General features: G+C 41.1%; 215 protein-coding genes and 3 CRISPR repeat arrays (2 of these 218 cut by a window edge). Of the genes, 153 read left to right on the top strand and 62 right to left on the bottom strand.

Annotation, left to right across the window (positions count from 1 at the left end):
• The 3 genes from MED121_RS05695 to dctP form a co-directional block, all read right to left on the bottom strand.
• On the bottom strand, nucleotides 1-1,062 hold the 5' portion of the coding sequence (locus MED121_RS05695; RefSeq protein ID WP_009832677.1) for a TRAP transporter large permease. 234 nt of this gene lie to the left of the window's left edge; 1,062 of the gene's 1,296 nt are visible here — the first part of the coding sequence; it begins with the start codon at nucleotides 1,060-1,062; the stop codon falls past the left edge of the window.
• Complete coding sequence (locus MED121_RS05690) at nucleotides 1,059-1,619, bottom strand: TRAP transporter small permease subunit (RefSeq protein WP_009832676.1); 561 nt, start codon at nucleotides 1,617-1,619, stop codon at nucleotides 1,059-1,061. The genes MED121_RS05695 and MED121_RS05690 overlap by 4 nt, the downstream gene beginning before the upstream one ends.
• 79 nt (nucleotides 1,620-1,698) lie before the next feature.
• A complete protein-coding gene (gene dctP, locus MED121_RS05685; RefSeq protein WP_009832675.1) occupies nucleotides 1,699-2,724 on the bottom strand; it encodes a TRAP transporter substrate-binding protein DctP in 1,026 nt (341 codons plus the stop codon).
• Nucleotides 2,725-3,834: 1,110 nt separating this feature from the next.
• Between dctP and MED121_RS05680 the strand changes: the two genes are divergently transcribed.
• The 24 genes from MED121_RS05680 (at nucleotide 3,835) to MED121_RS05555 (ending at nucleotide 36,960) form a co-directional block, all read left to right on the top strand.
• Nucleotides 3,835-4,620, top strand: a complete 786-nt coding sequence (locus MED121_RS05680; protein ID WP_036179446.1) for an enoyl-CoA hydratase/isomerase family protein — start codon at nucleotides 3,835-3,837, stop codon at nucleotides 4,618-4,620.
• 2 nt (nucleotides 4,621-4,622) lie between these two features.
• A complete protein-coding gene (locus MED121_RS05675; RefSeq protein ID WP_036178800.1) occupies nucleotides 4,623-6,797 on the top strand; it encodes an acetate--CoA ligase in 2,175 nt (724 codons plus the stop codon).
• Between the two features lies 1 nt (nucleotide 6,798).
• Nucleotides 6,799-7,626: an enoyl-CoA hydratase-related protein gene (locus MED121_RS05670; protein ID WP_009832672.1), complete on the top strand. Its 828-nt coding sequence runs from the start codon at nucleotides 6,799-6,801 to the stop codon at nucleotides 7,624-7,626.
• 215 nt (nucleotides 7,627-7,841) lie between these two features.
• On the top strand, nucleotides 7,842-8,690 hold the full coding sequence (locus tag MED121_RS05665) for a 3-hydroxybutyryl-CoA dehydrogenase (protein WP_009832671.1): 849 nt from the start codon (nucleotides 7,842-7,844) through the stop codon (nucleotides 8,688-8,690).
• A gap of 11 nt (nucleotides 8,691-8,701) precedes the next feature.
• Nucleotides 8,702-9,481 carry an enoyl-CoA hydratase-related protein gene (locus tag MED121_RS05660; protein WP_009832670.1) on the top strand — a complete coding sequence of 260 codons (780 nt, stop codon included), beginning with the start codon at nucleotides 8,702-8,704 and terminating at the stop codon, nucleotides 9,479-9,481.
• 42 nt (nucleotides 9,482-9,523) lie between these two features.
• Nucleotides 9,524-11,371 carry a methyl-accepting chemotaxis protein gene (locus tag MED121_RS05655; protein ID WP_036178797.1) on the top strand — a complete coding sequence of 616 codons (1,848 nt, stop codon included), beginning with the start codon at nucleotides 9,524-9,526 and terminating at the stop codon, nucleotides 11,369-11,371.
• A gap of 345 nt (nucleotides 11,372-11,716) precedes the next feature.
• Nucleotides 11,717-12,610 carry a LysR family transcriptional regulator gene (locus MED121_RS05650; protein ID WP_009832668.1) on the top strand — a complete coding sequence of 298 codons (894 nt, stop codon included), beginning with the start codon at nucleotides 11,717-11,719 and terminating at the stop codon, nucleotides 12,608-12,610.
• 76 nt (nucleotides 12,611-12,686) lie between these two features.
• On the top strand, nucleotides 12,687-13,604 hold the full coding sequence (locus MED121_RS05645) for a LysR family transcriptional regulator (RefSeq protein ID WP_009832667.1): 918 nt from the start codon (nucleotides 12,687-12,689) through the stop codon (nucleotides 13,602-13,604).
• A gap of 699 nt (nucleotides 13,605-14,303) precedes the next feature.
• On the top strand, nucleotides 14,304-16,382 hold the full coding sequence (locus tag MED121_RS24725) for a hemolysin-type calcium-binding region, RTX (protein ID WP_009832665.1): 2,079 nt from the start codon (nucleotides 14,304-14,306) through the stop codon (nucleotides 16,380-16,382).
• 92 nt (nucleotides 16,383-16,474) lie between these two features.
• Nucleotides 16,475-16,846 (top strand): DUF3467 domain-containing protein, encoded by a 372-nt coding sequence (locus MED121_RS05630; RefSeq protein ID WP_009832664.1) that lies wholly within the window; start codon nucleotides 16,475-16,477, stop codon nucleotides 16,844-16,846.
• 518 nt (nucleotides 16,847-17,364) lie between these two features.
• On the top strand, nucleotides 17,365-20,868 hold the full coding sequence (locus MED121_RS05625; protein WP_009832663.1) for a calcium-binding protein: 3,504 nt from the start codon (nucleotides 17,365-17,367) through the stop codon (nucleotides 20,866-20,868).
• Nucleotides 20,869-21,517: 649 nt separating this feature from the next.
• A complete protein-coding gene (locus MED121_RS05620) occupies nucleotides 21,518-21,916 on the top strand; it encodes a hypothetical protein (RefSeq protein ID WP_009832662.1) in 399 nt (132 codons plus the stop codon).
• 260 nt (nucleotides 21,917-22,176) lie between these two features.
• Nucleotides 22,177-23,070 (top strand): LysR family transcriptional regulator, encoded by an 894-nt coding sequence (locus MED121_RS05615; RefSeq protein ID WP_009832661.1) that lies wholly within the window; start codon nucleotides 22,177-22,179, stop codon nucleotides 23,068-23,070.
• A 75-nt stretch (nucleotides 23,071-23,145) separates the two neighbouring features.
• Nucleotides 23,146-24,051 carry a LysR family transcriptional regulator gene (locus MED121_RS05610; RefSeq protein WP_009832660.1) on the top strand — a complete coding sequence of 302 codons (906 nt, stop codon included), beginning with the start codon at nucleotides 23,146-23,148 and terminating at the stop codon, nucleotides 24,049-24,051.
• A 382-nt stretch (nucleotides 24,052-24,433) separates the two neighbouring features.
• On the top strand, nucleotides 24,434-27,922 hold the full coding sequence (locus MED121_RS05605; RefSeq protein ID WP_131470975.1) for a hypothetical protein: 3,489 nt from the start codon (nucleotides 24,434-24,436) through the stop codon (nucleotides 27,920-27,922).
• A gap of 181 nt (nucleotides 27,923-28,103) precedes the next feature.
• Nucleotides 28,104-28,475 carry a DUF3467 domain-containing protein gene (locus tag MED121_RS05600; protein WP_009832658.1) on the top strand — a complete coding sequence of 124 codons (372 nt, stop codon included), beginning with the start codon at nucleotides 28,104-28,106 and terminating at the stop codon, nucleotides 28,473-28,475.
• 699 nt (nucleotides 28,476-29,174) lie between these two features.
• Nucleotides 29,175-29,489 carry a hypothetical protein gene (locus MED121_RS05595; RefSeq protein WP_009832657.1) on the top strand — a complete coding sequence of 105 codons (315 nt, stop codon included), beginning with the start codon at nucleotides 29,175-29,177 and terminating at the stop codon, nucleotides 29,487-29,489.
• Nucleotides 29,490-29,539: 50 nt separating this feature from the next.
• Nucleotides 29,540-30,654, top strand: a protein-coding gene (locus MED121_RS05585; protein WP_085987748.1) for an IS3 family transposase whose coding sequence is annotated in 2 segments (ribosomal slippage) — nucleotides 29,540-29,792 and nucleotides 29,792-30,654 — 1,116 coding nt in all. Because the reading frame shifts where the segments join, the coding sequence is not laid out codon by codon here.
• Nucleotides 30,655-30,656: 2 nt separating this feature from the next.
• The gene (locus MED121_RS05580) at nucleotides 30,657-32,144 is read left to right on the top strand and encodes a type I secretion system permease/ATPase (RefSeq protein ID WP_009832656.1); all 1,488 of its coding nucleotides are present in this window, start codon (nucleotides 30,657-30,659) and stop codon (nucleotides 32,142-32,144) included.
• Nucleotides 32,137-33,462 (top strand): HlyD family type I secretion periplasmic adaptor subunit, encoded by a 1,326-nt coding sequence (locus MED121_RS05575; RefSeq protein ID WP_009832655.1) that lies wholly within the window; start codon nucleotides 32,137-32,139, stop codon nucleotides 33,460-33,462. Before MED121_RS05580 ends, MED121_RS05575 begins: the two co-directional genes overlap by 8 nt.
• The gene (locus MED121_RS05570; protein ID WP_009832654.1) at nucleotides 33,452-34,783 is read left to right on the top strand and encodes a TolC family outer membrane protein; all 1,332 of its coding nucleotides are present in this window, start codon (nucleotides 33,452-33,454) and stop codon (nucleotides 34,781-34,783) included. Before MED121_RS05575 ends, MED121_RS05570 begins: the two co-directional genes overlap by 11 nt.
• A 121-nt stretch (nucleotides 34,784-34,904) precedes the next feature.
• A complete protein-coding gene (locus MED121_RS05565; RefSeq protein WP_009832653.1) occupies nucleotides 34,905-35,189 on the top strand; it encodes a metalloregulator ArsR/SmtB family transcription factor in 285 nt (94 codons plus the stop codon).
• Nucleotides 35,190-35,378: 189 nt separating this feature from the next.
• Entirely contained in the window at nucleotides 35,379-36,344 is a 966-nt protein-coding gene (locus tag MED121_RS05560; RefSeq protein WP_009832652.1) for a permease, read from the top strand.
• Between the two features lie 166 nt (nucleotides 36,345-36,510).
• Nucleotides 36,511-36,960, top strand: coding sequence for a hypothetical protein (locus MED121_RS05555; RefSeq protein ID WP_036178793.1), 450 nt, complete (start codon nucleotides 36,511-36,513; stop codon nucleotides 36,958-36,960).
• 211 nt (nucleotides 36,961-37,171) lie between these two features.
• Here the strand turns inward: MED121_RS05555 and MED121_RS05550 are convergent, their stop codons facing one another.
• The 4 genes from MED121_RS05550 to MED121_RS05535 form a co-directional block, all read right to left on the bottom strand.
• A complete protein-coding gene (locus MED121_RS05550) occupies nucleotides 37,172-38,029 on the bottom strand; it encodes a universal stress protein (protein WP_009832650.1) in 858 nt (285 codons plus the stop codon).
• Nucleotides 38,030-38,052: 23 nt separating this feature from the next.
• Nucleotides 38,053-40,122, bottom strand: coding sequence for a tripartite tricarboxylate transporter permease (locus tag MED121_RS05545; protein WP_009832649.1), 2,070 nt, complete (start codon nucleotides 40,120-40,122; stop codon nucleotides 38,053-38,055).
• A gap of 150 nt (nucleotides 40,123-40,272) precedes the next feature.
• Nucleotides 40,273-41,379: a tripartite tricarboxylate transporter substrate-binding protein gene (locus tag MED121_RS05540; protein ID WP_009832648.1), complete on the bottom strand. Its 1,107-nt coding sequence runs from the start codon at nucleotides 41,377-41,379 to the stop codon at nucleotides 40,273-40,275.
• Nucleotides 41,380-41,544: 165 nt separating this feature from the next.
• The gene (locus MED121_RS05535) at nucleotides 41,545-42,693 is read right to left on the bottom strand and encodes a 4-oxalomesaconate tautomerase (protein ID WP_036178791.1); all 1,149 of its coding nucleotides are present in this window, start codon (nucleotides 42,691-42,693) and stop codon (nucleotides 41,545-41,547) included.
• 422 nt (nucleotides 42,694-43,115) lie between these two features.
• Between MED121_RS05535 and gcvA the strand changes: the two genes are divergently transcribed.
• On the top strand, nucleotides 43,116-44,006 hold the full coding sequence (gcvA, locus tag MED121_RS05530) for a transcriptional regulator GcvA (RefSeq protein ID WP_009832646.1): 891 nt from the start codon (nucleotides 43,116-43,118) through the stop codon (nucleotides 44,004-44,006).
• Nucleotides 44,007-44,052: 46 nt separating this feature from the next.
• On the opposite strand, the gene tcuB is transcribed toward gcvA, so the two are convergent.
• From tcuB to MED121_RS05515, 3 genes are all read right to left on the bottom strand, one after another.
• Nucleotides 44,053-45,174 carry a tricarballylate utilization 4Fe-4S protein TcuB gene (gene tcuB, locus MED121_RS05525; protein ID WP_009832645.1) on the bottom strand — a complete coding sequence of 374 codons (1,122 nt, stop codon included), beginning with the start codon at nucleotides 45,172-45,174 and terminating at the stop codon, nucleotides 44,053-44,055.
• On the bottom strand, nucleotides 45,161-46,555 hold the full coding sequence (gene tcuA / locus MED121_RS05520; RefSeq protein WP_009832644.1) for an FAD-dependent tricarballylate dehydrogenase TcuA: 1,395 nt from the start codon (nucleotides 46,553-46,555) through the stop codon (nucleotides 45,161-45,163). Before tcuA ends, tcuB begins: the two co-directional genes overlap by 14 nt.
• A 132-nt stretch (nucleotides 46,556-46,687) precedes the next feature.
• Nucleotides 46,688-47,437, bottom strand: a complete 750-nt coding sequence (locus tag MED121_RS05515) for a TSUP family transporter (protein WP_009832643.1) — start codon at nucleotides 47,435-47,437, stop codon at nucleotides 46,688-46,690.
• Nucleotides 47,438-47,756: 319 nt separating this feature from the next.
• Between MED121_RS05515 and MED121_RS05510 the strand changes: the two genes are divergently transcribed.
• The 3 genes from MED121_RS05510 to MED121_RS05500 are packed head-to-tail and all read left to right on the top strand — an operon-like array spanning nucleotide 47,757 to nucleotide 51,039.
• Complete coding sequence (locus MED121_RS05510; RefSeq protein ID WP_009832642.1) at nucleotides 47,757-48,428, top strand: response regulator transcription factor; 672 nt, start codon at nucleotides 47,757-47,759, stop codon at nucleotides 48,426-48,428.
• Entirely contained in the window at nucleotides 48,421-49,860 is a 1,440-nt protein-coding gene (locus tag MED121_RS05505) for a sensor histidine kinase (protein WP_009832641.1), read from the top strand. The genes MED121_RS05510 and MED121_RS05505 overlap by 8 nt, the downstream gene beginning before the upstream one ends.
• Before the next feature lie 3 nt (nucleotides 49,861-49,863).
• Entirely contained in the window at nucleotides 49,864-51,039 is a 1,176-nt protein-coding gene (locus tag MED121_RS05500; protein ID WP_009832640.1) for an ABC transporter substrate-binding protein, read from the top strand.
• A 40-nt stretch (nucleotides 51,040-51,079) separates the two neighbouring features.
• On the opposite strand, the gene phnE (MED121_RS05495) is transcribed toward MED121_RS05500, so the two are convergent.
• From phnE (MED121_RS05495) to MED121_RS05460, 8 genes are all read right to left on the bottom strand, one after another.
• Entirely contained in the window at nucleotides 51,080-51,877 is a 798-nt protein-coding gene (phnE, locus tag MED121_RS05495; protein WP_036178789.1) for a phosphonate ABC transporter, permease protein PhnE, read from the bottom strand.
• Between the two features lie 19 nt (nucleotides 51,878-51,896).
• Nucleotides 51,897-52,691: a phosphonate ABC transporter, permease protein PhnE gene (phnE, locus tag MED121_RS05490; RefSeq protein WP_009832638.1), complete on the bottom strand. Its 795-nt coding sequence runs from the start codon at nucleotides 52,689-52,691 to the stop codon at nucleotides 51,897-51,899.
• Nucleotides 52,679-53,464 carry a phosphonate ABC transporter ATP-binding protein gene (gene phnC, locus MED121_RS05485; protein ID WP_009832637.1) on the bottom strand — a complete coding sequence of 262 codons (786 nt, stop codon included), beginning with the start codon at nucleotides 53,462-53,464 and terminating at the stop codon, nucleotides 52,679-52,681. Before phnC ends, phnE (MED121_RS05490) begins: the two co-directional genes overlap by 13 nt.
• 120 nt (nucleotides 53,465-53,584) lie before the next feature.
• Nucleotides 53,585-54,628, bottom strand: coding sequence for a phosphate/phosphite/phosphonate ABC transporter substrate-binding protein (gene phnD / locus MED121_RS05480; RefSeq protein ID WP_036178787.1), 1,044 nt, complete (start codon nucleotides 54,626-54,628; stop codon nucleotides 53,585-53,587).
• 257 nt (nucleotides 54,629-54,885) lie between these two features.
• Nucleotides 54,886-56,235, bottom strand: a complete 1,350-nt coding sequence (locus MED121_RS05475) for a sigma-54 dependent transcriptional regulator (protein WP_009832635.1) — start codon at nucleotides 56,233-56,235, stop codon at nucleotides 54,886-54,888.
• Nucleotides 56,232-58,127 (bottom strand): ATP-binding protein, encoded by a 1,896-nt coding sequence (locus tag MED121_RS05470; protein ID WP_009832634.1) that lies wholly within the window; start codon nucleotides 58,125-58,127, stop codon nucleotides 56,232-56,234. The genes MED121_RS05475 and MED121_RS05470 overlap by 4 nt, the downstream gene beginning before the upstream one ends.
• A 297-nt stretch (nucleotides 58,128-58,424) precedes the next feature.
• A complete protein-coding gene (locus tag MED121_RS05465; protein ID WP_009832633.1) occupies nucleotides 58,425-59,105 on the bottom strand; it encodes a GntR family transcriptional regulator in 681 nt (226 codons plus the stop codon).
• 190 nt (nucleotides 59,106-59,295) lie between these two features.
• Entirely contained in the window at nucleotides 59,296-60,297 is a 1,002-nt protein-coding gene (locus MED121_RS05460; RefSeq protein WP_009832632.1) for a 4-hydroxyproline epimerase, read from the bottom strand.
• A gap of 116 nt (nucleotides 60,298-60,413) precedes the next feature.
• Between MED121_RS05460 and MED121_RS05455 the strand changes: the two genes are divergently transcribed.
• From MED121_RS05455 to MED121_RS05405, 11 genes are all read left to right on the top strand, one after another.
• Nucleotides 60,414-61,664 (top strand): FAD-dependent oxidoreductase, encoded by a 1,251-nt coding sequence (locus MED121_RS05455; protein ID WP_036178783.1) that lies wholly within the window; start codon nucleotides 60,414-60,416, stop codon nucleotides 61,662-61,664.
• A gap of 125 nt (nucleotides 61,665-61,789) precedes the next feature.
• Nucleotides 61,790-62,668, top strand: coding sequence for a 4-hydroxy-tetrahydrodipicolinate synthase (gene dapA, locus MED121_RS05450; RefSeq protein ID WP_009832630.1), 879 nt, complete (start codon nucleotides 61,790-61,792; stop codon nucleotides 62,666-62,668).
• A 10-nt stretch (nucleotides 62,669-62,678) separates the two neighbouring features.
• Nucleotides 62,679-64,181 carry an aldehyde dehydrogenase gene (locus tag MED121_RS05445; protein WP_116371559.1) on the top strand — a complete coding sequence of 501 codons (1,503 nt, stop codon included), beginning with the start codon at nucleotides 62,679-62,681 and terminating at the stop codon, nucleotides 64,179-64,181.
• Between the two features lie 158 nt (nucleotides 64,182-64,339).
• A complete protein-coding gene (locus MED121_RS05440) occupies nucleotides 64,340-65,395 on the top strand; it encodes a substrate-binding domain-containing protein (protein WP_009832628.1) in 1,056 nt (351 codons plus the stop codon).
• An 84-nt stretch (nucleotides 65,396-65,479) separates the two neighbouring features.
• Nucleotides 65,480-65,710, top strand: coding sequence for a hypothetical protein (locus tag MED121_RS05435; RefSeq protein ID WP_009832627.1), 231 nt, complete (start codon nucleotides 65,480-65,482; stop codon nucleotides 65,708-65,710).
• Nucleotides 65,710-66,237: a hypothetical protein gene (locus MED121_RS05430; RefSeq protein ID WP_009832626.1), complete on the top strand. Its 528-nt coding sequence runs from the start codon at nucleotides 65,710-65,712 to the stop codon at nucleotides 66,235-66,237. Before MED121_RS05435 ends, MED121_RS05430 begins: the two co-directional genes overlap by 1 nt.
• Nucleotides 66,238-66,257: 20 nt before the next feature.
• Entirely contained in the window at nucleotides 66,258-66,698 is a 441-nt protein-coding gene (locus MED121_RS05425; protein ID WP_009832625.1) for a DUF1801 domain-containing protein, read from the top strand.
• Between the two features lie 167 nt (nucleotides 66,699-66,865).
• A complete protein-coding gene (locus MED121_RS05420) occupies nucleotides 66,866-67,279 on the top strand; it encodes a hypothetical protein (protein WP_036178780.1) in 414 nt (137 codons plus the stop codon).
• Nucleotides 67,280-67,334: 55 nt separating this feature from the next.
• On the top strand, nucleotides 67,335-67,841 hold the full coding sequence (locus tag MED121_RS05415; protein WP_009832623.1) for a GNAT family N-acetyltransferase: 507 nt from the start codon (nucleotides 67,335-67,337) through the stop codon (nucleotides 67,839-67,841).
• 18 nt (nucleotides 67,842-67,859) lie between these two features.
• Entirely contained in the window at nucleotides 67,860-68,138 is a 279-nt protein-coding gene (locus tag MED121_RS05410) for a DUF2584 family protein (protein ID WP_009832622.1), read from the top strand.
• 416 nt (nucleotides 68,139-68,554) lie between these two features.
• Nucleotides 68,555-70,753: a jacalin-like lectin gene (locus tag MED121_RS05405; protein ID WP_165474610.1), complete on the top strand. Its 2,199-nt coding sequence runs from the start codon at nucleotides 68,555-68,557 to the stop codon at nucleotides 70,751-70,753.
• 110 nt (nucleotides 70,754-70,863) lie between these two features.
• On the opposite strand, the gene MED121_RS05400 is transcribed toward MED121_RS05405, so the two are convergent.
• Nucleotides 70,864-71,457 (bottom strand): hypothetical protein, encoded by a 594-nt coding sequence (locus MED121_RS05400; RefSeq protein ID WP_009832620.1) that lies wholly within the window; start codon nucleotides 71,455-71,457, stop codon nucleotides 70,864-70,866.
• Between the two features lie 678 nt (nucleotides 71,458-72,135).
• On the opposite strand from MED121_RS05400, the gene MED121_RS05395 reads away from it, so the two are divergent.
• The 5 genes from MED121_RS05395 (at nucleotide 72,136) to MED121_RS05375 (ending at nucleotide 75,321) form a co-directional block, all read left to right on the top strand.
• A complete protein-coding gene (locus MED121_RS05395) occupies nucleotides 72,136-72,903 on the top strand; it encodes a transporter substrate-binding domain-containing protein (RefSeq protein WP_036178777.1) in 768 nt (255 codons plus the stop codon).
• 175 nt (nucleotides 72,904-73,078) lie between these two features.
• Nucleotides 73,079-73,615, top strand: coding sequence for an MOSC domain-containing protein (locus tag MED121_RS05390; RefSeq protein ID WP_009832618.1), 537 nt, complete (start codon nucleotides 73,079-73,081; stop codon nucleotides 73,613-73,615).
• A 70-nt stretch (nucleotides 73,616-73,685) separates the two neighbouring features.
• Nucleotides 73,686-74,096, top strand: coding sequence for a GFA family protein (locus tag MED121_RS05385; protein ID WP_009832617.1), 411 nt, complete (start codon nucleotides 73,686-73,688; stop codon nucleotides 74,094-74,096).
• A gap of 16 nt (nucleotides 74,097-74,112) precedes the next feature.
• Entirely contained in the window at nucleotides 74,113-74,454 is a 342-nt protein-coding gene (locus MED121_RS05380; protein ID WP_009832616.1) for an aldehyde-activating protein, read from the top strand.
• A gap of 126 nt (nucleotides 74,455-74,580) precedes the next feature.
• Nucleotides 74,581-75,321, top strand: coding sequence for an SDR family oxidoreductase (locus MED121_RS05375; RefSeq protein ID WP_242603178.1), 741 nt, complete (start codon nucleotides 74,581-74,583; stop codon nucleotides 75,319-75,321).
• A gap of 28 nt (nucleotides 75,322-75,349) precedes the next feature.
• On the opposite strand, the gene MED121_RS05370 is transcribed toward MED121_RS05375, so the two are convergent.
• Complete coding sequence (locus MED121_RS05370) at nucleotides 75,350-75,745, bottom strand: 2-amino-4-hydroxy-6-hydroxymethyldihydropteridine diphosphokinase (RefSeq protein ID WP_009832614.1); 396 nt, start codon at nucleotides 75,743-75,745, stop codon at nucleotides 75,350-75,352.
• 257 nt (nucleotides 75,746-76,002) lie between these two features.
• On the opposite strand from MED121_RS05370, the gene MED121_RS05365 reads away from it, so the two are divergent.
• Nucleotides 76,003-77,421 (top strand): phosphomannomutase, encoded by a 1,419-nt coding sequence (locus MED121_RS05365; RefSeq protein WP_009832613.1) that lies wholly within the window; start codon nucleotides 76,003-76,005, stop codon nucleotides 77,419-77,421.
• 76 nt (nucleotides 77,422-77,497) lie between these two features.
• On the opposite strand, the gene MED121_RS05360 is transcribed toward MED121_RS05365, so the two are convergent.
• From MED121_RS05360 to MED121_RS05350, 3 genes are all read right to left on the bottom strand, one after another.
• The gene (locus tag MED121_RS05360) at nucleotides 77,498-77,857 is read right to left on the bottom strand and encodes a RidA family protein (RefSeq protein ID WP_036178774.1); all 360 of its coding nucleotides are present in this window, start codon (nucleotides 77,855-77,857) and stop codon (nucleotides 77,498-77,500) included.
• A gap of 83 nt (nucleotides 77,858-77,940) precedes the next feature.
• The gene (locus tag MED121_RS05355) at nucleotides 77,941-78,168 is read right to left on the bottom strand and encodes a DUF2798 domain-containing protein (protein WP_009832611.1); all 228 of its coding nucleotides are present in this window, start codon (nucleotides 78,166-78,168) and stop codon (nucleotides 77,941-77,943) included.
• A complete protein-coding gene (locus tag MED121_RS05350) occupies nucleotides 78,165-78,476 on the bottom strand; it encodes an antibiotic biosynthesis monooxygenase (protein WP_009832610.1) in 312 nt (103 codons plus the stop codon). Before MED121_RS05350 ends, MED121_RS05355 begins: the two co-directional genes overlap by 4 nt.
• A 103-nt stretch (nucleotides 78,477-78,579) precedes the next feature.
• On the opposite strand from MED121_RS05350, the gene MED121_RS05345 reads away from it, so the two are divergent.
• The 6 genes from MED121_RS05345 (at nucleotide 78,580) to MED121_RS05320 (ending at nucleotide 83,616) form a co-directional block, all read left to right on the top strand.
• Nucleotides 78,580-79,464, top strand: a complete 885-nt coding sequence (locus tag MED121_RS05345; protein ID WP_009832609.1) for a LysR family transcriptional regulator — start codon at nucleotides 78,580-78,582, stop codon at nucleotides 79,462-79,464.
• A 132-nt stretch (nucleotides 79,465-79,596) separates the two neighbouring features.
• Nucleotides 79,597-80,259 carry a LysE family translocator gene (locus tag MED121_RS05340; protein WP_009832608.1) on the top strand — a complete coding sequence of 221 codons (663 nt, stop codon included), beginning with the start codon at nucleotides 79,597-79,599 and terminating at the stop codon, nucleotides 80,257-80,259.
• An 88-nt stretch (nucleotides 80,260-80,347) separates the two neighbouring features.
• Nucleotides 80,348-81,160 (top strand): GNAT family N-acetyltransferase, encoded by an 813-nt coding sequence (locus MED121_RS05335; RefSeq protein ID WP_009832607.1) that lies wholly within the window; start codon nucleotides 80,348-80,350, stop codon nucleotides 81,158-81,160.
• Nucleotides 81,161-81,231: 71 nt separating this feature from the next.
• On the top strand, nucleotides 81,232-82,140 hold the full coding sequence (locus MED121_RS05330) for a helix-turn-helix domain-containing protein (protein WP_009832606.1): 909 nt from the start codon (nucleotides 81,232-81,234) through the stop codon (nucleotides 82,138-82,140).
• 164 nt (nucleotides 82,141-82,304) lie between these two features.
• Nucleotides 82,305-83,006, top strand: coding sequence for a LysE family translocator (locus MED121_RS05325; protein WP_009832605.1), 702 nt, complete (start codon nucleotides 82,305-82,307; stop codon nucleotides 83,004-83,006).
• Between the two features lie 106 nt (nucleotides 83,007-83,112).
• A complete protein-coding gene (locus tag MED121_RS05320) occupies nucleotides 83,113-83,616 on the top strand; it encodes a mechanosensitive ion channel domain-containing protein (RefSeq protein ID WP_009832604.1) in 504 nt (167 codons plus the stop codon).
• Between the two features lie 242 nt (nucleotides 83,617-83,858).
• On the opposite strand, the gene MED121_RS05315 is transcribed toward MED121_RS05320, so the two are convergent.
• Nucleotides 83,859-84,461 carry a short chain dehydrogenase gene (locus MED121_RS05315; RefSeq protein WP_009832602.1) on the bottom strand — a complete coding sequence of 201 codons (603 nt, stop codon included), beginning with the start codon at nucleotides 84,459-84,461 and terminating at the stop codon, nucleotides 83,859-83,861.
• A gap of 90 nt (nucleotides 84,462-84,551) precedes the next feature.
• Here MED121_RS05315 and MED121_RS05310 point away from each other — a divergent pair, with 90 nt between their 5' ends.
• A complete protein-coding gene (locus tag MED121_RS05310; protein WP_036178770.1) occupies nucleotides 84,552-85,451 on the top strand; it encodes a LysR family transcriptional regulator in 900 nt (299 codons plus the stop codon).
• Between the two features lie 123 nt (nucleotides 85,452-85,574).
• Here MED121_RS05310 and MED121_RS05305 read toward each other — a convergent pair whose 3' ends face one another.
• Nucleotides 85,575-86,762, bottom strand: coding sequence for an MFS transporter (locus MED121_RS05305; RefSeq protein ID WP_009832600.1), 1,188 nt, complete (start codon nucleotides 86,760-86,762; stop codon nucleotides 85,575-85,577).
• Nucleotides 86,763-86,933: 171 nt separating this feature from the next.
• Between MED121_RS05305 and MED121_RS05300 the strand changes: the two genes are divergently transcribed.
• On the top strand, nucleotides 86,934-87,710 hold the full coding sequence (locus tag MED121_RS05300) for a helix-turn-helix transcriptional regulator (RefSeq protein WP_009832599.1): 777 nt from the start codon (nucleotides 86,934-86,936) through the stop codon (nucleotides 87,708-87,710).
• On the opposite strand, the gene MED121_RS05295 is transcribed toward MED121_RS05300, so the two are convergent.
• Both MED121_RS05295 and MED121_RS05290 read right to left on the bottom strand, forming a co-directional pair.
• Nucleotides 87,707-88,117 (bottom strand): DUF6463 family protein, encoded by a 411-nt coding sequence (locus MED121_RS05295; RefSeq protein ID WP_009832598.1) that lies wholly within the window; start codon nucleotides 88,115-88,117, stop codon nucleotides 87,707-87,709. The genes MED121_RS05300 and MED121_RS05295 overlap by 4 nt on opposite strands.
• A gap of 305 nt (nucleotides 88,118-88,422) precedes the next feature.
• Nucleotides 88,423-89,157: an SDR family oxidoreductase gene (locus MED121_RS05290; protein WP_009832597.1), complete on the bottom strand. Its 735-nt coding sequence runs from the start codon at nucleotides 89,155-89,157 to the stop codon at nucleotides 88,423-88,425.
• Nucleotides 89,158-89,365: 208 nt separating this feature from the next.
• On the opposite strand from MED121_RS05290, the gene MED121_RS05285 reads away from it, so the two are divergent.
• On the top strand, nucleotides 89,366-90,253 hold the full coding sequence (locus tag MED121_RS05285; protein WP_009832596.1) for a LysR family transcriptional regulator: 888 nt from the start codon (nucleotides 89,366-89,368) through the stop codon (nucleotides 90,251-90,253).
• Here MED121_RS05285 and MED121_RS05280 read toward each other — a convergent pair.
• From MED121_RS05280 to MED121_RS05265, 4 genes are all read right to left on the bottom strand, one after another.
• On the bottom strand, nucleotides 90,240-90,644 hold the full coding sequence (locus MED121_RS05280) for a DUF6463 family protein (protein ID WP_009832595.1): 405 nt from the start codon (nucleotides 90,642-90,644) through the stop codon (nucleotides 90,240-90,242). The two genes, MED121_RS05285 and MED121_RS05280, sit on opposite strands and share 14 nt — an antisense overlap.
• A 31-nt stretch (nucleotides 90,645-90,675) precedes the next feature.
• Nucleotides 90,676-91,281 (bottom strand): TetR/AcrR family transcriptional regulator, encoded by a 606-nt coding sequence (locus MED121_RS05275; RefSeq protein WP_009832594.1) that lies wholly within the window; start codon nucleotides 91,279-91,281, stop codon nucleotides 90,676-90,678.
• On the bottom strand, nucleotides 91,278-91,790 hold the full coding sequence (locus MED121_RS05270; protein WP_116371558.1) for a DUF2867 domain-containing protein: 513 nt from the start codon (nucleotides 91,788-91,790) through the stop codon (nucleotides 91,278-91,280). The genes MED121_RS05275 and MED121_RS05270 overlap by 4 nt, the downstream gene beginning before the upstream one ends.
• A 144-nt stretch (nucleotides 91,791-91,934) precedes the next feature.
• Nucleotides 91,935-92,294 (bottom strand): helix-turn-helix domain-containing protein, encoded by a 360-nt coding sequence (locus MED121_RS05265; protein WP_036178767.1) that lies wholly within the window; start codon nucleotides 92,292-92,294, stop codon nucleotides 91,935-91,937.
• A gap of 165 nt (nucleotides 92,295-92,459) precedes the next feature.
• Here MED121_RS05265 and MED121_RS05260 point away from each other — a divergent pair, with 165 nt between their 5' ends.
• From MED121_RS05260 to MED121_RS05220, 10 genes are all read left to right on the top strand, one after another.
• Entirely contained in the window at nucleotides 92,460-93,023 is a 564-nt protein-coding gene (locus tag MED121_RS05260) for an NAD(P)H-dependent oxidoreductase (protein ID WP_009832591.1), read from the top strand.
• 18 nt (nucleotides 93,024-93,041) lie between these two features.
• Nucleotides 93,042-93,479 carry a GNAT family N-acetyltransferase gene (locus MED121_RS05255; protein ID WP_009832590.1) on the top strand — a complete coding sequence of 146 codons (438 nt, stop codon included), beginning with the start codon at nucleotides 93,042-93,044 and terminating at the stop codon, nucleotides 93,477-93,479.
• An 11-nt stretch (nucleotides 93,480-93,490) separates the two neighbouring features.
• Entirely contained in the window at nucleotides 93,491-93,952 is a 462-nt protein-coding gene (locus tag MED121_RS05250; RefSeq protein WP_009832589.1) for a GNAT family N-acetyltransferase, read from the top strand.
• A gap of 31 nt (nucleotides 93,953-93,983) precedes the next feature.
• Nucleotides 93,984-94,373 carry a GFA family protein gene (locus tag MED121_RS05245; protein WP_009832588.1) on the top strand — a complete coding sequence of 130 codons (390 nt, stop codon included), beginning with the start codon at nucleotides 93,984-93,986 and terminating at the stop codon, nucleotides 94,371-94,373.
• 316 nt (nucleotides 94,374-94,689) lie between these two features.
• Complete coding sequence (locus MED121_RS24380; RefSeq protein WP_009832587.1) at nucleotides 94,690-94,833, top strand: hypothetical protein; 144 nt, start codon at nucleotides 94,690-94,692, stop codon at nucleotides 94,831-94,833.
• 105 nt (nucleotides 94,834-94,938) lie between these two features.
• Nucleotides 94,939-95,424, top strand: coding sequence for a glycine-rich domain-containing protein-like (locus tag MED121_RS05240; RefSeq protein WP_036179419.1), 486 nt, complete (start codon nucleotides 94,939-94,941; stop codon nucleotides 95,422-95,424).
• A 285-nt stretch (nucleotides 95,425-95,709) separates the two neighbouring features.
• Complete coding sequence (locus MED121_RS05235; RefSeq protein WP_009832585.1) at nucleotides 95,710-96,426, top strand: 2OG-Fe(II) oxygenase; 717 nt, start codon at nucleotides 95,710-95,712, stop codon at nucleotides 96,424-96,426.
• Between the two features lie 130 nt (nucleotides 96,427-96,556).
• A complete protein-coding gene (locus MED121_RS05230) occupies nucleotides 96,557-96,751 on the top strand; it encodes a hypothetical protein (protein WP_009832584.1) in 195 nt (64 codons plus the stop codon).
• A gap of 234 nt (nucleotides 96,752-96,985) precedes the next feature.
• Nucleotides 96,986-97,534, top strand: coding sequence for a 2OG-Fe(II) oxygenase (locus tag MED121_RS05225; RefSeq protein WP_083789364.1), 549 nt, complete (start codon nucleotides 96,986-96,988; stop codon nucleotides 97,532-97,534).
• Nucleotides 97,535-97,585: 51 nt separating this feature from the next.
• A complete protein-coding gene (locus MED121_RS05220; RefSeq protein WP_009832582.1) occupies nucleotides 97,586-98,200 on the top strand; it encodes an alpha-ketoglutarate-dependent dioxygenase AlkB in 615 nt (204 codons plus the stop codon).
• A 105-nt stretch (nucleotides 98,201-98,305) separates the two neighbouring features.
• On the opposite strand, the gene MED121_RS05215 is transcribed toward MED121_RS05220, so the two are convergent.
• On the bottom strand, nucleotides 98,306-99,217 hold the full coding sequence (locus tag MED121_RS05215; RefSeq protein ID WP_009832580.1) for a hypothetical protein: 912 nt from the start codon (nucleotides 99,215-99,217) through the stop codon (nucleotides 98,306-98,308).
• A 42-nt stretch (nucleotides 99,218-99,259) separates the two neighbouring features.
• A complete protein-coding gene (locus MED121_RS05210; RefSeq protein ID WP_009832579.1) occupies nucleotides 99,260-100,210 on the bottom strand; it encodes a hypothetical protein in 951 nt (316 codons plus the stop codon).
• Nucleotides 100,211-100,537: 327 nt separating this feature from the next.
• On the opposite strand from MED121_RS05210, the gene MED121_RS24030 reads away from it, so the two are divergent.
• From MED121_RS24030 to MED121_RS05195, 3 genes are all read left to right on the top strand, one after another.
• A complete protein-coding gene (locus tag MED121_RS24030; protein ID WP_009832578.1) occupies nucleotides 100,538-100,993 on the top strand; it encodes a DUF4157 domain-containing protein in 456 nt (151 codons plus the stop codon).
• Nucleotides 100,994-101,060: 67 nt separating this feature from the next.
• The gene (locus tag MED121_RS05200) at nucleotides 101,061-102,692 is read left to right on the top strand and encodes an ATP-binding protein (RefSeq protein ID WP_009832577.1); all 1,632 of its coding nucleotides are present in this window, start codon (nucleotides 101,061-101,063) and stop codon (nucleotides 102,690-102,692) included.
• Nucleotides 102,693-103,131: 439 nt separating this feature from the next.
• Nucleotides 103,132-103,845 (top strand): transporter substrate-binding domain-containing protein, encoded by a 714-nt coding sequence (locus MED121_RS05195; protein ID WP_207382775.1) that lies wholly within the window; start codon nucleotides 103,132-103,134, stop codon nucleotides 103,843-103,845.
• A gap of 53 nt (nucleotides 103,846-103,898) precedes the next feature.
• Here the strand turns inward: MED121_RS05195 and MED121_RS05190 are convergent, their stop codons facing one another.
• On the bottom strand, nucleotides 103,899-104,315 hold the full coding sequence (locus MED121_RS05190) for a VOC family protein (RefSeq protein ID WP_207382788.1): 417 nt from the start codon (nucleotides 104,313-104,315) through the stop codon (nucleotides 103,899-103,901).
• A gap of 274 nt (nucleotides 104,316-104,589) precedes the next feature.
• On the opposite strand from MED121_RS05190, the gene MED121_RS05185 reads away from it, so the two are divergent.
• The 5 genes from MED121_RS05185 (at nucleotide 104,590) to MED121_RS05165 (ending at nucleotide 107,266) form a co-directional block, all read left to right on the top strand.
• Nucleotides 104,590-105,261 (top strand): haloacid dehalogenase type II, encoded by a 672-nt coding sequence (locus tag MED121_RS05185; RefSeq protein WP_009832573.1) that lies wholly within the window; start codon nucleotides 104,590-104,592, stop codon nucleotides 105,259-105,261.
• Nucleotides 105,262-105,316: 55 nt separating this feature from the next.
• The gene (locus tag MED121_RS05180) at nucleotides 105,317-105,796 is read left to right on the top strand and encodes an MEKHLA domain-containing protein (RefSeq protein ID WP_207382774.1); all 480 of its coding nucleotides are present in this window, start codon (nucleotides 105,317-105,319) and stop codon (nucleotides 105,794-105,796) included.
• Between the two features lie 30 nt (nucleotides 105,797-105,826).
• Nucleotides 105,827-106,141: a hypothetical protein gene (locus MED121_RS05175; RefSeq protein WP_009832571.1), complete on the top strand. Its 315-nt coding sequence runs from the start codon at nucleotides 105,827-105,829 to the stop codon at nucleotides 106,139-106,141.
• Nucleotides 106,142-106,156: 15 nt separating this feature from the next.
• Nucleotides 106,157-106,639, top strand: a complete 483-nt coding sequence (locus tag MED121_RS05170) for a hypothetical protein (RefSeq protein WP_009832570.1) — start codon at nucleotides 106,157-106,159, stop codon at nucleotides 106,637-106,639.
• A gap of 264 nt (nucleotides 106,640-106,903) precedes the next feature.
• Nucleotides 106,904-107,266 (top strand): VOC family protein, encoded by a 363-nt coding sequence (locus MED121_RS05165; protein WP_009832569.1) that lies wholly within the window; start codon nucleotides 106,904-106,906, stop codon nucleotides 107,264-107,266.
• Nucleotides 107,267-107,320: 54 nt separating this feature from the next.
• On the opposite strand, the gene MED121_RS05160 is transcribed toward MED121_RS05165, so the two are convergent.
• Entirely contained in the window at nucleotides 107,321-108,139 is an 819-nt protein-coding gene (locus MED121_RS05160) for a helix-turn-helix transcriptional regulator (RefSeq protein ID WP_009832568.1), read from the bottom strand.
• A gap of 224 nt (nucleotides 108,140-108,363) precedes the next feature.
• Between MED121_RS05160 and MED121_RS05155 the strand changes: the two genes are divergently transcribed.
• The 6 genes from MED121_RS05155 (at nucleotide 108,364) to MED121_RS05130 (ending at nucleotide 114,379) form a co-directional block, all read left to right on the top strand.
• Nucleotides 108,364-109,764: an aspartate ammonia-lyase gene (locus tag MED121_RS05155; RefSeq protein ID WP_036178759.1), complete on the top strand. Its 1,401-nt coding sequence runs from the start codon at nucleotides 108,364-108,366 to the stop codon at nucleotides 109,762-109,764.
• A 158-nt stretch (nucleotides 109,765-109,922) separates the two neighbouring features.
• Nucleotides 109,923-110,372: a GNAT family N-acetyltransferase gene (locus MED121_RS05150; protein WP_036178756.1), complete on the top strand. Its 450-nt coding sequence runs from the start codon at nucleotides 109,923-109,925 to the stop codon at nucleotides 110,370-110,372.
• A 399-nt stretch (nucleotides 110,373-110,771) separates the two neighbouring features.
• On the top strand, nucleotides 110,772-111,338 hold the full coding sequence (locus MED121_RS05145) for a GNAT family N-acetyltransferase (protein ID WP_009832565.1): 567 nt from the start codon (nucleotides 110,772-110,774) through the stop codon (nucleotides 111,336-111,338).
• Between the two features lie 124 nt (nucleotides 111,339-111,462).
• On the top strand, nucleotides 111,463-112,662 hold the full coding sequence (gene chrA, locus MED121_RS05140; RefSeq protein ID WP_009832564.1) for a chromate efflux transporter: 1,200 nt from the start codon (nucleotides 111,463-111,465) through the stop codon (nucleotides 112,660-112,662).
• A gap of 135 nt (nucleotides 112,663-112,797) precedes the next feature.
• Nucleotides 112,798-113,868, top strand: coding sequence for a methylated-DNA--[protein]-cysteine S-methyltransferase (locus tag MED121_RS05135; protein ID WP_009832563.1), 1,071 nt, complete (start codon nucleotides 112,798-112,800; stop codon nucleotides 113,866-113,868).
• A gap of 46 nt (nucleotides 113,869-113,914) precedes the next feature.
• Nucleotides 113,915-114,379, top strand: a complete 465-nt coding sequence (locus MED121_RS05130) for a hypothetical protein (protein WP_242603177.1) — start codon at nucleotides 113,915-113,917, stop codon at nucleotides 114,377-114,379.
• A 123-nt stretch (nucleotides 114,380-114,502) separates the two neighbouring features.
• Here the strand turns inward: MED121_RS05130 and MED121_RS05125 are convergent, their stop codons facing one another.
• Nucleotides 114,503-115,204 carry a transporter substrate-binding domain-containing protein gene (locus MED121_RS05125; protein ID WP_050764531.1) on the bottom strand — a complete coding sequence of 234 codons (702 nt, stop codon included), beginning with the start codon at nucleotides 115,202-115,204 and terminating at the stop codon, nucleotides 114,503-114,505.
• 268 nt (nucleotides 115,205-115,472) lie between these two features.
• On the opposite strand from MED121_RS05125, the gene MED121_RS05120 reads away from it, so the two are divergent.
• From MED121_RS05120 to MED121_RS05105, 4 genes are all read left to right on the top strand, one after another.
• Nucleotides 115,473-115,823, top strand: a complete 351-nt coding sequence (locus MED121_RS05120; RefSeq protein ID WP_242603176.1) for a VOC family protein — start codon at nucleotides 115,473-115,475, stop codon at nucleotides 115,821-115,823.
• A gap of 83 nt (nucleotides 115,824-115,906) precedes the next feature.
• On the top strand, nucleotides 115,907-116,377 hold the full coding sequence (locus tag MED121_RS05115) for an ASCH domain-containing protein (protein ID WP_009832559.1): 471 nt from the start codon (nucleotides 115,907-115,909) through the stop codon (nucleotides 116,375-116,377).
• Nucleotides 116,378-116,548: 171 nt separating this feature from the next.
• Nucleotides 116,549-117,211, top strand: a complete 663-nt coding sequence (locus tag MED121_RS05110; RefSeq protein WP_009832558.1) for a 7-cyano-7-deazaguanine/7-aminomethyl-7-deazaguanine transporter — start codon at nucleotides 116,549-116,551, stop codon at nucleotides 117,209-117,211.
• Nucleotides 117,212-117,594: 383 nt separating this feature from the next.
• On the top strand, nucleotides 117,595-118,338 hold the full coding sequence (locus tag MED121_RS05105) for a transporter substrate-binding domain-containing protein (RefSeq protein ID WP_009832557.1): 744 nt from the start codon (nucleotides 117,595-117,597) through the stop codon (nucleotides 118,336-118,338).
• A gap of 80 nt (nucleotides 118,339-118,418) precedes the next feature.
• On the opposite strand, the gene MED121_RS05100 is transcribed toward MED121_RS05105, so the two are convergent.
• Nucleotides 118,419-120,164, bottom strand: coding sequence for an MATE family efflux transporter (locus tag MED121_RS05100; RefSeq protein WP_009832556.1), 1,746 nt, complete (start codon nucleotides 120,162-120,164; stop codon nucleotides 118,419-118,421).
• A 172-nt stretch (nucleotides 120,165-120,336) separates the two neighbouring features.
• On the opposite strand from MED121_RS05100, the gene MED121_RS05095 reads away from it, so the two are divergent.
• The 7 genes from MED121_RS05095 to cas6f all read left to right on the top strand — a co-directional run bounded on the left by MED121_RS05095 (nucleotide 120,337) and on the right by cas6f (nucleotide 130,291).
• The gene (locus tag MED121_RS05095; RefSeq protein WP_050764530.1) at nucleotides 120,337-121,701 is read left to right on the top strand and encodes an SH3 domain-containing C40 family peptidase; all 1,365 of its coding nucleotides are present in this window, start codon (nucleotides 120,337-120,339) and stop codon (nucleotides 121,699-121,701) included.
• A gap of 322 nt (nucleotides 121,702-122,023) precedes the next feature.
• The gene (locus MED121_RS05090) at nucleotides 122,024-122,758 is read left to right on the top strand and encodes a TSUP family transporter (protein ID WP_131470974.1); all 735 of its coding nucleotides are present in this window, start codon (nucleotides 122,024-122,026) and stop codon (nucleotides 122,756-122,758) included.
• A 573-nt stretch (nucleotides 122,759-123,331) separates the two neighbouring features.
• Nucleotides 123,332-126,418: a type I-F CRISPR-associated helicase Cas3f gene (gene cas3f, locus MED121_RS05085; protein ID WP_009832552.1), complete on the top strand. Its 3,087-nt coding sequence runs from the start codon at nucleotides 123,332-123,334 to the stop codon at nucleotides 126,416-126,418.
• On the top strand, nucleotides 126,418-127,704 hold the full coding sequence (gene csy1 / locus MED121_RS05080) for a type I-F CRISPR-associated protein Csy1 (RefSeq protein ID WP_009832551.1): 1,287 nt from the start codon (nucleotides 126,418-126,420) through the stop codon (nucleotides 127,702-127,704). Before cas3f ends, csy1 begins: the two co-directional genes overlap by 1 nt.
• Entirely contained in the window at nucleotides 127,701-128,600 is a 900-nt protein-coding gene (gene csy2 / locus MED121_RS05075) for a type I-F CRISPR-associated protein Csy2 (protein WP_009832550.1), read from the top strand. The genes csy1 and csy2 overlap by 4 nt, the downstream gene beginning before the upstream one ends.
• Before the next feature lie 11 nt (nucleotides 128,601-128,611).
• Nucleotides 128,612-129,643: a type I-F CRISPR-associated protein Csy3 gene (gene csy3 / locus MED121_RS05070; RefSeq protein ID WP_009832549.1), complete on the top strand. Its 1,032-nt coding sequence runs from the start codon at nucleotides 128,612-128,614 to the stop codon at nucleotides 129,641-129,643.
• 9 nt (nucleotides 129,644-129,652) lie between these two features.
• Complete coding sequence (cas6f, locus tag MED121_RS05065) at nucleotides 129,653-130,291, top strand: type I-F CRISPR-associated endoribonuclease Cas6/Csy4 (RefSeq protein ID WP_009832548.1); 639 nt, start codon at nucleotides 129,653-129,655, stop codon at nucleotides 130,289-130,291.
• Between the two features lie 362 nt (nucleotides 130,292-130,653).
• A CRISPR array of direct repeats spans nucleotides 130,654-131,941; the repeat unit is 28 nt; unit sequence GTTCCCTGCCGAATAGGCAGCTTAGAAA.
• A gap of 108 nt (nucleotides 131,942-132,049) precedes the next feature.
• A CRISPR array of direct repeats spans nucleotides 132,050-132,857; the repeat unit is 28 nt; unit sequence GTTCACTGCCGAATAGGCAGCTTAGAAA.
• Between the two features lie 113 nt (nucleotides 132,858-132,970).
• A CRISPR array of direct repeats spans nucleotides 132,971-134,132; the repeat unit is 23 nt; unit sequence CTGCCGAATAGGCAGCTTAGAAA.
• 191 nt (nucleotides 134,133-134,323) lie between these two features.
• On the opposite strand, the gene MED121_RS05060 is transcribed toward cas6f, so the two are convergent.
• The 4 genes from MED121_RS05060 to MED121_RS05045 all read right to left on the bottom strand — a co-directional run bounded on the left by MED121_RS05060 (nucleotide 134,324) and on the right by MED121_RS05045 (nucleotide 138,016).
• On the bottom strand, nucleotides 134,324-134,692 hold the full coding sequence (locus tag MED121_RS05060; RefSeq protein ID WP_009832542.1) for a hypothetical protein: 369 nt from the start codon (nucleotides 134,690-134,692) through the stop codon (nucleotides 134,324-134,326).
• 206 nt (nucleotides 134,693-134,898) lie between these two features.
• Nucleotides 134,899-135,285 carry a hypothetical protein gene (locus tag MED121_RS05055; protein WP_009832540.1) on the bottom strand — a complete coding sequence of 129 codons (387 nt, stop codon included), beginning with the start codon at nucleotides 135,283-135,285 and terminating at the stop codon, nucleotides 134,899-134,901.
• Entirely contained in the window at nucleotides 135,282-137,594 is a 2,313-nt protein-coding gene (locus MED121_RS23600; RefSeq protein WP_009832539.1) for a hypothetical protein, read from the bottom strand. The genes MED121_RS05055 and MED121_RS23600 overlap by 4 nt, the downstream gene beginning before the upstream one ends.
• A 149-nt stretch (nucleotides 137,595-137,743) precedes the next feature.
• The gene (locus MED121_RS05045) at nucleotides 137,744-138,016 is read right to left on the bottom strand and encodes a hypothetical protein (RefSeq protein ID WP_009832538.1); all 273 of its coding nucleotides are present in this window, start codon (nucleotides 138,014-138,016) and stop codon (nucleotides 137,744-137,746) included.
• A gap of 121 nt (nucleotides 138,017-138,137) precedes the next feature.
• Here MED121_RS05045 and MED121_RS05040 point away from each other — a divergent pair, with 121 nt between their 5' ends.
• From MED121_RS05040 to MED121_RS05010, 7 genes are all read left to right on the top strand, one after another.
• Entirely contained in the window at nucleotides 138,138-138,695 is a 558-nt protein-coding gene (locus tag MED121_RS05040) for a DUF6817 domain-containing protein (protein WP_009832537.1), read from the top strand.
• A gap of 76 nt (nucleotides 138,696-138,771) precedes the next feature.
• On the top strand, nucleotides 138,772-139,308 hold the full coding sequence (locus tag MED121_RS05035; protein WP_036179384.1) for a GNAT family N-acetyltransferase: 537 nt from the start codon (nucleotides 138,772-138,774) through the stop codon (nucleotides 139,306-139,308).
• Between the two features lie 257 nt (nucleotides 139,309-139,565).
• Entirely contained in the window at nucleotides 139,566-139,829 is a 264-nt protein-coding gene (locus MED121_RS05030; protein WP_242603191.1) for a Rho-binding antiterminator, read from the top strand.
• 280 nt (nucleotides 139,830-140,109) lie between these two features.
• On the top strand, nucleotides 140,110-140,562 hold the full coding sequence (locus tag MED121_RS05025) for a GNAT family N-acetyltransferase (RefSeq protein WP_009832534.1): 453 nt from the start codon (nucleotides 140,110-140,112) through the stop codon (nucleotides 140,560-140,562).
• A 112-nt stretch (nucleotides 140,563-140,674) separates the two neighbouring features.
• Nucleotides 140,675-141,526 carry an AraC family transcriptional regulator gene (locus MED121_RS05020; protein WP_009832533.1) on the top strand — a complete coding sequence of 284 codons (852 nt, stop codon included), beginning with the start codon at nucleotides 140,675-140,677 and terminating at the stop codon, nucleotides 141,524-141,526.
• Between the two features lie 138 nt (nucleotides 141,527-141,664).
• Nucleotides 141,665-142,270, top strand: coding sequence for a LysE family translocator (locus MED121_RS05015; protein WP_009832532.1), 606 nt, complete (start codon nucleotides 141,665-141,667; stop codon nucleotides 142,268-142,270).
• Nucleotides 142,271-142,309: 39 nt separating this feature from the next.
• Entirely contained in the window at nucleotides 142,310-142,606 is a 297-nt protein-coding gene (locus tag MED121_RS05010) for a Dabb family protein (RefSeq protein WP_036178748.1), read from the top strand.
• A gap of 83 nt (nucleotides 142,607-142,689) precedes the next feature.
• On the opposite strand, the gene MED121_RS23595 is transcribed toward MED121_RS05010, so the two are convergent.
• From MED121_RS23595 to MED121_RS04995, 3 genes are all read right to left on the bottom strand, one after another.
• On the bottom strand, nucleotides 142,690-143,949 hold the full coding sequence (locus tag MED121_RS23595; RefSeq protein WP_009832530.1) for a diguanylate cyclase: 1,260 nt from the start codon (nucleotides 143,947-143,949) through the stop codon (nucleotides 142,690-142,692).
• Nucleotides 143,950-144,419: 470 nt separating this feature from the next.
• Nucleotides 144,420-144,749: a Rieske (2Fe-2S) protein gene (locus MED121_RS05000; protein ID WP_009832528.1), complete on the bottom strand. Its 330-nt coding sequence runs from the start codon at nucleotides 144,747-144,749 to the stop codon at nucleotides 144,420-144,422.
• A gap of 3 nt (nucleotides 144,750-144,752) precedes the next feature.
• A complete protein-coding gene (locus tag MED121_RS04995) occupies nucleotides 144,753-145,025 on the bottom strand; it encodes a hypothetical protein (protein WP_009832527.1) in 273 nt (90 codons plus the stop codon).
• A gap of 193 nt (nucleotides 145,026-145,218) precedes the next feature.
• On the opposite strand from MED121_RS04995, the gene MED121_RS04990 reads away from it, so the two are divergent.
• The gene (locus tag MED121_RS04990; protein WP_009832525.1) at nucleotides 145,219-147,585 is read left to right on the top strand and encodes a transglycosylase domain-containing protein; all 2,367 of its coding nucleotides are present in this window, start codon (nucleotides 145,219-145,221) and stop codon (nucleotides 147,583-147,585) included.
• A 90-nt stretch (nucleotides 147,586-147,675) separates the two neighbouring features.
• On the opposite strand, the gene MED121_RS04985 is transcribed toward MED121_RS04990, so the two are convergent.
• Nucleotides 147,676-148,164, bottom strand: coding sequence for a YHS domain-containing (seleno)protein (locus tag MED121_RS04985; protein WP_050764529.1), 489 nt, complete (start codon nucleotides 148,162-148,164; stop codon nucleotides 147,676-147,678).
• Between the two features lie 132 nt (nucleotides 148,165-148,296).
• Between MED121_RS04985 and MED121_RS04980 the strand changes: the two genes are divergently transcribed.
• Nucleotides 148,297-149,136: a transporter substrate-binding domain-containing protein gene (locus MED121_RS04980; RefSeq protein WP_116371557.1), complete on the top strand. Its 840-nt coding sequence runs from the start codon at nucleotides 148,297-148,299 to the stop codon at nucleotides 149,134-149,136.
• 92 nt (nucleotides 149,137-149,228) lie between these two features.
• Here the strand turns inward: MED121_RS04980 and glgA are convergent, their stop codons facing one another.
• Complete coding sequence (glgA, locus tag MED121_RS04975; protein WP_009832522.1) at nucleotides 149,229-150,665, bottom strand: glycogen synthase GlgA; 1,437 nt, start codon at nucleotides 150,663-150,665, stop codon at nucleotides 149,229-149,231.
• A 491-nt stretch (nucleotides 150,666-151,156) separates the two neighbouring features.
• On the opposite strand from glgA, the gene glgC reads away from it, so the two are divergent.
• Nucleotides 151,157-152,416: a glucose-1-phosphate adenylyltransferase gene (gene glgC / locus MED121_RS04970; protein WP_009832521.1), complete on the top strand. Its 1,260-nt coding sequence runs from the start codon at nucleotides 151,157-151,159 to the stop codon at nucleotides 152,414-152,416.
• A gap of 111 nt (nucleotides 152,417-152,527) precedes the next feature.
• On the opposite strand, the gene MED121_RS04965 is transcribed toward glgC, so the two are convergent.
• Nucleotides 152,528-153,334, bottom strand: coding sequence for a TraB/GumN family protein (locus tag MED121_RS04965; protein WP_207382771.1), 807 nt, complete (start codon nucleotides 153,332-153,334; stop codon nucleotides 152,528-152,530).
• 352 nt (nucleotides 153,335-153,686) lie between these two features.
• On the opposite strand from MED121_RS04965, the gene MED121_RS04960 reads away from it, so the two are divergent.
• From MED121_RS04960 to MED121_RS04925, 8 genes are all read left to right on the top strand, one after another.
• Nucleotides 153,687-154,334, top strand: a complete 648-nt coding sequence (locus MED121_RS04960) for a riboflavin synthase (protein WP_009832519.1) — start codon at nucleotides 153,687-153,689, stop codon at nucleotides 154,332-154,334.
• A gap of 380 nt (nucleotides 154,335-154,714) precedes the next feature.
• Complete coding sequence (locus MED121_RS04955; protein WP_009832518.1) at nucleotides 154,715-155,929, top strand: hypothetical protein; 1,215 nt, start codon at nucleotides 154,715-154,717, stop codon at nucleotides 155,927-155,929.
• A 238-nt stretch (nucleotides 155,930-156,167) separates the two neighbouring features.
• A complete protein-coding gene (locus tag MED121_RS04950; protein WP_009832517.1) occupies nucleotides 156,168-159,233 on the top strand; it encodes a hypothetical protein in 3,066 nt (1,021 codons plus the stop codon).
• A gap of 37 nt (nucleotides 159,234-159,270) precedes the next feature.
• On the top strand, nucleotides 159,271-162,870 hold the full coding sequence (locus MED121_RS04945) for a hypothetical protein (RefSeq protein WP_009832516.1): 3,600 nt from the start codon (nucleotides 159,271-159,273) through the stop codon (nucleotides 162,868-162,870).
• A gap of 274 nt (nucleotides 162,871-163,144) precedes the next feature.
• Complete coding sequence (locus tag MED121_RS04940; protein ID WP_009832515.1) at nucleotides 163,145-163,813, top strand: membrane spanning protein; 669 nt, start codon at nucleotides 163,145-163,147, stop codon at nucleotides 163,811-163,813.
• A gap of 385 nt (nucleotides 163,814-164,198) precedes the next feature.
• The gene (locus tag MED121_RS04935; protein ID WP_009832514.1) at nucleotides 164,199-164,882 is read left to right on the top strand and encodes a hypothetical protein; all 684 of its coding nucleotides are present in this window, start codon (nucleotides 164,199-164,201) and stop codon (nucleotides 164,880-164,882) included.
• A gap of 73 nt (nucleotides 164,883-164,955) precedes the next feature.
• Nucleotides 164,956-165,789 (top strand): abortive infection family protein, encoded by an 834-nt coding sequence (locus MED121_RS04930; protein WP_009832513.1) that lies wholly within the window; start codon nucleotides 164,956-164,958, stop codon nucleotides 165,787-165,789.
• 23 nt (nucleotides 165,790-165,812) lie between these two features.
• The gene (locus MED121_RS04925; protein ID WP_009832512.1) at nucleotides 165,813-166,943 is read left to right on the top strand and encodes a hypothetical protein; all 1,131 of its coding nucleotides are present in this window, start codon (nucleotides 165,813-165,815) and stop codon (nucleotides 166,941-166,943) included.
• A gap of 744 nt (nucleotides 166,944-167,687) precedes the next feature.
• Here the strand turns inward: MED121_RS04925 and MED121_RS04920 are convergent.
• Nucleotides 167,688-168,464: an outer membrane beta-barrel protein gene (locus MED121_RS04920; protein WP_009832509.1), complete on the bottom strand. Its 777-nt coding sequence runs from the start codon at nucleotides 168,462-168,464 to the stop codon at nucleotides 167,688-167,690.
• 557 nt (nucleotides 168,465-169,021) lie between these two features.
• On the opposite strand from MED121_RS04920, the gene MED121_RS04915 reads away from it, so the two are divergent.
• Both MED121_RS04915 and MED121_RS04910 read left to right on the top strand, forming a co-directional pair.
• Nucleotides 169,022-169,390 carry a hypothetical protein gene (locus MED121_RS04915; RefSeq protein ID WP_009832511.1) on the top strand — a complete coding sequence of 123 codons (369 nt, stop codon included), beginning with the start codon at nucleotides 169,022-169,024 and terminating at the stop codon, nucleotides 169,388-169,390.
• A 439-nt stretch (nucleotides 169,391-169,829) separates the two neighbouring features.
• On the top strand, nucleotides 169,830-170,228 hold the full coding sequence (locus MED121_RS04910) for a hypothetical protein (RefSeq protein WP_036178745.1): 399 nt from the start codon (nucleotides 169,830-169,832) through the stop codon (nucleotides 170,226-170,228).
• 210 nt (nucleotides 170,229-170,438) lie between these two features.
• On the opposite strand, the gene MED121_RS04905 is transcribed toward MED121_RS04910, so the two are convergent.
• On the bottom strand, nucleotides 170,439-171,215 hold the full coding sequence (locus tag MED121_RS04905; RefSeq protein WP_009832509.1) for an outer membrane beta-barrel protein: 777 nt from the start codon (nucleotides 171,213-171,215) through the stop codon (nucleotides 170,439-170,441).
• 308 nt (nucleotides 171,216-171,523) lie between these two features.
• On the opposite strand from MED121_RS04905, the gene MED121_RS24375 reads away from it, so the two are divergent.
• The 8 genes from MED121_RS24375 to acpS all read left to right on the top strand — a co-directional run bounded on the left by MED121_RS24375 (nucleotide 171,524) and on the right by acpS (nucleotide 179,488).
• The gene (locus MED121_RS24375) at nucleotides 171,524-171,700 is read left to right on the top strand and encodes a hypothetical protein (protein WP_165474608.1); all 177 of its coding nucleotides are present in this window, start codon (nucleotides 171,524-171,526) and stop codon (nucleotides 171,698-171,700) included.
• A 430-nt stretch (nucleotides 171,701-172,130) separates the two neighbouring features.
• A complete protein-coding gene (locus MED121_RS04895; protein ID WP_131470973.1) occupies nucleotides 172,131-173,408 on the top strand; it encodes a hypothetical protein in 1,278 nt (425 codons plus the stop codon).
• Between the two features lie 366 nt (nucleotides 173,409-173,774).
• On the top strand, nucleotides 173,775-175,580 hold the full coding sequence (gene lepA / locus MED121_RS04890; RefSeq protein WP_009832506.1) for a translation elongation factor 4: 1,806 nt from the start codon (nucleotides 173,775-173,777) through the stop codon (nucleotides 175,578-175,580).
• A 101-nt stretch (nucleotides 175,581-175,681) separates the two neighbouring features.
• Nucleotides 175,682-176,506, top strand: coding sequence for a signal peptidase I (gene lepB / locus MED121_RS04885; RefSeq protein ID WP_009832505.1), 825 nt, complete (start codon nucleotides 175,682-175,684; stop codon nucleotides 176,504-176,506).
• Nucleotides 176,507-176,521: 15 nt separating this feature from the next.
• A complete protein-coding gene (gene rnc / locus MED121_RS04880; RefSeq protein WP_036178744.1) occupies nucleotides 176,522-177,208 on the top strand; it encodes a ribonuclease III in 687 nt (228 codons plus the stop codon).
• The gene (gene era / locus MED121_RS04875) at nucleotides 177,198-178,244 is read left to right on the top strand and encodes a GTPase Era (protein WP_009832503.1); all 1,047 of its coding nucleotides are present in this window, start codon (nucleotides 177,198-177,200) and stop codon (nucleotides 178,242-178,244) included. Before rnc ends, era begins: the two co-directional genes overlap by 11 nt.
• 12 nt (nucleotides 178,245-178,256) lie before the next feature.
• Nucleotides 178,257-179,021 (top strand): recombination protein O N-terminal domain-containing protein, encoded by a 765-nt coding sequence (locus tag MED121_RS04870; RefSeq protein ID WP_009832502.1) that lies wholly within the window; start codon nucleotides 178,257-178,259, stop codon nucleotides 179,019-179,021.
• A gap of 8 nt (nucleotides 179,022-179,029) precedes the next feature.
• Nucleotides 179,030-179,488: a holo-ACP synthase gene (gene acpS / locus MED121_RS04865; RefSeq protein WP_242603175.1), complete on the top strand. Its 459-nt coding sequence runs from the start codon at nucleotides 179,030-179,032 to the stop codon at nucleotides 179,486-179,488.
• On the opposite strand, the gene MED121_RS04860 is transcribed toward acpS, so the two are convergent.
• Both MED121_RS04860 and MED121_RS24720 read right to left on the bottom strand, forming a co-directional pair.
• Nucleotides 179,466-182,111 carry a response regulator gene (locus MED121_RS04860; protein WP_242603174.1) on the bottom strand — a complete coding sequence of 882 codons (2,646 nt, stop codon included), beginning with the start codon at nucleotides 182,109-182,111 and terminating at the stop codon, nucleotides 179,466-179,468. The genes acpS and MED121_RS04860 overlap by 23 nt on opposite strands.
• 76 nt (nucleotides 182,112-182,187) lie before the next feature.
• A complete protein-coding gene (locus MED121_RS24720; RefSeq protein ID WP_278043823.1) occupies nucleotides 182,188-182,310 on the bottom strand; it encodes a hypothetical protein in 123 nt (40 codons plus the stop codon).
• A gap of 297 nt (nucleotides 182,311-182,607) precedes the next feature.
• On the opposite strand from MED121_RS24720, the gene cysM reads away from it, so the two are divergent.
• From cysM to MED121_RS04805, 10 genes are all read left to right on the top strand, one after another.
• Nucleotides 182,608-183,507 (top strand): cysteine synthase CysM, encoded by a 900-nt coding sequence (gene cysM, locus MED121_RS04850; protein ID WP_009832499.1) that lies wholly within the window; start codon nucleotides 182,608-182,610, stop codon nucleotides 183,505-183,507.
• A 232-nt stretch (nucleotides 183,508-183,739) separates the two neighbouring features.
• Nucleotides 183,740-185,065 carry a 23S rRNA (uracil(1939)-C(5))-methyltransferase RlmD gene (gene rlmD, locus MED121_RS04845; protein WP_009832498.1) on the top strand — a complete coding sequence of 442 codons (1,326 nt, stop codon included), beginning with the start codon at nucleotides 183,740-183,742 and terminating at the stop codon, nucleotides 185,063-185,065.
• A gap of 14 nt (nucleotides 185,066-185,079) precedes the next feature.
• Nucleotides 185,080-187,323, top strand: a complete 2,244-nt coding sequence (gene relA, locus MED121_RS04840; protein WP_009832497.1) for a GTP diphosphokinase — start codon at nucleotides 185,080-185,082, stop codon at nucleotides 187,321-187,323.
• On the top strand, nucleotides 187,320-188,135 hold the full coding sequence (gene mazG / locus MED121_RS04835) for a nucleoside triphosphate pyrophosphohydrolase (RefSeq protein ID WP_083789361.1): 816 nt from the start codon (nucleotides 187,320-187,322) through the stop codon (nucleotides 188,133-188,135). The genes relA and mazG overlap by 4 nt, the downstream gene beginning before the upstream one ends.
• Before the next feature lie 114 nt (nucleotides 188,136-188,249).
• Nucleotides 188,250-190,880 (top strand): phosphoenolpyruvate carboxylase, encoded by a 2,631-nt coding sequence (ppc, locus tag MED121_RS04830; RefSeq protein ID WP_036178738.1) that lies wholly within the window; start codon nucleotides 188,250-188,252, stop codon nucleotides 190,878-190,880.
• Between the two features lie 307 nt (nucleotides 190,881-191,187).
• Nucleotides 191,188-191,844 carry an adenylate kinase gene (gene adk / locus MED121_RS04825; protein ID WP_009832494.1) on the top strand — a complete coding sequence of 219 codons (657 nt, stop codon included), beginning with the start codon at nucleotides 191,188-191,190 and terminating at the stop codon, nucleotides 191,842-191,844.
• Between the two features lie 6 nt (nucleotides 191,845-191,850).
• Entirely contained in the window at nucleotides 191,851-192,558 is a 708-nt protein-coding gene (gene tsaB, locus MED121_RS04820; RefSeq protein WP_009832493.1) for a tRNA (adenosine(37)-N6)-threonylcarbamoyltransferase complex dimerization subunit type 1 TsaB, read from the top strand.
• A gap of 4 nt (nucleotides 192,559-192,562) precedes the next feature.
• A complete protein-coding gene (locus MED121_RS04815; RefSeq protein WP_009832492.1) occupies nucleotides 192,563-193,366 on the top strand; it encodes an undecaprenyl-diphosphate phosphatase in 804 nt (267 codons plus the stop codon).
• A gap of 32 nt (nucleotides 193,367-193,398) precedes the next feature.
• Nucleotides 193,399-193,683, top strand: a complete 285-nt coding sequence (locus MED121_RS04810; RefSeq protein WP_009832491.1) for a hypothetical protein — start codon at nucleotides 193,399-193,401, stop codon at nucleotides 193,681-193,683.
• Nucleotides 193,684-193,707: 24 nt separating this feature from the next.
• Complete coding sequence (locus MED121_RS04805; RefSeq protein WP_009832490.1) at nucleotides 193,708-194,493, top strand: class I SAM-dependent methyltransferase; 786 nt, start codon at nucleotides 193,708-193,710, stop codon at nucleotides 194,491-194,493.
• Nucleotides 194,494-194,499: 6 nt separating this feature from the next.
• Here MED121_RS04805 and MED121_RS04800 read toward each other — a convergent pair whose 3' ends face one another.
• Nucleotides 194,500-194,715 carry a SlyX family protein gene (locus MED121_RS04800; protein WP_009832489.1) on the bottom strand — a complete coding sequence of 72 codons (216 nt, stop codon included), beginning with the start codon at nucleotides 194,713-194,715 and terminating at the stop codon, nucleotides 194,500-194,502.
• A 263-nt stretch (nucleotides 194,716-194,978) separates the two neighbouring features.
• Between MED121_RS04800 and MED121_RS24715 the strand changes: the two genes are divergently transcribed.
• Nucleotides 194,979-195,455, top strand: a complete 477-nt coding sequence (locus MED121_RS24715; RefSeq protein WP_009832488.1) for a cold shock domain-containing protein — start codon at nucleotides 194,979-194,981, stop codon at nucleotides 195,453-195,455.
• A gap of 21 nt (nucleotides 195,456-195,476) precedes the next feature.
• Nucleotides 195,477-195,971, top strand: a complete 495-nt coding sequence (gene tpx, locus MED121_RS04790; RefSeq protein ID WP_009832487.1) for a thiol peroxidase — start codon at nucleotides 195,477-195,479, stop codon at nucleotides 195,969-195,971.
• 62 nt (nucleotides 195,972-196,033) lie between these two features.
• On the opposite strand, the gene MED121_RS04785 is transcribed toward tpx, so the two are convergent.
• The 5 genes from MED121_RS04785 to dapE all read right to left on the bottom strand — a co-directional run bounded on the left by MED121_RS04785 (nucleotide 196,034) and on the right by dapE (nucleotide 199,078).
• On the bottom strand, nucleotides 196,034-196,666 hold the full coding sequence (locus tag MED121_RS04785) for an HD domain-containing protein (protein ID WP_009832486.1): 633 nt from the start codon (nucleotides 196,664-196,666) through the stop codon (nucleotides 196,034-196,036).
• A gap of 121 nt (nucleotides 196,667-196,787) precedes the next feature.
• A complete protein-coding gene (gene panD / locus MED121_RS04780; RefSeq protein ID WP_009832485.1) occupies nucleotides 196,788-197,168 on the bottom strand; it encodes an aspartate 1-decarboxylase in 381 nt (126 codons plus the stop codon).
• Nucleotides 197,169-197,248: 80 nt separating this feature from the next.
• Nucleotides 197,249-197,623 (bottom strand): hypothetical protein, encoded by a 375-nt coding sequence (locus MED121_RS04775; protein ID WP_009832484.1) that lies wholly within the window; start codon nucleotides 197,621-197,623, stop codon nucleotides 197,249-197,251.
• 8 nt (nucleotides 197,624-197,631) lie between these two features.
• Nucleotides 197,632-197,925 (bottom strand): hypothetical protein, encoded by a 294-nt coding sequence (locus MED121_RS04770; RefSeq protein ID WP_009832483.1) that lies wholly within the window; start codon nucleotides 197,923-197,925, stop codon nucleotides 197,632-197,634.
• Nucleotides 197,926-197,941: 16 nt separating this feature from the next.
• Nucleotides 197,942-199,078 carry a succinyl-diaminopimelate desuccinylase gene (gene dapE / locus MED121_RS04765; RefSeq protein WP_009832482.1) on the bottom strand — a complete coding sequence of 379 codons (1,137 nt, stop codon included), beginning with the start codon at nucleotides 199,076-199,078 and terminating at the stop codon, nucleotides 197,942-197,944.
• 87 nt (nucleotides 199,079-199,165) lie between these two features.
• On the opposite strand from dapE, the gene MED121_RS04760 reads away from it, so the two are divergent.
• Complete coding sequence (locus tag MED121_RS04760; protein ID WP_009832481.1) at nucleotides 199,166-199,390, top strand: succinyl-diaminopimelate desuccinylase; 225 nt, start codon at nucleotides 199,166-199,168, stop codon at nucleotides 199,388-199,390.
• A 20-nt stretch (nucleotides 199,391-199,410) separates the two neighbouring features.
• Here MED121_RS04760 and MED121_RS04755 read toward each other — a convergent pair whose 3' ends face one another.
• From MED121_RS04755 to map, 5 genes are all read right to left on the bottom strand, one after another.
• The gene (locus MED121_RS04755; protein ID WP_036179371.1) at nucleotides 199,411-199,755 is read right to left on the bottom strand and encodes an ArsC family reductase; all 345 of its coding nucleotides are present in this window, start codon (nucleotides 199,753-199,755) and stop codon (nucleotides 199,411-199,413) included.
• Nucleotides 199,756-199,810: 55 nt separating this feature from the next.
• Entirely contained in the window at nucleotides 199,811-200,848 is a 1,038-nt protein-coding gene (gene dapD / locus MED121_RS04750; RefSeq protein WP_009832479.1) for a 2,3,4,5-tetrahydropyridine-2,6-dicarboxylate N-succinyltransferase, read from the bottom strand.
• Between the two features lie 153 nt (nucleotides 200,849-201,001).
• Nucleotides 201,002-202,201 carry a succinyldiaminopimelate transaminase gene (gene dapC, locus MED121_RS04745; protein ID WP_009832478.1) on the bottom strand — a complete coding sequence of 400 codons (1,200 nt, stop codon included), beginning with the start codon at nucleotides 202,199-202,201 and terminating at the stop codon, nucleotides 201,002-201,004.
• 10 nt (nucleotides 202,202-202,211) lie between these two features.
• The gene (gene glnD, locus MED121_RS04740; RefSeq protein ID WP_009832477.1) at nucleotides 202,212-204,893 is read right to left on the bottom strand and encodes a [protein-PII] uridylyltransferase; all 2,682 of its coding nucleotides are present in this window, start codon (nucleotides 204,891-204,893) and stop codon (nucleotides 202,212-202,214) included.
• A 47-nt stretch (nucleotides 204,894-204,940) separates the two neighbouring features.
• Nucleotides 204,941-205,795: a type I methionyl aminopeptidase gene (gene map, locus MED121_RS04735; RefSeq protein WP_009832476.1), complete on the bottom strand. Its 855-nt coding sequence runs from the start codon at nucleotides 205,793-205,795 to the stop codon at nucleotides 204,941-204,943.
• A gap of 312 nt (nucleotides 205,796-206,107) precedes the next feature.
• Here map and rpsB point away from each other — a divergent pair, with 312 nt between their 5' ends.
• The 23 genes from rpsB to ispF form a co-directional block, all read left to right on the top strand.
• Complete coding sequence (rpsB, locus tag MED121_RS04730) at nucleotides 206,108-206,845, top strand: 30S ribosomal protein S2 (protein ID WP_009832475.1); 738 nt, start codon at nucleotides 206,108-206,110, stop codon at nucleotides 206,843-206,845.
• Between the two features lie 82 nt (nucleotides 206,846-206,927).
• Nucleotides 206,928-207,788 carry a translation elongation factor Ts gene (gene tsf / locus MED121_RS04725; protein ID WP_009832474.1) on the top strand — a complete coding sequence of 287 codons (861 nt, stop codon included), beginning with the start codon at nucleotides 206,928-206,930 and terminating at the stop codon, nucleotides 207,786-207,788.
• Between the two features lie 135 nt (nucleotides 207,789-207,923).
• Entirely contained in the window at nucleotides 207,924-208,646 is a 723-nt protein-coding gene (gene pyrH / locus MED121_RS04720) for a UMP kinase (RefSeq protein WP_009832473.1), read from the top strand.
• Nucleotides 208,647-208,653: 7 nt separating this feature from the next.
• On the top strand, nucleotides 208,654-209,211 hold the full coding sequence (frr, locus tag MED121_RS04715; protein ID WP_009832472.1) for a ribosome recycling factor: 558 nt from the start codon (nucleotides 208,654-208,656) through the stop codon (nucleotides 209,209-209,211).
• Nucleotides 209,212-209,270: 59 nt separating this feature from the next.
• Nucleotides 209,271-210,017, top strand: coding sequence for an isoprenyl transferase (locus MED121_RS04710; RefSeq protein WP_009832471.1), 747 nt, complete (start codon nucleotides 209,271-209,273; stop codon nucleotides 210,015-210,017).
• 2 nt (nucleotides 210,018-210,019) lie between these two features.
• Nucleotides 210,020-210,823: a phosphatidate cytidylyltransferase gene (locus MED121_RS04705; protein ID WP_009832469.1), complete on the top strand. Its 804-nt coding sequence runs from the start codon at nucleotides 210,020-210,022 to the stop codon at nucleotides 210,821-210,823.
• A complete protein-coding gene (gene ispC / locus MED121_RS04700) occupies nucleotides 210,823-211,998 on the top strand; it encodes a 1-deoxy-D-xylulose-5-phosphate reductoisomerase (protein ID WP_009832468.1) in 1,176 nt (391 codons plus the stop codon). The genes MED121_RS04705 and ispC overlap by 1 nt, the downstream gene beginning before the upstream one ends.
• Nucleotides 211,995-213,341, top strand: a complete 1,347-nt coding sequence (rseP, locus tag MED121_RS04695) for an RIP metalloprotease RseP (RefSeq protein WP_009832467.1) — start codon at nucleotides 211,995-211,997, stop codon at nucleotides 213,339-213,341. The genes ispC and rseP overlap by 4 nt, the downstream gene beginning before the upstream one ends.
• 11 nt (nucleotides 213,342-213,352) lie before the next feature.
• Nucleotides 213,353-215,671: an outer membrane protein assembly factor BamA gene (bamA, locus tag MED121_RS04690; RefSeq protein ID WP_116371556.1), complete on the top strand. Its 2,319-nt coding sequence runs from the start codon at nucleotides 213,353-213,355 to the stop codon at nucleotides 215,669-215,671.
• 13 nt (nucleotides 215,672-215,684) lie between these two features.
• The gene (locus MED121_RS04685; RefSeq protein WP_036178729.1) at nucleotides 215,685-216,179 is read left to right on the top strand and encodes an OmpH family outer membrane protein; all 495 of its coding nucleotides are present in this window, start codon (nucleotides 215,685-215,687) and stop codon (nucleotides 216,177-216,179) included.
• Complete coding sequence (lpxD, locus tag MED121_RS04680) at nucleotides 216,179-217,192, top strand: UDP-3-O-(3-hydroxymyristoyl)glucosamine N-acyltransferase (RefSeq protein WP_009832464.1); 1,014 nt, start codon at nucleotides 216,179-216,181, stop codon at nucleotides 217,190-217,192. Before MED121_RS04685 ends, lpxD begins: the two co-directional genes overlap by 1 nt.
• 25 nt (nucleotides 217,193-217,217) lie before the next feature.
• Entirely contained in the window at nucleotides 217,218-217,655 is a 438-nt protein-coding gene (fabZ, locus tag MED121_RS04675) for a 3-hydroxyacyl-ACP dehydratase FabZ (protein WP_083789360.1), read from the top strand.
• Nucleotides 217,655-218,431 carry an acyl-ACP--UDP-N-acetylglucosamine O-acyltransferase gene (lpxA, locus tag MED121_RS04670; protein WP_009832462.1) on the top strand — a complete coding sequence of 259 codons (777 nt, stop codon included), beginning with the start codon at nucleotides 217,655-217,657 and terminating at the stop codon, nucleotides 218,429-218,431. The genes fabZ and lpxA overlap by 1 nt, the downstream gene beginning before the upstream one ends.
• An 88-nt stretch (nucleotides 218,432-218,519) precedes the next feature.
• Nucleotides 218,520-219,695, top strand: coding sequence for a lipid-A-disaccharide synthase (lpxB, locus tag MED121_RS04665; RefSeq protein WP_009832461.1), 1,176 nt, complete (start codon nucleotides 218,520-218,522; stop codon nucleotides 219,693-219,695).
• A gap of 44 nt (nucleotides 219,696-219,739) precedes the next feature.
• Nucleotides 219,740-220,348: a ribonuclease HII gene (rnhB, locus tag MED121_RS04660; RefSeq protein ID WP_036179363.1), complete on the top strand. Its 609-nt coding sequence runs from the start codon at nucleotides 219,740-219,742 to the stop codon at nucleotides 220,346-220,348.
• 10 nt (nucleotides 220,349-220,358) lie between these two features.
• Nucleotides 220,359-223,835, top strand: a complete 3,477-nt coding sequence (dnaE, locus tag MED121_RS04655) for a DNA polymerase III subunit alpha (protein WP_036178724.1) — start codon at nucleotides 220,359-220,361, stop codon at nucleotides 223,833-223,835.
• A gap of 156 nt (nucleotides 223,836-223,991) precedes the next feature.
• Nucleotides 223,992-224,939 carry an acetyl-CoA carboxylase carboxyl transferase subunit alpha gene (accA, locus tag MED121_RS04650; protein ID WP_009832458.1) on the top strand — a complete coding sequence of 316 codons (948 nt, stop codon included), beginning with the start codon at nucleotides 223,992-223,994 and terminating at the stop codon, nucleotides 224,937-224,939.
• A gap of 95 nt (nucleotides 224,940-225,034) precedes the next feature.
• Complete coding sequence (gene tilS, locus MED121_RS04645) at nucleotides 225,035-226,339, top strand: tRNA lysidine(34) synthetase TilS (RefSeq protein WP_009832457.1); 1,305 nt, start codon at nucleotides 225,035-225,037, stop codon at nucleotides 226,337-226,339.
• Nucleotides 226,340-226,512: 173 nt separating this feature from the next.
• Nucleotides 226,513-228,147, top strand: a complete 1,635-nt coding sequence (locus tag MED121_RS04640) for a CTP synthase (RefSeq protein WP_009832456.1) — start codon at nucleotides 226,513-226,515, stop codon at nucleotides 228,145-228,147.
• Nucleotides 228,148-228,200: 53 nt separating this feature from the next.
• Nucleotides 228,201-229,496 (top strand): phosphopyruvate hydratase, encoded by a 1,296-nt coding sequence (gene eno, locus MED121_RS04635; protein ID WP_009832455.1) that lies wholly within the window; start codon nucleotides 228,201-228,203, stop codon nucleotides 229,494-229,496.
• Between the two features lie 113 nt (nucleotides 229,497-229,609).
• On the top strand, nucleotides 229,610-229,885 hold the full coding sequence (locus MED121_RS04630; RefSeq protein WP_036179356.1) for a septum formation initiator family protein: 276 nt from the start codon (nucleotides 229,610-229,612) through the stop codon (nucleotides 229,883-229,885).
• Nucleotides 229,882-230,592, top strand: a complete 711-nt coding sequence (gene ispD, locus MED121_RS04625; protein ID WP_009832453.1) for a 2-C-methyl-D-erythritol 4-phosphate cytidylyltransferase — start codon at nucleotides 229,882-229,884, stop codon at nucleotides 230,590-230,592. The genes MED121_RS04630 and ispD overlap by 4 nt, the downstream gene beginning before the upstream one ends.
• A gap of 28 nt (nucleotides 230,593-230,620) precedes the next feature.
• Nucleotides 230,621-230,686, top strand: partial view of a 2-C-methyl-D-erythritol 2,4-cyclodiphosphate synthase gene (gene ispF, locus MED121_RS04620; RefSeq protein WP_009832452.1) — the beginning only. The gene runs 423 nt beyond the window's last position; the window shows 66 of its 489 coding nt (coding positions 1-66); the start codon lies at nucleotides 230,621-230,623; its stop codon lies off the right edge, out of view.

Below are 230,686 nucleotides of genomic sequence, written 5' to 3'. Positions count from 1 at the left end.
GACACCTGTCACTATGGGAAGTAGAATCGGTGTTGATAATAATAAGCCACTGATGTCGTCCATTAACATACCGATCAAGATCATCACCACATTGACCATTAATAGAATCACAATCGGATTATCAGAGATGGAATACACCATTTCTTGAGCAATACTTGGAATGTCTTCAAACACTAAAAAGCGGCTTACTATCAGTACCATGAAGATCATTACCATGACGACCCCGACGGTAACCCCCGCATTACGCATTGTGTCTAGAAAGCTTCTCCAAGTTAGGCCCTTGTAAACATATATGGCAATAGGAATAGCATAAATAACGGCAATACCCGCGGCTTCTACTGGGGTCATGATGCCACCGTAAATACCGCCAAGAATAATTAAAGGCATCAGAAAAGCAGGAAAGGCTTTAATGGTTCGCGTTTTAAAAATCACCCCAAAATGGTTTACCTTTTCGCCTAAATCCAGATCTAAATCTTTGGTTCTTCTTAGGCAAATGTAGTTCACAATTATCAAGAGTGTGATCAGAATAAGGCCAGGTATGACGGTAGATAAAAAGGCTTTTAATACCGATTGTTGCGCCGCCCAAGCATACAAAATATGTGAGGCGCTAGGTGGAATCAGCAAACCTAGGGGACTGGCACTCACAATAAGCGCGGCGGATAAACCACTCGGGTATCTTGCTTTACGTAAATGGGGCATCATGATGCCGCCAATACACGTCAGTGTGGCGTTAGCACTGCCCGAAATCGAGCCGAAAACACCACTGGCTATGACGGCAGCAGCTGAAAGCCCGCCTCTTAAGTGGCCGACAAAGAGTTCAGCGAGGCTTACTAAAGGCGCAGCGATCTTGCCTTTCTCCATAATGGCGCCAGCAATAATAAACATGGGAATCGCCAGTAGAACCAGGGAGTTCATTTTCCAGTGACCTGTAGGAAGGTAACCTGTGACTTCGTGACCACCCATGATAGATAAAAATATTAATATTCCGCCAAAGGCTAAGGGGACGCTCACACCAATTAGCAAAAGCGTACAAAGAATAAAAAGGGTACCTGCAATAATCATTTTATAGGGTCCTGTAATGCTGTCTGTTGTTTAGTGGTTTCAGGACCAGTTATTAACAGCAGATAAAAATGAAGTGTTGTGTAAATCGTCATCATGAAAAAGCCAAAGAAAATCCCGATACGTGGCACAAGAAAAGGGATTTTAAGGGCGATAGTTGATTGCCAACCTGGGTAAGTTCCGATTTCCTCTAAACACATGAGGACACCCCAATAAGTGACAGTAACGACAATAATGAGCTCTACTGATGATACGAGAATTGAGCGCCACCAAATTAACTTAGGGTCGTGAAGAAAGGACCCAAGAATGTCTGCATTGATATGAACCTTGTCGTGGCTAGCGACCGCAGCAGACATAAAAAACATCCAGAAAGCGATTGTCATCAACCACTCTTCATAAGCAAATAAGTCCGCCCCAAAGCCATATCTGAAGATCACCACAAAGAAAAATGTGAGTGCCATTATAATACCGGATGCGATAATGATGCCGTTCATTAGCTTCATCAATAAATCCAGTGGAATTCGAACTCCAGGGAGTAGTTTGCTTGTGTAATTAACCATGAAATGAGCCTTACTTTAGTGAACTGCGAGCTTGAAATTTGAGTATGGGCGAGAGTTACCCATACTCAAAAGGTACTGATTAGTTATAATCAGCCTTGATACGATCAAGATTAGCTTTACCCACAGTTGGCTCGATTTGAGGCCAAATTTCTTCGATAACTTGTGCTTTTAGAGCCAGTTTCTGAGCATCGGTTGGTACCAATACTTCATAACCTTTATCAACAAGTTTTTCACGATAAATGGCATCATTCTTCTTGTTCATCTCAAACAACTCTGTTGCTGCATCAGAAAATGCTTTCGAAACAACACTTTGTTGTTCTGAGTTCATCTTGTTCCAAGTTTTCTGAGAGATATAGTAAGAAGAGATATCAATAACAGCGTCATTTGCAATGAAGTATTTACCTACATCACTGACAGCAAAGATGGTATAGGTTGCCTGACTAGTACAGCAAATTGCACCATCAACTATGCCTGATTGCAGGGCTGGGAAAATATCACCCCACGCCATGGTGGTTGAGCGATAACCCATCATTTCAACTAGGTTTTTGATTACGTTAGAGGACCAAACACGAATGTTCATGCCTTTCTCGCCGACACCTTCCCAGTTATCAGGTTTTTTGCTTGCCACAATACCGGTGAAACCTTCTGGAATATTTTCCATTAGGTGAATGCCTAACTTATCTAAACTCTCACGCATGATTTGGTTATAAGCCGAGTTCTTGTTACGAACAACGCTGTCCATTTCATCCCAAGAACTAGCAAGGTAAGGAAGGGAGTTAATTTCTAACACTGGGTCTTTGTGAGAATAGATGAAGCCTGCCACCATATCGATATTGCCACGAATGCTGTCTTCAAACAGTTCTTCACCAGAGCCTAGTTGATTGGCAGGGAAAACAGAGACTTTTAAGCCCACATCAGCAGCTTCAATATCTTTTTCAATCTGCTTCATCATCTTGGTGCCCGGATGATCCAAAGGTAGTGTACCGGCAAACTTTAAACGTAGGTCAGCAGCATTGGCGCTCATGGCTGCAGTTAAGGTTAAGATACTTGCACCAGTGCATAGGGTTCTTTGCACCTTTTTGTTCAGTAAATTGAGGTTAAACATCTTTAGATTCTCCAGGAATTGTTTTTATTAAATTTGGCGTAATCTGGCCTTACTCCTAACTGCTAGGCAAAGATTGAAAGAAATTCAATCAAGGTGCTAATAATTCAGGTGTAAGACATAAAGGAACAAAAAAACAGGAAAGTGAGTGATTTAGCTTAAATTTGGTTTCGCATTTCAATCTTGTTACTCGCAATAGGGTTTTAATAAACCCTTGTGACTCATAATTCTGCACTCATATGAGTGAGCTATTAAGGCGTCATAAATAAGTAACTAACATCTGAAAAAGATAAAATTTGATTACCTTCATCCTATGATATGTGAAGCCGATTCTCTGTTTTTATTGATACTTTAATTAAGAGCTAGAGCAAGGTTGATTGCCTTGGCTAACTCTCATCTCACTATAGGCTTGGAGTGAGTGGTCGTTCAATTTCGCCCTCTTTGGTTATGTGAAGCTAGTTTAAGCTCTAGTTGCGTCGGGTGACTTATTGCTAAAAATGACGACTAGGCGATTCTCCTCTCTAAAAACTTAATATTAGTTAAATCTAATGTTCTTTTTTTAATAATTCGGGAAAGTCTCTGGAATGAATGAACTTGAGTAGAAAAAAATTTTATAGAGGGCGTAAATTGTTTAAGTTTTTTGATGCTCAAGTGGCGTCACAAAGCGTCAGTTTTGACCAACCTGCGAAATTGTCTGAGTGCTAATCAGCATCCTATAGTTTACATAGCACGCCAATAACAATAAGACTGCGGGTAAACTGCTATGACAAAACTTGGTGAAATATTAAGTGACATACCGACAAGCATGAGGCTGAAGCCTTCGTGTGTGGGTCATGAGATTGGCTCATTCAATTTATTTCATCCAATTTATCTCGGATTTTTTTGTCAAAAAGTGGTCCTACAAAAAGGTTATTTGGTGAAAGGGGCGACATTTCTTTTATCCGACTTTCAACTCAAAATTCCTATCTTGATGCGCCCCGGTCATTGGAGTCGGCGCGGTAATACTGACTAGTACTGCTCATTTTTCTAATCCCAAATTAACAAGCGACTTTTGCCTTACTTTTTCCTAATAAGGAGAGAAGGGTTGCTTTGATCCAAAAATGAGAGATGACCATGAACTTTGAAACCTTAATTTATAACAAACACAAAAATTACGCCGAGATTCGCTTTAATCGCCCCCATCGTTTAAATGCCGTGGTGGAGCAATTCTACTTAGAACTTATTGAAGCATTACACCTCGCTGAAACCGATGCCGATGTACGTGCGGTATTACTGACTGGAGAAGGTCGCGCCTTTTGTGTAGGGGCGGATATGAAGGAACATGGTGCTGGAGAACGTACCTTAGTTGAACGTCGCCAATACCTTCAGTTGGGCAATGATGTTTGCGAAACCATTTTTGAACTAAATAAGCCTGTGGTTGCTGCGGTAAATGGTTATGCCTTAGGCGCGGGGGCGGAAATGGCCAGTGCTTGTGATTTTGTCATCATGGCAGAGACGGCCAAGATCGGATTCCCTGAAATCAGCATAGGGACCTGTGTGGGTGGTGGTGTGACGCAATTCTTACCGCGTTTAGTGGGCTTGGCAAAAGCCCGCGAACTGATTTTCTTAGGCAATAAGATTGACGGTAAAGAAGCGGCGGCAATTGGCATGGTGACCCGTGCTGTGCCAGATGACACATTAGCAAGTGCCGCGGCAGAGTTTATTGCTGAGTTGTCGACAAAAGCGCCTATCTCCATGAAATTGGCGAAGAAGATGCTGAATAACTCTTCTTTTAACAATCTTGATGCCCAGCTTGAACATGAATTAGACGCGGTCTTTATGTGTACCACGACTCAAGATTGGCAAGAAGGGGTGGATGCTTTTGCACAAAAACGTGCCCCTCAGTTTAAGGGGTGTTAAGCATGAGCTCTTTATCAAATTCACAGGCTAACTCTCAATTAGGTTCACCGTTAGAGAAGGTACTCGCACCGGATTCGATCGCTATTATTGGTGCGTCTAACGATCCAACCAAGCGGGGCTATAAAGCCATGATGGGCTTAATGGATGGAGGGTATGAGGGTGATATCTATCCGATTAACCCAAAAGCCGACACCATTTTAGGCAAAAAAGCGTATGCCTCAGTGGCGATGATGCCACCTCATGTGGACATGGCGCTAATTTGTACCCCAGCGAAAACCATTCCTTCCTTGATCGAGCAATGCGGCGCTATGAAGGTAAAAGGCGCCATCATTCTTGCTAGTGGATTTGGTGAAGTGGATGAAGCCGGTGCCAAGCTAGAGCAAGACGTGTTAGACGCGGCAAAACAAGCGGGCGTTCGCATTATTGGCCCTAATACCTCTGGCCTGTTTAATCTGCATAAAAAGGTCAATCTACTGGCGTTAGATAATGTAAAGCCTGGGGATGTGGGGATTATTTCTCAATCGGGCAACATGCTTTTATCCCTTGCTTTAGAAGCCCAGTCGAATGGCCACATTGGTTTTAGTACCTATGTGGGCCCGGGTAACCAAACCGATGTGGGGTTTGCTGATTATCTCGCCTACCTTGGTGATGATCAAAATACCGGCGTTGCCACCTTTTATGTGGAAGGTTTTAAAGATGGTCGTGCTTTTTTAGATGAAGCAAGAAAGACCAGCCAGAAAAAACCTGTGGTGGTTTATAAATCTGGTAGTACCGAAGCCGGTCAAAAAGCGGCGAGCTCCCATACGGGTGCCCTTGCGGGCAGTTATCAGATGACGGTGGACTTATTAGAACAAGCAGGTGTCAGTGTTGTCGCTAATTCGGATGAGATCTTACCGGTTGCTGAAGGCTTAGGTCTGCTGCAACATGCGTCGGGTAAACGGGTTGCCGTGCTTGCTGATGGTGGCGGACAAGCGACCATTGCGTCAGATCGTATCTCAGAAGCGGGCCTTGAATTGGCGGAACTTGAACCAGCGACCCGTCTTTCTTTAAGCCAAATCCTCTTCCCACAAGCGTCGTTAGTGAACCCGATTGATGTGGCGGGCAGCACCGATGCTAACCCTGGTCTGTTATCAAAGTGCATGGCGATTCTTGCGGCGGACAAAAATGTAGACATGGTCTTTTTGGTGGGCATGTTTGGTGGCTATGGGATTCGCTTTGCTAAAGAGCTGATTGAAGAAGAGCTGCAATGTGCTGATGAGATGATCGCTCTCTCTAAAGAGACCGCTAAGCCTCTGATTATCGATAGCTTGTATGCTCATATCAAACCTGAACCGTTAGAAAGACTGCGTCAAGCCGGTCTACCGGTTTATGCCTCGATCGAGCATGCAGTCAAGATTATGGCAGCCTTGGGTGAACGCGGTGAATACCTAAAATATAACCAGCATCAAGCGCGTAAAGCGTCTTTAACCGTGAATCAAGCCAGTGTCGATGCGCTTGCCAATGCGAAAGCGCAAGGGCGTGACCTGTTTGAGTTTGAGGCAAAAAACCTACTCTCTTCTTATCGCTTGGATGTGGCCAAAGAAATTATCGTGCGAGATGCCGCTGAGCTAGACGATGCTTATGCCGAGTTTGGCGATATTCCGCTGGTGATGAAGGTCGTCTCCAAAGACATCTTGCATAAATCCGATGCCGGTGGCGTGAAGCTTAATTTAACAGGTAAAGACGCACTTTATGCCGCCAGAGAATCCATCTTGGCCTCGTGTTTTGCTTATAAAGCGGATGCGGATATCGAAGGGGTCTTGATTACGCCCATGGCGCGTAAAGGTACCGAAGTCATTATTGGCATGAGCCAAGACCCTATTTTTGGCCCTGTGTTGATGTTTGGCCTGGGTGGCATCTTTGTTGAAATCCTAAAAGACGTGTCTTTTAGAGCGATTCCCCTTAGCCGCTATGACGCGATCACCATGATAGATCAAATCAAAGCCAGCAAGTTGTTTGAGGGGGTACGTGGTGAATTGCCCGTGGATAAAGATGCCTTAGTTGATCTGTTATTGACCGTTTCAGCGATTATTGAAAATCACCCAGATATTAGCGAATTAGATCTTAACCCTGTGATTGCCTATGACAAAGGCTATGCCATTGTCGATGCCAGAATCATAGTTGATCAGGAGAAATAACATGACAGATAAAAACAAAACCAGCAGTCCCGTGTTGCCACATTTAGAAGATGCCAAATTAACCCTTGAAAATGGGGTGGCGGTACTGACTTTTGACCGTCATGACCTGAGAAATGCATTAACAGGTTCAAATCTCATCGAAGACATAGTGACAACCGCCAACTGGGTGAATCACGAAAAAGCCGTGTCAGTGCTGGTGATCACAGGAGCAGGTTCTGCCTTTAGTGCAGGCGGCAATATTTTGGATATGGCTGAGCGTGCTGGGGATTTTGCAGGCGATGTGGCCGAGTGTGAAGAGCGCTATCGTCGCGGTATTCAGCGTATTCCGTTGGCATTACAAGAAGTAGAAGTGCCGATTATCGCAGCGGTGAATGGCCCTGCGATAGGGGCCGGGTTTGATCTGGCTAATATGGCAGATATGCGTATCGCCTCAGAAAAAGCCAAGTTTGGTGAGACCTTCTTAAACCTGGGCATTATTCCAGGGGATGGTGGCGCTTGGTTTATGCAACGTTTGATTGGCTATCAAAAGGCCTTTGAGTTGACGTTAACGGGCCGCGTGATTGATGCGAACGAAGCGAAAGCGCTTGGTATCGTATTAGATGTGGTGACGCCAGATGAGTTAATGCCAGCCGCTTTAGCCTTGGCTGAGCGTATTGCTAGCCAGCCCCCCAAAGCCACACGTTTAACAAAACGTCTCATGAAGATGGCACAACGTACGGAATTAAAAGACTTTTTAGATGTGTGCGCCAGTTATCAGGGTATGTGCCATAACGAACCTGAACACCTTGAAGCCGTGAACCGTATGCTCGTCGTCATGAATAAAAAGTAATCAAAAAGCAATGCAGAAATAGACATAAAAGCAAGAGACAGATTTCGGTCTTGGTAACCTTTTTTTCCTTCTCGTTCCCTTAGCTTAATACGAGAAGGCCTTGGTTACAGGGAGCATGGCGTAATGCCATGCACCTTTTTTAATTCTCAACTTTGTTGGCGAAACATAGCAAGAAAATAAGCTAAGTAGGCCAATAAATAAGTAAGGAATAGATAATGAATATTCAGCAAATCGGGGTAGTGGGTGCAGGTCAAATGGGCTCAGGTATTGCCCAAGTCTGTGCACTGGCGGGCTACCAAGTGGTGATGTTTGATTTAAATGGTGAAGCCCTTGAAAAGGCATTATCTGGTATAGCGGCCAGCTTGCAAAGGTTGATTAAAAAAGAAAAGCTCACCACAGAACAGATGCAAAGCTGTTTAGCCAATATCTCTGCTTCAACAGAGCTAAATTCAATCGCAGAAGCGAATTTAGTGATAGAAGCAGCCAGTGAACAAGAAAACGTTAAACAAAGCATCTTTCGTCAGCTTGATGAAATATGTGATCCCGCCGCTATTTTGGCGACAAACACCTCTTCTATTTCTATTACCCGTCTTGCTGCGGTAACGAAACGCCCTTCACAGGTGGTAGGCATGCACTTTATGAACCCTGTGCCTGTGATGGCCTTGGTTGAAGTGATACGCGGCTTACAAACCAAAGATGAAGTATTCGATCGGGTTACGCTAGTTTCTAAAGTAATAGGTAAAACCCCAGTGGATGTGAAAGATTCCCCAGGTTTTGTGGCTAACCGTATTCTACTCCCTATGATCAATGAGGGCATTTTTTGTCTACATGAAGGCTTGGCAAAAGCAGAAGATATCGATGAGGTGATGAAATTAGGCATGAGCCACCCTATGGGGCCTTTGGCGCTAGCAGACCTGATTGGTTTAGATACCTGCTTAAGTATCATGCAGGTGTTGTACTCAAGCTTTAACGATCCTAAATATCGCCCTTGTCCATTGTTGGTTCAAATGGTGGATGCGGGTTATTTAGGGCGTAAAACAGGCCGTGGCTTTTACACATATTAGGAGCTGTGGTGATGGGGTTTAAACATATTTTACTTGATCCTGTTGATGCAGGGATTATGTGCTTAACGATTAATCGTCCTAAGGTGCTAAACGCGCTAAATAAGGCGACCTTAGAAGAGATAAATCAGGCCATAGATCAGCTGGAAGTAGATAACAATACGCGTTTGTTATTGATCACTGGCGCGGGCGAAAAAGCCTTTGTTGCAGGAGCTGATATCGAAGAGATGAGTCAGCTCAGTGCCCTTGAAGCTAAGGCCTTTTCGGCCTTTGGTTTATCCGTATTAAGGCGTTTAGAGAATGCGTCTTTTCCTGTGATTGGCTTAGTGAATGGTTTTGCGCTGGGAGGAGGCTGTGAATTGGCCATGAGCTGCGACCTGATTTTAGCGTCAGACAATGCCAAATTTGGACAACCTGAAATTAACCTAGGCATTACCCCAGGATTTGGTGGTAGCCAGCGATTAACACGCCTAGTTGGTCGACCCATGGCGTTAGAACTCTTGTATACGGGGCGTATTTTTGGGGTTGAAGAAGCCCTAGGTTTTGGCTTGATAAACTATGTTTATCCGCAAGCCCAGCTCATGGAAAAAGGCCTTGAAATGTCACGGGAAATCGTGAGTAAAAGCCGATCATCCATCCAACTAATTAAACAACTTGTACAAAGGGGACAGGACCTCCCGCTTGATAATGCCTGCATCATGGAAAGTGATCAATTTGGTTTGAGTTTTTCAAGCCCAGATCAAGCAGAAGGCATGGCGGCATTTTTAGAAAAAAGAGCCCCACACTTTAATTAATAAATAGCTATTTATTCAATGTGATAAATGCAGGAGAAGCCCATGATGTCATTTCACTTAAGTTTAAAACACAAGCTCTATATCGTTATTACCTTAGCGTTATTGGGCTTCTCCTTGCTGATATTACTTTCATCGAATGTGCTTAATACATTAGAGGTGGCCTCCAAACGGGTAGATGATATTCGTAATGATGCAAATCTTCTTAAAGACCTGCAAATTGAAGTATTGCAAATTAATCAAAATACCAATGAAGAAAGGCTCAGAGCTTTACCTGAAACCTATAAGGATCAACTAGATCAAATTGTCCAAAAGACTGAGATTAAACAAGCTGAAATAGTCAGTGATATTCAGTTATCTTTGAGGGCTTTTACAGAGAGTCGTTTACTTTGGATCGCAGAAGATAAAAAAGTGGGGGCCAGTGCTGAAGAAGGCTTAAGGGCACAAATGCAAGCGAGTTTTAGCGCCTTAGAAGGGGATTTATTTGCTAACTTTCGTAAGCCTTTTGCCGAGCTAGCGCAGAGTTATATAGCCTTTATGGATCAAAGAAATGAGGCTGAAAATCAAAAGGTTAAGCTTGCCTTAGCCAACTTCAAATCATTGACTTATGAGATGGAATTTGAAGAACTCTATGGCGATAAGATCAGCGAGATAGAAAGCCTATTAGCCGAGCTTTCAACTGGCATTTTTAGCATGAATGAGCAGGCTAAAAAGGCCCAAAAAGCCTATCAAGCCTTGGCCAAAGGGGTGCTTTTATCTAATGCCTATTTTGCCGAACAGCTTACTTTAGCCAAACAAAATGCCACCTTAGTCAGTGACCAAGCTCAAACCCAAATAGTCAGTATTGCCCTTGCCGTTGCTTTGTTGGTGGTTGGCTTATTGATTGCTATTAGTCGTAGTCTAGTGGGGAGTTTAGGGCGCATGTCTGGGGTTATGTATCAATTGGCAGAAGGTGATTTGACCCAAAAGCTCGCCGTCAATCAAGGTCGCAACGATGAGCTAGATAAAGTGGGCGTAGCGGTCAATGATATGACTACTTCATTAAACAATGTACTTAATCGCGTTAATCAGAGTAGTCAAACTCTAGATAAAGGTGCCCATGATTTATCCCATAAATTAAACCTTATGCTGGATAAAAGTACGGCTACAAATGAGCAAGCAGGCTCAGTTGCAGTGGCAACTGAACAAATTAGTACAACCATTCAAAATATGGTTAGCGCAACCGATGAAGCCTTGCAGAAAACCAACTTAGCCCAATCATCTGCTGAACAAGGGGGCGAAGTGATTACCAATGCCATTGGTAGCTTAGGGCAATTAGCAGAAGTCTTTGATCACCTTAATCAGCAAGTGGAAGAGCTTGAAGGTACCTCTCGTAAAGTCGATGGTGTGACTGAAATGATTAACGGTTTGGCTGAGCAAACTAATTTATTAGCCCTAAATGCTGCCATTGAAGCTGCTCGAGCAGGAGAACAAGGCCGAGGCTTTTCTGTCGTAGCAGATGAAGTGCGAAGTCTTGCCGAGAAAACGGTGCATGCGACCCAGAATATTAATGACATCATAGGTGCTATGCACACGAGTATTCAATCTCTATTAAAAGTGATGGAAGCAGGCAGTGGTCATGTTGAAAATGGAAAGCAGCTAGGGGATGAAGCCGCAACAGCCGTAGGGCAAATTAAACATTTGGTGGTTGATGTGAATCAGAGTAATCAAGCGCTTGCCACTAGTATTGAAGAGGCTTCCAAAGCAACTCAAGTTATCGCTCAAAGTATGGATCAAGTCGCAAATAATGTGTCGGAAAATAAAGCACAAAGCCAAGAAGTGCTGGATTATGTAGAACAGGTAAGTGATAGGGCGAAAGATCTATTAGTTATGGTGGGTAAATTTAAGATTTAAGATTTTAAAATATAAAAAAACAGAGATTGTTTGTAATAAAAAATTACAGTTTTAATTATTTTATGAATTAAAAATCATATTTAAATAATGTTTTTAATATATTTCTTAAAAAAGAAATGTATAGGTTATCTATGTCTATTTATATTAGTCACTTCTTAAGTGGCTATTTTTTTAATGTTAAGTTTTGTGTATGAGTTGTATTTATATAATTAGCTCTTGTGATAATGTTTTGAGTAAGCATTGTTTTTAAAAAGTCTCCTTTTAAGAAAGTCTTTTTTTTAGATAGGAATTTTAGGTCTAGTAATTTATATAGCTTTTTGAAAAAAACTATAAGGATGTTGGAAAATGAAAAATGTATTTGTTTTCAATTCAATTGTTAAGACTTTACCCGCATTTTTAGTCGCAGCTAGAACGGCTAATTTTTCTAAAGCATCTTCTATTCTTGGTATTCCTAAAAAAACACTTAATCGTTATATTTCTAAACTAGAAACCTATCTAGAGGTAACGCTTTTTATTCGACAGCGTAACCAGTTATATTTAACCCTTGAAGGTGAAAAGTTATTTAGTGCCACATCCAGTAGCCTTGGACATATTATTACGACCCTTCATGAACTTTCCCAATCTCAACAGTCTGAATGCTTAAAAATAGGCTGCCCCCAAGAGTTGTTTAGTTGGTTGACTTATCGATTAAAGTCTTTGCAGCAACTCTTGCCTAATATAGAGATTGAATTGATAACTCACGAAAGTAATCGACGCTATGATAAATCAGATATGGATATTGCTTTTGCTTTTGGTATGGGTAAATGGCAGGGGGTTGAATCTTATTTGCTGTTTGAAGAAGAGGTTTTCCCCGTTTGTTCGCCCGAATTTGCAAAAAAGCATGACTTGTTAGGTGACACTATTACACCAGAGCAATTAATTAATGTTCCCCTAGTAGATGGCAATTGGAGTGTGGGTAGAAATTGGCAAGGCTGGTTCGCTAATTTTAATTTAGCTTGTACAAATGGTTATGAAAAAAGAATACAGACATCCAGTTACTTAATGAGTTTAGAAATGGCCAAACAAGGACATGGTATTGCACTAGCATGGTCAGAAGTGTTTCAGCCTGAGTTGTATGATGGATTATTGGTAGAAATTCCTAAACTTAGATTAAAAAGCAATGTTGGATATCACATGATACTGCAGCCGGAAAATCCGTTTTCTGAAATTGCAAAAAAGTGGTGGCGATTAATTATATAACCTTGATTTTAAAAAGATTATTTCACCTCTTACTAAAATTAATAAAACATAAAATCAATCAAAAAATGGTTCTAACATGTTAAGTGAATCCATTATCTCCCCTATTATTTCGACATTACCTGTTTTTTTAGAAGCTGCTCGTAGTGGTAGTTTTACCAAAGCCTCTAAACGGCTTAACATCTCACAGCCTTCTGTTAGTCGAAATATTTTGATGTTGGAAAAATACCTGGGGGTTTCTCTGTTTGAACGTAATCAAAATCGGCTTATTCTGACAAAAGAAGGGCATAAACTGTACCTTGCCACGGCCAATGGGTTTGAGCATATGGAATCCATTTTGATGGCGATACAGCCTAAAATAACAGGCTCAAAAGTATCTATGGGATGCCCTACTCAGTTAATACCTTGGCTATCCACTAAAGTCTCACTATTAAGTCACTTTTTTGGAGAGGCTGATATTGTTTTAGAAGCAGCTGAAACCTGCAAATTCGGTAAACTTGAAGGGGTCAATATAGCGATACAATTTGGCCGTGGTGATTGGCCAGGTTATGAGTCTGAGTTATTAATTAAAGAAGAGATTTTTCCTGTTTGTGCTCCCTCATTAGAAAGAAAGTTCAACTGGTATAACAAATTACTGACACCTAAAGATTTAGTGAATCAACCTTTGTTGCCGAGCAATCGAAATGAAAAAGGTTACTTAAGTTGGAATGACTGGTTTGCTCATTTTAATGTCAGCTTTTGTCAATGTAATCAATATGATGATTATCTCTATACCTACCCATTGAATATTGAATCAGCCATTTTAGGTAAAGGGATTATTTTAGCCTGGAAGGGGAGCGTAGAGTCTCAAATTCATTGTGGTCAACTCATGGAACTACCCGGTATGCGTTTAAAAGGTTTAAATGGCTATTATCTTGTTTATCCTGCTGATGCTTGGTTTGCTAGTGATGCCCGCAAATGGGCTGAGCTGGTGAGAGCCGAAAAGGATACCGACTAATCCATTTTCTAGCATCCCTTAAAAGCAGTGTTAGTTTTCCCCTTACTTCAAATACCAACATTACTTCAAAATAACACCTTGTTTGCCACTTTTCTGATAAAACTGTGATGAGGTGACTTAGTCGAAGATTTATATAAGTGAACGCTTATTAAGATTTATATAAAGTTTGGTACTGGCTTTTATCTATGCTACATAAAGCTATTTGTGTTTTTAGTTTCTTTTACTTATTTGAAAATGTGCAGTCAAGAGATGAATTATGAATGGCTATTGTTAGTTATTATAAAAATAATAATATTTTTTTAAAATTAACTGATTTTATGTTTGATGGTTTATTTTTTAGTGCTTTATTACTTAAGGTTAAAAGGTTTTTAAGAATTTTTACTCACTTAAAGTTATTTAAGTTAAGTTTTTCATTGTTAAAAAGCAGAATATGGATGGTTTTTATCTAAATGATGTAGATTGCTTCGCTGAGAGATTACTATCCTTTCTAAAAGGTATGTTCATCTATATGAAATGTTAATTTCAAAATTATTTTATAGGTATGAGTTGATTCTAATGAAGCTTTTATTAATGTTTTTTACATTATATTTAACTGTTGAATTTGACAAAAAATCATAGAGAGGTAAGAAAATTACATATACAGGACTTTATTTAACAGACTATGTACTTAATTTAGATAAATGGGATGGTAATATTGAAATGGTATCTAATGGAGCGAGCCGAGAATATATCCATAGTACCAATAGAAACGATGATTTAAGTGCTTGGTTTGATAAGGGTACATCAATATACGGTGATTTTTTTTATGGCTATCTGACTTACTCTAATTCGAAAGATAACCCCAATATAGTCGATAATTTTGGTGATGGGGACGATTATCTTAACCTTGATATCGTCTTGTCTGATGGAATTAAAGAATTAGATGTCACTTTAGATATGAGCTTTGGCGATGATGGCGTCATCATTAAAAGTATTGAGAGCGGTGATGGAGCAGGTCGACTTAATACCTATCTAATGATGGGAGATGGTAATGATTATGTATATCTCGATATTAATAGTAGCAACAGCAATAATGCAAGCGAATCTGTCACGTATCTTCAATGGGGCAATGATTATTATGAGTCTGTAGGAGAAACTAAGGACGATGTAAGTGGAGGAACGGGTCACGATATTATTATTACTGGTGATAAAAATGATATTCTTTTTGGTGATGGTGGAAACGATGTTTTGGATGGTGGAAACGGGTCAGATATCCTTGATGGTGGCAATGGTAATGATACTTTAATAGGTGGTTCCATAAACTCCACTGGAGTAGATTATTTAACAGGCGGTGGTGGCCAAGATATTTTTGTTGTAAGTGAATGGGCTACTAATGAGATTGCTTCTACTACTTGGGATGGTTGGAGCACATGGCGTACTGTTTATGCCGCTTCTGATGTTGTTTCAACACTGGGTTCTATTGCTGGATTATCAAATATGCCAGTCGCATCTCTCTTTTTCAATACGGCTTTAAGTACCAGTGCAAATGCACTTGCTACTTGGCTTACAGAAGCAAGTGATAGCACTGAAACTTTGGATTCCAAAGATTCCACTTATAGTCAGATTGAAGATTTCAATATGCAGGATGACACGATTATACTGCCTTATTTAGATGGTGTTACTTTTACTGCAGATGACCCAGATTCTAGTGAAGACGGAGATACCATTATAGAGTTTATTTATGATTCATCTACTGGCACTTTTCTAAAATTAATATTTGATGGTGAGATTTCTAGCTCTGGTGCTACTGGCTTTTATGCAGAGTTTTTAGATGCCATTGGACAGGATTATAACTTTACAGATCAAGATACCTTGGGTGCTAGTTTTAAAGAGGTAATGTTAGACTCCATCGCGCTTATCGAATCAGGTAGTAATGGCGCTATTACTATTACTCAAAACAGTGAATCCATTACCTATACCGAAAGCGAATTAGACGAATACTATGATACGGATTGGTCCTCTATTTTAGATTCGGATTCAAGCATCATGCTGTTAGGAGCGGATGTTGGTTACATGTCTACATTTACTGCTTCAACCTCGTCCTATATTTCTGGTGGGCATGGTCATGACTCTTTTTGGGGGGTACAAAATGCGGGGGAATATGCCTATCTTGCCACCTTTGAAGGAGATGATTTTTATAATCACAAATCCAATGAACATGGTTTCTTCTTTAATGGGGGAGATGGTATTGATACCGTTTCTTTTGAAGGTTTAGCTTACGAGGACAGCAATAATTACAGTCATTTAGTGGATGGTAATGGCAATCCATATGCAAATGGTGTGACGATTGATCTAAGCGTAGATACGTCAGTAAACTTTACATTTGGTTTAAACGAAGATGATGAAGACGGTGATTTGACAGACGCTAATGATGTAGAGAAGCCAAATGCAACTTTGATTAGTGTAGAAAATGTCATAGGATCAGATTTTGACGATTATCTAACTGGTAACAACGATGATAATCTTTTGATGGGTGGTGAAGGTAATGATCATCTAGAAGGGGGTGAAGGTGATGACACTATCTATGGTGGAGAGGACAACGATACCGCCTATTATGCCGATGTTCTAGATAGTTATGATATTAACGTTTGGGAAGAAGGTGGCTCTACTTGGATGACAATTGAAGATGTGGGTAGTGATGGTATTAATGAAGGCTTTGATACTCTAAGTGATATCGAATATGTGTCATTTAATGGCATCGAGTACAGTGTATTAGAGCTTGCTACAATGGCTGCTTAATTTGTTAAACCAGCAGGTCATGTCTTGGTTTAATACATGGCCTGTCTTTTCTATATATTCTTTTCATTTATTTTTATAAAGAGCATTTTATTATGACAGACATGACAAATTTAACTTCAGAATCAGCCCCTCAAGATAAACAGCAAAAGATTCAAGTGCGTGTAAACCGTGAAAACATGACAACGACTTATACTAATGCCATTCAGCCTATTCCCAGTGCTGATGAGGTCATGTTGGATTTTGGTCTTAATCATGAAATGCCAAAAATGGGCAAGCAAGAGGAAGGCAGCCCAAGGGAGTTCGCCCTTGATATTAACCAACGTATTATTATGAATTATGCCACGGCTAAAAAACTTGCCCTGATGCTGGCACAGGTAGTGAAAGGCTATGAAAAAGACTTTGGTGATATTCAACTTAATCCAGAGCAACGTCGTGTTAATCAAGCGGAAGAAAACCAGCATTAAAGCCTTTCCATTCAGACCTGAGCTTTACTCATTCAGACTCTGAATTGTGCTAATTCAGGTTGGGTCTGATTTAGCCAGTTTAAATAAGATTTGAAAAGCCCTCCCTTAAACGCTTTAAGCCATACTTAAAGCGTTTAAACAACCTCTCTAATCCCGCCCGAGATCTTTTCTCGACTCAGTTTAAAGGTCTCTAACCATTTTGACCTGCCTTTATTGCACGCAGATATTGCACGCTAAATCAAGCCGGTTGCGACTCATTTCTAGTTCACAAGAATCTTAATTAGTAGGTGGCCATTTACTAAATATCCTTCAAGAAGCCAATAGTGAATAGGTATTGTAAATTTGTGCATGAATCGAGCGATTTTGTGATGATTTATACGTTTTTATGTTTGATAAGTGCTTTTTTAGTGATTTATTGAGTGAGTAGTGAGCAAGGGTTTGCTACTTGGAAGTGATCAAACAGCTTCTTATGAAATCATAGAAAATACATTTTTCATCATGAATGAGAGGGCAAGGATATGGCTAAGGATTATAACTTTAATGACAATTCCAATTGGGATTTTTGGAATACCACCACTTATGCTGGTGTCAGTGGTCGACCCGGCTTTGAGATTGACAATGATAGGGTTCGTACAAGTGGCCTCACTGGGGTGTATGAGAATGTCAATATTGATACGACCGCTTTAAGTAATGGTGCTTATCTTAGTATAAATTTTGATGCGGAGTATCTGGGGGATGATGTACAAACCTTAGATGTGGTTATGGGGGATTACAGTGACATCGTTTATATGAATGTTGATAACTCAAGCTCGAATCTAGATACAAACTTTTGGCTGGGTGGGGGTGATGATTTATTAGTATCAGATTTTTACAATGATAATGACTCAGATACAAATGATACGGTATATGGGCAAGAGGGAAATGACGAGATTTACCTAGGCAATGGTAATGATAATGGGTCTGGTGGACAAGGTGACGACTCTCTCTTCGGTGGTGATGGTAGTGATGATCTTTACGGTGGCAGTGGTCATGATTATTTAGAGGGTGGAAATGGTACGGATTATTTGAGCGGTGGTTCTGATAATGATTACCTAAATGGTGGCGACGGTGCTGATATCCTTGAAGGGGGTGGCGGTGATGATGTGCTGACAGGAGGGAAGATTAATTCAAGTGGTGTGGATTATGTGACGGGGGGAAGTGGTCAGGATATTTTTCTGATCAATGAGTGGGCGAGCAGTACTACGTCTGCGGATGCCTTTGGCTCAGATTGGACAACTTGGCGCGCGGTTTATGCTACCAGCGATGTTATTTCGACTGCGGGAACATTAGTCGGTATTTCTAATCCTGTGGCGTCATTATTTTTCAATTCGGCATTATCCATTGGTGCTAATGCGCTATCAACCTGGCTGACAACAGCCGCTGATAATTCCATAAGCTTGGATGCCAGTGATGAATCCTTTCAAGTGATCACTGACTTTACTATGACGGATGATTTAATTGTTTTGCCGACCCTAGCTGGCCATAACTTTAGCCTCCAACCTGCATCAGTGCAAGACACTGCAACGGGTGAACAAAGCTATGTGCTGGAGTTTTATTATGATGGAACAACGGGGAAATTTTTAGAAATTCATATCGACGGCAGTGAGAATCATGAATCTGCAACGGGGTACTATGCCGAGTTTCTTGATGCAGTAGGTTTAACGGCTAGCTCCACTACAAAAGATGCTTTATTTAAAGGTTTTAAATATGTGATGGAGCAATCAATCGCACTCATATCCAAAGATGCCAATGGTGATATTACCATTACCCAGGGTCTAGATACGATTACTTATTCTGAAAGCGAATTAGACGAATACTACGATGCAGATTGGTCATCATTACTGGATGTCGATTCCAGTATTATGCTGTTAGGGTCTGATGTGGGTTATACCGCTGAAGTCGGTTCCTCTGCAGATCATAAGTATGTTTCGGGGGGGAATACGAGCGATATATTTTATGGGATACAAGAAGCAGAAACTAACCTTTTCGTGGCTACTTTTGGTGGCAATGACCTTTATAACCACAAAGACGATGATGTTGGGGTTTATTTTAACGGAGGTGAGGGTAATGACACTATCTCTTTCTATGAGTATGAAGCTGAAGAGGAGGGTGTCACGGTAGATCTTAATGACGAGGTACAGAGTAGTTTTGGTGATGGCGGCCTTGATGCCGACGAATCAGATGATGTTACCTTGATTAGTGTTGAAAATGTTGTGGGTACGCAATATGACGATGTGATCACAGGGAATAACGAAAATAATCTTCTTATGGGGTTGGAAGGCAATAACATATTAGATGGCGACAATGGTTTTGATATTGCAAGATACTCAGGCAGTATTTGGGACTACACGATAAACACCAATATGAGTTCGGTGGTGAATAGTTCTGCAAATATTAATGACAGTTTGTCGAATATTGAGTTCCTGTCCTTTGAAGATGATGACGGTCTTTATTTCTATTCAAGTGAAACGGGTGAGCTATCCATTTACGCGAGTGATAATGGTGACAGTATCCAAGGAACGCCAAGTGGTTCCGATGCGGTGGATTGGATTTTTGGGGGCGACGGTGATGATACCCTCAAAGGAAAAGATGGCGATGACCATCTAACGGGGGGCGGTGGCGATGATAGACTTTATGGTCAGTCTGGGTCTAGCTCAGGGAGTCACACGGATACCGCTTATTATTTAGGCAGTGTTGCTGAGTATATGATTGAGTATATAAGTAGTACCAAAGATGAAACTAGTGTTGAGCATTATTACAATACGAATTTCGATGAAGGCACAGATACTTTATATGATATTGATCTCATTAGTTTCGGTGATGGGGCTGTGATTGATCTTGAAAATCAAAGTATTTACACCGGCAATAGCAATGATAATGACATTTATGGCAGTGATAGTTCTGATGATTGGCTCTTTGGTGGAGATGGTGATGACACGATTCGAGGACGACAAGGGGATGATCACCTAGTGGGCGGTAAAGGTGATGATTACCTTTACGGCAGAAGTGTCAGTAATACAGAGAATACAGGCACGGACACGGCTTACTATGCGGGTAGTGTGGCAGAGTTTATGATGACAAATTATGTGGACTCTAATGGCGATACGCAGGACGACATGTTTATTATTGAGGATTTGGCGACAAGCGGCTATAACGAAGGCCAAGACATACTCAGCCAAATTGAATATGCACAGTTTGGTGATGGTGTTCTCATTGATCTAGTCAATACTAATATAGTATTTGATGGCGATGGCACTAAAACGACTGATGATTGGATATTTGATCAAGACTTTGGTATTGATATATTTTCTGGTGAAAGCTCGTCAGACAATGATTCTAATATTGATGCTATGGCAGGAGATGATCATATAGTCGGTGGCGAAGGGGATGATATCATCGAAGGTGGTAGCGGCGCTGATACGGCTTATTATGGTGCAAGTGTTGCCGAATATTTGGTTGACTATATCAGTGATACGGATATCGAAACCACAGTGGAAGATATAGGCTCTACTGAAATCGATGATGGCACTGATACCTTAACGAACGTTGAAACCCTGCACTTTGGTGATGGGGTTACTATTGATATTGAGAGTGTGGATATCTATACCGGTACCAACAGTGATGAAACTATCAATGGTTCAGACGCAACCGATGACTGGATCTTTGGTGGTGACGGTGATGATGTATTAAAAGGGATGCAAGGGGATGATCACTTAGTGGGTGGTGAAGGAGACGATATTATCTATGGCCGAAATTTCTCTAATTCGGGTACTGACACAGATACCGCTTACTATGCTGATGTTATTGATAACTATGAGATTAATGTTTGGGAAACAAGTGGTGGTAAAACTTCGATGAGTATCGAAGATGTGGGTTCAGATGGCTATGATGAAGGTTATGATGAACTTAGAGACGTTGAATATGTGTCATTTAATGGTACTGAGTACAGTGTATTAGAGCTTGCCGCCATGGCAGCGGCTTAAGCTGATTCAAGCTAGCAGATCATGTGATGGTTTTATGCATGATCTGCCTTTTTCTATATTCTTTTCATTTATTTTTATAAAGAACATTTTATTATGACAGACCTCTATTATTTTTTGGGGGATTACCGAGCAATGTCGTGTTAATAGAAAAGAGGAGGATTAGTATCTAGGGAGTACTTATTTATTCTCAAAATGTGCTAAAAAATTTTCTAACCTCTCGCCCTAGTGCATCATAAATAATGGACTAGGGAAACTATGAAAAAATCCTCCCGTCTCAGTGTTTGAATAAAAGCACTTCACTTGCCTTGTTTAGCTCTTTTTCCTATAAATCTAAACAGTAAAGTAGACCAAAAAGATGTTTCGCAGCTTCCCTAAAGCATCAGTTTTATTCAATACACTCTTTTTACTGCCTTCAATATTAAATAATTACTATATAGGTAGGGTCTAAATTAGATTTAATTTAATTTCGATGCGCTATGGTGTGCCGCTTGATACTATCTTTCATATAGTATTATTTTTATTAATGTTATTTATTTGTTTTTATAATAATAAAACTATTTTTCAAATCTAGGGTGTAGTTTGTTTTTATCAGCTAAATCTACTGTGTATTCGTGAAATTCAATGAGTGTATTGATTAGGTTAATTCCCAATGAAAGAAACATGGATTGTTAATACAGTCGTTCGCCTTTTAATTGCGTTTTTAACTAGGATGAAAAAGGTGAGATCTAGCAAGGCTTCTATCTCGAATGTTTCTCCAAAAAAAATAGTTGATGGCTCTTCTTTCCCTGTTGATGGTTCTTTTTCTCTAGTTGATGACTCTTTTTCTCTAGTTGATGACTCTTCTTTCCCAGTTGATGACTCTTTTTCTCCATTAGATGTTGTTTTAAGGGTTCAGCTTTTAACTCAAAAAAGTCATGCCTTTTATTTATCAATAAATGATAAAAATTTTATCAGTCCATTTCTTATTTATGTTAACAGGAGCATACAAAGCTGTTGGTTAACACGCTTTCTATATTTTAACTCTAGGATACCTTCGAATAATTTCTAAGTGTTTTAATATTGGTGTTTTTATTGGATGGCTGAAACTATTTGGCGCACTTTGTATCGCTTTGGCGCATTTTTTATCATCTTTATTTATTCGATTTCTCTTATGTATTCAAAAGGAGTTTAATTTTATGTAACGTAATGTAGTGTAATGTAGTTATTTTTATTTGAATGTTTTAGTTTGAATTAGATGTACTCTTGGTGCGTGAAAATTTAAGACAAAAAGTTATTTAAGTTAAAAACCTCATAAGAAGGAGCTTGTAGATGGAGGATATACTGACCTTCAATTCAATTGTTAAAACCTTGCCTGCATTTTCAGCTGCCGCAAAAGCTGAAAGCTTCGTCAAAGCTTCTAAAATTTTGGGTATTCCTCAAAAATCTGTTAGCCGATATATATTACATTTAGAGCAGTATTTGGGCATAAACCTGTTTATGCGAGAGCGGGGGAAACTGCAGTTAACATTGGAAGGCAGCGAATTATATCATGCGACCTCCAGTAGTTTGGCTCACATCATGACTGTCCTTAATGAAATAAGTTTATCTAAAGATAAAACAAGATTTGTTATTGGTTGCCCGCAATTACTCCTTAGTTGGTTATCTCGTCGATTGACGTGTCTAAAACAACTTGCTCCACACTTTGAAATTGAGCTAGTTGAGTTTGAATATAGAAATAAAAACTATCAGTTTGAGATGGATATTATTTTTGCTTTTGGTTTAGGGAAGTGGCAGGGTTTTGAGTCTTATTTACTTTTTGAAGAAGAAGTTTTTCCAGTTTGCTCGCCAGCTTTCGCAGCAAAATTTGCGTTATCAAATAATACGATTAGCGTGGAGGAGCTTACCAAACTGCCTCTTATTCACGGTAACTGGGCTTTAGGCTTAACCTGGCAGAGCTGGTTTGCCAGTTTAGGGGTTGAATATAGCCCTAATGGCGTTAATAAAGAAGATTTATACAGTTATTTAATTAGCCAAGAGCTAGCGATTAGAGGCGATGGCATTGCGTTGGCTTGGGCGGGCGTTTTTCAATCAAATTTAAACTTAGGGGTGTTAGAAGAAATACCGAATTTACGTACAAAAAGCAATATTGGCTATTATATGCTCTTGAATCCAGAGAGCCCAAAAAACGATATAGCCAGAAAATGGTGGCGCATGATCAGTTAAGTTTTTCAGAAAAGAAGTTATTAGGTTATTTTATTTGTGAAATTAGGTTTATGCCTAATTTTTGAGGTACTTTAAATGATCAACGAATCTGCCATTCATCCTATTATTAATACCTTACCTGTGTTTTTGGAAGTCGCAAGAACGGCTAGTTTTACAAAAGCATCGATCAATCTGGGTATTTCACAACCCTCCGTTAGCCGTAGTATTTTAATGTTGGAAAAATATTTAGGTGCGACCTTATTTAACCGTTCCAAGATAAAGTTAAACCTAACGCTAGAAGGCCATAAGCTGTATTTAGCTACAGCTAATGGGTTTAAATACATTGAATCTAAATTAGATGATATCAAGCCAAAGATTGTTGGATCTAAAATTAGAATTGGATGCCCAATGATTTTAATGCCATGGTTGGCCTATAAAGTGCCTTTGTTAAGGGGATTACTAGAGGTGACTAAAGTAGAGCTGGTCCCTATGAGTGAGCAAGATATTAGTAATAGTTGGGTTGATATTTCTATACGCTTTGGCTCTGGTCAATGGGATGGCTTTCATTCTGTGCTTTTGATGAAAGAAGAAGTTTTTCCTGCTTGCGCGCCGGCATTGGAGAAAAAGTTTAATTGGCTAAGTAAGCGACTTACCGCCAGTGATTTAGTTAAATCTCCCTTGTTACCTGTTAGCAGAAAAGAATCTAATTACATGGGCTGGAATGATTGGTTTTTAAATTTTGGCATAAACTTTTGTTTAAATTGTCAATATGATGACTTTGCTTATAGTTACCTACTTAATATTGAATCTGCGATTTTAGAAAATGGTATTGTATTGGCTCGAAAAGGCACTATCGAATCACACCTTGATAGTGGCAAACTCATCGAATTACCTGGATTAAGAGTAGAAGGTAATAATGCTTATTATCTTGTGTTTCGTGCTGACTCTTGGTTTTCAGATGTATTGAAAGAATGGACTATTGTGATGAATAAAGCGGATTAAATAAAGGAAATTAAGTAATCAAAGGTGCAAGGATGCTTTGATTTTTTTAAAAAATTAGAGTGATTAATAGGCTCAAGATAAAAAATAATATCTTCTTAAAAATCTAAAACCCCTTCCTATATCCATCAAACTATATTCTGGCGTTATCATTTTTTAATGACTTAAAAATTCTAATACTTTTCAAGGTATCAAGATTAATAAAACACCCCTTCGAATGTCCTGTGGTTAATGATAAAACCCAACTTATATTTTAATGCCTATCTTTCTTCTAAATTGAGTTTTTTGCTATTCAAATGCGCTTTTTAAAGTGATTTAGTGAAATCTCATGAAGTCTAAGAGTGAAAATTTAGATTTCACCGTATAGAAAATGAGGATGTTTATTATGGCTTATACAGATAATAGTTACTGGAATTCAATAAGTTACTCAAACACTACGAACTATGATGATTCCGAGTGGGGCGTTCAGACTAAAACATTAACAGCAAGCTCAAATAATGATAAATACACTGGCTTCGACGACTTAGAGTTTGTAAAAACAGATTATGTTTTATGGGAGGACTATTACGAAAACCCTAATTTGAATATTTATATGGGAGAAGGGGATGATTGGCTAAGTTTTGATATAAATAAAACAAACTCAAGTGACTTCCAAGATTGGCATAATATGGATCTTTATGTTGAATTGGGGACAGGTCATGATTATTTCTATCTTGATAGTGATGGAGATCACTCATCGGATGATGTCGATATATACCTAACGCTTGATGCCGGAGAAGGGGACGACTACGTATACTTCGATTCAAATGATAATGGCTCTTCGACAGTTATAGGTGGGGCTGGTAGCGATTACATTAAAACCAAAGGTACGAATGATGTTATTTATGGGGATTATGATGATTCCACAGCAGAAGTCAGTGGTTATGATTACGACGATATTATAAGCAGTGGAGGTGGCTCAGATACCATTGAAGGTGGCTATGGTGATGATTACATCGATGGTGGTGATGGTGCTGATACCATTAATGGTGGTGACGGTGACGATATCATAGTAGGCGGCAGTATTAATTCCAGTGGTGTGGATGAACTAACAGGGGGAGAGGGTAACGATATTTTTGTTGTGAGTGAATGGGCAACAGATGGAACATCAGAAAACCCTTTTGGAGCAGACTGGGGAATATGGCGCGGTGTTTATACGGGTGCAGATGTGATCTCCACCATTGGAACAATTGCTGGTGTAACGAGTCCTGTTGCTTCATTTTTTATGGGGGCCATACTTTCTAATGGTGCCAATGCCCTTGCCACTTGGCTTACAGCGGCTGATGACAGCAGTGTTGAATTAGATGCCAGCGACTCGACCTACAGCGACATCACAGACTTTAATATGCAGGATGATTTGTTGGTGTTACCGACGATAGAAGGTATTTCTTTTAGCGCGGATACAACTGGGTCTGGGACGGACACCATACTCGAATTTGATTACGATGGGGGAACGGGAACATTCTTGAAGCTGGCTTTTGAAGGTCAGGAGACTAATAGTTCCGCGACGGGTTTTTATGCTGAGTTTCTTGATGCTATTGGTGAGGATTACAACTTTACTGATCAAGATACATTGGCGGCAAGTTTTGCAGAAGTGATGCTAGATTCCATCGTTATCTTGGAAGAGGATGACAGTGGCAATATTACCATAACTCAAAATGGTCATACTGAAACCTATACAGACAGCGAATTAGATGAATACTACAGCACAAATTGGTCATCACTGCTTGCTGATGATACAAGCATAATGCTTTTGGGGGCTGATTTTGGCTATACCTCTGAGTTTACTGCCTCAACCTCTCAATACATATCAGGCGGCTATTCAACGGATGCCTTTTTTGGTGCTCAAAACTCAGGCGCTAGAGCTTATGTGGCAAGTTTTGATGGGAGTGATCTTTATAACCATAAAGATAATGATTTTGGCTTCTACTTTAATGGGGGAGAGGGTAACGACACGATTTCATTTGATGGTTATGAAGGCAGTTCAGGTGTCACCATTGACCTTAGTACAGAAGCTCAGGCGGCTTATGGAAGTGTCGCGTCTGGAAATGATTCTGATGAAGATGAAAACATTACCTTAGTCAGTGTCGAAAATATCATAGGTACTGCTTACGACGATCACCTTACAGGTAATGAGGATGCAAACTTATTCGCTGTTGGTGGCATTGATGATGGTATAGATGGCGGAGGTGATGACACAATAATCGGTGGATATGGTTACGATACCGTGTATTTGGATACCAAAATTCAGTATTACACCCTTACTTCTATGGACTTAATTACTGAAGATGCCAGTGGTGATGAAACTGACATGACGAGTATTGAGTTTTTGCAGTTCGATGGCAGGGGCAGTGAGCGTTATGCGTATTCAAGTGATACCAATACCATGTCTGTTTACAGTGTTGACTCTGAAATTGTAGATGCGTCTTACTTCTCCGATTGGGTATTTAGTAATGAAACGGGTGAAAAATTAAGAGGCCGTGGAGAGGATGACCACTTTATTGGTGCTGGTGGTGACGATACCATCTATGGTGATGGTGAAACTTGGGATAGTGGTAATACCGATACGGCCTACTATTTAGGGGGGGTGGCTAGCTATTTTATTGACTATGTTAGCGATACAGATCTAGAAACTACAGTGGAAGATCTTAATACTACCACTCACGATGAAGGCACAGACACCCTATATAATGTTGAAATTTTGAGTTTTGCCGATGGTGTGACGATAGATTTATCTAGTGAAACAATTATCACGGGTGATGATAGCGGTACCCAAATTGGAGGGCTTAATACGGATGCGTGGATTTTTGCTGGTGCTGGTGACGACACTCTTTATGGTTGGTTAGGTGATGATCATATTATCGGCGGTGAAGGCGATGATTATATTAATGGTTGTGGTGACGATGACACTGCTTATTATGCAGGAGGTGTGGCGGGTTATCTAGTTGAAAGCATTAGCGATACTCAACTTGAGATTGAGGACATTGATACAGCTAATTACGATGAAGGCACAGATACGATAATAGAAGTAGAAACACTGAGTTTTGGTGACGGTGCATCCATTGACTTATCTTCAGATTATATCGTCACAGGGACGAGTCAAGATGATACTTTATTCGGAAGTAATCAGGATGAAGATTCTTGGTTGTTTGGTGGTGATGGTGATGACACCCTTTCTGGCTTATATGGTGATGATCACTTTATTGGCGGTGAGGGTGACGATATAGTGTACGGAATGCATTTATATATTCCTGATGATTCAGGGGTTATTAACACGGCCTATTATGCAGGAAGTATTGCCGAATACTTAGTTGATTCTGTCAGTGACACATATTATGAAACGACAATAGAAGACTTAACCACCAGTGATTATGACGAAGGTACTGATACCACTTATTACGTTGAAAAACTGAGCTTCGGTGATGGTGCCACAATCGATTTGACGAGTGAAACAATTAAAACCGGTTCCGATTCCGCCGATATACTTCATGGTGAGGATGATGCGGCTTGGCTATTTGCAGGAGAAGGTAATGACACCCTATATGGTTGGAAAGGGGATGATCATCTTATCGGTGGTGAAGGCGATGATGCCATCTATGGTGGCTCTAATAATTACAATAATAGTAGTGATCTTGATACGGCGTATTATGCTGATGTGATAGATAACTATGATATTACTGTTTGGCAAGATGACTCAGGTAATGACTGGGCGACCATAGAAGATGTTGGTAATGATGGTTATGACGAAGGTCTAGATACCCTCAAGGATATTGATAGCTTCGTATTTGCCGGTACTGAGTACAGCATACTCGATCTAGCAGGTATGGCTGCTTAACATTCACCTAATTAGACGGTTGGGTGAGTGCAAGTTAGGCTATGGCCATGAATTCATTGTTTTAAATTCATTGTTTTAAATTTATTACATTGAATTCATGTTCTAAGTTTATTGGCGAGTTCTCTTCCAACTCTTTTTTTCTAAATTAATTGAATCAGAATCCTTTAAAGAGAGTTTTATTATGACAGACATGACAAATCTAACGGCTGAATCAGCATCTCAAGATAAACAGCAAAAAATCCAAGTGCGTGTAAACCGTGAAAACATGACAACGACTTATACTAATGCCATTCAGCCTATCCCCAGTGCCGATGAGGTCATGCTGGATTTTGGTCTTAACCATGAAGTGCCAAAAATGGGCAAGCAAGAGGAAGGCAGCCCCAGGGAGTTCGCCCTTGATATTAACCAACGTATTATTATGAATTATGCCACAGCTAAAAAACTTGCCCTGATGCTCACACAAGTGGTGAAAGGCTATGAAAAAGACTTTGGTGATATTCAACTTAATCCAGAACAACGTCGTGTTAACTCAGCAGAAGATACTAATCTTTAACGGTCTGTTTAAACCTTTCCTTTTTTAGCTTTTTTCTTCTTTAGTTTGCCCAGCTCATATTAAAAAATGCGCTGGGCTTTTTATTATGCAACGTTTCCAAGTGAGCGCGTCGAATTAATAGATGCTAAATAAGAAAGGTCTAATTTGAGGTAATGATATGAGTGCCTAACTCTTTTATTTTGAATGACTTGAAAGATATTTTTCTACAATAAATTTTTTAATTTGCCTGTATGTATTTAAAAAAAGACCTATTAAATGTCCTATTTTGAATAGCGAAGTTAAACCCTCACCTTAATTAATCAGAATTTTCATAAACCTCAGGTTTTCCATTTTAAATAGGTGTTGAAAGTGATTTATTGCACATTCAGCCTAATAAAGTTGCTTGATAAAAAGGGTCTAATTATTAAAGGTAAAAGTCGCAAGTCTGATAGGACATAAGTGGATTGTGAGCCTGATTAAACTGGCTAAATTAAGCTTGATTGCTATCAGGTTTTAATCAGTTAAAAGGTTAGCTAAGGACTCATGATACAGCCTTAACCCCCCTAATAATTTACCGCCTAAATACACAAGACATGGATATTGGCTGATCTCGCTTTATGTCGAAGATAAACGGCTTATTGCTAGGTATTCGTCATCAAAAAGTGGCGTTTTGTGATGTGGACACAATGAATCAGATGATAGGTAAATAGGATTAGCTTTATGAGTGACAAAGCGACGGATAAGCCCAGATCAATTGTGTACGATGCACTCGCCGCCTCACGGGGTGCGTTTGTGATGACAATCTTTTTTAGCTTGGTGATTAACCTTTTAATGCTGGTGTCACCCATCTACATGTTACAAGTTTACGACCGCGTTCTTACCAGCCGAAGTGAAGAGACCTTAATGGCATTGAGTGTCATGGCGGTGGGCTTATTACTTATATTGGGTGTGCTTGATATGCTCCGTTCGCGAATTCTATCGCGTATTGGTGCACAGGTTGATCAGCGTTTGGGGGGTAATCCCCCCGAAAAATAATAGAGGTCAGTCGTAGAGTTTTCTAATAAGCTAATTACTAGGAGATCACGATGAAAAATAAAACCTATTCAGACAGTCAAATCATGGGCATCTTAAACCAAGCCGAGGCAGGAGTGCCCGTGGCGGAGCTGTGTCGCGAGCATGGCATTGGTAATTCGACCTTTTATAAGTGGCGAGCCAAGTACGGTGGTATGGATGCCTCTTTAATCACTCGAATGAAAGAACTCGAAGAAGAAAACCGTCGTCTTAAAAAGATGTATGCCGAAGAAAAACTCAAGGCAGAGATCATACAGGAAGCCATGGCAAAAAAGTGGTGAAGGCCGCTGACCGCAAGCCGATGGCCAAACAGGCTGTGGTGACTTATCACCTCAGTATTGCATCTGCCTGTCGGACGTTTAAGATCAGCGAGACCTGCTACCGTTATCAGCCTAAACTTAATGATGAGAATCAGTTGATTGTTGAGCAATTAATCGGGCTGACTCAAAATCAGCGTAACTGGGGCTTTGGGCTATGTTTTCTCTACTTCAGAAATGTCTGTGGTTATCCATGGAACCATAAGCGTGTTTACCGTATTTATCGTGAGCTACAGCTCAACATGCGCATCAAACCTCATAAACGCTTAGTCCGTGAAAAGCCTGAACCCTTAGCGGTGCCAGAACAAATCAATGAATGTTGGTCAATGGATTTTATGCATGATCAACTCTCAGATGGTCGACGTTGCCGTTTGTTTAACGTGATTGATGACTTTAATCGAGAAGGGTTAACTATTGATGCGGACCTATCCTTACCAGCAGAACGTGTTATACGCGCACTCAATCAGATTATTGAGTGGCGAGGTAAACCTAAAGCGATACGGTGTGATAATGGCCCTGAGTATATCAGTGAGAAGCTGGCAAGTTGGGCACAAGAAAACAGCATTGAGCTCAGTTTTATCCAACCTGGCAAACCACAGCAAAACGCTTATATAGAGCGATTTAACCGTACAGTGAGATATGATTGGCTGAGTCATTACTTGTACGAAGATATTAAAGCGCTTCAAGATAAAGCAACGCACTGGTTATGGACTTACAATAACGAGCGACCTAACATGGGCATTGGTGGCATTACACCGATACAAAAAAGGCGTTTAACGCAAACTTTAAAGTCTACACCTGAACTCCATTAAAAATGGGGGGATTACCGGGGCAACCGGTATTTACTGCATTGCAAACGGTAAGGTTACGGGGGGGAGATACTTCGCCAACGCGTTCTCTGACCGAGCTTGATTCATTACGCCAGTTTTTAAGCGGCCCAGGGCCATCATCCTTGTTCGATTCCCCTTGGGTGCCTTTATATTTAATGCTGCTTTATTGGATGGATCCTACTTTAGGTATGATCTCAATTTTTGGCGCTGTCGTGTTGTTTGCTATCGCCCTGCTTAATGATTGGTTAACACGTCGTTCGTTACAAGAGGCGAGTAACCAAAGTAGTCAGGCCCGCCGCTTTGCAACCAAGACCTTACATAATGCAGAAGTATTGGAAGCCATGGGGATGTTTGCGCGCATGCGTGAGCGCTGGCATACAAAGCATCTGCAAGGGTTAATGTCGCATTTAAATGCAAGCGATCGAGGTGGCTTATTAATTGCGCTTTCAAAAACGATTCGCATGTGTTTGCAAACAGCCATTTTGGGTATGGGAGCGCTACTCGCCATAGAGCAAATTATAAGCCCTGGTGTCATGATTGCAGCTTCCATCATTATGGGTCGAGCTTTAGCGCCGGTTGAGCAGGCGATACATCAATGGCGAGGATTTGTCGCGGCAAGAAGCGCCTATCATAAGTTGTCAGAATTGATGGAAAAAGCACCTAAAGACAAAGACCCTCTTACTTTGCCTGCCGCAAAAGGCCAAATCGCTTTTGAGAATGTGATTGGGGGCCCGCCTGGCAGTAAAAAAGATGTATTAAGGCGTGTTTCTTTTGCTCTGCAACCGGGCGAATCCTTGGGGATTATCGGGCCAACAGCATCGGGTAAGTCAACCTTAGCGCGTATGTTGGTTGGTGTTTGGCTACCTCGTATGGGAACGGTACGTTTAGATGGGGCTGTTATTAGTGATTGGCCAAGTGATGATCGTGGCCAATATATTGGCTATTTACCGCAAGATGTTGAGCTTTTTGCCGGCACAATTGCTCAAAATATCGCTCGATTTACAGAATCACCCGACTCTGAAAGTGTTATTAAGGCGGCACAGCAAGCGGGTGTACATGAATTGATATTGCGCTTAAGTGAGGGTTATGAAACTCAGATTGGTGACGAGGGGGCGGTACTGTCTGGCGGCCAGCGTCAGCGTATCGGTTTAGCACGTGCATTGTACGGGGACCCTTCTTTAGTGGTGTTGGATGAGCCAAACGCTAACCTGGATACAGAAGGTGAGTCGGCCTTAGGCCAAGCTATTTTAAGCCTAAAAGAGCGTGGCTGTACGCTAATGGTCATCGCTCACCGTCCAAGTGCTCTTGCCCATGTGGATAAGTTAATGGTGCTGCAGACGGGCTTGGTACAGGCTTTTGGGCCTAAACAAGCGGTGCTTGCAAAAATTGCTGAAGCCGGTGGCAATCTTAATAACTTGCATGATTTCTCTTCGAAAAAGCCTCCCAAGGCTAAGGAGATTGCAAATGGCTAATCTAGCATTGGAGACATCAAAACCATCTCTTACAAATATGAGTGTCAAACCCTCAATCATCGCTGGAATTTTGATTATTTTAGTCATGTTAGGCGGATTTGGCGCTTGGGCTACTATGGCTAATTTATCTGGGGCAATTCTGGCCTCGGGGGTGGTTACCCTAGATTCAAAACGTAAAACAGTACAACACCTTGAAGGTGGGATAGTGGCTGAAATTCTGGTTAGTGAGGGGGAAAAAGTGGATAGAGGTCAGCTGCTCGTCAAGCTTGATGACACAAGAGCCGCCGCAAACCTTGCTAATATTGAGGCTCAAATTGATGTCTTTTTAGCCCGCTTAGCAAGATTAAGATCCGAACAAAACCTAGCAATGGAAATCTCTTTTAATCATATTTTTAAAGCTCGGCGTTATGAACCTGTTGTCGTCGAGATGATTGAAGGTCAAACCGCACTGTTTAAAGCTCGCCGCGAGAGTCTTGAGGGTGAGATCACCTTACAGACACAGAAGAAGGTTCAATATTTAGAGCAAATTCAAGGGTTAGAAGCGCAGATAGCCGCCAGTAAAAAGATAGAGGCTATCTCCGCAGAAGAGTTAGTTACGACGCGAAAGCTCTATGACAATGGCAACCTGACATTGCAGCCAGTCTTAGATCTGGAAAAATCATTAGCGCATCTTAAAGGGCAAATTGGAGAGTATCAGGCAAATATCGCATCCGCGAGAGCGGGCATAGCAGAAAGTGATTTAAGAGTATTGCAGCTGAGAATAGATTTTCGTGAAGCGGTAGAAAGTGAATTATTAGATGTTCAGGCAAAGATTTTTGAATTGCGTGAGCAACGAATAATGGCAAATTACGAGCATAACCGGGTGGAAATTCGAGCCCCTAAGGGCGGTAAAATCATGGATTTAGGAATACACACAATAGGCGGTGTGCTAAGTCCTGGGCAAGCCATTTTAGATATTGTGCCAGAAGAAGATGAGTTAATTGTTGAAGCACGTCTTCAAACACAGGACATTGATAAGATTTCCATGAATCAAACCGCCGTGGTAAGAATGTCGGCGTTTAGTTCTAGAACAACACCTGAACTTAATGGTCTGGTCAGCGGGGTTTCAGCAGACAGTTTTATCGATGAGACGAACGGTATGTCATTTTATAAGTTACGTATTCGTATTCCTCAGGATGAAATGGAAAAACTTAATGAGTTGGTATTAATGCCTGGCATGCCTGCTGAAGTGTTCGTACAAACAGAAGCTAGAACCATGGTTTCATATTTAATGAAGCCTTTATCTGATAGTGCGTTAAGGGCCTTCCGTGAAGATTAATTGGCACTGGCTTCGCCAGATAATTTCCGTATCGACAGGTTCAATCATTGCCTTTTTATTCACTATTTTATCAAGCCCTGTGTTAAGCCTTTCTCTTAATGAGGCTTATCAGCTAGCTTTGCAGGATGATCCCAAGTTGCAGTCGGCTTTCTCTTCCCAAAAAGCGGAAGCAGAATTACTAAAGCAGCGTAAGAGCTATTTATTGCCTGATATTGCCTTTGAGGCGGAGAAGGGTTATCGCAATACTGCGCCAGATGTTGGTAATGCAAGTACCTATGATAATTACGGTATTACTTTAAGCATGCCCCTTGTGAATAAAGAGCTTTGGAAAAATATTGAAGCAGAAGAGTTAACATTAGATAAGTCAGAGCTGCAATTAGAATATGAAAAGCAAGCAGTGGTTGAACGCGTCACCTTAGCATATATTGGGGTGCTGGAGGCGAACGTAAAGCTTGATGCTGCGATAGAAATTACCAATGCATCTAAGCGTCGATTAGACCAGGTCCAGGATACCTTTGATCAAAGGCTAGCCACATCAGCAGACTTGATCGAGTCAAATGCTGCTTATGATTTAGCCAGTGCACGCGAGGTGCTTGCAAGAGGGGATGCAGAAACAAGTTGGGAGGCGCTTTATCGTGTTACCGGTCTTGAAGAGCCAACGAACTTGAAGCAGTTAGATATGGCTTACCCTATTTTGGCACTGCAACCTGCTAGCCCGAGTTATTGGGTGGACAAGGCATTGAATAATAACTTTAGCCTTAGGTTAGCCCAGTTCGATCTTGATATTGCTGACCAACAAATCTTAAGTGCTCAAGCCCGCTATGAGCCCACTATTGCGCTTGTTGCTAGCTATGAACATATAAATGATGATCTGCGTGTTTCTGAAAAAGTGGGTCGAAGCTCCGTGAGCCTGACATTTGATTTGCCCTTATATCAAGGAGGTAGTTTCGATTCAGCTATTAAGGAATATCAACATAGGCGCAATGCGTCCATGGGAACCTTTGATGATGGTAGAAGAGAGATCAAGCAGCAGGTGCGCACCTTAGTACAACGTTTAAATAACAGTGTGGTATTTGTACTTGCTCTCAAACAATCTGTTGTGTCTGCAAAAGCAGCATTAATAGAAAATGAAAATAACTACCGTGTTGGCAGACGAAGTATTGAAGATGTGCTTACTGCTGAGCGCCGCGTACATGAAACGAAACGAGACTATTTACTCGCGCGATATGGTTATGTGCGCAATCTAGTGTCACTTCAAGGCCTACTTGGTGGATTGTCTAGTGACTATTCAGCAAGGCTAGATTTATGGTTGTCCTCCTAACATGGCTTAAGCCAAGGAGCTACTCACCATGACTGGCAAGTTTAAGTGTGATTAGTAAAATATATATTTTAATATTTCCAAAAATATTGAAATATCTTTTGCCTTGGTTCATACTGCCAAAATGAATCAAGACAACGCAACTAATATTTTATGTGAGTTAGGCCACGCCACTCGATTTTCTGTTTTTCGTTTGTTAATAAAAGCGGGGAATAAGGGGTTAGTGGTGGGGGATATTCAAAAGCATTTGGATATTTCAGGGCCAACCCTATCACACCATATTCGAAGGCTCACTTCTGTGGGTTTGGTTAAGCAAAACAGAGATGGGCGTAGCTTATATTGTGTGGCTCAATTGGATGCTTTTCGTGAAGTGATGAACTTTCTGGAAGAAGAGTGCTGTACCTTGTAAGGTGCTAAATTGAGCGGCTGACAGGTTATTAGATAATAGATATCAATAATATAAAATGGCCTAACTACTTAACAGTAGTTGGTCATTTTTTTGAAATTATATTTCGATGTTTTTGGAAATATAAAACTATTTGAAAGAAACTATTTAAAAGAAACAAGTTAAACAAAAAGATTAACAAAGAAGGTGGTTATGATAGATCTATCTAGTTTGGGCTTAACGGGTGAAATGCAGACAATGCTTATGGATTCTCTGTCTATGTTTATCAACTTGTTTATTGAGTTAACCCTACTCTTTCTTGCGATTAGTTATCTGGTTTCTGTGATTAATCAAAAGTTGCCAGCCGATAAAATTCAGGCCCTTTTGGGCGGTAGAAAAGGCCGTGGTTATCTCACCGCCGCGGGGCTGGGGGCGATTACGCCGTTTTGCAGCTGTTCAACTATCCCCATGTTAATTGGCTTATTGAAAGCCAGAGCCGGCTTTGGACCAACCATTACTTTCCTGTTTACCTCGCCTTTATTAAACCCTATTGTGATCGCGCTGTTTGTCCCTATTTTAGGCTTTAAGATAACGCTTTTATATGCGTCTTTGGCCTTGGTGGTTTCTGTCTTTGCTGGCGTTTTATTACAGTCACTGGGTTTTGAGCGCTTTATTAAGCAAGAAATGTTAATACCAACGACTAAAGCCAATGCCTGTGCTAGTTCTGATTCTACTACTAACAAATGTACAAGTAGCAAAAAAGCGCCAAGTATTTGGCGAACTGCTTGGCAAGAAACCTGGCCTTTATTTATGTCTATGCTGCCTTACATGATTATTGCCATGATGATAGGTTCATTTGTACATGGTTTTGTGCCGGCTGAATTCTTCTCTCAGGTCGCAAATGCAGATAATCCAGTGGCTGTGCCGACTGCCGCATTAATTGGTATTCCGCTTTATATTCGCGTGTCCACCTTGTTACCTTTAGTGGGTTCTTTCTTAGCGAAAGGTGTGAGTATTGGCGCTGTTATGGCTTTGGTAATCGGCAGTGGTGGTGCAAGTTTACCTGAACTGATTTTGCTAAAACGACTATTCCAGTGGCCCATGCTAGTGGCCTTCTTATTGGTGATTTTTAGCATGGCTGTTTTTGCTGGTTTTACTTTTAACCTCTTGTTTGCTTAAGCAAAAGCCCTAGTTAAGCCCTTCATCCAAGATTCAACAAGGGTTTAGCAAGAGGCGGTTTAAATCATAATAGATACCTTTATTCGCTGAATCCCTTTAAGATTGTGAGTATTAAGTTTTTAGTAGGCCCGAGTTAATGTTCTTAAAGTGTGTAATGGTGTTTATCATGGCAAATTGTCTAATACTGACATCGTCAGTATTTGCAATTAGCCAGACTGATAACGCTGAGACTAGGGTCGATCAAAGTCATCTTAATACCATTACAGAGGTCATCAATACCTTACGTTTACTGCAAAGCGCGCAAGATTATGAGCAAGCTTATGGGGCAGTGTCGCAGCTCGATTTGGCCATGGATGACATCATGTCTCAAGGTTTTGCCAAAGTGGGCGAAGATTTTTTTAAAGCGCAAACACTCAAATCTGCCCTTGAAGTTGTTTTAGTGGAAAAAAAACATGACCTTGATGCTTGTTATAGCGCTAAGTTGAGCTTAAAAGTCGACTTTGGCCTAAGAAGCCATGATGGTTCGGAGCTTTCCCCCTATGATTATCCTGCCATGGTAAAAGAAGCTTATTTCATGCTGGATAAACTGTGCAAACTTTACCCTTCTTCAATGTAACTCTTTTAATGTCACTTTTTCAGTGATGCAGCCCTTTAAAATAGCTGCTATCAGTTATTTGCCGCATCTCTTCATCTTGTCTTAAATTACATAAACTCATGCTTGCTTTTAGTACTTTGAAATAGGTTAACGACAGGGGGTAACAGGCCGCTGTCGCTAATCTCATCTGGGATTTTCGGTATTAATTTATAGGAAATAATGATTACTGCTTTTAGTGCATCATAAAAATGGGAAGATCAGACTTGGCCAGCATATGACGAGTCACACCGCCAAAGATTTGTTCACGCACACGTCGTCTTGTGTAGGCGCCCATTATGATGAGTTGGCTTTGATGGTTTTTAGCGAAATTCATCAAGGCTTCCCCCGTGGCGCTGTGCTTATTATCAAACTGCTCAATAATGCTATTGATGCCATGGCTTTTCAGATAATTCGCCAGCTCATTCGGGCTTGGTTGACGATACCCTTTTCGAGTGCTGGTGGTGATAATGACTTGCTGGGCCCTTTTTAGAATGGGCAGAGCATGGCTGATTGCTCGGGCTACTTCTGTGCTGGCATTCCAAGCGATCAAAACCTTATCCGCTTTAAATTGGGTCATGGTTCTTGGGACCAGCAAAACAGGCTTTCCGCTACGCATAATGGCAGCTTCAAAGGTGGCCGTAGACTTACCTGACTTAGACTGAGGAATAATGACAAGGTCTGATACCTTGCCTTTTTCTGCAACTAGCTCACTGCGTAAACCATTTACTTCGACCCAGTGGGCTGTGGTATTTCTACTTGAAGCTTGCTCACTTAGCTTGATATCTAGCTTGCGACATAATTTAGCAAATTCTGTCTGCAGTGTTTGTGATTCAGACTGAGAAAACTTACCCGCCAGCGACTCTAATTCTCGTACTAGCTTGGTAGGGATGCCGATAGCGCCTTCTGGAATAAATTGTCTCGGGCTCACTTGGGCATGCAGCACTTCTAAATGGCCATCAAAGTAGTTAGCAACAGAAAGGGCGCCTTCAAGACGTTCACTAATATGACCACTGGTGGACAAGGGCATTAATAAGGATTTTGGGGTAATCATAAAAATCTCCGCGAGAAAACTCCCTAGCCAATTGGCCAGGGAAGTTGAACTAGGTCTTGTAGCAGGCCACGGGGAAGATCTAACACCATGACATGGGATAAAACACTTAAGAATAAAACGGCACTCATGGTGAGAGAGGCGGTTTTAATAAAAGAAGTACGGGCTTTTAAGACCAAGAAGGCAATAAAAAAGAGGCTGATGGAAATGAGGTAGCCAAGGACAAAACAACCAAGAATAAGACCAACCAACCAATAGATGTAATGCATCAAGCTGGCAACACTTTGATCGCCTTTGTAGCCGGCTACGATTTCATTATCAAAGTTCACCGGATCATCAGGTTTATGAGTGACGAGCTTATAAAGTACCGTGCCTGACAGTATGAGCATGAGAGCGGATAAACCTGCGGTAAACACGCCCCCTAAAAAGGATTGCTGTAAAGAGTCATACAAACCATAGGCAAAGGTCAGACAAACTGCAGTGGCAAACACCACCTGTGGGCGAATGGAGTACTGAGTCTTAGCTGATGCTTGGACTAGCTTGTCTTTCTCATTGCTTTCAAAGTTTTTCGTTGCAGAGCCGTCAGCGTTATCGAAGTCGTCAGCGCCATTAGTATCATCTGACTCATTGTTAGTATCAGAGTTACTTGCATGTCTTGTGGCAAAGTAAATCGAAACCGCCGTCATGATGCCAATGATGATAACGCCCGGCTTAAGTAGGAAGCCCCAACCATCAAACTGTACCGCTTGATATAAATAGGTTTCCATACCGCCAGCGAGTACAAAGCCGATTAAGAAAGCAGGTCTTGGCCAGCCAAAACGCTTCATTAAAATGCCTAATAAACCAATGCCTAGTAGCGCCATCAAATCACCAAGATCACGAGTCGCTTGGAAAGCGGCAAAGCAGATCACCATGATCATAAAAGGGGCCATTAGGGCATAAGGTATGGTGGTGAGCTTGGCGACCCATTTGGATAGGATTAAACAAGCGCCAGCACCAATCACATTTGCCATCGCAAGAGACCAGACAATGGTGTAGGTGATGTCTAAATCTGTGCTGACCATAGCTGGGCCGGGTTCAAGGCCGATCAATACCATGCCACCCAAAAATACCGCCATACTGCCAGAGCCTGGAATACCAAAGAGTAGGGTAGGGATAAGGCCACCGCCTTCTTTGGCGTTATTGGACGATTCTGGCGCTATGACACCACGCACATCACCCTTACCAAATTCTGATTTGTCTTTTGAGGTTTGAACCGCATGACCATAAGCGATCCAATCGACAACGCTACCACCAAGGCCTGGTAAAGCACCCACAATACAGCCGATAACAGCACAACGAATTGCCAGCCATTTGTTTCGAACTAGGTCTGTGACCCCTTCAACCCAGCCACTGCCTAGTTTTGAGGCTTCAGCAATAGGACGGTTCTGTCTTAATAGGTCAATAATCTCAGGAATAGCAAAAATACCTAGGCCCACTACCACTAACGGAATGCCATCCATTAGGTAGTTGTTATCAAAACTCATGCGATATTCACCGGTCGCAGGAGCGCCACCTATGCTGCCAAACAGCAGGCCAATGCCGCAGGCGCTTAAGCCTTTAACCAGACTATTACCCGCCAGCACACCCACCATACTAAGTCCGAGTAAAGTCAGCATAAAGAGCTCAGCTGAGCCAAAGGCTAAGATGACAGGGCGAGCAATCAGAACAAATAAGGTGAGCACTAAGGCGCCAAATAAACCACCGAACAAAGAGGCAGAAAAAGCCGCCGATAAGGCTCTGGCCGCTTGGCCTTTTTTGGCCATAGGAAACCCATCTAATACAGTGGCTTGAGAACCACTTGAGCCTGGGATACCCATTAATACTGAGGTGAAAGTATCAGAGGTGGGAATAACCGCCACCAAACCAATTAACATGGCAAGGGCCGAAACGGGTTCCATTCCGAATAAAAAAGGTAATAGGAGAGAGAGGCCTGCTATGCCACCTAAACCTGGAAAAATACCAATGGCCAGACCCAGTAAAACGCCGCCAGAAAGGTATAAAAGATGAGTGCCCGTGAGTATGGTTTGCAGGGCGATTAAGAATGCATCAATCATGCGCTCAAGCCTCTTAGAGTAATTAAATGGCGAACTATTTTTTTGCCACAGGTGTGGGTTAGGTGAGGCATGTGCGCTCTCCGATAAGTGAGCTTGTCAAAGCCCTGATAACAGGGCTTATCAAAGTGAAAGGGTAAAGATAGTGAGGGATTAAAAGCGTACGTTATACTTTTGCGTCAACCAACTGCGGACCCACTCTTTATCTGCATCTGAGATAGAAAGTGCAGTGTTAAAGGCACTGGTAGCATCGCCATAGATAGCTTGTGGGTAAAGGCCTAACACCTTTTCAGAGCGGCTCTTAAACTCGTCTGATTCAACGGTTTTAGCAATGGCATTTTGCCAAGTTTCAATCACTTCTTCTGAGGTGCCTTTGGGTAAGAAGATACCTTTTTGAGCGGCAAAACCTGCGACAAAGAAAGCTTTCCAAACTTTAAAGTCAGTACCAGACGGGGCTTCACCATGAATCATTTCATAGACTTCTGCAAAGTGAGGGAGATCAGGGAAAGTCGGGTCTCTTTGTAAGCTACCGTCTTCAGCCAAAATACCCCAAGTCATGATAGGGATGGCTTTGCCTTCTTTTACCAGAGGTGTCACTTTTTTCAGGTAAGCGGCACTGGTTTGGTAATCGATGTTGACTTCACCACGTTCAAAAGCAAGACGACCCGCGCCACGGCCTTTCATACCAAAGATCGCTTTTACATCTATGTCTAACATGTCTAAAGCGAGTAGCGGTACTAGGTCTAATGAGGTTGCACCTTGGCTACCATATTTAAGTTCTTGGTTTCTTAGTTTGACTAGGTCCTTCGCTGAGTTTATGCCAAGTTCAGCGTTAGCATAGAAGACACCGCCTGTTGGTGTAGCAAGAACGGCATGCCAGTCTTGGTATTCGTATTTAACGCGACGATCACCTAATAGATAAGGGAATTGCGTTGAGCCTGAGGTACCGAGAACATTAAGTCCATTACTTTTGGCACGACGTTGGAATTGGTTAGCCCCTTTTGTTGAACCACCGCCAGGAATGTTTTTCACCACAACCACAGGCTGTCCCGGTAGGTTTTGTGAAATCATAGGCGCGTAGAAACGTGCCCAAGTGTCTGAGCCGCCCCCTTCTTTAAAAGGAATAATCCATTCAACACGTTCGCCACTAAAGTCAGTTGCCTGTGCGGGGATTGAAAGTGTCGCAAGTACAATACTTGCGCCCGTGATGATGCCTTGCATCAATCGTGTGATTGCGTGTTTTTTAGGTTGAAAACTCATTGTAAGCCTCATAATTATTTTTGTATTAAGGGTGATTGGCGAGCCAATCGGATTTACTTTTTTTATTACTATTTAAGGATTGCCTTAGGTGTACCTTAGGAAGACAAGCTGTCACCAAGCTGTCATAGCTTGCGGGTTTTAGTTTTATTTATATGAGCAAACCGATTAAGAGGCTTGCTGCTTTAACGGTGTCCAGATGCGACTTGGCACATATAGATCTCCCCGAAATAAGCGTCTGGCAGTGCGCACTAATCCTGCTTGATGAATCTCAGAATTCTCTTGATTAAGTGTCATCTTTAAGGCGATGGTGATCCTGCCACTTGGGTGCTCAATAATGATTTGCTTCGCTTTATCGCCACCTTTGCTTCTACTTTCAAGCGAGCGATTAAGTTTGCTATCGAGCCCAATGGGGGTTAAGCCTTCGGCGACTGTGCCTGGAATGGCTGCGCAAACACTGACACAAATCGCACCGGTGGCAGAGTGGCTGGCATGACAGTTATGAGGGACAAAATAGCGAGAAGTAATACTGCCACCCTGTTGTGGTGCACTTAGCAGGCCGACTTTGGGAATCACTTGATCTGAGACGTCTCCTAAGCCCATTTTTTTACCTGTAATTAAGCGAATGGCTTCGATACGGGCCAGCAAGTTTTTATCCATATCTAGCGTCTGTTTTGACTCATCGCCCTTAACCCCAAGACTTGTTGCAGGAATAAGCACCATAGGCATAGCCGCATCAATGCAGCTAACCTCGACGCCTAAAATGACTTCTTTTAGTTGACCTGTAGGGAATAGCTTGCCTGTTTTAGTGCCTGCAACATTCAAGAAGTTGAGCATGACGGGGGCGGCGCTGCCTTCAACACCATCAATTTGAGTTTCACCCTCATAATTAACAAAACCATCAGGGGTTTGTACCAGCACATGGATGAAAGAGTTGGTGTTTAGATTGCGTACTCTGACTAAGGTCTCCCCTAATTGAGCTCGGACTAAACCGGACTCTATGGCGAAAGGCGCCGCACCAGAGAGGATGTTACCGCAAGATGGCGCAGTATCTACCGACATATCATCGATAGACACTTGTGCAAACAGGTAATCAATATCGGCCTCTGGACTATCGGAAACTGAAATAATTGCTGCTTTACTGGTTAAGCTGGTGGCACCGCCAATGCCGTCAATTTGTTGACCTGTGCAAGATCCCATCGCAGATAATAAAACCTGTTTTTGGGTTTCCCAATCTCGAGGTAAATCATTCGCCAAAAAATAAGGTCCACGTGACGTGCCGCCACGCATCATGGTGCAGGGAATGGATGTTTGCATGAGACAACCTCGATTTATTGTTTAGATTTTCTAAATCAAAATATTGTTTTTAATTTAGGTCTTGCTGATGTTGGCTAAAGTAACGTGGAGGCTTTGGACTGACAAACGATAAGATTTAGCTATTTGATATAGAAAAACTACACTGAAATATTAGCTTAATATATTAAGTGAAAAATACGGCGATTTGGTTTTAGTGTTAAAAAGAAAGGTTTTTTTATTAAGTGTTTGTTTTAATAGTTTTTATTTTTGATGTTTCATAGTTCTAATGATTGTTTATTATCCGGTTTTGAAATTTTGGTTTAGTAAAAATTCAAATAAAATAAAATGGTGCTTTGAATGATAAGGCTTAATAAAAAAATAATTTATACCAATGGTGATGATAAAAATAATAGAATAACTAAACTGAAAAATTGGAAAACACGATGAAACGCTTACCTCCTTTAAAAGCGATGCAGGCATTTGAAGCGGCTGGACGGCATCAAAGTCTTAAAAAAGCAGCAGATGAGTTATGTGTCACCACAGGCGCGATTAGTCAGCAAATTAAATTGTTAGAAGCGCACTTAGAAGTCGAACTGTTTAAGCGCTTAAATAAATCTGTGCGCTTAACTGAAGCGGGTAGAGCCTGCCTTCCATTAATTGAACAAGGGTTTGAATTGTTAGGCGATGCGGCAGCAAAAGCGCAAACCTACAGTGAACAAAAACTCATTACCATTAGTGTGGCCCCTTCTTTTGGGGCGAAATGGTTATTGCCTCGATTAGAGCAATTTAGGCGTAAGCACCCTGATATTGATTTACGTATTGATGCCTCTACTCGGCTCATCGATTTTGCCCATGATGATGTGGATATTTCCATTCGTTATGGCGCGATCAAGGAGAAGGGGATGCATGTTGAGGCGCTTTCCCATGAAGAGCTGTTTCCTGTTTGTAGCCCTCACCTGATGACCCAGTGTGCCAGTTTAGAAGCCCTAAGTGATTATCCTTTATTGCACTTAGAACGGCGTTCTGCGGACAAGTCCTTTCCCGGTTGGGCTGAATGGATTGAAGAGAATGGGTTAAACAAAGAGGCTTTTAAACACGGTCCTAGATTCAGTATGTCGAGCATGGTATTGCAGGCCGCAATTGATGGGCAAGGGGTGGCGATGGCCAGCAGTGTACTGGCGGCGGATGACTTAAAAACTGGTCGTTTAATTCGACTTTTCCCACAATCTTTAAGGGCCAAATATCACTATCATCTTATCTGTACTAAGAACTTGTCCCAAAGAGCCGATGTGGTGAAGTTTATTGATTGGATCAAACAGGAAATTCTGGCCTAAACCATTAAAAACGCTGAGCTCAATCTTGAGCTCAGCGAAGGTTCGGTTATACCTTGTTTTGTTCCTCTTTTATGAGCGCGGCGAGACGATAAAAACCATGGGTCATTTTCGAGTAGGGCATAAGTAAGAAAAAGGCTAACACACAGCCTAAATGCAAGGCTAAAAGCTCCCCTAGCCAAGGGCTTTGTCCAAACCAATATAGGGCCAAGCCTGAGGTGCTCACAAAAAAGAGCAGAAGTACGAAAGCCATTTCGCCGCCCCACACTTGTGTATCCCCCAGAGACTTATCCGCTTCTAGCTTTAAATAAGCTAGTCCTGCAGTACCAATACTCAGTGAAATACCGCCAATAATGCCCAGTATTTTAGGTAAAGAGGTGAGATCGTAGGGCGCGGCCATAGCAAGCAAATAGTGCATCAGGGTAGCCGTACTCGTAGCTGCAAAACAGAGTAAAAAACCATACATGGTCGCCTGATGAAAATAACGACGGGCTTGGCTAAACCTGTCTTCATCTTCGTAATTACAACCCTCACCATGACCTGCGGCGAGGTTTTTCATTTTCGCCGCTGAGGCAAAAGCCCCTTTAATATGGATTAAGCGTAATGGCTCTGCATCTATGTCTTGCCAGAAGCGTCTAACACTAAAGGCGATGCTAACCAAAGGCAGCAAAAAGGCTGGCATAAAGAGCGCCACCATAAGGTTGTGTGACAACAGGTCATAGAAGTTAGCTTGTGAGTCTGTCGTTGAATGGGTGCCCATAAGTTGAATTAGCCACAGTAGAGCTGCAAAACCGACAATGACTGCTGCGCCAATGGCGGCTCCGCTCTTATGAAACGCTTTGGCAAAGGCGGCTGGGTAAGCATTATCCTGCCAACTTTCCTGTCTGACTTTAGCCAGTGCCTGAGGCAGGTTTAAGTCAAATTCGTGGGGGGCGGTATATTGGCAAGCGTAATAGCAACCGCGACAGTTATGACACAGGTTAGCGAGCTGTTTTAAGTTCTCATCGGAGAATGATCTTTCCCTGTGAACGGCTGGGAAAACAGAGCAATAGGTTTCACAATAACGACAAGCATTACAGATTTCGAGCTGACGTCTTGCTTGCTCCAAAGGCTTAAGAGCTTGTTGCTCGCTGGTATTTGTATCTAGATTAAGAATCTCAATGGTTTGCATATTTTGCTACCTCTTGCCCTGCGATACGGCCAAATACCGTACCAATTGCCATACCAAATCCGGCTAGATAGCCTTGGCCTAAAATGGATCCCGCCATGGTTTCCCCAGCCGCCCAAAGGTTAATAATCGGGCCATCTTTCCCTTGTACTTGGGCTTTATCGTCCACCTTCAAACCTAGGTAGGTAAAGGTGACGCCGGTTCGCAGGCTGTAGCCATAAAAAGGTGGTGTATCGATAGGTCTGGCCCAGTTGGTTTTGGCGGGTGTGAGGCCTTGTGTCGCTAAACCATCAAGCTCGGTTGGGTGGAATTTCCCGGTTCTACATGAAGCATTAAAGCCATGAATGGTTTGGGTTAATGCATTGGGTTCTAATCCCATTTTTAATGCCAACTCTTCTAGTGAGTCCGCTTTTATCGGTGGAAAAACAGAAGGCATAAAGAGGTCCAAGGATTTGGCATCGATAATGGCATAGGCCACTTGATCGGGTTGATCTGCGACTAATCTGCCCCAAATGGCATAACGTTTAGGCCATACATCTTCCCCTTCATCGTAAAAACGTTGGCTATTTTGATTCACAACGACAGAAAAAGGTACGCAGTCTAGGCGTGTCACTATGCCGCCATCATATTTAGGCGAACGGCCATCAATCGCAACCGCATGACACTGGGTTGGGTCACCGACAGAGGTCGCGCCTTGTTTCAGTAAATTCGCGAGTACCACCCCTTTGTTATATGGGGTTCCACGGATAAGAAAGTTTTTTGCAGCTGGCCCCCAAGCCCTTGCAAGCCAGTCGATATCTGCTTGAAAGCCACCTGAGGCGACGATAACCGTCTTTGATGAGAGCTTTCTTACTTCATCTTGATAGTGAAAAGTGACCGATTTTATGTGATTGCCCTGTAAGTCTAAATGGGTGACCTGGGCCTCATAAAGTACATCCACATCTAACTTTTCAAGCTGACGGTAATACGCATTGACTAAAGACTTTCCACCGCCCATAAAGAAGGCATTGGTGCGGGATAAGGATAAGGTGCCGGACAGGGACGGCTGAAATCTAACCCCATGATTCTGCATCCAGTCATAACACTCATGGGTATTCTTGATGACAAGCTTGGCTAGCTTTTCATCGGTTTTCCCCTTGGTGACCTTGAGTAAATCATCAAAATATTCTTCTTCTGTATAGCTGTCTGTGAGCACGGCTTTGGGTGCTGGATGCATGCAGCGAAAGTTTCTTGTGTGGCGTGAGTTGCCGCCACGATAGGGTTTAGGTGCCCCCTCAAGAATGAGGACTTTTAGGCCGGCCTCTGCAGCGGTTATGGCTGCGCAAAGTGCGGCATTACCACCGCCAATGACAAGAGTGTCATAGATATTATTTATTTTTTTCATTATCTAAACCAGTGAGCTTGTTGTAGTCGTCCTATTACGACTTAAACTCCAGCTTAGGGAGCTAAGCTGTCTTGAACCTGTCACCAATTTAGAGAAGAGAGTATTGTGCTTTCACCTGAAAAAAAACTGCAATCAAGCCAATAAGGCAGAATATAAAAGACGTAATGCCAGAAGGGTAATCACGGTTTTGGATAAAACCTGAAACACGGATTCAGGGATTTTAAATAGCATATGACGACCCGCATAAGTGCCTAGCATGCCTGTCAGTAACATCAGGGTCATTAATAGGGCATAGTCGAAGAAAGCAAAGCCTAAAAAGCCAAAGATAATGATTTTAAAGCCATGCTGTATCGACATGACAGCGGCATGGGTGGCGACTTTAGCTTCTTTCGACATCTTCTCTCGGCCCATAAATGCCGCTGTAATTGGGCCAGAAGCGCCAATAAACAAGGAGGCAAAGGTGCTGATAAAGCCGCCAAGATAGAAGCGGAATTTACGCGTCATATTCACTGGGCTAATTTTGGGGCCCCACACCATGTACAGGATAAAGATACCCAGTATGACTTTAAGTAGAGTCTCATCTAAGCTCACTGCCACTTGAGAGCCAATAATGGCAGCTAGGATTGAGCCAAAGGTAAAGGCCAGCAGAATATCTTGCTTGAAAAATTGACGCATAATCAGGGCGCGAAAGCCATTAGAGCCCAACTGTATTACCCCGTGTAGTGGAATGACGACCGCAGGGGGGAAGAAGGAAATCATCACAGCTAAGAGTAAAACGCCGCCACCAAGGCCTGCGACTGCTGCCATAAAAGAGGCAAAGAAACTGGTTCCTATCAGTATCCAATCGGCTAAAGTTAAAGCAAAAAATTGTGGATCTAGCATTCAGTGCACCTATTATAATTTTGAAGTGGTGGGCTTATTGCCATAATCAAGCAGTCTAAAAGAGCGAGTCGTTCTACTTAATAATCAAACTTCTGTTGCTATTTTTTATCAGCATTAAGGTGGCCGCAAAATACCGGATCAAGCTGTCACCAAGCTGTCATGACAAAAATTTATTTATCTTAACAGGCCTATAACTGACTGCTAATATTTCATTAAATAAATAAGGGATTTATCGGTTTTTGTAAGATTTTCTAAGGATGGCACTGAGCACTTGAAAATAAATAAGTGAGTTAAATCAAATCTCTATCAGGTAAAAAAAATGAGAATACTGGTTGTCGAAGATGATGATGTGCTGGGTGAAGCCATTAGCCAACGTATGCTAAAGCAGGGGCATGGGGTGGATTTGGCAACCAGTGGCGCTGATGCGAATGACATATTAAGGCATCAAGAGTATGACCTTGTGGTATTGGATTTGAATTTACCGGGTATGAATGGTGAGCAAGTGTTGAATAAGCTTCGAGTGCGTCAAACTAATACGCCAGTACTGATACTCACCGCCCGTAATCAAGTGGAAGATAGAATTCAGTTATTGGATTTAGGGGCCGATGATTATCTAACCAAGCCCTTTGATTTTGGTGAATTTGATGCCAGATGTCGTGCCCTATTAAGGCGTCATCAAGGGCAAGCACAGAATGTCATTAGTTACGGCAATCTCAGCTTAGATAGAAAGGCCTGTTGTGTGTATGTCGATCAGGTCTTAGTTGATCTTAAGCAGAGAGAGTTTCGCTTGTTAGAGATCTTTATTACCCATACAGGTTGGGTGCTTAGCAAGGATGACTTAATTGATCACCTTTACAATTTTGATGAGCCACCTAGCCCCAATGCAATCGAACTTTACGTGGCTAGACTGAGGAAAAAATTGCAAACCAGTGCCGTCGAGATTCGTACCTTACGAGGCTTAGGTTATATCTTGGAAGAATTTAATGGGTAGAGGAAATAAAACGAATTCTATCCGTAGCCAGCTGGTGCTCATGACCTTGCTGTTATTAATCCTAATGACCATTATCACGTTTTTCTTAGCCAATAGTTATGGCAAACGTTCTGCCCAAATTTCATTTGATCGTTTACTCACCAGTGCGGCTTTACAAACCGCTGAAAGTATCAGTATGAAAGAGGGTCAAGTGATAGTAGATTTGCCTTGGTCAGCCTTTGAAATTTTATCCTCTGCGCCTAACGATAGGGTGTTTTATCGTATCAGTGACAAAGGGGGAAATAAAATTACTGGTTATCAAGATCTGCCTCAATTGGGTGAGACCGATAGGAGAGGAAAGCTAATCCAGCAGCAAACTAGACCTGAGCCGCGTTTTTTTGATGGGGCCTATCAAGGTGAGGCGGTGAGGTTCGTGTTGTTTAAAAAGCAGCTGACTGAAACCTTGTACCAAGGGGATGTGAGTATCCAAATAGGGCAAACTGTGATTGCCCGTGAAGCCTTAGCCAGCGAGATCAGCTGGCGCGCTATCCAGTTAGTGCTGCCATTTATTTTTATTGGCTTTATCTTGGTTGTACTGGGGATTTGGACTCTTTTAAAACCCATTAAAGAATTGAACAAGGCCTTATCGAATCGGACCGGGTTTGATTTGTCGAAAATCAACTTGCCTGTACCGTCTGAGTTAACGCCTTTAGTGCAAAGTATTAATCACTTTATGGGCCAACTTGATAACAACCTAAACCAATTACAGCGCTTTACCAGTGAGGCCGCCCATCAATTGAGAACACCGCTAGCAGGGTTAAAGTCTCAAGCACAAAATGCCCTGAGTGAAGACGATGAAGCGACTCGTCATGCTCAACTTGTTCGTGTGATTGAATCCTGTGACATGTTAAATCATACGGTTTCGCAGCTGTTATTACAGGCGACTTTATCTCACCGGTTTCAAAGCCAACAATTGATGCGAATTAACCTGGCACAAATGAGTAAAAAGGTTTGCAAGGATGTGGTTGTCTCAGCTTTACAGCAAGACATAGAAATCAGTTTTGAAGGGGAGGAGACTTTCGCCAGAGAAAACGCAGGAAACATTTTAGGAGATGCGTTTGCTTTAGAGCAAATGATACGAAATATCTTAGAAAATGCCATTAAATACAGCCCTCCCCATTCTGTGGTCAGTGTCAGTATTTTAAGTGTGACCCATGCTTTAAAGCCTATGATACGACTGGCGGTAAAGGATCAGGGGATTGGGATACCTGACAGTGAAAAGCCCCATGTGTTTGAGCGCTTTTATCGTAGTGCGAATAATCCCCGATCGGGAACCGGATTAGGCTTGGCGATCGCTAAAGAAGTGGCTGATCATCATAATGCTTTATTAACGCTGAGTGATAATGAGCCTAAGGGGTTGGTGGTAAATTTAACGTTTGAGTTGGTGGGCTAGCTTATGTTGAAAGCCAGGTTTAGTCAGATCTCCAGTGCCATGTTGAGTGTTATGTTGCGCGCTATGCCGAAAGTTAATTTGAAAGCTTTGCGCTTGTTTAGCTGTGCGTTATTAAGTGTCGCCATTGGAGTAGATAGTTTTGCCAACCAAGAGGCAAAAAGAGACAGTGTCTTTTTAGAGCAACGCCAGCTGAATATTCGAGGTGCCGCAGATTATCCCGAAATTGCCCCTTTGCTTAATGCTTTTAAAAAACGTTTTCCTAATATCAAGGTTGATTATCAAGAGCTAGGGACCCGTCGTCTTTACGAGCGTTTTATTGCCGGTGAATTTACCCAAGCGGATTTGATTACCAGCTCTGCCATGGACCTTCAAATAAAACTTATTAACGATGGTTACGCCCAAAGTTATCGTTCTGCTCAAACCAGTGCTTTACCCGATTGGGCGAGCTGGCGTAATGAGCTTTTTGGTTTTACTTATGAACCTGCGGTCATTGCCTATAATCACGATTTTATTTCCCATAATTCAAGTATCTTGACGCCTGACCTGCAAAGCCGTGAGCGCATGTTGGAATACATCCGAGAAAACAGTGATCGTATTAAGGGGAAAATAGGCACCTTTGATATTGAAAAAGTCGGCTTAGGTTATCTTTTATGGTCACACGATAGTCAGCAATCCACCAGTTATGGGCGAGTACTAGAGTCTTTTGGTATTCATGATGTGCAGCTTTATCCTAGTAGTGCGTCTATGCTGCAGGCACTGGCCGATAATGAAATCGCCATTGCTTATAACCTACTGGGCTCTTACGCCAAATCTTGGTCTAAGAAATACCCTCAAATCAAAGTCATACTGCCAACTGATTATACGATGGCGATTATGCGGACGGCGTTTATACCTAAGACGGCACCTGATCCTGAGGTGGCTAAAGTATTCTTAGACTTTCTGATTTCAGAAGAGGGTCAGCGTATTTTGGCTGAGCACTCTAACCTGTTTCCTATTAATGAAAGTGTGAGGAAAAAGTACTTAGAATCCAGCTTTGATATTTCCAACTCGACAACGACCCGGCCTATTGCTTTAGGGTTAAAACTTTTAGTTTTAAGTGATGAAATGAAGCGAAAAATCATTTTAGATGAGTGGTCTCAGGCCTTAATTAAACCTGAAAAGGGCTCTCCTTTAGAATAAAGTTGAGCCCTCTTTCGAATGAAAGGGTGAAATGAAATCGTTAGATTAAACGTTTACGGATATTCACCACCACAATCTCTGCGATGATAACCACTACAAAAATAGAGAGTAATGCAACTGCCACTCGCTGCCATTCAAATAGATTCATAGAGTCACTTAATACCACCCCGATACCACCAGCACCGACCAAGCCTAATACTGCTGATTCACGTACGTTAATGTCCCAACGAAAGAGCACGATACTGAAAAAGGCAGGCAGAATTTGTGGCCAATAACCTTTAAGTAGTACTGATATCCAAGAGGCGCCAGTGGCTCTTAAGGCTTCAATTGGCCCCATGTTTACCTCTTCAATCGCTTCTCCTAATAGTTTGCCGACAAAACCAACAGAACGAAAGGCAATGGCGAGCACGCCGGCGATAACACCCGGGCCAAAAATAGAGACAAACAAGAGCGCCCAAACCAGTGAGTTAACTGAGCGCGAAGATACTAAGAAGAACTTAGCGATCCAGTGTACCCAAGGGGATGCCACAATATTGCTGGCATTCATCAAGGCTAATGGCAGAGCAAAAATCAAGGTAACTAAAGTGCCTAAGGTGGCAATGTTAAGGGTTTCTATCATGGCGTCATGAACGGACACAGGATAGTAAGCAAAATCAATGGGCCACATACGGCTGAACATGTCTGCCATTTGTTCTGGGGCATCAAAGAAGAACTCAGGGATGACCTCGACCGATTGAATCGATTGCACCATAGCCATGATAAGCACCAGGTAAACCGCATAACGGGACAGCTTTTGCTTTAGGGTAAAACGCTGCCAGTGATGATTCATTGTATTCATTTAGTTGGCTCCTAAAGGCTTATCTAAAGATGTTTCTGACGATGTTAGACAGAAACTCGCCTAGCATGATCAAGGCAATGATGGTGATTAAGATGGCCGCAACAAAGTCATAGTCAAAGCGCTGGAACGCAGAGAATAAGGTGCCACCCAGACCGCCTGCCCCTACGATTCCCACCATGGTGGAGTTACGCAGGTTTGAGTCCAACTGATACACAGAAAAGCCGATGAAACGAGAGAAAACTTGTGGCATCACAGAGAAAAGAATAACACTCACAAAGCCTGCGCCAGTGGCACGAATGGCTTCTACTTGCTTGAGTGAAATCTCTTCGATGGCTTCTGCAAATAGCTTAGCGATAAAGCCAATTGAAGCCACGATCAGAGTGAGTATGCCGGCTAGAGCACCAAAGCCGACACTTTTCACAAAGAGAATGGCGATGATCACAGGGTGAAACGTACGACACAAAGCAATGAAGCCTCGCATAGGCACACTGACCCAGTTTGGCATCAAGTTACGAGCTGCAAATAAGCCAAAAAATAGCGACAGCACTATGCCTGAGACACTGGCAATAACCGCAATTTCTAAGCTTTCTGCTAAACCACTTAATAACAGTTCCCAACGGTCAAAGTTTGGTGGGAACATACGATCTAAAAGCTTATCCGCATGGCCTAAACCCTGAACGAATCTATCCCATGTGAGGCCCATGGCATTGAAAGAATAAACCAGATACACACCTACAAGCGCCCAAATGCCCGTGCTTACCCAGTTACGCTTAAAGGGATTCTCATACTCTTTGGAGGTGCTTAGTCCAGCCATGATTCACCTCCATAAATTTGTTTAAGGTGTTCATCTGTGATGCCTTCTGGAGAGCCGTCATATACGACAACGCCATTACTCATGCCTATCATGCGTTTAGCAAAACGGCTGGCGAGTTTAACATCGTGAATATTGACCAGAGCAGGGATGTTCTTCTCTTCTGAGAAACGTTCTAGTAGCTCCATGATCTCAACCGCCGTTTTCGGATCAAGGGAAGAGGTTGGTTCGTCGGCTAATAACACACGGGGGTTTTGCATCACGGCACGGGCGATACCAACACGCTGACGCTGACCGCCAGATAAACTGTCTGCACGCTTATTCGCATGTTCGCTTAAGCCAACCGCTTCGAGTAATTCAAAGGCGCCATTAATGTCTTCTTGACTAAATTTACGACGCCAAGCTTGCCAAGCACTCATATAACCAAGGCGACCGGTTAATACGTTTTCAATCACGGTTAAACGTTCAACCAGATTATATTCTTGGAACACCATACCCACTTGGCGGCGTAGTTTGCGTAATTCGCCCCCTTTGGCTTGGCTAAGATCTGCATTATCAAACAAGATGGCCCCAGCTGTTGGATCAATTAAACGGTTGATACAACGTAATAAGGTACTTTTACCTGTGCCTGATGGACCGATAATGGCGACAATGCCGGGTTCGCTGATGTTAATGTCGATGCCCTTTAAAATCGGGTTACCTGGCACGTATTCTTTCTGTAATCCTTTGATTTCAAGGAAGTTAGAGCGACCATGCGCCGTTTGAGTTGAAGACATAATCTGTATCCTACAAGCAATAAGAGGTGCAAACGACCTGGTTTCCCAGGTCGCTGATGAGCAATTTCAATTAATTAAATGTGCGCTAAAACTGAGGTGGTTAATTTGGCAAGTTAGCCATTAACCATTGTTGTTTGCCGCGGCGGCTGCCGCACGTTTTTTAGCGGCTTTCGCTGCATCTGCTTCAGCCAAACGTTTTAGACCTGTTTTGGTGTAAGCCGTGCCAGAGGCGTGGGCAATGTCACGGATAACCTGCCAGTCAACTTTATAAGTAACTGGGTAGAAACGGTCCGCACCACCAAAGGTTTCTTGCATATCCGCAGGGAAGCGAAATTCAGAGAAGGCTTTTTTGATTTTAGCCACTAGCTCTGGATTCAAGTCATGCGCATAACCAAAGGATGAAGTAGGGAAGCGCGGGCTGGTGTAGATGATACGAAAATCTTCTTCGTTAATACGCTCGGCTGCTACCATACGTTTGAATACGTCAGATGCTACCGGTGCGGCTTCATAGTCACCCGATAGTACGCCCATGATAGATTGGTCGTGCTTGCCTGAGTATTTCACCTTGTAGTCTTGATCTGGGGTAATACCTAAAGCAGGGAAGATAGCGCGAGGAGCTAGGTTGCCTGAGTTTGAGGATGCAGAAGTATGTGCCACAACACGGCCTTTAAGATCAGACATTTTATAAATATCACTATCAGAGCGGGCGATAGTAATCAGGTTATAACCCTGGAAACCATCTGCTGTGCCTTTTACCGCGATTGGCACTAACCCACCTAGGTTAACCGCATAGCCAGTGGGGCCTGTGGAGAAACCGGCAATGTGCAAACGACCAGAGCGAATGGCTTCAACTTCGGCAGCATTTGAGTGAACTGTGTAATAAACCACTTTTTTACCAGTAACATCACTTAGGTATTTTTGAAAGTCGCTAAAAGCATCCTTGTACACCGCTGGGTCTTCTACGGGGGTGTAGGTGAAAACCAAGGTGCTTGGATCACGCCACTTGCTAGGGTCTTTTGGTGTGTCGGCAACAAGATCATAGTTATCATCACAAAACTTGTCGTCTAATACGCCACGGTATTTACAGTCTTCTGCTTGTACAGCGCTGGCACCTAAGAATAACGAACTGGTTAAAAGTAAACCGGTAAGCAATTTATTTGGCATCTCACTTTTCCTCATTAGATATTTTTATTTTTATCACCAATTGGGCAAGACCCTGATCGGAGATGAGTCAGCCCCACAATGTTGTGGATCTGACCCAGTTAGAGCAAAAGCAATACCAAGTCTAAAATATTGTTTAATTTCATATGTTTACGACATTTTTAAAAATCTAAGTCACGGCTTTGGGACGCTTTAGTCTCATTGTTTTTTGTTAGATGGGACACATGTGTCTTTTTTCTTAAGCTCCTTTGATGAAGCTGCTATGTTGCCTTAAAAACCTGCTTATCTAATTGATGTTTCTTCATTTTTCGATAAAGGGTTTTACGAGAGAGGTCTAATAGCTCCGCCGCTTCATTAAGTTGACCGCCCGATGCCCGTAAGCCTTGCTCAAGGATGCTGCGCTCAAATTGCTCCATGCGTTCCTCGTAACTGCCATTAGTGTCTTCATCACGTTTAAGGGTCGCGAGAGAGGTTTCTGTGATACCTAAGACAAACCTGTCCACGGCGTTTTTGAGTTCTCGTACATTGCCTGGCCACTCATGTTCCAATAAAAAGGCAAGATACTCTGGGGTAAGTTCAGGCAAAGGGCGGTCGAATTGCTCCGCAGCTTTACGGGCATAATAGTGAAACAAGGGCAGTACATCTTCTGGCCTGTCTTTAAGTGGCGGTATGGTAAGGCTTGCCACATTGAGACGATAAAAGAGGTCCTTTCTAAACTTCCCTTCTTCGCCTAATTGGGCAAGGTCATCTTTACTGGCGGCTATGACAGTGAGCTCAACGGGAATAGGCTGTGTGCTGCCGACTCTTTCTATGGTCCTGTCTTGCAGCACCCTGAGAAGTTTTATTTGCACAGGCAGGGGCATGGTTTCGATTTCATCAAGAAACAGAGTGCCGCCATTGGCGGCTTCTATCTTGCCGATATGACGTTTATTGGCACCGGTAAAAGAGCCTGCTTCGTGGCCAAAGAGCTCACTTTCAATCAAGCTTTCACTGATGCCACCACAGTTTATGGCGATAAATCGACTTTCATGGCGACGGCTAAATTGGTGTAAGGCACGGGCGACCACATCTTTACCACAGCCAGTATCCCCATAAATAATGGTGTCCACATTGGCTTGAGCGAGGGCTGTTACATGTTGGCGTATGCCTTTAATGGCAGCGGATTCACCAATAATAAAGTTCTCTAGGCCTGTTTGATTGGCAAGGTTTTGTTTGAGGCTACGGTTCTCTAAAATGAGACGGCGCTTCTCTATGGCCCTTTCTAATTGGCTAATCAGCTTGGCAGGTTGCAGTGGCTTTTCGAGAAAGTCATAAGCCCCTTCCTTCATCGCTTCGATGGCCATAGGAATATCACCGTGGCCACTCATCAAGAGAATAGGCAATTCAGGGTCTAAGGCTTGGAGTTTGGCCAGCACACTCATGCCATCCATTTTTGGCATTTTTACATCACAAAGCACAACCACAGGGCTATTTTTATTGAGAGAATCTAATGCTTGTTGGGCATCTAAGAAGGTGTCTACCTGAAAGTCTTCTAGCTCTAAAAGCTCTGTCAGGGCTTCAATGATGGTTTGCTCATCATCTATGATAAGAATGCGAATCGCTTGCTTCATTTTGTGCTCGCTTTTTGTAAAACCAATGTGAAGGTGCTGCCTTGTCCTTGGGTTGAACTGACGCGGATTTGGCCACTAAAATCTTGAATTATGTTGTAACTAATAGAGAGACCTAATCCTAAACCTTGGCCCACTTCTTTTTGGGTAAAGAAGGGGTCAAATATCTGGTTTAACTTATCGGCTTCTATGCCAATGCCAGTGTCGCTGACACTGATAAAGACCTGACTTTCCTCTTCTGTTACTGTTATTTGAATCTGCTTTAAAGGCGCGCTGGATAAGGCATCTACCGCATTACTAATGAGGTTTACCAAGACTTGTTCGAGGCGAATAGGCTCGGCTAATACATTCAGATCTTTGACATTATTTTGATATTCTAAGCGGCTATTTTGTTCTCGAATCTGATTCGACATTAGCTCTATGGCATCAAGAATGACGGGCTCTAATAACACAGGGCTGAGCGCTGTACCTGCCTCCCGAGCAAAGGCTTTAAGGTGGCGAGTAATGCCTGCAATTTTATCAAGGAGTTGGTGCATCTTTTCGATATTGAGCCTGGCTTTATCCGGCTGGGCCTTGTCTAGGTGACGTCCGGCTGTATGTAAATAGCTAGCAATCGCGGTTAATGGTTGGTTGATTTCATGGGTGATGCCCACACTCAATTGACCAAGGGCGGCAAGCTTTCCTGCTTGGACTAGCTCGTTTTGGGTGCTCTTTAATTGGACTTCCGCAGCCAGTCTCTCTTCAATTTCGGCGGCGAGTTTTTGATTGGTTTTTTCCACTTCTATGGCGGTTTTTTGGAAGTATTGTAAGTCTCTGGCCATGCCTGATACTTCGTCATTGCCCTTGATTAAAATCTGAGTATCAAGCTTGGAACTAGCTATGGCGCGCATGTTTTTTTGTAGCTCAATAATGCGCTGTAATACATCGCGTCTGACGTAAAACCAAGAGATGGCGCAGGCCACAGCAAGACTGGCTAAGGAGAGCAAAAGAATGCTGCTAATACTGGCATTAATGGACTTAATCGCCCCTTCTAAGGAGGCGCGAATACTGGTGTTGGTTTGGTTGGTATATTGGTTTATCTGCGCCGCTAATTGTTGGATATGCTGCTGACTATTTTCCAAAAAAAAGCTCTGTTGATAGAGCAAATCTAATTCTTCATTTTTCAATAAAAAGAGTTGGCCTTGGCGCGAACTCATTTTTAATAACTGGCTTAGAAGCTGACGCTTTAAACGGGGAATTTGTGGCAAAAAAGGCAGGCGCGTACTGATTTCTCGGCCTAAATCTTCAAGCCGTAAAAAGGTGTAATCCAATTCGTTAAAGGAGGCTTCGTTACTGACCTTTTCAATAAGGCCAGAAAAGTAATAAAGCCGTCTGATGACTTCTTCTAATTGCTCACTCTGTTCTAGCCGATCAAACTCAAGAATTAAATCTTGGAATAAAGGGAAGATGAGTTTGGATTGTTGGGTGAGTTTTTTGCGAATGACTTCTCGTCGTTCAACACTCTGATTTAACAGGGTTAAGTTATTCTGTATCTGGGTGATGAGCTCTAAAAAATAGCGGTTATAGTCAGGTAAATTACGCATTAAACCATCCATATCTTGAATGGCAATGTTCAAGGTATCCATGGCTTGATTACGACTGACATTTGAGTCACTGGTGACAATTAAAGGCGCAGTGGCGACGATTAAGCGGCTTTTATCATTAAGGCGCGCTGCGGCATCTAAACCAGGAATATCCTGATGCTTAAGTAGCATTAGCCTATCGCTTAGCTGCAAATAGGTGTTTGTTGCCAGCCCACTAGAGACGATGGTGATGGAGGATATCATCACAAAAGCCAAAAATAAGCGACTGCCAATCCCTAGCTGTGAGAGCCAGTAAAATCGTTTTATTGCCATTTCCAAATATCCTATTTTTATTGTTTTGGAAGAGCTTAGGTATCAAGTCAGCGTAAGCTGTTTACTAAAGAGTGGTTTTGTTTAAAAAGCTAATGAAAGAATGATGCCAAGTTTGAAGGGCCATATATCAGGCTTTCAATCTATTAAAAGGACAAAAATGTCCCATTAACCTAATGGATACTGCCTTAACTTGATGAGATTTGGAAGCGGTTAAATGTATGCTTCAATGCCTTTCCTAGCTGAGTGAGAAGCTAGGAAGAAGGCATTAAGAAGAGACCTGTTGATACTGGGTGAGGGCTATTTATTATTGTCTTGTTGTTCTAGCAGTATATCGTGAATGGCTTGGCCTGCTTCTAAAATATGCTTTTTAAGTAGTGCACAGGCTGCTGTTTTATCGCGTTGACGACAAAGCTTGAGGAGTTCATTGTGCTCTTGCTCGGCTTTGTCGTTACCAGAAGTGAGCAAAAGTTGTAATCGAATATAGCGATCAGACTTGAGGTTTAAGGTTTCGATAATTTCTTTGGCTTGGGGAAGGTCTGCTGCCTTATAAAGGGCCGCATGGAGTTGATAATTTAGCTCACTCCAGCTTTCAACCTGGGTGCCGCTTTCTACGGCTTGATCAAAGGCTTGTACTACCTTATCTGCCGCATCAAAGTCGGCTTCTGTCATATTGTCGATAGAATGCTCAAGTACATGGCACTCTATCATGGCTCTTAGTTGAAAGAGTTCGTGAATTTTTGCAGGTGAGAGTTCGGTGGCGATAGCACCTTTGTGGGGTTCGAAAGCCACTAAACCTTGGGCTTCTAGTTGTAATAGGGCTTCTCGAACAGGTATTCGACTTACATCGAACTCTTTGGCTAGGGCCTCCTGGCGTAATGCTTCTCCTGCCACGATTTCACCGGACAGAATTTTATTCCTTAATATGTCTGCAACCATTTGGGTTCGTGTTTTATAAACAGGCATAGAGTTTGTCATCATGGAGTAGGGGCCGCGCTTTTGTCCTAGGGTGGAATCTGCTTAGTGCTCTATTGTAACACTTTCATTTTAAAGCTTAATAAAAAGCTGACGTTTAATATAACCCTCAGCTTAGTATATCTAAAAGCCCTTTTAATAAAACTTAACACTAGGTGGTCGTTATTATCTAACTTTGGCGTTCTTTAACTAAAAACTATTTAACTTCAAAGCCGTGGGCATAAGGGTCTTCATCATCCACCCAAATGGTGTTGTGACCATACACCTTAGCCCAACCTTGCACACTTGGCATGATACCAATATGACTGCCGACTTGGGTAAGAGACTCAACTCGTCCATGAAATAAACTGCCAATAATGCTTTCGTGTACAAAATCATCGCCGACTTTGAGCTTGCCTTTGGCAAACCATTGGGCCATGCGCGCACTGGTACCTGTGCCACAGGGTGACCTGTCTATGGCTCTGTCCCCATAAAATACGGCATTTTTCGCTCGGGCTCCTTCTTGTGTGGGGGTACCTGTCCATAACACATGGGAAACCCCATTAACTGTGGCATCATCAGGGTGAACACATTCTGCGGCCGCATCAACAAGCTGGCGTACGATAGGGCTTAATTGCAAGATTTTATCGGCACTAAAGTGCTCTAGTCCTTGATAGTTTTTTTGTGGATCTACAATAGCGTAATAGTTACCCCCATAGGCAATGTCGACCACAAGTTCGCCCAATTCCGGCACCTGTACCACGACATCCGTGTGAGCGAGATAGGAGGCTACATTAAAAATACGCACGCTTTCTACCTTGTCACCATCTTGTTTGTATTCAATTTTAATCTTGCCTGCGGGCACATCTAGAATAAGTTTCCCCGGAATTTTTGGCTTGATAATGCCATTTTCAATGGCGCTTGTGACTGTGCCTATGGTGCCGTGCCCGCACATGGGCAAGCAGCCACTGGTTTCGATAAAGAGTATTGAAGCATCAGCATCTTCAGAGCAAGGAGGATAAACAATAGAGCCAGACATCATGGCATGTCCCCTTGGCTCAAACATAAGTGCTTGTCGAATCCAGTCGTACTGATTAAGAAAAAACTGGCGCTTTTGGCTCATTGTTTGACCTTCTAGGTCAGGATAACCGCCAGCCACTAAACGTACTGGATTGCCACATGTATGGGCATCAATGCAAAAAAAGGTGCCTTCTCTCATCTTATTTTCCTTATCCGTTTTTATCGTTATGGGGGCTTTAGAATGAATAGCGTTGCTTTATTTTTGATCAAAGTATATTTTATACAATATACATAACTCGAATGAAAGGTTATTTTATGAAGTCTTTGCAAGCGGATATTGCTGTTTTAGGCGCGGGTATTGTTGGCGTCTGTTGTGCTCTCGCCTTACAAAAATCAGGACATCAGGTGACCTTGATTGATAGGGATGGCGTTGGGGAAGGTTGCTCAAAAGGCAATGCTGGCCACTTTGCGACAGAGCAAATTTTGCCCCTCGCCACACCTGGTTTGATGTGGAAGATACCTAAAATGCTGCTTGATCCATTAGGGCCTGTGTCTATTCGCTGGTCTTATTTGCATAAGATAGCCCCTTGGCTCATTCGTTTTATGCTCAATACGCGAAGTGGCCCTTTCTCTCAGGGCGTCGATGCTTTAACTGGGCTCAATAATGCGGCTTTACCTGCTTGGTTAACCCTTTTAGAAGCATTAGGAGAGCAAAAACAAATTAAAGCGGACGGCTCCTTGCTGGTGTTTGAGTCACAAAAGTCCGTTTTAGACTATGAGGATACTCATCTTTTTTTGAATGAGCAGGGTATTAAAACCCAATCACTTTCGGGTTGTCAGGTGAGAGAGTTAGAGCCTGGTCTATCGGGCAATATTTGCCATGGTGTTTTGTTTCCCAATACGGCGCACACGACAGACCCTCATAAATTGACGCGTGTATTAGCTGAGCATTTTATCAAACAGGGGGGCAAGTTGATTGAGCAAGAAGTAGAAGCCTTAGACATGAATGATGAAGGTGTTGAGGTGAAGCTTAATGGGGCTTCATATCAGGTGCCTAAACTTGTGTTAGCCACAGGCGCTTGGTCAAAACATTGGGTGCAGGCATTAACCAAGAAGAAGGTGCCTTTGGATACGGAAAGGGGTTATCACCTCATGTTGCCCAAAGTTGATACTAGTTTAAAGGTGCCTGTTACCTCTGCCGATAGACGTTTCATTATGACACCTATGAATGAGGGGCTTCGCCTTGCTGGCACAGTGGAGTTTGGTGGGCTACATACTTCTCCCAATATGAAAAGAGCGCATATGTTGGTACGACATGCCCAAGTGCTACTGCCAAGAATTGATGCTGAAGTCGGCCAAACTTGGATGGGCTTTAGGCCTTCTTTACCTGACTCCTTACCCATCATAGATAAGGTTGGTGCCAAGGGGCAGGTGATATTAGCCTTTGGTCATCAGCATTTAGGGTTAACCCAAGCCGCAGTGACAGGTGAACTGGTGGATGCTTTAACACATAACCAAAAACCTAAGTTAGATATGACTCCCTTTCGTCACGATAGATTTGCCTGAATAAGAAATGAAACAGTGCTAAAAAATTTTGTAAAAACAAATTGTATAAAATATACATTAATTGAAGCATAAGCTTAAAACGGCTTTTAAAAGAAGCTTAAACCTCATGTTAAAAGGATAAGAAAATGAATATTGAAGGTGTATTAGTTCCTGTTGTTACCCCGTTTGGCGCAGATGGCAGTATAGATTTTGCCGCTCTGGCTAACTTATTAGATTTTCAAATTAATGCTGGTGTGAAAGGTATTGTTGCCTGTGGTACCACAGGTGAGTATTACACCTTTAATGATGAAGAGCGTTATAAGCTAATGGCCTTTATTGCTGAGCATGTGGGTGATAGAGCCCTATTAATTGCTGGGGTAAATGACTTATATACCCAAGGTTCTGTACTGAAGGCTAAACAGGCAAAAGAGCTAGGCTATACCTGCTTAATGCTTGCGCCACCTATCTATTGCTTACCGCAAGAAAACGAAATTATTCAACATTACAAAACGGTCAGCCAAGAAGCTGATATGCCCATCATTATGTATAACTTCCCTGCGCGTTCTGGTGTTGAAATCAGTGTTGAGGCGGTGATCGAGCTAAGTGCAGAGAAGAACATAGTCGGGATTAAAGAAAGTAGTGGTGACTTTAGCCGTGCCTTGTCGTTAATCAATGCCAAACTAGATAATTTCCAAGTGGTGTGTGGCAGTGATGATCAGGCGGCAGACTACTTGTTCTGGGGTGTGCGTGCTTGGATAGGTGGTGCAGCAAACTATTTACCTGCAGAGCATGTGGCCTTGATTGAAGCGGCTAAGGCGGATGATCTCACGAAAGTAAGAGACTTGATGACAGCTATTTTACCTGTGATTAAGCATCAAGAAGCGGAAGATTATAATCAAAAAGCCAAGTTAGGTTGTGCTCATGTTGGTGTGCCTGTTGGGAGTGTTCGTGCGCCTTTACTGCCTGTGAGTGCTGAGTCTCAAGCAGAGTTTTTAGCATTACTAGATAAAGCGCTAGAAGCTTAAGGAGAAAGACATGCTTTTATCGAACCGAAAAATGTTAAAAGAAGATGTGTTTCAACTTGGGCGTAAACAGCAGCTTTATGCTGGCGCTTTGATAAAAAACCAAGGTTTGAATTCTGACTTTACCGCCTTTGAAACCCTTAACCCTTTTGACCATAGTGTGATTGGTAAGGTGCAATCTTGTGATGAGAGCCATGTTAACGACGCGGTTAAAGTTGCCAGAGAAACCTTTGAATCAGGCGAGTGGGCGGGCTTACATCCGGCAGAGCGAAAAGCGGCGATGCAAAATTGGGTGGCTCTATTGACCGAGCATGCTGAAGAATTGGCGGCACTTGATTGTATTGATGCAGGTAAACCCATTGCTGAATGTTTAGCGACAGATATTCCTGAAACGATTCAAACTTTCGCTTGGTATGCAGAAGCCATCGATAAGGTTTTTGGAAAAGTCGCGCCAACTCATGGGGATAATCTTGCCCTTGTGGTGAAAGAAGCTGTGGGTGTGGTGGCGGCTGTATTGCCTTGGAACTTTCCGGCTCTTATGTTCGCTTGGAAAGTGGCCCCAGCGTTAGCCGCGGGCAATTCTGTCATTGCAAAACCTGCTGAGCAAACTTCTTTAAGTGCCTATCGTATGGTGCAACTGGCCTATCAAGCGGGCATCCCTGAAGGGGCGCTTTCTTTGATTACAGGCTTTGGTGAAGACGTCGGAAAACCTCTTGGTTTGCATAATGACATTGATATGGTGTCTTTTACGGGCTCCACGGAAGTAGGGCGTTTGTTTCTAACTTATGCTGCCCAATCTAACTTAAAAGGTGTGGTGCTAGAGTGCGGTGGGAAAAGCCCACAAGTGGTATTTGATGATGTCTATTCTGTAGAAGAAATTGCTGATGATGTGCTCTCAGCAGCCTTTTGGAATATGGGGGAAAACTGCAGCTGTGGTTCACGCTTGATCGTGCATCAAGATATCAAAGAGTCCTTGTTAGCCGTATTAAAAAGACGTCTTCAAGATTGGAAATTGGGCGACCCTCAAGATCCAGATGTCTCTATTGGACCTATGGTAGAAGAGGTGCATTTTGATAGGGTGCTCTCTCATTTAGAAATAGCCAAACAAGAAGGTGCGCAATTGATTCAGGGTGGCAAGGTATCTGATTTAGGGGCGGGTATGTGTATTGAGCCGACCATTTTTGATGAGGTGACACCTGAGATGACCTTGTTTAAGCAAGAGGTCTTTGGTCCAGTACTTGCTGTGGTGAGTTTTGCGACAGAAGAAGAGGCGATCAAGCTGGCTAACGACAGTGAATATGGTTTGGCGGCATCTTTATATACAGCGGATATCCGTCGTGCCCACAGGGTGTCTAAGGCAATTAAAGCAGGAACAGTATCCGTGAACTGCTTTTCTGAAGGCGATATATCAACACCTTTTGGTGGCTATAAAATGTCTGGCTTTGGTGGCCGAGATAATGGCTTAGAGGCATTCGATCAATATCTGCAAACTAAGACAGTTTGGTACGCGAATTAGAAAAGTGAATTTTTCTCAAATTCATGTCCTCTCATTGCATTGAGAAAGATAGGTGTTAGGCTTAAATGGGCTAGCACTTATCTTTAAATCTTCATTATCCATAATAAGAACAATGTATTAGGATAAAACTGTAGCAAGATGTTTACATGAGGATATGTATGACAGTTAACGCTTTTTTAAGACGTTCTTTATTAATTTGCTGTGTTTATTTAGGCATTATTTCTGCCGCTATAGCAAATGACGATTCTATTAATGAAGGCGTTAATCAAGATAAAGCAGCGTCGCTTCATTCACCTGGCTTGAATATTGTGGTGATAGGCAAAACCAAAAATGATAGTTTTTATGAGCAATCCTATGAAGGTTGCCAAGTTTTTGCGCAAAGTGTGGAAGGGGTTAATTGTATTTATGATGGACCCCAAGACTTTCAAAATATCCGCGCCCAAGCCCTTATTATTGAATCCTATTTAAAGACAGGTGTGGATGGCTTTTTAATTTCTACCACAGATTCTACTTTTCTCGTTAACCGCGTATTAAAAAAAGCAAAAGCAGCAGGTGTCCCTGTAATTACCTTTGATTCAGACTTGCTAGCGTCAGATAAAGCCTATCGATTAGCTTATGTGGGCACTAATAATTTTGATTATGGGGTTGCCCTAGGTAACCAAGCCAAGGCTTTTAAAAAACAAGATCTCACTCAGATTTGTATTCAGTCAGGGCATGATTCAACTCCCAATTTGAATGAACGTATACGTGGGGTAAGGTACGCTTTAGCAGGGGAAAATGTACCTCGTTTACGAGGTGAAAACGGTTGGACAGAATATTCTAGATGCCCTTTTTATACCTTAGGTAAAAGAGAGCAGGCGGTCAGGCAGTTAGAGCATATTCTCACTCTTGAAAATCCACCTATCTACCTTGCCGTTGCGGGCTTTGCGCAGTTCTCTCCTGATTACATAAAAAAAATTGGGCCTTTTAAACAGCAGATTGCCAATGACGACTTGGTCATTATTTCAGCCGATGCCGAAGATATTCAGCTGGATGCGCTAAGGGCAAACTTATCCAGTATTAATATTGGCCAGAAGCCCTTTGCTATGGGGCGCTTAGGTGCTCAGTTGCTTTATCAGTATATAAAATATGGTGAGACCCCTTCACAAGACATTTATTACCAAGATTTCTACTATTGTACGCCAGAGAATGTGAATGAATGTGTGGTTAAATAACAGACTTATGCACAATTTTTAGCCTTGTTTTAAGAAATAAAATACCAATATCTTAAATAATGTGACTTTAAGGACGCTAATATTGTGAAAAGCTTGAACGCTTATAATCCCCGTACTAAATACAAAAAAATCATTCGAGAAAAAGCGATTTCCAGAGCAAAAACTCGCATTATTATTGCGGGCCGCACTCCTGAAGAATTTACTCAGGAAGATTTGGAAGTGGTGGTTCAAGAAGAAGAAAATAAAATAAAGTCAGATATTAAAAGCAAAGGCTTATTGGCTGTTTTAGCCCTGTTAGGTGTGAGTTGGCTCTAATGATGAATCAAATTTTCCGCATAACTTTTGTTACCTTTATCTATAAACGTTACAAACAAACGATTCTCTCCAGTGCCTTGCTGCTACTGCTACTTTGGGTTATCGAAAAAGTGCATCAAGACTTTGTGAGTTACAGCCAACTTAACGAAGATACTGGCTTTTTAGCGGTTTCCTTTGGGCTTAAATGGTTTGCCTTTGCCTGTGTAACTGGCCTATATACCGCTTGGAATCTGTTTTTTAAACGAGAGAGTTTTAAAAAAGAAAGTCTTAGTAAGGCTGAGCGTAAAAAGTATGGCCAGCTATTAAATGAAGAAGACGAATTAGAGGATGATCTTATCGCAAAAATGCGTGCCATTCCCTCGTCGAAAGTCACAGCAAAAAAAACAGCTAAAGTCACTCAAAAAGAATCTCAAACCGAAAATAAAGGTGATGTAGAAGACACAAAACCAGATCCTTTTGCCCAAATTCGCGATAAAGAAACCTTAAAGTCAAAAGCTGACTTTGTGTTACATAAAAAGCCTAAGTAAGGAGGCTTTAAAGGGGACGCATGATGAATGAGTTAGTCAGAAAAAAGTTTGAATCTTATCCTAAAAAGGTAAAAGCTAAACTTGAATTTCTGAGAAGCCTTATTCTAGATGTAGCCGCAAATACGGACCAGGTTGGAGACATTGAAGAAACCTTAAAATGGGGTGAGCCTTCATATATTGCCCTGCCTGTTCAGTTTGAAGATAAATCTGGCAAAATCAAAAAAGCAAAAGCCCCTGGCACCACAATTCGTATTGACTGGAAGCCTAAAAGCTCTGATCAATATGCCCTCTACGTGAACTGCCAAACCAGTTTGATTGACTCCTATAACTCACTTTTTCCCAATACCTTTACCTTTGAAGGATCAAGAGCGGTGGTGTTTGATCTTGAAGAAGACTTACCTCTTGAAGAACTGCGCATCTGTATTCAAATGGCCCTGACGTATCATTTGAGTAAAGGTTAGATCTTCCAAAAAAAGGTTAATATTTAACGTACTCATCTTGCTTTCTGCTCATTATCATTCGTTTGATGTGCTAGTTGTATTTTAGTAAGTTTTTGCTTTAGTTAAATAATTTTCTTTAATAATATGAAGAACCTTATCAAAAAAAATCAGTATGAATGGAGTGAGATTTGAGAGATCGAAGTCGGTTTTTCCCTCTAGTTAAGCTTTTGATAAAACTTGGGTTAGCAATTCTAGCTGGAATTAGTGCGTATTTTTTGGATTTGAAGCAAGCTAACTTTGGTGAGGAATTTAGCCAAAGCTTATTATCGATCAGAACTGATTTATATCTAGAAAACATTTCATTCGAGAGAGACAATTCCTTTGCTATGTTTGTGTCTTCTATTCAATTAGACAATAGGAAAAGCAAAACTTTATTTATAAAAATGCTTTCAAAGGATATAAATAGCATCTATTGCAGGATGATAGATTCATCCAAAGAAGGCTTAAAAATAGAGCTCTTTCATTTAAATGTACGGGCAATAGAAAAAGGATCTAGCAGAATAGTGTTTAGTAGAATGCTATCTGATAGTACATGTGCTTAGCAATTTAAAGAGTCTTAAATAACGTTGATTCATAAAGGATTAGTAAGAAGTTTATATGGACATTAAATCACTAACCTCGCTAAAAGGACTTGAAAACCAGTTCCTCACACTACTCACGGACTGTGTTGAAAGTGGCGCATCTGTCGGTTTCCTCACTCCGATTGATAACACCGAATTAACTGACTATTGGCAAGGTGTTGAAGCCGATCTTGCGTCAAACAGGCGAAAGCTTTTTGCTGTATTGGATGAAGATAAGCTGGTTGCCTGCATGCAACTCTCTTTGTGCTCTAAAGCCAATGGACGCCATCGCGGTGAAGTGGAAAAACTCATGGTTGCGACGAGTCATCAAGGGCAAGGTATCAGTAAAAAATTGATGGCATTTATGGAAAGTGTGGCTATTGAAACTGGTATTAGTTTGTTGGTGTTAGATACTCGTCTAGGTGATGTTGCATCCTCTTTATATCGTGCGATAGGCTTCACAGAAGCGGGTCAAATCCCAAACTTTGCACTCAGTTCGAACGGACAGTTTGAAGGTACGGTTTTCTTTTATAAGCCCATATAGGGAAATGGATAGGTTAAAATGGGATTTTCAGTAAAATTTAATTGGGTGTTACAAGCCACTCCCCCAGCGCTTCTCGAAATAAATGCAGCCTATGTCTTTAGGAAAAAGGGTAATCGTATTTTCCCTTTAGATACACCAATTGATTTGATCGATATGGAGCGTAATGCGATCGCTAAGATCAAAATTATTAATTTTCAAAATACCCTTGAAAATACACAAGGTGAGTATGAAATTATTAAAGTGTATAGCGGTGATGAAAAACGTATTTTGACCAATTACTGGATTGAGAATCAATAAATAAAAGGGGGACGAATAAGTCTCCTTTCTTTTAACCCTGCCAGAAAAAATATCAGCATAAGGTTACTTTGAAACACGTCATTATGAAACTATGTCAGCTTTCATCTAAAAGCTTGATATAAGGTGATTTTTTGGTTGTTATCTATAGCATGTATTTATAACAGATATGCCTAAGGGGGGCGTAAAATTATGCTGACCAGGTCTACTCCTTGGTTGATTTAGATCATTCTATTAGCCTTTACAAAAGTAATGCTAGTCCAGTTGTCCCCCGCTTTATTTTTCTTCTTAATTGAATGTCATTTCAAAATGCTTGTTTACGCAGGATGCTTTATTTGGAGTTAAGTTGGTTTCTAAAATTTTTTTGGAGAAAAATGATGGCTTGTTTAATAAGGAATTTAATGTCAAAGGCAGTGTTTATGACACTGATCTTTATACCTCTCATTACGTTTGCGGGTATTGATACAGATGATGAAGCCGTTAACCGGCTTGATCTTCAGGGACAAATTGATAATTTTGCCCCCCTTTCTAAAACCTTTTGGGCAGGGTCTCATAATGGCTATTCCGCAAAGGAGTGGAATGGTGATGGAAATTATATTTATCAAATTAATCAGTACTATAAACCCTTAGAACTCTTTAAACGTGGGATACGATTAACCGAATATGATACTTACCCTGTGAGCTGGTTCTCCTCCAACCCAGAGCTTTGTCATTTAGGGCTTGAAGAAGACACTGTGTGTTTGGTATTTGGTCCTGGCGATTATGCCTCATTAGGGGACGGTTTTGATGAAATAGAAAGCTTTATTAAGGATAAGGAAAATCGAGATGAAGTTTTACTGATTAAGTTCGAAGTTTATGACAGTGATCATCATACGAATTTTCGTAATAAAGTCGGTGAAAAAATAGATGACCGTTTAGGCGATATTGTTTTCAAACCTTCAGATTGGGGCTATGCAGAAGGAGACTGTGCTTCGCTGCCTGTGCAAAAACTGACGAAGGCGGATGTGTTGGCCGCAGGTAAAAACATCATAATGTTTACTCAAGTGCCTCGTGATTTTAATGAAGATGAAGAGGCGGGTAAAAACTTGTGTGATTATCATACCTCAGGCAGCAGTTATAAAGACATGCTGGATTACATTTGGATTGGTGTGGATGAAATGGATTATCAGGGGAACCTTTATCCAAACCAGCCGATTGCGCAAAATAGCTCACAGCATTCAGCGGATAGCTCAGGCAATGTCAGTACCTCTCCAGATGCTACGACAGATTATGAGAACGGTAATTTTAGCGTCAGATTAGATTCTTCAACTTCCGTGCTGACTTGGTTAGATTGGTTAGTGGATACCGATGAAGATATTAAAGTTTCAGGTGAAGATGTCATTGAAGCGGCTGAACTGGGCTTTAATATGCTTGAGTTATCGCGAATTGAATATGACTCTGTGTCAGATGCACCTTTAATAAAAGATTTTGTCTGGTCATGGGAAAAAGATTATCCACAAGGAAGCAATGCTTGTGCGTTATCGACAACGGGTGGTGCGGTTCAAGATGCTAGCTGTAGCGCAGATCGTGTGCATGCCTGTGTTGATGAAAGCCGTAACTGGTATCTGACTAATACAGCAGGTGAATGGCAAGAAGGTTTTGCTCAATGTGCCGCCTTAGGTTACCAGTTTGCTATGCCTTATAATCCATATGAAAATGCCGCGTTGGCCAAGGTTAAAACAGAGGCGCAAGTGAGTGCTTCTGTTTGGTTGAATTACTATGAAGCAATAGACGATTTTTGGTTAGCGGGTTCTGAGTCTCAACAGGATTACGGCTATGTTAAAAAAGCTGCTATTGGTAGCGATTCGAATGATGACTTTGATTCTATCGACATGATAAAACGCAAATTACTCAGTGCCGGTGGGATGAACCTTAGTTCAGTGCAAATTCGATCAGGGAATCGAATTGATGGATTTAAGGTGTGTTATGAAAATACACAAGGTGTCAGCATGGCAACTGTGGGCGAATCTGAGTTTTGTCGAACCTATGGTGGCGATGGTGGTAGCTGGGGTAATACTCTGAGTTTTGATTCGAGTAATGGCGAATATTTGAGTGATGTTAAAATTTGCATTGATGATGCTAAGTATGGCTATGACACCGTTTATTATCTCAAATTCACTTCTAGTACAGGTTCTAGTATTAATGGTGGTAACAGTACAAGTGACTGTACTACCTATGCTTCTACTTCTTCTCAGCAAGTTTTTGCGTTTCATGGCAATACAAACACTGAGCTGGAATCATTAGGCATTCACAAAATTTCAAATTCCTTAATAGATAGTGGCTATTTTTCTACGGCTTGGTTAAATCGAAATGCCGCGAATGATAGTGACGATGACGAAAATGAGTCTTTCACTAAACATCAGCAAGAGGGCAGCATTGCTAGCAATTGTACCGCTGAAGATATTTCAGGTTATTTGGCGCGTCGTGCTAGTGACAAACTGGATGTGAGTTTGACCCGTGACATCATAAGTTATGACGAGGCGAGTGGCTTTGCTTGTTGGCATGATGATAATGGTCAAGATGGTTGTGACGACTATGAAGTGAAGTACTTCTTTAAAAATGCGAGTTGTGTTTTGTAACAGATTGATTTAATTATTCGTAGGTTCCTTAATAATATCAATCTTTGCTCTAATTAATGTTATAGGTGGCCTAATATAATTAATTTTATATTAGGCCTAAATAAAATTAATTATTTTCTCTCTAAATACTCAAATAATTTATTTTCAATGATTGAAATGATAAATGGCTTTAATAGCAGTGATAGTGGTGCAAATGGTAATGCTCCGATACAAAATATTGTTAGGCCTGAGGTATAAGAGACGTTCTTTTCTAATGTGAAATTTGTTTTGTTAAGTAGTGCTACCCCTGCAATTAATAATAATAGTGAAGCACAAGCGAAGTAGCCTAAACTCATTGACTCCTTAAATAGATAAGGAAATGTGACTAAGCCCGATATAAGCAAAAACACTATACCTAAAGGCTTTGCTAAGGATGATCCTTTTTTATCAAGTAGGCCTGCGGTATCTATCGCCTTTAGGAAAATATCACGACTTTCTTGAGGTAAGCTATTAAGCTTAATATTGGCTATCGTGTTAGAAACCAAAAAAACAGTATCGCCGTTAAGTTTTACCTCTAAACCAAAACATCCATCAAACCATTTAGAATCTTTTTTACCTGATTTGAAAAAATTATAATCTAACTCTAAATTTGTTTTTTCAAATTCATTAGTTAGTTTTTTACACAAGTCTTCATCAATTTTATAACTTCTTGAGATAACGTTCATTATACATCCTTGTTTAACGTTTTATAAAAAAACAGAGGCTATAGAAAAGTAATAAGTTAAGCAAAGCCTTTTTAAATAAGAGAGAGTTGTTTTACAAATAAATACTATCATAGCGGTGATATGAGTAAATTGGCTTTAAATAACTCTCAGGGAGTGAATAATTGCTCGCCTATTCAGTTTTGTTACAAAAGGTTTACTTTGTGTTTTCTATTCAGGGAAGCCATCGAGAGAGGCTTTGAGCTTGTATTTTAAGTCTTCTGTGTTTTTTAAATATTCAATAATCAATCAGAATGCTTAAGGAAGCTGCGAATAAATCCTCCCGCCTCAGCGTGTGGATAAAAGCTGCTAGATTTATGGCGAGGAACGCAACTTAATAGTGATTCTATTGATAAGGTCCTCAACCTAAAGACAGCGCTTTTAGGCCACGCCCTTCGGGTCTTTAAATAATACCTACTCGGCATTTTAATAATATCTATCCGACATTTCAGAAAAAGTAACACCCTGTGTTGTCACTTCTCGAAAGGTACCTACAATGACTTTCTATTAATAAACGCAAAGTAACGCCTTGTGTGATACTTTTTCTGTCAAGACTGAGAAGAGGTGACGTAATCGCAGGTTCCTTAATAAGCTGCTAACCTCTTTATAAGTATGAAGGGGTTGTGAATTAAAGGCGAAATAATGAAAAGTAATTTTTTCCTAACGGTCATTCTGATTTTTTTTCCTACCGTAAACGGATTCTCGCAGACACTCAAAGTGGCGACAGGAGAGTACTCTCCAACGATTGGATCGAATTTAAAACACGGTGGTTATGCAACTCATATGATGACTCTGGCTTTTGAAAGCCAAGGAATCAGCTTAGATGTCGATTATATGCCTTGGAAACGGGCCTTGGTGAGTACGCAAAAGGGAGATTATGATCTTTCCTTTTATTGGTTCTTCTCTGAAGAAAGGCAAAAAAGTTTTTACTATGGCGATGCTTTAATTCAGTCCAATATACATTTTTTTCACCTCGAAACGCTTAACTTTGATTGGCAAGACTATGATGATCTTGAGCCTTACTTTGTCGGCTTAACGGCAGGCTATCACTATTCACCTGAGCTTGATGTATTGGTTAATGCAGGTGAACTTAATAGCCATGTAACAACACGTGATATAGATAATGTGAATATGCTATTAGCCAGTCGTATTGATATTTTTCCCATGACGCTCCTTGAAGGTTTATATTTAATAAATAATCGCTTTCCCCCTGAATCAGCGCAAAAAATCACTTATCACTCTAGGGCTTTATCTACGCCCACGGGACATCCTCTTTTTCCTAAAGTGAATGAACAATCCCATGAATTACTGAAGATTTATAACAAAGGGATAAAGGAAATTAAAGCACAAGGCATATTGCAAGAATACGAGCAGAAAATGATTGAAGGTTGGTACGAACAAGCCAATTAGCAATAAGTAGCTTAGTTGAAATAGGGGCCTGATAGAGCAAAAGTGTAAATCCTCTCCGTGTTATTTTATCCATTTTTACCTTAGTATCTTAATCTCATCGTCTCAATGTTTAAGACAAATAAGATACGGAGACTTTTCCAAAAAAATCTACCAATAAACGGCTAAGGACAGCACAGTGAAACTCATTTCATTAAGTTATGACAATAAGCATGGGTTTTCTAAAAAGCCTGTAACACAGCTTACCTTGATCGCAGGTTTAGGCGTTGAAGGTGATGCCCATTGTGGTGAAACCGTTAAACATAGATCGCGTGTAAAAGCAGACCCAACCCAGCCTAATTTACGTCAAGTTCACCTGATTCATTCAGAGCTTCTTACTGAGCTGCAAACAAAGGGTTTTCATGTTGAAGCCGGCTCTTTTGGTGAGAATATTCTTACTCAAGGTGTCGATCTACTCTCTTTGCCAAAAGATACCTTACTCCATCTAGGTGATGAGGTGGTATTGCAAGTTACAGGGCTTAGAAACCCTTGTGCCCAATTGGATCACTATCAGCAAGGTTTGACTCAAGCTGTGTTGGATAAAGATGAGGAGGGCAATCTTATACGCAAAGCTGGCATCATGGCGATTGTCGTGCAAGGCGGACAGCTTTTAATAGAGGATAATATTAAGGTTGAATTACCTGAAAAACCCTATCAAAAGCTTGAGAGAGTTTAGGGTTAAATATTTCTGTAAAGCTAGTCTAGCGTTATCTAAATCATGAACTCTTTTTTTAGTGGAGGTAATTATGACTCATAAATATTATGGTTCTTGTTTATGTGGCGGTATTAGTTTTAATGTTACTGGTTTTAGTAAAAAAGCGGCAAATTGCTATTGTACTATGTGCCGAAAATTCCATGGCGCTGCATACGGAACACTGGTTAGTGTGACTGGCTTAACTTGGTTAAAAGGCTTTGAGTTATTGAAGCACTTTACAGCAGAGAACGGAACTCAAAGAAGCTTCTGTCAAGACTGTGGCACGAGTTTAGGCTTTAGAATTAAAAATGCGGGCATTGATGAGATTGAGTTAGCAATCTCAACATTTGATGAGGATATTCCTATTAAAATTGATGCTCAAATTTATACGGAATATAAAGCTAACTGGTGTGAATTACAGCAAGGTATCCCTTCATTTCTGCAAGGACGAAATGAAAACTAGTTAAAGGAATGAATCAATGAAGCTAACCTGCCATTGCGGCAATATCGAATTAACAGCGGCTTATATCCCTAAAGAAATAGCCAATTGTAATTGCTCCATTTGCCGCCGTTATGCGGCTTCTTGGGCCTATTACGAGCCGAAGGATGTGAGTATCTCCCACACCCAAAAAGCCTCAGGCGCTTATATTTGGGGCGATAAAGAAGTGGCTTTTCATCACTGTACTTTATGTGGCTGTATTACCCACTATGTGACAACCGATAAGTGTGATACCAATGTGACGGCTATCAATATGTGTATGGCAGAGAATGAGATTAAGGCTAGGATTCCTGTTCGAAAAATTGATGGGGCTGCTTATTAATCTCTCGTTTTTGTTTGTTTTGAATAAGTTTCTTCGTTTGCTTGAGCGGGTTGAAGGGGAGTGTCAAAGCGATGAGTCGAAAACAGTGTTAGTCCGATAATCTTTTGTATGAGTGAAGGTGAAAAATTGAATTTAGATAAAAATGAGTCCCTAAGAACCGTCTTTATTACCGGAGCGGGTAAGCGTTTAGGATTAAAGTTGACCCAATTTTATTTGAATTTGGGCTGGAGAGTCATTGCGCACTTCAATTCGAATAATGAGTTAGAGCAAAAAAACTCATTAACTTATCATAGTATTCAAGCGAACCTTGATGATAAAAAAGCGGTTGAGCAACTTGCTGAAGAGATACTGTCTTTAGGTTGGAAAGTGGATCTGATGATACATAATGCTTCTTGCTTTTTCCCTGATACAAAGGAGGATGATAGTTGGCAAACTTTGTCTAAAATGATGAATGTACATGTTGCAGCACCCCAGTATCTCACTATGCAGCTCTTACCTATTTTTGCTGACAAGGCTAATGTGGTCGCAATTACTGATATTTATGCCGACTTACCAAATGAGCGTTTTGCAAGTTATTGTGCTTCAAAATCAGGCTTACAAAATTTAATGTTAAGCCTAGCCCAAAGGTTAGCGCCAAAATATCGGGTCAATGTTATTCAACCTGGCCCCATTCAGTTTTTGCCTGAGCATCAGGCTGAATACCGAGAAAAAGTATTATCTCAAAGTCTTTTGCGTAAAGAGCTTGGGTATCAAGCCATCATAGACGCGGTTCAATATCTAGCTCATGCTGAGGCAGTAACCGGAAGCGTGATGAGGGTTGATGGTGGCCGCTTTGTTGCCAATAAATATGAACAATCTTTTATTTAAGGTTTTCGCGTTTGATTATCGGACCGGCTTAGTCTGAAAGTTCGAGTTTCCAATCTTGCATTATGCTTTGATTAAAACTGTCTTTTAATGGAATTAAACAGCACTCTTTGGGGCTATCTCCTTGCCCTAAAATATCAATATCTATGGTTCTGTCATTGAGCTTGCGAGCGGGGGCTTTAGGCTCTCGTCCAAGCAGCAGTTCTATTTGCTCAAATTCAGCTTTTATGTCGGCTTGTTCTTTGTCACTCCTGATGATCAATAATTGGTTATGAAAATCAGATTTAAAGCTATCGCCACAGGGGGGATTTTCTAAAATGTGAGACGTGAATAGTATTTTATAGTGTTTGGCTATTTGATACCGTGCGTTGGGAAGATTATCTTGTGGCTGTATATTGCTGCCGAGGCTTATTAGTAGGTACTTCATGTATCAGACTTCATAAAAAATAATGGGTTCTAGTAACTGCCTGTTACTTATAATAATCAAACAATACAAGGTATAAGATTAGAGTCAATATGAAAGGTCCCTTATCAATTTACTTTTTGTCTAGGTAAAATAAATAGTACCTTTAAACTAAAGTTTGTAAAAGTGTCGCCCCTCAAAGTTAAAAACGCTAGGGGCCTACAAATAAATCATTCCAGCTATACCTAGAAGCCATCTATTAAATAAGACTTAAATTAAAAATGTTACTAAGTACAACAGAAATACAGCAGTCTGGTATTCAATTTGGTACAAGTGGTGCACGAGGCTTAGTGACCCAGTTTAGCGCTAATGCCTGTGCGGCGTTTACCCATGCTTTTATTTCTTGTATGCAAGGGGTGTTTCATTTTGACAAGGTCGCTATTGCGATTGATAACCGACCAAGCAGCCCTGCTATGGCACAAGCCTGTGTGAAGGCGCTAGAGCAACTAGGCCTAGAAGCCATTTATTATGGTGTGGTGCCAACTCCCGCTTTGGCTTACATCTCAATGCAAGATGGCATCCCTTGTATTATGGTAACCGGTAGCCATATTCCTTTTGACCGTAATGGGATTAAGTTTTATCGCCCTGATGGGGAAATTAGTAAGGCAGATGAAAAAGGCATTTTAACCGTCGAGGCTGAGTTCGAGTCCATTAGCGATCTACCTGAGCTGGTGGTTAACCATAAAGCCGCTTCTGTTTATATTGAGCGTTATACGTCTTTGTTTGATTCTTCTTTATTGTCAGGCAAACGTGTTGGTATTTATGAGCATTCCAGTGCTGGTAGAGATTTATATACTGACATGTTTAAAGCTTTAGGTGCTGAGGTCATTGCGCTGGAGCGTAGCGATGAGTTTGTGCCTATTGATACCGAAGCGGTTTCTGAGGCGGATAAACGAAAAGCGAAAAATTGGTCGAAAGAATTTAACTTAGATTTTATTTTCTCCACCGATGGGGATGGTGATCGTCCTTTAGTCTCGGATGAAAAAGGCAATTGGTTGCGTGGTGATGTACTGGGTCTAATCTGTGCTGATGCCATGGATATTGAAGCCTTGGCCGTACCTATCAGTTGTAATACTGCGATTGAAAAAAACCAAGCGTTTGAACATATTACCCGCACTAAGGTTGGTTCGCCTTATGTGATTGCAGAGTTTGAAGCATTAGCGAAAGACTATGCTTCTGTTGCGGGTTTTGAGGCAAATGGTGGTTTTTTATTAGGCTCTGATGCCATAGTGAATGGTAAAACCATTAAAGCACTACCAACCCGTGATGCCGTATTGCCTGCACTTATGCTACTTGCAGCAGCAAAAGAAACGGGAATAGCAAGCTTGGTGAATGCGCTGCCACAAAGAGTCACTCACAGTGATCGAATTCAAAACTTTGCCACACAAAAAAGCCAAGGGATTTTAGCCCAAGCGAAAGAAGCACCAGAGGTATTTTTACAGAGCCTAAATTTTTCTGATGCCAAGCTTGCTGCTCTTGATACGACAGATGGACTGCGTATGACATTCGCCAATGATGATGTGGTGCACTTTCGTCCCTCTGGTAATGCGCCAGAGCTACGCTGCTATGCAGAGTCCGTATCGATTGATCAGGCTAAGTCTTTAGTTGATCACGCTTTAAAACAAATTCAATTAATCTAACTATTTTAGTTTTAGATGAAGAGCCTAACTGAGTAATCCGTTGGGCTCTTTCTATTCTTACATGACTCTTCTTCTCTTAAATCGCTAAAATGGCCTCTACTTCAACGTTTAGATCTGCTGAAAATAAAGACTCTATTTTGATTAGAGAACTTGCAGGCAGGTGGGTTTGATAAATATCTGAAAGGGTCTGCCTTAGTGCTTGCATATCAGATAAATCAGTCACAAAAATTGTCACTTTAATCAGCTTGCTTAAGCTACTGCCAACAGCTTTTGCCATAAATTCAATTTGTCTGAAGACCTCTTTTGTTTGTTCTGATATTGAATCTTCTTGAGCTTGAGTGCCAAAGGCTGTCATACCAGAGGTATAAAGTGTGTTGCCGTGAATGACTGCGTGGCTATAGGGCCCAGCAGGAAGGCCAAGTTCAGGAAAGTTAATAGGTTTAACTACTACTCATTTTCCATCATGTCACTTTCAATAATTTCATTTTTAAGATTTTCTGTTTGTTACTTCCTTATTGGTCATTTTAGTGCCTCCCATTTACAGGCTAATTTTATTGATAGCTTGTGGATCTCTGGCCCAATAAAAAAGGCGATGATAGCTGCGACAGGCCAAGCGCCAAGAAAGGCTTGTCGCCAATCTAATAAGAATTCATGGCTGAATCCTAGGTTAATCCAAGTCACCCAACAACTCATAAGCGAAGAGAGCAAAAGTGACATGAGCAAGGCGAATATAATTCGTTGTTTCATAGGGTATCTCCGAGCTTTTCGATGTAATCCACTTGGGTCAGCTCTAGGGATAAATAATGCAAAGTATGGGGCTCTTGAAAGTGCTGAGTGAGAGCTTCCTGATCAGTCCATTTCTCCCATAGGGTGAATTTACGAGGGTTGTCATTATGTGGCTTTACCTCAAATTGAAAACATCCTACTTCCTCTATCGTGGCTAATCTTAGTTTCGCTAATTCCTCACTGGCTGTTTGTGGGTTTTTATCTTCAGGGACAGTTAGTCCAGCGCTAACCCATAGAAAAGATGTATTTGAAAGGTGAGAGTCAGTCATGAAAAGCTCCAAGGTCTAGATAATTAAGATAGGATCAGTTTGTATTGTTTCGCTTATGGTGTGTATGCTTTATTAATCAATCTTAAATTCCGGAAATGGAATCATGTTAGACGACATAGTGTTATTTATTCATATTGTTCAGCAACAAGGATTAGCGCCTGCTGCAAGGGAGTTAGATATGCCTGTTGCGACTGTCACTAGGCGGTTACAACGGCTTGAAAACTCAGTGAGATGCCGCTTAATTCATCGTACAGCGAGACGTTTTGAGCTTACTTCTGAAGGTGAAATATACTTTCGAGCTTATAGTCATTTGGTAGATCAATTTGAACAAACTCAACAGAGTTTAAGTGGCGAGCTAAATGATATGCGTGGAAGTCTAAAAGTCATGGCGCCTATCAATCTATCAGCAGGTTTTTTACAACCTATGTGGTCTGGCTTTATCCAAGCGTTTCCAGACATTCAATTAGAATTGAGTTTGAGCAACCAACTTGAAGACATGCTCGCGGAGAAAGCCGATTTAGCCATACGTGTTGGCCCCCAGCCTGATTCTGCTTTTTATCAAAAAAGGTTGGGTGAAGTTGCGACTATGTTAGTTGCTTCACCTGATTATCTTACTAAGTTTGGTGAGCCTAAAAACCTAGCTGATTTAAGCCATCATAAGTTAATTGCTTCTCAAGCGATTATGAGTTGGACACTCCAAAAGCCAGGTGGACAAGAAAAAACGAGTCTATCACCGGCGCTTTCTACCTTGGTTAATGATGTAAATATAGCGGCTTCATTTGTCCGTGATGGCCTAGGTATCTCCCTGTTACCGACTACCGAGGTTCAAGACTATTTAAACACAGGGGAAATGGTAAGAGTGCTAGCCGATTGGCAAGGGTTAGATAGGGTTATCTATGCTGTTTGGCCAAGTGGTCGTTTGATGAATGTGAGAGCCAAGCGTTTATTGGCTTATATAGAAGATTATTTTACCAAAGCTGATATCTAACCTTCCTTGTAAGGCGCTGATTTTGAGGCGCTGATTTTAAGGAGTAGGCTTTAATACTTGCTCCTTTTTTTCGTTAATGGCTAAATGCAATCCCTTGGTGTGAGTTAGTCTTTAACAATATCAGGGAGCCTTATGATAGACCTCAGCGTGTTACCTTTCTTTTTTACCGCTATTTTCTTTTTAGCGATTTCCCCAGGACCAGACTTATTACTGCTATCTAGCTACTCATCAAGTAAGGGGTTTATGGCGGGTACCATGGTGTCTATTGGTGTGTTACTCGCTGGTGTTGTGCAAACGAGCTTGGTTGCCTTTGGCTTGGGAGAGCTGATGATGGCCATGCCAATTATCGCTCTTGGGGTGAAATTAGTCGGGGCAGCTTATCTAACTTATATCGGCATTAAGATGCTCATTGCTTGGTATAAAAGCGTCTCTCATTATGAGCAAAACCAAGGCATTCAGGCTCGTGCTGAAGGAAGCTCTAAAGCCATAAAATTATCGAGTTTGAGCCTGATAAATAAGGGGTTACTCAATAACTTATTAAACCCAAAAGCGCTCTTGTTTTTTAGTTTATTCTTACCTCAGTTCACCCATGAAGGCCCTGATCTCACCACACAAATTCTGATGCTTGGTCTTATTTTAAGCCTGTTCGTCTTTGTTATTAATCTGGCTTTTTCTTTTGCTTTTAGCCAGCTAGGGCGTTTTCTGGGCAAAAAGTTAACATTAGGACAGCATATAAATGGTGTATTAGGTGTGATTTTTATTGGTCTAGCGGTGCGCTTGGCTAGTAGTAAATAAATTAATTGTCGTATTTATTCAATCATTCTAAAGGCTGTTTTTTTATTATTTCCTTATCAAGATTTCTTTCAGATAATAGGAAAACAGCATGTTAAAAATCAAACCTATAAACGACCTTACTCACCCTGAATTGAGTAATTTAAAACGAAGCTTTTTTGAGCAAGCGAATGGCCCTTTAGACGGCATGTGGCACTTTGGTTTTGCACCTATGAGTGCTCATTTTGGCTTTTACTTTGAGGATGAGTTAGAAGGTTTTTGCTGTGTAAATAGTGAGTCATACCTTATTCAATTTTACCTTTCTCCAAAATCGAAAATTCATGGTCCTGATTTATTCAAATTAATCAGCCAAGGTAATAGCTCAGTGATTGGTGGAATAAAAGGGGCCTTTGTCAGCACAGCGGAAATACAATATTTAAACCTATGCTTAGATAACGGGATTAGTTATCAGGTTAATGCCCTTATGTACCGTCAAGAAGTAAAAGAGGTGTTTGAAACTGAGTTAGAGATGCAGCTAGCTGACACGTCTGAATTACCCCGTTTTGTAAGTTTTGCAGCGACTAATATTGGCGCACCAGAAGCTTGGTTAAACGACTATTATGGGAATTTAATTGCCCGTAATGAGTTGTTTGGTTACTGGCTTGATGGTGAACTGGTTGCAACAGGAGAGTGTCGTTTATTTGATGAGATACAAACCCAGTATGCTGACTTAGGCATGATAGTCGGCCAATCTCATCGAGGAAAAGGGCTCGCGACTCAAGTACTTAAATGCTTAACTAATATGGCTTTAGACAAAGGATTAACCTGCATTTGTTCAACAGAAGCTGGTAATTTAGCGGCACAAAAAGCCATATCCAACGCGGGACTTTCAGCCTCTCACCGTATTGTTCAATTTGAGTTTTAATCTTTTTTAGGTGGAAAATATAATGTCAGCTTGGAGTATTAGTCAGGATAAAAAGTTGAGTGTGAAAAGACATGATTAATTGGATTCAAGCCCCTCAATCAGAGGTATTAAGTAACTTGATAGCGTGTTATTGGTTTATCGAAAAAACCAAAGATGCCGCAAGTTACCCGTATCCAAAACTCAATCCAGACCCAAGCGCACACTTGATATTATCGCCTTCGGATCAGGCCTATTTTTATGGGCTTGATCTACATGAGGCGGATGTAACAGAGCCTCTGGCATTCAGGCATAAAGGTGCTTCATTTGGCTTTGGAAGCCACTGGTTATATCCTCACCAGCAAACTTTACAACTTGATCATAGGCAGGCATTTGTTCATTTGGGTATCAAATTCCGCCCAGGCGCTTTATATCGTTTGAACCTCAATGAGAATGATGAGTTCGATAGCCAAGCGGTACTAAATCAAGCTAAAGCAACTCAGTTGCAGGTACTCATTAAAGAGAAGCTGTTTACGAAAGAAAATCTATTCGTTCAGGAGCTCATCTCATTAGCGCGTGAAGAGCCGCAGCTCTGTTGTGATCAATTAGATAAGCTTTTACTGCCCTGGCTTAGTCAAGTGAAAGAGGATAGGCATAGCCTGCTTGTAGGTAGAGCGCTAACCATGCTTGCAACAAGGAATATCTCAGCATTAGGAAAGAGCTTAAATTGCTCACAGCGTACCTTAGAACGCAGTTTTATCAGGGTGACAGGGTTAAGTTTAAAGCAATGCCAAGCAATTAATAAGCTTGAGGTTTTACTTGAGCATTTATATCAAAAACAAGCTCAAGACATAGATTGGGTTGAGGTCGCCTTTGAATTTGGTTTTAGTGATCAGCCACATCTTATTCGACACCTCAAAAAGCAGCTAGGGCAAACGCCAAAGCGTTATGCGAAAGAAAGAGGTTTTACCATTGATGTTTATGGTGGTGTGAGTTCTTCATAGCTATCTATTAGACTCTTCTTAGTGAGAAATTAGTAAAATAATTAATGACTATTTAATAATATTAATTTAACTAATTTTATTTTCTCAGATAACCTTCATTCTTTCTTATTAGATCAGGTTCAGAAAATGATGACCTGACAATGCCTTGCTGCGGAGAATGATGAATGCCATCAATCGAAATTTTATTAGCTTTTACCCTGACTTCAATATTAATGAGTCTCTCTCCAGGCCCTTCTAATTTATATGTGATGGCAAGATCCATTGCTCAAGGAGTGCAAGGTGGCTTAGTGGCAGCTGCGGGCCTTGGTGTTGGTAGCTTAATCCATGTGGCAGCGGCTGTTTTGGGCTTGTCAGTTTTGTTTAGCCATTCGCCGACCCTGTATATGATAGTGAAGTTAAGCGGTGCTTTATATCTTATTTATTTGGGCGTGAGTTACTGGCGTGCTCATTCTTGTTCAGGTTCAGGTTCAGGTTCAGGTTCAGGTTCAGGTTCTGAAGGCAAGTCTGATGATGAGGCTTTATCGGTTAAAAAGACAAAAAGCATGCCTCTAAAAAAGGTGTTTATTCAAAGTATTATTGTTGAAGTCACTAACCCAAAAACCGCCTTGTTCTTTATTGCCCTTTTGCCTCAATTTGTGGTGCCCGAGTCAGGCCCGATTGCGCTACAGCTTTTTGTTTTAGGCATGATTGCAGCATTAACAGCCTTGCCTTGTGATATTTTAGTGGCAGTGTCATCCAGTAAGGTGGCCAGTTGGTTGCTAAAGCATAAGAATGCACAAGTGATACAGGATAAGGTCTCCGGCTCGATTTTATTTGGCATGGGCAGTTTTATTGCTGTGGGTGAAGTGGCTGGGTTTGAAGATTAAAGAGAAAGCGTTTTAATTAATTGATTCGCTAGGGAAAGGCTTGTTTGTCAGTTTTTTAGACGGTATCTTGATATCACAACTTGCTCCTTTAAAAGGCTTAATCTAAATGAACACCCTGATTGCATCAGCCATTTTATTAGCACTCTTTATCAGTCTTCGAATCACCACTAAAACCATCGAGAAAATTGGCATCAGCCGTTCGGTAAGCCCCTTTCGAATTAAGTATATTACTAAGACTCTTAGCCTTTCATTGATTGTTTTTTATCTGATATTACTCGTGACCTTCTTAGGGATCGAGTACTCTCAAATTTCTATCTTTTTATCCTCTTTATTTGCGGTATTGGGCGTCGCGCTTTTTGCCCAATGGTCCATTTTGAGCAATATTACCGCGAGTTTGATTATCTTCTTTGGCTTTCCTTATCGGGTGGGTGATCAGATACAGGTAGTGGATAAAGACGATGACATTCGTGGTGTGATCGTTGAGATTGCCTTGTTTCATGTGCTGATAAAACGAGGTGACGATCTGATTACTTATCCTAATACTTTGATTCTTCAAAAAGCCGTGATTAAAAAAACGGATGAAAGTCAGCGCTTGGATAAGAAAAAATAAGCGCTACTGCTATGTGACAGAAGCGCTTTAATCTTTGCTATTTTAAGCCCACTTAAATCGGCGTACTTCATTGCCCTCATCTGGTTTGGCTGGAATGTTAAAGGCTAAGACCAAAGAGGCTGCCGCCATCGCAGCTCCTGCTAAAAAGACACTTGCAGGGGAAACAAGCCAAATTAAACCAAAGGTCACTGGAATCAGTATAGCGGCAATATGGCTGATATATTGATTTAAATGAGTTAGCCTTAAGATAAGATGCGAAAGGTTTGTCCTGTCTGCAAACCTTCTACACTCTTAGCGTAACCAAGAGCAGCCTTGGCGGCTGGAACAGGGTTATGGCCTCTAAAATAGGGCGCATACTTTTCCATAGCTTCTTCTATTACTCCCGGGCTTACCGCATTAAGGCGAATGCCGCGGGGCATTTCAATTGCTGCTGCCATAACAAAGCCATTAAGGGCTGTTGCTACCATAGAAGCTGAGCTCGCCATAGGGATAGGGTCATGATCAGTGACTCCGGTGGACAGGGTAAAAGAGCCGCCCTGATTAATATATTCACGACCTATGAGTACTAAGTTTACTTGCCCCATAAGTTTATCTTTGAGACCCACTTCATAATCTGCAGTTGTCATTTGAGTAAAAGGGGCCCATTTTGTGTGTCCGGCGCAGCTTATAACTGCATCAAATTTTCCTGCTTTAGTAAATGCTGTGTGGATGGAATCTGTGTCCGTTATATCCAGATATAAATCACCAGAATTACGCCCTGCAGTAATTACGTCATGACGATGATCAAGTTCTGCTTTCACCGCTGTGCCAATTGTACCTGAGGCTCCAACTAAAATAATACGCATCTAATTTCTCCTATTGTTTATACTTTTAATGATAATCTCTTGGTGATAAGCGGATTAGTCCCAATTTACTAAAAGGATTGTTATTAAAAAATGACAATGAGAAGCATGATTGAAGAAATGACTACCTTTGCAGTCGTCGCAAAAACGGGGAGTTTTACCCAAGCATCGAAAGTATTGGGTAAATCTAAAACTTATGTGAGTCTGCAGGTGTCTCGATTGGAAGACGCCATTGGACTTAAGTTAATGTTTCGAACGACAAGACGTCTTGAATTAACGCCATCTGGCCTAGCTTACGTGGATTACTGTGAGCAACTGTTAGCGACTATCGATGAAGCTGAGCGAGCATTAGAGGTTCTAAAGGGGGACATGCAAGGTGTGATTAGCTTGTCTGTACCTGTCTCTTTTGGCCAAGTATTTATGACACAAGTTATTGCTGAGTTTCAGCTTAAGTATCCTGACGTAAAGGTAGCCTTAGAGCTACACAATAGTGTTAAAGATTTGAAATTTGAAAGCCTTGATATGGCTGTCAGAATGAGTTCTGAGCTGGATGAAGATCTTGTTGCTATCAAAATTGGTTGTTTAGATATGGGGGTTTATGCAGCCCCTACTTATCTAGCTAAGTATGAGAGACCTATTTGCCCAGAAAATCTGTGTCACCATACTGGAGTGCTGCATTCAAGTGTTGATAAGTTTCATCGTTGGCCATTACTGATTGAAGGGGAAGTGGTACTAACCGAGATTAATTGGAACCTATCGATTAATCACTATCCATTGATTCGTGAATCTGCCATTGAGGGCAAGGGGCTAGTTCGCTTGCCTAGCTATTTAGTAAAACAAGACCTGATCGAGAAGCGCTTATGTGAAGTTTTATCTGACTTTAAACTTGAACCCGACCCAATTTATCTTGTTTATCCTTATCAAGGCGTTTTACCCCTTAAAACGAGGGTTTTTATTGATTTTATTAAGGCTTGGTTTAAAGAACATCTGTAATACTCTTGTTCTTTAAACGCGTCTTGTCAGCCAAAATTGTGACGAACAAGACGCTATGAATAAATTATAAAATTAAGCAAATTAATTGGCGCTTAGTTTGAGTGTTACTTTTTAAAGTATTTATTAAGCCCACTTAAATCGGCGTACTTCATTGCCTTCATCTGGTTTGGCTGGAATGTTAAAGGCTAAGACCAAAGAGGCAGCCGCCATCGCAGCTCCTGCTAAAAATACACTGGCAGGGGACACCAACCAGATTAAACCAAAGGTCACTGGAATCACTACAGCGGCAATATGGCTGATAGTGAAAGACACACCAGCAGTAGAGGCCATATCCGCTGGGTCCGCTATTTTCTGAAAGTAGGTTTTAATGGCGAGCGCCAAAGCAAAGAACAAGTGATCTATCACATATAAGCTACCTGCCATGATAGCTGAATCTACAAAAGCATAACCTACGAATACCAGTATCAAGCCAAGGTACTCAAAAATAAGGGCGTTACGTTCGCCAAAGTGTCCGATCAACTTGCCAATTTTTTTTGCGAATAACCAGTTAAAGGCGTAGTTAATCAAGAAGAGTAAGGTAATATCAGCGGCAGAATAACCAAACTTTTCGACCATTAAGAAGCCTGCAAACACCACAAAGATCTGACGTCTCGCGCCACTCATAAAGGTTAGGGCATAGTAGAGCCAGTAACGTTTGCGCAGTACTAATTTTTTATTTTGTGGCACCTTAGCTTCAAAGTTAGGGAAAGCGGCCCAAATAAAGAGCACTATCGCGAGAGATAAGCTTCCTGCAATCAGGTACACCCATTTAAACTCAAGCTGGAATATTTCTAACAGTACCCAAAGCCCAGAATAGGTAATGAGTGAGGCGAGCGCACCAACGGAAATAAGCTTGCCTAATACCTCTGGCGCTTCTTCTTTTGTGAGCCATTGCAGTGATAATGACTGCTTTAAGGTCTCAAAATAATGAAAGCCAATAGACATCAACAAGGTCGTGCATAAAAGCCCTGCCACCGAAGGGAAAAAGCCCGTAATCGCGACACCTAAAGTAAGCATGACGAGTGAGAGCAACATGAATTTTTGTTCTCTTAAAAATAAGAGTACAAAGATGGCGGTAAAGGCTAAAAAGCCTGGGATCTCACGCACACTTTGTAATAGGCCAATCTCAGCGCCGGTAAAGTGTGCTTTTTCAATGACAAAATTATTCAGTAGTGCCTGCCAACTAGCAAATGCCATAGGTACAATAATGGATACCAGCATGAGGAGATGCTTGGGGGTTTGCCAAGAATAAGCATTTCTATTGAGTAACATTGTTTAATCTCTTGTTAAATAAATTGATATGAGACAGTCTATTCGTTATTTTTTAGTCTTACCTTCTATGTTATGACGATCAATGTCGATAAACGGACAATATTGAAATGAGTGTTACTAAAAGCTATTGAGTAGATAAAAAAAGTCCACTAAATCACAAAGTGAGAGATCATGGCGAAGTTAACGTCAAACGAAAAAATTGAAAACGCAGGTGATAAGTTCGTTCTAACTCATCAGATCGACATGCCTGCTGGATATAAAGGGCAGCTTCATCATCATATTTGGTATCAGCTTATGTATGCCTCAAGTGGGGTATTAAATGTTGAGTACCAGAATCAGATCATGTTTGTGCCACCACAAAAAGCGATTTGGTTACCCCCTAATTGTGATCATAGGGTGAGAGTGCCGGTAGGTGCGCATTTTCATAGTGTTTATTTTAGGCCTGATACGGTTACCGCTCTTGGAAATACCAGTAAGGTGTTAAGCGTTACCCCATTGGTCCGTGAGCTGATTTTAGCTGTGGGTGAAATGACTCATGAAGATAAAGAACTGGATGATAAAGATAAGCGACTCACCCAAGTATTGATTGATCAGCTGAGTTTGCAGGCGGATAGTGCGCTCTCGATTCTAATCCCTTCAGATAAGCGTTTAGCTGAATTAGTCAGACAGATAATTCATACTCCCAGTAATGGGGTTAGCCTAGAAGAGTGGGCTCAGACATTAAATTTATCAAGTCGAACCATTACTCGAATTTTTACTAAAGAAGTGGGAATGGGCTTTAAGGAGTGGCGACAAAAAGTGCGATTATTGGAAGCGATTAACTTATTAGAAAAAGGTTTGTCTGTGACTCAGGTCGCGTTAGAGGTTGGTTATCAATCACCGTCTGCTTTTACCTATGCATTTAAACAAGTGTTTGATACCAACCCAGCCTCATATTTTGTTGATTAGCGGCTCTCTTGCAGCTTCTTTTCGATTCTTTGATTGATAAGATCCGGAATACCAAATAAGAGAATAAAACCTTGGATAAGCAATAAATAGGCAGTCTCAAAAGGCGAAAGGAAAACTAAAATAATCCCTATTATTATCAAGCCCCAAGCTAAAGAAAGTGGCGGAATAAAGCCTTCTTGAAGTGCCTTTTGTAAGAATAAGCCTAACATGATTATCATCACGCCTGAGATCAAAAACCAAACGATGGCTAAACGGTCAAAAATGGGTTCGTCATTGATAAAAATACTCGAAAACCAATGATCGTTATGCATATTTACTAAAGGTTGCCAGCCATAATAGATACCGATTAAGCAATGAAATATACCTGTCAAAACGAGATAGTAGCCTGAATATTTCATCAATTTCATTTTGCCTTCCTTCCATTTTTTTAATAAAACGAGATGCTTTTATGTCACCTCGGTTTGAACAAGTCGCCTTGCTTAGGCTAAGTACTAAGTAGGGGATTTAACGCCCCTTATAAGCTTAGCGAGAAAACACTAAAAATCATGTTTGAGCGCTCGAAATAAAGCGCGCATATTTTAGCATGTCAAAGCTGAAGGAAATATCCCAAAAAACATAGATAAGATATAAAACCAATTCATTCCATCAGTGTTTAAACGTGAGTTTACTGATTTATTTATCAAGGTATATTTCTTCTTATAACGCCTTTAGATTAAATCATGCCACCATTGGCTCTGATAACTTGTCCATTAATCCAATGACTATCAGGACTGGACAGAAAAGCGACGATATTTCCTATGTCATCAGGGCTGCCTAATCTCTGCATCGGGTTCATCTGTGACAAATGCTGGATTTGCTGTGCTGACTTTCCATGCAAAAAAAGCTCAGTGGCAGTGGGTCCAGGAGCGATCGCATTGACGGTAATCTCAGTGCCTTTTAACTCTTTGGCTAAAATACTGGTTAGCGCTTCAACGGCTGCTTTTGTTGCGCTATAAATACCATACTCTTCTAGTTTTAACCCCAACACACTGCTAGACATATTAATAATTCGCCCGCCCTGATTTAACCTTTTGGAGGCTTCTCTTAAGGTGTTAAAAGTACCTTTTAAATTGGTTTCGATTTGCTTTTCGAATAATTCATCACTGCTATTTGCAATCGAGGCTAATTGCATACAGCCCGCATTATTAACCAGGATATCCACCTTACCCAGGCGAGCTTCTACTTGGTTAAAAAGGTGTTTGACTGAATCTGAGCTTGCAATATCACATTGAATTGCGATTGCTTTATGGCCAAGTGACGTTAACTCTTTGACTAAATTGATGGCTTGCTCTGAGTTTGAGACATAATTAATTGCAATATTAAAACCTTCAATCGCCAGTCTTCTACTAATACTGGCCCCAATACCCCGTGATCCACCTGTTATGATGGCGACTTTTGGATTAGACATACTTTTACCTCGATTAAGCTGATTAGAATGAGGGTGAGTATGACCTTTATGCTAAAGTGAATAATTAGTTATAAATTGATAAGACAATTCCATTTTTAATAACAATATAAGCATTTGTTTTCATTTGTGATAGTTCAATGGCGTTAACTTAACTGGGGTAACTTAATTTTTGTCGCTCAACTCATGTTCATTAACTAAAGGGAAAGAAATGGATAAATTTAAAGAAATGCTGATCTTCTCTCGAGTGGCAGAGCGTAATAGTTTTACATTGGCTGCAGAAGATTTAGCCGTACCACGTGCCACAGTGACTAATGGTATCAAGCGCTTAGAAAGCCGTCTTGGGGTCAGGCTGCTAGAGCGAACCACTCGCCAAGTGCGCTTAACTTTAGATGGAGAGCAGTATTATGAAAAATGCATCAAACTGCTTGGGGAATTGGAAGAGGTTGAAAATAGTTTCTTAAAACACTCTCCTAAAGGTGTGCTAAGGGTCAATTTACAAGGGACACTTGCTAAACATTTTGTCATTCCTCGTCTTCCTGATTTCTTAAAGCGTTATCCAGATATTAAAATTCATATTGCTGAGGATGATCGACTTATTGACCTTGTAAAAGAGGGAATCGACTGTGTATTAAGAGCGGGTGAGTTACAGGATTCCAGTTTAATTGTGAAACCTTTAACTCAACTGGAAATTGTGACAGTGGCGAGTCCTGAATATCTTGATCAATATGGCACGCCCAAAGATTTAAACGCTTTGCAGGGCCATAATGGTATTGCCTATTCATTAGATGTAAAAGCCAGACCTTCAGAATTTGATTTTCTTGTGAAAAATAAGTTGGTTTCAGTAAATTTGAATTCTCTGGTGGCCGTCTCAGGCGCTGAGGTTTATACCGCGAGCGCCAAAGCTGGGTTAGGCCTGATACAAGTCCCTAAATACCGGATTAGGCATGAGTTAGAAACAGGTGAATTGGTGCCTATACTCACTCAATTCTCTGTGCCAAGCATGCCTGTCTCCGCTTTATATCCCCATAAAAAGCATCTTTCTCAGCGCACAGGTGTTTTTGTTGATTGGCTCGCTGAGATTTTTAATAAGGCTTAACTACTCGCTTTCTCAAAGGTGTTAATGTTTTTGCTTTTAGGCAACCTCGCATTAAAACAATACCTTGAATAATAAAGAGATATGCGCCAGATACAGGCATTATGATGGCGACAATAATACCTATTAGGATAAAGCCCCAAGCTAAAGATATAGGCGGTATAAAGCCTTCGTCTAAGGCTTTTTGAAGCATCAAACCAAATAAAATCCAGAAAATACCTGACAGTAAAAACCAAGAAATTGCCTCTCGATCAAATAAAATCTGATCGCCAGCCATGGTGCTGGCTAACCAATTATCTTGATGCATTTCTAAAAGTGTATTCCAGCCAAGAGCTAGGCCTATTGCACTGTGAAGTATGCCTGTTGCGATTAGGTAATATCCTGAATATTTCATAGTCTTCTATCCTTAAGGTTTCAATTTAAAATCAGTTATCCTTGGGCATTGGCAAAAAGGCTTGAGATGCCATTGCCGTGACCCTTAATACGGTTTCGATAGAGGGTCTTGGATGTATCTGTTGCATGCCTAAAAAATTGGCATAGGCCATTAATGCGATATCTTCAGCTTCCTCTTTAGGAAGGCCAAGTTCGGCATAACATTGGGCTAAATAATCTTGTCTTTGCTGGTCTATTTTTTCTAAGTGTCCGCTAATATTGGCTTCTTTAAGTGCCCAAGCTCGGATGTGCATTTCGGCTTCACTTTGTTGACTTGCGATCACTTGGTCTAACTTATTTAGCTTTTCCATGGGAGAACTTTGGGTATTGGCTTGCTCGATAAAATCCAGTGTTCTTTTTTGATACCAGTGTGTCATTAAGGTATCGATAAATACGTTTCTATTTTTAAAATGGTGATAAAAAGAGCCTTTAGTCACGCCTTTTAATTCGCATAGGGGGATAATTTTTAAGGCATCAGGACCCTTTTTAACGAGTGTTTCTAAGGCAAATTCTAGCCAATCTAACTGACTGTTTTTGCTATCTTTATTTTTATCTAATTGGGCTTTGTTTAAGTTTTTCTTAGTTGTTTTTGTATTCATAGTCTTTTAGCTTTAAGGGCGTTATTCATCACAGTACGTGCGATGATGTAATGGAAGGGCAAAATGCTATTTACATAGAGCCTACCTATCAATGTTTTTTGATTCACTAAGGTCGAAACGATGACGTGATCAGCTTGTTTTAACACAGAGATATAGAAGATCATATGCTTGTCTTCAGCAAAGGAGATGATCTCATCTTGAGTCTTTTCAATAACCGTTAAGAAACCTGCTTTATCACCTATTGCAAGCTCGTCACTGCTAGGGGCTAAGTTATCTGCGCCTACCTCAAAACCAAATAGTTTGACTATCCGATTACGTATTCTCATTAATCTGGATACCCAGCTAGGCATGTGAGCAAAAATAGCGTGCTGTACTTGGCTTGGACTCAAAGAAGGCTTGTTTAATGGCATTGAAAGGGCATCACGAAAATAGTGGCCGTTAGCTTTAGCTGCCAGATTATCTAGTTTGGGCTCATCTAAAGTTTGAATATTGGAAAAAAGCAACGCCATGGTCATTCCTTTGTTTCATATTGAGAGTATGAAGTTAAAAATACAAAGCTAATAAATAAATTTACATACCATACAGTATGGTATGTTTTGAATGTTAGAAAAAACTTGAATACTTGTAAAGAGAAAAATGAATCGCTTCTAATGCTAATCTTGACGAATGTTATTGCTCTCTAGATGAGAAATGCCCCAAGCCCTTAAGGAATCAATAACAGGTGCTAACGTTTTGCCATAGTCAGTCATGGCATACTCCACCCTAGGGGGGACCTCAGGATAAACCGTGCGTGAAATCAGGCTTGTTTCTGCTAACTCTCTTAACTGCTTGGTTAGCATTCTTTGGGTAATGTTGGGCATGATACGGCGCAGTTCGTTAAAGCGGATGGAGCCACCTTGATTGCTACTATCTAGTAGGTGATAAAGAATCGCCCCTTTCCATTTTCCGCCAATGATTTCGAGCGCTCTTTCTACTGGGCAACCAAGGTTACAGTCATAATCTGTGTGCGGCATTTTTACTCCCAAAGGTATACAAAAAGGTACTGAGTTCTTAAAAAGTGCCTTCTTATGTCGGCCAAATTTTTTGTTTATTCTGCTCCCAAGCTCATGCTCTCGCAAGAGAAATTGATAGTCATATTTTGAAGACATTAGATTGAAAAAGTAGATTGGAGAAAGTAGATGAAAACCCTTGTTTTAGTGGCCCACAAACACCTAGCAACAAGTTCCATTGCTAACCAAGCCATAGTGGAAAGCCTAAATTCGATAGAAGGTTTGGAAATACGTGACCTTTACCAGCTATACCCTGATTTTAAAATTGATGTTGCCAATGAGCAGCAAGCATTAATTGCGGCAGATTTGGTTATTTTTCAATTCCCTATCCATTGGTACAGTGTGCCTGGCCTGTTAAAAGAATGGATGGATCAGGTGCTCTTGTATGGTTTTGCTTATGGCAGTAGCGGAGACAAGCTGAAAGGCAAGCGTTTGCTCATCTCAACAACATTAGGAGGAGAGATTACCTCGTATCAAGTGGGTGGGCATAACAACTTTCGCCTTGAAACCTTATTGACGCCCTTGCAACAAACCGCCGCTTTTTGTGGTATGCACTGGTTATCGCCTATGGCCAGTGGCAATATGTTATACATACCAGATGTGGTGAACAAAAAGGAAGAGGTCGCCCAAAGAGCAAGGGCCTATGGTGTTGCGTTAAAAGAGCGAATTCAAGCATTAGAAACAGTAGATTAAAGGTGAGGCATAGAGGCAATGGAAGCAGTAGAGTATCAAGTGGTGGAGCCTCAAGATGCACAAATCTTAGCTGAAATTAGAGCAATGGCGATGAAACCTAGTTTAGTTGCTTTAGGGCGGTTTGATGAAAACAGAGTGAGGAGTCGGTTCTTAGAGACTTTTATCCCGCAAGATACGATAAAGCTTACCCTTGAGGGTGAGCTGCTTGGCTTTTATGCTGTGCGAGAGCGTAGCGATCATATCTGGTTGGATCATTTATATATTAAACCTGAGCATCAAAATAAACAGCTTGGTAAAAAGGCCCTTACTAGAGTGATCGAGCTAGCGAAAGGAAAGGACTTAGCCTTGCGTCTAGGGGCTTTGAAAGGAAGCCTGTCCAATGCGTTTTACCAAAAGAATGGTTTCATTCAAACCCATGAAGATGAGTTTGATATTTATTATGAACTTGCTATTTAAGGCTAAGAATTATGCAAATTCGAAAAATAACGGAAGAAAGAGAAGATGTTCAGCACCTCTTAAATGAATCTGATCTATACATGCAAGCTCTCTATCCAGATGAAAGTAATCATATGGAGTCTGTATCTGCTTTGCTTGCTGATCACATCGATTTAATTGGTGTCTTCCAAGAAGACAGCTTAGTTGGTATCGGTGCAGTAAAACGCCTTTCCACAGATGAAAAATACGGCGAAATTAAACGTGTTTTTGTCGCAGAAGAGCAAAGAGGAAAAGGCCTATCAAAAGTGATTATGTCGCACTTACATCAACTCCTCATCCAAGAGGGTATTCTAAGTGCCAAGCTAGAAACTGGCATTAGCCAGCCAGAAGCAATTGGTCTTTATCAGTCTTTAGGGTATCAAGAATGTGGGCCCTTTGGTGGATATCAAGCAGACCCATACAGTGTGTTTATGGAAAAAAACTTAACAGAATGAAGTGTTTAAGCGTGTTAATAGGAGAGAGTCGGTGATTAAAGGAAGCTGTCTTTGTGGCAATGTTACTTATGAAATTTCGGGCGAAGTAGGCGATATCGTTCACTGTCATTGTGTTACTTGTCGAAAGGCTCATGGTGCTGCGTTTTCTAGTGTTGCGTCAGTGCCATTAGCTAATTTTCGATTGTCTGGTGCGGGAGAATTAAGCCAGTTTGAGTCCTCCCCAGGTAAAGTCAGACATTTTTGTGCAAATTGTGGCACCCAGATTTATGCAAAAAGAGGCGGTGCACAGCATATTATTTTACGGCTAGGTTCACTTGATGATGATATTTCTAGTAAAGAAATTAACCATATTTGGACATCTCAAAAAGCCAGTTGGTATGAAATAAATAGTCAACTGCCAGAGCACTTAGAATTTGACTAAGCCACCTGTTTTTGTAAACGGCGTCTCTTTTTCTCTTAAATGCTTTAAAATTAAAAAATAAAATGTCGTTTTATTAATTTAATTTCACAAGAAATTAGCACTTTTTAAAGTTATTTGATAAAAAATAAATGTTTTAAATCATCTCTTTCAAGTATTAACTTATCAATTACGGCTTATTACAATATAGCTTTTTTGCATTTATTTATAATAAATGGCGCTAATGTCTTGACAGTTTTTATAGGGGTTGCTTACATAATATTTCCAATTAGTTGGAAAACTATAAAAATATTAAAAACAAATATGAAGGAATATTGTTATGAATAAAGTAAATGCTAGTCTTGCTAAAAAAGCCTTTTTTCAAACAGCTCAAAAAGGTGATAAGAAAACACAATTCAAAATGAAGTTAGAAAGCGATAAGAAAGCCTTCTGCGGCAAACTGTGTTTACACACACCTAAGTAGCTTTTAGCGTTAATTTAAGCACCTTATTAATTGATAGGGAAACTAATAAGGTGCTTACTTCTTATATTTATGATTGTTAATGGTATTAAACTGGCAGGTATTAAAATGGAATTTAAAGAATTTGATATTAAAGATTTAAAAGATGATGTAGGTTTACCTCTTTCATTTCCACATGTGCCAAAACTAAAGACTTTAGAGGAGATAAAGGATTATATCTTTAATATGGACATGTCCATGATCTTTTTTAAGATGACTGACGAAGAGTGCGCAGGAGACTTAGGGCTTCTTTGGGATGAAGAGGATGCCGCCTTTGCTATTAACCAATACCGCCAATACCTTTTTCTTATTCGAAAATACGATACCAATATTTCACCAACCCTTGCTATAGATGCTGTGTGGCATAACCATATTTTAGATACTAGAAAATACGTTCAAGACTGCCAAGCTGTATTTGGTCATTACTTACATCATTTCCCTTATTTTGGTTCCCGTGATGAAGAGGATAGAAAACATTTGGAAATGGCATTTGAAAATACAAAAATGTTATTTAAAAAAGAGTTTGGTGTTGATATAGCTAAAGAAGTTGAATGATTTCTCATGAGTTACTTTGTGATTTGTTTTTAGTTAATGGCTTTCTTGTTTAAATAACATAAAACCTATCGAGTTTATTTATAGTTAACGAAAGAGAAAGAACTTAATTTTTAAATTTTTTCGACTTTATATTTATTAAAATATGGTTTTTATATTTTAATCTTTGATCAAGTTAGAAACCTGAATTAATCGAAGGTTTCCTCGTGACCCAATTTAAGCTGTGACTCTTTTTTCTAATCAAATTTTGTTAAAGTGTTTGGCAAAATATCTTGTTTAGGGAAAAACATGTCTTTATCAATCAAACATAAAATCCAAGGGCTAAATTGGCAGCCCATATTGTCCGAACTCAATCACCATGGTTATGCTCTGATCCCCAGCTTTATGTCCAAAATGCTTTGTGAGCATTTAATAAAAGGCTATCTGTCCAACCAAGGTTATCGTAAAAAGGTTGAAATGCAGCCTAGTAACTTTGGCTTTGGAGAATATAAAAATTGGGATTACCCCTTGCCTGAGCTGATACAAACGTTACGAGAAACTCTCTATCAAAAGCTTGTTCCTGTGGCGAATACTTGGATGCAATCGTTAGACATCAATACCCGCTTTCCTGATTTATTACCCAGCTTACAAGCCCAGTGTGTTGCCAATGGTCAGCTGATCCCAAGTTCACTTATTTTAAAATATCCTGAAGGCGGCTATATCAATTTGCATCAGGATATATACGGCAAGGTGTATTTTCCATTGCAGGCTATTATTCCTCTCAATCAAAAAGATGAAGATTATCTAGGGGGTACTTTTGTATTAACAAAGCAAGGTATGAGCGGTCAAACTAAGGCGATAGAGTTGGCTCCCAAGAGAGGTGATATGCTGATTTTCACTACTAATTTCAAGCCTGAAATAGGGGGGAAAGGCTATTACAAAGTGAAGGTGAAGCATGGGGTGAAAGAAGTGCTTGGTGGAGAGCGTTATGCCATGGGGATTATCTTTCATGATGCGACGCACTAGATTGAAATAGTTTTAAAGCGTACTTCTTATCTAAGTAAATGACCCTTTGAAAATAGCAGGCAAGAATCAGATGTTTTTACCCATTGGTACTTGCTAACTTGATGTCAGAACAATTTATTTAAGGAGTGATATGAGTCTGAATCATCAAATCAATCAATTAGATTGGCAGCAAATTTGTCACAGCTTGCATGAAAAAGGCTATGCCCTCGTCTCTAATTTTTTGTCAGATAGCCAATGTCAGAGCCTGGTTAAGGAACCTGCGATTAAGTCACCTCTTCTCAGTCTTTACAGAAAAAGTGTCACGCAAGGCGTTACTTTGAAGTAATGTAGGTACCTTTCGAGAAGTAACAACACAGGGTGTTACTTTTTCTGAAAGACCCGAAGGGCGTGGTCTAAAAGCCCTATCTTTACGTTGAGGACCTTATCAATAGAATAACTATTAAGTTGCACTCCTCGCCATAAATCTAGCGGCTTTTATCCACACGCTGAGGTGGGAGGGCTTATTCGCAGGTTCCTTAAGCGTTATAACAATGAAAGTGAGTATCGTAAAATCGTGGATATGAAGCGTTATCGCTTTGGTTTTGGCGAGTATAAATATTGGGACTACCCTTTACCCGATATAGTGAAAGACTTGCGCGAAGGTTTGTATCCGCATTTAGCGCCTGTGGCGAATGCTTGGATGCAATGCTTGAATCTAGAGACACGTTTTCCCAAGCATTTGCCAAGCTTAAGCGCGCAATGTGAAGCCAATGCCCAGATGAAACCCACCCCCTTGATCCTTAAATACCCACCAACAGGATTTAATACCTTGCATCAAGATTTATATGGGGAGGTCTATTTTCCCATTCAGGCGGCCATAGTGTTAAGTCAAAAGGGTGAAGACTATCAAGGCGGCGAGTTTGTTATGACAAGGCAGGTGCCAAGAGCTCAATCTCAAGCCATAGTGCTAACCCCAGATCGGGGCGATATGATTATATTTACCACGAATTTTAAACCTGAACAGGGAGTAAGAGGGTATTATAGGGTCAATATGAAGCATGGTATTAGTGAGGTGTTAAGTGGCGAACGGTATGCCATGGGCATTATCTTCCATGATGCTGTTAGCTAAAAAAAGCTAAGAAAACATAGGTTAATTTGTTTAGAGGTGAAGGGTTAAGTAATGGATCTCTTTGATCAATTAGAAGAATGGCCAAGAGAGCTACTGCCCCATGATGGCAGTGTTGAATACTATGGCTGCATCATGCCTTTGCCCCAGGCGGATCATTTTTTTGAAGCACTATTTAATACAATAGAGTGGAAAAATGATGAAGCCGTTATTTATGGGAAAAAGATTATCACCAAGCGCAAAGTTGCTTGGTATGGCGAAAAGCCTTTTACCTATACCTATTCAAATACCACCAAAACGGCATTGCCTTGGACTCAGGAACTGATGGCGCTGAAAGCGATGGCAGAAGCCGAGAGTGGAGAAACCTATAATTCATGTCTGTTAAACCTCTATCACGATGGCAGTGAAGGTATGGCTTGGCACAGTGATGGCGAAAAGGATTTAAAAAACCATGGTGCTATTGCCTCGATTAGCTTAGGCGCTGAACGTAAATTTGCGTTTAAGCATAAAAAAACCAAAGAAGTCATCTCTCAAGTGTTAGATCATGGCAGCCTACTGGTTATGAAAGGGATAACACAAACCCATTGGTTACATAGATTGCCGCCTACAAAAATGTATCATGGACCTAGAGTCAATCTGACCTTTCGAACCATACAAACCTATGATTAGCGCTTCTCTTGTTTTAAAAGGAGAGTTTAAAAAAAGAGAGTTTGATAAAAAAGCAAAAAACAAGCGCCTGTATCAATAGGCGCTTTTCGTTTGTGCTTACTCACTTTAGTATCTCGGTAAGTAACGCTTAAATTTAGTCAGTAAGAATGGGTACTCATGGGTAACATCAATCGCGCAGTACCAATGTTGGCCGATGCTATTTTCCACATTTTGAAAATCAAAAATGACTTTGGCGATTTTGCGTTTACCACAAATCTCAGTGAGAACAGTGACATTATTTAGTTGTGCGGTTTCCCTATCTGAATGACTATTTGCATGCTTATAAATGAGTTCATAGGCGCCCATATAGACTTCAAGATTATATTTAAGGGTGTAATTGAGTGCGCGATCTTGATCCGTATCGCCATTATTACCTGCTAAAGACAACAAGTCTGCAACGACTTTTCTTAGCTTGCTATCATTAAAACCTGCATGTTGAGCATGAATCTTTCTCACTATATCCGCTTGTCGAATTGTATCTAGCTTCAATATATGAATACGAGGTAAATCCTCAGTATGGGTGATTTGATAAGAGCCGATAACATTGATTGGCGTTAAGGTGTCAGATGTTGTGTGGATTTTACACTTGTTACTGTTTTCATCTGGCTTTAGGGCATTGATTAATGTGTTTATTTGCTCGGTATTAGGCTCTAAAAAATACATTTCATCCCGATAAGCATTAATCAAAGACCACTTCATCTGCCTCGCAATATAGCGATTTTTGGGATTGGATAAATGCTTATAGAGACAATAGTCCCTGTCACTAAACCAGTTTTTATTTTCTAATACTTGAATTTGGTTGTCTGGCATAAAGAGCAGTTTGTCATTTTGCTCATTACTGGATGCAAAACTACGCTCAAACTCTTTTTCTAAGCCTAGATTATCAAACTCTGCCCGAACGTAACCGCCGACATAGATATAATCTAGCGCGCCCAAGTTGCCTGGTTGTGATGGCTGATACGGCATGTGATTTGTCATTTTTTTCTCCTTCTTGAACTTAATTAGGTAGCAGTCACAGGCTTAATTTGTGGGAATGTAAATGGTGAGATTGCTATGTAAAAAGGGGTAGAGGTCAGTCACATCTATGCTCGCGTAATAGCTTGTTTGACGGCCACTGATGTTTTTTTGATAGGTCAAAATAATATCGACAATTTTTCGACCTGGGGCCACATTGGAATGTTTAAGCTCCAGGTTTTCTAGAAACTGTTCGTCATCAGGGTTGCTCGATGAATAGCTGCTGCTCTGATTAGATGCCAGTCGAGTGGCGTAAATGCTGGGATAACGAAAGGCTGCAAAATTCTTTGCCCTATCAAAATCACTTGCGCCCGTATTAGGCTGTTTGGTTAGGGCTTCTAATACATTGCTGATGGCTATGGTTGTGGTGTTTTTATCATTCAATTCATCTTGTAATTGTGCGGTGGTGAAATGATAAAGGTGATGGCAATTTACCATAGGTAAAGGCTCACCATTGCTATATTCCTCTGGTGCTAATGGCCCTTTTGAACCAATTGCCACCGAGTAGGTTTCATCTGCCAAATTGCTGTCGGCATCAAAAATAAGAGAATCAATAAATTCATTTAGCTCATCACTACTGTTAGGGAGAAGGACATAAACATCTTGTCCACTGACACTTAAAATCCAACTTACTTGCTCGGCAATATAACGATAGGGTGTTTGATTATTTTCTTGGTAAGTAAATACCTTATTAAAATCACTTGGATTAGCGCCCAATGATTGTGATGCCGCATCATACTCTTTCTCTAATCCGCGGGTTGGAAAGTGAGGTCTTAGTTTTCCGGCCACATAAATATAACTGGGTTTTAGGATATGATTTGTTGGTTCGATTAAGGGAAGAGCGGTTTCTGATTGGCTCATTACTCGCTGCGCGGTATGAGTTGTTTCTTCGGCTAGCACCTCTTGTGCAGGGCTCTCTGTCGGGCCTAATGCATTGTTTGTTTGTACATCACTCATTTAACTTCTCCTAAACCATGATGGTTTTAATACTTTGATAAAGGTGATAACCCTAATCCAATAAAAGCAAAGGAGAGCGGTAGAAATAATGTAATCTACGGTCTTTTCTAGGGAGGCTGCGAATAAGGCTTCTCACCAGACTATTTAGATGAAAATGCTTAGATAAAAGCAACGAGAAAAAAGCATCTAGTTTTAGTCTTCCTTGAGTAATTTATCTATTTCACTTCGCCCTTTTTAGGCCGAATTTTCCCTCGTTTATGCTCAGTACTCAGTCTGATTACGGCTTAAATTAGTCCTCTTCATTGTTTATTGTTGAAAGGAAAGGACATGTTTAATAAGACAGCACGTAAACAAGATATGGTCATTTTTAGTGAGGTAGCGGATTGGCCGACGCAATTTCCTGCGCGCTCTATCGGTGTCAGGTTACCTACCCAGCTTAAATTAGGCATGGAAAAACTGACTGGGCTGAACCTTAATCAGGTGCGAGTACATTACGCCTCACCTTTACCTGCTTTGGTTCAAGCCCATGGCTATGCCCAAGGAAATCAAATTTATTTGGCCCTAGGGCAAGAGCACCACTTACCCCATGAATTAGGCCATGTGGTTCAGCAAATGTGGGGCATGGTAGAAGCCACGACTCAAGTTAATGGGGTTGCCGTTAATGATGATCCTAAGCTTGAAGAGCATGCGACTAAGCTGGGTCAACTGGCTTTAGAGGCGAGTAACAATAAATCGATGTTTCAGCAAGATAAGCAGATAGCTCAGCTGCAATCTTTTCAATGATATCTGTGCTCTATCATGACCTTTCATGTATCCATTCACTGACTATTTGTAAATAAAATAGGTTTTTATGAGACATAAGACTTCCTCAAATCAGGTGCAAACACTTTCTCATCATATGCTTGAATTGCCCGAGCGTGATCAGGCCTATCTTCGCTTAAGTGCAGAAGATTTAACGCAAGAATTTGCTTGGTGTGAGGCTTTGATACAAGCCCGTTTAAGTATTTATTTTCAAGCATTAAATCAATCAGAGAAAGCAGGCTTAACCCTTGAACAAGGCAAGTCGTTTAATTTACCTAGCCCTCCTATTTTAAAGGCGCAGAATTGGGGGCGATCCAGTCAGTTTAATGAGAGAAGTGGCCATCATAGACATCAGGCCTTGAGTGCTTATGCCAACTTTGTCCTTGAGTTTGAGTTGTCTGTTGAACATAGATTAGCGCTGGTTTTGGCTCTCGCGAGTGAGATTAGGCCAAGCTTATTTGATCCCTTATTGATGCGAAATGAGGTGACAGGATTAACCTACTTTGAGTTTGGTGTTCAGCTTGAGCAAGATAAACCCTACGCGAGTGGGATGACACTGGCATTTATATTATCTGGTGCAAGGCTAGAGACGCATTTTGATATTCAAAACTGGCTACAAGCCATTGTTGAAGAAGAAAGTGAAGGAGAAAGTCAGAGCCTTAGTCCAGAGCAAGTATTGAGCCTTAAGGGCCTAAGTCAGGTGCTAAGGTTAGAGCGTAGCGAGTCTAATCACCTCATGTCCATGCCAATAGGCTTAACCGAAGAGGCCCTGTATCGATTTACCACTGGCCGCGCTTTAAGGCCCGAAACGAATCAAAACTTCCCTGCTCAATATGTTTTTACAGACCTTGATTGGCAGCAACTTATCTTGCCTGATGCCGTCATGGCGCAAGTGTTAGATATTCAGCATCATATTTTGTATGGCGAGCGTCTGATGCAAGAATGGGGGCTCAAAGGCAAGATTCGTCCTGGTTATCGCGCTTTATTTTATGGCCCGCCAGGCACGGGGAAAACATTAACTGCCAGCCTTCTAGGCAAGGTTTCTGGGCATGATGTTTATCGAATAGATTTGTCATTAATGGTGTCGAAATACATTGGCGAAACTGAAAAGAATTTAGCCAAGGTATTTGATCTGGCAGAAGATAAAAAGTGGATTTTATTGTTTGATGAAGCCGATGCCCTGTTTGGAAAACGTAATCAGGCAAAGAGTGCCAACGATCAATTTGCGAACCAAAATGTTGCTTACTTATTGCAGCGTATTGAGACTTTTAATGGTATCGCGATATTAGCCTCAAACCTGAAAGATAACCTTGATGATGCATTTTTTCGCCGTTTTGAATCGATTATCTATTTTCCTGTCCCAGCCGCTCAAGAGCGTTTAACCCTATGGCAAAAAAGCTTTTCAGATAAAGCGAAGCTGGAAGACAAAATAGATTTAACCCATCTTGCGGACAAATACCCTTTGTCTGGCGCTAGCATAATGAATGTAGTGCGTTTTGCATCAATGCAATCCATTCAAAGAGGCTATGCCGGCATTCAACTTGAAGGTGATAGACAAGCACCAAAAACACCTGACTTTGAAATTCATTTAGGCGATTTAGAACAAGGCATAGCAAAAGAGCTGGAAGCAAGTGGACATTCTCGCCTTATCTCCAATCTCAAAGGCAATTATGTCTCATGAAGACTTATCAACGACTAACCCTATTTGTTAGTCTCTTGATGAATCAAGTTTACTTATCTTTAATAGTGAGAAAAAAGAGTGAGAAAAGTGAGGACGCGATTTAATCCTTGTTCTATTGATTGTTCCTCTATTGGTCCGCTTCTCCAGTTAAAGGTAAGGCTTTTAGATCAGGCCCTTCGGGTCTTTGATTAATGCTTGTACGGCATTTTAGAAAAGGTGCCGTTTTGTCTGTCATTTGTCAGACGTCTAAAAAGAGATGACTTAGCAGAAATGGCTTAATCGCAGGCTCCCTAGATCAATTAATTGCTCATTAGTGTAAAAAAGCGCTGAATTTGTGATCGATTACCTAGTGTCAGATGCAGAGGGTAAATTATAATCGCCACTTAGCCTAATTAGACCTAAATCTCACATGAAACCCCTTGCTCCTTTAGTCTTGATCTTGAGTACCACTTTATCTTGTTATGCGGATGATGATATTCAGGTGGTTACCGAAAACCTCAAACCACTAAATTATTTAGAGGGAGGGGAAGTGAAGGGGACAGCAACCCGATTGGTTCGTATGGTTTTAAAAGAAGCGGGTTTGACGGCAAATTTTCAGGTTTATCCTTGGGCACGGGCTTATGCGATGGCTCAGCATGATAAAAATACCTTAATTTATACTATTAATCGCACGGCAGAGAGAGAAGCAAAATTTCAATGGATAGGCTTGCTAGCATCAGAGGAGCATAACTCGGCGCTTTATCGTTTGAAAACTAACCCACATATTCGAGCGAACACACTTGAAGACGCGAAAAAGTATGCCATCGGTGTCAATTTCTTGGATGTAAATCATGAGATTCTAAAGTCGGAAGGCTTTACCAATATCAATGCGGTGTCAGAGCGTAGTCAAAGCATTAAGATGCTCATGCGTAATCGAATCGATCTGATTTTGGGCTCTTACCCTGTTTTAGTCGAGGCGTTTAATGCGTTAGGTCAGCCCATAGAAAAAATTGAAAAGCTGATTTCATTTAAAGTCTCAAGACCTTATATGGCCATGAGCAATAAAACCCCTAAAGCCATGGTTGAAAAAGTACGCAAGGCTTATCAAGACTTACTTGAAGCGGGAGAAATCCCCCGCTTTAAATATCAGGCCCCAGAGCTTGGGGATGAGTGAAACATGGAAAGTGAGTGCCTTTAGACTAGGTTTTACTTTATAAAAGTCTAAGTTTAGCTGGATAGATTTCTCTCTTTTGGATCATCACTTAAATATTCAACAAACTCTACTTCGAATCCTGCGGGGTCCAAAAAGTAGACATTCTTACGATAAAGGTCCTGTGCGCCATTTTTGGCGATTTCAAAGCCAGCAGCAAGTAAACGATTAATCACGGCATCTAGGTTATTGGTGACATAAGCAAAATGCGCCAAACCAAGCTGATGACCTTCAAGATCTCGATTTTCCCCTTCACCATGATCACTTAGGGCAATGTAGTGATAATCATCACCAAAATGTAACCAGTTTCTGGGCTTGCCATACCATTCTCCTTTCCCTTCATCGCGGATTCGCCAATGGGGGAAAACCGCTTGATAAAAATTGAGCATGGCAGGGATATCTTTAACGACTAGGTTTATGTGTTCGAGTTGTATCATGATGTCTTCCTTGCAAAAAGGGTTGAGTGTTTGGAATGACACAAGGTTAATTCCTCAAGTTAACTTGAGGTAAAGTGTTTTTTTAACTTTTTTTATCCTGTTTTCACTTTTTAAAATTTTAAAGGTGATTTAACACTCTGTTTAAGGAACCTTCGAATACATCCTCTCATCTTTGCGGGTAACTTATTCGCAGGCTCCTTAAGTCTTATAGACAGGGGCGAGTGTTTTCTTTAATTTTAAGGTTTCTAGGATGACTTACTGAGATTAGATCATGTCGTTAGTATTTGCGTTTGATGTGTATGGCACCTTAATTAATACTCAGGGTTTAGTACCCAAAATTGAAAGTATGATAGGCGAGAGCGCGACCCGGTTTTCAACGAGGTGGCGAGAAAAGCAGCTAGAATATGCTTTTAGGCGAGGCTTGATGCAGTCTTACCAAGACTTTTCTGTTTGTACCAAAGAAGCCCTTGAATATACCTGTCTTGAGATGGAGACGACTTTAACTCAAGCGCAAAAAGACGAGCTAATTCAAGCCTATGGATGCTTACCCGCCTTTGACGATGTAAAACCCGCCTTAACAAAGCTAAAAGCCGCTGGTACCCAAGTATATGCTTTTTCTAACGGCACAAAAGCGGCTGTCGCTCGGTTACTTGAGCATGCTGGCTTAGATGATTATTTTATTGATATTGTCAGTGTTGATGAGCTTCAAACCTTTAAGCCTAACCCTAGCGTTTACCAACTCTTCTTGGATAAAACTGGCGCTGATAAAGCCAATACCTGGTTGGTTTCAAGTAATAGTTTTGACCTTATTGGGGCACTTTCTTTTGGTTTAAATGCGGCTTGGGTAAAGCGCTCAGATAAGGCCATATTCGACCCTTGGGGAATGACAGCGAGTATGACCCTAAGTCAGTTGGACGAGTTAAGCGCACTTGTCCTCAGTTAAACTTGATTTAAATTTGTTATATTCTGCTGATAACTGATTAACTTTGAAGCAAATTATGATGGATAAGCCTTTAACAAACCCTTTTTATCTTGAGCATGGTGCTCGACTGGTTGAAAGCTTTCAGCGTTTAACTGGCAATGATTTGCTTGTCTATAACGGCATGAATAGTGACGCGTCATTAAGTATTATCGAGCAATTAGACACAGCGCCTTTTGTCTTGCTATCACATGGTTTGGGTGACGACCCTATCTTTAATTTTGGTAATAAAAGCGCCCTCGAATTATTTGAAATAAGCTGGCAAGACTTGACTCAAATGCCCTCTCGTTTATCCGCTGAAACCATTAATCAGGCCGATAGGGAATACCTTTTAAATACGGTGTCACGCCAAGGTTATATTGATGATTATTCGGGGGTGCGTATTTCTGCTAAGGGAAAACGTTTTATGATAAAACAGGCAATCGTGTGGAATATTATTGATGCTAAGGCGAATTACTATGGACAGGCGGCGGTGTTCTCACAATGGGATTTTCTTTAGTTCAAATGGATAGGGTATGAAGAATCTGATATGAAACTCCTTTTTACATTCTCCCTACTTGGTTTGTTATTCAATCTTGGCTGCTCAACCCATAATGGCCCAGCTAAAACAGGGCTAAATGCAAAAGAAAGGCGTCAGCTTGATAACATGATAGCAAAGCATGAATTCTACTCAGGTTGCGTGACAGAAGAAATTGCTGACCTTAAAGAAAGCGTGTGTGGTACCCAAAATCAATGCAATCAATCACATAGTGATAACAAGGTAAATGAACAGGATTTCACGGATCAACTAAACTATCAGACATGGCTTAAGATTTATAAAGTCTGTATTGCTAATCCACTTTAGCGAGGAGTCAAAGGCATGAAAAATTATAAAATGGATTTAGATAAGGTAAAAAATGCACTGCTTTGGATTCAATCCATTTTAGAGCACGCTGATGTGCCTTATCAGATTGTCGGTGGTCTAGCGGCCTATATTTATGGTGCTCAAAGGCCGATTGCAGATATTGACCTTTATATTCCAAAAGAAGATGCGGCTAAACTGGAACAAGAACTTGCCCCTTTTATCTCCAAACCTCTAACCCATTACCTAGAAGGCGAATGGGATCTAGAATACCTACAACTTATTTATCAAGATCAGAAAATTGAAATTGGCTTAGTGCCAGGGGTAAAAATCAGACAAAAAGACGGTGATTGGGTTAATCAAAATATCGATTTCACCACCTCGGTGATGTCTGAATTTGAGGGTATAAGAGTCCCTTTAATGCCTAAAACACAACTTATCCAGTACAAAACCTTGTTAGCAAGAGATGTCGATCTGTTCGATATCCAGGCAATAGGCTAGGGAACCTGCGAATAAGTTTCCTCTTCTCAGTCTGCTCTTTTAGGGTATATGGGGAAAAGTATCACACAAGGCGTTACGTTTTCTGAAATGATGAGTAGGTATTATTTAATGACCCGTAGGGCGTGGTCTAAAAGCCCTATCTTTATGTTGAGGACCTTATCAATAGAATAACTATTAAGTTTCGCTCCTCGTCATAAATCTAGAGGCTTTTATCCACACGCTGAGGCGGGAGAACTTATCCGCAGGTTCCCAAGGAGACCAGCAATGAAATACACTCTCTATTGTCATAGGATTTTTTGTTTTAATTTTGAGCAAAGTATCGCTTTTTATTCAGATACTTTAGGGCTTCCTCTAAAGAGTGTGAATCATGAATTGGGTTGGGCTGAGTTTAGCTTAACAGGCGGAACGCTTGCCCTAGAGCAGCAAGACCCAAGTGATGAGGAAGCCCGCGTTTTAGTAGGCCGCTTTCTTGGTATCAGTTTACAAGTTGAAAACGTGAATGACGCTTATGCGGAACTAGTGTCGAAAGGTGTTATTTTTCAAGGGTCACCCGAAGAGCAAGAATGGGGGGCAAGCCTTGCTCATTTTAAAGACCCTGATGGTAATGTCTTGACCTTATTGGGCTAAAGCTCTGCGTAAGGCATTAGAGTGAGCAGATCATCAAACGTCAGTATGAGCCCATTAAAAACGGGCTCTAAAATGCCATTCATCCTCTTTAATATCATTTCGAATATTTTGGCGAATGCCACTTTCTATCTCATCAGAATCTAGATCATAAAGGCCGCATAGTTTAAACGCCTTACGAAAGCTCACTTCTTGACCTAGGTATTCGTAGACCACTCGGGTACAGCAAGGCATGCGCTCTCCGCTACCAGAAACCCCTAATCTTAGGCCTGTTAGGCAATCAATACGATTCTTAAACGAAGGGAAGAGGATAGTTTGTGTAATTTCATATTCGGTGAGGGTTTCAAAATCCATCATAAAAATACGATCAGATAGGTATTGCACCATGCCCTTATATTTACCATGGAACACATGGCGTCTGCCTTTTTTCTGGATACGTTCAGTGCGTTGGAAATAGGTTTTACCCGCGTGTTTTTCAAGACACACCAGGGTTCTTAATATCTTGCCGGGGTAAGCCATAGAAAGATAATACTCAAAATAATAACCCAGATATTTATCTAAGCCTTTTTGTCCCATTTGCATCACTCTTTGCTGGTAAATAAGCGCGGGGTCAGAGGCTTGGCTAGCGCTTGTATTTAAAGGCTCAGGCTTTACTTGAACAAGACGTTGAAACTGCTGGTGGGGCAGCTTTATTTCTTCAACTTCCACGCCAAAAAAGTCACAAAAGCGTCGCAGGGTATTTGTTGAGGGAAAGGTTGTGCCATTAAGGTAGCGATTAAATTGTGCACGATTAATGTCGAGTCGGCGGCAAACTTCAGAAATAGACTTATAAAAGCTACAAAGTAATTTTAGGTTGGCTTGAAAATCGTGATTCATATCATCTACCCAGAGAGTGTTTAGATCAAATGTATAGTGCTACTTGATGCTAATTTAGCATCAAGTAGCACTAAAATGATACAGGTTACAAACTACCTAAAGGGATAGCGCTCACGTTACATTAACTCTGCTTGCTTGAAATACAGCGTTTGCCCTGTTCTGGATTAAGGTCAGAGCAGGGCTTTTTTGCTAGTTCAGTGTTTTGAATGAAAGGGTTAACTAAGATGACAATGCGTTTAGAGTATGACTTGCTGGGTAAAATGGATGTACCTGCCGATGCTTATTATGGAATTCAAACCTTAAGAGCGGCGCAAAACTTCTCTGTTACAGGTGTCCCTATTTCACATTTTCCCGACTTGATTGTGGCGTTAGCCATGGTTAAAGCCGCGGCCGCTAGAACCAACCAAGCTCTCAACCTGATTCCAGAAAATAAAGCCGAAGCCATAGTGGGTGCCTGTGAAGAGCTCATCATTGGCAATTATCATGACCAATTTATTGTGGATGTGATTCAAGGTGGCGCGGGTACTTCCACTAACATGAATGCTAACGAAGTCATTGCTAATATTGGGCTTGAATTGATGGGGCATCAAAAAGGGGAGTATCAGTATTTACACCCAAATGATGATGTAAACTGCTGCCAATCAACGAATGATGCTTACCCCACCGCCGCTTGCTTGGGAATTCAATATGCCGCTGAAAATTTTATTCCAAGCCTGGCTTCTCTTAAAGGTGCGCTAGAAGAAAAAGGCCGTGAATTTTCTCATATTTTAAAAATGGGCCGCACTCAGTTACAAGATGCAGTGCCTATGACCTTAGGACAAGAATTTGATGCCTTTGCCGTCAATCTTGGTGAAGACATAGATAGAATTCGTGAAGCCTGCACCCTGTTATGCGAGGTAAACCTAGGTGGCACTGCCATAGGAACAGGCATTAATACCCCCGCAGGTTATGCCAGCCTCGCTGTGGCTAACCTTGCCGAATTATCGGCTAAGCCATTTGTGCCTGCCTCTAACTTGGTAGAAGCCACCTCCGACATGGGGGCGTTTGTGTTCTTCTCAGGCATACTAAAACGCCTTGCGATCAAGCTAAGCAAGATGAGTAATGACCTTAGGTTACTCTCAAGTGGCCCAAGAACTGGGTTAGGTGAAATCCAATTACCAGCCATGCAACCTGGTTCTTCCATTATGCCGGGCAAAGTGAACCCTGTGATTCCAGAGGCGATGAACCAAACTGCTTATCAGGTGATGGCCTCAGATATGGCGGTTTCATTGGCCGCAGAAGCAGGACAATTACAGCTTAACGCCATGGAACCCATGATTATCTACAACCTGCTTAACTCACTGAAAATGCTGACTCAAGCCTGTGAGATGATGGAACACCGCTGCATAAAAGGCATCAAAGCCAATGAAGAAACCTGTGCTGCCCATGTGGAAAACAGTATTGGTATCATCACCGCCCTTGTGCCTCATATCGGTTATGCCAATGCATCTCGTATTGCCAATACCGCGTTGCATTCGGGTAATACGGTGAAAGCCTTGATTATAGAAGAAGCGCTTTTAAGTGAAGACGAAGTAAACCAATTATTAAGCCCAGAAAACATGGTAGCTCCCGCCTTAATTGCTTAGTGATTTTTCATGCTAAACACTGAGAGCAAAACCGTTTTTGTTCTCAGTTAGCGTCTTCTGCCTTGTTGTTTTTTTGTTTGTCTTGTTGTTTTTTGCTTGCCTTGTTAACTTAACTTTATGTTTCAATAGGTTAGCTTGCTAAAAAGGATGGGGCTAAAGTGATTATACTTCGTGAAATGCAATTAAAGGACTATGAAGAGGTTATCAGCCTTTGGCAGCAAACAGAGAGCATGTCATTACGGGATTGTGATTCGAAAGAAAGTATTGGTTATTACCTAGAACGAAACGCAGGTTTGAGTTTTGTCGCCCTAGACCAAGGAAATACGCATCAAACTAAGTTAATTGGTGCTGTACTCGTTGGTACAGATGGTCGTCGTGGATACCTGCAACACCTTGCTGTCTCTCAAGCGCATCGAGGCCAGAAAATTGGCTATCAGTTGGTGGAAAAATCTATTGGTGCACTGGCTGAAATCGGCATACCTAAAACCCACTTGTTTGTGCATCAAGACAACCTCAAAGCCCAAGCTTTTTATGAAAAGCTGGGCTGGTTTGCACGGGACGAAATCCGTATGTATTCCTTCAATGCTTCAAGCAATGAGAATGTTTAAGGAACCTGCGAATAAGTCCTCCCGCCTCAGCGTGTGGATAAAAGCCGCTAGATTTATGGCGAGGAGCGCTACTTAATAGTTATTCTATTGATAAGGGCCTCAACATAAAGATAGGGCTTTTAGACCACGCCCTTCGGGTCTTTGAAGAATACCTAAACGGCATTTCAGAAAAAGTAACACCCTGTGTTGTCACTTCTCGAAAGGTACCTACAATGACTTTCTATTAATAAACGCAAAGTAACGCCTTGTTTGTCACTTTTTTCCCATATAACTTTAAAAAGCAGACTGTGAAGAGGTGACTTAATCGCAGGTTCCTTAACTTGCTCAAGCCTATCTGGTGAGTTAATTTCACTAGGCTAATGGATACCGATTTAAATCATGCTAAAGGAGAGGCGTAAGATGTTAACCACCGAAAGGCTGGTTTTAAGTCAGCCATCAATTGCAGATTTTGCTTTATTTAGTGAAATATTGGCCTGTCCTAAGCAGACTCGCTTTTTACCCTCAGGCTCTCCTTTAAGTCTGATTCAACGTGAAAAATATCTGCACAAGCGACTTCAGCATTGGCATGACCATGGATTTGGCACCTTTGTGATTGGCTTAAAAGATGAAAATTACGATGAGCTGAAAAGCCAATGTTCAAAGGAAGAAGGCTCAAACCTAGACGAGCTTGCCTATGCTCTAACACCGATCGGTTTTGTGGGAATTGAATACACTCCCAAAGGTGGTGAACTTGATATTCGTTTTGCCTTAATAAAGGAGTATGAAGGGCTGGGTTACACTGCTGAAGCCTCAGCTTTAGCCTTAGATTTTATGAGTAAGAATACCTCCCATAAAAAGGTATATGGTGTCGCTGTAACAGAGAATCATGCCTCTAAAAAGGTTTTACATAAACTGGGCATGCGCCCTGTGTCAGCGGTCTCTCTTTATGATTCATCTGGGCTAGATTATTTTGTGCTTGAACTGTGAAAGGTTAAAGGTTAAAGGTTAAAAGGTGAAAAGTGACAAAAACTAAAATTTATTTTGAGCCGCAATATACTTTGTAACAACTTCTTAATAGACTCTTGGGCTCGTAACATAGGAAGAGCAAACAATGTCTAGTCAAGTCGCCAGTGAGAATGCGCAAGTATCTGTTTTCACAGTCTTTTTAAGCTTCTTAAAATTAGGGTTAACTTCTTTTGGAGGCCCAGCTGCCCATATCGGCTATTTCCGTAAAACCTTTGTGGAAGAAAAAGCTTGGGTTAGCGAAAGTCAATTTGGTCAATTACTTGCTATCTGCCAGTTTTTACCCGGCCCTGCTAGTAGCCAATTAGGTTTTGCAATTGGTTTATTAAAAGCCGGTTGGCTGGGTGCTATTGCAGCCTTTTTAGCCTTCACCTTACCTTCTGTCGCTATTTTAATTGGCTTTGCCAGCGCATTGCCTTTGTTATCCAATACCTATGGTGAAGCCTTAATTCATGGTCTTAAATTGGTTGCCTGTATTGTGGTGGCTGATGCCGTGATAGGCATGGGTAAAAAGCTTTGCCCTGATAAGCAAAGGGCAAGTATCGCCATACTTGCAGCGAGTGCTGTTTTATTAAGTGGCTTTGCTTGGGCGCAAATTCTTGTGGTCCTACTTGCAGGTGTTGCCGGTTTGTTCTTATGTCGTAGTGTTAATCTAGAAGCTCACTCTCAACTGCAAGTACCTTATGGTAAGCGCTTAGGTTTAAGTCTTTTAACCGTGTTTTTTGCACTGTTAGCCTTTTTCATCCTAGTGCCAGCAGAAGGGCTTATGGCCATAGCGCAAGCCTTTTATCAGGCGGGTGCTTTGGTGTTTGGTGGTGGCCATGTGGTGCTACCCTTGATTGAAGAATCAGTAGTGGCCACAGGTTGGGTAACTAACGAAAACTTCTTAGCAGGTTACGGTGCTTCACAAGCGATTCCTGGGCCTATGTTCGCCTTTGCCGCTTATTTAGGCGCTTTGATTCCCACTGAGTTTGGTTATCTAGCGGGTGCGTTTAGTGCACTGATCTTTATGTTTTTACCTGGCTTTCTATTACTTGCAGGTGTGCTGCCTCTTTGGCAAAGCATCAGTCATAAGGCAAACCTTGCCTATGTGATTGCAGGTATTAACGCTGCTGTAGTGGGCATTTTGGCTGCGGCTCTTTACGACCCTATTTTTACTTCGGCGATTAGTTCTAATTTGGATTTTGTTATTGTGATTCTAGGTTATGGCTTACTGACTTTCTGGAAGAAATCTCCTTTGTTCATTGTGGCTTGGTGTGTGTTTGCTAGCATGATGAGTGTGATTTAACTTTTTTAGAAAGAGTGAAATTACGAAACAAGAATTGGATGGTTTCATGTTAGCGTATGCTTAATGATTAAGGCTGACTTACCCACTTTTGGGTGTCAGTCTTAATTCGCTTTAAGTAAGAGGGTAGGTGATTCTATGTCTAAGCTAACTGAATCAAAGATGGCGCAAGCCGTTAAAGACCGTGATACAAGTTATGATGGAAAATTTGTTTATGGAGTCGTGACCACAGGTATTTTTTGCCAGCCCTCTTGCCCATCGCGTCAGGCGAAAGCCGAAAATATCCGCTACTTTTCCTCAAAAGAACTCGCCTTACTAGCAGGCTTTCGTGCTTGTAAACGCTGCCTTGCCAACGAAGATATGACGGAACTCAACCAGCTTGTGGAGGTGGCACGTTATATTCAAAATCACTTGGAAGAAAGCCTTTCTCTAGAGCAACTGGCTCTGGTGGTTGGGCTCTCAGCGTCTTGGTTACAACGTCGTTTTAAATTAGCATTTGGAGTAACCCCTAAAGCCTATCAAGATGCCTTACGTATGGGACAATTCAAGCAATCCTTACAAGCTGGAGAGCCGATAACCGATGCTATTTTTGCTTCAGGTTATAGCTCTATTAGTCGCGTATACGGGCAAGCATCAAGACACCTTGGTATGAGTCCAAAAGCCTATCGAGCGGGTGGAAAAGGGGAGCATATCTCTTATGGTTTTGCGTCCACGTCTTTAGGGTTAATTGCCATGGCCGCCACGCAAAAAGGGGTTTGTTTCGCGCAGTTTGGTGAAGATGAAAAAAGCTTAATCGAGCAAATGCAGGCGGAGTTTCCTAAGGCCGAATTAACCCCAAGTGATGCCCAAGATTCGATCGAATTATCCAACTGGATAGAGGCGCTTAATCAGCATATTAGCCAAGGCGCCCCTAGACCTGACTTACCTTTAGATATGCGAGGCACAGCCTTTCAGATGCGAGTGTGGCAGTTCCTTTTAAGTATTAAAGAGGGAGATGTACTGAGTTATTCAGAAGTAGCACAAGGGATAGACAAACCCAGAGCCTTTCGTGCGGTAGCGACAGCCTGTGGCAAAAACTCTATAGGTGTTTTGATTCCCTGTCACCGAGTCTTAAGAGGGGATGGCAGTTTGGGTGGTTATCGTTGGGGATTGGAGCGAAAACGTACTCTTCTGGATGCAGAGAGGCGTGCAGTTTCAGTATCTGAATAACAAGCTGTCATCACGAGAAAATCAGTTAAAAAAGGACATGCAACAAATGGTAAAACAAAACATAAAATCGCCAAATCTCATGAGTCTGAATCCGATCAGGCAAGATGAGCAAACAGGCTGTGGTATTGCCAGTGTTGCGAATACTTTGGGCCTTAGTTATCAGGAAGTAAAAGCCCAAGCGAATCAATTAGGCATCTTTGCGGATGATACAAAACTCTTTTCGGATACGGGCTATGTTCGTACATTATTGGCTCAATATAATATAAAAACACATACGGAAGAGACCCCTTTTACGAGTTGGGAGGCCTTGCCAGATCTCGCTTTATTAGCCATTAAATACTACGAAGAGGCTGGTGAAGGTTTTTGGCACTGGGTTGTGTTTAAGCGTGTTAATGGACAAGGTTATGTGCTCGATTCATCTCAGTCTTTAACTTCACACCTAAGAAAAGACTTTGAGAATATGCAGCCTAAATGGTTTATTTCCATGAGTTTGGAGCCTCAAACCCTATGACAACAAGACCTTCGTTAGATCAAATTTGGCAAAAATATCGAAACAGTGCGTGCTGCTAATTTAAGCTCGTCATCACATAAGGATGAGTTAAGAGGAAGGAGCGCAAGGCTTTTAATGACATATTTAGTGGTCTTCTAATTGATACTTTTGCTTTAGGCCTTGAATAAAACCTGGGATGGCATTGACCTGATCAAGGGCTGTTTGAAACTTTGCGATTAGCTTGTCATCCACTTCATGATGAAAGGCAAAACAAGATGGATTGGTTTCTAATACCCAAGCGGTTTCATACTGATCAAGCTTCTCACCCATTTCCTCTAGCTTTGAAAACGTGGTTGTTTCGGCGCTTGATAGTAAATCCACATGGCCGTATTTCAACATTCTGATCGCACTTGCTAAAAAGTTGGACAGGTAAATCTGATCGTCTTCAAAGGCTTTATCTAGCAAGAGCTGCTGACCAATATCAGATTTAATCGCCACCACCTTAAATTGCTTTGCCTCTTCAATTGAGCGAATATTCATCTTGTTTTTTTTAAGTGAAATGAGGACGATTCTGATATCAATAATAGGGCAAGCCCATTTAAATAAGTCTTCTCTTGAGGGGCTGCGGGTGGTGGAAAAAAGTAGGGTGTTTTTTTTATTAAGGGCCAATGAGTAGCCCCTGGCCCATGGGAAAATATCAATCTTTTGTGGGGGAATGTCCAACACTTCCCAAACCTTGTTAAGCACTTCGACAGCCATACCTTGGGGAATGCCTGATTCATCTTGGTAATTATAAGGCGCATATTGCTCGGTAATATAATCTAACGCTTCAATAGAGTTTGCCAAGAGCGAGCTCACTGGGACGCACAGGAGCAAGCAAAAGAGGAAGTGAATAAGACGCTGGCATATCACCGACACGATTAATCTCCAAGCAAAGCTTTGAATAAGAATAAAGTGATGATCTTTGACTATTTAAAGCTAGCTCTAGTCTTTAGATTTCGCTATTTCCTCAAGGCTTTTCTAAGCAATAAAATTTCGCAGCTATACTTTAAAAAAATAAATGGAAACAACTGATTGATTTGAGGTGAATAGTATGGAGTTAGGGGCTTTTTCAATGAGTTTAACGGTGAAAGATATTCAGCTTTCGCGAGAGTTTTATGAAAAACTGGGTTTTAGTATTTTTGCAGGTGATCAGGCAAAGCATTGGTTGGTGATGAAAAATGGCGATCACATTATTGGCTTATTTCAGGGCATGTTTGACACTAATATGCTGACCTTTAACCCAGGTTGGGATCAAAATGCGGATGGGGTGAGTGAAGCAACAGATATCCGTTCTATCCATCAACAGCTTAAGGAGCAGGGGCTAGAGGTGCCGGACTTGCAAGCCTATGCTAAACAGGGGCCTGCTAGTTTTACGGTTAAAGACCCAGATGGCAATGTTATTTTATTTGATCAACATGTTTAGTCGCCATTTTGGGCTTTCTCTCTGTATTATATGCGTTATTAATTTAAGCCATATTTACCGCATTAAATCGTCAGGGAGACATGATGGAAGCCAGAGCTCAAACTTTTTACGATACTTATTTCAAAAGCCTTTCTAAAGCTCAGCAAGCTAAGATAAAAGCGGTCAGCGCCGATTATTTTTGCGCTGATGAATATAATGCCAACGTGTGTGCTGAGCTTATTTTAAAGGATGAGAAAACAGCCAGTTGTAGCATGGCTTATTGGTACGAGCATGAGAATGACCCTATGCCAGAAGTGGGTGCCTTGCAGGTCGTCACCAACTGGGACGGCGAGCCTATCTGTATTATCGAGATTACCTCAGTGAGCCAATGCGCTTATCAAGACGTCACACCTGAGTTTGCTGCAGCAGAAGGAGAAGGGGATAAAAGCCTAAGCTGGTGGCGTGAAGCCCATTGGGATTTTTTCAGCCAAGAATGTGATGAATTAAAGATTACTCCACAAGAAGATATGATCTTGGTGTTAGAACGATTTAAGCGGGTCTTCCCTAGAGGATAGGCAAGCTTAGGTTAATCTGTGTTTTTATAATGTGAAAGCTAAATTTTTATTTATCTGACCGATCGGTTAAATAAGCTCTAATCTGACTTTACAGGCCTGCTCAAATTATGGACAATGCGCGCCTGATTCAGGGTTCCCTCACCCCTGGCGTTTTATAAAAAGGAAATAAGAATGCAAATGACTTCTTCGTTTGAAGCGGCGTCTAGGCCTGCTTCACAAATTAAAAAAGCACTATTGATCCTTGCTGGCTTTCATATCTTGATTCTGGCATCGAGTAACTATCTGGTACAACTTCCCTTTACGATTTTTGGTTTACATACCACTTGGGGAGCATTCTCCTTCCCGTTTGTATTTTTAGCCACTGACCTAACGGTGCGCCTATACGGAGCCGCACTTGCACGACGCATCATTTTAACTGTGATGTTGCCGGCTCTATTAGTCTCCTATGTTGCTTCTGTGCTCTTTTATCAAGGCAGTTTTCAAGGGTTAGATAAACTGGCTCAGCTTGATACTTTTGTTGCCAGAATTGCGTTAGCCAGCTTTGCCGCCTACGTGGTTGGCCAAGTCATGGATGTAACTGTCTTTAATAAGCTAAGACAAGCTAAAGCATGGTGGATAGCCCCTTCACTTTCTACCATTGTAGGTAATGCGATTGATACGCTTGTCTTCTTTGGTGTTGCTTTTTATCAAAGTAGCGATGCCTTTATGGCAGAGAACTGGGTCGAGATTGCCCTCGTAGACTATGGCTTTAAATTGATTATTAGCCTGTGTATGTTTGTCCCTCTCTACGGTGTGTTATTAAACAAACTGGGTGAGCGTTTAGAGAAAGCCTAAGCGTTTGTCTAACGTATTTGTCAAAAGTATTTGTCTTAAAATATTAGTTTAAAGCCTTACTTCTGTTACCTTGAAAGCCCTGTCAGTTTGATGGGGCTTTTTATATTCGTACTCCGTCCTGAAAGTGTTCTCAAGGTTTGCTCAGCCTATAAGATTCTTATAGAAGTTAAGAGTAGAAGCTAAGAGTAGAAGTTAAGAGTAGAAGTTAAGAGGCCTATCAAAAAGGCGATGTGAGTAAGGGTTTTAGCCACGTTAAAGTCAGGGTAAACGTTAGGTTATGCTATCTAAGCTAGGAGGGGCTGATGGGTGCCTCTGTTAAATTTGGTCTATAATTTATAGTCAATTATCTCTAGTCTCTTTGATTAATATAGGTTTAGAGTGATATGAAGCTGTCTTTAATACTGTGCTCCTTGGTTATCCTTTACTTCTTCTCAAACTTATCTTACGCCGATGAAGTGTTAGTTTATCGTCATGAAACCATGCCTTGGTGTGGTACTGTCGATGGACGAGATGCTGGCGTAACGGTGGACATTTTAGAGCAAATTACCTTGCATGGTGGCCCCAGCTTTCGTTATAAATCTGTGCCTTGGCCGCGAGCTCAAAAAATGGTGCACACTACCAAGGGCTCACTCATCATTCCCCTTACACGAACAGCAGCCAGAGAGCCTTATTACACTTGGATAGTGTCCTTGGTGCCAAATCAAATACGCCTTACTTTGTTTGATGAGTTCGCGAGGAGTGAGTCACCAAAAAGTAACCTCAGCCTAGCGCAAATCAAGACGATGTCAGTGGGCGTGATTCAAGGTTCCTCTATTATCCCTGAATTAGAAGAGACTGGTTTTAAAAGTATTTATGAGGCGGACGATATAGAGCAACTCATCGGCTTACTCGTTAAAAAGAGGCTGGCAGCCATGGTGGAATCAAAATTGGTCGACACTTATCAATGGCAAAAATTAGGCTATGACAAGAAGAGCTTGATCGCTGGACCTAATGTGGGTGGTGTCGGTTATATTTACCTTGGGGCTGGATTGGATTTTCCACCTGAAATGACCAAAAAGATACGACTTGCCATGGATAAGATTAAAGCCAATGGAGTGTACGATGAGATTTTATCTCGTTGGTATTAAGCCTATCTTCCTTAAAGCCACTGCGTTTGTTCATGACGATAGATACGTTTTTATCATTATCTATCGTCATTAAGCCTGTCTTACTTTTCCTTTAACTCTTTCCCGTCTTCGTTATTAATCACATCAGGGTTAGTCACGTCATTGTTAGTCACGTCATTGTTAGTCACGTCATTGTTAATCACATCACTGTTAATTAAGGGCGCAGTCACAAGCTCATCCTTGTGCGAAGCTAGGTCATCGATAAGGACAGCATCCAGTGTGCAAAAGGGCTGGGTATTTAGGCAAGAAAGCGGGATTTCATCCTCTTCTTTTAACGCTTGTTCACACGCTGGAGCAGGAATAGGGCTAGAAGTGTCTGGTTTCTCATTGTTCTTCTGGCTATCTGTGGTTTTACTTGCCTTGCCAGCTTGTTCTACAGCGATTTCTGACGTGACTTGAGCTTCTTGGCTCGCCGCTTCTTGAGCGATATCAGCTTCAAGCTCATTCTGAGGGGCTGCGTTCTGCATTAGCTCTTTTATGTGTTTTTGTAATACCAAGATAGCAATGACCCCAAAGATAATATTGCCCAGGGCTTGTCCATAAAGTACACCCAAAGCACCAAACCAAAGTGAGCCTAAGTAGACAAAAGGTAATGTACCTATGGTGGCACGACCTAGGCTAAGTATGGTGGAGTAGATAGGTTTACCCAGATTATTGAAAGAGGTATTGGCGACAAAAATAGCACCATTAAAAATAAAGGTAATGGCCACATAGGTACAAAAAGCCTGCACGATAAGTACCGCATCCCCTTCTAAGGTAAAACCTTGAACGATGTAATCTTGTACAAAGAAGAGCAGGCTACAAACAAATAAGGTGTAGATAAAGGTGACGAGTAGTGAGTTATAAAGGGTCTCTTTCACCCTATCTATGCGTTTGGCTCCAAGGTTTTGGCCAATAATCGGCCCAACCGCACCCGACAAGGCAAAGATAACCGCAAAACACACAGGAATTAATCGGCCAATGACCGCATAACCTGCCACAAAATCATTCCCATATTGGGCGATGCTGGTGGTGACTATGGCATTACCAATCGGGGTCGCTGTGTTGGTAAAAATAGCCGGTACAGCAATCTTTAAAATGGCCTTAATATGCGTTAGCCATTGGCTAAGGCTAGGCAGACTGACCAAGTTATGGTGCTTAATCAAGGGGTATAAAGAAAAATACAAAACCGCAAAACGTGAAATAACAGAGGCCAATGCGGCCCCTTCCACATTCCAGTTAAAACCAAAAATAAAGATAGGGTCTAAGATAGCGTTAACAATACCGCCAGACAGGGTCACCCACATAGAGCGCTTCGCATCACCCGCTGACCTTAAACCGGCACCTGCCGCCATGGCAACGGCTAAAATGGGGCCACTGGGGACGATAATACGTAAATAGGCTTCGGCTCGTTCCGCGGTATGTCCTTCTGCACCAATTAAGGCTAAAAGCTCTGGGATGTAAGCAAACATCAGAACCGTGAAAACTAAACTAATGGCAAAGGCGGTGAGCATGACGCTGCCACTTAGCTGTCTTGCCTTATCAAACTCCTTGGCACCTATGGCTTTAGAGACCAAGGCGCCCATGGCGATGGAAGTACCAATAGAAACTGAGGTGGAAAAGAACATCAAGGTGCCAGCAAAACCAACGGCAGCAGCAAGCTCGATTTGTCCCAACATACTGATAAAGAGCATATCCAGCAGATCGACTGCAAAAAGTGCCATTAAGCCCACCGAGCCTGAACCCGACATGACCAAAATGTGGCGCATGGTAGAGCCTTCTACAAATTTTGCGGTTTGTGCATTCATGATTGTCTCTTTTTGAGCGGTATGTGGGAGAGGCGACTAAAAAGATTTTAACGCCTCGATTGAATAATAATTCATTACTTCATGTTTACGCCACATTCTTAAGGTAGAACAAGATATTATCTTCTAAAATGAAATTCTATCTGGAATCAAAATAAGCACTTAGGAGCAAAACATGAAGCTAGGATACGTGACGGGATTAATGCTGTTCAGCTTATTTCTCAGTGCTTGTAGCCATACCAGCAAAATGACAGACATTGCTGACCTAGAAAGCTTACCGCAAACAGCTGAGCCTTATACTCAAGCCTTAGCCCCTTATGAATTTAGTGAGCAAGGGCAGCTTAATCGGAAGTTTGATGAAATCTTCTTTAGTCCATGGGAATTGACCCAAATGTCAGTTGACCTTGAGCAAGCCAGCTGGGGCAACTTTTACCTGCAAAAAGAAACCTATGGGGAAAACCATAAACTGAGAAAAAAAGAATGGTATGAAGAGCACATCAGACGCTCCAATTTTGAAGCGTATGACACTGTCAGAGACTATGGCATTACCACCAGCAACTCTAATTTAAGGGTGTTTCCCACCCAGAGTGTCATTTTTTACAACCCTGATTCTCCGGGTGAAGGCTTTCCGTTCGACTATAACCAAAACTCACATATCAAGATAAACACCCCCTTATTTATTTCTCACTATTCTCTGGATAAAGCTTGGGTTTATGTGGAGGCTAACTCGCTTTTTGGCTGGCTGCCGGTTAATGACATCACCTTTATTGATCAAGCCCAGCGAGAACGGTTTAAATCGGGTCAGTATTATGTGGCTACCCAAGATGAATTTGCGCTTTTTGATCAAGATAAATACTTTATCGCATACATCAAACTTGGCACCATTTTCCCCATTATTGATGGTAAATTAGTCAGTGTTAAAGCCAGCTTTTCTAGTAGTAACTCCCTGATTAATGAATCTAAAAAAGGCGCGAGACTGGTCTATTCTGACATCAATTCAAACCAAGTGGCGCAAAAGCCTTTGGCGTTTAATCGGACGAACCTGGCTAAAATTTCAAACGCCCTAATTGGTGAAGACTACGGCTGGGGGGGCGTATTAGCGAATCGAGATTGCTCGGCTTTTACTAAGGACTTCTTCACACCCTTTGGTATTTATTTAAAACGCAACTCCTCTAAACAACTTGAAGCTGGCGAATATATTGAGCTTAAAGCCCTAGATGCTGATGATAAAAAACAACGTATTTTAGACGACGCGATTCCCTTTATGACCCTTATCTATATGCGAGGTCACATCATGCTGTATGTGGGTGAAGGCGCCGGCGAGCAAGCGGGTGAGCCTCTTGTTTTCCATAATATCTGGGGCTTACGTACCCTAGAAGAAGACGATAGCATAGGCCGCTTCATCATAGGACGCGCCGTTATCACCACCTTAGAGCCAGGCAAAGAGTTGGATAACCTAGTACAAGAAGCCAGCTTGATAAACCGAATTCAAGGCATGGTTATTCTTGATAGACCAGTAGATAGCTTGGCGCTCAATTAACCGTATTTGTTTTCTCACCTTCCCATGCTTGCGTGGGAAGGCATACCCTTGAGCTTCAGCTCAATGAACTGTCCAAAAAACGCTAGCCAAACTAGCTAAAATAAATTTCCACGGAGGACCGAAGGGAACTAGGGGTCAATGACACTTTTTAACTCCCCCGCGACAATATGCTGCATGGGCATTCACTATTTTAAGGATTAAACTCTCCTTCCTTTTAACTCTATCTTGGCGCGCTTAACAGTCGTGCGCAGAAGTCGTCAAAAGCTCTCAAATAGGACAAAGACAAGGAAACGTTTTGATCATCACCCCAGAACTACTCGCCATGCTTTTTTGCGTGGCCGTGTTAGCAGGCTTTATCGACTCCGTCAGCGGCGGTGGCGGTTTGATCGCCTTGCCCACCTTGATGCTAGCTGGCTTAAGCCCAGTACAAGCCATAGGCACCAACAAGTTTCAGGCCATCTTTGGCAAGATATCTTCCGTAAGGTATTTTCTAAAACACGGCTTAATAGACGTGAAGAAGTTCAGGCTGGCGATAGTCGTCACCTTTATCTGTGCAGGCCTTGGTGGCTATGCGGTACAGCTGATTCCTAATCAGGACCTCGTCTTGTACATCCCTTGGATGATAGGGCTAGTCGCCTTGTATACCATCTTCTCTCCGAGAATGGCGGACATAGACACCAGCCAACGCCTGACCATTGCGGCTTTCAGCTTTATCATTGTACCTTTTCTCGCCTTCTATGATGGCTTCTTTGGCCCCGCCGCCAGCTCCTTCTTTTCCATTTCCTTCATTGCCTTACTCGGCTTTAGCACCGCCAAAGCTGTGGCCCACACTAAGCTCCTATTACTCTTCGCCAATGGTGCTGCCATCATCACCTTCATCATAGGTGGGCATATAATCTGGCAAATAGGTTTTATCATGGCCATAGGCCAATGGATAGGCGGCCACTACGGCTCCAAAATGGTTCACCTCAAGGGCAGTAAAATCGTCAAACCCATGTTGATCAGTGTGTGTTTTATTTTGATTGGCAAGATGATTTATCAGAGCGGGGTGGTTTAGAGGGCTTCGCTGAAGTTGAGACTTCTAGGTGCACATGCCTTATAAAGCTTAGCTTTTAGAATAATCCGTTGACTCCAAAGAGTCTTATGAATTACTTATAGCTAATGCATGATTGATTAAAAAAACGCTTTAGAAAAAAATGGCACCCTTTAAGAGTGCCATTAGCTACCTGCTTGGTAGTAAATAAATTATCAAATCAATAATTTTCTAAGCTGCTTAGTTAGCAGTCCTGTAATCATAGCGAATTTTAAAAACTTATAAAAGTTTATTATTAAATCTATAATGGTTGAAAAAATTAATTTGATCATTCAGTATACAGTCTAGGGAAAAATTAAGGACTGTTTTATCTATGAAAAAGCTTATAGCGCTCGTATTTGGAATAAATAGAGTATTAGTAAAGGTACGTTGCTGGTTATTTAATATTTTAAAGCGTACAGAGTTTCTGGGTACTCTTGTTATGTTGGTCAAACTTGTAAATGAGATAAAAAAATTTCTAGGTTATTAGTTTTGATTAATGGAATTAAAGTTAACGCATGTTGATAAAGCGTTGATTTCTATGGATGAGAAAGATTAATGAATAGAGTATCTGATAACAGCTGGAAGTACCTTCCTGTGATCAAATCATTGACTGCGATGGCTGCTCTTCTTCATGACTGGGGAAAGGCTTCACTCCTATTTCAACAAAAACTAGACCCTGAAATTAAAACAAAATTCAAAGGTGACCCCATTCGCCACGAATGGATATCATGTATTTTGTTTAAAGTGTTCGTCACCAATTCTGCTAAAGAAGGTTCCGATGAAGAGTGGTTATCAACACTTATTAGTGATGGCATTAAAGATGCTGACTTTCAGCAAAAAGGCTTAGAAAATATAGACAAGCCTTTAGTCGCTCTTCCAACAGCGGCTTCATTAATTGCTTGGTTGATTGTGTCCCATCATAGATTACCTTTACCTCGCGATAGGCACTTATGCGACCAACAAAGAGATAAAAAAAATGCATCTTTGTCTGATCTATTAAACAGAATGACTCAAGCCTGGGGCTACGAGAACCCTTCCGAAATTTACAATGTGTTATTGCCAAAATGCTTTAAATTTCCCGAAGGCTTGCTATCAGAATCAGAGCAGTGGATTACACAACTTAAGCTTCAAGCTGAAGCGTTAAGGCGTCAACTGCCTTTAGTAGCAGAGATAATGAAGAATGGAAGTTGGAGAGTCGTTTTACATCATGCTCGCTTAAGTTTGATGTTAGGGGATCATTACTATTCTTCTCAGGACAAAGATAAAAATTGGCAAAGTTCAATTGATTTGTATGCCAATACAAATAGAGAAACGAAAGCACTTAAACAGAAGTTAGATGAGCATTTAGTGAATGTTGCCCAGACTGCAACGACTACAGCAAGCCTGTTGCCTTACTTTGAATCTAACCCTTTAAAAGTAAAAGGCTTAGCTGCTTTATCGGTTCAATCTGATACCCCAAGGTCGTTTAGGTGGCAAGATAATGCTGTGATGAGTCTTGTTAATTGGCGTGCGAGAACAAAAGATAAAAGCCAAGGCTATTTTGTAGTGAATATGGCTAGCACTGGTAGTGGTAAAACCATTGCTAATGCCAAAATTATGCAAGCTGTATCTGAAGATCAGCAAAGCTTACGCTTTATTTTAGCGCTTGGGCTAAGAACCCTAACATTGCAAACAGGTGATGAATATCGCAATCGACTAAATCTAGAAAAAAGTGATTTGGCAGTATTGATTGGCTCTAAAGCTGTTTTTGAATTGCATAAATCAGGTAACAATCTTGATAAGGATGAAGGCTGTTTTGAAGGTGCTAATCAAGGTTCTGAATCTTTGGAGAGCTTGCAAGATGAAAGTGATGTTCTGCATTGGCAAGGGGTATTGCCAGAAGATAAATTGTCAACAGTCCTGACTAAAGAGAAAGATCGAAAACTCCTTCATGCTCCTGTTCTTGCCTGCACCATAGATCATATTATGGCCGCCACTGAGACTAAACGAGGAGGCCGCTATATTTTACCCTGTTTAAGGCTAATGTCTTCTGATCTGGTGATTGACGAAATCGATGACTTCTCTGGTGATGATTTAATTGCTATTGGTCGCTTAGTGCACCTTGCTGGTATGTTAGGTCGAAAAGTCATGATTTCCTCGGCAACTATTTCACCAGACCTTGCTTTAGGGTTTTACAATGCCTATCAGCAAGGGTGGAATGTGTTCGCAGCGAGTCGTGAACAGTCCTCAAAAATAAACTGTGTTTATGTTGACGAGTTTAATACTCAATGTGAACTTGTCGAGAGCGGTAGTAAAGAAATAGTCCAATTTCAAACTTTCCAGCATCACTTTATTGAAAAGCGTGTTAATGAGCTGAAACAGCAAACGCCTAAGCGAAAGGCGGATATTATTCCCTGTAATAGGGTGGAAGGTGCTGATCTAGGAGAGCAGTATTTTGAGCATGTTAAACAAGCGATTTTAATTAAGCATTCTCAACATTCAACGATAGATAATCAAAGCCAAATTCGAGTGTCATTTGGTGTGGTTCGGATTGCAAATATTCGACCCTGTATGGAATTGACACAACACCTTTTAGGCTGTGAATGGCCTGATGAAATTGAAATACGATGTATGGCTTACCATAGTCAGCAAGTCTTACTTCTTAGGCATGAGCAAGAAAAGCACCTTGACCAAGTGTTAAAGCGCAAAGAAAAAGCAGGAGAAACGCCAGCAGCTTTTAGTGATCCCATTATTCGTCAACACCTTTCTAGTTGCCATAGTAACAATATCATCTTTATCTTAGTGGCAACGCCAGTGGAAGAGGTGGGTCGTGACCATGACTTTGATTGGGCCATCATTGAACCTTCGTCTTATCGCTCAATCATTCAAATGGCAGGCCGTGTTCGGCGTCATAGAGAAGGACCCATTGAGCAAGCAAATGTCGGTTTGCTTCAATACAACTACAGGGGTTATCAAGATAAGGAAGAGCGTGTTTTTAATAGACCCGGTTACGAAACAGACAGGGCTACACAACTTATTAGCCATGATATAAAACAACTACTTGATGAGAAAAGTTTACTTCATTCTCTAGATGCTGTGCCCCGTATTCAAAAACATCAAAATTTAGACCCTAATAGCAGCTTGGCTGATCTTGAGCATTTTGCGACTGCAAGAACACTAGGCATAGCTGACATTAATAAAGAGCAAAGTTTAATTAAGCAAAAGCAAGGTCGATTTAACCGAAGAGTTCGTGCAGGAGAGTCACAAAGCTTTTGGAGTAATCATCTACAAGGGCATTTAGTAGGTTACTGGTGGCTAACTGCTTTACCACAATACTTCAAACGTTTTAGGAAGAGTGAACCTAGCGTACAGCTCTATTTAATTAAAAAAGAGGGTGTTACTGCTTTTCATCAAAGAGACGATCATGGCGGGTATAACCCTATTGAGCTTATTTTCAATATCAAGCATCACCCCATGGATGATAGGCAGGAGAGTCGGCTTTGGTTAAGGCGTGAGTATAGCGCTTTAGTGAGTCAATACAGTCAAAGTGAGGAAGGAGAATTTATCACCTCCTTAAAATTTGGTGAAATTAACTTTACTGATCGTGGTGAGCAAGGTGAATACAGTTATAACGACCAGTTCGGTCTGGTGAGGACGCGATAATGGAGGACAGGAATGTGATAGATCCAGCAATAACGAAATTTTTTACGGAACGAAAAGAGGCTTGGCTTAAGAAAAATTTAAAATCGGACATGGAGCAATGGGAAATACTAGAGAAAGAGCACGAATGTGAAGCTAATTTTACCCTAGCAAATTGGTTACCTGATGCGGCAAAAAGAGCGGGTCAGATCTCTATTGCTTCACATCCTTGTACTTTCAGCCATCCAAGTGCGAGAAAAAATAAAAATGGCTATGTGTCTTCTATTATTGCGCATTGTGATAGCAGAGCAGATGGCTTTGTTCGATCGGGGAATCTTAATGTGAAACTCGATGCCTTGGGAAATGCGGCCGCATTAGATGTGTATAAATTTCTTACTTTAATTATGGGTGATGCGAATACACTATTAGAACATATTGAGCAAGAAACGACTCTAGCGCGAAGCTTGTTAGACCAAGTTAATGGTGACTACCAAGCGCTTCGTAAAGGCTTTTTAAAAATGGTGGAACCTGATGAAGAGCTAATTACTAGTTCCAAGATAAAACAGGTCTACTTTCCTGTTGATGAAGGGGAATACCATTTATTGTCTTTGTTAACCCACTCAGGCCACTTATTTGAGTTAAGAAAGCGACTGGATAATTTGAGGTTTGCAGAAGAGGTTAAAACAGCGCGAGCTTGTAAAAAAGCGAATCAATACCATGTTGATGGCTATCGTGAAATTTATGGCTTAACCACAATCGGTTTTGGTGGCACTAAACCACAAAACATAAGTGTGCTAAATAATCAAAATGCGGGTAAAGCTCATCTATTAGCGTCAGTACCCCCGACGCTTTCAAACAGAAATATTAGATTACCTAAGCAAGAATTTTTTAAAGAGACCTTAAACCCTTGGTCAGCTAAGTCTATATTCACGGCTTTTCATCAGCTACTTAGTACCTCTTATGACAAGTCTGTATTACCCAACCGCAACCTTCGCACAGCTCGGGATAATCTTTTTCAAGCCTATATGGATCATGTCATCCAAGCCATGTGGCAAGTTCGTCTCTGCTTAAAAGATTATAAAGGAGATGTATCGAGCGAATTAAACCTTGAGCAGAAAAAATGGTTGTATCCAGAGCACGAGGATTTAAGACTGGAATCAGATGAATGGTTAGAGGTGATAATACGTCAAATCTCGCGCAGCTTTATTCAGAGCTACCAAAAAGTAATTGCTAAGCCAGTTTCATTAGCGGATGAAGAATTATTGGCTATCGAAAAAATAGTGGCAAATAACAAGGAGGGGTTAAGATGAATCTGCTTATTTTACCGCATCTGAAAATTCATAATGCGAATGCTCTATCTAGCCCTTTTACCATAGGTTTTCCTGCCATGACCGCTTGGTTGGGTTTTAGTCATGCTTTGGAGCGTAAACTGCATGATCAAGGCTTTAAAGCTTTAACTTTTTCGAGTACCGCCGTGATCAGTCATGACTTTGATCTACAAACGCATAAAGGAGAGGGTGACTTTGTCTCTTCAATTATCGGAACGGCAAACCCATTAGATAAAGATGGCACTCGTTCTGCTTTTATTGAAGAGGCTCGTTGTCACCTTGATGTCTCATTAGTGATTGAGCTTGAAGGTGATGAAGAAGCAGGTATTTATGATCAGCAAGATGTCATAACACAATTACAAAATATCATAGCCAGAATGAAAGTCGCCAGTGGTGACTTAATCAGCATGCAAATGCCAGAAATTAAATCTATCGATATTAATGATGATAAAGAGACCGCTCAAGTGTTGCGTCAACTCATGCCGGGATATGCTCTGATCGAACGACGTGACCTTATGGCAGACACTATGGCACAAGGTGAAGATGCCTTAGATGCCATGCTAAGTTACTTAACTGTCAATCATACTTGTGAGCAGCTTGAAGATGAGAGCATTGTCTGGAGCAGTCAACGAAAAGTGACAGGCTGGATAGTGCCGATTGCCACTGGCTTTCAAGGGCTTTCTTACCCTAGCAAGGCGAAGAATCAAAGAGATCCAGATGTGCCCCACCGATTTGCTGAAAGCATTATCACTTTAGGTGAATTTGTCATGGCTCATAAGATTAGACATCTTGATGACATGCTATGGCATTACTACCCTGATTTGGAAAATGACCTTTACCTTTGCCAACAAAATAACCCAATTAACTCATATGAATAAGGAACATCATAATGGCTAAAAACAAAGACATCGCATCCGTATTAGCATTCGAAAAGAAGCTCGTGCCATCAGATGGCTACTTTTACGGTACTAAATGGAATGATAAAGAACAAAGCAGTCCTTTGAAATTACAAGAAAAATCAGTACGAGGCACCATTTCAAATCGTCAAAAAGCGGCGGTGCAGAATGACCCTGCTAAGTTAAATGCTGAAGTAGAAAAAGCGAATTTACAACGTGTAGATGCTTGTGCGCTGGAGCCAGAGCAAGATACTTTAAAGCTCCACTTCACCCTGAAAGTATTAGGTGGATTGGCAACGCCATCGGCTTGTAATAACGCCCAGTTTAAACAAACATACAGCGCGGCGGTAAAAAACTATATTGAAAAACATAGCTGCTATGAGCTCGCGAAACGGTATGCCACTAACTTAGCAAATGGTCGTTTTATGTGGCGTAACCGAGTCGGCGCTGAAGAGATTGAAGTTCAAATAAAAGCACTAAATAAAGGGGCAGAACAAAGTTGGACATTTGACGCTACTCAATTGAGTACACGTCATTTTGACCATAATGATGAGCAAGTGCACAGCCTAGCGGATCGTATAGCGCAAGTATTATCCAGTGAATCCAATCACCTCATGTTAGAAATTAACTGCTTTGCTAAAGTCGGTAAGGCTCAAGAAGTTTACCCAAGTGAAGAGCTGGTGCTTGATAAAGGCAATAGCAAAAACAAGAAGAGCAAAATCCTATATTCTGTTAATGAACAGGCTGCAATGCATTCACAAAAACTAGGGAATGCCCTTCGTTCCATTGATACTTGGTACCCTGAGTTTGACGATGAAGAAGCAACGGCAGGGCCAATAGCCATAGAGCCATTTGGAGCCGTTACTAATTTAGGTAAGGCGTATCGAACCCCTAAAGAGAAACAAGACTTCTATACGCATTTTGATAAATGGGCCCGTGGCGAAGAACTTCAACGTGACGAAGATGAACATTATGTCATGGCGGTGCTAGTGCGAGGTGGTGTCTTTGGTGAAAGTGACAAATAGGCGGTGAGTATGAACTACTACCAAGAAATTACCCTATTACCAGATGCTGAGATTTCACTTGGGTTTATTTGGCAAAATGTCTTTCAACAAGTGCATATTGCCCTTGTTGAAAACAAGGTGGCTGCGAATCAGTCAAAAATAGCGGTAGGGTTTCCCGAATACAAGAAAGTCAAATTTCCATTAGGGAATAAACTCAGGCTCTTTGCTGAAGACGCTGAACAATTAGAACAGCTTAATATCACTAATTGGTTGGTACGTTTAGAGGATTATGCGCATGTTAAAGGGGTGAAGCCCGTGCCTGCTGATGTGTCTTATGTGACCTATACGCGCAAAAGTGTCAAAAGTCCGGCGCGTATCGACAAAGAGATGCAAAAGAAGGCTGAGCTATGGTCGTTAAAGTCAGGAAAACCTTTGGCAGAGTGTTTTGAGGAATTAGAAAAAACCAAACCTCAATATGAAAGTAAATTGCCTTTTATTTATTTGCATAGTCAAGAAACTAAACAAAGATCTCCTGAGAAAAGCAGCAAGTTTCCACTATTTATTGAAATGAAACTATTAGACAAAAAACAATCGGGTTTTTTTGATTGTTATGGACTCAGCTCCAAATCAAATACTGCCGAGAATCTAGGGGCAGTGCCCTTGTTCTAATGGTTTGCTCTTTAAAAATACATAAAGAAATCAGTGGGTTGTGATAGTGATAATAAAGGTGATATTTCTCATCTAACTTACTATTGCAGCTCATTTTTGTGTGTCTGGTCTCTGCTGAATGGGCAGCTTAGAAATGGGTAAATGCGTGAATCGTTTTCCACTTCAAGTTCACTGCCGAATAGGCAGCTTAGAAAATCAATCCAAGCAACGGTATTATCTGAAAAAGGTTCCCTGCCGAATAGGCAGCTTAGAAAATCGGTGTAGATTAGTTGGTTTGTTAACACATCCTTGATGAGCGGCACCCGGAAAAAACATCCGTGTTTTTTCGTTCAGCCAGACGGTGCGTTGCACCTAAAGAAACTGGCTTCACCCGAATAGGCAGCTTAGAAATGTACGCTGATCGACACTACAATGACTACAACGTTCCCTGCCGAATAGGCAGCTTAGAAATCATTACCGTTACCATCAGCCATTGTGATTATGTTCCCTGCCGAATAGGCAGCTTAGAAAAAAGGATTCAAAAAGGGAACATGAAACCTTTTGTTCCCTGCCGAATAGGCAGCTTAGAAAGTTCGCGGCATCATTTGTTACTAAGTTATACTGTTCCCTGCCGAATAGGCAGCTTAGAAAATTTAATTTAGTTTTGACAGCCACATAACAGAGTTCCCTGCCGAATAGGCAGCTTAGAAAAGTTAGTTTTTGTGGGTTATGCCGCTAAGAATGTTCCCTGCCGAATAGGCAGCTTAGAAAACGCTCTCGAGTACATCACCGTCCTCATTCTGGTTCCCTGCCGAATAGGCAGCTTAGAAATTGAGCATCAATTAATCCTGACATACCAAACAGTTCACTGCCGAATAGGCAGCTTAGAAATCTGTTTTACTATTAATTTCACCCTCACCTTCGTTCCCTGCCGAATAGGCAGCTTAGAAATACAATGCCCTGTAAAAGGGTTACATCTAAAGGTTCCCTGCCGAATAGGCAGCTTAGAAAGTCACCAATCGCGTGATTCCAGTAAAAACCGTGTTCCCTGCCGAATAGGCAGCTTAGAAATATACTTTTGCACACGCAACAGACCCATACGCGTTCCCTGCCGAATAGGCAGCTTAGAAATAAGTTATCAAGTGTGGCTAAATCACCCGTAAGTTCCCTGCCGAATAGGCAGCTTAGAAATAACCGAAGGTGCTTTGAAGTACGACCCTTCAGTTCCCTGCCGAATAGGCAGCTTAGAAAAGTTTAAAAGGTGAAAATCAGGCTTTTAGCACGTTCCCTGCCGAATAGGCAGCTTAGAAATTAAATAAAAAAAGCAGCGTTAATAGTATCGTGTTCCCTGCCGAATAGGCAGCTTAGAAATAACTCAAAAGACGGTTTATACCTTCGGGGCCGTTCCCTGCCGAATAGGCAGCTTAGAAATTCAGAACCATCACCTATTTCAACTTCTAATGGTTCCCTGCCGAATAGGCAGCTTAGAAATCTAGGCTTTCACGAATTAACCTGGCAACCGCGTTCCCTGCCGAATAGGCAGCTTAGAAATTGAAGGCGGCGTCAGCTAACACGCTGCAGCGGTTCCCTGCCGAATAGGCAGCTTAGAAATTGGTTTATGGAGTCGACCGCGTCGTCGAATTGTTCCCTGCCGAATAGGCAGCTTAGAAAAACGGTGTAGATTAGTTGATTTGTTAACACATCCTTGATGAACGTCACCCGGAAAAAACATCCGTGTTTTTTCGTTCAGCCAGACGGTGCGTTGCACCTAAAGAAACTGGCTTCACCCGTATAGGCAGCTTAGAAAATTTAAGTGTGTGCTAAGGTCGATCAAATGCAGTTCCCTGCCGAATAGGCAGCTTAGAAAATTGTGTAGTGAAACTGAGGTTCACGATTAGCGTTCACTGCCGAACAGGCAGCTTAGAAAGTAATGCTTAACAAAAAATGGTTCAAGAAAGAGTTCACTGCCGAACAGGCAGCTTAGAAAAAACTGGTACGTTTGAAAATTCTGATTTTGTCGTTCACTGCCGAATAGGCAGCTTAGAAAAGTATTCGAGTTGAGCCTGACTTTGCAACGACGTTCACTGCCGAATAGGCAGCTTAGAAAAGAAGCCCTTCACTTCTCCTGACCCTTTAATTGTTCACTGCCGAATAGGCAGCTTAGAAAAGGTGAGTACGCATTGGATGGTTCAGCACTTAGTTCACTGCCGAATAGGCAGCTTAGAAACGCAATCAACACAGCATTGATACGCGCATCGGGTTCACTGCCGAATAGGCAGCTTAGAAAGTAAGAACAAAGTTGAGATAGACCTAACAGATGTTCACTGCCGAATAGGCAGCTTAGAAAATTACGCAACACTCCCTATCTTTTGTCCTTGCGTTCACTGCCGAATAGGCAGCTTAGAAAGAGGGAAAAATGAACTTAAAATCCGTAGTGACGTTCACTGCCGAATAGGCAGCTTAGAAACATTGAGGATACTTTTGTCAGCGGCCGCGTAGGTTCACTGCCGAATAGGCAGCTTAGAAAAACATAAAACATTGCATCGTTAAGCTCTATCAGTTCACTGCCGAATAGGCAGCTTAGAAAAACGGTGTAGATTAGTTGGTTTGTTAACACATCCTTGATGAGCGTCACCCGGAAAAAACATCCGTGTTTTTTCGTTCAGCCAGACGGTGCGTTGCACCTAAAGAAACTGGCTTCACCCGAATAGGCAGCTTAGAAAGCCACACGGCAAAATTACGCCTGTATTTTGTGGTTCCCTGCCGAATAGGCAGCTTAGAAAAGAACGACATTGTAGAGATACGCACCGCCCAGGTTCACTGCCGAATAGGCAGCTTAGAAAACGATGGCGACGGTGCAGGCGTTCAGACTGACGTTCACTGCCGAATAGGCAGCTTAGAAATTGGGTTGCTGGGGGTGTGCCCTCTGTAGCTAGTTCACTGCCGAATAGGCAGCTTAGAAAGGACGATGCTGATCCAAACGTTGATTATTTCAGTTCAATGCCGAATAGGCAGCTTAGAAACATCGCGTTAGTCATAGGCGTGTCTAGGTCTTGTTCACTGCCGAATAGGCAGCTTAGAAATAGGGCAAGCATTGCCGGAAGTGATAGTGTTTGTTCTCTGCCGAATAGGCAGCTTAGAAAAACTAAATCAAACATTAGAGGTAGAATGCTAGTTCCCTGCCGAATAGGCAGTTTAGAAATTTACCTGTTCTGAAAACAAACTCACCAGCACGTTCCCTGCCGAATAGGCAGCTTAGAAAATGGTACGCGAACACTCCTCAAAGTTGATGAGGTTCACTGCCGAATAGGCAGCTTAGAAAATTTACATCACCACTAAATTAGTTTTATAACTGTTCCCTGCCGAATAGGCAGCTTAGAAATCACCATGACGACACTTAGACGCAATCATGTGGTTCCCTGCCGAATAGGCAGCTTAGAAATTTTTGAAGCTCACCTGAAAACGGGTTTAATTGTTCCCTGCCGAATAGGCAGCTTAGAAATGCGACAAGCGAACCACAGGAGAAATTTTATTGTTCCCTGCCGAATAGGCAGCTTAGAAATGTCTCAGGTTTATAACCATCATAATCAGCATGTTCCCTGCCGAATAGGCAGCTTAGAAAATCTAGCGCCGCCCATACTGCCATCATGAACCGTTCACTGCCGAACAGGCAGCTTAGAAATTGCCGCCACATTTCGCAAATCGAGTTTAAAAGTTCACTGCCGAACAGGCAGCTTAGAAATTCATGGACAATATAGCCATATAACACATTCAGTTCACTGCCGAATAGGCAGCTTAGAAAGCACGGTTTAAAGCTACCCAACATGAAAGAAAGTTCCCTGCCGAATAGGCAGCTTAGAAAAAAAACATTAGATTCTAAAGTTTTCTTCTCGTTCCCATGCTCCGCGTGGGAATGCATCCCCTTGAGCTCTAGCTCAAGTAAGATCTTAAAACGGTAGCTTAGCTACCTAATATGAATTCCCACGGAGGACCGCGGGAACTAGATAAATTCTTGCTAAGTAGCTAGATATAAAATTCACATCATAGAGGAAATTATTTGGTATAAATTACTAATCTCAGATGTTTGGTGCTTAATTTTCTCATTAATACACTGGTTGAATTGTATTTCGTAAGTGATCGTTTTTTGTCAACAAAGTAGCTCTGTAAATCACAAAACTTTGTTGTGAATTCAGTCCATTCTTTACGGTTTTTCTGCATGTCTTTTAAGTAACCTTTGTGGTCTTCTGAAGATTTGAAATGATTTTCAATTTTTTTATACTCTGAAGCTAGCTTTATTTGGTTGTTTTCTATTTTTTCTTTAATGCAATTATTTATTCCCGGCAGATATTTTTCTTTGAAGCAGCTATCGCTAGCTGCTGACTGAAAGCTTATCAGCATCATAATGGGAATTATTTTCTTCATTTAGTCTCTCAAATTAGAAATGTTAAAACGTTATAACTTGTTTAGGATTTCTGAAAAAAGCCTAGTAATTTAATGGTTAGGCTTTCTATTCACTTCTTTATGTATCAAGACAGCCTCAAAGCCCAAGCTTTTTATGAAAAGCTGGGCTGGTTTGCACGGGGCAAAATCCGTATGTATTCCTTCAATGCTTCAATCAATGAGGATGTTTAGTTTTTACCTGTTGGCTCGCAAGTGATGCTTTTTTCAGGAAAGAAAATCTCACACTTTTGCTCGTTCCAAGGTGCTGCAGCTATAAAGTAGAGTGACGCTCCTGATAACCTTAGGTCTATTGGATAAACTGATGGATAATCAACTTTTAAATCATAACCACTCTCATCAAGTTCGCAGTATTCTTGAGTCGTATTTGTTCTAAGGTCATTTACAAAAATACATGGAGAGTTTAATTTCATATATGCAATGAATATTGGATCTTTCCCTTTTGGAAGATCTTTGGCAATTTGATAGTATTTATATTCACTTATTTTTCCTTCACTATGGGAAAGTAAGTTTGTAGAAAGTAAAACAGAAAATATAAAAATGTATATCTTTATCATAAATAGTCTCTTCTAGTTGTAAACCGATTACCATCAACTCCAAAAGTCGTTTTCCATAAACTTTCATTTTTTAATACTTTATAAAGCTGCGAATCAACTCCTTTAAGGTCATCTTTTTGATCTTTATACACTGCCGGCACGATTACCTTTCGAGTATTACCTCTTTTATCTTTAGTGCCTGTGTAATCCCCTCGGTAAGTTAAATCGACTAACACATCTTTTACTTTTTTAGGCAAAGCATCCCAATCAATTTTCTTATCATTCAAATAGTCTCTACAAACGTCTGGTTTTGTACTTAGACGTTTAGCTTCACCTTCATAATAATCATAAATAGCAAGGAAAAGATAATACTGCTGCTTACGGGTAAGGGTGATTTTAGACTTATCTTTAATGCTTTCTTTAAAGTCTTTAACGTACTTAATCAGTGCCTTATCATTCTCTTGTGCTTTTTTAATATGGGCAGTTTTAGCTTCGCCTTTTAAGCCTTCGCCTGATTTATTATGGGCCCCTTTCATCCCCACAGAATCTTTTAAAAACGTGATGAGCTCGGGAGCAACTGGTCTGCAATGTTCAGCCACTTTATCAAAATAGCCTTGAACCTCTTTAGCTGATCTAGAACCGACATCTAAGCCTCGACCTATTGTTATACCTGATGCGCTAGCAACTACTTCTGAGGTTGATGCTTTACCTCGTACAGGAAGGTGAACAATACGGCTAAAGTTATAACTTTCATCTGTGTCATTCCCTTCCACATCAAAGGTCAATTGCCCCTTTGGTACGGTGAGCCACTTTTTGTCCATTTCGTCATCTAGGATGCTGTCATCAGGTTTGTCTGTGACGGTTTTTATCTTGTCGTTTTCTGTCTTTTTCGCCCAGTCAGAAGGTTGGATGTCGGCTTTGGCTAAGGGAATCTCGATGACTTTTTTATGGCTATATTGAGCATCAAAAGGTCTGAGGGTTTTCAGTGGTTTAACCAAGCTGGTGAGGGTTTGGGCAATGTCTTTATATAAATCCGTTTTAGTGTCTGTCGTTGCTGACAATAACACTTGGCGAGTAATGGCCAAGCTGACTTTGCCTGTGAGTATGCCTATCAGGTTTGAGACGCTATTTAGGCTGGCATCTTCGGTGGTTTTGATCGAGAGGTATACCGCAAGGTCAATGAGCTTTTCTGGTGTCATGGCCTTAACAAAGCGCTGACAACTGGTTGCGAGTATATTGCGACTTTGTTGATCATTAATAATGAGAATCTGCTTTTCCATGGCTTTAGATTCTGCTTTGAGTTTGATATCTGCTCTAGGTTGCCAACCTGCCAGGGCTGACTCTAACGCATCAATATCACCACGGGTTACGGCTTCACACAGGGCATATTGGATTGGGCTCAGTGTTGCTTCGTCTAAATCCGATTCATCTTGTAGTAGGTACTCATCAATGAGCTGAGACATGTCACTTGTAGCGGCTTTTACCTTATCTAGGCTGTTTTGATAAAAGCTGAGCATATCCATATTTTCAAGTGTACCGCTAAGCTCAGCAAGGTAATCCTTTAGTTGCTGATTTGAGGCTTCTGTAATTGCGCTGATTTCTATGTCTTTTAATTTCTCAAGGGAATAATCGGCCACTTTTTGAATGGTATTATCCAGTGCTTTTTCTAACTCAGTGTAGAGCTTATCAAGCACTGCTTGGTTATCGACGGGTTCTCCAAAGCTAATATAGGCGTTGGCATTTGGGCAGTCTTCGACACAGGCCCAGCCCATAGGGTTAAGTGACCCTTGTAAGACCTTTTTGTCTGGATCATCAAACTCAATTTTATAGGGCACATCGCCGACAGGTGTCTTTTCTTGATCGTCATAAACCACTTCTAAAATGATGGGCGCAGGTGGCTGGCCAAAAGACGCCGGTACTTTAGGTTTACTGGCTTCTGGCTTTGGATCTTTTACTACAGGTTCTGGTGCCTTTTCTTCCATGGGGGCTGGCGGATGTAAGTTGCCATTTGATTGAGCATTAAAAGACGCACCACTGCCTTTCGCGTCAAATCTCGCATTCAGTCGCCTGATGAGATCTTGGTTTGCATATGAAAGCGCCAGTGGATTGACGACAGTCTCACCCTTGTTAAAACAAAAAAGCGGTAGATTGGGGGTGTCCGCTAGGGCAACCACTTCACCGTCAGCCAGTTTTTGCCTGACCTGTTCAGGGGATAGATTGGTGGGGGTGATAGCTTGCCAATTATCCTCATTGAAAGAGGAGAAGTCAGCCTCGATTTGATTGGCTTCATTAAGAAGCACAGATTCAGTTGGGGTAATTCTATGGTACATTTTTCCGCATCCTTGCGATTAAAAAAGCGCATTAAACCTCAAAATTAAGAGGGTGTTAATGATAGTTTTGTAAAGGCTTTTTAATATTATTTGTATAGCTATTTTTTAGTGATCTTTTAGTGCGTTTTAGTGATCTTTTTTATGAGAATCTAATCTTCTTTGGGTCTATCGCTTTTCCAAATATACAACTTGGCCATTTTTTCGCGGTAAAGGTCTGTCAGCTCTAGATTTTCGTTTATCAGGCCTTTTTTGATGAGGGCGGCAACGGTTTTTTCATAGTAGACGATTCTCTTTTTTTCTTCTGGTCTGTTTTTATGGGCAAAGTAGTATTTATTGTCGTCTTCTTTGGTAAGAAGGTAACCACTATTGAGGCGGCCAAGGAAGACTCTTTGTGTTTGCGTTAGGGGGATTGAAAGTGGCATTTTTATCTTTTACACGATGTATGTTAAATGTGGCGCTATGTTAACATTTCTTTTTTATTTTTATAGCGTTAAAACATGGATGGATTAAGGAGAAATGTATGAATGTATTAAGGAGAAATACATGCTTGAAACAGATATGAGGTTTGAAGCGCTTGAGGCTTTAGGTGCGGGTGAGTTTGATCATCTAAATGGCTCTTTGATTTCGCATTTGACGGGCACCTTTAAGATGTTAAAAACATGGGATGCTGCCGATTATGTGTGTGATGCTGGACTTTTTCATGCAGCATATGGGACAGCAGGGTTTGATGACAAAATGGTGTCTTTATCTCAAAGAGCCAAGATAGCAGAGGTCATAGGGAAAGAGGCTGAGGTCTTGGTTTATTTATATTGCAGTTGCGATAGGGATTATGTATTTGATCGCACAATAGGTAAGGCGCCTATTGCCTTTAAAGACAGGTTTACCAATGAGTGTTTTGTCTTGGATGAGAAACAAGCCCGTGATTTTTGTGAACTAACCCTAGCGAATGAGTTCGAGCTGTTCTTAACGAGTGACGCCTTTGTTGCCAAGTATGGGGCTGAGCTTTATGACTTGTTTGAGAATATTCAGCATTATTTAACTGATACTGGTGTTAAGGCTTACCAAGCATTTTATGCAAAAGCGCCTGAATTAACCCAATAAGACTCGTTCCCTAATTAAAAAGCGAAGATGCTCAAAAAATGAAACAAGCTTGATAAGGATGAAAAGCGTTTTAACCATGAAAATTGATGTTGCGACTCAGTCTGATATGCCAGACTTTTTTACTTATCTCACTCTGCAATTAGCAGGTAACGGGCGCGGAGATTCACCTTTATTTCAGCCTGTGTCCCGTGATGATTCGATTGTCAGTGTGCCAACCAGACAAAGGTTTATGCAAGGTGTCGCTATGCCTATGGGTGAACCCGGTTGGCGCTTATTATGGCTAGTAAAGCATGAAACTGGACAGATTATGGGGCATGTGGATATTCGTCCTTATGAGGATGAGCATTGTCAGCATAGGGTACTGTTAGGAATGGGCGTGGATAGCCATTATCGACGTCAGGGTTTGGGTCGTTTATTGCTTGAACATAGCATTGAATTTTGTCGTGAGCAGGCGCACATTAGCTGGTTAGACCTGAATGTGTTATCGACTAATCAAGGGGCGAAACAGCTTTATTTGAATGCTGGTTTTCAGGTATTAGGTGAGATAGAAGATAGGTATCGTATTGATGGTGTGTCTGTTGCTGAAACCACCATGACTTTAAAGACGTTTTAGTCTTTGATGACAACCCTCTATTGTATGAACTTGGCAGGTTGTGGTGCTCCACTCATAAAGGCATTAATGAGGTGACTTAATCGCAGGTTCCTTAGGTATTCCTAAATGTTTTGTTCAAAAAAACTTTAATAAAAGGGGTTGGAGCTTACTCCAAGTTAAGGTTATTATCAGGTTCACTTTTTTCACGCTTCACCCTCCTATGATTTTATTAAGGAGCGATTATCCGCCTTTGTTGGTGTGAGGTGACCAAATGTTTGATGCTAGGATCTATGCCAATGATGACTTGTGAGCAACATGATTATATTGAACTTGCTTGTGTGTATTTGTATGAGATAAATCTAACCCTAAGAAATGGCGATCAGGTGAAAGGCCAAGCCCTAGATACCCTTTATAATGATGACAAAGAAGCTTGCCTTTGTATCAAACAAGGGGAAGAGGTTAAGTTGGTTGTCTTAGATCAGATTGTTGGGATGCGAGCCTGCCAAGAAAACCCTCACTTTCATCATATCTTGTTTGATTAATCAGCTCTTTTTGTCATTCCGCTTCTTTTACTCTTTATGTCGCTTTGTCTCTCTATCGCTTTCTCGCTCCTTGCTTAAGACATTTCTCAAGGTTTTTAACCTGAGATCTTGCACCATTTACATCTGATTTTTTAAGTTTAAATTAATGATTTTAAAGTAACTACTAACCTGTTAGATTACTTGGAATATAGCGTGTGTCTTAATGACCCTATGGGGTGATTGAAACTTCTTTTAGGCTTTTAACGGTCTAAAGTAGCAATTTTATGTTGGAGAGGGTGTCATGATTGAATGGCAGGTTAAGCGGTTTGAGCAGTTAAAAACCACTGAACTTTATGAGATTTTAAGGGTAAGGCAGGAAGTCTTTGTGGTCGAGCAAAATTGCCCTTATCAAGATGTGGATAGCTTGGATAATGTGTCTTGGCACCTTTATACCAGTGATGAGAAAACCGATAAGATTTTAGCCTATCTACGTATTACCTATGCGGGCTGTAAATATGATGAAATCTCTATTGGCCGTGTGCTTACCACGAAAGCTGCCCGAGGTATGGGCTTGGGCAAGGCCTTGATTCAAGGGGCGCTTGAGTTTTTAGATAAAGAAGCAGCAAAAAGCCCGATTCGTATTTCTGCCCAACTTTATTTGCAAACCTTTTATGAAGACTTTGGGTTTGAGGTGGTGTCTGAGGTCTATGATGAAGATGACATCCCTCATATTGAGATGCTGAGATCTCTCTAAATTGAATAGATTTGCACAAATCTTCTAGCAAGATTTTTTAGATGGGCATACCTTTTACTTGTTATTGCTTTTAAGCATTTTTAATTGTGTATGTTTTTAGAGAGTTGGGTCAATGTCACATACAGACAGCTGGGTTCAGGTTAAGCAAGATAAGCACACAGGAATAGAAACCTTTCGTGCTCATTTTAAGGGGCATGCTTATGACCCTCATTGGCATGATACCTATCTGATTGGCTTTACCGAACAAGGTGTGCAGCAATTTAACTGTCGTAAACAGATGTGTACCTCACTAGAAGGGGGCAGCTTTTTATTGGAGCCAGGTGAAATCCATGATGGTAACGCGCCAATAAAAGAGGGCTTTACCTATCGTCAACTTTATCTGCCTGTCACTTGGTTACATGACAATTTAGCCGCTTTGTTTCATGACTTGCCGGATAACTTTGAGTTTAATACTGCCCAAAATTTGATGCAGGATAAGCAGCTTACCGCCAGTATCTCAGCCGCTTTTAGTGCTTTGCATTATCAAGAGCCTGAGATCATTCGAGAAGCTTGCCTAGATCAAATGCTAGCGCACGCCAGCAAGCACCTTAGTTGGCGTCAAAAAGCTGAGCAAGATATGCTTTTATCCGCGTCAAGTGTTTGCCCTTTAGCGCTAAGAACCCGCGAGTTTTTAAGGCAAAACTTATATCAAGACATTAACCTTGAAAGTTTGGCCCTAGAGCTAGGGACAGATAGGTTTCGCTTAACGAGGCGCTTTAAAGCGGCTTTTGGATTAGCGCCCCATGCCTATTTAATTCAACTTAGGCTGGCAAAAGCCAGAGTCTTATTAGCTCAAGGCCTTTCACCTATCAGTGTGGCGAGCGATTTATGCTTTGCTGATCAAAGCCATTTAGGGCGTTGGTTTCGCAGGGTGTATCGCTTAACCCCCAGTGCCTATCAAAAACAGATTATGCAATCTCGCTAACGTTTCTTTTTTTATAAGCTTTTTAAAACAACCGCTTAGCGATTAAGTAAAGATTCAATTTATGCACAAAGCTTCCAGACTTAAAGACTCAGACGATAGATACTAGGCGCTCAAATTACCCAAGTGACAGGTGTTTCTATGTTGAGTTTATACGTGAGTTTTTCGTTATTTTCCTTTGTGGCGTCTATTACGCCAGGGCCAACCAATGTGATAGCGCTCAGTTATGGCGGTAAATTGGGAATCTTACGAGTGCTGCCTTTTATTCTGGGGGCTTCTATTGGCACAGGTTTTATCTTGTTTATGACGGCGATGGGGCTGACTCAATTTTTATTTGATTACCCTTTGGTGAAACCTGTGCTGGGTTTTATTGGTGCCAGTTGGTTGAGTGTGATGGCTTATCGATTATTTCACCTTAAAAGTGTCGAGGCTCAAGGAACGCTTGCGGATAAAACTGGGCTCAGTTGGTTTCAAGGTTGTGGATTACAGTTTGTGAACCCTAAAAGTTGGATGATGTCTGTGACAGTTGCCAGTTTATACCCTAGCCAAGGCATGAGTGAATTGCTTCACTATGTATCACTGGCGATTATTTTTGCTCTGATTGCCGTACCATGCATTTGTGTCTGGGCTTATTTGGGTAAACTGGCTAACCGTCACCTTAATACACAAACGCAGCAAGCTCGGTTGAATCAAATACTCGCCATCTTATTGTTTTTAAGTGTATGGTGGGCCTTTATTCAAGCTTGATTGGACACTGGGTCAATTGAAGTAAATGGAGGAATGACAATGGTAAGGCATCTTTTATTGGTTAAGTTTACCCTAGCAACCGGTGAGCAGGATCTGATTCAACTAGAGCAAGCTTTTTACCAATTAAAAGCGGATATTGCAGGGATAGAAAGTGTGGAGTTTGGGCTCAATACTAGCCCTGAAGGTTTAGATAAGGGCTTTACCCACGCTATTTTGATGACCTTTATTGATACTAAGGCCAGGGATGCCTATTTACCCCATGCAAAACATGAGGCCTTTAAAGCCATGTTTGTGCCCATGATTGAGGATATTTTGGTCTTTGATTACGAGGTTTAAACGTCATAAAAAAGGGAAGGAAGCTTGGTGCTTCTTTCCCTTTTTGTATGGTTAGCAGTCTATGGACACTTTATAACGCTTGATTATTTTGACACTGTGTTAGCAGCTGATAAGAGTGCTTCATCTGAGTCTTTGCTGGTAGAAGTGCCAGGAGGTGTTTGCATATATGAGACCTGATTACGCCCATTATGCTTAGCATAGTAGAGGGCATCATCGGCACTTTTGATGAGATTGTCTAAATTAGGGTGTTGTACATCTGAGATGCAAGCAACCCCAAGGCTAATCGTAATTTGTATCTTGTAAGACTGGGTGTCAAATGCAGCGTTTTCAATGGCCGAACGTAATTTTTCAGCGATGACTTGGCTGCCGTTTTTACCTGTATTAGGTAGCAGAATAATAAACTCTTCCCCTCCGTATCTTGCGACAATGTCATTTGAACGCACGGTTTGTTGGGCGATTTCAGCAAGTAATGTGAGTACGCTATCCCCAGCTTGGTGACCATAGGTATCGTTAACAAACTTAAAGTGGTCAACATCAAACAGGATAATGCTGAGTTCTGTTTGGAATTTATCGTATTGTTTTAAGTCTTGTAATAGGCGAGCTTCGAAGCTGCGGCGATTATAAATATTGGTGAGCTTGTCTTTGGTTGCCATTTCAATGAGCTCAAGCTCATATTCTTCTCTAATCTGTTGGACTTTTTTATAGCCAATGCCAATCACAAAGGCCGTGATAATGGCGATACTTGAAAGTAGAAGTAACATTCTGTCGACCCATTCCATATGGGCTTTCATGGCGGCTATCCGATCACTGATATCATAATAAAGTTCGAAAGCACCGATGAACTCGCCAGCTATCATCATGGGAACATAGACCTCGACCACATCCAGTGCCGTTATTTCACCATCTAAGGAGGTCGAGTTTTTCTTCACTAGCAAGGTAAATATTTCTCCCTTTGCCACTTGGTTATGAAAATAGCCTTTTTCGTTGACTGTGCCGATATCTTTATCTTGGGATGAATAGAGCACCTCGCCGTCATGGCTGAACACCTTACTTTTCCAGAGTAGGTAATCTTGTTCAGCCTGTTTTATATAAGTTACGGTTTCTTGTGAAATAGAGAGATGACCCTCTTTAGTGTCTTGTATGACTCTTCTTTGCATTCGGGTGGCTGCGCGAGTTGCTTCGCTTTCTGTGTTTTGAACAATCAGTTTAATAAAAGCAGGGTGAATAAAGTTGCTTTCAATGATAGGTGTGCCGATGGCGATAATAATGACACAAAGTTGGATCAAACGGACCAAGGTGATTTGGTTGATAATATGGGATTTAGTTTTGAGACCAAGATTCATTGAGAACTCTCCCTGTTGAAGACTGAGTAACTTCGATCATCATAATGCGAAAGAAGTTGGCGAAGAGGAAACTGTCCTGCATTCCAATTGATTGCCATTTAATCAATTAAGATTAGTCGGCCATGTCTAAAGGGGCAATAAGGCCTTAATGCTTTTCGATAATGCTTTTCGATCCTTAAGTGAAAATCTACTGTGCTGACGTCACTTAGAAAGAAAGATTAAAAAGAGAAACTAACAAGAAAGTTAAAATGCATGATGGAGCAACAATGGGGGAAAAGTTTGTAAGCATCGTCGTTATGGCAGTAAGGAAGTATGCTAATAACTTCTATGTTGCTCCATCATTTACAGTCTTGATCTCGTTAAAGGCACAGAGGCTTAAAATATACCTTTAGATCAGGGCTGCATCGACTTGAATCGAAGCACTAGAATAAAGTTATTGATAATCATTATCAATAACTTTATTGAGAAATTTAGATATTAATTTGAATTTTTTCTGCTTTTACCCGTGTGGCGACTTTTTTTAAGGATTGCTGTTGGCAGGGGCCACTGATGCATTCGCCTGTTTGAGGTAAGAATAAGGCTCCATGGGTCGCACACTGTAAGTAATCTTTATCTAAATCAAAAAAATCATTTTCTTGCCATTCGAGCTCGATTTGTCGATGGGGGCAGGCGTTTAAGTAGGCGTAAATGTGATTATCAAACTTAATCACAAAATAGCTAACACCTTGAAATGGATAGGTTTGAGCACTTCTTTCAGGGAGTGCGTCAATATGACAGACAGTTTGCCAACTTAAGGACATGCACTATTGCTCAAGATTATGTTGCAGTTCTGAGGAGATCTCTCTGTCCCCTTGCCAACCACTGCATAAGGCATGTTTTATTTCTGGCAATAAAATGCTCATATCTTTACTGACTGTGACTAACCAGAGATCAAGCTGTTGCCATTGTTCTTGGTTTGCTGTGTCTCTAGCGGCTTCCAAAAGTGGCTTAATATCTTGGCTCTTGGTCAGGCCTGGTAGCTGTTTATGAATGCCTTCGATGATATCGAGTTCATCGAGTAGGTCTACTATCATCATGTTTAAATTCTCTTGTTATCGCAAAAAATGTTTTGCTGGGTTATCTGCCTGAGCTTATGGCTTGAATCATGCTTGCATGGATTGAAATGAGTCTAAAATGGCCGGGTTTGAGAGTCAATTTAGTGGTTAATTTTGTTTGGTTAAATGAGGTGGTTGGATTGCGCCCAAAATGTCCTGTCTTTATAATCTGGCCATGAGTAAAACACGCCCCGTAAATAGTCCTACCAAAAAAGCATCGGCTAGCAAAAGTAAGCCGAGAAAGTCATCACCCACAAAGAAAGCCAAAGGTAAGCCATCTCGCTCCCGCGCTAAAAAGCCTATCAAACAATCTTGGTTTAAGCGGTTTTTAAAACGACTCTTTGTTATCTCTTTTATGATGGGTTTAGTGGCAGCCATTCCTGTCTCTATTTGGGTTTGGTGGCTGGATAAGGAGCTGGTACAGCATTTTGAGGGGCAGAAATGGCAAGTGCCAGCAGAAGTGTACAGCGCACCCACCTTGTTACGTACTGGGGATCAATGGCGCAAACAAGATTTAGAAAAAAGCTTACAACAAGCGGGTTATCGTTTTGGCCGTAATAGCCAAGAGGTTGGTTGGGCGGCTAGAAGCTCAATAAAAGTAAGTGCTCACTTAAGATCTTTCTCAGACCATACTGGGGATTACCCTGCTCAAAGACGAATATTTTCTTTTGAAAATGGCCAGCTTCAAATCAAGACTGTCGCAGGTCAGGAGATTAAATCTGCGATATTAGAGCCTCAGTTAATAGGTCACCTTTATGGTGGTAGTAGCGAAAGTCGTATTTTACTGTCTTATGAGGACCTTCCTAAGACCTTGATCAATGGTTTGCTGGCGGTGGAGGACAGGGACTTTTATCAGCACTTTGGTATTTCATTCACAGGGATTGCCCGTGCATTTTGGGTTAACTTTCAGTCAGGCTCTCGCAAGCAAGGGGGCAGTACCTTAACTCAGCAGCTGATTAAAAATATGTATTTAAGCTCTGAGCGAAGCTATAGCCGAAAAATTCGTGAAGTGGTGATGGCGCTCTTGATGGAGTATCGCTTTAGCAAGCAAGAAATTCTAACCGCTTATGTCAATGAAGTTTATTTGGCGCAACATGGTAATAAGGCGATTCACGGTTTTGCGGCGGCCAGTAAACACTTTTTTGCCCGTCCATTAAACGAGCTCAATATTGCTGAAATGGCGACCTTAGTCGGTACTGTTAAAGGGCCTTCTCTTTATAATCCAAAACGACATCCCCAAAGAGCACAGAAACGCCGGGATGTGGTCCTAAACCTCTTGCATGATCAAGGCTTTATTAATGACCAACAACTTAGCGTCAGTTTAGCAACCAAGCTACAAACACGTACGCAAGGTGGTACCAAAAGCCTTTATGGTGACTTCTTGGATCTTGTTGCGTTTCAATTGTCGCGAGATTTTGATAAAGCAACCTTGGCGACCGAAAGCCTGAAAATCTACACCGGTTTAGATACCAGAGTGCAGCAGGCTGTGTTGGAAAGTATGACCAGTCAGGTTAAAGCCTTAAAACAGACTAAGAAGGGCTTGAAAGGTTTACAGGGTGCGGTAGTGGTTACCGATGCTCGCAATGGTCAGGTAAAAGCGATTTTAGGCTCAAGCGATGGTCACTATACCGGCTTTAACCGAGCGTTGGCTGCGGTACGTCCGATTGGTTCCTTGGTAAAACCGCCTATTTATTTAGAAGCGATCGCGAACCAATCTTTTACCTGGTTAACCTTGTTAGAAGACGATGAAACCCGTTTTGATGTGGGGGGACAGCTTTGGCAGCCCGAAAACTTTGACCATAAGTACCATGGCAATGTGCCCATGTATCAAGCCTTAGCGAAGTCATATAACTTGGCGACCTTAGATCTAGCGTATCGTATTGGTTTTGAAGAGGTGGGAGATGCGCTGAGACGCTTAGGCGTGGAGCGCGAATTTACCATGTTCCCTGCTGTTGCTTTAGGTGCCCTTGAGTTATCGCCGTTTGAAGTGGCAAGGCTTTACCAGCCTATTGCTTCGGCGGGTGAGTCTAGCCAGCTGGGTATCGTTGCATCTGTATTAAGTAATGAAGGTGAGGTGCTAAAAGAGTTTAGGCAAGATACTAGAGTGCCTTATTCTAAGGCGGCCTTAGCCACTTTGCGTGATGGCATGCGTTTAAGCGCGCAAATCGGTACCACTCGTGCTGCACAAGCGGCTTTGCCTGAATTGGTGTTTGCCGCTAAAACAGGAACAACGAATCAGCAAAGAGACAGTTGGTATCAAGGGATTACAGCGGATTATTCCACCACCATTTGGTTGGGCGCCGATGATAACCATCCCCTTTCCATTACTGGTAGCTCTGGTGCTCAAAAGGTCTGGATAGAGATGATGAAGCGCTTAAATCCAACCTCATTAGATAGAAGCTTGCCCCAGGGAAGTGATTATTATCAGGTGAGTACGAATGAATTTAAATTGGCGGCTGATAGATGTGATGACAAACTGACTTTGTCATTTTTAGAGGGCACTGAGCCAAGTGATAAGAACTTTTGTATCTGGCCGTTTTAGATTCCTTACGTAAAAGGTAATCTCATATTCAATTTGCAAGATGAGGTGTGTGGCCTCATCTTGCTTTAATCAATTTGGCTTGAAACTGTATTAGTCTAGGTCAGCCCATTCTTTATCCGCGGCATCGACGAGTGTTTGCTCACCGTCTTTACCTGCTTTCTTATTCCATTTTGCTAAGGTATCACCCCAAAAACCGTTGTAATACAGGTGGTTTTTACCATTGATAATTTTGTAGCTAAGGGGATCGACTTCTACTTTATCACCATCCAGCATGGCCCAAGCACACCAACCACCATAGGCTGGTACATACTTTTCTGGGTCTTGTGTGAAGGCGATGCGGTTTTCTTCATTTTCAAAATAGTAGACCACCTCATTATGCTTAATTTGTAACGCTGGGTAACCTTTCATTGGCTGCTCAGTGAAATAGCTCACCGGATCATAGCCTTCTAAGGCAAGTTGATTTCCATCAATGTTAAGTTTTTTTGCACTTAATGAAGCACTCATGATGAAAGTAACTATGATCAGCATGAGTTTAGGGATAAGTGTCAGTTTTGAGTCAAATATGCGTCTATTTTTCATGATTTCTCCTATAATTTAAGTCTTTGAGGTGAGAAATGATTAAAGGTTCCCGCTTTTTTTCTTTTTTATCCGTAAGTTTTCATGAGCCTAATAATTGAATATGCTTTAGTTTAGTGCTTAAGTGATAAATAAATGCAGTCTCATTCATTTAATCCGAAATTGGGCGTTATGTCTTACTTAAAAGAAATTTATAAATATCTCTTCTTTTTCACCATGATAGGTTTTCACGGATTTGTTTCAGCGGATATTGGTGCTTCATGTGATCGCTTAACGGCAACAGGAAACTCTGAATATCCCCCTTTTTTATGGCGTAAAAATACCGATTCAGACCAACTGATGGGAATTAACCAGCTTATTATTAATGAAATTAGTCAGCGCTTAGGTAAACCAATTGAATTAAAGCACACAGGGCCTTGGTCAAGGGCACAAAGGGAAGTATTTAGTGGGCGAATTGATTTGATGGCGGGGGTTTTTTATACCAAGCAAAGAAGTTTAAAAATGGACTATATTCAACCGGCATTTTTAGAAACGCAAAGTGTGGTTTGGACAAATACTTTAGCCCCCTTTAATTACGATAATAGGTACAGCTTAGAAGGTAAGCTTGGCGCCACTGTGATTAACAATAGTTTTGGCCAAAAGTTTGATCAGTACGCCGCGAGTAATTTACAAATTGCCACGGTTGCCAGTATAGAGCAGGCGTTTAAAATGCTTCTAAATCAAAGGGTTGATTATGTTTTGTATGAAGAAGCGCCCGGTAACGCTTATATTCAGCAGATCTGGCAGTATTTTCCTTTTGAAGTACAAGATCCGGCGATTAGTAGTGAAGGTTTATACTTAGCCTTTTCTCAAAGTTCTCCTTGTAATACACAGGCCCTAAGAGACAGTTTGGCTGTTATCATGCAGGATCTAACCCATGAAGGCTTTTTTGAGAAAATGAAGGAAAAAGGCAGCGCGCAATGGCTGCTGAAATGATGGACTGATTAAATTAAATGGTAAAAAGGCGCTAATGAGCGCCTTTTTTATGTCTCTTTTTTATGTCTCGCTTTTTTATGGCTTAGTGTTCTTTAAGCCTTTAACAGTGACTGGTAGAGGTTGAGCCAAGTTGCTGTCGTCTGTTGCCAGCTAAAGTCATATCTCATTCCATTTAGCTGTCGTTGGCGCCAAGCTTGTGAGTGATTGAAGCAATCCATCGCTCTAAATAAGGTGTCTTTCAAACTGCTGGTATTGGCTTGTTCGAAAACAAAGCCATTAGCCGCGTCACCTGATTCAAACACGGTATCAGCCAGACCTCCGGTTTTTCTCACCAAAGGCAAGGTACCGTATTTTAGCGCGTAAAGCTGGGTCAGTCCGCAGGGTTCAAAGCGTGACGGTATTAACAGGCTATCAACTCCAGCTTGGATCTTATGTGAATAGGCTTCGTCATAACCGATTCGCACAGAAACTTGGTCTGGATAGTCGTTTGCTAGCTGTAAAAATGCCTGCTCCAAACTGGGGTCACCTGAGCCTAGGAGAATAAGTCGCGCACCATGATTGAGCACATCTGGCATGGCATCTAATACTAGATCTAGGCCTTTTTGCTCGGTTAATCGGCTAACAACCCCAAAAACTGGCTTGCTCAGGTCAGGTGAGAGACCGTTCTCAATGAGTAAATCTTTTTTGTTTTCATCTTTCAGATCGAGATTATTAATGTCATATTTTTGTGCAATATTGTTATCAATTTCAGGCGACCACTCGTCATAATCCACGCCATTTAGAATACCGTGTAATTTATCTTGATGGGCTCTTAACGTACCATCAAGACCATCGCCGTATTCGGGGGTGAGTATCTCTTTGGCATAGGTGGGACTGACTGTGGTGATGGCATCGCTGTAGACCAGTGCTGCTTTTAAGGTGGAAAATTGCCCATAAAATTCCATGCCATGTAAATCAAGTAATTCATTGGAAAGGCGGACACCAGAATAAAGAGAAAGAGGGAAACTGCCGTTATATCTTAGATTATGGACTGTGCTGACAATGGGAATGTGCTCCATTTTCCAGCTTTTTAAATAGGCCGCAGCTAACCCTGTTTGCCAGTCATTGAGATGAAGAATATCGGCTTGCCAACCGAACAAATTACCTTGGCTGGCAAGTAAAGCCGTAGCCCAAGAGAAAACCGCAAAGCGGATATGGTTATCGGCATAGTCTTTGCTGTATTGATCTAGATAAGGGCTGCCGCCACGTTCAAATAAGCCTTGGCATTGAACCAGCCAAATAGGGATGTCAGACGCGGGAATAAGGGTTTCCAATAACAGAATGTCGCCACATCCAAAGGGGTTACCTAAGTTAATGGTTCGCTGCACGGGCGCAAGTTTTTCAAGGATTCCTTGGTAAGCAGGCATGATAAGACGAACATCTTGTCCTGCTTGTCGCAATGAAATAGGGAGAGCGCCTGCTACATCAGCAAGGCCACCTGTTTTAATTAGCGGGTGAATTTCAGAAGCGGCGAAGAGTACTTTTATCATAGGAACCTTATGAGGTCAGTCGAATTGAGAGTCTTTATATAAAATACGATATTTAGTGGATTAAGTTAATACACAATTAAAACATTGGGTTAAGGAACCTACGAATAAGTCCACCCGCCTCAGCGTGTGGATAAAAGCATCTAGATTTATGGCGAGGGGCGCAACTTAATAGTTATTCTATTGATAAGGTCCTCAACGTAAAGGTAGCGCTTTTAGACCACGCCCTGCGGGTCTTTGTATAATACCTATTTGGTATTTGAGAAAAAATGTCACTCTACGTTGTCCCTTCTCGAAAGGTGCCGACATTACGTCAAAGTGACGCCTTGTGTGACAATTTTTCTGATAAGACTGAGAAGAGGTGACTTAATCTCAGGTTCCTTAATATAAATTATTGTGTTTTGATAGAAAGATACCCGACTGAAGGAATACTGCATTACTTGATCACCTTGATCGAAAGCGAATAGACAAAGTTAAATAATAAAGGGTGGAATATGGATTTAAATACCGCGCGAATGAAAACCTTAGCTCTTGTTCTGGCAGGGGGAAGAGGCTCAAGATTAAAAGATTTAACCGATTATCGCTCCAAGCCTGCAGTGCCAATTGCAGGTAAATACAAAATTATCGACTTTCCACTCTCAAATTGCATTAATTCCGGCATTCGAAAAATGGCGGTGCTAACTCAGTACCGATCCCATACGCTTAACCAGCATGTACAACGTGGCTGGAACTTTCTTCGATCTGATTTTAATGAATTTATTGAGCTTTGGCCGGCCCAGCAACAAACCGGTGAAGACTGGTATCGCGGTACTGCCGATGCAGTATTTCAAAACCTTAAAATGATTAAAGAGCTAGACAGTGAATATGTCCTGATTCTGGCAGGTGATCATGTTTATAAACAAGATTACAGCAAGATGCTGCAAGAACACATTGACTCTAAAGCAGATGTGTCAGTTGCTTGTATTGAAGTGCCAGTGGCAGAAGCCGATCAATTTGGGATTATGCATATCGATGATGAGGATAATATTATCGAGTTTGCTGAGAAACCGTCGAATCCTCCGACTATGCCTGGTAAGCCTGATGTGTCTTTGGCAAGTATGGGCATCTATATTTTTAATACCAAGTTCATGATTGAGAAGCTAGAGCTGGATGCAAATGACAGCAATTCTAGCCATGATTTTGGTAAGGATTTGATTCCACTTTTTATTGATTCTTGCAAGATAAAAGCCCATCACTTTAGCCATAGCAGTATTCCTAATGAGAGTTATCCAGACAGTGCTTATTGGCGAGATGTGGGTACCTTAACGGCGTATTGGGAATCCAATATGGACCTGACTAAGCTAGTGCCTGAACTGGATTTATATGATGATTCTTGGCCGATTCGTACGGCACATTATCAAAGACCGGCAGCCAAGTTTAATTATAATTATGAAGAACGAATCGGTACGGCCCTTAACTCAGTCGTATCAGCGGGTTGTATTGTTTCAGGTGCGACAGTTGATAAATGCATTTTATTTAATAATGTGAGGGTGAACTCTTATTCGACGGTGAATCGTTCTGTGGTCTTACCTAACTGTGATATTGGTCGCCATTGTCGTTTGACTAAGGTGGTGCTTGATTCTGAGTGTAAGCTGCCTGAGGGCACCATTATTGGTGAAAATGCAGAAGATGACAGCCGTCGTTTTTATCGTAATGAAGATGGCATTACTCTGGTGACTCAAGCCATGATTGAAAAGCTAGCTGAAACAGCTTAACGGCCCATCAGTAAACTGTAAGTTAAAGCATCAGTAAAACCATAAGCGGCAACCTAGGTTGCCGTTTTTTGTGGTTTTAATTTAAGGCTTGTGACAAGGGTTTTAGTGTCTTTATGGTAAGACTTTTACCATCTCATAGCCCACTTTCTTAAGGTGACTTTGCACGCTTTGCGAGCCAGATAAATGCAATGCACCGACGACCACAAAATAACTGCCCCCTGTTTCTAGGTAGGTTTGAATTCTGCTTGCCATAACCTGGTTTCTTTTATACAAAAGCTGTGACATTAAAGGGGCTATATTAGGCTGTTCTATCAGGTCTTTTTGACTGTATTCATCCAAGCCTTTCGCGTCAGCGCTTTGCCATAAGGTCGCCATTTGTGTGAGTTGTTCTTGGCCTTGATCTAATTGTGAGAGGGCGAGGGAAATCGCGGCAGTTTGAGCCGATAAGCTAGCGCCATTGATCGCGTTAATTTGCTCTTCTAGTGTTTCTAGCTCTAAAACGGTTTTTGCCTTTTGCTGTGCTCGTTTAATAAAAAATTGATCGACCCCTAATGCGGTTTGAAAATCCGTCTGGGCAAATTGATAACTGCTTATCATTTCTAAGATGAGCCAAGGTCTTAGCCTTAGGAAGGTTTGCATATCCATCCCTTTGCGCTCTGCAAAAGGTTGTAATTGGCTTATTTCCTTATCATTAAAAAGATTCGCTAGGGTCTCGTCTTCATCGAGCCAAGTGAGTGCCGCAATGTGTTTTTGAGCGTCAATGGGGTTCAAGGCCAGGATGTTTAGCTCGACCACAAGCTTGTTCACTGAATCAAAAGCGTCAAGGTAGGCTGGAGCAAGAGGGTAAAAGGTTTCATTGAGAGCATGAATGGAGCCAACTAAATAGAGGTTGGCTTTCTCTGTTTTAATTTGCCACATGAAAGGGGCGACAACTGCTTGATTTGCTATTGAATAGCTATAAGATGCATTAAAAAGCAGTAAAAAAGTCAGCAATCTTTTAAGTGGTAAAATTCGATTTATCATATTTTTATATAACAAAAGTTTAGTGTGAGTAGATTCCGTTATCCCCGCAAGCTGTGGATAACCCTATTAGTGTCTTTGTGATAACTATTTCAATCCCAATAACTACGGGCCTTTAGACGGATATGTTCAAATCTTCTTCAGTGTTGAATCTAAGAAGAAAATTATCATTAAATTGTATGTTTTTTCATCATTTTTAAGCCCTTATGACTTTGAAATGATTATAAATTTTTACTAAGCAGGTGAATTAATGTTTACGGGTATTGTTCAGGGTATGGCTCTGGTTGAGCAGTGTCAAGAAATGGGGACAAACAAGCGTTTGGTGGTGCAGTTCCCTAAAAATTCTATGGATAAACAGCAGTTAGGGGCAAGTGTTGCTATCAATGGTGTCTGTTTGACTGTGGCTGAAGTTGATCAGGACAAGGTAAGTTTTGATGTTATCGATACCACTTTGGCGTTAACCAATTTAGGGGCTATTCAAGCTTTAGATAAGGTGAATTTTGAACGTGCCGCGAAGATGGGCGATGAAGTGGGTGGGCATGTCATGTCGGGTCATATCATGTGTGCCATTGAAGTGCTGCAAGTACGTACCCAAGAAGACAGTTATCGCATTCGCTTTGTGGTAAAAAAACAGACTGGTTTAAGCCATGATAGTAGTGATGTTGATGCCATGAGATACCTTTTTGATAAAGGTTATGTGGGCTTAAATGGGTCGAGTCTGACGATTTGTGATATCGGTGAAGACTGGATTGAAATCTCTTTGATTCCTGAAACTTTACGTCTGACAACCTTTGGATTACTAAAGGTAGGAGACAGGGTTAACTTGGAAATAGATAGCCATACTCAAGCAACAGTCGATACGGTTGAACGTATTTTGCAGCAAAAAGGTCTTAAATAATTTTTGTTAAATAGCCAGATAAGTAATGAGAGAAGTAGGTAGGAATAGATATTTCTACCTATTTTTTTTGCCTTTTTTTAATCAAAGTTTTTTATTAATAGCCTTTCATTAACAACCTTTCGTTAATATATTGTCATTAAGTTTTTAAATGTATTTATTATCCATTACCTATATTTCGTTTAATTTAATAATTAATCAAAATATCAAATTTGAATAATATTAAATTCATATAGATTAACTTTTATCTTAATATTAACTTAATGGTAACCTTAGTGTGAAGATATTATGAATATTAGGTTTTTAGTTTGAATAATTATTCGAATGATTAGATTCTTGTCAAAGTTATTAAACAAGAATTTATCATTTTAACGAGAAGTATTATGCCAACCTATGATTCCTTTATTGCTAAAAAAACATTAACGCCTCTTAATGCAGAGATATTAACCATTTTTTCAAATGCAAGTTTAGTCTGTGATAGTAAAACGCCAGCACAACTTGTACGCGATGAACTTGCGCCTTTGGGAAAAGAGGGTGTAGACAAAATATCGGATGTTTATGATAGAGGGCATGATTTAAAAAAAGGTAGGGCAGGTGAGAGCGATATTCAAAGTTGGATAATTGCAAAACTCAAACAAGAAATTCAAGATTATATGGCGCCGATGAGATCGCTAAGTATTCCAAAAGACGCGCCACCAAAAATAATAGAGCCGTCTTTAGTCGATAAAATTTTACAGCAAATAATACAGCTGATTCCTCAGGTTGTAAGCCGTGTTTTGGGTAAGGTGATCCCCTTAGTGGGTGATGCTGTGAGCATATTTAAGCAAATTAAAACCTGTGTTCAACAAGCTTTTTTATATGTAAGAACCCGTTCATTAAAGTCTTTATCTGCTTTTCCTCTGGCTGGCGACGTGATCGAAATTTTACGCGGAAAAGTGGGGGAAGCCAGTGTAAAAAGTGCCGCAACGAGTTTGTGCTCTGCCGCGTCATTAACGGCGACTATTTTAACGTCAGGGGCTTCCAGCCTGTTCACAAGTTTTGCTACTGCTGTGATTGAAATGTTTTCATTTTTTAAAAGTATTATTCAGCGTGAAATGGCTAGATCACGCTTTAGAACTTTTGTCACTGAATGCAGAAAATATAAAATGATGCGTTTAACAAATAAAAGTTTTGAAGCCTGGTTTAAACAATCAATGATAGATATTCCTGTGATTGCTGCCTATTTTGTTAATATGCCACTTTTTAGTTCGCCTTATAATTTTTTAAAACTCGTTGAAGGAAAACCTAGGCCTGCATTAAAAGGTATAAAGCTTTCTTCGACTGCTAAAAGTGCAATCACTTCAGGTGATAGTTTAAAACCAATTAGTCATGAATCTAATTTAACTGCATACCGTGCATTACAAGCTGAAGCAAAACTTTATATTGAAGATGGGTTAGAAATACAAGGTAATGATCTTAAATCGATGCCACAGTTTAATGCGGCAAGAGGTATAGATAATTATATTATGACGCCAGATTTCCTAGATGGGATTATTGATGAGGCTTTATCTGAGGCTGATGAAGAAGATTGGTTAGAAACCGTGCTCGATGTTCTTTAAGGCTATAAGGCTTAAAGGATTAACAAGCTCTAAAAGCCCTTCACTGGGCTTTTTCCTGTGTCGCTCACTATCATGCATTTTCCCTAGTTGATTTATCCCTATCTTCATAACCTTTGCGAGAAAGTTACGTTTTTCAATCTGAAAATTTGAGCTTGAATGAGCCGTATTTTTACCTTGTAGGACGTATCACTCCACCCAATCACAGGGACTTTTCTGTGATTTAACAAAGGTAAAGATTATGGCTAAGAAACAAGCTAGAACAGAATTCCAACGAGGTGTGGATGATGTTTTAACCGAAGCGATTAATAATAATCGCCAAGCGCGAGAGTTTATACTCAGACATACAGGCAGAATGGCAAAAGAAATTGAGGACCGTTTTGGCTCAGATCTTGTGCAAGTTTATATCAAGGGTAAGTCTTCGTTAAAACTGAAAAAACTCAATGATGTAAAAGCGAATTCCAAAGAAGAACACGCTGAGGAAATAGGCTGGAGTGACTTTGATAATCAAATCATCATTAACCCTTATATTCCCAGAGCTTGGTGGTATGAAATCTTTAATCAGATTCACTGCTATATTCGTGACGAGTATTTACCTTCGGTAAGAGACCTCTTTTTTGTCGATTATCCTGAAGAGGTCCCCGCCGGTGGTTATCTAGCAGATCACATGCAGCGTGTCCCTTTTGGCGAAAAAATAGAGAAGGAAATTGGCTTTAGTGGGCCAGAAGCGACCTTGCTTCATGCTAAAAAAATGCAAAGTAATGTGCTGCTATGCCTAGCTCAAGAATACCTACACCCCCTCAATGCATTTGATAATACCCGCACCGTATTTGCTCAAAATTTAAACTTAGATATTAACTTCATGAAAGAAAAATTCCGTGAAGCGAATAACTTTTTCCCGCCATCCGTCATTGTTTTAAAAGATAAAAACGGTAAAAAAATCAAAAAAGACAGCTCCGTTTGGATGAACTGTACGATAGGGAAGTTTTTACTTTATCGCCTGATTGTCCGTTATAGCGCGCCAGGTGTTGACTACAATGGTGTCAAAATTCGTGATGATGTCGGGGTTGATAGAGCCAAGTTTAGGGGAGAGGTAATCGATATCTCTATTCCTCGCCGTGAAAGTGAAGAAACCATTAACTATTGGCGTCGGTTTAAAGATGATCTGCGTGGTTTAAACAACACCAATACTTATATGCGTTCTTATATATCGGCTAAAAAGCAGAAAGATATTGATGAAATGCGTGCGATTCGTATTCCAGGTTGGGCATATCAGCTGCAAGAAAACGTGATGATGTTGCACGAGGTGCTGACTTATAGCAGTAACTCAGCCCATAAATTTTACAAGCGTCTAGAAAGAGCCTGGCCTGCTTTGAGTGCGATTCAAGAGTCTTCTGAAAAAGATTCAAATAGTCCCTTGAACGCTAACTTGTTTAAGTTTATTGGTGAGTTAAAGGCGAATTATGATGCTTATCAACATAAGCCTGCTATTCAGTCTTTTTATAAGCAGCTCGGCTCCATTTTAATCAATGACTATCAATGGGATAAGTTGAGTCCAACATTAAAGACGGAATTGCTCACCAAATTTTTACCGAATACTAAAAAGAATCCTCCAACTTATCAAAAAGAAATTGAAAACATGCTCATCAATTTCAATGTGGAAAAAGACGGTAAGGATGCTAAAAACAGCGCTAAAAATATTCTGCTAAAAGCCTTCTCCGTGGACGAGTCAAAATTTAAAGACAAACCAAAAGAAGCACTTATCGCAGCGAAAAAAGCGTCAGCACAAGCGATTGAAAATTATGAGGAGCTGCTAAAACATCTCTTTATTGTGAATAAGAGCAATCAAGCTTTTGGGGAAAAGTTTAAGCTCAATATGAAACAAATAGAGCAAATTAACCACTTTAGGCTGGCCCTTGAAGGGAGCTGTAATACCAAGGTGAATTGCTGGGACGAAAAGTCAAAGCCACAAAAGAGCCAAAAAGAGATAGATTCCCATAAAAAGATAATAACGACACAAGTCTGGGGGCTGGGAATTATCGAGGATATTGGCTCTTTATCCGATGGACTTCCTTTTGATTCCTTTAATCAAGGTCTGGTCTTTTCTGATGAGTTTGACTCTTCTGTCAAAGAAAAGCAGGAGGATGCGGTGTGTTATTTCTGCGGCATTATTGGCAGCCAATTAGACCTTGTCGGGCGAATGCATTTAAAAGATGCCAAAGATTTAGCTTTTAATTACTACTTCCCTGTCGTCCAGCTTTATCTGAAATGTAGCAAGCAACAGTGGGCAGAATTGCCTCAGCTCTTTAAAGATAAAAGCTTTGTATTTAGTAAAGACTACTTCACTTGCGAGGATAAGCGCTTTGGCGATCATGTTATTCAAGTGAATTTTGTTGATCAAGATGAAGAGAAGAAATGCATTGCCTTTGACCAAAAAAATGCTGACTTAGAGAAACAACTGGTTAGTAAACGTGTTAACGATAGGTTAGAAATTAATACCCTGTGTCATACAGCAGATGAAGCCTATTCTTTTTTAGAGCATATGAACGCCAAACTTATGCAAGAACTAGTCGGCTTGCGCCAAAGTTTGAGAGAAGACGAAACCAAGCTAAGTCGCTTGAGTAAAGCAAATCAACAGAGAGGAGAATGTATTAAGCTAACTAAAATCATTAATGGTGCAAAAGACATAGTTAAAGAAATTGAAGACTGTCGAGAGCATTTAATTAACTTATATATTCAAATGCACTTTATTCGCAGCCTGCTAGATACCGCTGATAAAAAGGGTCACATCCGTGACTTGCAAAATGCCGTGGTGAGTTTAGGGAACGCGATAGATGAGGCAATCAAACAAGCTAAAACTAACCTTTATGATGATAAAAACTCAGCAGATACACTAAACGCATATGGGGTAGATAAAGCGCAGGTTCATAACCTTATGAATATGTTAGCAGAGCTTAAAAAGCTGATTACAGCGATCACGCTAAACTCACCTAAAACCCATAAGAAGCCAGCTGACCTTAATACAGATCTAAAAGGTTATGCTGAAGATTATGAGGCGGGTCAGAAAGCCCTTATTTTTGCCCGTCAATATAATGATCGTAATCTTCTTATTGGTCACCTTCCTTATCGTATTCTCAGAGAAGAATACATTAACGAATATTTCCATTTATACATTGGTCAGCTTAGAGACTTTTACCTGCTGCATTGGCTCGATCATGAGCGTACTCAGTATAAGGCGAATATCACCAACTTTAAGACCCAGTTAACCCGTTGGCGAGATAAATCTCAAAACAATGAAACTCATTAGATCGACCAACTGACCTATTAGAATTGGAGAAAATATTATGGCTAAAAGTAGAACGGCATTTCAGCGAAAAATAGACGATGTATTAACTGAAGAATTCAATAATGTCCCCACAGTTAGAGCATTTTTATTAAAGAAAATTGATAAATTAACTCAACATTTGGAAGAGAAATTTGGTGATGATGTTAGGGTTTTCATTAAAGGCGGCTCTTCACTCAATATCATGAAAAAAGTGAAATCAGATATTGATCCTGATAAATGGAGTGACTTTGATAATCAAATTGTGATCAACCCTAACTTACCGATTTATCGTTGGTATCAAATTTTTTCTGAAGTTCATAACTATCTTAAAGAAGAATATATGCCCATCTTTCAGCAAGATTGGGAGACCTTTTTAACCTGCAATCGTAAAGAGCTAGATAACTACCAACAAGAAGGTTTGCAACTCTTTAAAGGTGAGTTTATTGATAATAAGGTACTGGATTTTCCGACACTTGAATTTTCTGTCAAAGATAATGGCAGTTTTAGTGCTGGAGCGAAGGAGACTGATGAAAAACGACTTGAAACCATGCCAAGCTCAAAGGACGAGGTGACGACGAGCAAGCAAGATAAAAAACAAGAAACGTCTTTAAATTCAAACTCAAAGGATGAAGTGACGACAAGCAAACAGAATGAAAAAAAAGACACCTCAACTGAACCTGAAAAAGAGGTAAAAACTCACCCATTACATCTCACTCTTCTAAAGGGTTACCAAAGTAATATGGTATTCAATTCGGGGACTGTATTGCTTCATCCGCTTAACCATTTTGATAATGCCATGCTATTACCTGGCATAGATAAAGAAGTAGAAAAGGTATTAAAGAAGCAAGGTTTACATCCAGATGATATTTTTTATAACAGCTTTTATCCGCCAGCACCTATGCCGTTAGATGCGACGTTAAATGCTAATGAAAACCCTTATTCAAGTTCAATTTTAGTGAATAACAGTATTTCTAAGTTTGTTTTATATCGCGTGATAGTGCGATATGTAACAGATCAATATTCCTCTGAAGGTGAACCCAGATGCTCTGGCGGTGATGATTATAAGTTAGGGCCTGACCATAAAATGTTTGGTCCGACTTTGGCTAAATTTCGGGGGGAATTGTTGGATGTGAGTATTCCACGAAGAGACTGCTATGAAACGATTCAGCAATGGGCGCAAGTGAAAACCATGCCTGTGTTATACCAAGCTGCCCCTAAGCATTCTGGCACCTGGTTAAATGTGCCGGATTGGCGCTATCAATTAAATGAAAACGTCTTATTGATATTGGAAGTTTTTAACGAAATCTCAGGCTCACCCCATAAATTTTTCAAACGTGTTTTACGTGGTTGTAATGCGGTGAATGCGATTAATGAGAGTTATAAAAAACGCTTTTCAAATACGTCTAAAGAGCTACAAAGCCTAGAAAACAGCATCAGTATTAAAAGCTTTAATACGGCGTTTAAGGTGTTATCCAATCATAAAACTTTAGGCTTTTTACGCCCCTTGGTGAAGGATTTATTTGATACGGTTCAAAATGACTATGGTTGGAAAAACCTAGCCAGCAGCATGGCTAAATTTAAGATTGATAATGCGGTGGATGTTGACGCGATTATTGGTAAAGACATTGAAGCGTCATTGAACAAAAACTGGTTGGCACTACAAAACGAAAAACCAGATAAAAGTTCAGTAAAAACCTATGACGATATTTTGCTTAAAGAAGTGAAAAATAATGATAAGGATAAACGTAAACAAGAAGAAAAAGATGCCGATTATGAAAATGCGAAAATGATGCTGGCCTTTATGCGTTTTTATCAAAATACGCATCAAGCATTTTCGACTCAATTAGTATTTTCAGATAAGCCTAAATCAGGATATGACATTAAATTTTTGAATGATTTTCGTTCAGAGTTAGAAAACCAGCCAAAGATACACCAAGCCACTCTGTGCGGTGTGTTAAGCAGCATGGTGCATACCAAGGTTATGACAGGGGAGTCTAGCTTTCATTATCATCTGCCTTATGTTGAGCTTTTTGTCACCATGGATGATAAAGACCAAGTTAAAACCTTAAGTCACGCTTTAAAAAGCATGGGGAGTATCCAAGCCCTAGGCGATCCTGTGGTGTTTGATAAGGATGACTTTAAAGCGCTTCCTTCTTTGACAGTACAGCTTAAAGCTTTTGCTTTACCTGTCGTTATTCGTATTTTGGATGTAATGGATAGCAAAAATGCGTTGAATAAAGGGGATGAATTTGAAAGTCTTGAAGTGAAATCCGCTCAAGATTTACGCACCGTCCGCTTAAAGACAAGTGGTGTGAGAGGTCAGTTATCTAGGTTATTTGATATGTCTAATGGCGTGACAAGTTTAGATTCAAATATAAAGGAACCGCAAAAGTATATTCCTCTTAAAGATCAACTTGATAAGGATTTAAAACAGTTTTCTGAAGAGACTCAAGATCTGATTGAAAGTGCCAATGCCAATAGCTATAAAAAACAGCTGCATTATAGCTTTAACCCTTTTAGTACCGTCTGCTTTATTCGTAAAGATGCGAGTGAATATCGAATTCTGTTAGCCCCAGAAGCGATTAAGCATATAGAAATGAAGCTAACTTATATTGAAAGTTATTATCAGACCCATTGGCTAGATCATCACCGTAAAGCGTTTAAGGAATGTATTACACGCTTTCCGGCTAAACGTATTGACCAAGCCAAATCAAATATCGATATATCTTCAAACCTGTTCGAATATAAACCTAAGCTTAACTTCTCTGCGATTGCCAGCTCGGACTTTTCTAAGCCTTTGCAATTTCAAGAAACAGGCGCGCAGCAAGTGGTTACGCAAATTAGAACCATGGCAAGCTGGGCTAATATTGGGGGAGACATTGCACCCTTGCTCATGTCTCAGTTGTTGCAGTTCCCGATTGAGGTCGCTTCTGCCAGATCTCCTTTAGATGTACAGCAAGGTCGTCTGACACAAATTCATCGATTTGATCATATCTTGGATCCTAATTTTGGGTTGGTGGCGATGAATCCAAATGGGTTTAATTTAAATCTAGGGAATGTAGTCCAGCATTTAGTCAATCAAACAGATTGTATTCGCATTGCAAAAATTGGTAATCACTATTGGGTTCGAGATGCGAATGGCAACCTGACCGATACAGATAGAGACGGTAACTGCTTTTATAGTGCTGTCATGAGCTATATCGTCAACAGCCCACAGCTATCAATCCAGAGCCTAAGAACCGCGCTGGCGGATTATGCTGAGATCCAACGTAATGCCCCTTATCAAGGGACTAATAGGTTGCAATACATCATTGATAATATTGGGGCGATTGAAAACAGCTTTAGACCGAATGTGGGCTATCATGAAGTCGCAGTGCGTGATGTCGAAGCCTTACATAGGGGGATTATCCGTAATTTAAAAGGATACCTTCTTGATGGTGGTCGTAACTTGGAGCAAGATAGGTCTTTTTTGCATGAAATCTTACGAGATGCCAATGCCATCGATAATTGGAGCCAAAAAAGGCAGGACTTAATTCGTATGGCAAGACTGTTTGTATTATCCGGAGATAGGCCTAATGGGAATACCATACCGAGTGATCAAGAATTAGCTCTGGTATAAAAGAGCTGGCTCTGGCTTAAAGAGCAAAGCTAAAAAAGGCTTATCTAGTTTAACCTAAGCCCATCTATGCTAAATAGATGGGCTTTTTCGATTTAATCATCTTGTTAGAAAGTATGTTATTTCCCTATAAAGGCCCTTGTGTTTAATGATAAAATTGTTTGCTATCAAGTAATTAAAAACGCTTATTGAGAGACTTTAAAAACTCAAATAGCCTGTACATACTTGACGTTGAACTTTCTTATTTCCAATACGACAGTGCTTTTTAGGGGTTAATATGGACGAAGTATCGTCATTAGTTAAAGACAGTTTAACGTTTTATCGACATCATATCGGCGCGATTAGTCGCATCATTTTACCCTGTATTATTCCTCTTAATCTGCTTTATGCACTAGCGGGCGTGTATAGCGATGACCTTAATCAGCAATTTTGGTTGACCTCCACTGTGGGCTTGATTGTTTATCCTCTTTATCAGGGGGCGCTCATTGCTTACATGGCCTCTGTTATTTCTGGTGACCCTCTCACAAGAGGGCAGTGTTATGGGGTGGCACTCAATTATTGGCGGCCCCTCTTTTTACTGTCTGTGCTCGTGAGTTTAGCCCTTATGACAGGCCTCTTTTTGTTTATCCTACCCGGGTTTTACATCATGGCGCGGCTCGCATTTTCAGAGTTTTATTGTGTGCTCAATAAGCAGGCCCCTTTTACTGCCTTAGAAGCAAGTTGGAATGCCACCAAAGGCATAGAATGGCGCATTCTATTAGGGGGAGTAACCCTGCTGTTAATTACCTTGCTTCCCGTATGGCTCATCGAAAACTTGTTTGCCTTACTTGCATTAGAGCACGTCATCATCACCTTTATTATCAGTGTGTTTGAATCCTTGTTATGGGTGACTCTGACCGTATTTGCCTACCGCGTATTCTGCTTGAACCAAGCTGTGAATAAATAACCTTTTAAACCTTAGCTGAATCATGAGTGCCCAAAACAAAGTGGATAAGCTGACATGCTATCCACAGATTCTGTGAGCTTTCAGGGTTAAAGCCTGTGGGTTACTCCACTTAACACAATAAAATCAGAGGTTAAGGACGTTGCCTCCAGCGCCTGTGTATTAAAAGGAACTCGGCGAGTGTTATGTGTTATCGCCATGAAGGAACTCACCTGCAATTTTTAAAGTGAAATATGAGAGTAAAACGATATAAGAAGTAACAACAAAAAGCATTTGAAATGTGGATAAAGAGGCGTAAGATCATGAGCTTATATGCACACACAAGGATTGTGGTCTTTTGAAGAGACATCCTCGTGCGGCCTAGAGTATTAATTGTTAAGGCTAATAAATGAAAAAAACTTTGTTTAGATTGGGTGTTATTGTTGCTATCTGTGTTATTGCATATTTTGTTGTAATAACTTCGTACCTTATTAATTTTGGTTCTGCTTGGAGTTCTGAACAAGGCGACTGGGGGACTTTTGGTGATTTTGTTGGTGGTACGCTTAATCCATTAATGAGTTTTATGGCATTAATTGCGCTTCTCTACACTATTGTTTTGCAAAGTAAAGAGCTTGAATTAACTAGAGTGGAATTAACACGATCAGCAAATGAAAGTGTTAAGCAATCAAAATATTTTGCATCTCAGCAGCAGAGAGATGATACTTATCGTTTGATTTCAAAACTTTCAGATAGAATTAATAATACATATAATAATAATAACTTATCTGGGAATAAATCAATTCATGCAGCATTAATTGGTCAATTAGATGTTCACGAAAATGATGCCTTTTATCATTTAGTTGACGACATGGATGACCCATTATCACAGGGCTATAGCATTGTTAAATATTTAGAGTCTGATTTGATTTATTTGTCAGATTTAATTAATGAGTATGAAAAAATATCTAAAGAAATTTCTTCAGAGAAAACACCTTTAAAACTTTTTTATAAAAAAGAATATGAACACTTAGTTACAAAGTTTTGTGAGCTAAAGTGGTTTGATAGAAAATTATCTGATTTTTATGTGAGTTGATTTTTTAATATAAAGTTATTATTTTTTTATGAAATTAAGATTTTATCTGAGTTTTTAATGTATTGAGATTTTTATGAGAAAAGAAATACCAGCTCCTATTATTGCTGTTTTATCTGAGAGATTACCTTCTATTGAATCTCATACAAGTATAAACAATCTTTTTTTATTTGCAGATGCACCTGGTGAAGTTCCAGAAGGTGCTAAACCTGCAAAAGTTCAAACTTGGTTACGTCATATAAATAAAGAATCTGACCTTCCATTACAAATACTTGGTAAGCTAATAGAGCCGTATATGGAATATTCTGGCGATGAAAGCGAAGATGAGGATGTTTTTGGGAATAATAAGGTTGATAAAAGGATAAGCCTAAAACTTAAATTAGTATCTGCTCTAGAGCGTTACAACTTAAGCTATTTAACTGGTGGTATTATTTCAGATGGCAGTTCCGCTCCTAGTAGATCGTTAGCTGAATTAATCAAAGGTCGTGATATCCCTACTATTGAGTCGGAATTTAATAGAGCTTTGAATAATGTAAGCTCTGAGCCGAGAGAGGCTGTATCAGCAGCATGCAATATTCTTGAATCAATATTTAAAGTTTACATATCTGATGAAGGTTTACCTATGCCATCAAAACAAGATCTTAAAGGTGTTTGGAAGGTAGTTAAGGATGATTTAGGCTTTGATACAAAGTTAGTACAAGACGATGACCTAAAAAGAATTCTATCTGGTATTTTTTCGGTTGTAGATGGTATTGGCGCTTTTCGAACTCATGCGAGTTCAGCTCACGGTGAAGGAAGAAAAATATATAACCTTAAACCGCGACACGCCCGTTTAGCTATACATTCTGCTCACACAATGGCTCTATTTGTTCTTGAAACATGGGATGAAAAGAGAAATAAGCAAAATTAATGTATTAATAGAAGGTAATAAAGTTGAGTGATATTCAAAATGTTATTAAAAAATTATTGGAAGAGAAGGAGTTAGAAGGTCCATTTTCTGCAGAAAATGATAGATCTTATCGTGAAGATTTAGAATATAGGCTAAATACATTTATCAAACGAGTTAGTGAGTTTTCTAATGAATCCGGTATTATTGAAAAAGAACTTATTAATAATGTCAGTGATTTAGAAAAAATAAAATCTTTGATTTTAGAGACTATAGATATGTACTTGTCTGGTAGTGCAGGAAAAGCATATATAATTTTTGAAAAGATACTATCACTTCCAGTAGTAAAAAAATATATGCCATTACTATTTAAAGATATAGGTATATATAATGGCCGATTTGGAAGTTCATTATATAGAGTAAGGTGCTCAGAATTACCAATAAAAAATATAAAAGAATTATTTCACATTCCCTTTAATTTAAGACATTTAGTAGGAAGTCAGCGTTATTCTATTGCTGGAGTTCCATGTTTGTACCTCGGTACATCTCTTTTTGTTTGTTGGCAAGAAATGGGTACACCAGATTTAAATAGTCTATATTTATCTAGGTTTATATATAACTCTGATAAAGAGACAAAATATTTAGATTTTTCGTACTCACTAGATACAATGGTTTTTACTGGTCTTTGTAAACATATTGAAGGGAATGATGATGATATCCCAGTGGACTTGGCAAAAATCATACTGTTTCCAATACTTATTGCATGTAGCTATAATCGCTCTCATATTTTTGCAGCTTTCAATGAAGAATATATAATTCCAAACTTATTGTTACAGTGGATAAGTAAAGAAGAAACAGAAATATCAGGGATTGCATATTTATCTACGAAAATGCATCAAATGAGAGGAGGGAATTTAGGAATTAATTTTGTATTTCCTCCAAAGTCATATTCAGTAAAGCCTTCGGGGTTTTGTAAAGAGTTATCTGATATGTTTATGTTAACTAAACCTGTTTCTTGGCAGTTACTAAATACAGTTAATATATCTTCTGAGACTTTTTACAATGAGTACTCAAGAGTTGATAATATGGAAGGTGAATACCTAAAAAATTATAAGGCAACAGAGTTCTACGCTCAAGAAAGGAAACTTGAAAATCTTAAGGTAGAAAAATTACCTTGAATAGAATTTAAATACTTTATGAGTAAGTGTTTTTTATGATATTAAAACCGTGTTTAGCCCTTATTTACAGTAATTTGAATAAACTTTTTGTATGTATTTTAATATGAAATTTCTTATTTTCAAATATTGGCACCCAAACCCACTTAGATCTGCCATTTAAATACACTGGAAAAATCTTGTACTGAAATTTGTTCTCTAAATGAAAAAGGTGCTCAAGTTGTCTGTTTTTATGTATTACGGTTTTTTGGGGTGCGTGAGCAACAGCATTTATGCTGGATTCTTCGAGGGGGGCTTGCGTCCAACCTTGTGTGCTAGCGATAGTACTAACCCGTTCAACCTAGCACTTATTAATATCTAGATATCTAGCACCTCGATATGGCGAAAGAACTCGTCATACTAGTGCTGCACTAAAAGGCCGCGAAGCCTGCTGTGATTTTATCGTCTCATTATTAGGTATGAACACTAACTCAAAACTGTTTTATCTCTAAAGCTGTGTCGGGCACTTAATCGAAGAGGCTGGAGTGCAGGGGCAATTGCCATCTGATAGAAAGCAGGGCCTTTTCTATTAGAGCCTCGTTACCTTATTAGAGAGTCAAAGCCCAGACAGGGTAAACGCCCAAATACGCTTTATTAGATAATCATCAAAGCGCTCTCTAACTTAAACATGCGGCAAAAAACTGTGTGACTGTAAAGTACAGGAATAAAAAAGCCGGACTTTGTGTCCGGCTTTATATGCAGATGCTATTAAAACTGTTTAGTTAGTGCTAAACGAATATTTTGAGACGTGAAGTCTGATCCATAGGTGATGTCGTCACTACCATCACTATTTACGTCGCCGCTTCCATCTAAAATATCTGAGAAGTGTAAGTAGGTATAATCAGCTCGAATTGATAGGCCATTTGATATTAGGTAGTCGATACCGATATTTGCAGATAAGCCAACTGATGAGTCTTTATCTTCAAAACTTAAGCTAGCACCAGAGCCGTGTGTGTCAGTATATGAATGAGTTGTTGTAAACTCTGAAATCACTGGTCCAGCAGAAATGTGCATGAGAAAGTTGTCTTTTACATAGCCAACTTTAGGACGTAGGCTAAACATATAGTCTGTTTTTATTTCAGTAACAGTCGTGAAGTTAGAAGCGCCAGCTGTTGTATCATAATCAGTTGGCCCTTCTGACTCAGACTCTGAAAACTCTGCAAATGTTAAATCAGCTTCAAGTCCATAAACGAATTTCCCTTTTTGAAAGTGGTAGCCTAATAATAAAGAACCGCTTGTTGTATCTCCTTCTATTTCTCTTTGTAATATAGGGTCAAGTTGATCTCGGTCGCTACCATTTGAGTTGTCATTAAAGTAACCGCTATATTCTACTTCAGTGCTTGGTGATGCTGTACTTGAAGAGATGCCAATAGCAATACCTGTATAAAGGCCTTCCCAGTTTACGGTTTCTGTTTCTTCTGCTTGTGTAATTGAACTTCCAAAGGCTATTGCTAAAGTAAGTGAGCAGGTAGAGAGCTTGTTCATATATTTTCCCTAATTTATGATGAGGTATAGTTATGAAATTGTTATTTATGATTGATTTTGCTGTATTTTATTTTAAATAATTATATTAGTGAATACTTAACTGGTGTTATTACGTTCCTTGCCAGTGCGATTAATTTTTAACAGATAAACTCATGCCATTTTATTTATTCTTAGCCGATTAAGTTATCGGCACTTCTGAAGGTGAAATGGTTGATTTTCTCGGTGGCGCAAATGCACTTACAGGTAGTGAAATCGCTAGTCTTTTAACAAGGACGATCAGTACGCAATAGTCATAGACCACCCACCAAGTACGCTTTATTCGATAATCATCAAAGCGCTCTCTAACTTAGGCATGCGGCAGAAATCTGTGTAATAGACCTCACGAAGCCCACTAAACCAGTGGGCTTTTGTCTTAAAGGAGTTTAAAATTAAAGATATAATTTCAATGATGGAAGTTTTAATACTTCTTTCTCATTATCAAACTATATAAATTTAACTTCTTGCTATCAATTGAAGATTTTTAAGTCTGACCATAAGTCTAAGGGATAAGAAATAACATGAAAAATATAATGTTAATAGCCGCTACTGTTTTATTTTCAACAAGTATTAATGCAGGATCTTGTAAAAATTGTAAAGTAACCTCAATTGGATCTGGACCTTATTATGGTGGGAAGTGTGTCGGGACTTCAGACTGTGTTGTATTTAATGTTGTTGGAGGTAATAAGGCTTCTGAAGTTTGTAATGGCTATAAAGCTTGGAGTTATGTTTTTGACGTTTCTACCGATACTGGAAAATCCGTTCTTACACAACTTACTGTGGCATATAGCTCAGGAGCTTTAGTGACTATCCATGGAACAGGTTCTTGCGATATGTTTACTTCTAATGGCGGTATAGAAGAACTAAGTTATATGTACTTCCCACAATAATGAGCTTAAAATCACCATTTTTAAAGTTTCAGGATTATTATATTTATAACTAGGCTTATATAAAAAGAACGAAACTTCTGAATAAGTTTTTTATCGTAAGTGTTTGATTTATAATATATAAAATAATTTTCTTTATTTTTGGCTGGTTAAGTTATCTACACACCTGAAGGTGAAATGGCTGATTGCCTTGGTGGTGCAGATGCATTTACAGGTAGTAAAGTCGCTAATCTTTTAACAATGACGATCAGCACACGATAGTCATAGACCAACCTCCAGATACACTTTATTAGATAATCATCGAAGCGCTCTCTAATTTAGATATGCAGTAGAAACCTGTGTGACTAGCCCTCACAAAGCCCACTAAACCAGTGGGCTTTTGTTTTAAAGGTGTTTAAGATCAAGCGGATAAAATTAGAACTAGTTATTTTAAGGGAATTATATGGAATTCATACCTAGGCTATTAGCGAAGAGGTTTTCTTATTTTGAATCAGTTTCTGGCTTTATACTGTGGCCGCTTTGGATTGTTGTAATATTTACAATGATGGTATCTCTTCCTTTTATTGAAGGTACTGCTTCAAAAATAGTAGAGCCTATAATGGTCGCTTTCTTTTTGGTTTCATATGCTGGTATTACCTCTGCAAGATATTTTGCAAGAAAGAAGTGGATGCCTACTAGTCCTTTGATTGTTCAGTTTTCTTCGAAAGCTTGGTTTAATTCAATCAATTCAATATTTAAAATAATCAATCATTGGATAACGTTAATTTTTGTTCACTTAATATTAGCGATGACTGTTTTATATATTACTGCACCAGTTATTGCCCCTTTATTTGGGTCGTAGCTACTTGAGCCTCTCTAAAAGAAATTAAGACCAAATCGCCCGTTACCTAATTAGATAGTCAAAGCCCAGACTGGGTAAACGCCCAAATACGCTTTATTAGATAATCATCAAAGCACTCTCTAACTTAGGCATGCGGCAAAAAACTGTGTGACTGTAAAGTACAGGAATAAAAAAGCCGGACTTTGTGTCCGGCTTTATATGCAGATGCTATTAAAACTGTTTAGTTAGTGCTAAACGAATATTTTGAGACGTGAAGTCTGATCCATAGGTGATGTCGTCACTACCATCACTATTTACGTCGCCGCTTCCATCTAAAATATCTGAGAAGTGTAAGTAGGTATAATCAGCTCGAATTGATAGGCCATTTGATATTAGGTAGTCGATACCGATATTTGCAGATAAGCCAACTGATGAGTCTTTATCTTCAAAACTTAAGCTAGCACCAGAGCCGTGTGTGTCAGTATATGAATGAGTTGTTGTAAACTCTGAAATCACTGGTCCAGCAGAAATGTGCATGAGAAAGTTGTCTTTTACATAGCCAACTTTAGGACGTAGGCTAAACATATAGTCTGTTTTTATTTCAGTAACAGTCGTGAAGTTAGAAGCGCCAGCTGTTGTATCATAATCAGTTGGCCCTTCTGACTCAGACTCTGAAAACTCTGCAAATGTTAAATCAGCTTCAAGTCCATAAACGAATTTCCCTTTTTGAAAGTGGTAGCCTAATAATAAAGAACCGCTTGTTGTATCTCCTTCTATTTCTCTTTGTAATATAGGGTCAAGTTGATCTCGGTCGCTACCATTTGAGTTGTCATTAAAGTAACCGCTATATTCTACTTCAGTGCTTGGTGATGCTGTACTTGAAGAGATGCCAATAGCAATACCTGTATAAAGGCCTTCCCAGTTTACGGTTTCTGTTTCTTCTGCTTGTGTAATTGAACTTCCAAAGGCTATTGCTAAAGTAAGTGAGCAGGTAGAGAGCTTGTTCATATATTTTCCCTAATTTATGATGAGGTATAGTTATGAAATTGTTATTTATGATTGATTTTGCTGTATTTTATTTTAAATAATTATATTAGTGAATACTTAACTGGTGTTATTACGTTCCTTGCCAGTGCGATTAATTTTTAACACTTGAGGTGTTACTACTTTTTACGTTCAATTGTTAAAGCGTGCCTAATTGGTGGACATAAAAGAGTCAAAGCCCAGACTGGATAAATACCCAAATAACCTGAAAATAGGATTTAAAAAAGAGCATGCGAAAACAGAGTGAATTAGATAAACAACTAACGAAATTTATGATTGATGTGATTAAGGTTATTTTTGACAAAGAAGTAAAAGGTGTTGCTAATAAAATCGCTATTATTTCGAGTTTGGCGATGGAAAACCCTGCTGGTGCCAAAGGAACCGCACTCTTTTTAGGTGTGTTTGCTTTTATGGCTTCTATAATGCTTTTTACCTTTCTCGCAGAATAGTCCGTTTATACTCTAATTTTGCTGTAGGTTTGGCTGTTAGCATTAACCTGCAAGATACTCATTAAATCTAGCCATCATAAAAGGCCTCTAATAGAAAGTTTCTAATAAAAGGCTCCTTAAAGGAACTCGGCGGATGGCATCGCCATGAACAAGCTTTCTACAGGCTAGGAAAAAGCCTTTTCAAGCAGACTTAATACCTTTTATTTTATTCACGTCTTTGCTCTTCTCATCCCATACTTTTCATATTTTATTAGTCATAAGTTACTTGACTTAATGCCGATCAGAAATCTTTTTAAAAGCGGTTTGCAGTTCATCTAGCGGCTTTCTATTTTATATTTAATGCAAGATGGTTTTGTGTAGGCGTCACGAACTGATGGTGTCAAAACCTAAGGTTATGAAATCGATAAGTTTAAAATTTAAGGATGAAAAAATGAAACGGTATTTAAAGCGAACAGGTCAAGAGCTCTATCTAGATGGATTTCATCTATTAGCCCTGTGTCAAAAGTTGATAAGAGAAATGAAATCCCTTGATGCTCAAGGTAATGGTACGCCAAAACAACCTTATATCATGACAAGCCCAGAGCAATGGATTTCACGTTGGCGAGCGTCGGGTAAGGAAGCGAATAAATATTACAAACTTGCGGGTAGGTTGATTCTCAAAAACCACAAGTTATACGTAGGTGATATAGGCCCTGCTTATCTTCAGGGAACTAGCCGAGAAGATGCTTTGAATAAAGCTAAGACACAATATCTAAAAAATACCAGCCCTTCTGAACACCCTAATATGGCGACGGCTAATTTTAATACAGATGCCGAAAGTGCTTGGTTAAAAATAAATACCATGGATGACCCTACTTACCGTTCAGGTGCTCAAAGAATTTTAGATCCAGGTCTGATTTATGAAGCGAGCAGTAAAACGCTTGAAAAAATGGGAGGCGGACGACCAGCTCCATGGACAGAGGTACGTTATTCCTCTGGTATAGCGCAATCTATTCGTACTCTTTTAAAAGGGGAAAAGTTAGCGCTTGGATTTAATAATGGAAAATATGATCGTCACTATTCTCGTAAGCAGTTTATGTTACCTGTGTTTACCACCGCAATTTTTCATGCTGAGCCTGCCAGAAATGAAAGAGCCTGGCCAATCAATTTAATGTTGTTAGATTTAGCGCAAGCCAAGACAGAGGGGTTTTCATGGGATGCAATTCTTTGGCATCCACAAGGAATAAATTTTATTCCTAATAGTCCTGTACAAGGTTTGGTTAAAGGGCCCCGAGGAAAGAATGCGGACCAAAGAGATATGGTCAATATCACCAATACTGACAAACTACACTTGGTGGGTGGAATATTACCAGCAAGCCCAACCGGTGGTGGTGAGCGAGCGAAGGGCTCACTGTTTAAAGAAGCCAAGCCTTTACACCCACGAGCGATCGAAAGAGGACAAGTTCAAGGGCCTGGTATTATTCAGAAAGTCCCTTTTGACTATATACACCAAAAAGAAATCGATGTACTGCTTACTTGGTTATTGCGCTTCCCTAAGATTATTAGCCATTGGTCAATTGTTTATGACACTTCGATTGGAGATGAACACTTGATTAACCCCAGCGATGTTTTATCTGCTGAAAATACCAACCCACTGACAGCCCAGGGTCTTAAAGCGATAAAAAGCCTGATTGAAGAGCGTTGTACTAGCTTTGACTATATGATTTAAAGAGAAAAATTGGCTGATTAAAGCTCAGTTAAGAATAGGGTTAAAGGACGAACTTTTTTTCATTAAAAGTTCGTCCTTTTTGTGAAAATAGCAAGCGTTACCCAAAATAAGCTTATCTTATCCCCCTTTGATTTACTTAGACGCTTGTTTGGCTTTGGTTTTTTGTTTGAGTGATGCAAAAGCTAGGAAATTAAAGGCCTTAGAAGCGATAAATAAAATGGAGTCCTAGGGCTAAATTGGGTAGAATGCATCAAAATTCTATCCGGAGAAGGTGTCGATAAGTTTTTTAAACTTGTCACTGATTTGCATTAAATGACTTATCAACACCTGCTCTTTGTGTATCGCTTTATTAAGTGTGAGAAATAAGTGTCTTCTAAACAGTTAAAACATATACGTAACTTTTCTATCATCGCCCACATTGACCATGGTAAATCCACCCTTGCTGACCGTTTTATTCAAAACTGCGGTGGCTTGAGTGAGCGCGAAATGGAAGCGCAAGTACTTGATTCAATGGACATTGAACGTGAACGTGGTATCACGATCAAGTCACAAAGTGTGACCTTGGATTACAAGGCAAAAGATGGTGAAACCTATCAGTTAAACTTTATCGATACGCCTGGACACGTGGATTTCTCCTATGAGGTTTCGCGTTCTTTGGCTGCCTGTGAAGGTGCTCTGCTGGTTGTTGATGCGGCTCAAGGTGTTGAAGCTCAGTCTGTTGCTAACTGTTATACCGCGTTAGAGCAAGGTCTTGAGGTTATGCCAGTACTGAACAAAATCGATTTGCCACAGGCAGAACCTGAGCGTGTGTGTGATGAAATTGAAGACATTATCGGTATTGATGCCCATGGCTCTGTGACTTGTTCTGCAAAAACAGGCATGGGTGTTACCGATGTACTTGAGCGTCTTATCGGCGAAGTACCGCCACCTGAAGGTGATGTTGATGGCCCTCTACAGGCGTTAATTATTGATTCTTGGTTTGATAACTACCTAGGTGTTGTCTCTTTGGTACGTGTTAAAGAAGGCACCATCAAGAAGAAAGACAAGATTGTAATCAAGTCTACGGGTATCTCTTACCCAGTAGATATGGTGGGTATCTTCACCCCTAAGCGTACTGAAACCGGCATTTTGCGTGCGGGTGAAGTGGGCTATGTTGTCTCTGGTATCAAGGACATTCACGGTGCGCCTGTGGGTGATACCATCACTCATTTGGCGACGAAAGATGTGCCTCAGCTTGATGGTTTCAAAAAAGTAAAACCTCAGGTTTATGCGGGTCTTTTCCCTGTGAGCTCTGATGATTATGAAGACTTCCGTGAAGCCTTGAACAAGCTAACCTTGAACGATGCTTCTTTGTTCTTCGAGCCTGAAACCTCTGATGCCCTAGGATTTGGTTTTCGTTGTGGCTTCTTAGGTATGTTGCACATGGAAATTATTCAAGAGCGTCTTGAGCGTGAATACGACATGGATCTGATTACCACTGCACCAACGGTAGTGTTTGAAGTTGAGCTCAACAATGGTGACGTTATCATGATTGATAGCCCATCTAAGATGCCTGATCCAGGTAATATCCGCGAAATGCGTGAGCCTATGGTGGAAGCGAATATTCTGGTACCGCAGGAATACTTAGGTAATGTGATTACCTTATGTGTTGAAAAACGGGGTATTCAAAAAGACATGCTTTATGTGGGTAATCAAGTGTCTTTGAACTACGAACTGCCTATGAATGAGGTGGTGTTGGACTTCTTTGACCGACTTAAGTCATGTAGTCGTGGTTTTGCGTCACTAGATTTCAGTTTTAGTCACTATAGTGCGGCACCTTTGGTTCGTCTTGATGTCCTTATTAATGGCGACCGTGTTGATGCGCTTGCGCTTATCATGCACAAGGATAATGTCTTGTATAAAGGCCGTATGCTGTGTGAAAAGATGAAAGAGCTGATTCCGCGTCAAATGTTTGACGTTGCCATTCAGGCAGCGCTGGGCGCTAAAGTTATTTCTCGTACGACGGTAAAAGCACTTCGCAAAAACGTAACGGCGAAATGTTACGGTGGTGATGTGAGTCGTAAGAAGAAACTGCTACAGAAACAAAAAGAAGGTAAGAAGCGTATGAAGCAGGTAGGTAATGTTGAAGTGCCTCAATCTGCGTTCTTGGCCGTTTTAAAAGTAGATAGTTAATAGACGTTAGCTAACAGCTAAAAAACTCTGCTATTAGCTAATGAAAACGATGAAATAAACCCTGTTCGCATTTTGAATGGGGTTTATATTAAGGACAATTTATGGCGTTTGATTTTGAGATTATCCTAGCGGCAGCCTTTGTCTTGACCGCTATAGTATGGGTCTACGATAGAGTTGCCTTTTACCCAAAACGTGTTGCGGCATTAAATGATTTAACACCAGAAGCCTGTTCGGCTATCCCTAAAGAAATTAAAGACACTATGGCGGGGACGCCTAAGTGGGTGTCTGAGGTTAAGTCCTATTTTGTCATTGTGGCTGTGATCTTTGGGCTACGCTCTTTTATTGTTGAGCCTTTTCAGATTCCATCAGGTTCTATGTTACCCACCTTAGAAGTGGGCGATTTTATCTTGGTGAATAAGTTTGATTACGGTATTCGCCTGCCTGTGACTAACACTCAATTAATTCCAACTACTGAGCCAAAGCGTGGCGATGTGATTGTATTTAAATATCCGAAAGAGCCGAGTGTTAATTACATTAAGCGTTTGATTGGATTGCCGGGTGATACCATTAGTTATCATAATAAGCGACTTACTATTAATGGTAAGTTAGTTGGCGAAGAGTTTCAGGCAAAGCTGCCACCGTCTGAAAAAAATCAGGGTATCCCTGTGACGCAATATCAGGAAGATTTGTTAGGAGTTCAGCATGAGATTTATAAAACCATGCGTGCTAACAATCTAGAAGGTGACTGGGTTGTACCTGAAGGGCATTACTTTGCTGTAGGCGATAATCGTGATAATAGTTCCGATAGTCGCGTTTGGGGTTTTGTACCTGAGAAGTATATGAAAGGCCGTGCATTTTATATTTGGATGCATTGGAATAAGTTTCTAAGTGTTCCTAATTTTAAAAATAATGGTTCGATTGAATAGTAGTTTGGAGATATTTTGAGTTCCTCTTATCAAAAATTGTGTCGGCAGTTGGGTTACTTTTTTGCTGACCTTGGGTTACTTGAGCTAGCGCTTACCCACCGTAGTTTTGGTGGTAAAAATAATGAAAGGCTAGAGTTTCTGGGTGACTCCATTTTGAACTATGTCATCGCCGAAGATTTGTTTCACCGTTTTCCTAAAGCAAAAGAAGGTGAATTAAGCCGTTTACGTGCTTCCTTGGTTAAGGGTGAGACCTTAGCCGAAATTGCCCGTGAGTTTAAGTTGGGTGATTACCTTAAATTGGGCGCTGGCGAATTAAAGAGTGGTGGTTTTCGTCGTGACTCTATTTTAGAAGACGCGGTAGAAGGCATTATTGGTGCTATATTCTTAGATGCGGGTATGGATACTTGTAGTGAGCGTATTTTAAGTTGGTATGAATCACGCTTAAACGCAACCTCTTTAAAGATAGTGACAAAAGATGCCAAAACTCGTTTGCAAGAATTTTTGCAAGCACGAAAGCATGCATTGCCTCAATATGAAGTGACTGAAGTCTTGGGTGAACCCCATGATCAAACCTTCTATGTTCACTGTGTGATTGAATTATTTGCTGATCCGATTGAAGGTAAAGGAAACAGTCGTCGAATTGCAGAACAAAAAGCAGCAACGCAAGCCTTAGCTATGTTGGAGCAAAACAATGCAAAATGATGATTTACCTGAAGATCAGGCAAAGTTAGAAACCCTTCAAGAAGACGCGCAATCCCAAGAGGATGGCGGTATCGATTTAGATAATTTTGATTTTAGCCAAATGGCATCGACGGAATCGGCTCAGGACTATGAAGAGCCAGAGTTAGATATTACCCATTGTGGTTATGTGGCCATTGTTGGTCGCCCTAACGTGGGCAAGTCTACCCTGTTGAACCATGTGTTAGGTCAAAAGCTAAGTATCACTTCACGTAAGCCTCAAACGACCCGTCAGCAAATATTGGGTGTGAAAAGTCAGGGGCATGTGCAAACTATTTATGTTGATACACCTGGAATGCACCTTGGCGAAGCGAAAGCGATTAACCGCTTTATGAATAAAACCGCCTCCTCTGCTTTAGCAGATGTGGATGCTATTTTGTTTGTGATTGATGCGGAGCGCTGGACACAGGAAGATCAGTCTGTACTTGAAAAGGTCAAGCTGGCCCGTTGCCCTGTTGTCTTGGTCGTGAATAAGGTCGATAAACTCGAAGAAAAAGATAATCTTCTGCCGACGCTTGCTAAGCTATCTGAGTTGATGAACTTTGCGCAAATTGTGCCTATTTCTGCCCTTCGAGGGAAGAACCTAGATCGATTAGAGCGCTTAGTGGAAGGTATGATGCCTGAAGGCGGACAATTCTACCCTGAAGACCAAATTACAGATCGTAGTTCTCGCTTCTTAGCCTCTGAAATCGTGCGCGAGAAAATCACGCGTCAGTTAGGTCAGGAAGTGCCTTATGAAGTGGCTGTGCAGATCGAAGAGTTTAGTTATGAGGGGGAAACCCTGCATATCAGTGCGTTGATTTTGGTTGAGCGTAATGGTCAAAAGCGCATTATTATTGGTGATAAAGGCGAAAAAATTAAGCTCATTGGTAAGGAAGCTCGCATTGATATGGAGAGTATGTTCCAAGCTAAGGTGATGCTTAATTTATGGATCAAGGTGAGAGCAGGTTGGTCGGATGATGAACGAGCACTTGCCAGTCTTGGTTATCAAGATCAGTAATTAGGCTGTGTTATGCAAGATAACAAGGACGCGTTAATCTCTGCCTATGTTATTCATACTAGACCTTTTCAAGATAATAAAATCCTGTTGGATTTGTTAACCCTTGAAATGGGGTTGGTTAGGGCAGTGTTCCGCTTACCTAAAAAAGAGGCTCGGGTGATTCCCGGGCCTTTTTTGCGTTATCAGGTGCAGCTTAAAGGCCGTACAGAGTTAAAAACCGTTTATGTATTAGAGTCCACTGAGCCTGCTTCACAACTTGAAGGTCTGCGCTTATTCGCGGGTATGTATGTGCATGAAATATTGCTTAAATTATTGCCAACCAATTTGCCTCTTTCGATCTTTTTTGAACTCTATCAATGGCTGATTCATAGTCTGCATTCTAATGCGCCAGTTGCCCCTCTTTTACGGCGTTTTGAGTATGCCTTGTTTGAGGAAATAGGCAGCAGTATCAACCTTGCCATGACAGCAACGGGCAGTGTGCTTGATCCAAGCGCTATGTATCGCTTTGATGTTAGATTTGGTTTGCGCCCTTATTATGGCGATAAACCTAAGCAGTTGCCTGATTTGTTTGTATCGGGTCAGCTGGCCTTGGATTACACGGAGGGTCTTTGGGGTCGACCCGATGTAGTGAGATTGGCTAAGACGCTGCACCGTTGTTGGTTGGATCATTTGCTTGAAAATAAAGACGTGGCAGCCAGGCAGCTACTGCCTGAATATCAATTTCATGGGGAGCGACATTATGGCGTTCCCGTGTTTAATTGTGATCCCTTGCCATAGGTAAAAGTGTGCTGGGTTATTCTCTAGTGCACTTTATCATGCAAGACGAAATAAATTTTTTGTTAAGTGAGTGGGTAAATATGATTCTAGGAATTGGGACTGATATTGTAGAGATTCCTCGTATTAAGGACTCGGTAAAGCGTTTGGGTGATAGATTTCTAAAGCGTTTATTAACCCAAAAGGAATTAGACAGGTATTATGAAATTAAGCATGAAGATGTCGCCATGGCTTATGTTGCCAAACGCTTTGCTGCAAAAGAGGCTGTGGCAAAAGCATTGGGTACTGGGATAGGTCGAGGCTTAAGTTTTCAGCATATTGAGGTATCAAATGACGCTTTGGGTAAGCCTTTGGTGAGTGTTGAGCCTCACAATAGTCCTTTGTTAGTTAACCCTGTTAAGTGGCATTTGAGTATTAGTGATGAGCAGGCGTATGCACAAGCTTTTGTTATTCTTGAGGCCAGCGAATAAGGCTTCTTGCTTCTAATAACTCATCGATCGCCTGTACAAAATCAAGTAAGACTTCATCAACTTCATCCAGTCCCAATTCTTTTAGGTGGCTTTCTAAAAAGCCTGCATGCTTAGTTAAATTGGGTGTGCCGCAGTATTTTGATGCTCCGTGTAGTCTGTGAACAACCTGTATAAGCTTGTTTACTTCCTTTTGCTTGAAGTGATGTTTTATTAGCTTCTTCTCGGACTCAAGAGAGTCTGCCAGCATGTTAAACATGTCTCTGGCAATTGAGACTTGATCGTTCACTATGGACAGCGATTTCTCTATATCAAACACACCTTCAAGGCTTTGTGTGCTTTCTATTTGTGGCTCTTCACTTAAACACCAATCTTGGATGACTTCTAGTAACTTGCTTTCGTTCACAGGTTTAGTGAGATAGGCGTTCATGCCAGATTTTAAAATCTCTTGTTTTTCAGAGCTAAGTGCATGGGCCGTGAGCGCAATAATAGGAATCAGGGTAGTGTTTTTATGCTGGCGCAGGCGTCTTGTTGTTTCCATGCCATCCATCTCAGGCATCTGGATATCCATCAAGATAAGATCAAACTGCTCTCTTGCACATAAATCCAGTGCGGCTTGTCCTGAATGGGCAAGGCTGACATCAATATTGTTAGGGGTTAGCCAATGGCTAACCAGTTGTAAGTTGATTTGATTGTCATCTACCGCCAGTACTTTAAGCTGATTTCTGGTAAAGCTGGCAGGCGCGTTTGTAGGTATCTCAAGCTGCGTATCTTGATCCAATGAGCTTAGACTTTTATAAAGCTGTTTATGGCTGATGGGTTTGAGTAGCACATCTTTGGCTAGCTGCTGGAGTTCAGGGTGTTGATTTATTTTATTGGGTAGCTGAGTCATCAGGATGCAAGGGATAAGACAGCTTTCGCTGGCATAGACAGCTAACTCATAGCTTTGCGCTATGTCTTTATCTTCACCACTTACGCTTAATAAAACGGCGTCGATTATTTCTTCATCTGTGCGTGAGTTCAATCGGCGAATAAGGTGCTCAAGGGTGGTGCAAAAAATCGGTGTTATCTTGATGCTGGTTAAATAGTTCTCTAAATATTGACGATAGCCTTTGGATGGTTCGAATACCAAGATGTTCTTATTGATAGGCTCTAGAGGCTGCTCTTCATGGTTAGATGAATGTAGGTTGATACGAAAACGAAAGTTAGAACCGACACCCGATTCACTATTAACTTCTATCTCACCTCCCATTTGTTCAACGAGCTTTTTGGTAATCACTAGACCTAGGCCGGTGCCGCCAAACTGTCTTGTGGTTGAGGTATTAACCTGAGAGAAGGCTTTAAATAAGCTATTTAATTTGTTTTCGGGTATGCCTATGCCGGTATCAATGACTTGCACGAGAAGTCTGGGTTGGCCATTTCTTTGCTGCTCAAGGGTGACCTTAGTGCGTACAAAGCCATCATGAGTGAATTTAATCGCATTACCAATCAAGTTGGTCAGAATCTGACGAATACGAATGGCATCACCGATGAGCCATTCAGGCACTTCATTGGCCACTTCTGGGATAAGATCCACTGGTTTTTTGTGAGTCAGAAGGTTGGCACTGAGAATTTGATAAACGTCGTCAATTAATTCACGAATATTGACTTCAGACTGCTCTAAATTAAGTTTGCCGGCTTCAATTTTTGAGAAATCTAAAATGTCACCAATAATAGCCAGAAGATTATTGGTGGATTGCTCTATGGTGTTGATATATAAGCGTTGTTGGTTATCTAGTTTGTCTTTTTGTAGCAGCTGGGTGTAACCTAAAATCGCATTTAATGGGGTTCTGACTTCATGACTCATATTGGCAAGAAACTGTGTTTTTAAGCGGTTAGATTCGCTGGTTTCTTTGTTGGCGATATGAAGTTGGGCGCTTTTTTCTTCCATGCTGTCCATGTTACGACGCATGTCTTCGGTTGCTTGCTCAATGCTTTTGAGCATTTCTTCTTGGCTGTTTTCTAAGCGCTCATTGATTTCAGTTAGGCCTTTGGTTGTTGCTAAATAGTCCTGCGGAAGTTTCAGTTGCTTGATGGCGTTAAATTGACCTTGGCTGATTTTTTCTACGATGCGATTAAGGTCATTAACTGGGTTGGCTATTCTGTTGGATATCTTGATGGCAATGAGAGCGAATAATGTCATAAACGCCACTAGGGTGATTGCCATAAAACTAAAGAGTCGATATTTCTTGAGGGTGAAGTCGGCCGTGTTTGATTCTAATACTAACCAACCGGATAAAATTTTGTCATTGCTTTCAATCGGACCAAGCGCGGATGTGTCGAGGGCACTTCTTGGGCTTAATAAAGGGGTGATGGAGATTGCGGAGTTTTGAAAAAATCTTTGTTCAGATTGGTTGCTAAAAAGTGGAACGGGGTCTGTAAAGTTACTCTTGTTGCCTATTTCGCTGATGAGTTTTTTCTGCGAGTTGAAGACTCTTCCAGAAATGATATTTGGGCTTAAAATACTCGATTTGAGTTGTCTTTGTAAAAAAGCGCTGTCTATTTTGGGGGCGGCATTTTCATAAGCTATGGCGAATTGCTGTGCAATAAATTCGATCTGTTCCTGATTCTGAGTTTGGTAATCCATTTTTCTTTCATAGATGAAAGTGAGTGAAATAACCAAACTTAGTAGGGATACAGGCAAGAAAATCGAGAAAAAGGTTTTAACTCTTAAAGATAAATTTGAATTCATTGCCTGTTAATAGCCCTGTGACCTGATAAGTTTTAGTAGCAGGCGAAGTTTCCATTTCTTTTGCGACGATCACATTCTCGTGTGTAGTTTTCACATGCCATAACCTTGGTACGAGATGGATTGCTAAGTGTTTTGCAATCACGCCATTTTGTCCGTAATTCACCATCAGGAATGTCCGCAGCAGGTCCGCCAAACATATCACACCCAGCTAATGTGAGAGTGGTAATTAGTAGTCCAAATGTGAGCTTTCCACGCATAAAATGCTTCTCCAAGTCTTTTCGCGCTAACGTTATAACGCTTTTGTCTTGTAATAGTTTAAATAAGTGATTTATAAAATCATAGAATTCAAGTAAGTTTCACGTTCTACGTAATTAATGTCAATGAAGTTTTTATGAATCAGTATCCAACTATCGAGTCTTTAATAGGTCAAACCCCTTTGGTCAAGTTGCAAAGGATTAATCCTAACAGCTCAAACCAGATCCTACTCAAACTTGAAGGCCAAAACCCAGCTGGTTCGGTAAAAGATCGTCCTGCTCTTAATATGATAGCTCAAGCTGAGCTTAGAGGGGATATTCAGCCGGGAGATAGTTTGATCGAAGCAACCAGTGGCAATACAGGTATTGCCTTAGCAATGGTGGCGGCGATTAAAGGTTATAAAATGCATCTTGTGATGCCTGATAATATGAGTGCAGAACGTAAGTCGGCTATGTCGGCTTATGGGGCGACACTTCACCTTGTGACAAAAGACGAAGGGATGGAAGGCGCTAGAGACCTTGCTATTTCTATGCAAGAGAAAGGTTTGGGTAAGTTGTTAAATCAGTTTTCTAATCCTGATAACCCAAGTGCTCACGTGAGCTCAACTGGCCCTGAAATCTGGCAGCAAACACAAGGTGAAATTACGCATTTTGTTAGCGCAATGGGAACAACGGGCACCATCATGGGGGTGTCTAAGTACCTTAAATCCCAGAGTGACGCGGTTGAAATTATTGGCTTACAGCCAAAAGAAGGCTCAAGTATTCCGGGCATTCGCCGTTGGCCAAAAGAGTACCTGCCGAGTATTTTTGATGAGACACGAGTGGACAGGATTATCGATGTTGCTCAAATAGACGCTGAAAATGTGATGCGTGATCTCGCCACTAAAGAAGGTATCTTTTGTGGTGTGTCTTCTGGTGGTGCTGTCTCTGCGGCACTTAAACTGTCTGAGCAGGTTAATAATGCCACTATCGTGGTGATTATCTGTGACCGAGGTGATCGTTACTTATCAACCGGTGTGTTTACGCCGAGTGAATAAAGCTTCAGTAAAAATATGTTATCTAGCTAGTTGATTATTGAACGGCAGTGAGTAAGTTTTTTTACTTTTCTGCCTCAAACTAAAATAATTAATTTCATTGGTTTCGTTTAGCTCTTTGAATCCTTACATAATTTAAAAATTCTTCCCCTTATCTCCACGATGTTTGCTAGCTGAGAGCTCAGCTTTTCGGTAAAATTGCGGCCGAACACAATTAATTCTACTGAGTACACTTTTGAAGCATCGCACTCGACAACACAGAAAACCAAACACCACTTCCCAAAAACTGGGCCCTGAACAAATTTTTCATATTGACCGTCTTACTCATGATGCCAGAGGGATCGCTAAAGCGAATGGTAAAGTGACCTTTATCTCTGGCGCTTTGCCGGGTGAAGAAGTGAGTGCGCGCGTATCTAAAACCAATCGCCGTTATGATGAAGCCAAGCTGATAAAAATTCAGCAGGCCTCTGATGCGAGGGTTGAACCTGCTTGTCAGCATTTTAATCAATGTGGTGGTTGTTGCTTTATGCATCTTGATTACCCAGAGCAGATTCAAGCTAAGCATGTTTGGTTAGGCGGCCAGTTACGTAAGCTTAATTATGATGGGGAATTGGAAATTCTGAGTGATAGTGCGCTCGCTTATCGACGCCGTGCTAGGTTATCGGTCAAACAGCAAAAAGATGCCAGTGTCAAAATGGGGTTTAGAGGCAAAGCCTCAACAGATATTATTGCCATCGAGAACTGTCTTGTATTGATGCCCGCCTTGCAGGCGGTGATTCCCCATTTGAATGGGTTATTAGCGCAATCTGAGCAACCTCAGCACATTGGTCATATTGAATTACTTGAAGATGATTTGGGCTGTTCTGTTTTGCTGCGACTTACTCGTCAACTGTCAGACAATGATCAAGCTTTATGGCATGAGAAAGCGTTATCCCAAAAATGGGACTTGTATTTGCAAGACCCGGCACAAGATAAAGTGAAGTGCGAAACGGATTCTTTGCGCCATTATCAAGTTGAAAATTTGACCATTCATTATCATCCGCAGGATTTTATTCAAGTAAATCAGCGTATGAATGTGAAAATGGTGGCCCAAGCTTTGCAATGGTTAGCATTGTCTGAGCAAGATAAAGTGCTAGATTTGTTTTGTGGTGCCGGTAATTTTTCTTTAGCTATGGCTAAAACGGCTGAAAAAGTTGTTGGCGTTGAAGTTCAGGCGCAGATGGTTCGCAATGCAGAACGCAATGCTGAACGAAATGGGTTAAAAAATGTGACCTTTATTGGTGCTGACCTGACAAAAACGGTGCGCAATGAAGCGTTGAAAAAGGGCTTTAGTAAAGCCTTACTTGATCCACCAAGAGCTGGGGCATTTGAGTTTTTGCCAAGCCTGATCAAGTTAAAGATAGACACTATTTTGTACGTATCCTGTGATGCGGCAACGCTTGCACGGGACGCAGAATTTCTCGTAGCCCATGGTTATCAGGTAAAACGAGTCAGTATGATGGAGATGTTCCCTCAAACGGCTCACGTAGAAACCATGATGTTGTTACAAAAGAAGCACTAAGCAAAGGTGAAAACATGGTTACAGTGCGTAAGGATCATCCAATTCAAGCAGACGGTTCTGTTGATATTAATTTATGGATGGCGCAATTAGGCGACAATATTGATGTATCTGCTCGAGTGCCTCTTCGGATGGCTTGTGAGTTGGCTCGTCAAGCGGAAGTTGCAATGGGTAAGGACTCCTTTTGGGGGCCTCAAGCCAGTACCTTTAAAGCCGGACTTGAAATGGTGGAGATACTCTCCGGGTTTCGAGCGGATCAAGATTCTTTATTAGCTGCAGCCTTATATCGTGTTGTGCGCGAAGATCAGCTTGCCATTGAAAAAGTAGCGGATATGTTTGGCCGTAAGGTGGCTTCGATTATTGAGGGTGTGATTCGCATGGGGGAGGTATCTAAAAACCTCTCAGCGGACACTAAAGCCGAAGTTTTAGGTAACAGCGAAAATCAGCTGGAATCATTACGTAAAATGCTGGTTTCTATCATAGATGATGTGCGTGTTGTCTTGGTAAAACTGGCTGAGCGCGCCTGTGCTATCAAAGAAGCAAAACACCAAGATGGTGCCAGAAGAGAGGCGGTTGCACTTGAAGTGCAAAGTGTTTATGCCCCTTTGGCTCACCGATTAGGGATAGGTTATATCAAGTGGGAGTTAGAGGATTTATCTTTTCGCTATCTTTATCCTGTTGAATACAAACGGGTTGCTAAGTGGCTGGATGAAAAGCGAATTGCCCGTCAAGAGTACATCGACGAGGTTATCTCTACCTTAGATATTGAACTGCAAAAAATTAATATTCATGCGGATTTAATGGGGCGTGCCAAGCATATCTATAGTATTTGGCGCAAAATGAAGCGTAAAAATATTGGCTTTGATGAGGTTTATGATGTGCGCGCTGTACGTATCTTGGTTGATAAAACCATGGATTGTTATGGTGTTTTAGGCACAGTACATACCTTGTGGAAGCCTATTCCCCATGAGTTTGATGATTATATTAGTAATCCCAAATCTAATGGCTATCAATCTTTGCATACAGCGGTGGTGGGTCCCAATGGACGTGCTGTTGAGATTCAGATTCGTACCCATAAAATGCATGAAGATGCAGAGCTTGGGGTCTGTGCCCATTGGAAATATAAAGGCACAGATTTAAGTTCGAACAGTAGTTCGTATGAAGAAAAACTGTCTTGGCTAAGAACCATCTTGGATTTTCATGAAGTGCAAGGCGATTTGGAGTCCTTATCCGAGCAGGTAAGAAGTGATATCGAACAGGATAGGATTTATCTCTTTACCCCTGATGGCCATGTGGTTGATCTGCCTACAGACTCTACGGCAGTGGACTTTGCTTATCGGGTGCATACTGAGATAGGTCATCGTTGTCGTGGGGCTAAGGTGAATGGCCGTATTATCTCCCTTGTAACACCACTTAAAACCGGTGATAAGGTCGAAATACTTACCACCAAAGAAGGTGGGCCAAGTCGAGATTGGCTGCATAATAGTTTAGGTTATGTGAAAACAAACCGAGCACGTGCCAATATTCAGAACTGGTTTAAAAAGCAGGATAAAGATAAAAATATCCAAGCGGGCCGTCAGATAATAGAACAGAACTTTAAGCGTCTTGGCATAGAAGAAGCCAATATTGATTTAGATTTGATTGCTGAAAAATGTAAATACGGCAGTCGAGAAGAATTTTATGTGGGTATTGGTGCGGGTGATATTCAAATCGCTCGAATTTTACGCCGTATAGAAGATGTTTATGGATTAGATGGTGATAAAGAGCATCCACCTCGTTTACGTAAAAGTCAGCATGATGCTGACCAAAGTGATGTGCATATTCGTGGTGTGGGTAAGCTACTGACCAATATGGCTAAATGCTGTACCCCTATCCCAGGTGATGAAATATTAGGTTTCATCACCCAAGGGCGAGGTGTTTCTGTGCATCGTCAAGACTGTATTAATATGGTGCAACTGCAAGTTGATGAGCCAGAACGTGTGGTTGAAGTAAGCTGGGGTGAAGAGTCGGGTAACTTGTACCCGGTTAATATCCAGATCGAGGCCTATGATAGAACGGGTCTATTAAGAGATATTACGAACCTGCTTGCTAATGAAAAGGTTAATCTTTTATCCATGAATACCATTTCGACTAAAGAAAGTAATACTGCTTTAATCCGCTTTACTATCGAAGTGGGTGAGTTGGATGTGCTAAGTAAGTTGCTACATCGTATTAATCAGCTACCAAATGTGCTCAATGTTTACCGTGAGCGTGAGAAGTGAGTCATAGTTTATCGGACTTACTTAAATTAATGGCGAATCTCAGGGCACCAGACAAGGGTTGTCCTTGGGATTTAAAGCAAAGTCATGAAAGTCTTTTGCCCTATTTAACAGAAGAAACTTATGAAGTTGTTGATGCTATTGAATCTAAAGATTCAGACCACTTAAAAGAAGAGTTGGGAGACCTGCTGTTTCAAGTTGTGTTTCATGCACAAATTGCCAGTGAGCAAGGTGAATTCAATTTTGATGATGTGGTTTCAGAAATTACCGCGAAAATGTTACGTCGCCACCCTCATGTTTTTCCCGATGGAAGCCTTTCTAGTTTTGGTACTCAAAGCCAATTAAGCGATGATGAAATAGCCGCCCAATGGCAAATCATTAAGCAGCAAGAGAAGGCGTTAAAAAGGCAAGATGTGAAAACGGGTTTGCTTGACTCTGTTCACGCAAAGATGCCTCCTATGCAAAGAGCAGTAAAACTGCAAAAAAAAGCCGCTAAAGTTGGGTTTGACTGGCCCAGTGTTAAACCTGTGTTTGCTAAAATTCGTGAAGAGCTGGATGAATTAGAAGACGCCATCACAGAACAAGATAATAGTCATATCCAAGAAGAGTTGGGCGACTTATTATTTGTTATGGCTAACCTTGCTCGTCATGTTAAACAAGACCCAGAACAAGCGGTTAGCTTAACAAACCAGAAATTTTGTCGGCGATTTGCTAGAATCGAAAGTCTACTGCAAGAGCAGGGAAAAAAATTAGACGATTGTGACCTAGAAACGCTTGATAAGTTTTGGGATCAAGCTAAATCAGAAGGCTTATAAAAGTCAAAATTGATAGGTAGATATGTAAGCTACTTATCATTTGGAAAGTTGTTGAAAATCTGATGCTGATGGTATTTAAGCTCAGTACAGCATAGATTGATGGGAGGTTATTAGGTGAGTGATCGACAGGCTTCGTTGCGAGAGAATGTAAGATTATTAGGTGATTGTTTAGGGGAAACCATGATCAATCATTTAGGAGAAGACTTGTTAAATCAAGTTGAAGACATTCGTAGATTGTCAAAAGAAGGCCGACAGGCTGGTGATTCAGGCCCCTTGATTGAGGCGCTAGAAGCGCTCAATGACGATGAAATTGTGCCTGTTGCTCGTGCTTTTAACCAATTTCTCAACTTATCTAATATTGCTGAGCAATATCATAGGGTGCACAGACGTCGAACCAATGAAAGCTTGGGGGTGTATCAAAATCCAGTGGGAGATTTATTAGCCCGCTTGCATGACAAAGGCCACAGTCGTGAATCCATACTCTCAACCTTAAAAGAACAATCGATCGAACTCGTGCTGACTGCCCATCCAACAGAAGTGGTTCGTCGTTCTTTAATCCAAAAATACGACAATATTTCCTCAGAACTTGAAGCGCTTGATAAAGATAATATTTTACCTTTAGAAGAAGATATTCATGTTCGTCGTTTAAGTGAAATTATTACGCAAGCTTGGCATACGGATGAAATTCGTGACCAAAGACCTACGCCAGTTGATGAAGCTAAATGGGGCTTTGCGGTTATTGAACAATCACTGTGGCAAGCTATTCCACGCTTTTACCGACAATTAGAACAGCAATTTAGTAAACACCTTAATGATTCTTTATTGCCCATGGAGCTTGCTCCCGTAAAATTTGCGACCTGGATGGGCGGCGATAGAGACGGTAACCCTAATGTAACCGCTAAGGTGACGCGAGAAGTAAGTTTGTTAGCGCGTTGGATGGCGGCAGATCTGTATATTAAAGATTTGAATGTACTTAGGTCTGAGTTCTCCATGTCTGAGTGCAACCAAGCGCTACGGGATAGAGTGGGCGAAAGTACCCAGCCTTACCGTGAAATTTTACGAAATCTTGAAAACCGCTTGATAGCTACGCGTCATTGGGCTCAAGCGAGTATTAAAGGTGAATCGGTTAGCCGAGAAGGGATTCTTTTAGACAGTCAGCAGCTTCATGATGATTTGGTTTTATGCCATCAGTCTTTGATTGATTGTGGCATGAAGGTTATCGCGAATGGCCGTTTGCTCGACTTAATTCGCTGTGCAGCAACCTTTGGCCTGAGTTTAGTTAAGTTAGATGTAAGACAGGATGCGTCACGTCATATTGATGCGCTATCGGCAATCACTCGCTTTTATGGGGTGGGTGATTATGCTGAATGGGATGAAGCTTCAAGGCAGGCATTTCTTCTCACTGAATTAAATTCAAAACGCCCCTTGTTGCCCCGTGATTGGAAAACCACAGATGAGGTCAAAGAGGTATTAGACACCTTTGCCATGATTGCAGATGGTGATGCCAGTTCATTTGGCTCTTATGTGATTTCTATGGCCAGCGCGCCTTCTGATGTTTTAGCTGTTGCTCTGCTATTACAAGAAAGTGGTGTGGATCATAAAATGCGGATCGTTCCGCTATTTGAAACCTTAGCAGACCTTGATAATGCGCAGCCTACCATAGAGCAGTTATTCTCAATGCCTTGGTATAAAGCCTATATTGATGGGCAACAAGAGGTGATGATAGGTTATTCTGATTCCGCTAAAGATGCTGGTCAAATAGCGGCAACTTGGGGCCAATATCGAGCTCAAGAAGCGTTAACCGATTTATGTAAAAAGCATGGTGTGCGCTTAACCTTGTTTCATGGTCGTGGTGGTACAGTCGGTCGTGGTGGCGGCCCTGCTCATGTGGCTATCCTGTCGCAACCACCGGGTTCGGTAAACGGCTCTATTCGGGTCACTGAGCAAGGTGAGATGATTCGCTTTAAATTTGGTATTCCTGATATTGCGGTACGCTCTTTAGAGCTTTATTGCTCCGCTGTGCTTGAAGCGACTCTAATGCCAGCGCAAGCGCCAAAAGAAGAGTGGCGTGCAGTAATGGACGAAATGGCTGAAATTGGCATGAATCAATACCGTAGTATTGTGCGCGGCCATCAAGACTTTGTGCCTTATTTTAGGGCTATTACGCCAGAGCAAGAGTTAGCTGAGTTGCCTTTAGGTTCTCGTCCTGCTCGTCGTAAAAGTGATGGGGGTGTTGAAAGCTTGCGTGCCATTCCTTGGATATTCGCTTGGATGCAGATTCGCTTGATGTTGCCTGCTTGGTTGGGTGCTGAAAGTGCATTGCAACAAGCTGTAGATTCAGGTCACCTTGAAAAACTAAGACAAATGCGTGAAGAATGGCCTTTCTTCTCTGCTTATTTGGATATGCTCGATATGGTATTGGCGAAAGCCGAACCTGAAATTGCTGAGTATTATGAAAAACGTTTAGTGCCAGAAGAGCTTAAACCGTTAGGTAGGTTGCTACGTAACAAACTACAAAAGGTAAGTTCCCTTATCATTGAACTGAAAGAACAAGAGCGTTTGATTGCAGATAATCAAACCATACGTCAGTCAATTGATGTCCGAAATCCCTATATTGATCCGTTACACTATTTGCAGGCGGAATTACTTTACCGTAGTAGACAAACGTCTGATAACAAAAAAGTCAGTAAAGCGCTTATGATAACCATGGCTGGTATTGCAAGTGGGATGCAAAACACGGGTTAAACTGTAGGGCGTCAAGTTGGAAAGTGAAAAGTCATGAACGGGCTTTTCACTTTTTAAGCCTTAAAAGCAGTGAAATATGCCAATAATTTGTTTAAAAGCGATCAATTCGGATCCTGATAACAATTATATCGTCAGTTAATTTGCATATTGAATGCTTGCTTGGGTATCCTTGGCGGCCGTTTTATTTTTTATGACTCAAAAAGTGGCAAGGTAAATTCTTGAGCCAGATTTTTCTCTGCCTGTAAGACCGCTTCACGTCGAACTATTTTCGTTTTTTTAAAGTTATTTATTTATATAGGAGATTGTTATGCGAGTGATTCTATTAGGTGCGCCAGGCGCAGGTAAGGGTACGCAAGCGCAATTTATTACTGAAGCTTTTTCTATTCCGCAAATCTCAACAGGCGATATGTTGCGTGCAGCGATTAAAGAAGGGACAGATTTAGGCCTTAAAGCAAAAGCGGTTATTGATGCGGGTGAGCTCGTTTCTGATGACATCATCATAGGTCTTGTTAAAGAGCGTTTAAAAGAAGCTGATTGTGAAAACGGTGCTTTATTTGATGGCTTCCCTCGCACACTTCCTCAAGCTGATGCATTAAAAGATGCCGAGATTAATATTGATTACGTGGTTGAGATTGATGTTGCTGATGAAGAAATTATTCAACGTTTAAGTGGTCGTCGTGTTCATCCTGAATCTGGTCGTATTTACCATACGGTTTATAATCCACCTAAAGTGGAAGGTAAAGACGATGAAACAGGTGAAGATCTAGTTCAGCGTCCTGATGATACCGAAGAGACGGTGCGTAATCGTTTGGGTGTTTACCATGATCAAACCGCTCCTCTCGTTGGCTATTATAACGATTGGGCTGCTACCGGCGCTGATAATGCACCAGAATACGTAAAAGTTAATGGTGTGGGCGATCTGAACGAGATCAAGCAAACTCTATTGGCAGCACTAAAAGCGTAATATTTCATGAGTGCCATTTTAGCCTTAGATACATCTACACCAGCATGCTCAGTAGCATTGCTGGTTGATGGTGTGATGATGGAAGATTTTCGTCTTGCACCACGTAAACATAATGAGTTAATTCTGCCTATGGTTGAGCAAATGCTCACCCAAGCGGAGCTCAATTTATCTGATCTTGATGCCATTGCATTTGGCCGTGGACCTGGCTCTTTTACTGGCTTGCGTATTGCAGCAGGTATAGTGCAAGGGCTAGCCTACGGTGCTGATCTTCCTGTTATTCCGGTATCAACATTGGCCGCTTTGGCGCTTGATGGTTTTAACCAAACCGGTGAGGCTTCTTGGTTGGCTGCGTTGGATGCACGCATGGGTGAGGTTTATCTTGGCGGCTATCATATTACCACCCAAGATAAGCAGCTAGTGATAAGCACGACCCTAGCGGAAACCGTCGTTAAGCCAAATGAGTTGGCTAACCTGGAGCAAGTCTATCAAGGCATTGGGTCGGGTTGGTGCTATCAGAATGAACTTGAGTCTAGTCTACCTTGTGCACCTAAGCATCTCATGTTGGATGCGGCGCCTAAGGCGTCTTGCATTGCACAGTTAGCAGAGTTTGCTTGGCTTTCAGGTGAAACAGTTGCAGCTCATGAGGCTGTACCGACTTATCTAAGAGATGAAATATCTTGGGAAAAGCAGCCGCTTAAAGTAGGGAAACGATAGTTTAATGTTTTGGTATCAAATACTCTTCCTAGCCCTGATTCAAGGGTTAACGGAGTTTCTGCCTATTTCTAGCTCTGCCCACCTTATTCTACCTGCACAGGTGCTCAATTGGTCTGATCAAGGTCTGGCTTTTGATGTGGCTGTTCATGTGGGTACCTTGATTGCTGTTGTGACCTATTTTTATAAAGATATCGTGCAAGTGGTTGGTGATTGGTTTGCCTCACTTGCTGGTAAAGGGTCGACTGCACAAAGTAAGTTAGGTTGGTATTTGATTATTGGTACTATTCCTGCCGGATTAGCGGGTCTTATTTTTAATGACTTTATTGAAGAGTATCTCAGGTCAATAGAGGTAATTGCTTACACTACGATCGGTTTTGGTGTGCTGTTATGGCTAGCTGATAAGTTTGGTGGTGTTAGCAAAGATGAGTACCAATTGACTTGGCGCACAAGTTTGATGATAGGTGTTGCTCAGGCAATTGCTTTGATTCCAGGGACATCCCGCTCAGGTATAACTATGACGGCCGCAAGGGCGTTTGGTTTTAATCGTGAAGCCTCTGCACGCTTTTCTTTTCTGCTTTCTATTCCGCTTATTAGCCTTGCTGGTGCTTATAAATTCCTTCAATTATTAACAAGTGATGTGAGTGTTGAGTGGGGGGCGATTGTCTCTGGTGTGACTTTATCTGCCCTAAGTGCTTATTTTTGCATTTATTTCTTCCTAAAATGGCTGAACAATATTGGTTTTACGCCTTTCTTAATATATCGTCTAATATTGGGTGGAGTACTACTTGCTCTTGTTTATGCAGGCTAATGCTATTTGATTGAGGTGAGGTAACAGATTTTATGCAAATTAATACGCGTTTTCCTGTTGTTTCAGAATCAGGGCAATCGAGGATCAAGCCGTCTTTGCCTGTGGTGGCTGATACTAAAAGTGCACCAGAGTTTTCCTTACCTGCAAGTCCTATTGCCAGTTTTGAACAAGCCCAACAGGCACAAGGTGCTCGTTTTAGTAAAGTTGAAGGTCTAGATAAGGCCGTACAAGAAGCGATTGCCAGTTATCAGGCGACTCAATCCCTTGCGGCTGATAATCCTAAAAATTATTTAATTGGCGTTGATACCTTCGCTTAATCTTTGATCTATTAGTAAGTTGATATGACCCATTCCCTTGCCGTGTGTGCTCTCGAGCCTTTTTATAATGAAGAGGCAAAAAAGTTAGCTGCGCGCCTCAATCTCTCTTTCTTTGCCTTAAAATCACCTCTGAAATTTGTGACTCAGTTTGATTATCTTTTGATGGTGTCTGATCATCTTGCGATAGCGAAAACGGGTAAGGGAGCTCCTGCGCCAGTTAAAGTTGATTTTACCACTGGGGCGGTGGCTCATAGGCGCAAATTTGGTGGTGGTAAAGGGCAGGATATAGCAAAAGCGGTAGGGCTTAATAAACGCGCTTCAATACGTGTGTTTGATGCGACGGCTGGTTTAGGGCGAGATGCGTTTGTATTAGCAACTTTAGGTTGCAAGGTTACTTTATTTGAGCGAGTTCCCTTTGTCAGAGCCTTGCTTGAGTCTGGTTTAACGGCTGCTCGTTATCATGAAGAAGTGGATGATATTATGATGCGTATGACGCTAGCGACGAATACGCTAGCTGATTATGAGGGTGAAGCGGCAGACGTAATTTACCTTGATCCTATGTATCCCCATACAGAAAAATCAGCCGCGGCTAAAAAAGAAATGGCGTTTTTTCGTGATTTAATTGGTCATGATGTGGATGCCGATGCTTTATTGCCTATTGCGTTAGCAAATGCCAAATACCGTGTTGTTGTAAAAAGGCCAAAGGGCGCTCCTTATCTTAATCAGCAAAATCCAACCTATCAGTTAGATGGAAAATCAGGACGCTTTGATGTGTATGTGCTGAAGTCTTTGGATGATCCTCAAGATTAAGTTGTTTTAGTAGTGAGGAGGCACTTCATTTTCTGAGTTAATGCCTTGCTGACTTCGGTATGACTCAACAATTTTGCTTAATAATTGCATTTTTTCTTGAATTAAAAGCAAATCTTTTTGTTGCTGAGAAATTACCTGATTTAAGCTTTCTATTGTATCTTCCTGATACAGTACTTTGAATTCTAAGTCATTGATGCGCTCGTTGATTTCTGTAGTGTTCATTCGTACCATCTGTATGTTAATCTTATGAGGTTGAGCTCTTGAGTTTGCCGTGCTGACCCTAAACGAGAGTTTGTTTAAGAGACAGCATTTCCATTTCTTTAGCAAAAGCCGATCCCGCTATTATAGGGGGTTATGCTTGGAATCTAAATGGCAATCATGGGTGCTTTGTATCGCAAGTTGTATTTTTTATTTTCCCATTGATGCCAGCCTTATTAATGTTGGATAAAGTGGCTTTTTCATATCACTGTTAAAAGAGAAATTTTATGAATAATAATCAGGATAATGAAGTATCAAGCAGTGCTACTGCTGGCGCTTCAATCTTTTCATTACGTGCTTTTATTGCAAGTATCATTATTGCTTTGGTTATGCCATTACTTATGGCTGCTGTTTTAAAGGAAGAGTTAGGTAATAACTTCCTTGTTTATTTTGCCTTTGTATTTGTTGCATCTTACCTAGGTGCTGTATTGGGTGGCGAAACAAAGGTGTCAAAAGGTGCCTCTTCTGACGAGGATGAGGACGAGGATGATGACCGTGAAGAAGGAACTGTAAAATGGTTTAACTCTTCTAAAGGTTTTGGTTTTTTAACTCGTGATAACGGTGAAGATGTATTTGTTCATTACCGTGCTATTCGTGGTCGTGGTCGTCGTTTCTTAATAGAAGGTCAGCAAGTTCGTTTTTATGTGACTGAAGGCGAGAAAGGTAAGCAGGCTGAAAACGTATCCATTTTACGTAATGGCTAATTGAGATTTAAGGATAGATTTATGACTACCGTGACACTTAAAGGTAATGCTTTTGAAACAGTGGGTCAGCTACCGGCTGTCGGTGCTAAAGCACCCGATTTTGAATTAGTAAAAACAGATTTATCTGTGACCAGTTTGGCTGATTACCAAGGTCAAAAATTGGTGTTAAATATTTTCCCATCGATTGATACACCGACTTGTGCAACCTCTGTACGAAAATTTAATGAAGCGGCGGCATCTTTAAAAGATGTTACTGTGCTTTGTGTTTCTGCAGATTTGCCTTTTGCGGCAGCACGTTTTTGTGGGGCTGAAGGTATTGATAATGTTGATACTGGATCTAGCTTCCGCTCAAGCTTTGGCGAAGATTATGGTGTTGACTTTAAAACAGGGCCTTTGGTCGCTCTGACATCTCGTGCGCTTGTTGTTATCAATGAACAAGGCGATGTGATTCATACTGAGCAAGTTGCTGAAACAGCAGATGAACCAAATTATGATGCGGCGCTTGCTGTGTTATAAGGTTTTCTCCTGGTCAAAAAAAACCAACTCATTTGAGTTGGTTTTTTTATGTCTGAAATTTATTATTGAGCGATTTCTGCATCTAGTTGAGCGAGAAAGGTAAGCATATATTGACTGCGTTTGTTTGCCTCTTTTTTGGCGGAATCGCAATGCATTGAGTCTTTAATCTTTAGTAATTTTTGATAAAAGTGGTCAAGTGTGTAGCTTTTGTCGTCTGCTTCTCGGTTTGTGCAAAAAGGATCTTCTGGTGCGTAAAGAGGGCGTTTTAGTTGGCTGCTTACTTGTAAACACCTGGCGATCCCGATTGCGCCTAAAGCATCCAGTCTATCGGCATCTTGAACGATTTTTGCTTCCAATGTGGTGGGGGGGATATTGGCGCTAAAGCTGTGACAACAAATGGCATGATGTATGGCTTGATAATGCTCTGCTGGGTATTTAATGCTAGTTAAAAAGGCAATGGCTTTATCGGCAGCAAGTTGTGATGCTTGCGCGCGCTGTGGATGATCTTTGGGAAGCGATAAACAGTCATGTAGCCAAGCAGCAGGTAAAACAACGGCGTCAATTGCGTCTTCTTGTTGGCATAGCTTAGTGGCATTATTAACCACTCTTAAAACATGTTGATAGTCATGGGCGAGATCGGTTTGCATTTCGGCTTGAATAAAGCGAGCAAAGTCGGGTTCGAAGTGAGAAAGCAAGACTCTTCTCCTATTGGCTAAGCGGTAAAAAGCTCAGCGGTAAAAGTTCAGCATTAGAAAGTTAGCAATAAAAAACGCCAAGCGATCACTCGCTTGACGTTTTTGAGTACAGGTTTCTTTGTTAAGCAACTTGTACTGGTATTGTGTTTGCGCTGCGCTCAACACTGTTATCTTCATTGAGATAAACCAGTTTTGGTTCAAAGTTATCTGCTTCTTTCTCATCCATATCAGCATAAGCGGCTATGATGATTCTATCACCTACCTGTACGCGTCGAGCGGCTGCTCCGTTCATGGAAATAGTACCCGACCCAGCTTCGGCCAAAATGACATAAGTGTGAAAACGCTCACCGTTACTTACGTTATAAATATCAATTTTTTCAAACTCACGTAGTCCAGCCAATTTGACTAAGTCGCTGTCAATTGCGCAGGAACCGTCATACCAGAGTTCAGCTTGAGTTACGCAAGCCATGTGAAGTTTGCCTTTAAGCAGGGTAATTTGCATGTTTGTATCTCTCTATATCTGTACTCGACTCTTTGTATAGTCGTCTGTTAAAAGCGGAGTTATGCTCTCGCTTTATTAAATTAACGCCAAATAAATGGGCCTTCTTCGTATTGATTGATGTGCCACCATTGATCTGGATCTTGTTCTTCTGTTTCGCTCCAACTAGCCATGTTGCATCTTACTTCACAGTTAAGTGCGGCATAGGCTGCTTTTGCACACTCTACATCACTCTGCCAAGGGGTTTGGTCTGTGTTTAACCAAACAGAGGTAAAGCGCTTTCCAGCGGCTTGCTCGAGAATTTGTATCTCAAATTCGCCCTCTTGATGGCTTACCTTTAGGCTAATCAAGTGAGTGCTTATCTCTTTTTGCTCAATGATGTTAAAGCTGGCTTGCAACCATTCAATGATTTTATCATTGCTACAAGAGAGTAGGTAAATTTCAATATCAGGTTGCATTGTGCTTGTTAATCCTTGTTATTAATCATGTGGTAAAGGCGAAGTAAACTCATTGATAGATAGCCTACGAGAGCCATTATGACCCCAATGCCCGCTATGATAACACCCAGAAGCGCAATCAGCTCTTGTTGCAATGAGTTAACCAGCACTCTATCGGAAATAATGAGTATTAAGGCGCCGAATAAAAACACTAGTATGCCCTGTAATAACCGAGCAAAAGCTTGCTTAGGATTATTGCCTAAGCGAAGCGCTAACTGATGTGTTTTGTGTTTAAATTTAATGAAACGTTTTCTTTGGCCCATGGCTTGGCAAACTAAACTAAAGGAAGAGGTTTTCCAAGGTTTTTCGATAAATATTCGTTAGCTGATTTAAGCTTTCTGCTTCAACGCATTCGTTTATTTGGTGTATGGTGGCGTTTACTGGGCCAAGCTCAACAACTTGAGTGCCCATTTTTGCGATAAAGCGACCATCAGATGTGCCGCCAGAGGTAGATAGCTCGGGTGTAATTTTGACGCTGTCCTCAACTGATTTAACAATGGCATCAACAAGCTCACCTGGGCGAGTCAGGAAGGGTAGCCCATTGTAGGTCCATTCAATATCATACTTAACGCCGTGTTTTTCCAAAATAGCAAGAATACGTGCTTTGATTTTGTCAAAGTCCAGTTCAGAAGAAAAACGTAAATTAAATTGTGTGTTTAATGTGCCTGGTACCACATTTGTTGCCCCTGTTCCTGAGCTAATGTTGGAAACTTGGAAGCTTGTAGGGGGGAAGAAATCGTTGCCTTCATCCCAATGGGTTTCAGATAATTCCGCGATTACAGGTGCCGCTAGGTGGATAGGGTTTTGGGCCAGATGAGGATAAGCAACATGGCCTTGTTTGCCATAAATAGTGAGATTGCCGCTAAAAGAGCCACGACGACCATTTTTGATGATATCACCCAGTTGGTTTGTGCTTGATGGCTCGCCAACAATGCACCAGTCAACTTTTTCTTTGCGCTCCATTAAAGCATCAACAACGCGAGTGGTGCCATCTACAAATGGGCCTTCTTCATCGCTGGTGATCAAAAAAGAGATTTGCCCTTTATGATCTGGGTTGGCTGTCACAAACTCTTCAACGGCAACGACCATAGATGCTAGGCTGCCTTTCATGTCAGCAGCGCCACGACCAAACAGCTTGCCGTCAATGATTTTTGGTTCAAATGGCGGGTTTATCCACTCAGACTCTGGCCCTGTTGGTACGACATCAGTGTGGCCTGCAAAGCATAAATTTGGACCTTCATTGCCACGCTTAGCATAAAAGTTTTTCACATCGCCAAAAGGCATCTCTTCAACATCAAAGCCAAGTTTGGTTAAGCGTTGTATCATAAGTGCTTGGCAACCAGCGTCTTCGGGAGTAACAGAAGGGCGAGAAATAAGGTCAAATGCAAGTGCTAAAGTAGGGGACAAAGTTGTCATAATGGTCTTTTCTTTACCTTGAGTCGAAGTTTTTTGTTACTTTCAAATATGTTTGTTAGGATACAGCTCGAATGACGAGGCTTTTATATGAAATTTATAAGTATTTTATTTAGTTTGCTATTTTTAACAGCCTGTAGCGTACAAACATATGATACAGGTTATGCCAGAAATTCAGGCAAATATGTGCCTTTAATACTGTCAGATGAAACAAATAGCATGGCACCTGTGGTTAATTTATGTGGCCAAGGAGCTTATACGGCTCACTTGAATCAAACTTATCCTTGCGCCTATGCGCCAGTTATTCTGCCATAAGACTGTTATAAGAAGAGTACCTAGCTAAAAAGAGCTTGGTACTCTGCTGCTTTAAAGCCTAATGTGATTTTTCCCTGCTTAATTAATAAAGGTCGTTTGATCATGGCCGGTTGAGCTAAAGCGTGCGCTAGCGCTTTTTCATCATTCATTGTTGATTTTGTTTCATCGTCAAGTGCGCGCCAGGTCGTGCCGCGTTTATTGATGATGCTTTCCCAGCCTAAATCCTTAATCCATTGTTTAAGCAGCACTGCTTCAAGCCCATCTTTTCGATAGTCATGAAATTGAAATTCAATATTATTTTGAGTTAGCCAAGTCATGGCTTTTTTCATTGTGTCACAGTTTTTTATGCCGTAAATAAGCGTCATTTCTTTGCCTTTAAATAACAAAGGGCACAGCCTATCGACCGTGCCCTTTTCTAAATTAATTATTAGCGTGTAGTTCTTCGTTCAGGCTAACCGCTGATTTGTTGGTACGGCATTCTACTGCGCCAGTCTCTGAATTACGGATAAAGAGTAGATCTGATTTTCCAGAAAGCTCACGCGCTTTAACTGTGGCAACTTCATTACGGTTTTCATCACGTACTAAGACTTTTTGGCCTGCAGTAATATAAAGGCCAGCTTCTACTGTGCAGCGATCACCAAGGCCGATTCCGATACCTGCATTTGCACCAATTAGACAGTTCTCACCGACACCTATGATGATTTCACCGCCACCTGATAGTGTGCCCATGGTTGAGCAGCCTGCGCCTAAGTCTGAGTCTGCTCCAATAACAACACCCGCAGATATGCGACCTTCAATCATGCTGCTGCCAAGTGTGCCTGCATTAAAGTTGCAGAAACCTTCGTGCATAACCGTTGTGCCTTCACCTAGGTGTGCGCCAAGGCGAATACGTGCTGCATTACCAATACGAGTGCCAGAAGGGACAACAAAATTGGCCATTTTAGGGAATTTATCAACACTGAAAACTTCAATCGTACGGCCTTCCATGCGAGCGCTCAATTGGCGGTCTGCAAGTTCTTTTACATCAATAGGGCCGTCGCTTGTCCATGCGGTATTGATTAATACGCCAAACATGCCTGTTAGGTTAGTGCTATGTGGCTTGATGACACGGTGTGAGATAAGTTGCAGCTTCAAATAGGCTTCTGCTGGATTGGCTGGTGCAACATCTTCGCTAAGTAGGCACAGGATGATAGGCTGAGTAGATGCTTTAAGGCGAGAAGCGAGTTCGGCCTGTTCAATGTTACCCGCTTTAAGTAGACCCATGTGGAGACGGTTAAGGTCGCTTTCGTCTAATACGATTGTGTCATTACCTTCGGTATAGCTTGTGCTTTCAAGGATCGCATCAATCACTGCTTTTTCAGGGTTGATGATGGGATTTGAATAAAAAACTTCAAGCCATTCACCCGCTGTGTTTTGTGTGCCTATGCCTAAACCTAATGCGAAAAATTGATTGCTCATTGATTAACTCCAACGCGATAAATATAAGGTTAACAGAGTGATTGTTCGCTCTGCTAACCCCGTAAAAATGAATGCCAGTATAGTATCAGCTTGAAAAGATTTTGGCTTTCTTCAATTGCGATAATTACTGTCGTTTAAAGATTAATGTGTTACTTATTTAGAGTGTTTTAGCATGAAGCGTTTGATTCGCCTTGCTGCTTCAACACAATCTTGTGTTGTCGCGACTAATGCCATTCGAACATGGTTCTTTGCCGGATTAATGCCCTCTACTTCTCGTGCTAAATAGCGTCCTGGTAAAACCAGAACCGCTTCTTCTTGGTAGAGCTTTTGGCAGAATGCTTCGTCATCCATCTCTAGCTGTGGCCAAAGGTAAAAGCCGGCATCTGGTTTGTTTACCTTCATGACGGGTTGAAGTATCTCTAGCACCTGATCAAACTTCTCTCGATAAAGGTTGCGGTTTTCGAGTACGTGATCTTCGTCGTTCCATGCGCTAATTGATGCGGTTTGCGTTTGTAGTGCCATCGCGCACCCATGGTAGGTTCGATAAAGTAAAAAGCTGGCTAAAATATCTGCATCACCTGCAATAAAGCCTGAGCGTAAGCCGGGTAGGTTAGAGCGCTTTGAAAGTGAATGAAAAACGAGACAGTTCTTATAATTGTGGTTACCAAATACTTGGCAGGCCTCTAATAGGCCTGTTGGTTTTTGTGCTTCATCAAAGTAGATCTCTGAATAACACTCGTCTGCCACGATAGTGAAATCAAACTCTACTGATTTTTTAAGAAGAAACTCATAGTCTTCTAGTGTGGTGACATAGCCATTTGGATTATTAGGTGAGCAGGTAAAGAGAATCTGCGTGTCTTGCCATATTTGATCACTAATCTTGCTGTAATCGATTTTGTAGTTTTGCTCAGGGTTACCCGCTAGAAGATGTAATTTAGCGCCTGCAAGTATCGTTGCCCCTTCGTAAATTTGGTAAAAAGGGTTGGGGCTAATGACGGTTGGGTTAGCTTTGCTGCTATCCACTAACGTTTGGGTGATGGCAAATAGTGCTTCACGTGTGCCAGTAACAGGGAGGACCTGAGTGTTAGCATCAAGTTGCGTTAAATCAAAGCGACGTTTACACCAATTGCTAATACTCTGTCTTAATTCAAGTGTGCCTTTTGTGCCAGGATACTTGCTGACCTTATCTAGGTTTTGCGTCAAGGTGTCTAATACAAACGCAGGCGCAGGGTGTTGTGGTTCACCGATAGTAAGCTTAATCAGCTCCAGCTCTGGATTCGGTTTAATGTCGGCTAAAAGCTTAGCGAGCTTCTCGAATGGGTAAGGGTGTAGTGCGTTAATAAGGGGATTCATTTATTCCTCGCTAATTGGCTTGTGAAAATAAGTCGATTTTTTCTTCAAGTTGTTGGCAGAGTTGTTTGATGCGGTTTGGGTCAACAATACGCTCACCGCTTTTCTCTGTAATATAAAACGTATCTTCGACTCGCTCTCCCAATGTGGCTATTTTGGCTTTGTGAAGCATGACATCTTGTTTCATGAAGAATTGGCCAATCATAGCCAGTAACCCGGGACGATCTGGTGCGATAACATCTAATGCTGACCAAATATCTTCTGGGTTGTTTTCTAAACTTACTCGAGCGGCATTATTAAATATTTTCAAGATTCTAGGGGTGTATCTTTGAATTAGGCTTTCATATAAAGAAGGTGATTCTAATTGTTCAATTAGGGTGTCTTGGATAAGTTTGATTTTTGCATTATCCAGATTCCAGTTGTTGTTATCGTTATCATCCATTACAACCAGTGTATCTAGGCTGTAATTATGGGTCGTGATATTAATTTTTGCGTCTAGGATGGTGAGCCCTAGTTGCTCTAAGGTAGCAGCCATTACCGCAAATAGATGATCTGAGCATGGGGTGTAGACAAAAATACGGTTTGCCCCAGAAAAGTTGCGTCCCCCTAGTGATTTAATGGCTACCAAGGGTTTATCGCTTTTGTGATTTAGGATGGCTTCAGTGTTCCACGCAATTTCATCACCACTTGAGCGGATGAAGTATTCTTCCTCAATCGTGTCCCACACATTTTCAGCTTCGCAGATATCGACGCGTCGCTCGATGAGTATTTCTAGCGCTCTTTGTTTGTGCTCATCAATGAGCATCTCGGCTTCAATGGGGGAATCTAATCCGCGTCTTAAGACGCGTTTTGTCTCTAAATATAGTTGGCGCATTAAAGATGCGCGCCAGCTATTCCACATAGTAGGGTTAGTGGCGTTAATGTCGGCCACAGTGAGGATAAAGAGATGATCTAGGTGCTCTTGATCCTTTACTATGCGCGCAAATTCCCAAATCACCTCTGGATCTGATATGTCTTTTCGTTGCGCTGTCACGGACATGAGTAGGTGGTTTCTTACTAACCAAACAATCAATTCGGTATCATGCTTAGATAAGTTGTGACGCTCACAGAATGCTCTGGCATCTTGGCAGCCAAGTTCAGAATGATCTCCACCACGACCTTTGGCAATATCATGATAAAGACCAGCAATATAGATAAGCTCTACTTTGGGAAGGTGGCGTATGGTTTGTGAAGAGATAGGAAATTTTTGTTTGTATTCAGGTAACCAGAGTCGGCGTAGGTTTTCAACTAGCTGAAGCGTATGTGCATCAACCGTATAAATGTGAAATAGGTCGTGTTGCATCTGACCAATAATTGCACCAAATTCAGGTAGGTAGCGTCCTAATACGCCAATGTGTTTCATTGAACGAAGCAAGCTGGTCATACTGTGTGGACTGGCAATGATGTCCATAAAGAGTTCGGTATTATGCTTGTCGTACCTAAACTCGTCATCAATCAGGTCTAGGCTATTTTGCAGTGCGCGCATGGTGTTAGCGCGTAAGCCTTTAATATCCTCTCTGCTCCCTAAAACCACATAAACTTCCAAAATGGCGGAAGGGTTTTTACGAAAGATATCTTGGTCACGAATGTCTAATTGGCCATTGTGAACTTGAAACCTGTCGTTAATGATTTCGGTGAAATTGCTTTGGTCTGGGTATAAAAATGATTCTTCAAAGTGTTGTAGCAGTAGGTCGTTAAGTTGTTGGATTGCAGCAACGCTTTGATAATAGCCTTGCATAAAGTGCTCAACGTTACGTTTTAAGTCATCTCCAATAAAGCCGAAAGCGGCAGCTAGGCTACGCTGATGATCGAAAAGAAGCCTGTCTTCTTTGCGATTGGTCTCTAAGTGAAGCGCCCAACGAATACGCCATAAATGCGAAACCGCTTCTTTTAATCTGTGATATTCGTCTTCTGAGAGGAAAGACTTGTTGATTAGTGCGCTTAATCTATGGGTGTGTAGGTGGCGTTTTGCAACCCAGTCGATTACTTGCATATCTCTTAGGCCGCCAGGGCATTCCTTTAGGTTTGGCTCTAAGTTGTAGGCGGTGTTTTGGTATTTTTCGTGTCTTTGTTCTTGCTCTTTGATCTTGGCTTGATAGAAAGAGTGGCCATCCCACATTTTATCGACATCGATTGCCAGTTGAAGGTTTGCTAACAAATCTGATTGGCCTAGTAGTAATCGAGACTCGATCAGATTGGTGATTATGGTGATATCATCTTGAGCAAGTTTGATGCATTCGTCGTGGGTGCGAACGCTATGGCCAACATCTAGGTTAATGTCCCATAAAAAAGTAACAAATGAACCTAGTTTAGACTTTAATACTTCTCCTGCATCATCGATTAAAATCATTAAATCAATGTCTGATTTTGGGTGTAACTCACCACGACCATAGCCACCGACAGCGACTAAGCAGACTTGAGCTTCCTCATTTAATCCGTGAGCTTGCCAGGCCGTAGCGAGTATCTGATCAATGAGTGTTGCACGACCTTTTACAAGTAACTCAATTGGGTATTGTTGCAAAAAGAGTTGATTAAGCTTTTCACTTTTCGCTTCAATGATGTCCTTGTATTGAGATACGGGACAGCTTGCTTGACTTAATATTTGCTGCTCTTGGTCTGTGAGAGTGGGTAAGTCTATCTGGGCAGGGCTGTCCATTATTTTCCTCTTAATGCTTTTTAATAAAGTAAGGGTTTATATCTGGCTTAGCTAAAATCTTCTTCAGCACGTTTTGTTAGAATTTCAACGCCATCGGCTGTTACCAATAAAGAGTGCTCATATTGTGCTGAAAGGCGGCCATCTTTGGTTTTAGCGATCCAGTTGTCTGGCCCCGTATGTTTTACCTGTTTTTTACCGGCATTTATCATTGGTTCAATGGTAAAGGTCATGCCTTCTTCGATAACAACCCCTGTACCTGCTGTGCCATAGTGAGCAACTTGAGGTTCACCGTGAAAAGTCGTGCCAAGCCCGTGCCCGCAATACTCTTCAACCACAGAATAATTGTGTTTATGTGCGTGTGCGGCAATAGCGGCACCAAGATCGCCAATTCTAACCCCAGGTTTTACCATCTTGATTGCTAGGTAAAGACATTCCTGTGTTACCTTGCAAAGCCTCTCTAGGTGGGGCGCGGGTTGGCCTGCAAAAAACATACGGCTAGTATCACCATAATAACCGTCTTTAATAACAGTGATATCTATGTTGACGGCATCGCCTTTCTTAAGTGATTTTGTATTAGGAATGCCGTGGCAAATAACGTCGTTTACTGAGGTGCAAATAGAATTAGGGAAGCCATGATAATTGAGAGGTGCTGGAATAGCGCCCTGTTCTGACACTATGTAGTTGTGGGCAATAATATCTAGCTGATCTGTCGTGACGCCAGGCACAACGTAGGGCATTAACATTTCCAATACTTCAGCAGCTAAGCGACCAGCAGTGCGCATGCCTTCTATGTCTGCAATATCGGTAAATCGTGTTGCTGCTGTTTTAGGTGTCCATTTAGGTACGTCAACTCGACCGTTTTGAGTGAGTTCTTTAATTTGATTTAGGATTTCGTTGCTCATGATAGAAAAATGATGTCTGAATTAAGTTGATTCATATTCTACATGAGAAGGCAGGGAGATTCCCTCTTTTTAGGGGTAAAAAAACAGAAGAAAAAACGTCTTTCACTAATATCTTCTTTTGATTATTTTGGTTTTGTGGTATAAACACGCCCGCTAGAATCCGAATCGAATTTGGCGCTAGCATAACTAAATAAACTCTAACGACCTTATCACAATTAACTGCTGCTTCTGGGGTGCCTATGGTTGCTTTAAACCTTGTCTGGCTGGAGCGGTAGGTTGGTAAGAGATAAACAACCCAAAAAGGATATTATTATGCCTACAGTTTCTATGCGCGACCTGCTACAAGTCGGCTCTCACTTTGGTCACCAAACTCGTTACTGGAACCCAAAAATGAAACCTTTTATTTTTGGTGCTCGTAACAAGATTCATATCATCAACCTTGAGCACACTGTACCTGCTCTTAACGAAGCGCTTGAGCTAGTTAAGAAAATGGCAGAGAACAAAAATAAAGTTTTGTTCGTTGGTACTAAGCGTGCAGCGTCTAAGACAATGAAAGAGCAAGCTCAACGTTCTTCTATGCCTTACGTTAATCACCGTTGGTTAGGTGGTATGTTGACCAACTACAAAACTATCCGTGCTTCTATCAAGCGTCTACGTGACCTTGAAACACAAATGAATGACGGTACTTTTGAAAAAATCACTAAGAAAGAAGCTTTGATGCGCACACGTGAGCTTGAGAAACTTGAGCTTTCTATCGGTGGTATCAAGGATATGGGTGGCCTACCTGATATTCTTTTCGTTGTTGATGTTGATCACGAACGCATTGCAATTAAAGAAGCTAACAAGCTAGGCATCCCAGTAATCGGTGTTGTGGATACGAATAGTAACCCAGATGGTATCGATTATGTGATCCCAGCTAACGATGATGCTATCCGTGCTGTACAGTTGTATGTAACTGCATTCGCTGACGCTGTTCTTGAAGGTCGCGGTGCGGCTGCAGGTTCTGCTGATGAGTTTGTTGAAGTTAGCGAAGCAACTGAAGCTAACTAATTAGGGCTTTCTCCTAATTTCAAAAGGGGGGCCTTAACGCCCCCTTTTTTAAATTCTAAATTCGTATTAAGAGGGTTTACAAATGGCAGCAGTAACTGCAGCAATGGTAAAAGAATTACGTGATCGTACCGCTCTTGGCATGATGGAGTGTAAAAAAGCACTTACAGCTGCTGGTGGTGACATCGAATTAGCAATTGAAGAATTGCGTAAAACAAGTGGTATGAAGGCTGCTAAAAAAGCAGGCCGTACTGCTGCTGAAGGTCGTTTGGTTATGCGCGTTGCGCCTGATAACTCTTACGGCATTCTAGTAGAAGTAAATGCTGAAACAGACTTTGCGACGCGTGATGATAGTTTTGGTGCTTTCGCTGAAAAAGTGGCTGATGTTGTTTTTGAAACAAAAGAAACAAATGTTGAAGCTTTGTTGGCTGGCGAGATTGGCGAGTTGCGTGAAGCGCTTGTTCAAAAAATCGGTGAAAACATCTCTCCTCGTCGTGCGGTAATCGTTGAAGGTGGTCTAGTAAGTGGTTATCTACACGGTAATGGCCAAATTGCTGTATTGACTCAACTTGAAAACGGTTCTGACGAACTAGCTAAAGACGTTGCTATGCACGTAGCGGCAGTTTCTCCTCGTGTTGTACGTGGTGATGATATGCCTGCAGACGTTTTGGCTAAAGAAGAAGAAATCATCCGTGCTCAGCCTGACATGGCGGGTAAACCAGCTGAAATCGTTGATAAAATGATTGTTGGTCGTATGAAAAAATTCTTGGCTGAAAACAGCCTAGTTGAACAGCCTTTCGTGAAAAACCCAGATGTTAAAGTGGGTCAATTAGCTAAAGATGCTGGCGCAACTATTACTTCTTTCGTTCGCCTTGAAGTAGGTGAAGGTATTGAAGTTGAAGAAGTTGATTTTGCTGCAGAAGTAGCGGCTCAGCTTAAAGGTTAATCCTAGCTGATCGACTTCATAAAAAGGGCAGCTAGACTGCCCTTTTTTATAAATATTTCTCTTACAAAGAGACGTATTTTATATCAGACTGAGAGTTTGTCTGACTATTAACAATGCCATTACCGGAGATTGAAGATGCCGATTGAAAAAAATGCAAATTATAAAAGAATTTTGTTAAAGCTCAGTGGTGAAGCTTTAATGGGAGACGAGAAGTTTGGTATCGACCCTAAAGTATTGAATCGTATTGCCCTTGAAATTGGCCAATTGCGTGGAATAGGTGTTGAAGTTGGTATTGTTATTGGTGGTGGTAACCTATTTCGCGGACAGGCTTTGAGTGAGGCGGGTATGGATCGTGTGACTGGCGACCATATGGGAATGCTAGCAACGGTTATGAATGCTTTGGCGATGCGTGATGCGCTTGAAAGGGCGAACATTACGACTCGTGTTATGTCTGCAATTACGATGACGGGTATTGTAGAGCCTTATGATCGTCGTCGTGCTATGCGGCTCATGAAAGAAGGCGATGTGCTGATTTTCTCAGCGGGTACAGGTAATCCATTTTTTACAACCGACTCTGCCGCATGTTTGCGCGGTATCGAGATCAATGCTGATGTTGTTTTGAAAGCAACTAAAGTTGATGGCGTGTATTCTGCTGATCCAATGAAGGACCCAGACGCAGTTAAATATGATACATTAAACTATGACGAAGTATTGGAAAAACAATTAGGCGTCATGGACTTAACTGCCATTTGTTTAACCCGTGATCACCATATGCCAATCCGTGTATTTAATATGAATAAGCCTGGCGCACTCATTAATGTCATTGTGGGTAGCAATGAAGGCACACTAATTAAGTGAGAAAGTTATGATTGATGAAATTTTGTTAGATGCTGAAGAACGTATGGGTAAATCTATCACTGCGGTAGAGACTGCGTTTAAAAAAATTCGTACAGGACGTGCGCACCCAAGCATCCTAGATTCAGTGAGAATTGATTATTACGGCTCTGACACGCCTTTGAGTCAGGTTGCCAACATTACGGTTGAAGATGCGCGTACTTTGGGTATTTCTCCTTGGGAGAAAAACCTAGTGCCTGAGATTGAAAAAGCAATTATGAAGTCTGATTTGGGTCTGAATCCTTCAACAACAGGTGGATTGATTCGCATCCCAATGCCTGCATTGACTGAAGAGACACGTAAAAACTACTTTAAACAAGCGAAAGCAGAAGCCGAAAGTGCACGTGTTTCTATTCGAAATATTCGCCGCGATGCTAATGCTGGCTTTAAGTCTTTAGTGAAAGAGAAAGAAATTTCTGAAGATGATGATCGTCGTGCGCAAGATTTAGTGCAGAAGTTGACTGACAAATATGTCGCAGAAGTGGAAGACCGCTTAGCTAAGAAAGAAAAAGACCTAATGGCAATCTAAAGCGCTTCTTGGGGCCTTGTGCCCCATTGAGTGATTTTCTTTAAAGTAAGGTTTTGCGTATGTCTGGATCGTCCCAAGACGAACTAAATCAGTCAGCTAATTCTCAGGCTGATATCCCTTCGCACATTGCTATTATCATGGATGGCAATAATCGTTGGGCAAAACAGAGGTTTTTACCTGGCATTGCTGGTCATAAAGCAGGTGCGGGTGCCGTACGTCGTGTTGTTGAAGATGCTGCGCGTGCGGGTGTTAAGGTGCTTACTTTGTTTGCATTTTCCAGTGAAAATTGGAAGCGACCTCAAGCAGAAGTCGATGCACTAATGATGCTTTTTATGCGTTCTTTGAAAAAAGAAGTAAAGCGCATGAATAAGCAGGATATTAGACTTCGTATCATGGGTGAGGTGTCAGGTTTTAGTGACAAACTACAAGCCCAAATAGCCCTTTCTGAAAAAGAGACTCAAGATAACCAAGGAATGCAGCTGGTTATTGCCGCAAATTATGGTGGCAGAGGTGATATTTCTCACGCTGCCAGAAAAGTGTGCCAGCAAGTCTTGGATGGTGAATTGAACCTTGATCAAATCAATGAAGAAACAATTGCGAGTCAGCTTTATTTAGCTGATCTTCCTGATCCAGACCTTATTATTCGAACCTCGGGCGAGGAGCGAATTAGTAACTTTTTGTTGTGGCAGGCTGCCTATTCAGAGTTTGTTTTTTTACCTGTGCTTTGGCCAGATTTTAACAAGGATGATTTTCAACACGCTATTGATCTTTATCAGCAGCGCCAAAGACGATATGGCGGTCGATAATAATGCTTTTACCTAGGATTCTAAGTGCCATTGTGATGGCGGTTGTATTTGTTTTTGCTGTTGTCGCACTTGGTGAAATTGGCTTTATGTTTTTCACTGGTGCTGTTTTGGTCGTTGCAGCATGGGAGTGGGCAAGATTGTCTGGTGTGACTAACCAGCAAACCCGAATATCATTTGCTGGTATGGTTGCTACTTTATCGTATGGTGTGGCGATTTTTGATTTGCAGCGAGCAATGCTATGGATTGCGCCTTTGCTTTGGTGTTTTGCGCTTTATTGGGTGATCACCTATCCAAATCTAAAAGCTTGGCAGGGACGATTTTTAAGGTTGGCTTTCGGGCTAAGTATTTTATTGACTACCTGGTGTGCACTTGCTGTGATTAAGCAAGGTGAGCAATTTATTACCTATTTGGTGTTATTGATGGGGCTCATTTGGGGGGCGGATACGGGGGCATATTTTTCTGGTCGAATGTTTGGTAAACGCAAATTAGCGCGACATGTAAGCCCTGGTAAGTCTTGGGAAGGGGTTGTTGGTGGTGTTTTATTGACTCAGCTTGGCTTGATGGTGTTTGTTGTTTGTCAAGATTTAAGCTTTGTGTCTGGTTTGATTTTATCTCTGATTGGCTTGGTGACTGTGGCTGTTTCTGTGCTAGGTGATTTGACAGAAAGCTTATTTAAGCGGCACGAGGATTTGAAAGACTCGAGCGCTCTCATTCCTGGGCACGGCGGTGTTATGGATCGGATTGATAGTGTGACTTCTGCCGCGCCAATTTTCGTTCTTTTGATGATGAATGTTGGGTGGCTCTAATGCAAAATATTTGTTTGTTAGGGGCTACGGGCTCGATTGGTACGAGTACACTTGATTTAATTCGACAGCATCCTGATCGTTTTAATTTAGTTTCTGTCGCTGCAAATACCAGTGTTGAACGTATGGTTGAAATATGTCATGCCTTTAAACCTGAAACCGTTGTAATGGGAGACGAAAAATCTCGTGATGCCGTTGCAGAGGCTTGTTTAGGTCTGTCTATTCAGTTTGATTTTGGTGCAGATGCCATGTCAGCTGTCGCAGCGGATGCAAAAGTTGATCAAGTGGTTGCTGCTATAGTGGGCTTTGCTGGGTTAACCTCAACGCTTGCTGCTATTCGTGCTGGCAAACGTATCCTATTGGCAAATAAAGAATCCTTGGTGACAGCTGGTCAACTCTTCATGGATGAGGTCGCTAAATATAATGTCACCTTGATGCCCATTGATAGTGAACATAATGCGATTTATCAATGCCTTCCTCAGAATGAAAGGGGGGCTGTTAAGCGCTCTGTAGAGAAAATTTTGTTAACCGCTTCTGGTGGCCCGTTTAGAGATTTCTCTTATGAACAAATGTTAGCTGTTACTCCAGAGCAGGCTTGTAAGCACCCCAACTGGTCTATGGGACGCAAAATCTCAGTTGACTCCGCCAGTATGATGAATAAAGGTTTGGAATTGATTGAGGCTTGTTGGTTGTTTGCTGTTGAGCCTGACGATATTGAGGTGGTTGTTCATCCTCAAAGTATAGTGCACTCCATGGTGTCTTATGATGATGGTTCTGTTATTGCGCAAATGGGAAATCCTGATATGAAGGTGCCAATTGCCTATGGTATGACTTGGCCAGATCGAGTAACGACCCAAGTCAAGCCATTAGATTTATTTGAAGTGTCTCGATTAGATTTCTCTCAGCCTGATATGGAGCGATTCCCAAATCTACAGTTAGCTGCTGATGCTTGGTATATTGGGGGGACGGCAATGGCGAGTTTGAATGCAGCGAATGAGATTGCTGTGGATGCCTTTTTGAAAAACAATATCGGCTTTTTGGATATTGCCAAAATAAATTCTGAAGTGCTTGAACAAACTGCGGTTTTTCCTGTCTCAGATTTGGATGCTGTATTTGAGGCAGATAATATGGCGCGTCAAAAAGCAAAGGACATTATTAATACTAAGGCATTTTTGTGATTCAAAGTGTGCTCTCTATTCTTATTGCGCTAGGCGTACTCATTACCTTTCATGAGTTTGGGCATTATATTGTTGCGCGTGCTTGCGGCGTGAAAGTATTAAGGTTTTCGGTTGGTTTTGGTAAGCCACTTTTAAAGTGGGTGAATAAAAACGGAACAGAGTTTACTTTAGCCCTTATTCCACTAGGCGGATATGTTCGCATGTTAGATGAACGTGAGGGGGATGTGCCTGAGGCGCTAAAAGGAGAGGCGTTTAATGGTAAAACAGTTTGGCAGCGGATTGCGATTGTCGCAGCTGGGCCGATTGCCAATTTCTTATTGGCTATTATTTTATATGCGGCCGTTGCGCTGAAGGGGGTTCAAACTGTTTCACCTGTAGTAGGTAATATAAAGGCAGGCTCTATAATCTCACATTCTTCTATACAGGTTGGTGATGAGCTTACTTGGATCAACGGTGATACTGTTGCATCCTGGCAACAGGTTAATCTCGCTCTTGCAAATTTAATAGGTCAAACCGGTAGTTACCCTTTTAGATATATTCCGCAAGGTACTTTCACTGAGGTTGAATCGGAAATTCAGTTAACTCGGTGGTTGTCAGGTTCGGAGCCAGCAGGCCTGATTAGTGAATTAGGTCTGACGCCTAAGCGGCCTAAGATGCCTGCAATTGTTGAGAAGGTATTGCCAGATGGTGCTGCTGCAGAGGCTGGCCTAAAAGAGAACGATCGAGTGATTAAAATTGACGGTGTGCTCGTTGAAGATTGGCAGGAGTTTGTCAATATTGTGCAAAAGAGCCCCTTACAGGCTTTATCTGTCACTCTCGAGCGTGATAAACAAGAGATTGAGCTTTTATTAATACCAAAATCAAGAGAGCTTGATGGGGTTGCAACTGGTTATGTTGGTTTAATGGTAAAGCCTGTGGTATTAGACGCTTCTTGGTATAAAGAAACTCAATATGGCTTTTTTGAATCAATAAGTTATGGTGTTGAACGGTCAGGACAAATGATTAACTTGACCTTGTCATCTATTGTTAAAATGATCAAAGGATTGATATCAATTGAAAACTTATCTGGGCCTATCACTATTGCTAAGGTGGCGAGCGCCTCAGCAGAGTCTGGACTGCAATCGTTTTTACAGTTTATGGCTTATTTAAGTATTAGTTTAGGTGTTTTAAATTTGCTGCCTATCCCTGTATTGGATGGTGGTCACCTTTTGTTTTATCTTGTTGAGGCTGTTCGAAGAAAGCCTGTATCTGAAAAAATTCAATATCTGGCTTATCGTATAGGCGCTTCTATGTTATTTGCGCTAATGCTGGTTGCCATATTTAATGATATCGCCCGTTTGTAGAGAGGTTGTGAGTGAAGTTTGTTTTTACCTTATGTCTAATGTTGTTGAGTTTATCGGCGGTATCTAAAAGTTTTACCCAAGTGAAAATTGATGGTTTGTTGCAAGTGCCGGATGCAAGAGCTTTCGACATGATTGGTTATGAAGAAGGTAGTGAGTATTCACAAGATGATGTTCATGATGCGATTCAAAACTTATTTATATCAGGTTTTTTTAGTGATATTCAGGTCTATAAAGAGGCTGGTGTACTGACTTTTAAAGTAGTAGAAAGGCCATCTATCGGCATATTGACCATAGAAGGTAATGATTTAATTGCTACTGAAGACCTTGAAAAAGGGCTGACACGCTCATCTCTTGAGGTGGGTGAATTTTATAAGCCTGATACCTTGAATCAAATTGAGCAAGAGTTGCAACGTCAATATTATGCTTTAGGTCGATACAATGCTGATGTTGAAATTATCACTGAAGAGTTGCCTCGTAATAGAGTTGAGGTGACGATTAATATCAATGAAGGTGAAACAGCGAAAATTGTTCATTTAAATATTATTGGTAATAAGGCTTTTTCTCAAGAGGAGGTTACTAAAAACTTCCTTTCAATGGAAACTGGTTTTTTTAATCCCTTTGGAACCGGGGATGAATATGCTAAGCCTAAAATTCAAGCAGATCTGGATAGTCTAAAAAGTTATTACCTTGATCGTGGATACCTTGATTTTGAAATTGTTTCTAATCAAGTGAGTTTGTCTCCCGATAAGCAAAATGTGTATATCGTCATTAACATTAATGAAGGGCCACAATACTTCATTGAGGATGTGATATTAAATGGCGAATTGGTATTAACAGAAGATGAAATCTTCAGTGAAATTACTCAAGAAGCGGGTGATGTTTTTTCAAGAGCAAAAGCAACAAAAGACCTTGAGTCAATCTCTGCGTTGTTAGGTGATCATGGTTATCTGTTTACTAAGGTAAATATCATTCCTGAAAAGCTTGAAGGTGAGAAAGTTGCTCTTACATTTCATGTGACTCCTGGGCCTAAAGTTTATGTAAGACGGATAAATTTTTCAGGAAATAGCGAAACCCGTGATGAAGTATTACGTCGTCAAATGGTACAGTTTGAAGGTAGTTTGGCAAATCATTCCAATATTCAGCGTTCGAAAAGACGTATTGAGCGCCTTGGTTATTTTGGTGAGGTGAATCTAAGAACGATTCCTGTTAAAGGTAGTAGTGATCTTGTAGATATTGATATTGATGTGCAAGAACAGCCTTCAGGTAGCATTCAAGCCAGTATTGGTTATTCTGAAGGGGATGGTGCTCAGCTTGGTTTTGGCATTTCCAAGCGTAACTTCTTAGGGACAGGTAACAAGGCGTCCTTTAATATTTCTAGTTCCGATACCACTAAATCATACACTCTGTCCTATGATAATCCTTTCTTTACTGTGGATGGTGTCAGTCGTGGTTTTGATTTGTTTTATAAAACAACTGACTATGACGAAGATGATGAGGTTGAAGATTATAGTCTTGATACTTTAGGGGCGACTGTGAGATTTGGTTACCCTATTTCTGATACTCAGCGTTTAACCTTTGGTATGACTGCGAAAGAAACTAAGGTGAAGTTGGGAACTGACCCATCAAATGAAACCAGTGATTATGTAGATCAATATGGTGATAATTTTGACGATGTTATCGGTAGTGTGACTTGGAGTGATAGTGATCTAGTTGGCGGCATGTTACCAACTCAGGGCTACTCTAATCGAATAAAGCTAAGTTTGGCGACACCTATAAGTGATCAAGAGTACGGTAAACTGGATATTAATAGTCAGCGTTACTGGAATATCAATGGCTCGAATTTATGGCTGGTTCGCCTAAAGGGTAAACTTGGCTATGGTTTTGGTTATGGTGATTCCTCTCAGCTTCCGTTTTATGAAAACTATTATGCAGGTGGCGTTTATTCTGTTCGTGGGTTTGATAGCTCATCACTAGGTCCGCTTAACTCATACCCAAGTGATTCAGATGAAGATCCAAGCGCATTAGGCGGAAATATTTCTATTACAGGTACTGCTGAGTTTATTTTTCCTATGCCAATGGTTGAAGATCATAAATCTGTCAGAACCGCCTTCTTTATCGATGCGGGTAATGTTTTTACCGATAATTGTTACACTGGTAATGATGCTTGTGAAGAAGGTGTGGACTTAACTGAGATTCGCTTTAGTGCCGGTTTAAGTTGGACTTGGGTTACACCGATTGCACCTTTGTCTTTCAATTTGGCTAAGGCTTTAAATGCAGAGACTGGTGATGACACTGATGTCTTTCAATTCCAGTTAGGAACCACTTTTTAATTAAGGATTTATGATGAAGAAGTCTATCATTCTGATTGTATGCACGTTACTTTCTTTTTCAGCTTCTGCTACGAATGTTGCAACCTTAGATTTTCGTATTGCGGTTCTACAAAGTAACCTTGGGCAAGATGCATCAAAGGAACCAAGAGAAAAACTAGCTAAAATGGAGCAGCAGCTTGCAACAGCACAAGCAGAGCTTAAAGAGCAAGCAGCGAATCTAAAACGAGATGAGTTAACATTATCCCCTGAGATGGTTAAACAAAAGCAGCAGGTGCTTGCTAAAAGAGGTGCTGAAATAAGAAATGCGGCAGCGAATATGCAAAGGCAAGCCCAGCAATTGGAAAAAGAGTTGTTAGCAAAATTAACACCAAAAGCTGAATTGATTTTAAAAGAAATCATTAAAGAGAAAAGTTTAGATCTGGTTCTAAATAGGCAACTTAGCCTATATTCAGGTCCTGGTGTTGATATCACAAATGAGTTAACAAAACGTCTTAATGAGAGTGATTAATGGCCTATAATTTAGAACAGATTGCAGACTATGTAGATGGTGATGTGGTTGGTGATCCTGCCTATATTATTGAGAAACTCGGAACGCTTGAGCATGCTGATGCTCAGGCGTTAAGCTTTTTAGCAAACCCTAAATATCAAAGCCAGCTGACAACAACAAAGGCGGGTGCCGTATTAGTAAGAGATAGTAATATTTGTAAAACACTAAACAATGTTGTTGTAGTGGATAATCCTTATCTGGCATTTGCCAAATTAACTCATTTATTTGATAACCGCCCGAAAGCTGAGACTGGCATTCATAAAACCGTGTCAATTGGTAAAAATGTTACCTTGGGTGAAAATCTAAAAATAGCCCCCAATGTTGTTATTGAAGATGATGCAACCCTTGGTGATAACTTAGAAATTGGTGCCAATACTGTCATTGGCGCCCGTGTTAAAATTGGCGCTAATACGCGCATTTCAGCAAATGTATCAATTTATTATGATGTTGAAATAGGTGAGTCTTGTTTGCTACATAGTGGTTGTGTAATCGGGGCCGATGGTTTTGGATTTGCACCTAGTTCAGAAGGTTGGGTTAAGATTATGCAACTTGCTGCCGTTACCTTAGGTAATAGGGTGGAAGTAGGAGCGAATACAACCATTGATCGTGGCGCCCTAGAAAATACAAAAATTGGTCATGGGGTGATTCTTGATAATCAAGTTCAAATTGCCCATAACGTGATAATTGGTGATAATAGTGCGATTGCTGGTTGTTCTGCAGTTGCTGGTAGTACTCATATTGGAGAGCGCTGCACTATTTCTGGTGGCGTAGGTATAATAGGCCACCTAACCATTACCGATGATGTCCATGTGACTGCGATGAGCTTAGTCAGTAAGTCTATTCATAAAGCGGGCTCTTACTCATCAGGTACTGGATTAGATACGACCGATAAATGGCGAAAGTCAGCAGCAAGGTTAAGACGAATAGATGATATGGCAAAACAAATTGCCAATTTAGAACATAAACTTAAGTAAGAAGAATATATAAGGTCAATACTAGATGATGGATGTAAACGAGATTCGCCGATATCTCCCACATAGATACCCTTTTTTGTTGGTAGATAGAGTAGTGGATTTGAAGCTGAATGAATCAATTGTGGCTTATAAAAATGTCACAGTGAATGAGCCCTTTTTTAATGGGCACTTTCCAGATCATCCTGTTATGCCTGGTGTGTTAATTATTGAAGCTATGGCACAAGCTGCGGGTGTATTGGGCTTTAAGACAATGGATAAAACACCTGAAGATGGCTCAATCTACTATTTTGTGGGTGCTGATAACACTCGCTTTAAGCGTCCGGTAGTACCAGGTGATAGGCTTCAGTTAGAAGCTGAAATCATTACTGAGCGTCGAGGTATTTGGAAGTTTGCTTGTAAAGCAACGGTCGATGGTGAGTTGGCGTGCTCCGCAACAATTTTATGTGCCGATAGGAAGCTCTAGTGACAATTCATGCATCAGCCATTGTTGACCCGAATGCTGAACTTGACCCGAGTGTCGAGGTTGGGCCTTTTTCTGTGATTGGTGCAAATGTTAAAATTGGAGCAGGAACAGTTGTTAAATCACATGCTGTCATTAATGGTCACACGATCATTGGTGAAGGTAATGAAATTTATCAATTTGCTTCGGTTGGCGAAGCTAATCAGGATAAAAAGTATAAAGGTGAGCCTACCAGACTTGTGATTGGTAATAATAATGTTATTCGTGAAAATGCGACGATTCATCGTGGCACCATTCAAGATAATGGTATTACTAAAATCGGAAACGGTAACCTGTTTATGGCGAGTACCCATGTGGGCCATGACTGCATAGTAGGTGATAATAATATTCTAGCTAACTATGTGGCTCTAGCGGGGCACGTAGTTATTGAAGACTCTATTATTTTAGGGGGTTATACCGGTATCCACCAGTTTTGTCAGGTAGCTTCATTTAGTATGTGTGGCATGGGTTCCATGGTCACCAAAGATATCCCTAATTATGTGATGGTTTCTGGTAATCCAGCTAAAGCTCATGGTATGAACTTTGAAGGTATGAGACGCCGTGGAATGTCTAAGGATGTGATTAAAGCCTTAAAATCTGCCTATAAGTGCGTTTATCTTAAAGGCAGTAAGCTTGAAGATGCAGTGAAAGAGCTTGAGCAAGGTTTGGCTTTAGAGTTTGCAGAAGTTGCCATGTTTTTAGCATCCATTAAACGCTCTAATCGCGGTATTATTCGATAGTTTTGATCATATAAATTAGTTCGAACTAATCAAAAACCCCAGAACCTTCTGGGGTTTTTTGTTAATCAAACTTGATTGAGGAAGCTAGGTGTCAAATCATTTTATACTCGTTGCTGGGGAAGCGTCAGGAGATATTCTTGGTGCAAGCTTAATTGCTCATTTAAAAAAACTTGACCCTAATGCTACTTTTAGTGGCATAGGTGGACCTTTAATGATTGCTCAAGGGTTTAGCTCTATTGTTCCTATGGATAGATTATCGGTTATGGGGCTGGTTGAAGTACTAGGGCGCTTAAGAGAGTTGCTTAATATTCGTAAAACCTTGTTTAATTTATGTATTCAAAAGCAACCTACCGCTTTCATTGGCATTGACTCTCCAGATTTTAACCTGCCGTTAGAGAAAAAACTAAAGCAAAAGGGAATTACGAGCATTCATTATGTAAGTCCTTCTGTTTGGGCATGGCGTCAAAAGCGAATTTTTAAAATTAAAGAATCCGTAGACCTTATGTTGGCGCTTTTCCCATTTGAAATGGATATTTATCATCAACATAATATCCCCATTAAGTGTGTTGGGCACTCATTAGCGGATGAGATCTCTTTGCAACTTGATCGTAATAGGGCAAGAGATTTATTGAATATTGATCAGAACAATAATGCTGTTTTTGCAATATTGCCAGGATCTCGTGGGGGAGAAGTCAGTCGTCTGATGCCTCTCTTTGCAAAAGCAATGATGATAATTAAAAATCGTCTTCCCCATGCGCAGTTTGTTATTCCAGCTGCGAATGAGCAAAGGCGTGAACAAATAGAAAAGATTTTAGGCCACTCAATCTTAAATGAAAATTTAAAAGCAGACATGCTGTCAGCGATTTTAGTCATCGACGCTCATTCAAGGGAGGCTATGATAAGTGCTAATGCCGTTCTTTTGGCATCTGGTACTGCTGCACTAGAGGCTATGTTAGTAAAACGTCCTATGGTGGTTGCTTATCGCTTTACAAAATTAACTTATGCCATTATGTCTAGAATGATTAAAGTTCCTTATGTGTCTTTGCCTAATCTGTTAGCAAAAAAAGCCTTAGTCTCAGAGTTAATTCAAGATGAGGCTACGCCTGAAAACTTGGCTGACAATTTAATGGATGCTTGGCAAAATTTTAATGAAGATCCTGAAATTCTTGCCACCTTCGAGCGTTTGCATCGAGAACTTAAATTAGATGCAGGGCATCAAGCGGCAAAAGCCATTCTTGATCTAGTGGCGAAAAAGTCAGCGTAGGAGTTTCTGTGGTAGAAAAAACAAAAAAAGTGAAGGTTAAAAAAATACTAGAACCTTTTGTGAGTGAGTTGTACAGCGGTCACTTATTCGCCGGCTCTGATGAAGCGGGTCGAGGGCCACTTGCAGGCGATGTGGTCGCTGCTGCTGTAATATTAGACCCAAATAATCCTATTGCGAGTTTAGCGGATTCTAAAAAATTATCAGAAAAAAAACGAGTTGCCTTGTTTGATGAAATTAAGGAAAAAGCACTCGCATTTTGTATTGCCAGAGCGAGTGTGGCAGAAATTGATGAGTTAAATATTTTGCATGCCAGTATGCTAGCTATGCAAAGAGCCATTTCAGGTTTAAGAGTAACGCCAGAGCATGCTCTTATCGATGGTAATCGCATTCCCAAAGATTTACCTTGTCCTGCCGAAGCGGTTGTAAAGGGTGATGATAGGGTGGAAGCAATTTCTGCAGCTTCTATTCTTGCCAAGGTGGAAAGAGATAATGAAATCAGTGCTTTAGCTGAACGTTATCCAGGTTATGGTTTAGAGAAGCATAAAGGCTATCCTACCGCTCAACACTTGGCTGCATTAGAAACCTTAGGTGTTACTCCTATCCATAGACAGAGTTTCGGCCCTGTTAAACGCATTATCGAAAAGTTAGCTTAAAGGTTATTACGTGTCGACATCCTTCGTACATCTCAAATTACATACTGAATTTTCGCTTGTTGATGGTCTTGTAAAAGTGAAGGGCTTATTGGGTGCAACTGCCGGACTTAATATGCCAGCCGTCGCCATGACTGATGAAAATAACCTTTGTGGCTTTGTGCGTTTTTATAAAGGTGCCATGGGAAGTGGTATTAAGCCTATTTGTGGGGCCGATGTTGTTATTGAGGCTGACGGAGAACTTGAAGAAAACCATAGGCTGACCTTGCTTGCTATGACAAACAAGGGCTACAAAAATATCATAGAAGTTATCTCTAAGGGTTATCAGCTAGGCCAGTTTGAGGGCCGTCCCATTGTTCAAAGAGCCTGGGTTGAAGCGCATCAAGAAGATGTCATTTTGATCTCTGGTGCTCAATATGGTGATGTTGGACAATATTTAGCCTTACAAAAACCGACTCTTGCAAAGCAGAAGTTAGAACGCTGGATGCAGATATTCCCTAATCGCTTTTATGTTGAGTTACAAAGAACCAGCCGCATTGGTGAAGAAGACTATATTCATGCGGTAGTGCCACTTGCTACTGAACTGGCTTGTCCTGTTGTGGCAACTAATGATGTGCGCTTTTTAAAGCGAGAAGATTTTGAGTCCCATGAGGCGCGGGTTTGTATTCACGATGGTGTCACACTCGATGATCCACGTCGAAAAAAACGTTATTCGGAAGAACAGTATTTAAAGTCAGCTGATGAGATGCAAGCTTTATTTGATGATATTCCTGAAGCCCTTGAAAACACTGTCGAAATAGCAAAGCGTTGTAACGTTGATGTGCTGTTAGGAAAATACTTCCTACCTGATTTTCCTGTGCCAGAAGGCATGACAATGGATGTCTTTTTCAGCGAACTTTCTTTTAAAGGTCTGGAAGAAAGGTTCGATTTTCTTGTGAAAAAATACGGCGATCGTATTGCCGATAAAAAACAAGAGTATTGGGATAGATTGGATTTTGAGTTAAATATTATTAATCAAATGGGGTTCCCAGGTTACTTTTTGATTGTAATGGACTTTATCCAATGGGCTAAAGATAACGATATTCCCGTTGGCCCAGGCCGTGGGTCAGGCGCAGGCTCACTTGTGGCTTACGCATTAAAAATTACTGATTTGGACCCTCTTGAATATGATTTACTGTTCGAGCGATTCTTAAACCCAGAACGTGTTTCCATGCCGGATTTTGATATCGACTTTTGCATGGACAACCGAGATAAAGTGATCGATTACGTGGCTCAAACCTATGGTCGAGACGCGGTATCTCAAATTATTACTTTCGGTGCTATGGCTGCAAAAGCGGTAGTGCGTGATGTCGCTAGGGTCCAAGGTAAACCTTACAGCCTTGGTGATAAGCTTTCCAAGTTGATCCCCTTTGAAATTGGTATGACTCTGAATAAGGCCCTTGAAGAAGAGCCTATGCTAAAAGAGTTTATCGAAAATGATGAAGAAGCTGGCGATGTTATGGAGATGGCGCTTTCGCTAGAAGGTGTCGTAAGAAACTTTGGTAAGCACGCGGGCGGCGTGGTCATCGCTCCAACAAAGCTAACGGACTTTTCTCCTCTTTATTGTGAAGAAGATGGTTCTGGCTTAGTGACACAATATGATAAAAATGATGTTGAAGAAGCGGGTCTTGTAAAGTTTGACTTCTTAGGTCTAAAGACCTTAACAGTTGTTGACTGGGCGATGAAGAATATCAATGATATTCAAGCTCGTGAGGGTAAGCCTGCTTTAGATATTACCTTGATCGATCTAGAAGATAAGCCCACTTATGACATGCTGCAAAGGGCTGAAACAACGGCGGTCTTCCAGTTAGAGTCGCGAGGCATGAAGGAGCTTATTAAAAAGCTACTGCCTTCACGTTTTGAAGATATTGTCGCGCTAGTAGCGCTTTATCGTCCTGGTCCTTTGGGATCAGGCATGGTGGACGACTTTATCAACCGTAAGCACGGTCGTTCAGAGCTGGCATTCCCTCACCCTGATTATCAACATGATGATCTAATCCCTGTTCTAGAGCCGACCTATGGCATTATCTTGTACCAAGAACAGGTAATGCAAATCGCTCAGGTGTTAGCTCGATTTAGTTTGGGTGGCGCCGATTTATTACGTCGTGCTATGGGTAAGAAAAAACCCGAAGTCATGGCTGAGCAGCGCTTACTCTTTATGGAAGGTGCGGGTAAGTATGATATCAGTGAGGAACTGTCGGGTAACATCTTTGACTTGATGGAAAAATTTGCTGGTTATGGTTTTAACAAATCTCACTCCGCTGCTTATGCTTTAGTTTCTTATCAGACTGCGTGGTTAAAACATCATTATCCAGCCCCCTTTATGGCGGCAGTATTGTCTGCCGATATGCAGAACACGGATAAGATCGTTATCTTCATTGAAGAATGTCGTGCCATGAAGCTGCAGCTTGAATTGCCAAATGTTAATGAATCCGTCTATAAGTTTACCGTTAACCGTGCTGGCGCCATTGTTTATGGTCTCGGTGCGATTAAAGGCGTGGGAGAAGGGCCAATTGAGGCCATCACTCAGGCTCGTGAAGAGGGTCCATTTGAACATATATTTGATTTTTGTAAGCGTATAGGGAAAAAAGTAAATAAGCGTGTGATGGAAGCGCTTATTCGATCGGGAGCCTTAGATCAAATCGGTCCTAATCGAGCGACCTTGTTTGCTTCAATTGATGAGGCACTGAAGCGGGCCGATAGAATTGCAAAAGATGAAGATGCCGGCATGATGGACCTTTTTGGTGTAGCTGTCGAAGAGTCTACCGAGGGCGCTTATGATGAAATTGGTATTCAACATGAATGGCCTTCTCGTCAACGATTAGACGGTGAAAAAGATACGCTGGGTTTGTATGTCACAGGTCATCCAATTGATGATTACGAAAAAGAAATTCGTCGTTTTGCTCGCTCACGCATTGTTGATTTGCAGCCTAAGCGTGGTGATTCGCAAATTATGGCGGGTCTTATTGTTGAAATGCGAATTACTAAGAGTAAGAAAGGCGGTAATATTGCCTTTGTTACCTTGGATGATAGGTCTGCACGCATTGAGGTAACGGTATTTCCTGATAGTTTTGAAGAATTTAAAGATGTGATTCAAAAAGATCAGGTTGTCGTTGTTGAGGGGGAAATTAGCAACGATGAATTCCGCGGTGGCCAGAAGGTTATTGCTCGTAAAGTCATGGATATTGCCCAAGCACGAATAAGATATGTTCAAGCTTTAAGGATAGATTGGCAGTCGGATACTGTGTCCTGTGTAGATATACAAACTCTCTCTCAGTTCTTACAGCCCTATCGTGGTGATGGTTGTGACGTGGTGGTAAGTTTTGCAACAGACCACGCAGAAGGGGACATTTGTTTGGGTCAAAGTTGGAAAATTATGCCAGATGACCAATTAATGTACGATCTAAAAAAACAATACGGTCAACAAAACGTTCAGCTCGTGTATAATTAGCAGCATTTTAGAATTATAAGACAGAAACTTGCTGATATTATTGATGTATTTTAATGGTATTAAGCAAGTAGTGATTGGAATGACTCAGATTTTCTTTAAGAAGATCATATAAAAAGAGCATTCTCTCTATGGCAACTAAACAGCAGTGATTAAATAATGAATTTAAACTATTTACCTTTTGAACAACCAATTGCTGAACTCGAGCAAAAAATTGAAGAGTTACGCTTGGTTGGTAATGATAACCAACTTAATATCAGCGACGAAATTAGTCGTTTAGAAGAGAAAAAGATTACCCTAACTCAGTCACTGTTTAGTAATCTAGGTGCGTGGGAAGTGTCACAACTTGCTCGTCACCCAAAACGTCCATATACCTTGGATTATATTGAACACGCTTTTACCGATTTTGAAGAAATGCATGGTGACCGTCATTATGCTGATGATCGCGCGATTGTGGGTGGTGTTGCTCGTTTAGATGGCAAGCCTGTCATGGTTATTGGCCATCAAAAAGGCCGTGAGGTAAAAGAGAAAGTACTACGTAACTTTGGTATGCCAGCACCTGAAGGTTATCGTAAAGCGTTACGTTTGATGCAAACGGCTGAGCGATTCAATATGCCCATCGTGACTTTAATTGACACCCCTGGGGCTTATCCAGGTATTGGTGCTGAAGAGCGTGGCCAAAGTGAGGCGATCGCTTATAACTTGGCTGTTATGTCTCGTCTAAAAACACCTATTATCGCAACCGTTATTGGTGAAGGTGGTTCAGGTGGTGCGCTAGCAATCGGTGTATGTGATGAGCTAATGATGATGCAATACGGCACTTATTCTGTTATTTCTCCAGAAGGTTGTGCTTCTATCCTTTGGAAAAGTGCTGATCGTGCATCAGATGCTGCAAAAGCGATGGGGATTACAGCAGATCGACTACAAGAGCTTGGTTTAGTTGATAAAATTATCACAGAGCCAATGGGCGGTGCCCATGTACATCATGAACAAACAGCACAAAGCTATAAAGAAAATGTGCTTGAAGCCCTAGACCGTATGAATGCTTTGACGACAGATGAGCTATTAGAGCGTCGTTACCAAAGGTTGATGTCTTACGGACTATAATTTTTAATAGTTCAACGCTTGAAGTCAGGTCTTTAAAAAAAGCCTCCTAGTGGAGGCTTTTTTATGTTTAAACCTTTATGAAATGAGTGGTGATAATGGCACTTTCCAAAGAAAGCTTCTTAGCAGGGCTAGATAATTCTTTTCATCAATATCTCGGCACAAAAGAACAGCCTATTTATCTTGGCTTAAGTGGCGGTGTTGATTCTGTCGCCCTTTTACACCTCTTAGTTGAAGCAGGACTTGGTCATCGTGTTAAAGCGATTCATATTCATCATGGCTTAAGTCAAAATGCAGATGCTTGGTATCGTTTTTGTGAGGCATTGTGTCAACAATATCAAGTGGCTTTTAAAGGGCATAAGGTTGAATTAGATACGCAAAAACATTCTATTGAAGAAGCGGCCCGAATTGCCCGCTATGATATCTTTGCCTCATACCTTAATAAAAATGCCTATCTATTATTAGCCCACCATGCAGGCGATCAAGCGGAAACACTCATGTTTCGCTTGTTAAGAGGGACTGGCGGTAAAGGTTTGGCGGGCATGCCAGCAAAAAGAGAGCTGGGTGCGGGCTTTCTATATCGGCCGCTTTTATCTTTTGATAAAACTAACTTGATTCAATATGTAAAACAAAATGGGCTGACTTGGGTCGAAGATGAATCTAACCAAGATGAGGCATTTAGTCGAAATCATATACGTCATCAAATTATCCCTAAATTACAAGCGTTTGAGCCTCAAGCAGAGTGTCGAATTGAGCAAGCGGCAAAACGTTTAGCGTTTGATTATCAAATGTTAGCGAATCTCAGTCGGGATAAGTTAAGTGCGTGGCAAGCGCAAGACACTAGTTTAAAACTGGATGCAATTGCAGCGTTAGATCAAGAGCAAAGAGTTTTTTGGTTGCGCCAATATTTAGAGTTGTTTTCGATTAGTCTTACTCAAGCTCAAGTGCTGGCTGTTAATGAAAGCTTTTTTACCGAACAAGGGAAGCAACCTTGTTTTGAACATAAGTTAGCAAGGTTAATGCGCTTTCAAAATCGATTGTATGTCCTGCCTTTGCAGATACCTGCTCAAGTGTCAAAAATCAGTCCTAATCAAGAGCTTGAACGTGAATATGATGTTTATCATTTTTCGCTTAGTACAAACCTTGAGTTTGATGAAAATGCATTTAGCTTAGGTAACAAGCCAGACACTCAAGTGTTAGTTCAGAAAAATGGCCTCTCAAGAAAGTTAAAGAAATGGTTTAATGATGAGCAGGTGCCTGTTTGGTGGCGTGAACATTTACCTTATCTTTATTATCAAGATGAGCTGGTGGCCATAGGAGACCTTTGGGTTAAGCCTGATTGGCAGGACTTCATCAACCTTGATTGGCGGCCTAAAGCCTTGTTAACTTGGCCAAAAGCTTAGTCTGCTGAGCAGGTATTCATTGAGAAGTGAAACTTTCCACCCAATTTAATTTTGATACTGCTTTTTTAGATTGAGTGATAAGCCATCAAATGGTACCATTGCGACCCGTCAGAAGGCATGGTTCAACATGTCATCAACTCTATTTTTCATCTATAAAGGCGGGCTTTTCATAAATGGCGACTCGATACATTTTCGTCACAGGCGGCGTAGTTTCTTCTCTTGGTAAAGGATTGGCAGCAGCCTCTCTAGCAGCGATCCTTGAATCGCGCGGCCTTAAAGTCACTATGCTTAAACTGGATCCATACATCAATGTTGATCCAGGTACCATGAGCCCTTTCCAACACGGTGAAGTATTTGTCACTGAAGATGGTGCTGAGACCGATTTGGATCTTGGTCACTATGAACGTTTCATTTCCACTAAAATGGGTAAACGTAACAACTTTACTACCGGTCGTATTTACCAAACGGTTCTGAAAAAAGAGCGTCGTGGTGACTACCTTGGTGGTACTGTTCAGGTTATCCCTCATATCACGGATGAAATTAAGCGTCGTGTGATTGCTGGCGCCGAAGGTTCTGATATTGCATTAGTTGAAATTGGTGGCACAGTCGGTGATATTGAGTCACAGCCTTTCCTTGAAGCGGTACGTCAACTTAAAGTTGAGTTAGGTTCGCATCGTGCTTTGTTTATGCACCTTACTTTAGTGCCTTATATTCGCACTGCTGGTGAGACGAAAACCAAACCGACGCAGCACTCAGTGAAAGAGCTACGTTCAATTGGTATTCAGCCTGATATTCTATTATGCCGTTCTGAAGTGTCTATTGAAGCGCCTGAACGCAAGAAAATCTCTCTTTTCACTAACGTAGATGAAAGAGCGGTTATTTCTCTTCCTGATGCCGATACGATTTATAGCATTCCACAACACTTGAATAATCAAGGCCTAGATAGTCTGATTGTTGATCGCTTTAGCTTAGACTGCGGTATTCCTGATCTTGCTATCTGGAATAAAGTGGCGCAAGCCAAGCTTAACCCTGAAAAGCAAGTTAACATTGCCATGGTTGGTAAGTACATGGAGCTTTTAGATGCCTACAAGTCTCTAATTGAAGCCATGGATCATGCGGGTATTCATGCACAAACAAAAGTGAAACTACATTATATCGATTCCGAAACTATCGAAAATGAAGGCACAGAAGTGCTTAAATCAATGGATGCTATTTTAGTGCCTGGTGGTTTTGGTGAGCGTGGTGTTGAAGGTAAAATTTTAACTGCACAGTATGCTCGTGAAAATAAAATTCCGTACCTAGGTATTTGTCTAGGTATGCAGGTCGCTGTGATTGAATTTGCTCGAAATGTTGCAAAACTAAACGGTGCCCATAGTACAGAGTTCAACTTAAAAACAGAGAATCCAGTAGTTGGTCTTATTACAGAATGGACTGACTCAGAAGGTTCCAAAGAAATACGGTCAGAGGAATCAGACCTAGGTGGCACTATGCGTCTTGGTGCACAAAACTGTAACTTGCTTGACGGCTCAAAAGCACATGTTGCTTATGGTCAACCCGTTATCAGTGAACGTCACCGTCACCGCTATGAAGTCAATAACTACTATTTGACTGCATTGGAAGAAGCTGGACTGACAATTTCAGGTCGTTCAGAAGATAACTCTTTGGTAGAAATGATAGAAATTGCAGACCATCCATGGTTTGTTGCTTGTCAGTTCCACCCTGAGTTTACTTCCACACCACGCTATGGTCATGGCCTATTTAGTGCGTTCGTACACGCCGCTCTAAAATACGCTGGTAAAGAGAAATAAGTGCTGCGCCTTAGGGGACGTAGTTTTTTCATTTTATTGATAAAAGGTTTGTTATGACTCAGATCATTGATATTAAGGCGAGAGAAGTTCTTGATTCTCGAGGTAATCCAACTGTTGAAGCTGACGTGATTTTGGCTGATGCGTCTGTTGGTTCTGCTTGTGCTCCATCTGGTGCTTCTACGGGTTCTCGTGAAGCACTTGAATTACGTGATGGTGATAAGAGTCGCTACCTAGGTAAAGGTGTATTAAAAGCAGTTGCTGCTGTAAATGGTCCAATCCGTGAAGCTTTACTAGGTAAAGATGCAGAAAGCCAAGCAGAGCTAGATCAAATCATGATTGACCTAGATGGCACAGAAAATAAATCGACCTTTGGTGCAAATGCTATTCTAGCGGTATCGCTTGCTGCAGCAAAAGCTGCTGCAGCCGCTAAGAAAATGCCTTTGTATGAACACATTGCTGAAATCAACGGCACAGCAGGTCAATTCTCTATGCCTGTGCCTATGATGAACATCATCAATGGTGGTGAGCATGCAGATAACAATGTAGATATTCAAGAGTTTATGGTTCAGCCTGTTGGTGCACCTAACTTTCGTGAAGCATTACGTTACGGCGCTGAAATCTTCCATGCTTTGAAAAAAGTATTGAGTGATCGTGGCCTTAATACCGCCGTAGGCGATGAAGGTGGTTTTGCACCAAACCTTGCATCAAACGCTGAAGCCTTGGCAGTCATTAAAGAAGCGGTTGCTAATGCAGGTTATGAGCTAGGTAAAGACATTACTCTGGCTATGGACTGTGCTGCTTCAGAGTTCTATGAAGAGGGTCAATATAACCTGAAAGGTGAAGGTAAAGTTTTCTCTTCAGAAGGCTTCTCTGACTACCTAGCTGATCTTTGTGACCAGTATCCAATCGTATCAATCGAAGATGGTTTGAATGAGTCTGATTGGGAAGGTTTTGCTTACCAAACTAAGATTCTAGGGGATAAGATTCAACTAGTTGGTGATGATTTATTCGTAACCAATACTAAGATTCTTAAACGTGGTATTGATGAAGGTATTGCTAACTCTATCTTGATCAAATTTAACCAAATCGGCTCTTTAACCGAAACGCTAGAAGCTATTAAAATGGCTAAAGCGGCGGGTTATACTGCGGTTATCTCTCACCGTTCAGGTGAAACTGAAGATGCCACTATTGCCGATTTGGCAGTGGGTACAGCTGCAGGTCAAATCAAGACAGGTTCTTTATGCCGTTCTGACCGTGTTGCTAAGTACAACCAATTGCTTCGTATTGAAGAGCAATTAGGTGGTAAAGCACCTTATAACGGTCTTTCAGAGATCAAAGGTCAAGCTTAATCTAACACGCTAGATTAAGTAAAAAGGGAGAACCTAGGTTCTCCCTTTTTTGTTGTACCCAATTTAGGCTGTGTTTTATAGTAGGAGATCTTTTTTCTGAAATGATGATGTCTATGCAACGAATAGTATCAGTCTTGTTTGCCGGCATGGCGATTTATCTTGCCTATCAATTGGTTTATGGCGAGCAAGGACGCAAGCGGCAAGAAGAGTTAAGCAAACAGGTCGAATTTCAAGAATTGACCAATGATAAATTATCGCAACGTAATGCAGCTTTAAGAGCACAATTGTCGAATTTGAGAAATGGACAAGATGCAGTTGAAGAAAAAATTCGTATTGAGCTGCAATACATTAAAGAAGGTGAAACCTTTTATAGGATGGTAGACCAGTGACAAACGCCTATTGGGTTATTTTGCCTGCAGCGGGTGTGGGTGCTCGAATGCAAGCTAACGTCCCAAAGCAATATCTGCCCCTCGATGGTAAATATTTAATTGACCAAACGATTGAGCGTCTACTGAGCCATGAGAAAATCAATAATATTGCCGTGGGTTTAAGTGTCAATGATGCTTATTGGCTGGATTCAATTTGGGCGAACGATAAACGTGTTCATCGTTATATTGGCGGTAAAGAGCGCAGTGATACTGTGTTAAATGGCTTATCTTTTATTATGGATAAACATGCCATAAAGGACGAGTTTGTTTTGGTTCATGATGCTGCAAGGCCACTCATTTCACTTTCTGAGATTGATGATCTGCTAGCGAATAATAATCCGATCGGCGCTCTGCTAGCTATGCCTGCAAAAGATACAATCAAACAAGCATCACCAACATCTGAAAATCAAACACAGGTAGAGATGAGCCTAGATAGACAGCATATTTGGCATGCCCAAACACCGCAAAAATTTAAAGCAGATGCACTTATCACGGCTTTAATTAAAGCGAAGAAGCAGGGGTTATTGATTACTGATGAAAGTTCAGCGTTTGAGTCGCTAGGGCAGCACCCTGATTTGGTTGAGGGTAAAGCAAGTAACTTTAAAGTAACTTTACCGATCGACCTTGTAATGGCAAAAGCCTTACTTCCTTTACTTGATAACCACTAACTAAACGACTAATTAAGGTGATTTATTTATGCTGCCATTTCGTATTGGCCACGGCTTTGATGTCCATAAATTTGGTGAAGGCGATGAAATTATT

This window comes from Marinomonas sp. MED121, from assembly GCF_000153025.1.
Classification (GTDB): Bacteria; Pseudomonadota; Gammaproteobacteria; order Pseudomonadales; family Marinomonadaceae; genus Marinomonas.
This window is presented reverse-complemented; position numbering and strand designations above follow the sequence as displayed.

Excerpts from the sequence above, each read along its gene's own strand:
- frr (WP_009832472.1), top strand. The coding sequence starts at position 208,654 with ATGATTGATGAAATTTTGTTAGATGCTGAAGAACGTATGGGTAAATCT.
- MED121_RS05475 (WP_009832635.1), bottom strand. The coding sequence starts at position 56,235 with ATGAAGCAAGCGATTCGCATTCTTATCATAGATGATGAGCAAACCATC.
- MED121_RS05310 (WP_036178770.1), top strand. The coding sequence starts at position 84,552 with ATGACAATGAGAAGCATGATTGAAGAAATGACTACCTTTGCAGTCGTC.
- MED121_RS04920 (WP_009832509.1), bottom strand. The coding sequence starts at position 168,464 with ATGAACAAGCTCTCTACCTGCTCACTTACTTTAGCAATAGCCTTTGGA.
- MED121_RS05215 (WP_009832580.1), bottom strand. The coding sequence starts at position 99,217 with ATGACAAATCACATGCCGTATCAGCCATCACAACCAGGCAACTTGGGC.
- MED121_RS05340 (WP_009832608.1), top strand. The coding sequence starts at position 79,597 with ATGATAGACCTCAGCGTGTTACCTTTCTTTTTTACCGCTATTTTCTTT.
- MED121_RS05430 (WP_009832626.1), top strand. The coding sequence starts at position 65,710 with ATGATGAATCAAATTTTCCGCATAACTTTTGTTACCTTTATCTATAAA.
- eno (WP_009832455.1), top strand. The coding sequence starts at position 228,201 with ATGACTCAGATCATTGATATTAAGGCGAGAGAAGTTCTTGATTCTCGA.
- phnC (WP_009832637.1), bottom strand. The coding sequence starts at position 53,464 with ATGTCTTCAACTCAAACGGCGCATGGTCGCTCTAACTTCCTTGAAATC.
- MED121_RS05300 (WP_009832599.1), top strand. The coding sequence starts at position 86,934 with ATGGCGAAGTTAACGTCAAACGAAAAAATTGAAAACGCAGGTGATAAG.
- MED121_RS05680 (WP_036179446.1), top strand. The coding sequence starts at position 3,835 with ATGAACTTTGAAACCTTAATTTATAACAAACACAAAAATTACGCCGAG.
- MED121_RS05440 (WP_009832628.1), top strand. The coding sequence starts at position 64,340 with ATGACAGTTAACGCTTTTTTAAGACGTTCTTTATTAATTTGCTGTGTT.
- tilS (WP_009832457.1), top strand. The coding sequence starts at position 225,035 with ATGGCACTTTCCAAAGAAAGCTTCTTAGCAGGGCTAGATAATTCTTTT.
- MED121_RS05325 (WP_009832605.1), top strand. The coding sequence starts at position 82,305 with ATGCCATCAATCGAAATTTTATTAGCTTTTACCCTGACTTCAATATTA.
- MED121_RS05535 (WP_036178791.1), bottom strand. The coding sequence starts at position 42,693 with ATGCAAACATCCATTCCCTGCACCATGATGCGTGGCGGCACGTCACGT.
- MED121_RS05620 (WP_009832662.1), top strand. The coding sequence starts at position 21,518 with ATGAAAGAAACATGGATTGTTAATACAGTCGTTCGCCTTTTAATTGCG.
- MED121_RS05545 (WP_009832649.1), bottom strand. The coding sequence starts at position 40,122 with ATGATTGATGCATTCTTAATCGCCCTGCAAACCATACTCACGGGCACT.
- MED121_RS04710 (WP_009832471.1), top strand. The coding sequence starts at position 209,271 with ATGTCTGGATCGTCCCAAGACGAACTAAATCAGTCAGCTAATTCTCAG.
- csy2 (WP_009832550.1), top strand. The coding sequence starts at position 127,701 with ATGAATCTGCTTATTTTACCGCATCTGAAAATTCATAATGCGAATGCT.
- MED121_RS04870 (WP_009832502.1), top strand. The coding sequence starts at position 178,257 with ATGCAAGATAACAAGGACGCGTTAATCTCTGCCTATGTTATTCATACT.
- MED121_RS05330 (WP_009832606.1), top strand. The coding sequence starts at position 81,232 with ATGATTAATTGGATTCAAGCCCCTCAATCAGAGGTATTAAGTAACTTG.
- MED121_RS05365 (WP_009832613.1), top strand. The coding sequence starts at position 76,003 with ATGTTACTAAGTACAACAGAAATACAGCAGTCTGGTATTCAATTTGGT.
- phnD (WP_036178787.1), bottom strand. The coding sequence starts at position 54,628 with ATGCCAAATAAATTGCTTACCGGTTTACTTTTAACCAGTTCGTTATTC.
- MED121_RS04755 (WP_036179371.1), bottom strand. The coding sequence starts at position 199,755 with ATGACGCTTATTTACGGCATAAAAAACTGTGACACAATGAAAAAAGCC.
- MED121_RS05460 (WP_009832632.1), bottom strand. The coding sequence starts at position 60,297 with ATGAGAGAAGGCACCTTTTTTTGCATTGATGCCCATACATGTGGCAAT.
- MED121_RS05230 (WP_009832584.1), top strand. The coding sequence starts at position 96,557 with ATGAGTCTGAATCATCAAATCAATCAATTAGATTGGCAGCAAATTTGT.
- cysM (WP_009832499.1), top strand. The coding sequence starts at position 182,608 with ATGAATCAGTATCCAACTATCGAGTCTTTAATAGGTCAAACCCCTTTG.
- MED121_RS05160 (WP_009832568.1), bottom strand. The coding sequence starts at position 108,139 with ATGAATCACGATTTTCAAGCCAACCTAAAATTACTTTGTAGCTTTTAT.
- MED121_RS05655 (WP_036178797.1), top strand. The coding sequence starts at position 9,524 with ATGATGTCATTTCACTTAAGTTTAAAACACAAGCTCTATATCGTTATT.
- MED121_RS04800 (WP_009832489.1), bottom strand. The coding sequence starts at position 194,715 with ATGAACACTACAGAAATCAACGAGCGCATCAATGACTTAGAATTCAAA.
- MED121_RS04685 (WP_036178729.1), top strand. The coding sequence starts at position 215,685 with ATGAAGAAGTCTATCATTCTGATTGTATGCACGTTACTTTCTTTTTCA.
- MED121_RS05270 (WP_116371558.1), bottom strand. The coding sequence starts at position 91,790 with ATGGCGTTGCTTTTTTCCAATATTCAAACTTTAGATGAGCCCAAACTA.
- MED121_RS05565 (WP_009832653.1), top strand. The coding sequence starts at position 34,905 with ATGAATCAAGACAACGCAACTAATATTTTATGTGAGTTAGGCCACGCC.
- MED121_RS05110 (WP_009832558.1), top strand. The coding sequence starts at position 116,549 with ATGCAAATGACTTCTTCGTTTGAAGCGGCGTCTAGGCCTGCTTCACAA.
- MED121_RS24380 (WP_009832587.1), top strand. The coding sequence starts at position 94,690 with ATGAATAAAGTAAATGCTAGTCTTGCTAAAAAAGCCTTTTTTCAAACA.
- MED121_RS05395 (WP_036178777.1), top strand. The coding sequence starts at position 72,136 with ATGAAAAGTAATTTTTTCCTAACGGTCATTCTGATTTTTTTTCCTACC.
- MED121_RS05000 (WP_009832528.1), bottom strand. The coding sequence starts at position 144,749 with ATGTCCTTAAGTTGGCAAACTGTCTGTCATATTGACGCACTCCCTGAA.
- phnE (WP_036178789.1), bottom strand. The coding sequence starts at position 51,877 with ATGAATACAATGAATCATCACTGGCAGCGTTTTACCCTAAAGCAAAAG.
- glgA (WP_009832522.1), bottom strand. The coding sequence starts at position 150,665 with ATGATAAAAGTACTCTTCGCCGCTTCTGAAATTCACCCGCTAATTAAA.
- MED121_RS05610 (WP_009832660.1), top strand. The coding sequence starts at position 23,146 with ATGATCAACGAATCTGCCATTCATCCTATTATTAATACCTTACCTGTG.
- MED121_RS05165 (WP_009832569.1), top strand. The coding sequence starts at position 106,904 with ATGAAATACACTCTCTATTGTCATAGGATTTTTTGTTTTAATTTTGAG.
- MED121_RS24715 (WP_009832488.1), top strand. The coding sequence starts at position 194,979 with ATGAATAATAATCAGGATAATGAAGTATCAAGCAGTGCTACTGCTGGC.
- MED121_RS05045 (WP_009832538.1), bottom strand. The coding sequence starts at position 138,016 with ATGCCACTTTCAATCCCCCTAACGCAAACACAAAGAGTCTTCCTTGGC.
- MED121_RS05130 (WP_242603177.1), top strand. The coding sequence starts at position 113,915 with ATGGTAAAACAAAACATAAAATCGCCAAATCTCATGAGTCTGAATCCG.
- MED121_RS04705 (WP_009832469.1), top strand. The coding sequence starts at position 210,020 with ATGCTTTTACCTAGGATTCTAAGTGCCATTGTGATGGCGGTTGTATTT.
- MED121_RS05400 (WP_009832620.1), bottom strand. The coding sequence starts at position 71,457 with ATGAACGTTATCTCAAGAAGTTATAAAATTGATGAAGACTTGTGTAAA.
- MED121_RS04810 (WP_009832491.1), top strand. The coding sequence starts at position 193,399 with ATGCAAATTAATACGCGTTTTCCTGTTGTTTCAGAATCAGGGCAATCG.
- panD (WP_009832485.1), bottom strand. The coding sequence starts at position 197,168 with ATGCAAATTACCCTGCTTAAAGGCAAACTTCACATGGCTTGCGTAACT.
- MED121_RS05675 (WP_036178800.1), top strand. The coding sequence starts at position 4,623 with ATGAGCTCTTTATCAAATTCACAGGCTAACTCTCAATTAGGTTCACCG.
- adk (WP_009832494.1), top strand. The coding sequence starts at position 191,188 with ATGCGAGTGATTCTATTAGGTGCGCCAGGCGCAGGTAAGGGTACGCAA.
- dapA (WP_009832630.1), top strand. The coding sequence starts at position 61,790 with ATGAATATTGAAGGTGTATTAGTTCCTGTTGTTACCCCGTTTGGCGCA.
- MED121_RS05170 (WP_009832570.1), top strand. The coding sequence starts at position 106,157 with ATGAAAAATTATAAAATGGATTTAGATAAGGTAAAAAATGCACTGCTT.
- MED121_RS04940 (WP_009832515.1), top strand. The coding sequence starts at position 163,145 with ATGGACGAAGTATCGTCATTAGTTAAAGACAGTTTAACGTTTTATCGA.
- MED121_RS04905 (WP_009832509.1), bottom strand. The coding sequence starts at position 171,215 with ATGAACAAGCTCTCTACCTGCTCACTTACTTTAGCAATAGCCTTTGGA.
- MED121_RS05595 (WP_009832657.1), top strand. The coding sequence starts at position 29,175 with ATGAGTGACAAAGCGACGGATAAGCCCAGATCAATTGTGTACGATGCA.
- MED121_RS05305 (WP_009832600.1), bottom strand. The coding sequence starts at position 86,762 with ATGTTACTCAATAGAAATGCTTATTCTTGGCAAACCCCCAAGCATCTC.
- lpxD (WP_009832464.1), top strand. The coding sequence starts at position 216,179 with ATGGCCTATAATTTAGAACAGATTGCAGACTATGTAGATGGTGATGTG.
- MED121_RS05630 (WP_009832664.1), top strand. The coding sequence starts at position 16,475 with ATGACAGACATGACAAATTTAACTTCAGAATCAGCCCCTCAAGATAAA.
- MED121_RS05405 (WP_165474610.1), top strand. The coding sequence starts at position 68,555 with ATGACACTGATCTTTATACCTCTCATTACGTTTGCGGGTATTGATACA.
- MED121_RS05315 (WP_009832602.1), bottom strand. The coding sequence starts at position 84,461 with ATGCGTATTATTTTAGTTGGAGCCTCAGGTACAATTGGCACAGCGGTG.
- MED121_RS05615 (WP_009832661.1), top strand. The coding sequence starts at position 22,177 with ATGGAGGATATACTGACCTTCAATTCAATTGTTAAAACCTTGCCTGCA.
- MED121_RS05350 (WP_009832610.1), bottom strand. The coding sequence starts at position 78,476 with ATGACTGACTCTCACCTTTCAAATACATCTTTTCTATGGGTTAGCGCT.
- MED121_RS24030 (WP_009832578.1), top strand. The coding sequence starts at position 100,538 with ATGTTTAATAAGACAGCACGTAAACAAGATATGGTCATTTTTAGTGAG.
- MED121_RS05055 (WP_009832540.1), bottom strand. The coding sequence starts at position 135,285 with ATGATAAAGATATACATTTTTATATTTTCTGTTTTACTTTCTACAAAC.
- tcuB (WP_009832645.1), bottom strand. The coding sequence starts at position 45,174 with ATGCAAACCATTGAGATTCTTAATCTAGATACAAATACCAGCGAGCAA.
- MED121_RS05185 (WP_009832573.1), top strand. The coding sequence starts at position 104,590 with ATGTCGTTAGTATTTGCGTTTGATGTGTATGGCACCTTAATTAATACT.
- MED121_RS05345 (WP_009832609.1), top strand. The coding sequence starts at position 78,580 with ATGTTAGACGACATAGTGTTATTTATTCATATTGTTCAGCAACAAGGA.
- MED121_RS05470 (WP_009832634.1), bottom strand. The coding sequence starts at position 58,127 with ATGGCAATAAAACGATTTTACTGGCTCTCACAGCTAGGGATTGGCAGT.
- MED121_RS05260 (WP_009832591.1), top strand. The coding sequence starts at position 92,460 with ATGAAAACCCTTGTTTTAGTGGCCCACAAACACCTAGCAACAAGTTCC.
- MED121_RS05505 (WP_009832641.1), top strand. The coding sequence starts at position 48,421 with ATGGGTAGAGGAAATAAAACGAATTCTATCCGTAGCCAGCTGGTGCTC.
- dapC (WP_009832478.1), bottom strand. The coding sequence starts at position 202,201 with ATGAATCCCCTTATTAACGCACTACACCCTTACCCATTCGAGAAGCTC.
- MED121_RS05100 (WP_009832556.1), bottom strand. The coding sequence starts at position 120,164 with ATGAATGCACAAACCGCAAAATTTGTAGAAGGCTCTACCATGCGCCAC.
- map (WP_009832476.1), bottom strand. The coding sequence starts at position 205,795 with ATGAGCAACGAAATCCTAAATCAAATTAAAGAACTCACTCAAAACGGT.
- MED121_RS05175 (WP_009832571.1), top strand. The coding sequence starts at position 105,827 with ATGAAACTCCTTTTTACATTCTCCCTACTTGGTTTGTTATTCAATCTT.
- MED121_RS04935 (WP_009832514.1), top strand. The coding sequence starts at position 164,199 with ATGAAAAAAACTTTGTTTAGATTGGGTGTTATTGTTGCTATCTGTGTT.
- cas6f (WP_009832548.1), top strand. The coding sequence starts at position 129,653 with ATGAACTACTACCAAGAAATTACCCTATTACCAGATGCTGAGATTTCA.
- MED121_RS05320 (WP_009832604.1), top strand. The coding sequence starts at position 83,113 with ATGAACACCCTGATTGCATCAGCCATTTTATTAGCACTCTTTATCAGT.
- MED121_RS05690 (WP_009832676.1), bottom strand. The coding sequence starts at position 1,619 with ATGGTTAATTACACAAGCAAACTACTCCCTGGAGTTCGAATTCCACTG.
- MED121_RS05500 (WP_009832640.1), top strand. The coding sequence starts at position 49,864 with ATGTTGAAAGCCAGGTTTAGTCAGATCTCCAGTGCCATGTTGAGTGTT.
- MED121_RS05555 (WP_036178793.1), top strand. The coding sequence starts at position 36,511 with ATGGCAAATTGTCTAATACTGACATCGTCAGTATTTGCAATTAGCCAG.
- era (WP_009832503.1), top strand. The coding sequence starts at position 177,198 with ATGCAAAATGATGATTTACCTGAAGATCAGGCAAAGTTAGAAACCCTT.
- MED121_RS23600 (WP_009832539.1), bottom strand. The coding sequence starts at position 137,594 with ATGTACCATAGAATTACCCCAACTGAATCTGTGCTTCTTAATGAAGCC.
- tsaB (WP_009832493.1), top strand. The coding sequence starts at position 191,851 with ATGAGTGCCATTTTAGCCTTAGATACATCTACACCAGCATGCTCAGTA.
- MED121_RS05265 (WP_036178767.1), bottom strand. The coding sequence starts at position 92,294 with ATGCCGCACACAGATTATGACTGTAACCTTGGTTGCCCAGTAGAAAGA.
- MED121_RS05040 (WP_009832537.1), top strand. The coding sequence starts at position 138,138 with ATGCTTGAAACAGATATGAGGTTTGAAGCGCTTGAGGCTTTAGGTGCG.
- MED121_RS24375 (WP_165474608.1), top strand. The coding sequence starts at position 171,524 with ATGATTGATGTGATTAAGGTTATTTTTGACAAAGAAGTAAAAGGTGTT.
- MED121_RS04980 (WP_116371557.1), top strand. The coding sequence starts at position 148,297 with ATGCAGTCTCATTCATTTAATCCGAAATTGGGCGTTATGTCTTACTTA.
- MED121_RS05625 (WP_009832663.1), top strand. The coding sequence starts at position 17,365 with ATGGCTAAGGATTATAACTTTAATGACAATTCCAATTGGGATTTTTGG.
- MED121_RS05515 (WP_009832643.1), bottom strand. The coding sequence starts at position 47,437 with ATGCTAGATCCACAATTTTTTGCTTTAACTTTAGCCGATTGGATACTG.
- MED121_RS05210 (WP_009832579.1), bottom strand. The coding sequence starts at position 100,210 with ATGAGTGATGTACAAACAAACAATGCATTAGGCCCGACAGAGAGCCCT.
- MED121_RS05355 (WP_009832611.1), bottom strand. The coding sequence starts at position 78,168 with ATGAAACAACGAATTATATTCGCCTTGCTCATGTCACTTTTGCTCTCT.
- ispC (WP_009832468.1), top strand. The coding sequence starts at position 210,823 with ATGCAAAATATTTGTTTGTTAGGGGCTACGGGCTCGATTGGTACGAGT.
- MED121_RS04965 (WP_207382771.1), bottom strand. The coding sequence starts at position 153,334 with ATGTGGCAAATTAAAACAGAGAAAGCCAACCTCTATTTAGTTGGCTCC.
- MED121_RS04895 (WP_131470973.1), top strand. The coding sequence starts at position 172,131 with ATGAAACGGTATTTAAAGCGAACAGGTCAAGAGCTCTATCTAGATGGA.
- MED121_RS04960 (WP_009832519.1), top strand. The coding sequence starts at position 153,687 with ATGTTTACGGGTATTGTTCAGGGTATGGCTCTGGTTGAGCAGTGTCAA.
- MED121_RS05465 (WP_009832633.1), bottom strand. The coding sequence starts at position 59,105 with ATGATGACAAACTCTATGCCTGTTTATAAAACACGAACCCAAATGGTT.
- MED121_RS05335 (WP_009832607.1), top strand. The coding sequence starts at position 80,348 with ATGTTAAAAATCAAACCTATAAACGACCTTACTCACCCTGAATTGAGT.
- rpsB (WP_009832475.1), top strand. The coding sequence starts at position 206,108 with ATGCCTACAGTTTCTATGCGCGACCTGCTACAAGTCGGCTCTCACTTT.
- MED121_RS05235 (WP_009832585.1), top strand. The coding sequence starts at position 95,710 with ATGTCTTTATCAATCAAACATAAAATCCAAGGGCTAAATTGGCAGCCC.
- csy3 (WP_009832549.1), top strand. The coding sequence starts at position 128,612 with ATGGCTAAAAACAAAGACATCGCATCCGTATTAGCATTCGAAAAGAAG.
- cas3f (WP_009832552.1), top strand. The coding sequence starts at position 123,332 with ATGAATAGAGTATCTGATAACAGCTGGAAGTACCTTCCTGTGATCAAA.
- MED121_RS04910 (WP_036178745.1), top strand. The coding sequence starts at position 169,830 with ATGGAATTCATACCTAGGCTATTAGCGAAGAGGTTTTCTTATTTTGAA.
- fabZ (WP_083789360.1), top strand. The coding sequence starts at position 217,218 with ATGATGGATGTAAACGAGATTCGCCGATATCTCCCACATAGATACCCT.
- MED121_RS05020 (WP_009832533.1), top strand. The coding sequence starts at position 140,675 with ATGTCACATACAGACAGCTGGGTTCAGGTTAAGCAAGATAAGCACACA.
- MED121_RS05540 (WP_009832648.1), bottom strand. The coding sequence starts at position 41,379 with ATGAGTTTTCAACCTAAAAAACACGCAATCACACGATTGATGCAAGGC.
- MED121_RS05560 (WP_009832652.1), top strand. The coding sequence starts at position 35,379 with ATGATAGATCTATCTAGTTTGGGCTTAACGGGTGAAATGCAGACAATG.
- MED121_RS24725 (WP_009832665.1), top strand. The coding sequence starts at position 14,304 with ATGGTATCTAATGGAGCGAGCCGAGAATATATCCATAGTACCAATAGA.
- accA (WP_009832458.1), top strand. The coding sequence starts at position 223,992 with ATGAATTTAAACTATTTACCTTTTGAACAACCAATTGCTGAACTCGAG.
- phnE (WP_009832638.1), bottom strand. The coding sequence starts at position 52,691 with ATGGCTGGACTAAGCACCTCCAAAGAGTATGAGAATCCCTTTAAGCGT.
- gcvA (WP_009832646.1), top strand. The coding sequence starts at position 43,116 with ATGAAACGCTTACCTCCTTTAAAAGCGATGCAGGCATTTGAAGCGGCT.
- MED121_RS05180 (WP_207382774.1), top strand. The coding sequence starts at position 105,317 with ATGATGGATAAGCCTTTAACAAACCCTTTTTATCTTGAGCATGGTGCT.
- MED121_RS05255 (WP_009832590.1), top strand. The coding sequence starts at position 93,042 with ATGGAAGCAGTAGAGTATCAAGTGGTGGAGCCTCAAGATGCACAAATC.
- MED121_RS04630 (WP_036179356.1), top strand. The coding sequence starts at position 229,610 with ATGCAACGAATAGTATCAGTCTTGTTTGCCGGCATGGCGATTTATCTT.
- MED121_RS05445 (WP_116371559.1), top strand. The coding sequence starts at position 62,679 with ATGCTTTTATCGAACCGAAAAATGTTAAAAGAAGATGTGTTTCAACTT.
- tpx (WP_009832487.1), top strand. The coding sequence starts at position 195,477 with ATGACTACCGTGACACTTAAAGGTAATGCTTTTGAAACAGTGGGTCAG.
- MED121_RS05425 (WP_009832625.1), top strand. The coding sequence starts at position 66,258 with ATGATGAATGAGTTAGTCAGAAAAAAGTTTGAATCTTATCCTAAAAAG.
- MED121_RS05275 (WP_009832594.1), bottom strand. The coding sequence starts at position 91,281 with ATGAATACAAAAACAACTAAGAAAAACTTAAACAAAGCCCAATTAGAT.
- csy1 (WP_009832551.1), top strand. The coding sequence starts at position 126,418 with ATGGAGGACAGGAATGTGATAGATCCAGCAATAACGAAATTTTTTACG.
- MED121_RS05200 (WP_009832577.1), top strand. The coding sequence starts at position 101,061 with ATGAGACATAAGACTTCCTCAAATCAGGTGCAAACACTTTCTCATCAT.
- MED121_RS05115 (WP_009832559.1), top strand. The coding sequence starts at position 115,907 with ATGGAAGCCAGAGCTCAAACTTTTTACGATACTTATTTCAAAAGCCTT.
- MED121_RS05600 (WP_009832658.1), top strand. The coding sequence starts at position 28,104 with ATGACAGACATGACAAATCTAACGGCTGAATCAGCATCTCAAGATAAA.
- MED121_RS04955 (WP_009832518.1), top strand. The coding sequence starts at position 154,715 with ATGCCAACCTATGATTCCTTTATTGCTAAAAAAACATTAACGCCTCTT.
- MED121_RS05370 (WP_009832614.1), bottom strand. The coding sequence starts at position 75,745 with ATGAAGTACCTACTAATAAGCCTCGGCAGCAATATACAGCCACAAGAT.
- MED121_RS05455 (WP_036178783.1), top strand. The coding sequence starts at position 60,414 with ATGAAGTCTTTGCAAGCGGATATTGCTGTTTTAGGCGCGGGTATTGTT.
- MED121_RS05575 (WP_009832655.1), top strand. The coding sequence starts at position 32,137 with ATGGCTAATCTAGCATTGGAGACATCAAAACCATCTCTTACAAATATG.
- MED121_RS04950 (WP_009832517.1), top strand. The coding sequence starts at position 156,168 with ATGGCTAAGAAACAAGCTAGAACAGAATTCCAACGAGGTGTGGATGAT.
- MED121_RS05285 (WP_009832596.1), top strand. The coding sequence starts at position 89,366 with ATGGATAAATTTAAAGAAATGCTGATCTTCTCTCGAGTGGCAGAGCGT.
- MED121_RS05030 (WP_242603191.1), top strand. The coding sequence starts at position 139,566 with ATGCTAGGATCTATGCCAATGATGACTTGTGAGCAACATGATTATATT.
- MED121_RS23595 (WP_009832530.1), bottom strand. The coding sequence starts at position 143,949 with ATGAATCTTGGTCTCAAAACTAAATCCCATATTATCAACCAAATCACC.
- MED121_RS05650 (WP_009832668.1), top strand. The coding sequence starts at position 11,717 with ATGAAAAATGTATTTGTTTTCAATTCAATTGTTAAGACTTTACCCGCA.
- MED121_RS05380 (WP_009832616.1), top strand. The coding sequence starts at position 74,113 with ATGAAGCTAACCTGCCATTGCGGCAATATCGAATTAACAGCGGCTTAT.
- MED121_RS05250 (WP_009832589.1), top strand. The coding sequence starts at position 93,491 with ATGCAAATTCGAAAAATAACGGAAGAAAGAGAAGATGTTCAGCACCTC.
- MED121_RS05035 (WP_036179384.1), top strand. The coding sequence starts at position 138,772 with ATGAAAATTGATGTTGCGACTCAGTCTGATATGCCAGACTTTTTTACT.
- MED121_RS04775 (WP_009832484.1), bottom strand. The coding sequence starts at position 197,623 with ATGCAACCTGATATTGAAATTTACCTACTCTCTTGTAGCAATGATAAA.
- MED121_RS05670 (WP_009832672.1), top strand. The coding sequence starts at position 6,799 with ATGACAGATAAAAACAAAACCAGCAGTCCCGTGTTGCCACATTTAGAA.
- MED121_RS04815 (WP_009832492.1), top strand. The coding sequence starts at position 192,563 with ATGTTTTGGTATCAAATACTCTTCCTAGCCCTGATTCAAGGGTTAACG.
- MED121_RS05095 (WP_050764530.1), top strand. The coding sequence starts at position 120,337 with ATGAAGCTAGGATACGTGACGGGATTAATGCTGTTCAGCTTATTTCTC.
- MED121_RS05660 (WP_009832670.1), top strand. The coding sequence starts at position 8,702 with ATGGGGTTTAAACATATTTTACTTGATCCTGTTGATGCAGGGATTATG.
- MED121_RS04860 (WP_242603174.1), bottom strand. The coding sequence starts at position 182,111 with ATGGATTACCAAACTCAGAATCAGGAACAGATCGAATTTATTGCACAG.
- MED121_RS05580 (WP_009832656.1), top strand. The coding sequence starts at position 30,657 with ATGGGGGGATTACCGGGGCAACCGGTATTTACTGCATTGCAAACGGTA.
- MED121_RS05120 (WP_242603176.1), top strand. The coding sequence starts at position 115,473 with ATGAGTTTAACGGTGAAAGATATTCAGCTTTCGCGAGAGTTTTATGAA.
- MED121_RS05415 (WP_009832623.1), top strand. The coding sequence starts at position 67,335 with ATGGACATTAAATCACTAACCTCGCTAAAAGGACTTGAAAACCAGTTC.
- glnD (WP_009832477.1), bottom strand. The coding sequence starts at position 204,893 with ATGGACAGCCCTGCCCAGATAGACTTACCCACTCTCACAGACCAAGAG.
- MED121_RS05645 (WP_009832667.1), top strand. The coding sequence starts at position 12,687 with ATGTTAAGTGAATCCATTATCTCCCCTATTATTTCGACATTACCTGTT.
- MED121_RS05010 (WP_036178748.1), top strand. The coding sequence starts at position 142,310 with ATGGTAAGGCATCTTTTATTGGTTAAGTTTACCCTAGCAACCGGTGAG.
- MED121_RS05060 (WP_009832542.1), bottom strand. The coding sequence starts at position 134,692 with ATGAAGAAAATAATTCCCATTATGATGCTGATAAGCTTTCAGTCAGCA.
- MED121_RS05135 (WP_009832563.1), top strand. The coding sequence starts at position 112,798 with ATGTCTAAGCTAACTGAATCAAAGATGGCGCAAGCCGTTAAAGACCGT.
- MED121_RS04770 (WP_009832483.1), bottom strand. The coding sequence starts at position 197,925 with ATGGGCCAAAGAAAACGTTTCATTAAATTTAAACACAAAACACATCAG.
- MED121_RS05220 (WP_009832582.1), top strand. The coding sequence starts at position 97,586 with ATGGATCTCTTTGATCAATTAGAAGAATGGCCAAGAGAGCTACTGCCC.
- MED121_RS05280 (WP_009832595.1), bottom strand. The coding sequence starts at position 90,644 with ATGAAATATTCAGGATATTACCTAATCGCAACAGGCATACTTCACAGT.
- MED121_RS05025 (WP_009832534.1), top strand. The coding sequence starts at position 140,110 with ATGATTGAATGGCAGGTTAAGCGGTTTGAGCAGTTAAAAACCACTGAA.
- MED121_RS05510 (WP_009832642.1), top strand. The coding sequence starts at position 47,757 with ATGAGAATACTGGTTGTCGAAGATGATGATGTGCTGGGTGAAGCCATT.
- relA (WP_009832497.1), top strand. The coding sequence starts at position 185,080 with ATGGTTACAGTGCGTAAGGATCATCCAATTCAAGCAGACGGTTCTGTT.
- MED121_RS05290 (WP_009832597.1), bottom strand. The coding sequence starts at position 89,157 with ATGTCTAATCCAAAAGTCGCCATCATAACAGGTGGATCACGGGGTATT.
- MED121_RS05605 (WP_131470975.1), top strand. The coding sequence starts at position 24,434 with ATGGCTTATACAGATAATAGTTACTGGAATTCAATAAGTTACTCAAAC.
- tcuA (WP_009832644.1), bottom strand. The coding sequence starts at position 46,555 with ATGAAAAAAATAAATAATATCTATGACACTCTTGTCATTGGCGGTGGT.
- MED121_RS04640 (WP_009832456.1), top strand. The coding sequence starts at position 226,513 with ATGGCGACTCGATACATTTTCGTCACAGGCGGCGTAGTTTCTTCTCTT.
- MED121_RS04930 (WP_009832513.1), top strand. The coding sequence starts at position 164,956 with ATGAGAAAAGAAATACCAGCTCCTATTATTGCTGTTTTATCTGAGAGA.
- MED121_RS05665 (WP_009832671.1), top strand. The coding sequence starts at position 7,842 with ATGAATATTCAGCAAATCGGGGTAGTGGGTGCAGGTCAAATGGGCTCA.
- dctP (WP_009832675.1), bottom strand. The coding sequence starts at position 2,724 with ATGTTTAACCTCAATTTACTGAACAAAAAGGTGCAAAGAACCCTATGC.
- tsf (WP_009832474.1), top strand. The coding sequence starts at position 206,928 with ATGGCAGCAGTAACTGCAGCAATGGTAAAAGAATTACGTGATCGTACC.
- MED121_RS05410 (WP_009832622.1), top strand. The coding sequence starts at position 67,860 with ATGGGATTTTCAGTAAAATTTAATTGGGTGTTACAAGCCACTCCCCCA.
- MED121_RS04805 (WP_009832490.1), top strand. The coding sequence starts at position 193,708 with ATGACCCATTCCCTTGCCGTGTGTGCTCTCGAGCCTTTTTATAATGAA.
- MED121_RS05225 (WP_083789364.1), top strand. The coding sequence starts at position 96,986 with ATGAAGCGTTATCGCTTTGGTTTTGGCGAGTATAAATATTGGGACTAC.
- pyrH (WP_009832473.1), top strand. The coding sequence starts at position 207,924 with ATGCCGATTGAAAAAAATGCAAATTATAAAAGAATTTTGTTAAAGCTC.
- MED121_RS04760 (WP_009832481.1), top strand. The coding sequence starts at position 199,166 with ATGAAATTTATAAGTATTTTATTTAGTTTGCTATTTTTAACAGCCTGT.
- MED121_RS05550 (WP_009832650.1), bottom strand. The coding sequence starts at position 38,029 with ATGATTACCCCAAAATCCTTATTAATGCCCTTGTCCACCAGTGGTCAT.
- MED121_RS05155 (WP_036178759.1), top strand. The coding sequence starts at position 108,364 with ATGACAATGCGTTTAGAGTATGACTTGCTGGGTAAAATGGATGTACCT.
- MED121_RS05240 (WP_036179419.1), top strand. The coding sequence starts at position 94,939 with ATGGAATTTAAAGAATTTGATATTAAAGATTTAAAAGATGATGTAGGT.
- MED121_RS04985 (WP_050764529.1), bottom strand. The coding sequence starts at position 148,164 with ATGAAAAATAGACGCATATTTGACTCAAAACTGACACTTATCCCTAAA.
- MED121_RS05105 (WP_009832557.1), top strand. The coding sequence starts at position 117,595 with ATGAAGCTGTCTTTAATACTGTGCTCCTTGGTTATCCTTTACTTCTTC.
- MED121_RS04990 (WP_009832525.1), top strand. The coding sequence starts at position 145,219 with ATGAGTAAAACACGCCCCGTAAATAGTCCTACCAAAAAAGCATCGGCT.
- MED121_RS04915 (WP_009832511.1), top strand. The coding sequence starts at position 169,022 with ATGAAAAATATAATGTTAATAGCCGCTACTGTTTTATTTTCAACAAGT.
- MED121_RS04995 (WP_009832527.1), bottom strand. The coding sequence starts at position 145,025 with ATGATGATAGTAGACCTACTCGATGAACTCGATATCATCGAAGGCATT.
- MED121_RS05295 (WP_009832598.1), bottom strand. The coding sequence starts at position 88,117 with ATGAAATTGATGAAATATTCAGGCTACTATCTCGTTTTGACAGGTATA.
- MED121_RS05090 (WP_131470974.1), top strand. The coding sequence starts at position 122,024 with ATGCTTTTTTGCGTGGCCGTGTTAGCAGGCTTTATCGACTCCGTCAGC.
- MED121_RS05015 (WP_009832532.1), top strand. The coding sequence starts at position 141,665 with ATGTTGAGTTTATACGTGAGTTTTTCGTTATTTTCCTTTGTGGCGTCT.
- MED121_RS04945 (WP_009832516.1), top strand. The coding sequence starts at position 159,271 with ATGGCTAAAAGTAGAACGGCATTTCAGCGAAAAATAGACGATGTATTA.
- lepB (WP_009832505.1), top strand. The coding sequence starts at position 175,682 with ATGGCGTTTGATTTTGAGATTATCCTAGCGGCAGCCTTTGTCTTGACC.
- MED121_RS05145 (WP_009832565.1), top strand. The coding sequence starts at position 110,772 with ATGTTAACCACCGAAAGGCTGGTTTTAAGTCAGCCATCAATTGCAGAT.
- chrA (WP_009832564.1), top strand. The coding sequence starts at position 111,463 with ATGTCTAGTCAAGTCGCCAGTGAGAATGCGCAAGTATCTGTTTTCACA.
- glgC (WP_009832521.1), top strand. The coding sequence starts at position 151,157 with ATGGATTTAAATACCGCGCGAATGAAAACCTTAGCTCTTGTTCTGGCA.
- dapE (WP_009832482.1), bottom strand. The coding sequence starts at position 199,078 with ATGACAACTTTGTCCCCTACTTTAGCACTTGCATTTGACCTTATTTCT.
- MED121_RS05385 (WP_009832617.1), top strand. The coding sequence starts at position 73,686 with ATGACTCATAAATATTATGGTTCTTGTTTATGTGGCGGTATTAGTTTT.
- dapD (WP_009832479.1), bottom strand. The coding sequence starts at position 200,848 with ATGAGCAATCAATTTTTCGCATTAGGTTTAGGCATAGGCACACAAAAC.